This is a genomic window from Rhodococcus sp. GB-02, assembly GCF_053470465.1.
Window position 1 is genome coordinate 402210 of record NZ_JBPUKE010000003.1, and the last position, 230686, is coordinate 632895.

Annotated in this window: 217 protein-coding genes, 7 tRNA genes and 1 pseudogene (2 of these 225 only partly in view); 114 read left to right on the forward strand and 111 right to left on the reverse strand. The window is 62.8% G+C overall.

What is annotated here, in order from left to right:
- Positions 1-226 carry the end of a TetR/AcrR family transcriptional regulator gene (locus ACSW29_RS22225; protein WP_448278320.1) on the forward strand. The gene continues 506 nt to the left of window position 1, outside the view, so only the last 226 of its 732 coding nucleotides appear in the window; the start codon falls outside the window, past its left edge; it ends in the stop codon at positions 224-226.
- A 12-nt stretch (positions 227-238) separates the two neighbouring features.
- Here the strand turns inward: ACSW29_RS22225 and ACSW29_RS22230 are convergent, their stop codons facing one another.
- On the reverse strand, positions 239-793 hold the full coding sequence (locus ACSW29_RS22230; RefSeq protein ID WP_448278321.1) for a transglycosylase family protein: 555 nt from the start codon (positions 791-793) through the stop codon (positions 239-241).
- 439 nt (positions 794-1232) lie between these two features.
- On the opposite strand from ACSW29_RS22230, the gene ACSW29_RS22235 reads away from it, so the two are divergent.
- A complete protein-coding gene (locus ACSW29_RS22235; protein ID WP_230815491.1) occupies positions 1233-1880 on the forward strand; it encodes a hypothetical protein in 648 nt (215 codons plus the stop codon).
- Positions 1881-1897: 17 nt separating this feature from the next.
- On the opposite strand, the gene ACSW29_RS22240 is transcribed toward ACSW29_RS22235, so the two are convergent.
- The 3 genes from ACSW29_RS22240 to ACSW29_RS22250 are packed head-to-tail and all read right to left on the reverse strand — an operon-like array spanning position 1898 to position 5964.
- On the reverse strand, positions 1898-3580 hold the full coding sequence (locus ACSW29_RS22240) for an ATP-binding cassette domain-containing protein (protein ID WP_448278322.1): 1683 nt from the start codon (positions 3578-3580) through the stop codon (positions 1898-1900).
- A 15-nt stretch (positions 3581-3595) separates the two neighbouring features.
- Positions 3596-5344 (reverse strand): 3-oxosteroid 1-dehydrogenase, encoded by a 1749-nt coding sequence (gene kstD, locus ACSW29_RS22245; RefSeq protein ID WP_448278323.1) that lies wholly within the window; start codon positions 5342-5344, stop codon positions 3596-3598.
- On the reverse strand, positions 5344-5964 hold the full coding sequence (locus ACSW29_RS22250; protein WP_230815488.1) for a TetR/AcrR family transcriptional regulator: 621 nt from the start codon (positions 5962-5964) through the stop codon (positions 5344-5346). The genes kstD and ACSW29_RS22250 overlap by 1 nt, the downstream gene beginning before the upstream one ends.
- A gap of 158 nt (positions 5965-6122) precedes the next feature.
- Between ACSW29_RS22250 and ACSW29_RS22255 the strand changes: the two genes are divergently transcribed.
- The 5 genes from ACSW29_RS22255 to ACSW29_RS22275 all read left to right on the forward strand — a co-directional run bounded on the left by ACSW29_RS22255 (position 6123) and on the right by ACSW29_RS22275 (position 9912).
- The gene (locus tag ACSW29_RS22255; protein ID WP_448278324.1) at positions 6123-6626 is read left to right on the forward strand and encodes a hypothetical protein; all 504 of its coding nucleotides are present in this window, start codon (positions 6123-6125) and stop codon (positions 6624-6626) included.
- Positions 6623-7681, forward strand: coding sequence for a serine/threonine protein phosphatase (locus ACSW29_RS22260; protein WP_448278325.1), 1059 nt, complete (start codon positions 6623-6625; stop codon positions 7679-7681). The genes ACSW29_RS22255 and ACSW29_RS22260 overlap by 4 nt, the downstream gene beginning before the upstream one ends.
- An 81-nt stretch (positions 7682-7762) precedes the next feature.
- Positions 7763-8752: an ABC transporter ATP-binding protein gene (locus tag ACSW29_RS22265; RefSeq protein WP_448278326.1), complete on the forward strand. Its 990-nt coding sequence runs from the start codon at positions 7763-7765 to the stop codon at positions 8750-8752.
- On the forward strand, positions 8752-9543 hold the full coding sequence (locus ACSW29_RS22270) for an ABC transporter permease (RefSeq protein ID WP_347872675.1): 792 nt from the start codon (positions 8752-8754) through the stop codon (positions 9541-9543). The genes ACSW29_RS22265 and ACSW29_RS22270 overlap by 1 nt, the downstream gene beginning before the upstream one ends.
- A 180-nt stretch (positions 9544-9723) precedes the next feature.
- A complete protein-coding gene (locus tag ACSW29_RS22275; protein ID WP_347872674.1) occupies positions 9724-9912 on the forward strand; it encodes a hypothetical protein in 189 nt (62 codons plus the stop codon).
- A gap of 9 nt (positions 9913-9921) precedes the next feature.
- Here the strand turns inward: ACSW29_RS22275 and otsB are convergent, their stop codons facing one another.
- A complete protein-coding gene (gene otsB, locus ACSW29_RS22280) occupies positions 9922-10710 on the reverse strand; it encodes a trehalose-phosphatase (RefSeq protein WP_317828499.1) in 789 nt (262 codons plus the stop codon).
- Between the two features lie 173 nt (positions 10711-10883).
- Here otsB and ACSW29_RS22285 point away from each other — a divergent pair, with 173 nt between their 5' ends.
- Positions 10884-11213, forward strand: a complete 330-nt coding sequence (locus tag ACSW29_RS22285) for a type VII secretion target (protein ID WP_448278327.1) — start codon at positions 10884-10886, stop codon at positions 11211-11213.
- On the forward strand, positions 11210-12454 hold the full coding sequence (locus tag ACSW29_RS22290) for a hypothetical protein (RefSeq protein WP_448278328.1): 1245 nt from the start codon (positions 11210-11212) through the stop codon (positions 12452-12454). Before ACSW29_RS22285 ends, ACSW29_RS22290 begins: the two co-directional genes overlap by 4 nt.
- A gap of 48 nt (positions 12455-12502) precedes the next feature.
- On the opposite strand, the gene ACSW29_RS22295 is transcribed toward ACSW29_RS22290, so the two are convergent.
- The 4 genes from ACSW29_RS22295 to ACSW29_RS22310 form a co-directional block, all read right to left on the reverse strand.
- The gene (locus ACSW29_RS22295) at positions 12503-13492 is read right to left on the reverse strand and encodes a malate dehydrogenase (protein WP_448278329.1); all 990 of its coding nucleotides are present in this window, start codon (positions 13490-13492) and stop codon (positions 12503-12505) included.
- Between the two features lie 66 nt (positions 13493-13558).
- Complete coding sequence (locus ACSW29_RS22300) at positions 13559-14188, reverse strand: hypothetical protein (RefSeq protein ID WP_042919891.1); 630 nt, start codon at positions 14186-14188, stop codon at positions 13559-13561.
- Complete coding sequence (gene hisS / locus ACSW29_RS22305; RefSeq protein ID WP_317828503.1) at positions 14178-15449, reverse strand: histidine--tRNA ligase; 1272 nt, start codon at positions 15447-15449, stop codon at positions 14178-14180. Before hisS ends, ACSW29_RS22300 begins: the two co-directional genes overlap by 11 nt.
- Positions 15450-15464: 15 nt before the next feature.
- Positions 15465-16145, reverse strand: a complete 681-nt coding sequence (locus tag ACSW29_RS22310; protein WP_230817260.1) for an MBL fold metallo-hydrolase — start codon at positions 16143-16145, stop codon at positions 15465-15467.
- 194 nt (positions 16146-16339) lie between these two features.
- On the opposite strand from ACSW29_RS22310, the gene ACSW29_RS22315 reads away from it, so the two are divergent.
- Both ACSW29_RS22315 and ACSW29_RS22320 read left to right on the forward strand, forming a co-directional pair.
- Positions 16340-17221 (forward strand): peptidylprolyl isomerase, encoded by an 882-nt coding sequence (locus ACSW29_RS22315; protein WP_230817259.1) that lies wholly within the window; start codon positions 16340-16342, stop codon positions 17219-17221.
- Entirely contained in the window at positions 17221-18033 is an 813-nt protein-coding gene (locus tag ACSW29_RS22320; protein ID WP_448278330.1) for a peptidylprolyl isomerase, read from the forward strand. The genes ACSW29_RS22315 and ACSW29_RS22320 overlap by 1 nt, the downstream gene beginning before the upstream one ends.
- A 50-nt stretch (positions 18034-18083) precedes the next feature.
- On the opposite strand, the gene ACSW29_RS22325 is transcribed toward ACSW29_RS22320, so the two are convergent.
- From ACSW29_RS22325 to ACSW29_RS22370, 10 genes are all read right to left on the reverse strand, one after another.
- A complete protein-coding gene (locus ACSW29_RS22325; protein WP_448278331.1) occupies positions 18084-20495 on the reverse strand; it encodes a RelA/SpoT family protein in 2412 nt (803 codons plus the stop codon).
- A gap of 98 nt (positions 20496-20593) precedes the next feature.
- Positions 20594-21172: an adenine phosphoribosyltransferase gene (locus ACSW29_RS22330; protein ID WP_269068758.1), complete on the reverse strand. Its 579-nt coding sequence runs from the start codon at positions 21170-21172 to the stop codon at positions 20594-20596.
- Positions 21169-22899, reverse strand: coding sequence for an ABC transporter substrate-binding protein (locus ACSW29_RS22335; protein WP_448278332.1), 1731 nt, complete (start codon positions 22897-22899; stop codon positions 21169-21171). Before ACSW29_RS22335 ends, ACSW29_RS22330 begins: the two co-directional genes overlap by 4 nt.
- 2 nt (positions 22900-22901) lie before the next feature.
- On the reverse strand, positions 22902-24122 hold the full coding sequence (gene secF / locus ACSW29_RS22340) for a protein translocase subunit SecF (protein WP_448278333.1): 1221 nt from the start codon (positions 24120-24122) through the stop codon (positions 22902-22904).
- Positions 24119-25840 carry a protein translocase subunit SecD gene (gene secD / locus ACSW29_RS22345; protein WP_347872665.1) on the reverse strand — a complete coding sequence of 574 codons (1722 nt, stop codon included), beginning with the start codon at positions 25838-25840 and terminating at the stop codon, positions 24119-24121. The genes secF and secD overlap by 4 nt, the downstream gene beginning before the upstream one ends.
- Before the next feature lie 197 nt (positions 25841-26037).
- Complete coding sequence (gene yajC, locus ACSW29_RS22350) at positions 26038-26385, reverse strand: preprotein translocase subunit YajC (protein ID WP_230817254.1); 348 nt, start codon at positions 26383-26385, stop codon at positions 26038-26040.
- Between the two features lie 138 nt (positions 26386-26523).
- Positions 26524-27621 carry a Holliday junction branch migration DNA helicase RuvB gene (gene ruvB, locus ACSW29_RS22355; RefSeq protein WP_230817253.1) on the reverse strand — a complete coding sequence of 366 codons (1098 nt, stop codon included), beginning with the start codon at positions 27619-27621 and terminating at the stop codon, positions 26524-26526.
- On the reverse strand, positions 27618-28217 hold the full coding sequence (gene ruvA / locus ACSW29_RS22360; protein ID WP_007732953.1) for a Holliday junction branch migration protein RuvA: 600 nt from the start codon (positions 28215-28217) through the stop codon (positions 27618-27620). Before ruvA ends, ruvB begins: the two co-directional genes overlap by 4 nt.
- A complete protein-coding gene (gene ruvC, locus ACSW29_RS22365; protein ID WP_230817252.1) occupies positions 28214-28783 on the reverse strand; it encodes a crossover junction endodeoxyribonuclease RuvC in 570 nt (189 codons plus the stop codon). Before ruvC ends, ruvA begins: the two co-directional genes overlap by 4 nt.
- A 124-nt stretch (positions 28784-28907) precedes the next feature.
- On the reverse strand, positions 28908-29660 hold the full coding sequence (locus ACSW29_RS22370) for a YebC/PmpR family DNA-binding transcriptional regulator (protein WP_230817251.1): 753 nt from the start codon (positions 29658-29660) through the stop codon (positions 28908-28910).
- Between the two features lie 145 nt (positions 29661-29805).
- On the opposite strand from ACSW29_RS22370, the gene ACSW29_RS22375 reads away from it, so the two are divergent.
- Both ACSW29_RS22375 and ACSW29_RS22380 read left to right on the forward strand, forming a co-directional pair.
- On the forward strand, positions 29806-30162 hold the full coding sequence (locus ACSW29_RS22375; protein ID WP_003943322.1) for a GntR family transcriptional regulator: 357 nt from the start codon (positions 29806-29808) through the stop codon (positions 30160-30162).
- Complete coding sequence (locus tag ACSW29_RS22380) at positions 30159-31079, forward strand: hypothetical protein (RefSeq protein ID WP_448278334.1); 921 nt, start codon at positions 30159-30161, stop codon at positions 31077-31079. Before ACSW29_RS22375 ends, ACSW29_RS22380 begins: the two co-directional genes overlap by 4 nt.
- A 13-nt stretch (positions 31080-31092) precedes the next feature.
- Here ACSW29_RS22380 and ACSW29_RS22385 read toward each other — a convergent pair whose 3' ends face one another.
- Together ACSW29_RS22385 and ACSW29_RS22390 are read right to left on the reverse strand one after the other, a co-directional pair.
- Positions 31093-31794 carry a GAP family protein gene (locus ACSW29_RS22385; RefSeq protein WP_230817249.1) on the reverse strand — a complete coding sequence of 234 codons (702 nt, stop codon included), beginning with the start codon at positions 31792-31794 and terminating at the stop codon, positions 31093-31095.
- Position 31795: 1 nt separating this feature from the next.
- Entirely contained in the window at positions 31796-31996 is a 201-nt protein-coding gene (locus ACSW29_RS22390) for a hypothetical protein (protein ID WP_047269316.1), read from the reverse strand.
- A 111-nt stretch (positions 31997-32107) separates the two neighbouring features.
- Between ACSW29_RS22390 and ACSW29_RS22395 the strand changes: the two genes are divergently transcribed.
- A complete protein-coding gene (locus tag ACSW29_RS22395; protein WP_448278335.1) occupies positions 32108-33334 on the forward strand; it encodes a sensor histidine kinase in 1227 nt (408 codons plus the stop codon).
- Positions 33289-33966 (forward strand): response regulator, encoded by a 678-nt coding sequence (locus ACSW29_RS22400; protein WP_448278336.1) that lies wholly within the window; start codon positions 33289-33291, stop codon positions 33964-33966. The genes ACSW29_RS22395 and ACSW29_RS22400 overlap by 46 nt, the downstream gene beginning before the upstream one ends.
- Positions 33967-33989: 23 nt before the next feature.
- Here the strand turns inward: ACSW29_RS22400 and pdxT are convergent, their stop codons facing one another.
- Positions 33990-34595 (reverse strand): pyridoxal 5'-phosphate synthase glutaminase subunit PdxT, encoded by a 606-nt coding sequence (pdxT, locus tag ACSW29_RS22405; protein WP_317552997.1) that lies wholly within the window; start codon positions 34593-34595, stop codon positions 33990-33992.
- Positions 34595-35446: an acyl-CoA thioesterase II gene (gene tesB / locus ACSW29_RS22410; RefSeq protein ID WP_317828515.1), complete on the reverse strand. Its 852-nt coding sequence runs from the start codon at positions 35444-35446 to the stop codon at positions 34595-34597. Before tesB ends, pdxT begins: the two co-directional genes overlap by 1 nt.
- 50 nt (positions 35447-35496) lie before the next feature.
- On the opposite strand from tesB, the gene ACSW29_RS22415 reads away from it, so the two are divergent.
- On the forward strand, positions 35497-36165 hold the full coding sequence (locus ACSW29_RS22415; RefSeq protein ID WP_448278337.1) for a hypothetical protein: 669 nt from the start codon (positions 35497-35499) through the stop codon (positions 36163-36165).
- 17 nt (positions 36166-36182) lie between these two features.
- Here the strand turns inward: ACSW29_RS22415 and ACSW29_RS22420 are convergent, their stop codons facing one another.
- The 3 genes from ACSW29_RS22420 to ACSW29_RS22430 form a co-directional block, all read right to left on the reverse strand.
- Positions 36183-37004 carry an acyl-CoA thioesterase gene (locus ACSW29_RS22420; protein ID WP_019748291.1) on the reverse strand — a complete coding sequence of 274 codons (822 nt, stop codon included), beginning with the start codon at positions 37002-37004 and terminating at the stop codon, positions 36183-36185.
- A 129-nt stretch (positions 37005-37133) separates the two neighbouring features.
- Positions 37134-38660 (reverse strand): DUF222 domain-containing protein, encoded by a 1527-nt coding sequence (locus ACSW29_RS22425; protein ID WP_448278338.1) that lies wholly within the window; start codon positions 38658-38660, stop codon positions 37134-37136.
- 129 nt (positions 38661-38789) lie between these two features.
- Positions 38790-39212: an NUDIX domain-containing protein gene (locus ACSW29_RS22430; protein ID WP_448278339.1), complete on the reverse strand. Its 423-nt coding sequence runs from the start codon at positions 39210-39212 to the stop codon at positions 38790-38792.
- 163 nt (positions 39213-39375) lie between these two features.
- On the opposite strand from ACSW29_RS22430, the gene ACSW29_RS22435 reads away from it, so the two are divergent.
- On the forward strand, positions 39376-39852 hold the full coding sequence (locus ACSW29_RS22435; RefSeq protein ID WP_317828519.1) for a RidA family protein: 477 nt from the start codon (positions 39376-39378) through the stop codon (positions 39850-39852).
- A 107-nt stretch (positions 39853-39959) separates the two neighbouring features.
- Here the strand turns inward: ACSW29_RS22435 and pdxS are convergent, their stop codons facing one another.
- The 9 genes from pdxS to ACSW29_RS22480 form a co-directional block, all read right to left on the reverse strand.
- Entirely contained in the window at positions 39960-40868 is a 909-nt protein-coding gene (gene pdxS / locus ACSW29_RS22440) for a pyridoxal 5'-phosphate synthase lyase subunit PdxS (RefSeq protein WP_003943338.1), read from the reverse strand.
- 170 nt (positions 40869-41038) lie between these two features.
- Entirely contained in the window at positions 41039-42061 is a 1023-nt protein-coding gene (locus ACSW29_RS22445; protein ID WP_448278340.1) for an NUDIX hydrolase, read from the reverse strand.
- Complete coding sequence (locus ACSW29_RS22450) at positions 42058-43185, reverse strand: glycosyltransferase family 4 protein (protein WP_230817239.1); 1128 nt, start codon at positions 43183-43185, stop codon at positions 42058-42060. The genes ACSW29_RS22445 and ACSW29_RS22450 overlap by 4 nt, the downstream gene beginning before the upstream one ends.
- A complete protein-coding gene (locus tag ACSW29_RS22455) occupies positions 43182-44084 on the reverse strand; it encodes a phosphatidylinositol mannoside acyltransferase (protein ID WP_042919909.1) in 903 nt (300 codons plus the stop codon). The genes ACSW29_RS22450 and ACSW29_RS22455 overlap by 4 nt, the downstream gene beginning before the upstream one ends.
- Positions 44081-44794, reverse strand: a complete 714-nt coding sequence (gene pgsA, locus ACSW29_RS22460) for a phosphatidylinositol phosphate synthase (RefSeq protein WP_317828521.1) — start codon at positions 44792-44794, stop codon at positions 44081-44083. The genes ACSW29_RS22455 and pgsA (ACSW29_RS22460) overlap by 4 nt, the downstream gene beginning before the upstream one ends.
- 81 nt (positions 44795-44875) lie before the next feature.
- Positions 44876-45430 (reverse strand): HIT family protein, encoded by a 555-nt coding sequence (locus ACSW29_RS22465; protein ID WP_095970499.1) that lies wholly within the window; start codon positions 45428-45430, stop codon positions 44876-44878.
- On the reverse strand, positions 45427-47484 hold the full coding sequence (gene thrS / locus ACSW29_RS22470; protein ID WP_448278341.1) for a threonine--tRNA ligase: 2058 nt from the start codon (positions 47482-47484) through the stop codon (positions 45427-45429). Before thrS ends, ACSW29_RS22465 begins: the two co-directional genes overlap by 4 nt.
- A gap of 132 nt (positions 47485-47616) precedes the next feature.
- The gene (locus ACSW29_RS22475) at positions 47617-48069 is read right to left on the reverse strand and encodes a TIGR02611 family protein (protein WP_230817236.1); all 453 of its coding nucleotides are present in this window, start codon (positions 48067-48069) and stop codon (positions 47617-47619) included.
- Positions 48070-48240: 171 nt separating this feature from the next.
- Positions 48241-48312 (reverse strand) — tRNA-Val (locus ACSW29_RS22480).
- 293 nt (positions 48313-48605) lie between these two features.
- Between ACSW29_RS22480 and ACSW29_RS22485 the strand changes: the two genes are divergently transcribed.
- The 5 genes from ACSW29_RS22485 (at position 48606) to ACSW29_RS22505 (ending at position 49109) form a co-directional block, all read left to right on the forward strand.
- A tRNA-Gly gene (locus ACSW29_RS22485) sits at positions 48606-48678 on the forward strand.
- 25 nt (positions 48679-48703) lie between these two features.
- Positions 48704-48774, forward strand: a tRNA-Cys gene (locus tag ACSW29_RS22490).
- Position 48775: 1 nt separating this feature from the next.
- Positions 48776-48850, forward strand: a tRNA-Val gene (locus tag ACSW29_RS22495).
- 92 nt (positions 48851-48942) lie between these two features.
- Positions 48943-49018 (forward strand) — tRNA-Gly (locus tag ACSW29_RS22500).
- A gap of 16 nt (positions 49019-49034) precedes the next feature.
- Positions 49035-49109 (forward strand) — tRNA-Val (locus ACSW29_RS22505).
- A gap of 127 nt (positions 49110-49236) precedes the next feature.
- On the opposite strand, the gene ACSW29_RS22510 is transcribed toward ACSW29_RS22505, so the two are convergent.
- Positions 49237-49716 (reverse strand): alpha-isopropylmalate synthase regulatory domain-containing protein, encoded by a 480-nt coding sequence (locus ACSW29_RS22510; RefSeq protein WP_230817235.1) that lies wholly within the window; start codon positions 49714-49716, stop codon positions 49237-49239.
- 197 nt (positions 49717-49913) lie between these two features.
- Positions 49914-51299 carry a GH1 family beta-glucosidase gene (locus tag ACSW29_RS22515; protein WP_347872652.1) on the reverse strand — a complete coding sequence of 462 codons (1386 nt, stop codon included), beginning with the start codon at positions 51297-51299 and terminating at the stop codon, positions 49914-49916.
- A 116-nt stretch (positions 51300-51415) separates the two neighbouring features.
- On the opposite strand from ACSW29_RS22515, the gene ACSW29_RS22520 reads away from it, so the two are divergent.
- Positions 51416-52612 (forward strand): MFS transporter, encoded by a 1197-nt coding sequence (locus ACSW29_RS22520; protein ID WP_230817233.1) that lies wholly within the window; start codon positions 51416-51418, stop codon positions 52610-52612.
- A 67-nt stretch (positions 52613-52679) separates the two neighbouring features.
- Positions 52680-53213, forward strand: a complete 534-nt coding sequence (locus tag ACSW29_RS22525) for a GNAT family N-acetyltransferase (RefSeq protein ID WP_003942603.1) — start codon at positions 52680-52682, stop codon at positions 53211-53213.
- 12 nt (positions 53214-53225) lie between these two features.
- On the opposite strand, the gene zapE is transcribed toward ACSW29_RS22525, so the two are convergent.
- Positions 53226-54242 carry a cell division protein ZapE gene (gene zapE / locus ACSW29_RS22530; RefSeq protein WP_230817231.1) on the reverse strand — a complete coding sequence of 339 codons (1017 nt, stop codon included), beginning with the start codon at positions 54240-54242 and terminating at the stop codon, positions 53226-53228.
- 43 nt (positions 54243-54285) lie between these two features.
- Between zapE and ACSW29_RS22535 the strand changes: the two genes are divergently transcribed.
- Genes ACSW29_RS22535 through msrB form a run of 4 tightly spaced genes read left to right on the forward strand, consistent with a single transcriptional unit; the run spans position 54286 to position 58393 of the window.
- On the forward strand, positions 54286-55035 hold the full coding sequence (locus tag ACSW29_RS22535) for a pyrimidine reductase family protein (RefSeq protein WP_448278342.1): 750 nt from the start codon (positions 54286-54288) through the stop codon (positions 55033-55035).
- Between the two features lie 19 nt (positions 55036-55054).
- On the forward strand, positions 55055-56608 hold the full coding sequence (locus ACSW29_RS22540; RefSeq protein ID WP_448278343.1) for an alpha/beta fold hydrolase: 1554 nt from the start codon (positions 55055-55057) through the stop codon (positions 56606-56608).
- A 60-nt stretch (positions 56609-56668) separates the two neighbouring features.
- Positions 56669-57952 (forward strand): glycosyltransferase family 87 protein, encoded by a 1284-nt coding sequence (locus ACSW29_RS22545; RefSeq protein ID WP_317828528.1) that lies wholly within the window; start codon positions 56669-56671, stop codon positions 57950-57952.
- Between the two features lie 9 nt (positions 57953-57961).
- Positions 57962-58393 (forward strand): peptide-methionine (R)-S-oxide reductase MsrB, encoded by a 432-nt coding sequence (gene msrB / locus ACSW29_RS22550; protein ID WP_214886482.1) that lies wholly within the window; start codon positions 57962-57964, stop codon positions 58391-58393.
- Positions 58394-58448: 55 nt separating this feature from the next.
- Here the strand turns inward: msrB and ACSW29_RS22555 are convergent, their stop codons facing one another.
- From ACSW29_RS22555 to hemE, 7 genes are all read right to left on the reverse strand, one after another.
- Positions 58449-59369, reverse strand: a complete 921-nt coding sequence (locus tag ACSW29_RS22555; RefSeq protein ID WP_317828529.1) for a WXG100-like domain-containing protein — start codon at positions 59367-59369, stop codon at positions 58449-58451.
- Positions 59369-59680 (reverse strand): WXG100 family type VII secretion target, encoded by a 312-nt coding sequence (locus ACSW29_RS22560; protein WP_448278344.1) that lies wholly within the window; start codon positions 59678-59680, stop codon positions 59369-59371. The genes ACSW29_RS22555 and ACSW29_RS22560 overlap by 1 nt, the downstream gene beginning before the upstream one ends.
- Positions 59673-60146 carry a YbaB/EbfC family nucleoid-associated protein gene (locus ACSW29_RS22565; RefSeq protein WP_448278345.1) on the reverse strand — a complete coding sequence of 158 codons (474 nt, stop codon included), beginning with the start codon at positions 60144-60146 and terminating at the stop codon, positions 59673-59675. Before ACSW29_RS22565 ends, ACSW29_RS22560 begins: the two co-directional genes overlap by 8 nt.
- An 82-nt stretch (positions 60147-60228) precedes the next feature.
- On the reverse strand, positions 60229-62505 hold the full coding sequence (locus ACSW29_RS22570; protein ID WP_448278547.1) for a molybdopterin guanine dinucleotide-containing S/N-oxide reductase: 2277 nt from the start codon (positions 62503-62505) through the stop codon (positions 60229-60231).
- Positions 62506-62559: 54 nt separating this feature from the next.
- Positions 62560-63255 carry a hydrogen peroxide-dependent heme synthase gene (gene hemQ, locus ACSW29_RS22575; RefSeq protein ID WP_019748269.1) on the reverse strand — a complete coding sequence of 232 codons (696 nt, stop codon included), beginning with the start codon at positions 63253-63255 and terminating at the stop codon, positions 62560-62562.
- Entirely contained in the window at positions 63242-64621 is a 1380-nt protein-coding gene (locus ACSW29_RS22580) for a protoporphyrinogen oxidase (RefSeq protein WP_448278346.1), read from the reverse strand. Before ACSW29_RS22580 ends, hemQ begins: the two co-directional genes overlap by 14 nt.
- The gene (hemE, locus tag ACSW29_RS22585; protein WP_230817213.1) at positions 64618-65715 is read right to left on the reverse strand and encodes a uroporphyrinogen decarboxylase; all 1098 of its coding nucleotides are present in this window, start codon (positions 65713-65715) and stop codon (positions 64618-64620) included. The genes ACSW29_RS22580 and hemE overlap by 4 nt, the downstream gene beginning before the upstream one ends.
- A gap of 168 nt (positions 65716-65883) precedes the next feature.
- Here hemE and ACSW29_RS22590 point away from each other — a divergent pair, with 168 nt between their 5' ends.
- The 5 genes from ACSW29_RS22590 to ACSW29_RS22610 all read left to right on the forward strand — a co-directional run bounded on the left by ACSW29_RS22590 (position 65884) and on the right by ACSW29_RS22610 (position 72729).
- The gene (locus tag ACSW29_RS22590; protein WP_003942604.1) at positions 65884-66474 is read left to right on the forward strand and encodes a DUF3000 domain-containing protein; all 591 of its coding nucleotides are present in this window, start codon (positions 65884-65886) and stop codon (positions 66472-66474) included.
- A gap of 59 nt (positions 66475-66533) precedes the next feature.
- Positions 66534-67940, forward strand: a complete 1407-nt coding sequence (locus tag ACSW29_RS22595; protein WP_448278347.1) for a WS/DGAT/MGAT family O-acyltransferase — start codon at positions 66534-66536, stop codon at positions 67938-67940.
- Positions 67941-67951: 11 nt separating this feature from the next.
- Positions 67952-69241, forward strand: coding sequence for an HRDC domain-containing protein (locus ACSW29_RS22600; protein ID WP_230817211.1), 1290 nt, complete (start codon positions 67952-67954; stop codon positions 69239-69241).
- A gap of 161 nt (positions 69242-69402) precedes the next feature.
- Positions 69403-70623 (forward strand): thiolase family protein, encoded by a 1221-nt coding sequence (locus ACSW29_RS22605; RefSeq protein WP_448278348.1) that lies wholly within the window; start codon positions 69403-69405, stop codon positions 70621-70623.
- On the forward strand, positions 70624-72729 hold the full coding sequence (locus ACSW29_RS22610; protein ID WP_448278349.1) for a 3-hydroxyacyl-CoA dehydrogenase NAD-binding domain-containing protein: 2106 nt from the start codon (positions 70624-70626) through the stop codon (positions 72727-72729).
- Between the two features lie 66 nt (positions 72730-72795).
- Here ACSW29_RS22610 and ACSW29_RS22615 read toward each other — a convergent pair.
- Both ACSW29_RS22615 and ACSW29_RS22620 read right to left on the reverse strand, forming a co-directional pair.
- A pseudogene (locus tag ACSW29_RS22615) lies at positions 72796-73859 on the reverse strand (GMC oxidoreductase).
- A 118-nt stretch (positions 73860-73977) separates the two neighbouring features.
- On the reverse strand, positions 73978-74529 hold the full coding sequence (locus tag ACSW29_RS22620) for a TetR/AcrR family transcriptional regulator (protein ID WP_317828537.1): 552 nt from the start codon (positions 74527-74529) through the stop codon (positions 73978-73980).
- A 124-nt stretch (positions 74530-74653) separates the two neighbouring features.
- Here ACSW29_RS22620 and ACSW29_RS22625 point away from each other — a divergent pair, with 124 nt between their 5' ends.
- The 3 genes from ACSW29_RS22625 (at position 74654) to ACSW29_RS22635 (ending at position 77585) form a co-directional block, all read left to right on the forward strand.
- Positions 74654-75670: an iron-siderophore ABC transporter substrate-binding protein gene (locus tag ACSW29_RS22625; RefSeq protein WP_317828538.1), complete on the forward strand. Its 1017-nt coding sequence runs from the start codon at positions 74654-74656 to the stop codon at positions 75668-75670.
- A 30-nt stretch (positions 75671-75700) separates the two neighbouring features.
- On the forward strand, positions 75701-75928 hold the full coding sequence (locus tag ACSW29_RS22630) for a hypothetical protein (protein ID WP_448278350.1): 228 nt from the start codon (positions 75701-75703) through the stop codon (positions 75926-75928).
- A gap of 214 nt (positions 75929-76142) precedes the next feature.
- Entirely contained in the window at positions 76143-77585 is a 1443-nt protein-coding gene (locus ACSW29_RS22635) for a sugar porter family MFS transporter (RefSeq protein ID WP_317828540.1), read from the forward strand.
- Between the two features lie 95 nt (positions 77586-77680).
- On the opposite strand, the gene dxs is transcribed toward ACSW29_RS22635, so the two are convergent.
- Complete coding sequence (gene dxs / locus ACSW29_RS22640) at positions 77681-79627, reverse strand: 1-deoxy-D-xylulose-5-phosphate synthase (protein WP_448278351.1); 1947 nt, start codon at positions 79625-79627, stop codon at positions 77681-77683.
- Positions 79628-79881: 254 nt separating this feature from the next.
- Between dxs and glsA the strand changes: the two genes are divergently transcribed.
- Both glsA and ACSW29_RS22650 read left to right on the forward strand, forming a co-directional pair.
- Positions 79882-81708, forward strand: coding sequence for a glutaminase A (gene glsA, locus ACSW29_RS22645; RefSeq protein WP_448278352.1), 1827 nt, complete (start codon positions 79882-79884; stop codon positions 81706-81708).
- A 9-nt stretch (positions 81709-81717) separates the two neighbouring features.
- Positions 81718-82383: an SIMPL domain-containing protein gene (locus ACSW29_RS22650; protein ID WP_448278353.1), complete on the forward strand. Its 666-nt coding sequence runs from the start codon at positions 81718-81720 to the stop codon at positions 82381-82383.
- 51 nt (positions 82384-82434) lie between these two features.
- On the opposite strand, the gene ACSW29_RS22655 is transcribed toward ACSW29_RS22650, so the two are convergent.
- From ACSW29_RS22655 to ACSW29_RS22670, 4 genes are all read right to left on the reverse strand, one after another.
- Positions 82435-84081, reverse strand: a complete 1647-nt coding sequence (locus tag ACSW29_RS22655; protein WP_230817200.1) for an MDR family MFS transporter — start codon at positions 84079-84081, stop codon at positions 82435-82437.
- Positions 84082-84086: 5 nt separating this feature from the next.
- Entirely contained in the window at positions 84087-84575 is a 489-nt protein-coding gene (locus ACSW29_RS22660; RefSeq protein WP_448278354.1) for a MarR family winged helix-turn-helix transcriptional regulator, read from the reverse strand.
- 154 nt (positions 84576-84729) lie between these two features.
- Positions 84730-85998, reverse strand: coding sequence for a class I SAM-dependent RNA methyltransferase (locus ACSW29_RS22665; protein WP_448278355.1), 1269 nt, complete (start codon positions 85996-85998; stop codon positions 84730-84732).
- Positions 85999-86046: 48 nt separating this feature from the next.
- Complete coding sequence (locus ACSW29_RS22670) at positions 86047-88041, reverse strand: APC family permease (protein WP_095970528.1); 1995 nt, start codon at positions 88039-88041, stop codon at positions 86047-86049.
- Between the two features lie 171 nt (positions 88042-88212).
- Between ACSW29_RS22670 and ACSW29_RS22675 the strand changes: the two genes are divergently transcribed.
- The 3 genes from ACSW29_RS22675 (at position 88213) to ACSW29_RS22685 (ending at position 89977) form a co-directional block, all read left to right on the forward strand.
- On the forward strand, positions 88213-88878 hold the full coding sequence (locus ACSW29_RS22675) for a potassium channel family protein (protein ID WP_230817198.1): 666 nt from the start codon (positions 88213-88215) through the stop codon (positions 88876-88878).
- An 85-nt stretch (positions 88879-88963) separates the two neighbouring features.
- The gene (locus tag ACSW29_RS22680) at positions 88964-89626 is read left to right on the forward strand and encodes a potassium channel family protein (RefSeq protein WP_230817197.1); all 663 of its coding nucleotides are present in this window, start codon (positions 88964-88966) and stop codon (positions 89624-89626) included.
- A gap of 57 nt (positions 89627-89683) precedes the next feature.
- Entirely contained in the window at positions 89684-89977 is a 294-nt protein-coding gene (locus ACSW29_RS22685) for a GNAT family N-acetyltransferase (protein WP_230817196.1), read from the forward strand.
- On the opposite strand, the gene ACSW29_RS22690 is transcribed toward ACSW29_RS22685, so the two are convergent.
- Both ACSW29_RS22690 and ACSW29_RS22695 read right to left on the reverse strand, forming a co-directional pair.
- A complete protein-coding gene (locus tag ACSW29_RS22690; RefSeq protein ID WP_347872636.1) occupies positions 89970-90683 on the reverse strand; it encodes a DUF3159 domain-containing protein in 714 nt (237 codons plus the stop codon). The genes ACSW29_RS22685 and ACSW29_RS22690 overlap by 8 nt on opposite strands.
- A gap of 52 nt (positions 90684-90735) precedes the next feature.
- Positions 90736-91110, reverse strand: a complete 375-nt coding sequence (locus ACSW29_RS22695; protein ID WP_003942613.1) for an OB-fold nucleic acid binding domain-containing protein — start codon at positions 91108-91110, stop codon at positions 90736-90738.
- 138 nt (positions 91111-91248) lie between these two features.
- Here ACSW29_RS22695 and ACSW29_RS22700 point away from each other — a divergent pair, with 138 nt between their 5' ends.
- Positions 91249-91974: an alpha/beta hydrolase gene (locus ACSW29_RS22700; RefSeq protein WP_448278356.1), complete on the forward strand. Its 726-nt coding sequence runs from the start codon at positions 91249-91251 to the stop codon at positions 91972-91974.
- 21 nt (positions 91975-91995) lie between these two features.
- On the opposite strand, the gene ACSW29_RS22705 is transcribed toward ACSW29_RS22700, so the two are convergent.
- A complete protein-coding gene (locus ACSW29_RS22705) occupies positions 91996-92826 on the reverse strand; it encodes a DUF3710 domain-containing protein (RefSeq protein ID WP_317828548.1) in 831 nt (276 codons plus the stop codon).
- 3 nt (positions 92827-92829) lie between these two features.
- On the reverse strand, positions 92830-93324 hold the full coding sequence (dut, locus tag ACSW29_RS22710) for a dUTP diphosphatase (RefSeq protein ID WP_003942635.1): 495 nt from the start codon (positions 93322-93324) through the stop codon (positions 92830-92832).
- A 41-nt stretch (positions 93325-93365) separates the two neighbouring features.
- Here dut and ACSW29_RS22715 point away from each other — a divergent pair, with 41 nt between their 5' ends.
- Positions 93366-93863 (forward strand): DUF3093 domain-containing protein, encoded by a 498-nt coding sequence (locus tag ACSW29_RS22715; protein WP_075833062.1) that lies wholly within the window; start codon positions 93366-93368, stop codon positions 93861-93863.
- A gap of 80 nt (positions 93864-93943) precedes the next feature.
- Here the strand turns inward: ACSW29_RS22715 and ACSW29_RS22720 are convergent, their stop codons facing one another.
- The gene (locus tag ACSW29_RS22720; protein WP_003942593.1) at positions 93944-94246 is read right to left on the reverse strand and encodes a DUF4193 domain-containing protein; all 303 of its coding nucleotides are present in this window, start codon (positions 94244-94246) and stop codon (positions 93944-93946) included.
- Positions 94247-94779: 533 nt separating this feature from the next.
- Here ACSW29_RS22720 and cei point away from each other — a divergent pair.
- Positions 94780-95463, forward strand: a complete 684-nt coding sequence (gene cei / locus ACSW29_RS22725; RefSeq protein WP_448278357.1) for an envelope integrity protein Cei — start codon at positions 94780-94782, stop codon at positions 95461-95463.
- 6 nt (positions 95464-95469) lie between these two features.
- Here cei and ACSW29_RS22730 read toward each other — a convergent pair whose 3' ends face one another.
- The gene (locus ACSW29_RS22730) at positions 95470-96348 is read right to left on the reverse strand and encodes an inositol monophosphatase family protein (RefSeq protein ID WP_448278358.1); all 879 of its coding nucleotides are present in this window, start codon (positions 96346-96348) and stop codon (positions 95470-95472) included.
- A 156-nt stretch (positions 96349-96504) separates the two neighbouring features.
- Between ACSW29_RS22730 and ppgK the strand changes: the two genes are divergently transcribed.
- Positions 96505-97272, forward strand: coding sequence for a polyphosphate--glucose phosphotransferase (ppgK, locus tag ACSW29_RS22735; RefSeq protein WP_448278359.1), 768 nt, complete (start codon positions 96505-96507; stop codon positions 97270-97272).
- Between the two features lie 112 nt (positions 97273-97384).
- Positions 97385-98809, forward strand: a complete 1425-nt coding sequence (locus tag ACSW29_RS22740; protein ID WP_370333980.1) for an RNA polymerase sigma factor — start codon at positions 97385-97387, stop codon at positions 98807-98809.
- Between the two features lie 69 nt (positions 98810-98878).
- Here ACSW29_RS22740 and ACSW29_RS22745 read toward each other — a convergent pair whose 3' ends face one another.
- The 4 genes from ACSW29_RS22745 to ACSW29_RS22760 all read right to left on the reverse strand — a co-directional run bounded on the left by ACSW29_RS22745 (position 98879) and on the right by ACSW29_RS22760 (position 101836).
- Positions 98879-99688, reverse strand: a complete 810-nt coding sequence (locus tag ACSW29_RS22745; protein WP_448278360.1) for a tyrosine-protein phosphatase — start codon at positions 99686-99688, stop codon at positions 98879-98881.
- Positions 99689-99709: 21 nt separating this feature from the next.
- Positions 99710-100882 carry a cation:proton antiporter gene (locus ACSW29_RS22750; protein ID WP_230817187.1) on the reverse strand — a complete coding sequence of 391 codons (1173 nt, stop codon included), beginning with the start codon at positions 100880-100882 and terminating at the stop codon, positions 99710-99712.
- Between the two features lie 7 nt (positions 100883-100889).
- Positions 100890-101372 carry a cation:proton antiporter regulatory subunit gene (locus ACSW29_RS22755; RefSeq protein ID WP_021344116.1) on the reverse strand — a complete coding sequence of 161 codons (483 nt, stop codon included), beginning with the start codon at positions 101370-101372 and terminating at the stop codon, positions 100890-100892.
- Between the two features lie 86 nt (positions 101373-101458).
- Positions 101459-101836 carry a DUF952 domain-containing protein gene (locus tag ACSW29_RS22760; RefSeq protein ID WP_230817186.1) on the reverse strand — a complete coding sequence of 126 codons (378 nt, stop codon included), beginning with the start codon at positions 101834-101836 and terminating at the stop codon, positions 101459-101461.
- A gap of 234 nt (positions 101837-102070) precedes the next feature.
- Here ACSW29_RS22760 and ACSW29_RS22765 point away from each other — a divergent pair, with 234 nt between their 5' ends.
- Positions 102071-102262: a DUF7455 domain-containing protein gene (locus ACSW29_RS22765; protein WP_230817185.1), complete on the forward strand. Its 192-nt coding sequence runs from the start codon at positions 102071-102073 to the stop codon at positions 102260-102262.
- A gap of 108 nt (positions 102263-102370) precedes the next feature.
- Here the strand turns inward: ACSW29_RS22765 and ACSW29_RS22770 are convergent, their stop codons facing one another.
- Positions 102371-104149 carry a DEAD/DEAH box helicase gene (locus tag ACSW29_RS22770; protein WP_230817184.1) on the reverse strand — a complete coding sequence of 593 codons (1779 nt, stop codon included), beginning with the start codon at positions 104147-104149 and terminating at the stop codon, positions 102371-102373.
- A gap of 256 nt (positions 104150-104405) precedes the next feature.
- On the opposite strand from ACSW29_RS22770, the gene ACSW29_RS22775 reads away from it, so the two are divergent.
- Positions 104406-105653, forward strand: coding sequence for a YihY/virulence factor BrkB family protein (locus ACSW29_RS22775; RefSeq protein ID WP_448278361.1), 1248 nt, complete (start codon positions 104406-104408; stop codon positions 105651-105653).
- Here the strand turns inward: ACSW29_RS22775 and ACSW29_RS22780 are convergent.
- The gene (locus ACSW29_RS22780) at positions 105626-105862 is read right to left on the reverse strand and encodes a DUF3039 domain-containing protein (protein ID WP_138868197.1); all 237 of its coding nucleotides are present in this window, start codon (positions 105860-105862) and stop codon (positions 105626-105628) included. The genes ACSW29_RS22775 and ACSW29_RS22780 overlap by 28 nt on opposite strands.
- Before the next feature lie 83 nt (positions 105863-105945).
- Between ACSW29_RS22780 and ACSW29_RS22785 the strand changes: the two genes are divergently transcribed.
- From ACSW29_RS22785 to ACSW29_RS22795, 3 genes are all read left to right on the forward strand, one after another.
- Entirely contained in the window at positions 105946-106305 is a 360-nt protein-coding gene (locus ACSW29_RS22785) for a DUF3099 domain-containing protein (RefSeq protein WP_019748237.1), read from the forward strand.
- Between the two features lie 26 nt (positions 106306-106331).
- On the forward strand, positions 106332-107831 hold the full coding sequence (locus tag ACSW29_RS22790) for a class I SAM-dependent methyltransferase (protein ID WP_347872627.1): 1500 nt from the start codon (positions 106332-106334) through the stop codon (positions 107829-107831).
- Between the two features lie 159 nt (positions 107832-107990).
- Positions 107991-108962 (forward strand): sigma-70 family RNA polymerase sigma factor, encoded by a 972-nt coding sequence (locus ACSW29_RS22795; protein ID WP_003942639.1) that lies wholly within the window; start codon positions 107991-107993, stop codon positions 108960-108962.
- Positions 108963-109154: 192 nt separating this feature from the next.
- Here the strand turns inward: ACSW29_RS22795 and ACSW29_RS22800 are convergent, their stop codons facing one another.
- A complete protein-coding gene (locus tag ACSW29_RS22800) occupies positions 109155-111866 on the reverse strand; it encodes a bifunctional acetate--CoA ligase family protein/GNAT family N-acetyltransferase (RefSeq protein WP_317828558.1) in 2712 nt (903 codons plus the stop codon).
- Positions 111859-113130, reverse strand: coding sequence for an acetoin utilization protein AcuC (locus tag ACSW29_RS22805; RefSeq protein ID WP_448278362.1), 1272 nt, complete (start codon positions 113128-113130; stop codon positions 111859-111861). The genes ACSW29_RS22800 and ACSW29_RS22805 overlap by 8 nt, the downstream gene beginning before the upstream one ends.
- Positions 113131-113306: 176 nt before the next feature.
- Here ACSW29_RS22805 and ACSW29_RS22810 point away from each other — a divergent pair, with 176 nt between their 5' ends.
- Together ACSW29_RS22810 and galE are read left to right on the forward strand one after the other, a co-directional pair.
- Positions 113307-113993 carry a metal-dependent transcriptional regulator gene (locus ACSW29_RS22810; protein ID WP_003942150.1) on the forward strand — a complete coding sequence of 229 codons (687 nt, stop codon included), beginning with the start codon at positions 113307-113309 and terminating at the stop codon, positions 113991-113993.
- 11 nt (positions 113994-114004) lie between these two features.
- Positions 114005-114994 (forward strand): UDP-glucose 4-epimerase GalE, encoded by a 990-nt coding sequence (galE, locus tag ACSW29_RS22815; protein WP_448278363.1) that lies wholly within the window; start codon positions 114005-114007, stop codon positions 114992-114994.
- On the opposite strand, the gene ACSW29_RS22820 is transcribed toward galE, so the two are convergent.
- Positions 114991-116124: a DUF4192 domain-containing protein gene (locus ACSW29_RS22820; RefSeq protein WP_448278364.1), complete on the reverse strand. Its 1134-nt coding sequence runs from the start codon at positions 116122-116124 to the stop codon at positions 114991-114993. The genes galE and ACSW29_RS22820 overlap by 4 nt on opposite strands.
- Before the next feature lie 155 nt (positions 116125-116279).
- Positions 116280-117035: a sensor domain-containing protein gene (locus ACSW29_RS22825; RefSeq protein ID WP_317828560.1), complete on the reverse strand. Its 756-nt coding sequence runs from the start codon at positions 117033-117035 to the stop codon at positions 116280-116282.
- 356 nt (positions 117036-117391) lie between these two features.
- Between ACSW29_RS22825 and ACSW29_RS22830 the strand changes: the two genes are divergently transcribed.
- From ACSW29_RS22830 to ACSW29_RS22840, 3 genes are all read left to right on the forward strand, one after another.
- On the forward strand, positions 117392-118351 hold the full coding sequence (locus tag ACSW29_RS22830) for a proteasome assembly chaperone family protein (protein ID WP_003942198.1): 960 nt from the start codon (positions 117392-117394) through the stop codon (positions 118349-118351).
- A 181-nt stretch (positions 118352-118532) separates the two neighbouring features.
- On the forward strand, positions 118533-119570 hold the full coding sequence (locus ACSW29_RS22835) for an alpha/beta fold hydrolase (protein WP_317828561.1): 1038 nt from the start codon (positions 118533-118535) through the stop codon (positions 119568-119570).
- A 26-nt stretch (positions 119571-119596) separates the two neighbouring features.
- Complete coding sequence (locus ACSW29_RS22840) at positions 119597-122101, forward strand: DEAD/DEAH box helicase (protein WP_230817176.1); 2505 nt, start codon at positions 119597-119599, stop codon at positions 122099-122101.
- Positions 122102-122154: 53 nt separating this feature from the next.
- Here the strand turns inward: ACSW29_RS22840 and ACSW29_RS22845 are convergent, their stop codons facing one another.
- Complete coding sequence (locus ACSW29_RS22845; protein ID WP_230817175.1) at positions 122155-122562, reverse strand: DUF5997 family protein; 408 nt, start codon at positions 122560-122562, stop codon at positions 122155-122157.
- 56 nt (positions 122563-122618) lie between these two features.
- Between ACSW29_RS22845 and ACSW29_RS22850 the strand changes: the two genes are divergently transcribed.
- A complete protein-coding gene (locus tag ACSW29_RS22850; protein WP_448278365.1) occupies positions 122619-123467 on the forward strand; it encodes a LysR substrate-binding domain-containing protein in 849 nt (282 codons plus the stop codon).
- 230 nt (positions 123468-123697) lie between these two features.
- On the forward strand, positions 123698-125098 hold the full coding sequence (locus ACSW29_RS22855; RefSeq protein WP_448278366.1) for an FAD-binding oxidoreductase: 1401 nt from the start codon (positions 123698-123700) through the stop codon (positions 125096-125098).
- A gap of 28 nt (positions 125099-125126) precedes the next feature.
- Here ACSW29_RS22855 and ACSW29_RS22860 read toward each other — a convergent pair whose 3' ends face one another.
- Positions 125127-126047: a LysR substrate-binding domain-containing protein gene (locus ACSW29_RS22860; RefSeq protein WP_448278367.1), complete on the reverse strand. Its 921-nt coding sequence runs from the start codon at positions 126045-126047 to the stop codon at positions 125127-125129.
- Positions 126048-126276: 229 nt separating this feature from the next.
- Between ACSW29_RS22860 and ACSW29_RS22865 the strand changes: the two genes are divergently transcribed.
- The 3 genes from ACSW29_RS22865 (at position 126277) to ACSW29_RS22875 (ending at position 128167) form a co-directional block, all read left to right on the forward strand.
- The gene (locus tag ACSW29_RS22865) at positions 126277-126864 is read left to right on the forward strand and encodes a peroxiredoxin (RefSeq protein WP_230817171.1); all 588 of its coding nucleotides are present in this window, start codon (positions 126277-126279) and stop codon (positions 126862-126864) included.
- 2 nt (positions 126865-126866) lie between these two features.
- The gene (locus ACSW29_RS22870) at positions 126867-127406 is read left to right on the forward strand and encodes a carboxymuconolactone decarboxylase family protein (RefSeq protein WP_003942122.1); all 540 of its coding nucleotides are present in this window, start codon (positions 126867-126869) and stop codon (positions 127404-127406) included.
- Between the two features lie 80 nt (positions 127407-127486).
- Positions 127487-128167 carry a PhzF family phenazine biosynthesis protein gene (locus ACSW29_RS22875; RefSeq protein ID WP_448278368.1) on the forward strand — a complete coding sequence of 227 codons (681 nt, stop codon included), beginning with the start codon at positions 127487-127489 and terminating at the stop codon, positions 128165-128167.
- Here ACSW29_RS22875 and ACSW29_RS22880 read toward each other — a convergent pair.
- Complete coding sequence (locus tag ACSW29_RS22880) at positions 128153-128851, reverse strand: hypothetical protein (protein WP_448278369.1); 699 nt, start codon at positions 128849-128851, stop codon at positions 128153-128155. The genes ACSW29_RS22875 and ACSW29_RS22880 overlap by 15 nt on opposite strands.
- A gap of 17 nt (positions 128852-128868) precedes the next feature.
- On the opposite strand from ACSW29_RS22880, the gene ACSW29_RS22885 reads away from it, so the two are divergent.
- Positions 128869-129135: a hypothetical protein gene (locus ACSW29_RS22885; RefSeq protein WP_230817168.1), complete on the forward strand. Its 267-nt coding sequence runs from the start codon at positions 128869-128871 to the stop codon at positions 129133-129135.
- A gap of 2 nt (positions 129136-129137) precedes the next feature.
- Here ACSW29_RS22885 and ACSW29_RS22890 read toward each other — a convergent pair whose 3' ends face one another.
- Positions 129138-130361: an aminotransferase family protein gene (locus ACSW29_RS22890; RefSeq protein WP_448278370.1), complete on the reverse strand. Its 1224-nt coding sequence runs from the start codon at positions 130359-130361 to the stop codon at positions 129138-129140.
- A gap of 131 nt (positions 130362-130492) precedes the next feature.
- Here ACSW29_RS22890 and ACSW29_RS22895 point away from each other — a divergent pair, with 131 nt between their 5' ends.
- Complete coding sequence (locus ACSW29_RS22895) at positions 130493-130810, forward strand: DUF2322 family protein (protein WP_230817161.1); 318 nt, start codon at positions 130493-130495, stop codon at positions 130808-130810.
- On the opposite strand, the gene ACSW29_RS22900 is transcribed toward ACSW29_RS22895, so the two are convergent.
- Positions 130781-131410 carry a Pr6Pr family membrane protein gene (locus ACSW29_RS22900; RefSeq protein WP_448278548.1) on the reverse strand — a complete coding sequence of 210 codons (630 nt, stop codon included), beginning with the start codon at positions 131408-131410 and terminating at the stop codon, positions 130781-130783. The two genes, ACSW29_RS22895 and ACSW29_RS22900, sit on opposite strands and share 30 nt — an antisense overlap.
- A gap of 101 nt (positions 131411-131511) precedes the next feature.
- Between ACSW29_RS22900 and hrpA the strand changes: the two genes are divergently transcribed.
- Entirely contained in the window at positions 131512-135417 is a 3906-nt protein-coding gene (hrpA, locus tag ACSW29_RS22905; protein WP_448278371.1) for an ATP-dependent RNA helicase HrpA, read from the forward strand.
- Between the two features lie 294 nt (positions 135418-135711).
- On the opposite strand, the gene nrdR is transcribed toward hrpA, so the two are convergent.
- Positions 135712-136209, reverse strand: coding sequence for a transcriptional regulator NrdR (gene nrdR, locus ACSW29_RS22910; protein WP_283303956.1), 498 nt, complete (start codon positions 136207-136209; stop codon positions 135712-135714).
- A gap of 194 nt (positions 136210-136403) precedes the next feature.
- The gene (locus ACSW29_RS22915; RefSeq protein WP_448278372.1) at positions 136404-137102 is read right to left on the reverse strand and encodes a LysM peptidoglycan-binding domain-containing protein; all 699 of its coding nucleotides are present in this window, start codon (positions 137100-137102) and stop codon (positions 136404-136406) included.
- Between the two features lie 292 nt (positions 137103-137394).
- Here ACSW29_RS22915 and lexA point away from each other — a divergent pair, with 292 nt between their 5' ends.
- Entirely contained in the window at positions 137395-138123 is a 729-nt protein-coding gene (gene lexA / locus ACSW29_RS22920) for a transcriptional repressor LexA (RefSeq protein ID WP_230817157.1), read from the forward strand.
- 108 nt (positions 138124-138231) lie between these two features.
- Here lexA and ACSW29_RS22925 read toward each other — a convergent pair whose 3' ends face one another.
- The 3 genes from ACSW29_RS22925 to ACSW29_RS22935 all read right to left on the reverse strand — a co-directional run bounded on the left by ACSW29_RS22925 (position 138232) and on the right by ACSW29_RS22935 (position 142589).
- Positions 138232-139374 (reverse strand): acyl-CoA dehydrogenase family protein, encoded by a 1143-nt coding sequence (locus ACSW29_RS22925; protein WP_317828568.1) that lies wholly within the window; start codon positions 139372-139374, stop codon positions 138232-138234.
- 185 nt (positions 139375-139559) lie between these two features.
- Positions 139560-140840 (reverse strand): uracil-xanthine permease family protein, encoded by a 1281-nt coding sequence (locus ACSW29_RS22930; RefSeq protein ID WP_448278373.1) that lies wholly within the window; start codon positions 140838-140840, stop codon positions 139560-139562.
- A 75-nt stretch (positions 140841-140915) separates the two neighbouring features.
- Positions 140916-142589, reverse strand: a complete 1674-nt coding sequence (locus ACSW29_RS22935; protein WP_448278374.1) for a putative PEP-binding protein — start codon at positions 142587-142589, stop codon at positions 140916-140918.
- 191 nt (positions 142590-142780) lie between these two features.
- Here ACSW29_RS22935 and ACSW29_RS22940 point away from each other — a divergent pair, with 191 nt between their 5' ends.
- The 4 genes from ACSW29_RS22940 to ACSW29_RS22955 all read left to right on the forward strand — a co-directional run bounded on the left by ACSW29_RS22940 (position 142781) and on the right by ACSW29_RS22955 (position 146983).
- Positions 142781-143548, forward strand: a complete 768-nt coding sequence (locus ACSW29_RS22940; protein WP_317828570.1) for a DeoR/GlpR family DNA-binding transcription regulator — start codon at positions 142781-142783, stop codon at positions 143546-143548.
- Positions 143545-144540 carry a 1-phosphofructokinase family hexose kinase gene (locus ACSW29_RS22945; RefSeq protein ID WP_448278375.1) on the forward strand — a complete coding sequence of 332 codons (996 nt, stop codon included), beginning with the start codon at positions 143545-143547 and terminating at the stop codon, positions 144538-144540. The genes ACSW29_RS22940 and ACSW29_RS22945 overlap by 4 nt, the downstream gene beginning before the upstream one ends.
- Before the next feature lie 18 nt (positions 144541-144558).
- Positions 144559-146628 carry a PTS fructose transporter subunit IIABC gene (locus ACSW29_RS22950; RefSeq protein ID WP_448278376.1) on the forward strand — a complete coding sequence of 690 codons (2070 nt, stop codon included), beginning with the start codon at positions 144559-144561 and terminating at the stop codon, positions 146626-146628.
- A 97-nt stretch (positions 146629-146725) separates the two neighbouring features.
- Positions 146726-146983 carry an HPr family phosphocarrier protein gene (locus ACSW29_RS22955; RefSeq protein WP_003942144.1) on the forward strand — a complete coding sequence of 86 codons (258 nt, stop codon included), beginning with the start codon at positions 146726-146728 and terminating at the stop codon, positions 146981-146983.
- A 39-nt stretch (positions 146984-147022) separates the two neighbouring features.
- Here ACSW29_RS22955 and ACSW29_RS22960 read toward each other — a convergent pair whose 3' ends face one another.
- The 6 genes from ACSW29_RS22960 to ACSW29_RS22985 form a co-directional block, all read right to left on the reverse strand.
- Positions 147023-148348, reverse strand: a complete 1326-nt coding sequence (locus tag ACSW29_RS22960; protein WP_448278377.1) for an alpha/beta hydrolase-fold protein — start codon at positions 148346-148348, stop codon at positions 147023-147025.
- Positions 148349-148403: 55 nt separating this feature from the next.
- A complete protein-coding gene (locus ACSW29_RS22965; protein WP_448278378.1) occupies positions 148404-149411 on the reverse strand; it encodes a hypothetical protein in 1008 nt (335 codons plus the stop codon).
- Positions 149404-150879 carry a GTPase HflX gene (hflX, locus tag ACSW29_RS22970; RefSeq protein WP_230817149.1) on the reverse strand — a complete coding sequence of 492 codons (1476 nt, stop codon included), beginning with the start codon at positions 150877-150879 and terminating at the stop codon, positions 149404-149406. Before hflX ends, ACSW29_RS22965 begins: the two co-directional genes overlap by 8 nt.
- Before the next feature lie 75 nt (positions 150880-150954).
- On the reverse strand, positions 150955-151824 hold the full coding sequence (dapF, locus tag ACSW29_RS22975; protein ID WP_317828575.1) for a diaminopimelate epimerase: 870 nt from the start codon (positions 151822-151824) through the stop codon (positions 150955-150957).
- A 304-nt stretch (positions 151825-152128) separates the two neighbouring features.
- Positions 152129-153064 carry a tRNA (adenosine(37)-N6)-dimethylallyltransferase MiaA gene (gene miaA / locus ACSW29_RS22980; protein WP_317828576.1) on the reverse strand — a complete coding sequence of 312 codons (936 nt, stop codon included), beginning with the start codon at positions 153062-153064 and terminating at the stop codon, positions 152129-152131.
- Complete coding sequence (locus tag ACSW29_RS22985) at positions 153052-153798, reverse strand: class III extradiol dioxygenase subunit B-like domain-containing protein (RefSeq protein ID WP_448278379.1); 747 nt, start codon at positions 153796-153798, stop codon at positions 153052-153054. Before ACSW29_RS22985 ends, miaA begins: the two co-directional genes overlap by 13 nt.
- 139 nt (positions 153799-153937) lie before the next feature.
- Here ACSW29_RS22985 and ACSW29_RS22990 point away from each other — a divergent pair, with 139 nt between their 5' ends.
- On the forward strand, positions 153938-155323 hold the full coding sequence (locus ACSW29_RS22990; RefSeq protein ID WP_230817145.1) for a DUF349 domain-containing protein: 1386 nt from the start codon (positions 153938-153940) through the stop codon (positions 155321-155323).
- A gap of 113 nt (positions 155324-155436) precedes the next feature.
- Here the strand turns inward: ACSW29_RS22990 and ACSW29_RS22995 are convergent, their stop codons facing one another.
- Together ACSW29_RS22995 and miaB are read right to left on the reverse strand one after the other, a co-directional pair.
- Entirely contained in the window at positions 155437-156027 is a 591-nt protein-coding gene (locus ACSW29_RS22995) for an Rv2732c family membrane protein (RefSeq protein ID WP_230817144.1), read from the reverse strand.
- Positions 156024-157571, reverse strand: coding sequence for a tRNA (N6-isopentenyl adenosine(37)-C2)-methylthiotransferase MiaB (gene miaB, locus ACSW29_RS23000; RefSeq protein ID WP_448278549.1), 1548 nt, complete (start codon positions 157569-157571; stop codon positions 156024-156026). The genes ACSW29_RS22995 and miaB overlap by 4 nt, the downstream gene beginning before the upstream one ends.
- Positions 157572-157802: 231 nt before the next feature.
- On the opposite strand from miaB, the gene gluA reads away from it, so the two are divergent.
- The 4 genes from gluA to ACSW29_RS23020 all read left to right on the forward strand — a co-directional run bounded on the left by gluA (position 157803) and on the right by ACSW29_RS23020 (position 161166).
- Positions 157803-158531: a glutamate ABC transporter ATP-binding protein GluA gene (gluA, locus tag ACSW29_RS23005; protein WP_283303996.1), complete on the forward strand. Its 729-nt coding sequence runs from the start codon at positions 157803-157805 to the stop codon at positions 158529-158531.
- Positions 158532-158657: 126 nt separating this feature from the next.
- Complete coding sequence (locus ACSW29_RS23010) at positions 158658-159494, forward strand: glutamate ABC transporter substrate-binding protein (protein WP_020907523.1); 837 nt, start codon at positions 158658-158660, stop codon at positions 159492-159494.
- A 98-nt stretch (positions 159495-159592) separates the two neighbouring features.
- Complete coding sequence (locus ACSW29_RS23015; protein WP_230817143.1) at positions 159593-160273, forward strand: amino acid ABC transporter permease; 681 nt, start codon at positions 159593-159595, stop codon at positions 160271-160273.
- Entirely contained in the window at positions 160270-161166 is an 897-nt protein-coding gene (locus ACSW29_RS23020; RefSeq protein WP_448278380.1) for an amino acid ABC transporter permease, read from the forward strand. The genes ACSW29_RS23015 and ACSW29_RS23020 overlap by 4 nt, the downstream gene beginning before the upstream one ends.
- A gap of 101 nt (positions 161167-161267) precedes the next feature.
- On the opposite strand, the gene recX is transcribed toward ACSW29_RS23020, so the two are convergent.
- The 8 genes from recX to ACSW29_RS23060 all read right to left on the reverse strand — a co-directional run bounded on the left by recX (position 161268) and on the right by ACSW29_RS23060 (position 167785).
- Positions 161268-161843: a recombination regulator RecX gene (recX, locus tag ACSW29_RS23025; protein WP_230817141.1), complete on the reverse strand. Its 576-nt coding sequence runs from the start codon at positions 161841-161843 to the stop codon at positions 161268-161270.
- An 8-nt stretch (positions 161844-161851) separates the two neighbouring features.
- Positions 161852-162889, reverse strand: a complete 1038-nt coding sequence (gene recA / locus ACSW29_RS23030; protein WP_007735170.1) for a recombinase RecA — start codon at positions 162887-162889, stop codon at positions 161852-161854.
- Between the two features lie 288 nt (positions 162890-163177).
- Positions 163178-163372 carry a DUF3046 domain-containing protein gene (locus tag ACSW29_RS23035; protein ID WP_003942185.1) on the reverse strand — a complete coding sequence of 65 codons (195 nt, stop codon included), beginning with the start codon at positions 163370-163372 and terminating at the stop codon, positions 163178-163180.
- Positions 163373-163424: 52 nt separating this feature from the next.
- A complete protein-coding gene (locus tag ACSW29_RS23040; RefSeq protein WP_448278381.1) occupies positions 163425-164588 on the reverse strand; it encodes a glycosyltransferase in 1164 nt (387 codons plus the stop codon).
- 12 nt (positions 164589-164600) lie between these two features.
- Positions 164601-166151, reverse strand: coding sequence for a glycerol-3-phosphate dehydrogenase/oxidase (locus tag ACSW29_RS23045; protein WP_448278382.1), 1551 nt, complete (start codon positions 166149-166151; stop codon positions 164601-164603).
- A gap of 2 nt (positions 166152-166153) precedes the next feature.
- On the reverse strand, positions 166154-166792 hold the full coding sequence (locus tag ACSW29_RS23050; RefSeq protein ID WP_317828582.1) for a TetR/AcrR family transcriptional regulator: 639 nt from the start codon (positions 166790-166792) through the stop codon (positions 166154-166156).
- A 73-nt stretch (positions 166793-166865) separates the two neighbouring features.
- Positions 166866-167579 (reverse strand): PIG-L deacetylase family protein, encoded by a 714-nt coding sequence (locus ACSW29_RS23055; RefSeq protein WP_347872604.1) that lies wholly within the window; start codon positions 167577-167579, stop codon positions 166866-166868.
- Between the two features lie 17 nt (positions 167580-167596).
- Positions 167597-167785 carry a hypothetical protein gene (locus ACSW29_RS23060; RefSeq protein ID WP_420030497.1) on the reverse strand — a complete coding sequence of 63 codons (189 nt, stop codon included), beginning with the start codon at positions 167783-167785 and terminating at the stop codon, positions 167597-167599.
- 225 nt (positions 167786-168010) lie between these two features.
- On the opposite strand from ACSW29_RS23060, the gene ACSW29_RS23065 reads away from it, so the two are divergent.
- From ACSW29_RS23065 to ACSW29_RS23075, 3 genes are read left to right on the forward strand one after another with little or no spacing between them, the layout of a single operon-like run.
- Positions 168011-168607: a biotin transporter BioY gene (locus ACSW29_RS23065; protein WP_448278383.1), complete on the forward strand. Its 597-nt coding sequence runs from the start codon at positions 168011-168013 to the stop codon at positions 168605-168607.
- A 6-nt stretch (positions 168608-168613) separates the two neighbouring features.
- Positions 168614-169294, forward strand: coding sequence for an energy-coupling factor ABC transporter ATP-binding protein (locus ACSW29_RS23070; RefSeq protein ID WP_347872603.1), 681 nt, complete (start codon positions 168614-168616; stop codon positions 169292-169294).
- Positions 169291-169896 carry an energy-coupling factor transporter transmembrane component T family protein gene (locus tag ACSW29_RS23075; protein WP_230817132.1) on the forward strand — a complete coding sequence of 202 codons (606 nt, stop codon included), beginning with the start codon at positions 169291-169293 and terminating at the stop codon, positions 169894-169896. Before ACSW29_RS23070 ends, ACSW29_RS23075 begins: the two co-directional genes overlap by 4 nt.
- A gap of 22 nt (positions 169897-169918) precedes the next feature.
- Here ACSW29_RS23075 and pspM read toward each other — a convergent pair whose 3' ends face one another.
- The 5 genes from pspM to pgsA (ACSW29_RS23100) all read right to left on the reverse strand — a co-directional run bounded on the left by pspM (position 169919) and on the right by pgsA (ACSW29_RS23100) (position 173371).
- Entirely contained in the window at positions 169919-170764 is an 846-nt protein-coding gene (gene pspM, locus ACSW29_RS23080; protein WP_230817131.1) for a phage shock envelope stress response protein PspM, read from the reverse strand.
- Positions 170765-170795: 31 nt separating this feature from the next.
- Positions 170796-171608 carry a phage shock protein PspA gene (gene pspA / locus ACSW29_RS23085; protein ID WP_003942098.1) on the reverse strand — a complete coding sequence of 271 codons (813 nt, stop codon included), beginning with the start codon at positions 171606-171608 and terminating at the stop codon, positions 170796-170798.
- Positions 171609-171764: 156 nt separating this feature from the next.
- Positions 171765-172145, reverse strand: coding sequence for a helix-turn-helix domain-containing protein (locus ACSW29_RS23090; RefSeq protein WP_230817130.1), 381 nt, complete (start codon positions 172143-172145; stop codon positions 171765-171767).
- A gap of 90 nt (positions 172146-172235) precedes the next feature.
- The gene (locus ACSW29_RS23095; RefSeq protein WP_230817129.1) at positions 172236-172733 is read right to left on the reverse strand and encodes a CinA family protein; all 498 of its coding nucleotides are present in this window, start codon (positions 172731-172733) and stop codon (positions 172236-172238) included.
- Positions 172730-173371 (reverse strand): CDP-diacylglycerol--glycerol-3-phosphate 3-phosphatidyltransferase, encoded by a 642-nt coding sequence (pgsA, locus tag ACSW29_RS23100; protein WP_448278384.1) that lies wholly within the window; start codon positions 173369-173371, stop codon positions 172730-172732. The genes ACSW29_RS23095 and pgsA (ACSW29_RS23100) overlap by 4 nt, the downstream gene beginning before the upstream one ends.
- Before the next feature lie 120 nt (positions 173372-173491).
- Here pgsA (ACSW29_RS23100) and ACSW29_RS23105 point away from each other — a divergent pair, with 120 nt between their 5' ends.
- Both ACSW29_RS23105 and ACSW29_RS23110 read left to right on the forward strand, forming a co-directional pair.
- Complete coding sequence (locus ACSW29_RS23105; protein ID WP_019748183.1) at positions 173492-174016, forward strand: amino-acid N-acetyltransferase; 525 nt, start codon at positions 173492-173494, stop codon at positions 174014-174016.
- Positions 174017-174073: 57 nt separating this feature from the next.
- Positions 174074-174358 (forward strand): YciI family protein, encoded by a 285-nt coding sequence (locus ACSW29_RS23110; RefSeq protein ID WP_230817127.1) that lies wholly within the window; start codon positions 174074-174076, stop codon positions 174356-174358.
- A 17-nt stretch (positions 174359-174375) separates the two neighbouring features.
- Here ACSW29_RS23110 and ACSW29_RS23115 read toward each other — a convergent pair whose 3' ends face one another.
- The 6 genes from ACSW29_RS23115 to thyX all read right to left on the reverse strand — a co-directional run bounded on the left by ACSW29_RS23115 (position 174376) and on the right by thyX (position 182725).
- Positions 174376-175356 (reverse strand): TerC family protein, encoded by a 981-nt coding sequence (locus ACSW29_RS23115; protein WP_317828587.1) that lies wholly within the window; start codon positions 175354-175356, stop codon positions 174376-174378.
- 45 nt (positions 175357-175401) lie between these two features.
- Complete coding sequence (locus tag ACSW29_RS23120) at positions 175402-178173, reverse strand: DNA translocase FtsK (RefSeq protein ID WP_317828588.1); 2772 nt, start codon at positions 178171-178173, stop codon at positions 175402-175404.
- Between the two features lie 142 nt (positions 178174-178315).
- Entirely contained in the window at positions 178316-178939 is a 624-nt protein-coding gene (locus tag ACSW29_RS23125; RefSeq protein WP_317828589.1) for a TIGR03085 family metal-binding protein, read from the reverse strand.
- A 59-nt stretch (positions 178940-178998) separates the two neighbouring features.
- A complete protein-coding gene (locus ACSW29_RS23130; RefSeq protein ID WP_347872599.1) occupies positions 178999-181023 on the reverse strand; it encodes a ribonuclease J in 2025 nt (674 codons plus the stop codon).
- On the reverse strand, positions 181024-181929 hold the full coding sequence (dapA, locus tag ACSW29_RS23135) for a 4-hydroxy-tetrahydrodipicolinate synthase (protein ID WP_003942142.1): 906 nt from the start codon (positions 181927-181929) through the stop codon (positions 181024-181026).
- Between the two features lie 43 nt (positions 181930-181972).
- On the reverse strand, positions 181973-182725 hold the full coding sequence (gene thyX, locus ACSW29_RS23140; protein ID WP_317828591.1) for an FAD-dependent thymidylate synthase: 753 nt from the start codon (positions 182723-182725) through the stop codon (positions 181973-181975).
- Between the two features lie 155 nt (positions 182726-182880).
- Here thyX and ACSW29_RS23145 point away from each other — a divergent pair, with 155 nt between their 5' ends.
- From ACSW29_RS23145 to ACSW29_RS23290, 30 genes are all read left to right on the forward strand, one after another.
- The gene (locus tag ACSW29_RS23145; RefSeq protein ID WP_230817122.1) at positions 182881-183363 is read left to right on the forward strand and encodes a toxin-antitoxin system HicB family antitoxin; all 483 of its coding nucleotides are present in this window, start codon (positions 182881-182883) and stop codon (positions 183361-183363) included.
- Between the two features lie 87 nt (positions 183364-183450).
- The gene (locus ACSW29_RS23150; RefSeq protein WP_230817121.1) at positions 183451-183885 is read left to right on the forward strand and encodes an SRPBCC family protein; all 435 of its coding nucleotides are present in this window, start codon (positions 183451-183453) and stop codon (positions 183883-183885) included.
- Positions 183886-184065: 180 nt separating this feature from the next.
- Positions 184066-184458: an Rv3143 family two-component system response regulator gene (locus ACSW29_RS23155; RefSeq protein WP_448278550.1), complete on the forward strand. Its 393-nt coding sequence runs from the start codon at positions 184066-184068 to the stop codon at positions 184456-184458.
- Between the two features lie 245 nt (positions 184459-184703).
- Positions 184704-185063 (forward strand): NADH-quinone oxidoreductase subunit A, encoded by a 360-nt coding sequence (locus tag ACSW29_RS23160; protein WP_347872597.1) that lies wholly within the window; start codon positions 184704-184706, stop codon positions 185061-185063.
- A gap of 80 nt (positions 185064-185143) precedes the next feature.
- Positions 185144-185698 (forward strand): NuoB/complex I 20 kDa subunit family protein, encoded by a 555-nt coding sequence (locus ACSW29_RS23165; protein WP_095970587.1) that lies wholly within the window; start codon positions 185144-185146, stop codon positions 185696-185698.
- The gene (locus ACSW29_RS23170) at positions 185695-186357 is read left to right on the forward strand and encodes an NADH-quinone oxidoreductase subunit C (protein WP_448278385.1); all 663 of its coding nucleotides are present in this window, start codon (positions 185695-185697) and stop codon (positions 186355-186357) included. The genes ACSW29_RS23165 and ACSW29_RS23170 overlap by 4 nt, the downstream gene beginning before the upstream one ends.
- Complete coding sequence (nuoD, locus tag ACSW29_RS23175) at positions 186357-187688, forward strand: NADH dehydrogenase (quinone) subunit D (RefSeq protein WP_448278386.1); 1332 nt, start codon at positions 186357-186359, stop codon at positions 187686-187688. The genes ACSW29_RS23170 and nuoD overlap by 1 nt, the downstream gene beginning before the upstream one ends.
- Entirely contained in the window at positions 187685-188509 is an 825-nt protein-coding gene (nuoE, locus tag ACSW29_RS23180) for an NADH-quinone oxidoreductase subunit NuoE (RefSeq protein WP_317828593.1), read from the forward strand. Before nuoD ends, nuoE begins: the two co-directional genes overlap by 4 nt.
- A gap of 1 nt (position 188510) precedes the next feature.
- Positions 188511-189830, forward strand: a complete 1320-nt coding sequence (nuoF, locus tag ACSW29_RS23185) for an NADH-quinone oxidoreductase subunit NuoF (protein ID WP_317828594.1) — start codon at positions 188511-188513, stop codon at positions 189828-189830.
- Positions 189827-192241: an NADH-quinone oxidoreductase subunit G gene (locus ACSW29_RS23190; RefSeq protein WP_448278387.1), complete on the forward strand. Its 2415-nt coding sequence runs from the start codon at positions 189827-189829 to the stop codon at positions 192239-192241. Before nuoF ends, ACSW29_RS23190 begins: the two co-directional genes overlap by 4 nt.
- On the forward strand, positions 192238-193593 hold the full coding sequence (nuoH, locus tag ACSW29_RS23195; RefSeq protein ID WP_317828596.1) for an NADH-quinone oxidoreductase subunit NuoH: 1356 nt from the start codon (positions 192238-192240) through the stop codon (positions 193591-193593). Before ACSW29_RS23190 ends, nuoH begins: the two co-directional genes overlap by 4 nt.
- Positions 193586-194158, forward strand: coding sequence for an NADH-quinone oxidoreductase subunit NuoI (gene nuoI / locus ACSW29_RS23200; protein ID WP_448278388.1), 573 nt, complete (start codon positions 193586-193588; stop codon positions 194156-194158). The genes nuoH and nuoI overlap by 8 nt, the downstream gene beginning before the upstream one ends.
- The gene (locus ACSW29_RS23205; protein ID WP_347872590.1) at positions 194155-194952 is read left to right on the forward strand and encodes an NADH-quinone oxidoreductase subunit J; all 798 of its coding nucleotides are present in this window, start codon (positions 194155-194157) and stop codon (positions 194950-194952) included. Before nuoI ends, ACSW29_RS23205 begins: the two co-directional genes overlap by 4 nt.
- Positions 194949-195248, forward strand: coding sequence for an NADH-quinone oxidoreductase subunit NuoK (nuoK, locus tag ACSW29_RS23210; RefSeq protein ID WP_448278389.1), 300 nt, complete (start codon positions 194949-194951; stop codon positions 195246-195248). Before ACSW29_RS23205 ends, nuoK begins: the two co-directional genes overlap by 4 nt.
- A gap of 1 nt (position 195249) precedes the next feature.
- Positions 195250-197142: an NADH-quinone oxidoreductase subunit L gene (gene nuoL / locus ACSW29_RS23215; protein WP_448278390.1), complete on the forward strand. Its 1893-nt coding sequence runs from the start codon at positions 195250-195252 to the stop codon at positions 197140-197142.
- Positions 197136-198740, forward strand: coding sequence for an NADH-quinone oxidoreductase subunit M (locus ACSW29_RS23220; protein ID WP_448278391.1), 1605 nt, complete (start codon positions 197136-197138; stop codon positions 198738-198740). Before nuoL ends, ACSW29_RS23220 begins: the two co-directional genes overlap by 7 nt.
- Positions 198737-200332 (forward strand): NADH-quinone oxidoreductase subunit NuoN, encoded by a 1596-nt coding sequence (gene nuoN, locus ACSW29_RS23225; protein ID WP_448278392.1) that lies wholly within the window; start codon positions 198737-198739, stop codon positions 200330-200332. The genes ACSW29_RS23220 and nuoN overlap by 4 nt, the downstream gene beginning before the upstream one ends.
- A gap of 4 nt (positions 200333-200336) precedes the next feature.
- A complete protein-coding gene (locus ACSW29_RS23230) occupies positions 200337-200930 on the forward strand; it encodes a lysoplasmalogenase family protein (protein ID WP_448278393.1) in 594 nt (197 codons plus the stop codon).
- Positions 200931-201049: 119 nt separating this feature from the next.
- On the forward strand, positions 201050-201634 hold the full coding sequence (locus tag ACSW29_RS23235; RefSeq protein ID WP_448278394.1) for an RNA polymerase sigma factor: 585 nt from the start codon (positions 201050-201052) through the stop codon (positions 201632-201634).
- On the forward strand, positions 201631-202353 hold the full coding sequence (locus tag ACSW29_RS23240; RefSeq protein ID WP_448278395.1) for a hypothetical protein: 723 nt from the start codon (positions 201631-201633) through the stop codon (positions 202351-202353). The genes ACSW29_RS23235 and ACSW29_RS23240 overlap by 4 nt, the downstream gene beginning before the upstream one ends.
- 20 nt (positions 202354-202373) lie before the next feature.
- Positions 202374-203000 carry a class I SAM-dependent methyltransferase gene (locus tag ACSW29_RS23245; protein ID WP_230817106.1) on the forward strand — a complete coding sequence of 209 codons (627 nt, stop codon included), beginning with the start codon at positions 202374-202376 and terminating at the stop codon, positions 202998-203000.
- Positions 203001-203103: 103 nt separating this feature from the next.
- Positions 203104-203177 (forward strand) — tRNA-Cys (locus ACSW29_RS23250).
- A gap of 845 nt (positions 203178-204022) precedes the next feature.
- Positions 204023-205018 carry an NAD(P)H-dependent flavin oxidoreductase gene (locus ACSW29_RS23255; RefSeq protein ID WP_448278396.1) on the forward strand — a complete coding sequence of 332 codons (996 nt, stop codon included), beginning with the start codon at positions 204023-204025 and terminating at the stop codon, positions 205016-205018.
- A gap of 51 nt (positions 205019-205069) precedes the next feature.
- Positions 205070-205654, forward strand: coding sequence for a hypothetical protein (locus ACSW29_RS23260; protein ID WP_448278397.1), 585 nt, complete (start codon positions 205070-205072; stop codon positions 205652-205654).
- A gap of 25 nt (positions 205655-205679) precedes the next feature.
- Complete coding sequence (locus tag ACSW29_RS23265) at positions 205680-207074, forward strand: FAD-binding protein (RefSeq protein WP_448278398.1); 1395 nt, start codon at positions 205680-205682, stop codon at positions 207072-207074.
- 52 nt (positions 207075-207126) lie between these two features.
- A complete protein-coding gene (locus tag ACSW29_RS23270; RefSeq protein WP_448278399.1) occupies positions 207127-208065 on the forward strand; it encodes a hypothetical protein in 939 nt (312 codons plus the stop codon).
- Positions 208062-208802: a hypothetical protein gene (locus tag ACSW29_RS23275; RefSeq protein ID WP_448278400.1), complete on the forward strand. Its 741-nt coding sequence runs from the start codon at positions 208062-208064 to the stop codon at positions 208800-208802. Before ACSW29_RS23270 ends, ACSW29_RS23275 begins: the two co-directional genes overlap by 4 nt.
- Entirely contained in the window at positions 208777-209868 is a 1092-nt protein-coding gene (locus ACSW29_RS23280; RefSeq protein ID WP_448278401.1) for an isocitrate/isopropylmalate dehydrogenase family protein, read from the forward strand. The genes ACSW29_RS23275 and ACSW29_RS23280 overlap by 26 nt, the downstream gene beginning before the upstream one ends.
- Entirely contained in the window at positions 209865-210554 is a 690-nt protein-coding gene (locus tag ACSW29_RS23285; RefSeq protein WP_317828610.1) for an RraA family protein, read from the forward strand. Before ACSW29_RS23280 ends, ACSW29_RS23285 begins: the two co-directional genes overlap by 4 nt.
- Positions 210551-211381, forward strand: a complete 831-nt coding sequence (locus ACSW29_RS23290) for a DUF6282 family protein (RefSeq protein ID WP_230817098.1) — start codon at positions 210551-210553, stop codon at positions 211379-211381. The genes ACSW29_RS23285 and ACSW29_RS23290 overlap by 4 nt, the downstream gene beginning before the upstream one ends.
- Here ACSW29_RS23290 and ACSW29_RS23295 read toward each other — a convergent pair.
- Together ACSW29_RS23295 and ACSW29_RS23300 are read right to left on the reverse strand one after the other, a co-directional pair.
- Positions 211353-212336 (reverse strand): LysR family transcriptional regulator, encoded by a 984-nt coding sequence (locus tag ACSW29_RS23295; protein ID WP_347874046.1) that lies wholly within the window; start codon positions 212334-212336, stop codon positions 211353-211355. The two genes, ACSW29_RS23290 and ACSW29_RS23295, sit on opposite strands and share 29 nt — an antisense overlap.
- A 52-nt stretch (positions 212337-212388) precedes the next feature.
- Positions 212389-212736, reverse strand: coding sequence for an ArsR/SmtB family transcription factor (locus ACSW29_RS23300; protein WP_230817096.1), 348 nt, complete (start codon positions 212734-212736; stop codon positions 212389-212391).
- Between the two features lie 141 nt (positions 212737-212877).
- Here ACSW29_RS23300 and ACSW29_RS23305 point away from each other — a divergent pair, with 141 nt between their 5' ends.
- The 5 genes from ACSW29_RS23305 to ACSW29_RS23325 all read left to right on the forward strand — a co-directional run bounded on the left by ACSW29_RS23305 (position 212878) and on the right by ACSW29_RS23325 (position 217649).
- Entirely contained in the window at positions 212878-214104 is a 1227-nt protein-coding gene (locus ACSW29_RS23305) for an MFS transporter (RefSeq protein WP_448278402.1), read from the forward strand.
- A gap of 28 nt (positions 214105-214132) precedes the next feature.
- Positions 214133-214528 (forward strand): PPOX class F420-dependent oxidoreductase, encoded by a 396-nt coding sequence (locus ACSW29_RS23310; RefSeq protein ID WP_230817094.1) that lies wholly within the window; start codon positions 214133-214135, stop codon positions 214526-214528.
- Positions 214529-216205: 1677 nt separating this feature from the next.
- The gene (locus ACSW29_RS23315) at positions 216206-216346 is read left to right on the forward strand and encodes a hypothetical protein (RefSeq protein WP_347872582.1); all 141 of its coding nucleotides are present in this window, start codon (positions 216206-216208) and stop codon (positions 216344-216346) included.
- A complete protein-coding gene (locus ACSW29_RS23320) occupies positions 216343-217233 on the forward strand; it encodes an MFS transporter (RefSeq protein ID WP_448278403.1) in 891 nt (296 codons plus the stop codon). The genes ACSW29_RS23315 and ACSW29_RS23320 overlap by 4 nt, the downstream gene beginning before the upstream one ends.
- Positions 217209-217649: an MFS transporter gene (locus ACSW29_RS23325; RefSeq protein ID WP_347872580.1), complete on the forward strand. Its 441-nt coding sequence runs from the start codon at positions 217209-217211 to the stop codon at positions 217647-217649. The genes ACSW29_RS23320 and ACSW29_RS23325 overlap by 25 nt, the downstream gene beginning before the upstream one ends.
- On the opposite strand, the gene ACSW29_RS23330 is transcribed toward ACSW29_RS23325, so the two are convergent.
- The 4 genes in view from ACSW29_RS23330 to ACSW29_RS23345 are tightly spaced (at most 40 nt apart) and all read right to left on the reverse strand, a layout consistent with a single transcriptional unit that may run on beyond the window.
- Positions 217601-218443 carry a siderophore-interacting protein gene (locus ACSW29_RS23330; protein WP_347872579.1) on the reverse strand — a complete coding sequence of 281 codons (843 nt, stop codon included), beginning with the start codon at positions 218441-218443 and terminating at the stop codon, positions 217601-217603. The genes ACSW29_RS23325 and ACSW29_RS23330 overlap by 49 nt on opposite strands.
- Entirely contained in the window at positions 218440-219741 is a 1302-nt protein-coding gene (gene entS, locus ACSW29_RS23335; RefSeq protein ID WP_448278404.1) for an enterobactin transporter EntS, read from the reverse strand. Before entS ends, ACSW29_RS23330 begins: the two co-directional genes overlap by 4 nt.
- Positions 219738-220751, reverse strand: a complete 1014-nt coding sequence (locus ACSW29_RS23340; RefSeq protein WP_448278551.1) for a Fe2+-enterobactin ABC transporter substrate-binding protein — start codon at positions 220749-220751, stop codon at positions 219738-219740. The genes entS and ACSW29_RS23340 overlap by 4 nt, the downstream gene beginning before the upstream one ends.
- A gap of 40 nt (positions 220752-220791) precedes the next feature.
- Positions 220792-230686, reverse strand: partial view of an amino acid adenylation domain-containing protein gene (locus tag ACSW29_RS23345; protein WP_448278405.1) — the 3' portion only. Its footprint extends 2567 nt past the window's final position; 9895 of the gene's 12462 nt are visible here — the last part of the coding sequence; the start codon falls outside the window, past its right edge; it ends in the stop codon at positions 220792-220794.

Here is a 230686-nt window from a genome sequence, read left to right on the forward strand (position 1 = left end):
ATTTCGACTGGTAGAAAGCGTGATCAGCGCGCGAGTCGACGCGCTCGAAGGCACCCCGATCCCCGAAGCCTCCGTCATCGCCGGGTCGGCGCTGCACATTCTGGGGTGGCGTCAGGATCTTGATCCCCTCCATACGGAAGCGGCAGAGCTCATTGCGAACGCAGAAACGCCGACATTGTCCGGAGCTGCATCAGCTCCGGACAATGTCGACGCAATGAGGACCTAAACGGCCACGAGACTAGACCGAGAGAGACTGTCCCGGGAAGATCAAGTTGATGTTCGGAACCTGGCTGGCGAGGTTCTCGATCGAGATGCCGTGTGCAGCAGCGATCTTCGACAGGGTGTCGCCTGCCTTGACCACGTAGTTACCGCTTCCGGTGCTTGCTGCCGGAGCCGACTCGACGGAAGCCTCAGCGGTGACGGGAGCTGCTGCGGCCTCGTAGTTGCCCGCGGTGGTGCCGGTGGTCAGGTACTGACCGCAGACGGGCCATGCACCGACGCCCTGGCCTGCGAGAACGTTCTCGGCGACACGGATCTGCTCAGCCTGGCTGGCGTTGGCAGCGTTGCCCGATCCACCGAATGCATTCCAGGTGCTCTGCGTGAACTGCAGACCACCGTAGAAGCCGTTTCCGGTGTTGGCGGCCCAGTTACCGGAGGACTCGCAGTTTGCGACTCCGGACCAGTCGTGGCCGGCTGCCGACGCGGTGCCGGTGCTCATGGCGAGCGGGATCGCGACGACTGCGCCTGCGGTTGCAACTGCGCCGAGGGCGCGCTTGAAGGTGATGCTGGTCATTGGGTAAATCCTCTCCGCTACCGCGGACGAGGTCGGCCCGGACGCTTTCACGTCTCGTCGATCGACTCGCCTGTTTCACTCCTGCCCCGCGAAGGTTTCGGGAGTACCGGACCCGCGGGGCAGAAGCACGCAGTTGCGGGTCGGTGTTTGCCCGGTAGTTTCGGGCTGTCAACGACCGTAGGCGATGGTCACGGATTGGTCACGGGGAAGTTTTCCAGCACTGCCGTACCAGTTTCAGCCGAGATTCGAACGATAACCACAGGTCAACTGATTGATTCGAGCGTTAACCATACCGATCGTTATCCGTTCGTTATGTGGTAACCGTCACTGAGATTTTGTGACCCATCGCACCGAAATCGGCCGTGTCGGACCGCCAACGAGACCCCTGGGGATGTTAAGAGAGTCCTGGCAACGGGAAAAACCAACCGCCCCAATCATTATGGAGAATGGACTGGTGATCGTCGCAGTAGAAGGACCTAGCGCCGCCGGCAAAACCACCTGGTGCCGAACCCAACTCGGTGGCGAATCCGCAGCGGAAGGATTCGTCGCCGAGTATCAGCCCACCGGGTTCGAGCCGGACGGCACGGATCTCGACGTCCAGGCAAGTTACTGGGCAACGGTCAATTCGAAGCGATGGTCGCAAGCGAAAGATCTAGAGTCGAGAACCGGTATCGCGCTCTGCGACAGCGACCCGCTGAAACTGCACTACAGCTGGTGTCTCGCTGCGGTGGGCGCAGCGCCTCGGGAGCGATTCGAGTACGAGCTCGCGGCAGTCGAGACAGCTTTCGCGCACCTCGGACTGGGTTTCGCGGATCTGACCGTCATCTCGATACCGTCACCGGAGCAGCTTCTACTGCAGCGCGAAGGAGACCTCAGCCGCCGACGACGGCATTTTGCGCTTCACGCGGCGCTCGCCGAGCCGCTCACCCACTGGTACTCGGCGGTGGACAGGGTAGATCCAGGTCGCGTTGTGTGGCACTTCCCGACACAGCTCGATCTCTCGCGCTGTCCCCCGCCTCGATCGGATCGCAGCGATCTGGGCCTCCTTCGCGCGGTGATCAACGAGCTGCCGCCTCTCCCCAGGTAGGGAGCGGCTGCTCGATCTCAGCGCGCTCGTTCGACCCTGGCCTCGTCCCACACCGGCGACTCGCTCTCGTACACGTTCCCATCCGATCCGAAGACGAGGAACCTGTCGAACCCGCGCGCAAACCAACGATCGTGGGTTACCGAGATGACGGTGCCGGCAAACTGTGCAATGCCCTGCTCGAGCGCGTCAGCCGAATGAAGGTCGAGGTTGTCGGTCGGTTCGTCGAGCAACAACATCGTGGCGCCGGAGAGCTCGAGGAGCAGGATCTGCAATCGTGCCTGCTGACCACCAGACAGGTCGTCGTACTTCTGTTCCGCAGCTTGGGACAATCCGTAACGGTCCAGCGCGCGGCTCGCCGCTTCACGCCCCATTCCGTTGCGGTGCTCGTCGCCCATGTGCAGGATCTCGAGCAGCGTATTTCCGGTCAGATCGGGCCTGGAGTGTGTCTGCGCAAACAATCCGGGACGCACCCGGGCACCCAGCGTCGCGGTACCCCCGTGCTCGACCGGCGCGATGTCGAGCGCCTCGACGGGCAGATGCTCGGTCCCCGGATCGGTCCCACCTCCTGCCAGGAGACGGAGGAAATGCGACTTCCCGGATCCGTTGGAGCCCAGCACGGCGACGCGGTCTCCGTACCATATCTCGGTGTCGAACGGCTTCATCAATCCCGTCAGCTCGAGATCCTGACATACCAAGGCGCGCTTGGCGGTTCGCCCGCCCGCCAGGCGAACTGTCACCTTCTGCTGAAGTGGAATCGCTTCGGGCGGTCCTGCCTCCTCGAACTTCGCCAACCTGGTTTGCGAGGCGTGATAACGCGCAGCGACGCCGTCGTTGAACTTGGCCTTTTCACGCAATCGCAGAACCAGGGCACGTAGTTTCACGTGCTCCTCGTCCCAGCGTCGACGCAGTTCTTCGAATCGAGCGTTGCGATCCTCGCGGGCCTGGTGGTAACTGGCCAGCCCAGCGCCGTGAGTCCACGACGTTGCACCGCTGATTCCCGGTTCGAGAGTCACGATGTGGGTGGCCGCGTTGGCGATCAGTTCGCGATCGTGGCTTACGAACAGGACCACTTTCGGCGATTCCGAGATCGTCTTTTCCAGCCATCGCTTGCCCGGAACATCGAGGTAGTTATCCGGCTCGTCCAGCAGGAGTGCGTCGTCGGGCCCAGCGAACAGTGCTTCGAGTACCAACCGTTTCTGCTCGCCACCGCTGAGGGAGTTGGCTGCGCGCCACTTCGCACGGTCATAGGGAACACCGAGCGCCGAGGTAGTGACCTTGTCCCAGAAGTCTTCGGTCTCGTAGCCGCCCACGTCGGCCCAATCGGCCAACGCATGCGAATACTTCATTTGAGTTGATTCCTCGTCGCGATCGATCATCGCGTTCTCCGCTGTGTCGAGCGCCAGCGCCGCGTCGCGGATCGGCGCCGGAGAGACGGACAACAGAAGATCGCGCACGGTGGACTCGTCGCGAACTTGGCCGACGAATTGCCGCATCACGCCGAGTGTTCCGGATCGAGTGACCGCGCCCTCGTCAGCGACGGCGTCTCCGGCGATAATACGAAGCAACGTCGTCTTACCAGTCCCGTTGGGCCCGATCAGTGCAGTTTTTGCACCGTTTCCGACTCGAAAGCTGACACCGCTGAGCAGTTGTCGACCATCAGGGAGGAAGTAGTCGACGTCGGCGATGTTGAGGTGGGTCACGGGCTCAAGCGAACCCTATCGGCGTCGATCTGCCAAACCATTTGTTCGCTCGCCGGCCTCGCGCCCACTGTTGTCAGAAACGCGTGCGAACGCGTCGAGCGCCGCCAGATAGCCGAAAACCATTGCGGGACCGATAGTTGCGCCTGGCCCCGCATAGGTATGACCCATCACCGGCGAACTGGTGTTTCCGGCGGCGTAGAGCCCGTCGATGACCGAACCGTCCGCGCGCAGCGCCCGCGCGCGAGCGTCCGTGTTGATACCGCCCTTGGTTCCCAGATCGCCGGGAACCATCTTCGCCGCGTAGAACGGGCCCTTGGTGAGTTCTCCGAGGCTGGGATTGGGCTTGTTGGTGCAGTCACCGTAGTAATGGTCGTATTTACTTGTCCCCCGGCCGAAGTCGCGATCAACTCCGTCGCGCGCATAACTGTTGAATCGCGTGATCGTCGCCGACAACGCATCGCCTGGTACTCCGATCTCGGCAGCGAGTTCGGCAATCGACCCGGCTCGAACAATCGCACCCGATTCGATCCACGACCGAGGTATCGGCCCGCGCGCCGGAACTCCCGCGAACAGGTAACGGTCACGGTAAGTCTGATCGAAAATCAGCCAGGCCGGAATATTCTCGGCAGGGCCGTCACCTCGGCCATGTTTTCCGCCGAACATTGCATGCGCCGCTTCGACGTAGGGAAGTGACTCGTTCATGAACCGATTCCCGCCCGCGTTGACCATCAGACTGCGCGGCAACGAACGTTCCGCCAAGGCGAACCACGGGCCCTTGGGCAGTGGAATCGACGGCGCCCACCACGCGTCGTCCATGTACGAAATTGCTGCGCCGACGCCCAGAGCTGCTCGGATACCGTCCCCGGTATTGGTCGGCGCTCCGAGAGTCCACTGCGCACTACTCGGTCGACGCTGATACTCGCTGCGCATGTCGTCGTTGTTGTCGAAACCGCCGCACGCGAGGATGACGCCGCATCGCGCGCGCAGCGTTGTCTGTACTCCCCCGGACTCGAGTCGCACGCCCACCACCCGTCCGCTGTCGGTAACCAAATCCACAAGTTTCGTTCCGAGTTTCACCGGCACGCCGGCTTTCCGAACTCCGAGCATCAGTTCCGCCATGAGCGCTGGTCCGAGCCCGATCAACTTCTTCTTCCTGGCCTTCGCGGCCAGGGATCTCATTGCCACCCGAAGCATTCGCACCGGCCCGCGCCAATGCCGAATCCCCGTGCTCAGCCACCGGTAGTCAGATTGTTGGACAACCATGTTGAGCGGAACCTTCATGTACGGCGGATGAAGTGTCGCGAGATCGTCGCCCAGTGCTCGGGCGTCGAACGGGCGCGGTTCGCACGATCGCCCGCTTGCAAGTCCGCCGGGCGCCTCGGGAAAGTAGTCGGAGTAACCCTTCACCCATTCGAGCTCCAGAGCCGAATGTCGGATCAGGAAATCGAGGGCTTCGGGGCCTCGATCGATATACGTATCAATGCGGTCGGTGTCCGCGTCCTCCCCGACAATGCTCTTCAGATAGGTTCGCGCAGAGTCGATATCGTCTGCCGGCGCCTCGCGGCGAAGTATCGAATTTCCCGGAATCCACACGCCACCCCCGGACCGGGACGACGAACCGCCCCAGTATTCGGACTTCTCCACGAGGATCGTCGAGAGTCCGTTGTGTGCTGCCGTGATGGCTGCGGACATGCCGGCCGCCCCCGACCCGACAACAACCACATCCGCTACGGGCGGCACGGCGCCCTGAGAGTCCTCGTCCATCACTGGTCACGACCTTTCGTGTCATCTTCGTCCTGCGTATGCCACCGGGATCCCCGAACGGCGTCGAGCGCCCCCTCGACGCACACGGGAAGCGATGCCCCGCGTTTTTGGGGGTGACGTATCCATTGCCGATAGCCGAACTCCGCCGCAGCCAACATCAAATGAACGAGAAGTCCTGGGCGGCTGTCATTTTCCGGATCGAGTTGCATTCGCTGTGCCACCAACTCGACCAGCCGATCACGATGTTCGGGCGCGATCAGCGCGACTCGATCCATCAGGTGCGGCGCGGTACGGAACGCCGATCGCCACTGATCGATCTCCGAGGACTCGAAAGCATTGGAACGCTCGAGGATTGCCCGTGAGATCGCAAGATCAGCCGACTCGGATGCCGGGCGATCCTCGAGCAGCGTCACGATTCCGGCACCTCCCTGCCTGACCGGATCCAACAACAGATCCTCCTTGTTACGCACGTGTCGGAAGTACGTGCTCGCCGACACCCCCGCCGCCGACGCGATCTGCTCGGTGGTCACATCTTCGAAACCGTCACGCGCGAACAGTTCGAATGCCGCACGTTGAATGTCTGCTCGCACCTGCAACCGTTGTCTCTCCCGTAGTGACATCAGCAACGTCCTCCCGCCTCGGCCGAGATCCGGCCATTCTCGATAATGGGAGTCTCGCCTATTGTGACAGTCACTGTCAATATCCAATTCTCTGTCAGATATCAGCAGACCCCGGCATTTCGTTGACAGGGCGTTCGATTTCACGACAAGCTTCGAAGATGAAGCGATGGTTCGCGGCCGGCCTTGGAACAGCGATCGTCTCGCGATCACTTCTGCGCAAAGCACTCATCAGCAAGTTCCGACGCGACGTCCGTGCACTCAATTCCGGCAACTACCGGCCGCTGTTGAATTCCTATCACCACCACGCGGTGCTCAGATTCGCAGAGGGTGATCATCGGTGGGCAGGAGTGCATGCCGGACAGGGCCAAATCGAGACGTTTCTCCAGGAATTTGTCGCCGCTGGGCTTCAAGGCGAAGTCACCGAAGCGTATTTCGGTGGTCCACTTTGGCGCATGACTCTGCTCGCGCGTTTCAATGACCGAGCGCTCGGCCCGGACGGCGCCGTCATCTACCAAAATCGGACAGTGCTTCTCGTTCGAACCAAGTGGGGGAAGATAATCGAGCAGGAAGACTATTACGAGGACACAGGCAGAATCGGCGACTTCGACAAGCGGCTTCGCGAAATCGAAGCCGGACGAACCTGTGGCACAGTCGTGGAATGACAGATGTCAGGGCTGACCGGTATCGAAAACTATCGGCATTCCTCGCTTCCCGGAACGATGCCGAACTGGCCCAACTGGTAGACACCGCTCGCGTCACGAGTGTCGGAGTGGGCGGCGCCGCAGGACTCGTCAGTGTCGGCGAAAACAGGCTCAACGGCGTTCCGGTATTCACCAAACGAATTCCACTGAGCGAACGGGAACTCGCCGACGTGGGCTCCACGTCCAATCTCTTCGACCTACCCATGTTCTGCCAGTACGGCATTGGAGGGCCAAGCTTCAACGCATGGCGAGAGCTGGCCGCGAACGTCGTCGTCACCGATGCCGTTCTGGCCGGCGAAACACAGTCCTTCCCAATGCTTTACCACTGGCGGGTGCTGCCCGGCCGCTCACCTGTTGCATCCGAACACGCGGACATCGACGCGGTGCTTGCCGCTCAGAGCGGCATCCCGGCTGTGCGGACGCGCCTCGAGGCGCTCGCCGCTGCACCAAGCAGCCTCGTACTGTTCTGCGAGTACATCGCACACCCGATATCGGATTGGCTGCAGGACAACCCGGCCGGCAAGGCTGCCGAAGTCGAGCGACAGTTTTCGGAGATCGTGGCGTTCTTGCGCGATCGACAGTTGCTCCACATGGACGGACATTTCGGCAATATGCGCACCGATATGGAGCGGATCTATCTCAGCGACTTCGGACTGGCCACATCGCCACACTTCGACCTGTCAACTGCCGAGCACGACTTCGCCCGGCGTCATGCCACTCATGACGCCGACTACGCCGCCATGCTTCTGGTCAACTGGTTGGTGACCGAGGTCTGCGGGGTACCGAGGCCGACAAGCGGCGGACCAGTCGCCCGCAACGAGTACGTACGCTGGTGCGCCACAGGTCATATCCCAGGTGATGTGGCACCGGGGGTGGCTGCGATCTTGACCCGGCACGCACCTGCCGCTGCGGAGATGAACGACTTCTACTGGCGATTGTTCGACGGCGACTTCGACGCGCACTACCCTCATATAGCGGCTGTTCCGAGATCCGGTCGAGGACAGGGTTTTCCCTGAACTGCCGTCTCCACATCTCAGGGTTCATGTCATCCTCCGGACCGATGTGCTGGTCAGTGTCGGTAGGGCACAGTTCTGCACATGATTGAACTGAGGGGATTGACCAAGGTTTACGGACCGACGAAAGCGGTGGACGATTTGTCGTTCACGGTCAAGCCGGGCATCGTGACGGGCTTTCTGGGCCCGAACGGTGCCGGCAAGTCGACGACGATGCGGATGATCCTGGGTTTGGATCAGCCGACGTCGGGTGCGGCGTTGATCGACGGCAAGCCGTACCGGGAGCTGAAGACACCGTTGCGGACGGTGGGCGCGTTGTTGGATGCGAAGTGGGTGCATCCCAATCGCAGTGCGCGGGCGCATCTGCAGTGGATGGCCGCGTCGAACGGGATTCCGAAGTCCCGGGTCGACGAGGTGCTCGGGTTGGTCGGGTTGTCCGAGGTGGCGGGCAAGAAGGCCGGCGGGTTCTCGTTGGGCATGTCGCAGCGTCTGGGGTTGGCGGGTGCGTTGTTGGGTGATCCGAAGGTGTTGTTGTTCGACGAGCCGGTCAACGGTCTCGATCCGGAGGGCATCGTCTGGATTCGTAAGTTCATGCAGCGGTTGGCGGCCGAGGGCCGCACCGTGCTCGTGTCGAGTCACCTCCTGTCGGAGATGGCGTTGACGGCGGAGCAGTTGGTGGTGATCGGTCGGGGTCGGTTGATTTCGGATTCGACGGTGGCGGAGTTCGTGGATCGTTCGTCGGAGTCGACGGTGCGCGTGCGCAGCCCACAATTGGACGCTCTCCATACCGCATTGACTGCCCACGGACTGACTGTCCGCGAGGAGCATTCAGGATCGGAGCCGGTGTTGGTGGTGGTGGATTCGACCACTGATGTGATCGGTGGTTTGGCGGGTTCGCAGGGAATCGTGTTGTACGAGTTGGCGTCTCAGCAGGGGTCGCTCGAGGATGCGTTCATGAAGTTGACCGGAGACGATGTCCAGTACCACGCGTCCGGTGTCGATCCGGGTGCCGGAGCCCACCAAGCAAATGCACACCAGGCAAACACACAGCACGCTATGGGAGGTGCACTGTAATGGCTGTTCTCAGTGCTGAACGTATCAAGATCACCACGACCAAGTCGCCGCTGTGGTGCACGATCACCATCATCGTCCTAGGGTTGGGCGTCGCCTGGATGATCGGGCGTTCGTCGAGTTCGAGCATTCAGGCGTACAACGATGAAGCCGAATCAGGCACTCCTGATTTCGAGAAATTCCTCCCCACGTTCAACGACGCGGGGCTAGGAGTATCCGGATTCGGCGTCATGGTCCTGATGATCATGGCGGCGCTCGCGATCACCAGCGAATACCGCTTCGGCATCATCCGTACTACCTTCCAGGCCATCCCGAGTCGGGCTTCGGTTCTGATCGCCAAAGCCGGCCTGATCGGGGCTTTCGGCGCGGTGCTGTCCTTCGTTCTCATGCTCGGCGCGGTATTCGTCACCAAAGCTGCTGCAGGATCTGAAGGTTCCACCAATCTGGCACTGGACAACGCCGATGCCTGGCGCGCCGTTTACGGCGTACCGATCTTCGCGTTCCTCTGCGTCGCCCTTGCTATTGCCGTCGGAGCACTCCTTCGTCAGTCCGCCGGCGCCATTGCACTACTGCTGCTGTGGCCACTGCTCATCGAGAGCCTGTTCGGGATGTTCGGATCCTTCGGCAGAAACGTCTCACCGTTCCTCCCGTTCGCCAACGCCGACCACTTCCTCTCTTCGGGTTCGAGCATCAATTTCCATTGGGGCCCTTGGGGAAGCCTGTTCTACTTCGCAGCATTTGTGCTCGTGATATTCGGAATCAGCATCGCCGTCGTCAACAAGCGCGACGCCTGACCGAGACACAAACTGACCACGACCAAAACTGGCCGCACCGGAGCCCTTCCGGTGCGGCCAGTTTTGCGTTGACAGAACCCGCAGATACGTTGCCGACTGCATGCTGGCAGCCGGGCGGCGAACATCGCTGGATCTGAACACACGCGGATTCGCGTCGCTCTGTCCCGTAGACGCGGCACCTTGCAAGAAGACGATGCTGATGCGGGGAGAGGTCGACATGCCGCGCAACTCGATCGAATCTACAACGCACTGAGTGACCGACTACCCGACCTCACCCGGCGGGTAGTGATCACCGGCGTCGGACATCAATGCACACCGGACAACACGGAAGAGGTCAACCTGGCGCTGGTCGAGTTCTTGGCAGACTGACCTTACGCGTCAGCGTTCCAGTTGCGCGGCAAGATCCTTCATCCAATCCAGGAATGCCTGCGGGCCGTCGAACTGGACGCCGTCGACTGCGGCAACTTCTGGTGCAATGTCATCGCCCTTGACCACCAGCGCTTCTCCCCCGGACGCGATGGCCGCAGCAAATGCTGGTAGATCTCCGCGGTCGTCACCTGCGTACGCGACGACGTCGACTCCCGCGGCCTCGATCGCACGAAGAAGACCTGTCCCCTTGTTCTCCCTGACGGGTGGACGCAATTCTTCGACCAGCTTGCCGGGCTCACGATGCAACCCGGTCCGGCTCGCGATTTCAGTTGTCGCTGCTTCCACCAGGCGCTGCGCGGCCGCTCGATCTGCAGCCCGACGCCAATGCACGGCCACCGCAAGGCCTTTGCTCTCGACATGGATACCAGGCACTGCCTGAGAATCGAACAAGCGGCGCAGTTCGGCTTCTGCTTCAGCAACGGCATCACTGAACGCCGCGACAGCCGGAAGCACGTCGATTCCGTTCTCCGTCCAGGTCTCGACACCGTAGGAACCCATGAGTACAACCGAATCCAGACTCAGCCGTTCTCGCAGAAACGACACCGGCCGCCCCGAAAGCAGGCCGACTACACCGAGATGCTTCGTCAGAGTCGCGAGCACGTCCTCGGCGCCGGGCAGGAGTGCACTCGCCGACGGATCATCGACGATGGGTGCAAGCACACCATCGAAATCCATCACCAGTCCAGAACGAGCTGGATCGGACGTGAGTCGGAGGATGACGTCCGAAGCGGTTCGCATGGTTCGAGTGTGCCAAATCGATCGCGCCCGCAATACCAACACCGGATCCGAATGTAATCTCTGCCACTTCGTCCAGGTTGTCCGGAACCGCTGGGGAAGTCGCGTTCTCTCCGTGCAAGGGCGGACTGTGGTCCGATACAGTTCTCGCGACGCTTACCAACTGGGGGGTAATGATGAGCGAATTGACTGTCGTCACTGACGACATCCGTAAGTACGGCTCGATGTCGGCCGAAGCGGCAGGACACATCGCGCAGGCCGCCGTCGTCGATCTGGGAGCCAACATCGCGGCAGTCGCACCGGCCGTAGGCCCCGTCGGGATCGAATTTCTCGACGCATTCGCGCGCGCTCAGGCCACACACACCAAAGATGTTGCAGCACTCGCCACGTTCTACGCCGGCAATGCCGCAATTGCCGCTGCAGCCGCGCAGGCCTATGACACGACAGATCATGCAATCGCGTCAGATTTAACCGGCGTGGCTGGATCGACGGACATGACCGCGTGAACACCGATCGCATGGACACCGAAGACGACTCGAAGACGGTCCTCGAACTCCTTCAAGGTGGTAGTCCAGTCCCGGCACTGCCGAACAACGCGGTCGACTCGATGCTCGCCGGCGTACCGGTTCCGGCGCTCCCCGGAATCGAGGATCTATTCGCGCCGTTGATCGAACTCGGGAAGAGTCTCGGCACAGGCGCTTTTGCCGGCATCGATCCCGTCGGCATCTTCAGCCAGGCGTCCACGCTGATCGACCAAGCCATGGGACTGTCCGACAGCGCAGTCGCCCAGGTGGGGCAGACCTGGCACAGCACCGGCCGTGACGCCGCGAACGAACTGTCGCGATCCGCACAGAACAGCGGCGCAGAATTGAGCGAACGCGGAACCGCGATATCGAAAACCACTGCTGCCGCCGCGGAATCGGTGCAGCGAGGCAATGCAAATCTCGCGTCGATCGCGCAGTCCTTCGCCGCCACGGTTGCGGCTGCTGCACCGATCGTGTGGACACCACCCGGGCAGGCGATGTTGCTTGCCTCCGCAGCTGAACACATGCAGGCAGCCGTCGCGGCGGTGACTCGGACTCGTGGGGAGATGCTCGGGCACACCGCTGCCATGAACGCCCTTGCCGGGTCGATCCCCGTTCCGACTCCACCGACCAGTGAGGCACTCTCCAACCTGGTCACTCCGGAGGCAATCAACAACGCCGCCCGTCAGATCGCCCAACCTCTGTCTGCATCAACCGATGCCGGTGATGCGTACTCCACCCACCCGGCCTCCATGCAGCAAGGCACCGACGCAGTTCGGGCCTCGGCAGCGCAGGCAGGCGCCGGACTTGCGACCGGCGTCGACAAGCTGTGGGGCGCGGGCAATTCGTCGACGTCACTCGCAGCTGGCGGATCGCAGTCACCCGGTACGACAGCAAACTCCGGTGGAGCGTGGGCGGGCGGGAACGGCGCGAGCGGTGGAACTATGAGAGGCGCAGCGGGAGTTGCTGCAGTTCAACCAGTTCCGGTAGCAACGCCCGCCCTGGGTGCAACATCTTCGGCGGTCAGCGGCGGCGGTATGACGCCCGGGGGCATGATAGGCGGCGGACCTCGCGGATCGCGGGACGACGAGTCGTCACGCACCACTGCGGGGTATCTCGTCAATGCCGGCGACGAAAATTCGATGGTCGACGATTTACCGATGGTGTCCCCGCCCGTGCTCGGCGCCAAGGATCCCGATCAGTACCTGTTCCGAGATCTCTGATCGGGTCTCCCGGCCGGGGCGGCATGACAATCCCAGACAAAGCTCAGTTCAGACGAAGCCCAGCTCCCGAACCGACGCACGCTCCTGCTCCAATTCGCTGACGGACAGGTCGATCCGTTCGCGTGAGAAATCGTCGATCGCGAGGTCCGGAACGATAGCGAATTCGCCATTGGCACAGGTCACCGGGAAGGAGGAGATCAACCCTTCGGGCACGCCGTAGGAACCGTCCGAACACACGGCCATGGATACCCAGTCGTCCTCGGCCGTCCCGATCACCCAGTCACGGACGTGGTCTATCGACGCACTAGCCGCACTTGCCGCAGAGGACGATCCACGCGCAGCGATGATGGCGGTGCCTCGTACCTGCACAGTCGGGATGAAATCGTTCTCCACCCAGTCGCGGTCGTTGATCACCGCGAGCGCAGGATTACCCGCGACGGTCGCGTGGGACAGGTCCGGGTACTGCGTCGCCGAATGGTTTCCCCAGACGGAAACCTTGCGCACCGACGATGCACGAACGCCGGTCTTCTTCACCACCTGCGCAATCGCTCGGTTGTGGTCGAGACGCGTCAGCGCACTGAACCGAGTATCGGGTACATCCGGCGCGTTGTTCATCGCGATGAGAGCGTTGGTGTTGGCCGGGTTTCCGACGACCAGCACCTTGACGTCCGAGGCTGCGTTGTTGTTGATCGCCTTCCCGTGCGCTGTGAAAATCGCGCCGTTCGCGCTCAGTAAGTCGGCGCGCTCCATCCCCTTGCTCCGCGGACGTGCACCGACCAGCATCCCGACGTTGGCGCCCAAGAAGGCGACATCTGGATCGTCGGTGATGTCGATGGAACTCAGCAAGGGAAAGGCGCCGTCTTCGAGTTCCATCGCAACGCCTTCGGCAGCGGACACAGCGGCAGGAATCTCGAGCAGTCGAAGTTTGATCGGGACGTCCGCGCCGAGCATCTCCCCCGCAGCAATGCGGAAAAGCATTCCGTATGCGATCTGACCCGACGCTCCAGTTACCGTGACGGTTACGGGCGCAATACTCATTGCCGACTCCTCACCTGCCGTTTTCACGACTGTCCGTTCTACAACGCTGTAAGAACGGTTTCCACGCTAGTCGAGTAATCCGGCCACTTCGTGGTCTGTCAGTGTGGTTCTCGGCACTCGTCCCTCCGCCGTCACGAGTTCGACGGCGCGGTACAGCGGACGCTCGGCCAGTCCGGCGCCGCGGGCTTCGGCACGCAACTGTTCGATCAGCACCGAGGACAACGCGGCAGCCGGCACCAACTCGCTGGCAGCGAGGGCGTCGGCGAGCTTGCGGAGTGCAAGGATCTCCAACTCGCGCCCGCCTCCTGCCGTGTACAGCGCGAGCGGTATCCGCACGGTGGACCGTCCGTCGCCGAGTGTCAGGCTGACCTCGCTGATCCGACCGGATCGCACCGTCAACGCCGCCGTGAGTACCTCGGCCACGTCGACGTCGTTGGTTCGAAAACCAGCTTGCGCACGAACTCTGTTGCCGTACAACGTGATGTGTCGGCGCAGCGTCATCAGGATCGCCAGTGACGTCGGCACCGCGATGACGGCACCGACGATCACTCCAACGGTCGCCGTCGAGAACACACTGACGATCAACCCGACAACCACACCGAACACCACGACAACAACGGCGAACTTCTTCAGCCGCGGCGCGATCAACGCCACGGGAACCAGATCGAGCGAAACCGGTTCGGCCTCAGTGCTCAACGAGATCCCCGAGCTTGTCGACAACCTGGTCGAGCGCCACTGTCTCCTGCTCACCTGTTGCCAACTGTTTGACAACGACGACGCCCTCTTCGAGCTCACGCTCGCCGAGAACCAATGCGATTGCGGCACCCGAACGATCAGCTGCTTTCATCGAGCCCTTCACGCCACGGTTTCCGTACGCCAGGTCGACACGAATTCCGTTGGCACGCAACTGATGTGCGATCTTCACCAGTGCCGCCTTCGCCTCGGCGCCCATCGGTACACAGAAGACGTCGACACGTGCCGGTGGCGCAACGGACTTACCCTCGGCCTCGAGCGCGAGAACCGTGCGGTCGACGCCGATTCCGAACCCGATCCCCGAGAGCGGCTGTCCGCCCAGTTGTTCCATCAGACCGTCGTAACGACCACCGCCGCCGATTCCGGACTGCGCGCCCAGTCCGTCGTGCACGAATTCGAAGGTCGTCTTGGTGTAGTAATCGAGGCCGCGAACCATGCGCGGGTTGACGACATAGGGAACGCCCAAGGCGTCGAGGTGCGCGAGCACCTCGTCGAAGTGAGCCTTGCAACTCTCCGACAGGTGATCGAGCATGAGCGGTGCGCCGGCTGTCATCTCGCGTACATCTGGGCGCTTGTCGTCGAGCACCCGAAGCGGGTTGATCTCGGCGCGTCGACGCGTGTCTTCGTCGAGCGGGAGTGCAAAGAGAAACTCCTGCAGCAGTTCGCGGTACTGCGGTCGGCAGGTGTCGTCGCCGAGAGAGGTGATTTCGAGGCGGAAGCCGTCGAGCCCCAACGACCGGAATCCGGCGTCGGCGATCGCGATGACCTCAGCGTCGAGTGCGGGGTCGTCGATCCCGATGGCCTCGACGCCGACCTGCTGCAACTGACGGTAGCGACCGGCCTGCGGGCGCTCGTAGCGGAAGAACGGGCCCGCGTAGCTGACCTTTACCGGCAACTGTCCACGGTCGAGGCTGTGCTCGATGACGGCACGCATGACGCCGGCAGTTCCCTCGGGACGCAACGTCACCGAACGATCGCCACGGTCGGCGAACGTGTACATCTCCTTGCTGACGACGTCGGTGGACTCGCCGACGCCGCGCGCGAACAGGCCGGTGTCTTCGAATATCGGCAACTCGATGTGGCCGTACCCGGCCAACCTGGCGGCGCGCGTCAAACCGTCACGAACGGCGACGAATTCGGCTGACTGCGGCGGAACGTAGTCCGGAATGCCTTTGGGTGCAGAAAAGGTGCTGACTTTACTCACGAGAGGTACTTTTCCTTATTCTTGTGCGCTGAGTCCAACGAGAAACGGGTTCGAGCTTCGCTCGGCGCCGATCGAACTGTTGCCGCCGTGCCCGGGCAGGAGCACTGTCTCGTCACCGAGTCCCAGTAGCTTGCGGGCGATCGAGGCGAGCAACTGCTCGTGATTTCCACCGGGCAGGTCGCTGCGCCCGATGGAACCCTGGAACAGGGTGTCACCGGTGAACGCCAAGTCCACGGGTCCGTCCTCGGTGTTCGCCTGGGTTCGGAACACCACGGATCCTTGTGTGTGCCCCGGCGTGTGGTCGACGACGAACGTCATTCCGGCCTCGGTGATCTTGTCGCCGTCGGCCAGTTCGATCACCTCGTCCGGCTCCACGAACGTCATGCCTTGAATGAATTCCTTCATCGTCGGGCCTATCCCCCGTGCCGGATCGCTGAGCATGTAGCGATCCTCGGGATGGATGTACGCGGGTACGGAATATCGCTCACAGACCTCGCGGGCCGACCACACGTGATCGAGATGACCGTGTGTCAGGAGGACCGCGTTGACCGTCATGTCCTTCGAGTCGAGATATTCGAAGAGCGGCTCGGCCGCATCCTGCCCCGGGTCGACGACTACGCATTCGCACGCGTCGACCTGGGCGAGTATGTAGCAGTTGGTTTGGAACATCCCGGCCGGAAAACCAGTGACGAGCACGGGGGCGACTCCTCTTCGAAAGGCGGAAACGAACAACACGGTGTCGGTTACAGCCTAAGCTGCTGCCCCGCCAGTAAGTTCTCAGGTTGCAATGGGAGACTCTGACGACGAGTAGAGCCGCTTGCCGAAGCCGACCCCAGGGTGTCGCTCGGCCGGCCGACCACGATCCACCCGCGATACGGAGGACTACAGCAGTGCCGAGTAACGAGCAACGCCGCGAGGCGGCGAAACGCAAGCTCGAGCGTCAGCTCGAACGTCGCGCAGAACGTGCCCGCAAGCGCAAGCAGATGACGATAGCCGGAACTGCACTCGGCGTTGTTGTCGTAGTCGGTGTCGTCGGCGGCCTCATCTGGTTCAGCAACCGCAGCGACGACGACGCGAACACCACCAACACTGCAGCCGACGACTCGAGCCTCACGCCGCAAACTGCGGGTGCGATGCCGGCCGGTCTGTCGACGCCACTGGCCGACACGGTTTCCTGCTCTTACCCGGCGGACGGTGCTACCGCGTCCAAGGCCAACAACCCGCCTCGTACCGACGGGATTCCCACCACCGCCCCGGACGCGACACCGAGCATCAGCGTCGAGACGTCACAGGGGAACATCGGGCTCACGCTCGACGGAACGAAGTCTCCGTGCACGGTCAACAGCTTCGTGAGTTTGGCGCAGCAGGACTACTTCAACGACACCACATGCCACCGCATGACGACGAGCCCGTCGCTCCAGGTTCTGCAGTGCGGTGATCCCTCCGGCACTGGCTCCGGCGGCCCGGGATACGGATTCGACAACGAGTTCCCCACCACGGCGTACGCCACCACCGACCCGGCGGCGCAAGAGCCCGTCACCTACGCGCGCGGCACGGTTGCGATGGCCAACACCGGGGCGCCCGGTAGCAACGGCAGCCAGTTCTTTCTCGTCTACGGCGACTCGCAGCTTCCGCCGCAGTACACGGTTTTCGGCACGATCGACGAGACCGGTCTCGCCACTTTGGACAAGGTCGCGGCCGGCGGATCGACACCAGAGGGTGACGGCAAGCCAAATCTGACCACCGACATCAAGACAGTAAGGCTCGACTGATGCGACGTAATCCTGTGATGCGCTTTCCTGTAGTTATTGCCGCTGCAAGCGCCGCGGCGCTGCTTCTGGCTGGTTGTTCCAGTGATTCCGGTAGCTCGGACTCCCCGTCCAGTACCTCCAAGGCGAAGACGACAACGGCTGCCATGCCGCCGCTCGACATGTCACAGTTCGAGGCGCTCCCGCCTGTCCCGGCGCCGGCCGCTGCAACCGTCGACTGCTCGTACCCGAGCGCGGCGGGTGCAGCAAAAACCGTCAACCCGCCGAACTCCACGGGTGTGTCCACCGAGGGAACCGTCAACGTCGCGCTCACGACTACGGCCGGCCCGATCGGGATGGAGCTGAACCGGGCAGAAGCCCCCTGCACGGTCAACAGCATCGTGAGTTTGACCGAGCAGAAATTCTTCGACGACACCCCGTGCCATCGACTCTCGACGATGCCGGGTCTGCAGATCCTGCAGTGCGGCGATCCGTCAGGCAAGGGCACCGGTGGACCGGGGTACCAGTTTGCAAACGAGTACCCCACGACCACATACGCTGGGAACGACCCGGCGCTGTCGCTGCCGGTCGTCTACCCCCGTGGCACTCTGGCGATGGCTCATTCGTCCGTACCTGACAGCAACGGCAGCCAGTTCTTCCTCGTCTACGAGGATTCGATGCTGCCGCCTGACTACACGGTTTTCGGCACCATCGACGACGCCGGCCTGGCGACAATCGAGAAGATCGCGGCCGACGGCGACGACGGTGGCATGGGAGCAACCGGCGGCGGTGCACCCAACACGCCGATCACCATCGAGACTGCAGTAGTCGCCTGACCCTGTGCGCCTTTATTAACCGCCCGCGGTTAATAAAGGCGCACAGCAGTTTACGAGGCAGAAGTCACCCGGTAGACGTCGTAGACACCTTCCACGTTACGAACCACGTTGAGCACATGACCCAGGTGCTTCGGGTCACCCATCTCGAAGGTGAACTTGCTGATCGCCACTCGGTCGCCGGACGTGGTGACCGAGGCGGACAGGATGTTCACCTTCTCGTCGGCCAACGCCTTGGTGACGTCGGAAAGCAACCGATGACGATCGAGCGCCTCGATCTGGATCGCGACCAGGAACACCGACGTCGCTGACGGTGCCCATTCGACGTCGATGATTCGCTCCGACTGATCGTGGAGCGAGTTGGCGTTGGTGCAGTCGGTACGGTGCACACTGACTGCTCCGCCGCGCGTGACGAAGCCCAGAATCGAATCGCCCGGAACCGGCGTGCAACACTTCGCAAGTTTTGCCACCGTGCCGGGAGCCCCGGGAACCAGGATTCCGGAGTCACCCGTGCTGCGGGTGCGCACCGGCATGGTCGACGGCGTCGAACGCTCGGCCAGTTCCTCCTCGACGGCGCCGACGCCGCCCAGATGAGCAACCAGGCGCTGCACGACGTGGTGCGCCGACACCTGACTCTCGCCTACAGCCGTGTACAACGCGGAGACGTCGGGATAACGAAGTTCGTGCGCGATGGTGCTCATCGATTCGGCATTCATCAAGCGCTGCAACGGAAGTCCCACACGGCGGACCTCCTTTGCGATCTGGTCCTTACCGGACTCGAGCGCCTCCTCGCGCCGTTCCTTCGCGAACCACTGTCGGATCTTCGCCTTGGCGCGCGGGGAGACGACAAACGTCTGCCAATCGCGACTCGGCCCGGCGGTTGCGGCCTTCGACGTGAAGACCTCCACCACTTCGCCGTTCTCGAGAGTTCGCTCCAGCGCGACCAATCGGCCGTTGACCCTGGCACCGATGCATCGGTGCCCGACCTCGGTGTGCACAGCATATGCAAAATCGACCGGAGTCGATCCGGCAGGCAACGTGATGACGTCACCCTTCGGTGTGAAGACGAAGATCTCCTTGACCGCGAGGTCGTAACGCAGCGATTCGAGGAACTCCCCCGGATCGGCCGCTTCACGTTGCCAATCGAGTAGCTGACGCATCCACGCCATGTCGTCGACCTCGGCGATGTCACCCGCGTGCTTGCCCTTGGTCTCCTTGTACCGCCAGTGCGCGGCAATACCGAACTCCGCGGTCCGGTGCATGTCCTGGGTCCGGATCTGGACCTCCAAGGGCTTGCCTTCCGGTCCCACGACGGTGGTGTGCAGCGACTGGTAGACGCCATAGCGCGGCTGTGCAATGTAGTCCTTGAAGCGACCGGCCATCGGCTGCCACAGCGAGTGGACAACGCCGACCGCGGCGTAACAGTCACGCACTTCTTCGCACAGAATGCGGACGCCGACCAGATCATGGATGTCGTCGAAGTCGCGGCCTTTGACGATCATCTTCTGATAGATCGACCAGTAGTGCTTGGGCCGGCCCTCGACGATGGCGTTGATCCGTGAGGCGGACAGCGTCGAGTTGATCTCGGCCCGAACCTTGGCCAGATAGGTGTCACGAGACGGCGCGCGATCTGCGACAAGTCGAACGATCTCGTCGTACTTCTTCGGGTGAAGGATCGCGAACGAGAGGTCTTCGAGTTCCCATTTGACGGTAGCCATACCGAGTCGATGCGCAAGTGGCGCAATGACTTCGAGAGTCTCCCGTGCCTTGCGCGCCTGCTTTTCGGGCGGCAGGAATCGCATCGTGCGCATGTTGTGCAGACGATCCGCAACCTTGATCACGAGCACGCGCGGATCCCGCGCCATCGCGATGATCATCTTGCGGATGGTTTCGCCCTCGGCTGCGGTGCCCAGAACGACCTTGTCGAGTTTGGTGACGCCGTCGACGAGGTGAGCGACCTCGTCACCGAAGTCCTTGGTCAACTCCTCGAGGGAGTAACCGGTGTCCTCGACGGTGTCGTGTAGAAGGGCTGCGACGAGGGTGGTGGTGTCCATACCCAACTCGGCCAGAATGCTTGCGACGGCCAACGGATGCGTGATGTACGGATCGCCGGACTTGCGCCGCTGGCTCGAATGTCTGTCCTCGGCGACGTCGTACGCACGCTGGAGCAGCGCGAGGTCGGCCTTCGGATACAGCTCACGGTGAAGGCTGACCAACGGCTCGAGCACCGGGCGGATGGTGGCATTGCGCTGACCGGTGATGCGCCGAGCAAGCCGAGCACGCACCCTACGGGAGGCGGAGGCGGGCACGGCCAGGTTCTGCCCACCCCGATTGCCGGTAGTTTGCGCAGATCCCGAATCGTCGGGCACCGCGGACTTCGATGGTGTCGTCTCCGGAGACGGAACTGCATCCGTCTCCTGCGACACTGCACCCGAGTTCTGTGATCGATCAAGATTCGACGTCATGTCGCCACCTCCTACCACCGAGTTGGATGAGGCAACCGCCCTGCATCGGGTAATTGCCCTGGAGGTCTAACTCGACCCCCAGGAGACAACTTTAATACTCAGACCTTCACCAGGGATGTCAGTGGGTACTTCAAGAAGCGATCTCGACCGCGCAATTCCTCGATCTCGAGCACCACTGCGACGCCGACGACGTTCGCTCCACCCAACTCAACCAACTGTACAGCCGCCTCGAGTGTCCCTCCGGTAGCCAGAACGTCGTCGATCACGAGAACATTCCGCCCGGCGAGATCGAAGCCGTTCGCCGGGATCTCGAGAGTCGACGATCCGTACTCGAGGCTGTACGAGCGAGAGAGCACCGGCGGCGGCAGTTTGCCGACCTTACGCACGGCCACCACCCCAGCGCCCATCTTCGCTGCTGCGCCGGCACCGAGCAGGAATCCGCGGGCATCGACGGCTGCGATCGTGTCGGCGTCCGGGGCACAGGCGACAAGGGCGTCGAGCACGGCGCCGAACCCCTCTGCGTCGGCGAACACCGGAGTCAGATCGGCGAACCGCACTCCAGGGCCAGGGAAGTTGTCTGCCCAGCGGGTCAGCCGAACAACAGCGTCTCCGGCGGCCCGGTGGATTGCGATCAATTCTTCAGGCGTGTGCAAGGCAACGCCATTCGAGACGGTCATCTGCGTAGTACCCATCTGTCCATGTTCCAGCCGGTAGCGGCCCGAGTCGGATTGACCAAGACTGCCGACATGCCTGGAGCTACAGCGACAGTTCGTAGTTGATTGAACAGTGGAATCGTAGGCACCTGAGTCCAGAGGATGTTCTCCGCCTCCACCGAGAGTCCCAATTGCGCACTCGTGCTCGCATCCACGTTCAGCTGATCGATGATCTGATCGATCCTCGCGTTTCCGTAATTGCCGAGGTTTGCACCGTTGCCCGATCGCAACGCTCCGCGCGCGTCGATCATGCTCGCTGTTCCGCCCGCCCCGACTTTGCCGGCCACGCCGGAAAGCACAGCGTCGACGCCCCCGGACTGCAGACTCGTAGGATCGAAGCTGTCGCTGCTCGCGTCCTCGATCGTGATTCCCGCCGGAGCGCACGCTGCTTTTGCTTCGGAGACGATCTGCGCCCGCACCGGGTCCGGCGCCAGGTAGCCGACTCGGACGGTCAACTGTTCGAGGTCAGCTTCCGACAACGAGGTCTTCGCAGCCTCGACGTCGGAATTGGCGTACCGATCACCGTCAACCGCAGCGGCGTCGCTGTAGACCAGTGAATCCGGCGCCATCAATCGCGAATCGACCACGCCGGAGCCCAGACCGGCCTGCGGCGCGTTCTCCGTCTGACCGAACTTCTCGAACAACGCTGTCCGCGGAACACAATGCGCGAACGCTCGCCGCGCGGCTTCGTCGCCCAGAGAACCCGACGTCGCGAGAACGAACTGCTCGATCGACCGCGACGGAATCTGTTGGACGTCGAAACCGGACGGAGTACCGAGCTCGCCGGCAGACCCGGAGGCGACGTCGACGACCTCGATCGAGCTCTTGTCGAGATCCTCGTTCAGATTCACACCACGTGGCCAAACGACGATGCGATCGGTGGCCGGCAGGTTACCCCACCACCGCTCGTTCGCGACCAGCACCAGACCGTCGTCGGCACTGTACGAGTCGATTCGATACGGTCCGGCGGAAGGCAGTACCGAAGTGTCCACCTGACCTGGAGTCAGGTTCCACCCGGTGTTCCAGAAGTCCGCGATCTTCGACAATGCTTCGGTGTCACCGGCATTCACCGCGCTCACCACGTCGCTGACACCCGTGCGCTGCGTCACGATGTGTGAAGGCATCAACGCAGTCGCACCGAACAACGACCGCCAATCGGTGAACGATCGCCCGGGTTTGAAGAACACCGTCGCATCCTTCGACCCGCTCTGGCAGTCGATCCGGTCGATGTCCGCGTAACCGAGATTGTTCGCCGTGTCGAACATGGGCTTCACGGAACCGTCGACATCTTTGGTGAACGTGCCACTCGACGCCGCCCATGTGAGGACGAGATCGTCACAGGACATCGGAATCCCGTCGGAGTACACGGAAGCCGGGTTGAGCTTGTACGAGACGGTGAGCACGTCACCGGGCAACTCCGACGCCGTTCCGATGTCGGTGTCCGACACGGGCGCCCCCGCCGGACCGGTGAACGTGAAACCGGGAAGCACCCGGCCGAACGCGGCCATCGCTCCGGACACCGACCCAGCTGTCGTGTTGGCGTTGTACGTGGTGATGGAGTTGTCGATGGCGTATCCGATGGACGGAACCTGCTCGGCGCTTTCCGAGCAGGCCGCCAACGAACCCGCAGCCACCGCGGTGGCTGCAACGAACGTCATCGATCGAACCAGTGTGCGTGTTCTTGGGAGCATGTTCAGTGCCCCTTCTTGTTTCGCTTTCCGGTCGGCCGCGCACCCGGCTGCGGAGCAACCGGCGCACGGCGTGCAACTGGTGCGCCGACGGCAACCGCCTGCGTACCCTTCTCGGCCAGCGTAGCCCGGCGGGCGAGCACCTTACGAGTGTGCGCGGCGACGGGTCCCCAGCGTTCCTTCATCGAAACCAGGAGCGGCGTCGCGAAGAAGATCGAGGAGTACGCACCCACGATGATTCCAACGAGCTGAACGAGCGCAAGGTCCTTGAGTGTGCCGACGCCGAGCATCCAGACCGCGACCACCATCAGTGCGATCACGGGAAGCACACTGATGACGGTCGTGTTGATCGAACGCATCAAGGTCTGATTCACCGCGAGGTTGGCCTGCTCGCCGTACGTCCGGCGCGTCAGGTGCAGAACACCGCGGGTGTTCTCTTCGACCTTGTCGAACACGACCACCGTGTCGTACAGCGAGAAGCCGAGAATGGTGAGCAAACCGATCACCGTCGCGGGCGACACCTCGAAACCGACGAGCGAGTAGACGCCGGCGGTGACGATGATGTCGAAGAACAACGCGACGATCGCGGCTACCGCCATGTCTCTCTCGAAGCGGACTGCGATGTAGATACTCACGATCACCAGGAACACGATCAGCGCGATCAGCGCCTTCTTGGTGATCTGACCGCCCCAGGTTTCACTCACGTCCGCGAAACTGATGGCTTGCGCCGACGGGTTCCCGTCCTTGTCCTTGGGCTGGAACTCGTCGAAGAGGGCCGACTGCAGTTCGTTGATCTGCGTCGCGTTCAGCGTCTCCGACCGAATCTGCACGGTAGCACTGGCGCCCGAGCCGACCGTCTGCACGGTTACCGGCTCGAATCCGAGCGTGTCTGAGTAGACGGTTTCGACCGCCGACGTCTCGACTCCACCCTCGGCCGGGAACTGAATGCGCGATCCACCCTCGAAATCGATACCGAAGGTGAACCCGCGCAGGATGATGCTCAGCAGCGCGATCGCGACCAGAGCGCCGGTCAGTCCGTAGTAGAAGCGACGCTTGCCGACGACCTCGAACGCACCCGTTCCGGTGTACAGCCGTGAGAGCCAGCTGTGCTTGGGCATCGCGCCTTGATCGACGCCTGAGTCGGTGATCTCCGAGCGGGCGGCGTCTGCGGTCTCGGCCGAGGAATTGTTGGAAGGCCCCACCGGGGAGTTGTTGGACTCGCTCATGCTCGTGTCTCCTTAGCCGACGCAGCGGCGGCAACCTTACGTTCGCGGGCAACCTCTTGCACTGCGCCGAGACCGTTGACCCTGGGCTTGGACCAGAACGCCGAACGGGACGCCATGCTGACCAGTGGCCACGTCACGAGGAACACGACAATCACGTCGAGGATGGTGGTCAGGCCCAAGGTGAAGGCGAAGCCTCGCACCTGGCCGACCGCCAGCACGTACAGAACTGCAGCGGCGATGAAGCTGACCGCGTTGCCGGAAAGAATGGTCCGACGCGCTCGCGCCCAACCGCGTGGCACCGCCGAGCGGAAGCTACGGCCCTCACGCATTTCGTCCTTGATGCGTTCGAAGAACACGACGAACGAGTCGGCGGTCATACCGATACCGATGATCAGACCTGCCATACCGGCCAAGTCGAGTGTGAAGCCGATGTATCTACCGAGCAGAACCATGATTGCGTAAACCATGACTCCCGAGAGAATCAGCGACAACGCAGTCAGGACGCCGAGCATGCGGTAGTAGACCAGGCAGTACAGCAGAACGAGCACAAGACCCACCGCGCCGGCGATCAGTGCCGCCTGCAGTGACGCCAGGCCGAGCGTGGCCGAGACCGTCTCGGCTTCCGAGGCCGCGAACGACAGCGGAAGCGAACCGTACTTGAGCGTGTTGGCCAATTCCTTGGCACTGTCAGCGGTGAAGCTGCCGGTGATCGAGGTGGCGCTGCCCGCGGGCGTTGCGCCTTGAATCGTGGGAGCGCTGACGACCTTCGAGTCGAGCGTGAACGCTGCCTGCTTGCCAATGTTGGCTGAGGTGAACGCGGCCCAGGTGTTGCTGCCCGTCGTCTTGAACGAGAGGCTGATCTCGTGACGCGACTGCTGTGAGTTGAAGACCGACGAGGCGTCGGCGATCTCCTGGCCGTCGATGATCGAGGGACCGAGGAGATAGATGTTCAGTCCGTCTTGCGAGCACGCGACCAGCGGCAGCGTGGGGTCGTCGTTTCCACGAAGCGGATCTGCGACGGAGCAGTCGAGGTTCGCCACTGCTTGCTGCTGCACGGTCGGATCGGTGCTCTGTCGGAGGGCGCGCGCTGCGGCGATTTCCGCTGCTGCTGCGTCGCCTTCGTCGGTGCCGTCACTCGATGCGTCCCCGCTGGGAGCCGGCGTTGTCGTCTCCGGCGCCGGAGTTGTTTCCGAAGTGGTCGGGTCCTGAGCCAGGAACGGACGATTCTGCGGAGTCTGGGTCCCGTCGGCGGGTGCCTCGGGGGCCGGAGCATCAGTGGCCGGAGTTTCGGCCGCCGGCGCCTCAGGGGTAGCTGTCCGACTCGCGTCACGGGTGGCGACATCGATCGAACCGGTCACCGGCCGGATGTAGAGGCGGGCGGTCTGACCGAGCGAGCGAGCCTGTGCGCTGTCGTCGCCGGGAACCGTGATGACGAGGTTGTCACCGTCGATGACGACCTCGGAGCCGGAAACGCCGAGACCATTGACGCGGGTCTCGATGATCTCCTGCGCCTGCTTGAGACTGTCCTGACTCGGAGCACTGCCGTCCGGGGTACGAGCGGTCAACGTGACCCGCGTTCCACCCTGCAGGTCGATGCCGAGTTTCGGCGTGGCCGACTTGTCTCCAGTGAAGAACACCAGGGCATACAGTGCCACCACCAAGACCCCGAAAAGGGCCAGGTAGCGGACCGGATGCACCGTTCCGGTGGAAGGTGCCACGATCTTTAAGTCTCCTCAGTAGGTGCAGAGCTTCAGTAAGTGCACGGCTCGGGTGGTCGACGACCACCCGAGCTGCGGCGTTCGAACTGCAACGATTGATCAACGGGGTGAACTGAGCTGCTGGTGAAAGAACGGACAAACCGATCTGGACGTGTGTCCGAGTTCACAACTCTAGAACACGTACCAGGTCGACGAAGTCAGGACTCCTTGGTGAGCCGGATTTCGGTGTCGGTAGCAGACTCTTCGATCTCGGAAATCGAGTCGTCGTCGTACTCGTCGGTCTCGGTCGTCTCGACGACGCGCTCACGGATGACCAGACGAGACCAGGTGGTGATGACACCGTCGGCGATCTCGAGGTCCACGGTGTCGTCGCCTAGAGAAGCGATCGTGGCGTAGAGCCCGGCTGTGGTCTGCACCCGATCGCCGACCTGCAGCGAGTCCTGCATCTCGGAAGTGGCAGCCAAAGCCTTCTTCTGCTTGCGCATGCCCAGGAACATGGGCACCAGCAGTGCGAGGATCAAGAGTGGGAAAAGCAAACTCGACATGTGTTGATCAACCTCGGTTGTGTTGCACGTTTTACGCCGCGATGGTCCCGGATGGACCTACGCAATACACCAGTGTGCCATTAGTTGCTGAGGATTCCTGACAGATCGGCCGTTCAAGTAGGCCTTTCCAGTCGAAATTCACTCTCTGTTCGGATCGAACAACATGGCCTGCGGTTCGTTGACACGAACCTCGATACCGCCCGCGGCGGCATCCGGCGGCGGTGTCATTCCGAGTTGAGTCCAGGCAGCGGCGGTAGCCACACGTCCTCGCGGCGTCCGGGCGATCATCCCGGCACGGACCAGGAACGGCTCACACACTTCTTCCACCGTCGACGGTTCCTCGCCCACGGCCACAGCCAGCGTCGACACGCCGACGGGCCCGCCGCCGAACGACCGCACCAACGCACTCAGAACGGATCGGTCGAGTCGGTCCAAGCCCAACTGGTCCACGTCGTAGACAGCCAAGGCGGCCTGAGCGACGTCCATGGTGACGATTCCGTCGGCACGAACCTCCGCGAAGTCGCGAACCCGTCGCAGCAATCGGTTCGCGATACGCGGCGTCCCCCGCGAGCGTCTCGCGATTTCGGCGCCGGCGTCAACTTCGAGATTGACTCCCAGAATTCCCGCCGAGCGCATCAGAATCTGTTGCAACTCTTCGGGTTCGTAGAAATCCATGTGCGCGGTGAACCCGAAGCGGTCACGCAACGGACCGGTAAGGGCACCGGATCGGGTTGTCGCACCGACCAGCGTGAATGGTGCGACCTCCAGAGGAATCGACGTGGCGCCGGGCCCCTTACCGACGACGACGTCGACGCGGAAGTCCTCCATCGCGAGGTACAACATCTCCTCGGCCGGACGAGCGATTCGGTGAATCTCGTCGATGAACAACACGTCGCCCTCGACGAGATTGCTCAGCATCGCCGCCAAGTCCCCGGCGCGTTCGAGCGCCGGCCCGGACGTCAGCCGCAGGGAGGAGCCCAACTCCCCCGCGATGATCATCGCCATCGACGTCTTACCGAGTCCGGGCGGACCGGACATCAGGATGTGGTCAGGCGTGCTGCCACGAAGTTTTGCGCCGGTGAGCACGAGCTGCAATTGCTCGCGGACTCGGGGTTGACCGATGAAGTCGTCGAGACTCTTGGGGCGCAAACTCGCTTCGACGTCGCCGTCTCCTGCCACCAATTCGGCAGAGACCTGCGATTCGTCGTCGAAATCGTCGATCGGATCGAAGTTCATCGAGTCTTACCGAGCAGCGACAGAGCAGAACGCAGTGCTACCGATGTAGTGGCCTCGGGCGATTCCGCCAGAACCGAATCCGTGGCCTGCTCGGCCTGCTTGATCGGGAAACCCAATCCTTCGAGAGCTTCGACGATCTGATCACGGATCGAACTGCCGACGACGACACCGGAAGCCGCGCCGGCCGTCGTAGCGACGGCGTCCACTTTGTCGCGCAATTCGACGACCATGCGCTCAGCACCACGTTTGCCGATGCCGGGGACCCTCGTCAACGCCGTCAGGTTGCCTTCCGACAGTGCACGCCGTAGTGCGTCGGGTTCGAGAACTGCGAGAGTTGCCATCGCCAGGCGCGGTCCGACTCCGGAAACCGTCTGCAGGAGGCTGAACAGGTCCTTCGACTCTGTATCGGAAAAGCCGTACAGCGTCATCGAATCTTCGCGAACGATCATCGTCGTGAACAGGCGCGCTTCACTTCCGCGATGGAGCGCACCGAGCGTCACGGGGGTGGCATTGACCCGATAGCCGACACCTGACGCTTCGATGACCGCGTGGTCGAGCGCAATATCGAGTACCTCGCCGCGTACCGACGCGATCATCGTGAACCTGCCTTCTTCATGTCGGCCAATTTTGCCTGATACTTACGCATTTGTTCGGCGGCCATCGCCTCGGCGCGGGCCATTCGCTCGATCATCGGTGCTCGCCAGCAGTGACAGATCGCGAGCGCCAGAGCGTCAGCGGCGTCAGCCGGTTTCGGCGCCGTCTTCAAGTTCAGGATTCGCGTCACCATCGCGGTGACCTGCGCCTTGTCTGCGTTACCGCTGCCGGTAACGGCGGCCTTCACCTCGCTGGGCGTGTGGAAACACACCGGGATGCCGCGTCTGGCGGCAGCGAGCGCGACAACTCCGCCTGCTTGCGCCGTCCCCATCGCCGTACTGACGTTGTGCTGCGCGAATACGCGCTCGATCGCGACGACCTCCGGCTTGTACTGCTCGATCCACAGTTCAGCCGCATCGGAGATCCGCAGTAGCCGAGACCCGAGGTCCATCTCGGGCGGGGTCCGCACCACGTCGACAGCAATCGGGCGCACTTTCCTGCCGTTGCTCCCGTCGACCACACCCAACCCGCAGCGAGTCAAGCCTGGGTCCACTCCGAGCACGCGCACTTTGTCACACCTCTCCATACCGAACAGCTGTTCGATAGCTTAGCGGTGCGCGGGCCTACTACCCCGCATCAACACGCAACCGGCCGAGACGCGGACGTCAGGGCCGGGTTGAGTTGAAAAGCAATCAGTCTTCGAGAGCCGCGAGAACCTCGTCGGACAGATCGATGTTGGTGTAGACGTTCTGCACGTCGTCAGAATCTTCGAGCGCGTCGACGAGCTTGAAGATCTTGCGTGCGCCGTCGACATCCAAGGGAACCTCGACGGAAGCGCGGAAATCGGCTTCGGCGGAGTCGTAGTCGATGCCGGCTTCCTGGAGTGCCGAACGTACGGCAACCAGATCCTGTGGCTCACTGACGATTTCGAAGGTTTCACCGAGATCGGTGACCTCTTCGGCACCGGCGTCGAGCACAGCCATCAGGACGTCGTCCTCCGACTGGCCGTTCTTCTCCAGTGTGACGACGCCCTTGCGAGCGAACAGGTAGGAGACCGAACCCGGGTCAGCGAGGTTGCCACCGTTGCGGGTCATCGCGGTGCGAACTTCACCGGCTGCGCGGTTACGGTTGTCGGTGAGGCACTCGATCAGAACGGCGACGCCGTTGGGTCCGTAGCCCTCGTACATGATGGTCTGCCAGTCTGCGCCGCCCGCTTCTTCACCGGCGCCGCGCTTGCGCGCACGCTCGATGTTGTCGTTGGGAACTGACGTCTTCTTCGCCTTCTGGATGGCGTCGAACAAGGTGGGGTTGCCCGTGGGATCGCCACCGCCGGTTCGTGCCGCCACCTCGATGTTCTTGATCAGCTTCGCGAAGGATTTGCCACGACGTGCGTCGATCACAGCCTTCTTGTGCTTGGTGGTGGCCCATTTTGAGTGGCCGCTCATGCGATTCAAGCCCCTTTCCTGCTGCGTTGCGCACGCCGAATGCGCGTCTTTCAGCTCTGCCGATGTTACCCGTCCCACGTCACAACTCGCTGCATCCCCCGACACGAATTGACCAAACACCGCATTGTTCGCATAGAATGCAAACATGTTGGTCCGAATAGATCACGCCTCCACAACTCCACTCGCGGAACAGATTGCCGCCGGGGTTCGTGGCTCGGTCATCCGCGGCGAAATCGGCCCGGGCGATCGACTGCCGTCCGCTCGCGCTCTCGCCGAGTCGATCGACGTCAATCTCCATACGGTCCTTCGTGCGTACGCAACACTCCGCGACGAAGGCCTGATCGACCTCCGACGCGGACGAGGCGCCGTCATTCGCGCCGAATTCGACTCGGGAAGAACGGCTCTCAACGAATCTGCACGCGAGTTCGTTCGGCAGGCCCGAAATCTGGGACTCGACACCGCGCACATGCTCGACCTCATCAAGGAGACCAGCACACAATGACGACCAGCAAGATCCGACTCTGGACAGCGGCTTCGCTGACTCTGATCCCGACCCTGATCCTGGTTCTCGCGCGCTTCGCGTGGGGCGACCAGCTACCCGAGACCGTCGCGAGCCATTGGTCCGGATCGAACCCGGACGGGTTCAGCACCACGACGACATTCTTCGCCATCGCGCTGGCGCTTTCACTGGTGGCAGGCGTTTTCGCGTGTGTTGTCGCGGCCCGTTCGAGCGCCAACGCGCCCCTGTTTCTCGCCGTCACCTCGATCTCGAGTGCGACGCTGGCGACGATCTGGATCCTGAGCGTCGCCCTGACGATCGACGCCGGAACGCCGGAAGACGCACGTATCGGCTGGTGGATTCTTGCGCCGATCGCTGCGGTACTCGTAGGAGTTCTGGCATACGCGCTGCCTGACCAGCAACGAAACGGCCCGGAGTCGGCACTGCCGACCCCGACGCTCGATACTCCGCTCACGGCCTCCGAACGTGCAGTGTGGGTCGGGCAGGTCCGCAGCATCTGGCCGTGGATCGCTACCGCCGGCCTCGTAGTTCTCGTGATCGCGACTGCCGCGTACTCGGATTGGTGGGTTGCCGTGATCCTGGGTGTGTCCACCCTCGCCGTCACAGCATTCGCCTCGGTCACCGTGCGCGTCGACCGTCACGGTCTCGGCATCAGTTCCTGGGGCGTTCGATGGAAGAAAATCCCCATCTCGAAGGTGAAGTCCGCATCGGTCGATTCGATACGTCCGGCCGAATGGGGTGGATGGGGTTACCGGATCACACCGCGCGGAACGGCCGTCACTCTCCGCTCGGGTGAGGCGATCGTGGTCACTCTCGAGAACGGACGACTGTTCGCCGTGACCGTCGATCACCCGGAAGACGGTGTGAAGCTGATCAATTCGTTGGTTCAGGCTGGTTGATTCACGAACAACGTCAATTCACGAACAACACGGCAGCGGCATTGCCGGCGAGGTAGAAGCCGGCAATGCCGAACACCCAACCCATCGCGCTGTCGCCGTGGCGAGAGATGAACGAGTCCACCCCGCGCAGCGGCTTGTCGAGGCGGTTGCCGGCCACGATCCTCCCGCACAACAGAAGCACTGCCGGCGCGGCCATGATCAGGCAGTAACCGGCAAGTATCGACGCAGACGTGACTGCGGACAGCCCAGCAGCGGTGATCATCGCGATCGCCGCCAAGTAGGGCAGCATCGTCACCAACTCGGCGGTCCCGGCAGCAATTGCCAGAAGTACGACACTTCTCGCGGAACTGGCCGAGCCGAGCACCCGCTCTCGCCAAACATGAGTTCGATCGGCCTGACCGGATGTGCGCCTCTTCTCGGAATCGAATCGAAAGCTCCACGCGAACAAAACGATACCGAGTATCAACTGCGTAACGCGGGCGGCGGGGGTTTCGAGCAGCGGGGCGACGACAGGCATACCTGCCCGTGCCGTCGTCCAGACTGCCACCCCAACAACAAAATAGAACGTCGTGATGACCACCAGATACGTCAGCAGCCTGCGAACCTGCGGTCGTCCCGGCATCAACAACATCCAGACCGGGACGACCAATGTTCCGATGCTCGTGCTGTCCAGCAGGGCGAGCCCGCCCAGGGTCGTGAGCAGGACGAGTTCCACGTCAGTCGTTTCGGCGCTCGGGTATCGCTGCCTCCCTCGTTCGGACTGCATTCACGATGTCGAAAGCACCGATGATCGCCAGGATCACGCCGAGTGGCCCGCCGCGAAACCAGAAGAACTCGGCGTCACGCGCGAACAGCCACAGACAGCCGCCACCGACGACCAAGAGAATGCCGATCATCAACTCGAAACGAATCTTCATACGTCGAGCCTGTCTTCTCTATCGAATCCGCACATCAGTCATCGGAACAACGCCGACCTCATCATTTGGTATGACAAGTCAGGCGCCCCGATGTGCTCTGATAAGTCTGTGGTGACCAGAAGTCGGAGTGTCGGCAAGTGGAACGATCCGCTCATCGCCTTCGGCCTGTTCGCGATCGGGGTACTCCTCTACCTGGTCGGCCTGTACCAGATGTGGACCGATGTCGGAGGTGTCGCCGACGTTCCCGTCGGGGTTCGGATCGGGATGCTGGCTCTGCTGTGTGCGATCGACTCGTTTCGGCGGGTGCGTCCGGCAACGGCCTTGGCGGCGGGGGCCGTCATCGTCGTGGTCGACGCCGCCCTTGGCCCCTCGCTGCCGATGTGGGTTGCCCTCTCGGATCTCACCTACGCCGCAGTTCTGTACGGAACGGCGCGGCTGGGCCGAGTGGTGTGTTCTCTGACCGCGGTGACGGTTGCCGCGCTCACCGCACTCGTTTACCTGTCCACCAGGGACGTCCGCGCTGCGGCTGGGGCGGGCGTCGTGACCGCTCTGTTCTTCGGTACGCCGGTGTGGTGGGCACTGGTCATCCGTCGACAAGTCGAATTGACCGAGGCCGAACGCGAGCGTTCCAGAGTCCACGAAGCACTCGCCACTCTGGATCGCGAGGCCGCGGTCGCTCACGAACGGGCAACCATGGCGCGGGATCTGCATGACGTGATCGCAAGCCACCTCTCTGCCATCGCAATCCACTCCGAAGCTGCACTCTCCACCACAGCTCTCTCCGCAGAGCAGGGTGAACCATACGATGAACGACAAACTGGATTGCGGGAGATGATCGGGGCGATCAGATCGAGCAGTCTCGCGGGCCTTTCCGAGATGCGGTCGATGATCGAACTGCTCCACGCGGGGGACGGCGAGACGCCTGACCCGCGTTCCTCTCCCCCGAGGCTGACCGAGTTGCCCGTCGTCCTGGACGCAGCTCGGGCCGCCGGCAGCACAGTGGAAGTAGCGATCGACGTCGATGCCGCCGAGCTGCCGAGCGTCGTCGATCACACGGCGTACCGGATCGCTCAAGAGGCGTTGACCAACGCGCTCAAGCATGCCCCCGGCGCGCCGATCTCGATGTCGATCTCTCTCCAGCACAATGCATTACAGGTCGAGATCCGAAACCCCGTCGGTCCCGACATAGCCAGTCCGCGGGCACGAACGCGCGGGCTTGCAAACATGCGTCATCGTGCTGAGCTGCTGGGCGGTTCACTCGACGCACTTCCGGTCGACGGAGAATGGACGGTATGCGCTCAGCTACCGGTCCACACACCGAACGGAACGGATCGGTGATCACCGTCGCCCTGGTCGACGACCACGCCGCGATCCGCTCCGGCCTGTCGATGATCCTGCGGCAGCACGACGACATCGATGTCGTTGCGGAAGCGGGAGACGGAGCGTCGGCGATCACCGTCACTCGCACACATCAACCCGACGTCGTGCTGATGGACATCCGGATGCCGGGCACCGACGGCATCGAAGCGACACGTCAGATCATCGGTACGACCCGCAGCCGCGTTCTGGTGTTGACCACCTTCGACCTCGACGAATATGTCTTCGCAGCTCTGCGCGCCGGCGCAGCGGGCTTCCTCCTCAAGACCGCGACAGCGGACGAGCTGATCAGCGCCGTCCGCAATGTCGCGGCCGGCGATGCCGTGCTCGCTCCCCGAGCCGCACGCGCACTGATCGGCGCGTTCGTTAAGCGCACTCCCAAACCCGCCGAACCGCTCGGACTGAGCGAGCTCACCGATCGCGAGCGCGAAGTGCTCGTTCTACTGGGTATGGGTCTGTCCAACGCCGAACTGTCGCGTGAACTCGGTGTCGGTGCTCCGACGGTGAAGTCGCATGTGTCGCGAGTTCTGTCGAAGCTGCACCTCACCTCACGCGTCCAGGCGGCGATCCTTGCCCGCGAACTGGAGCTGTAGTTCAGCCGAAGTGAACGAGCGCCCTAGCCGCGCACGAGATCGACGAACATCTCGTGGACTCGACGGTCCCCGGTGACCTCGGGATGGAACGAAGTGGCGATCACCGAGCCCTGCCGGACAGCGACGATGCGACCCGCGGCCTCCCCCGCCGCGGCGGGAACTTGCGCGAGCACCTCCACACCCGGACCGACCCGCTCGACCCACGGTGCGCGGATGAAGACTGCGCGGATGGGATCACCGATGATTCCCTCGAACTCCAGGTCGGACTCGAAGGAATCGACCTGACGACCGAAAGCGTTGCGGCGCACCGTCATATCGATGGCGCCGAGATGCTCGGCGTCCGGCCGGGTGTCGAGTACCTCGCTGGCGAGCAGAATCATGCCTGCACACGATCCGTAAGCCGGCAGCCCGCCGCGGAGTCGATCACGAAGCGGTTCCAGCAGCTCGAAAACCTGCAGAAGCCGGCTCATAGTGGTGGATTCGCCACCCGGGATCACGATGCCGTCGACCTTGTCGAGCTCCTCCGGGCGCCGGATACCGACTGCGTCCGCTCCCGAATCATCGAGTGCGGCAAGGTGTTCGCGAACATCACCCTGGAGGGCGAGTACACCGATCAACGGACGCGTCATCACACAGTTCCTGTCTTGTTCTCACGGTTGTCGGGTTCGCGTTCCAGCCGCGTCAAACCCTCCTGAACCACCGCTGCCACCATGTTGCCATCGCGATCGTAGATACGCCCCTGAGTGAGCGCGCGACCCAAACCTGCCGACGGTGATGTCTGGTCGTAGAGCAACCACTCGTCGGCCCGGAAGGGCCGTAGGAACCACATCGCGTGATCGAGCGAAGCCGTTTGCGTCTTCACACCCCGGTGCGGGACTTTGGAAGTTCCGAGCAGGGTCATGTCACTGAGGTACGCGAGGGTGCAGATGTGCAGCAGCGGACGATCCGGCAGAGCCTCGCGGTAGCGCATCCATACACGCTGCTGGGCGGCCAGGTCCGGCGCTGACGCACTCTGCTCGGCCGGCACAATTCGGATGTCCCAGTTCTTCCACTCCTGGTAGAACTGCGATTCCGCCAACTTGGGAACGGTCTGCGCATCCGGCAAGTCCTCCGGCGCCGGAACGGAGGGCATCCGATCCTGGTGCTCGATACCGTCGTCGTCGACGTGGAACGAGGCCGACATCGTGAAGATCGTCTTACCGTCCTGGACTGCATTGACCCGACGCGTGCAGAACGAACGCCCGTCGCGAATCCGGTCGACCAGGTAGACCGTCGGAATCTTCGGGTTGCCCGGGCGCAGAAAGTATCCGTGCAACGAATGCACGTGGTAGCTCTCGTCGACGGTGCTCACGGCAGAAACCAACGACTGCCCGGCAACCTGCCCGCCGAACGTCCGCTGAAGTGCCGTGGGATGGACCGCACCGCGGAAGATGTCCTTCTCCAGGTGTTCGAGCGCGAGGATCTCCTCGATACCAACCATGAGTCCTCCGGAAACATTGACCGCATACACAGACCGCAGCACTAGGCGCGATGACGGTTCACAATATCGCCTTGGCGAGCGGGCACGGCACCATGGTGGGCGTGAGTACATTCATCCCGTCCACTCCCCTCGCTCTGGCCGAGCAGATCGCAACGCTGAGCGGATCATTTCCATCGGTGGTGGTAGCAGCGATCGACGGACCGGATTGTGCGCAACCGTCTCGGCTCGCGGAACTGGTAAGGGTGGCAGTCCAGTCGCACAGCAGGCCGAGTTCCGTTGTGTCACTGCACGACTACGTGCGGCCGGCTTCGCTGCGATACGAGTTCGGCCACGAGGATGCGCTGAGTTACCGCGCCATCTGGTTCGACTACCCGGCACTCGATCGTGAAGTGATCACCGCGGCTCGCACCAAACGGACGCTGTTGCCGAAACTCTGGGACGAAACCACTGATCGCTCGGCTCGCTCGACCCGTATCCCTGTCCACGAGCGCGCGGTCATCGTAATCGCCGGTCCGATGTTGCTCGGGCGCGGACTGGAGTTCGACGTCACCGTCCGTCTGGACATGAGCGAAGCTGCCATGCGGAGGCACACACCGCAGGCGGATCTGTGGACAGTCGACGCGCTACTCGAACACCGCTCAGCGGTGTCCGAGGAGGTCGATTTCGAGGTCAGGTACGACCATCCGGCCCGGCCTGCGGTGCGCTCTCGCCGCGTTTGATTTCACAGCGGTTGATCTCACTTCGGGCGATAGAGCCTGGTCAGGCCTTCCTGGACCACCGCGGCAACCATGTTTCCTCGGCTGTCGAAGATGCGCCCCTGCGTCAGTGCCCGGCCGAAGCCCGCTGACGGCGACGTCTGGTCGTACAACAGCCACTCGTCGGCCCGGAACGGCCGCAGGAACCACATGGCGTGATCGAGCGAGGCGCTTTGCATGGCGACATCCATGTGGGGGCCGCGGGAAGATCCGAGCAACGTCATGTCACTCATGTATGCAAGCGTGCAGACGTGGAATACCGGGTCGTCCGGGAGCGCCTCGCGGGAACGGAACCAGACTTGCTGCTGCGCGGCAGCACCCGGCCGCTTGTTGATGTCTGCCTTCGGCACCATTCGCAGGTCCCAGTCGGACCACTCGCGAGCCAACCACGCGGTCTCGGGGTCTTCCGAATCCTGGGCGATGGCCAAGGTCTCGGGGTCAGGGACGGGCGGCATCTCGTCCTGGTGCTCGATGCCTTCGTCCTGGACGTGGAAGGATGCCGACATCGTGAAAATGGCTTGTCCGTCTTGAATTCCGGTGACCAGGCGGGTCGCAAATGAACGACCGTCCCGAACACGATCCACCAGAAAGACGGTCGGTTCCATCGGATTTCCCGGACGCAGGAAGTATCCGTGCAACGAATGAACTGAGTAGGCCGGATCGACCGTTCGTACTGCTGACACCAATGCCTGGCCGGCGACCTGGCCGCCGAAAGTACGGGTCAGGGTGGTCTCCGCGATGATTCCTCGAAAGATGTCACGCTCGAGGCGTTCCAACTCCAGAATTTCTTCGATCCTCGCCATCGATGCTCCACATCTTCCCATGTACCGACGTCTACCGACCTTCACACAATGCCTGACGCACCCCCGGCCACCAAAGTGGGCATCCGAAAACTGGGCATCCGAGAACACTGAGCGACGGGGTGCATCTGCTCAGAACGGCGGTGGATCGTCTCCTCGATCGACGGTCCTCCTCTGGACCTTCTTCTTCACCCGCAGGCGCATCCGTATCCGCTGGCGCCGGCGTTCACCCCGCACGCGGGCCGCCTTGTTCTCCAAACGTGTACGTCGACGCCGACCACCCTCGGGCAGTACAGGCTCGAGCATTCCTGCCAGCAGACCTGACGGCCGAGTTCGGTAACAATGTCCGGTAATCGACGTCAGCGTGACGCTCCGGTCCGGATTCGAGGTGTGCACCCACTGACCGGAATGTTTGAGGCGGTGATGATTTCGACAGTAGGCACTTAAGTTCGAGACCACGGTCTTTCCACCACGCGCTGGATCACGATGATCAAAAGGTTCAGTGTGATCGAGATCGGAATTCCATGCCGCGACATCGCAGTGCAACCACTGACAGCTACCCGAGATCACCCTCACCCACGTGTCGAGGACAGCGCCCGGGCGGTACACCAATGCCGAAGGAATGACGGGCGGAGGAACTACAGGCGAAGGAACTGGCTCGCCCTCATCGGCAGACTCGAGCGCCGCATCGGCTGGTACCTTCACCTTCCGAAGCAGCGCTCCCGCGGCGATGTCACGCGCATGCTCTGCACTGATCACGCCATAACCGTCGAGGTGAGCGGGTTCGTCTGCACCTGGTGAGTCACCGCTCAGGAGCGCGCTTTCCAGCATGACCACGTGAACTAACGGCCGACGCACCACGACAATCCCACTGCGGTCTTGTGGGCAGTCGCCCCGGCCACAATCGCACGGCAGAATCGTCGACCCCACCACCAACGCTCCTAGCGCGTCGGCTCGTCGCTGCTCGTATTTACGGGAATCGTGTCGGCACACCGACATCGCCAACTCCCGCAAGCGACCGTCGAAAGCCCGTGCATCCTCCGCCGGAATGCTCCCCAAGATCCGCGCCATACCGTCTTCGGCAGCGCTCACACCTACGAACCGATCAGCCAGGGCGCGGCGTCGACGCTCCCGCATCCCCTCCGGATCCACCACAGCGACGATACGGTCGATGGCCGCCGTCAATCGGCGGCCGGTCAAGCCGGTACCGCCATGTATCGGTGGTGCTGAAATCTTCTCGAGGAGCTGCCGTTCCACCTCGTCGATCAAATCGTCATCGACGTTGGCTGTAGCGGAGTCGATCAATCCGACTCGATACAAATCCAGTTCTCCGCGTGCCATAGCGGCACGCGTGCGATGGAGTCGAGTCTTGAGAGAAAAGCCGAGGCCGATCAACTTTCCCGCCGCGGCACGGCCCATGGTCAACGCTGCGCCGAGCTCCGCCTCAGCTAGTTCGTGCGCAGTGGACGACCACGCGCCGGCATCGGAGTGTCCAGCGCTGCAACGCTCGAAAAACTCGGCAATGGCAGCGAGTTTGCGTTCCACGAGCATCGACTCGCGCGAATGCAGTTCGGCAATGAGATCGATGAGGGCGCAGTCGGATTCAGCTCCGAACAGCTGCGCTGCGGCACTCGAACTTCCTACTCCGTCATCGAACATTTCTCCACAATATTCGAAAGCATGTTCGAAGATCTACAGTTTCCAGAAATCAGTCCGAAGAATCCCGATTGACCGAAAATTGCTGCGGAGCAACCTTTGCGGCCACTCTTGTTTCGGCAACGGATTCCACTACTGAACCAGGGCGTTGATAATGCGGGCGGCTTCGGCCGGGTAGATGGGGAGGTCGGACCCACCTGTCAATAGCCAGTGGACTGGACTACCTTCGTCGAGGACTCGGAGTTGCACGTCGAGCGGAAACGCATCGAATTCGGCTGAGTCGACTGCAAAGACATGGACAATCTCATGCCCAAGTCGCCCCTCGAACTCGAAGATGTTCTCGACGACCTCGAGCAACTCCACACTTCCCAACGTGACGCCGAGTTCCTCCGCGAACTCGCGTCGCAGCGCTGCCTCGGCCGTCTCACCGAACTCGATACCGCCACCGATCAATCGATGGAAGTTCTCCCCCGTGACAGAGTCCGTGCCGTCGAGCATGAGTACGTGACCGCAACGGACAGGTAGCCCCAATGAGATGTTGCGAATTGACGACATACAACAAAGCTTAGGTGGCCAAATCGAACACCATTTTGAATCCGACGACAGTGAGTATCACCAAAAGTGATGGGGTGGGCGCAAATACGACTTGGACTTGCAGAGAGTCCCGATGCCAGACTCGAACGTCATTCCCAGACCAAAGAACCCATTGAGGAACTCGATGAACGACGCCAGTACCTGGACTGCACGACTCGCCGCACTCGACCTGACGCTTCCGCCGGTCGCTACCCCGGCAGGCTCCTACCTTCCCGCCGTTCAGACGGGGGCATACGTCTACACGTCGGGGCAATTGCCGCTCGTCGACGGCACCACGACGTGCATCGGCAAGTTGGGTGAAGGTGTCTCCGTCGAAGACGCAGCCCAGGCTGCGCGGTTGTGCACTCTCAACGGACTCGCGGCCGTCGACGCCTTGGTCGGGCTCGACCGCATCGTTCGCGTCGTCAAGGTCGTTGGATTTGTTGCTTCCGGATCCGGATTCTCACAGCAACCCCAGGTGATCAACGGCGCGTCCGACCTGCTGGCCCAGATCTTCGGTACCGCAGGGCAACACGCACGCTCTGCGATCGGCGTCGCCGAACTCCCCCGAAACAGTGCCGTCGAGGTGGAATTCGTATTCGAGGTCTCCGAAAGCATCTGACGGTCTGACCCCCCACACGACGAAGGGGCGGCGGGTTGCTTCTGCAACTCGCCGCCCCTTCGTTGTCGAAAACCTTCAGGCACTGGGCCCGGTCATCAGACCTGGTGTCACCAACCGCGCTCTGCGAGGCGGTGTCCAACCGGCAGGTCGTCGACGTTGATGCCGACCATTGCCTCGCCGAGTCCGCGCGAGACCTTGGCGAGCACGTCCGGGTCGTCGTAGAACGTGGTGGCCTTGACGATGGCCTCGGCGCGCTGCTTCGGGTTGCCGGACTTGAAGATGCCCGATCCGACGAACACGCCTTCGGCGCCGAGCTGCATCATCATCGCAGCGTCTGCCGGGGTGGCGATGCCGCCGGCGGTGAACATGGTGACCGGCAGCTTGCCGGCCTTGGCGACCTCGACGACCAGCTCGTACGGTGCCTGCAGTTCCTTGGCAGCGACGTACAGTTCGTCTTCGCTCAGCGAGGTCAACCGGCGGATCTCGCCGCGGATGGTGCGCATGTGAGTGGTGGCGTTGGAGACGTCTCCGGTACCGGCTTCGCCCTTCGAGCGGATCATGGCCGCACCTTCGTTGATGCGACGGAGCGCTTCACCGAGGTTGGTGGCGCCACAGACGAAGGGAGCGGTGAACTTCCACTTGTCGATGTGGTTGGCGTAGTCGGCCGGGGTCAGGACCTCGGACTCGTCGATGTAGTCCACGCCGAGGCTCTGCAGGATCTGCGCTTCGACGAAGTGACCGATGCGTGCCTTTGCCATGACGGGAATGCTGACGGTGGAGATGATGCTGTCGATCATGTCCGGGTCGCTCATGCGCGAGACGCCGCCCTGTGCGCGAATGTCCGCGGGGACCCGCTCGAGTGCCATGACGGCGACGGCGCCTGCGTCTTCGGCGATCTTGGCCTGCTCAGCGGTGACAACGTCCATGATCACACCGCCCTTGAGCATTTCAGCCATGCCGCGCTTGACGCGTGCGGTGCCGATGGCGGTGGTGGGGGCAGAGTCGGGGGTGCTCACAGCAAACTCCTGCAGTAGTGGCGTGACAAAGAAACGAGGCACGACGAACACACGAGTTCATTCGCTCGGAGGCCTCTGGCCAGAACTCTAGGACCAACCGGCCTTCGATTCCGTATCCAATTTGCCATTGCTGGCCTTAAATAGCCGCGACGCCTGATCGGCCGAACTCATCAGCGGATGGAACGCACTTCCGGATCCTCGCTACCGTCCGCGATCGTCGCTGCTTCCACCAGGAGGTTTGCCAGATCCAACGGGTAGACGGGCTCACCGGACTTGGCCAGTCGGCGGATCTCGTCGGCACTGCACCAGCGATGGCCCGTAATCGCACGCTGCTCCAACTCCGTGTGGCCTTGGAAGACCGGCTCGAAGCCGTGAGTGCGCGTGGCGAAGAACAGCTCTTCCGAACGGATCAGCTCACCGTCGAACGGGAAAATCGCCACTCGACGCCAGAGCGGACCTCGCAGATTCTCCGGCGCCACGACGAATCCGGTCTCCTCCTCGATCTCACGAACGGCAGCCGCCCGCAGATGTTCACCGCGTTCGAGCCCGCCGCCGACGGTGAACCAGAAGTAAGTGTTCGGGATCTGAGGATCGTGCCCGCGCAGCAGCAGCACCCGATCGTCCTCGTCCAGCATCACCACGCGAGCGGAGGTCCGCGACGTATCGACAGTGATGCCCTCGGGCACCGCGGCCGCGGTGGTCCGCTCGGAGATCTCGAAATACTGAGGCAGCGGCGCCGTTCCGCCGAGGTGAAGCCAGCGAACAAGTCGACGCGTACGGAGTGCAAGGGTGTCTCGCACCGCGTCGTTGTGGAACCGCCTGGCGATCAGAACCCGCGCTTCGGCGTCGGCCAGCTCGGCCACCAGTTGAGGTCGCAGCGACGTCGCGCCGTAGGCGGCAAGAGCGTTGGACAACCGATTCTCCGCGAGTTCTCGGTCCTGACGATCCGCCCGTTCAGCGGCGTCGGCCAAGGTGACGAATCTGCGGGCGTCGTCGGCGCTCATGTCCACGGCCGCCGCGCGGACCACCGCTGCACGGCGGGACAGCGCCGCATCGAGCGCCAGCCAGGACTGATCCGAACGCACATGCAGCCGATCGAGTCGATTCGCCGTCCCGTACGCCCACAGTCCGACGACCAGGACGACGGCAGCGACAAGTCCGAGAATGAAGATCGTCAGAGCGGAAAAGGTCATGATCCCACCACACGAACGCCGGTGCCGCCGACCGTGACGGTCTCGTAGACACGCAGGATCTGCTCCGCCACCACCGGCCAGTCGTATTCGGCGACAACGCTTGTCGCGGTGTTGACCAGAGCACGGCGTCGGTCCGGATCACCGAGAACGGAATCGATTGCCTCGGCCAGGGCATCGGAGCTCCCGATGGGGACCAGCAAGCCGGCCTGGCCGTCGCGAAGTACCCGACGGAAGGCGTCCAACTCACTCGCGACGACGGCGGTACCGGCCGCCATGGCCTCGACCAGAACGATCCCGAAGCTCTCACCGCCGAGGTTGGGCGCGCAGTAGACGTCCGCACTGCGAAGTGCAGACGCTTTCTCCTCGTCGCTGACCTGCCCGAGCAGTCGGAGATGCTTGAAGTACTTGCCCGCCTCTTTGCGGAGTTTTTCCTCGTCGCCGCGCCCGACCACGATCACTTCGAGATCAGGATGACGCTCGACCAACTCCGGCAGTGCACCGAGGAGGACGGCCATACCCTTGCGCGGTTCGTCGTAACGCCCGAGGAACAGAATGGTTCCACCCTCGCGCGGATAGCCGGGCAACATGTCGGCCTCGGCAAACGCGGCGACGTCGACGCCGTTGGGTATTTCGACGGCGTCGGATCCTAGGGACTCGACCTGCCAACGACGCGCCAACTCCGAGACTGCGATCCGGCCGCTGATCTTCTCGAGATACGGGGCCAGGACACCCTGAAAAGTGCTCAGCACCAATGACTTCGTGGTCGACGTGTGGAAGGTCGCCACGATCGGGCCTTCCGCGATACGCAACGCGAGCATGGACAGACTCGGCGCATTGGGTTCGTGGATGTGCAGAACGTCGAAGCCACCTTCCGCGATGAACTTGCGGAGGCGGGCGTTCGCCGTCGGGCCGAAGGACAACCGCGCAACAGAACCGTTGTAAGGAATCGCGACGGCTTTACCAGCGGAGACCACAAAATCCGGTAACTCGTCATCGTCGGACGATGGCGCAAGCACGCTCACCTTGTGGCCACGTTCGATCAGCACCTCGGCCAGATCCACCACGTGCGCCTGCACCCCGCCGGGGACGTCGAAGGAGTACGGGCAGATCATCCCGATTTTCATTCACCCTCCATGCGGGCGAGCCGCGATTCGGAGAGATCCGAGCGCCACAGCGGCTGCAGCATGTGCCAGTCAGCGGGGTGCGCTGCGATGTTGACCGCGAATCGGTCGGCCAGTGCCTGCGTGGCCGGGCCGACGCCCCCGGAAACGTCGATCGGCGGGTCGATCTTGAAACCCCACCCGTCGGGAGTGAACCAGCAGTGGACCGGTAGAAGCGGCGCTCCGGTGTCGATCGCGAGCTTCGCCGGGCCTGCGGGCATGCGAGTAGGTTCTCCGAAGAACGTGACAGGCACACCCTTCTTCGCCAGATCGCGCTCCCCCAGAAGACACACGATCTTGTTCTCACGCAGATGCTTGGAGAGTTCGACGAACGGAGGATGCTCTCCGCCGCTGAGCGGGAAGATCTCGAAACCGAGACTCTCGCGATATTCGACGAACCGCTCGTACAGGGATTCGGGTTTGAGCCGCTCGGCCACCGAGGTCAATCCACCCCACTGCTGAACGCACCACACGCCGGCCATGTCCCAGTTGCCGCTGTGGGGCAGCGCCAGCACTGCGCCATGACCTGCCGCCATCGCCTTTTCCAGATGTTCCTGGCCCTCGACCAGCGCATGCAACGCCTTACCGGTGGCGACCAGGTCCATCGACGGAAGACGGAACGCCTCACGCCAGTACCGGGCGTACGAGCGCATCGAATCCTTGATCAGCTGATCCGGGACTTCCTCCGGTGTCGTCCCCAGAACTCTCGCGAGGTTCTTCCTGAGTTGTTCGGGTCCGCCCTTGCGTACCGCGAAATCCGCTCCAGCGTCGAACAGCTTGACTGCCACCGATTCCGGCAGGCTTCGCACCAACCGCCATCCCGCGGCGTATCCCAGATCGGTTGCACGCTCGGCAAAACTCATTGATCTGCCTCGCCTTCCGTCTTGGGCCCACCATCTGTTTCGGGCTCGCCATCGGGCTTCGACCCGCCTTCTGCCGTTGATGACGCCGGGGCGATCGGCAGAAGTTCCCGGGCGCCAGGGGAATTGCGCACCGCGAGCACTCGCTGGAAGACAGTGACGATACTTCCGGCGGCCAATACCCACATCGCGATGTGGATTGCCCACGGTAGACCCATGCCCGTAAGGCCTGATCCGACCAACACGATGATCAGCCGGTCCGGACGCTCTATCCACCCACCGTCGGCAGTCAGCCCGCTCGCCTCGGCGCGTGCCTTAGCGTACGAGATGACCTGCGAGGTGACGAGGCAGATGAGCGTCGCCACGAGAAGCCACTTGCTGTTCTCGTGGTAAACCGCCCACCACGCAAGGCCGGCAAAAATCGCACCGTCGGCCACGCGATCACAGGTGGCGTCCAGGACGGCCCCGTATCGCGTTCCACCACCGCGAGCGCGGGCCATGGCGCCGTCGAGCATGTCGAACATGACGAAGAACCAAATGAACAGGGTTCCCCAGAACAGGTGTCCGGACGGAAACAGAGTCACCGCCCCGGCGACACTCGCCACCGTGCCGATCACCGTCACCGTGTCTGGCGTCAGGCCGGTCTTGACCAGCGCCTTCCCCATAGGTGCCGTCACCTTGGACACCGATTCGCGTCCGAAGAAGCTCAACACCGCAGGAAACCTCCCCGTCGTGAGTTCCGGATTGGAACTCGTCGCAACAAAGCATCCTGCCATGAAGCCGGACGCATCGATCTATTGTTGCCAGGCACCGGCGAGTAGTCCCCTGGTCTCCCGCAGCAGTTGCGGCATCACCTTCACCCCACCGAGCACGGTGATGAAGTTGGCGTCGCCACCCCAGCGGGGCACTACGTGTTGGTGAAGGTGCTCGGACAGCGAACCGCCTGCAGCGGCACCGAGATTCAGGCCGACGTTGAATCCGTGAGGATTCGACACGCTCTTGATCACCCGCAACGCCTGCTGGGTGAACGCCATCAACTCGGCGCTCTCCTCCGGCGTCAGGTCTTCGAGAGCCGCGACCTTGCGATACGGAACCACCATGAGATGCCCGGGGTTATACGGGTACAGGTTCAGAACCGCGTAGACATGCTCACCGCGGGCAACGATGAGCCCTTCTTCGTCCGACATCTTCGGGATGTCGATGAATGGCTCACCCGTCGTACCCGGGGTGTTGGGCGCCTCGGTGATGTACGACATCCGATGCGGCGACCAAATGCGCTGCAAATGGTCAGGGTCGCCGACGCCGTGGTCGATCAGCGAACCTGGTCCCTCGTCACCGGGGGCACTCACTGCGCCACGCTTGGCTGCACCAGTTCGGCTGTCGGCGAGGCATTCTCGCGACGGCTGATCCACTCGGTGATGATCCGGACGGCGTCGTCGACGGGAATTCCGTTGATCTGTGTGCCGTCGCGGAAGCGGAAACTGACCGCGCCGGCTTCGACGTCACGCTCGCCCGCCAGGAGCATGAACGGGACCTTCTGCGTGGTGTGGTTGCGGATCTTCTTCTGCATGCGGTCGTCACTGAAGTCGACCTCGGCGCGCACACCGGCAGCCTTGAGCTTCTTCGTGACGTCGAACAGGTGATCGGCGAATGCCTCCGCCACCGGGATTCCGACGACCTGCACCGGCGCCAGCCACGCCGGGAAAGCGCCGGCGTAGTGCTCGGTCAGGACGCCGAAGAACCGTTCGATCGAGCCGAACAGAGCGCGGTGGATCATGACCGGTCGAGTCTTGACGCCGTCGTTGCCGGTGTATTCGAGCTCGAACCGCTCGGGCAGGTTGAAGTCGAGCTGGATGGTCGACATCTGCCATGTACGGCCGAGTGCGTCCTTGACCTGAACGGAGATCTTGGGACCGTAGAACGCAGCTCCACCCGGGTCCGGCACCAGTGTAAGGCCGGAGGCTTCGCCGACCTCGGCGAGCGTTGCGGTCGCCTCTTCCCAGACGTCGTCGCTACCGACGAACTTGTCCGGGTTCTTGGTGGACAGCTCGAGGTAGAAGTCGTCGAGGCCGTAGTCCTTCAGCAAGTTCAGTACGAACTGCAGCGTGGTGGTCAGCTCGTCGCGCATCTGCTCACGGGTGCAGTAGATGTGAGCGTCGTCCTGAGTCATACCGCGCACACGAGTCAAACCGTGGATGACGCCGGACTTCTCGTAGCGGTAGACCGAGCCGAACTCGAAGAGCCGCAACGGCAATTCACGGTACGAACGTCCGCGAGCACGGAAGATCAGGTTGTGCATCGGGCAGTTCATCGGCTTGAGGTAGTAGTCCTGGCCCGGCTTACGCACGGTGCCGTCCTCGTTGAGTTCCTCGTCGACGTGCATCGCCGGGAACATGCCGTCGCGGTACCAGTCGAGGTGACCGGACACCTCGTACAGATGTCCCTTGGTGATGTGCGGGGTGTTGACGAACTCGTAGCCGGCCTCGATGTGGCGGCTGCGGGAGTAATTCTCCATCTCGGTACGGATGATGCCGCCCTTGGGATGGAAGACCGGCAGACCGGAGCCGAGTTCGTCGGGGAAGCTGAAGAGGTCCAGTTCGGTACCGAGCTTGCGGTGGTCACGACGCTCGGCCTCGGCGAGCAACTCGAGGTACTCGTCCTGAGCCTCGGTGGACTCCCACGCGGTGCCGTAGACACGCTGAAGATCGGCGTTGTCCTGATTTCCGCGCCAGTACGCGGCGGAGCTACGCGTCAGCTTGAACGCTGGAATGTGCTTGGTGGTCGGAATATGCGGACCGCGGCACAGATCGGACCAGATCTTGTCGCCGGTACGGGGATCGAGATTGTCGTAGATGGTCAGCTCGTTGCCACCCACCTCCATGATCTCTGGATCGTCGATACCGGACTTGTCGTCGATGAGTTCGAGCTTGAAAGGCTCGTCGGCCAACTCGACCCGGGCGTCCTCGATCGAATCGACCACTCGACGCGAGAAGCGCTGCGAACCCTTGATGATCTGCTTCATGCGCTTTTCGAGCTTGGCCAGATCCTCCGGAGTGAACGGACGATCCACCGCGAAGTCGTAGTAGAAGCCGTCTTTGATCGGCGGCCCGATGCCCAGCTTCGCATCGGGGAATTCCTTCTGGACCGCCTGCGCGAGGACGTGGGCCGCGGAGTGTCGGATGACGCTGCGACCGTCTTCGGTGGACGCTGCCACCGGCTCGACGTCGACATTGACCTCAGGAGTCCACGACAGATCCTTGAGCGTTCCCTCGCCGTCCCGCACGACGACGATCACGTCGGGCCCCTTCGTGGGGTATCCGGCTTCGCGCACTGCAGTCCCGGCGGTCGTCCCCGCGGGCACCCGAAGTGGGGCGGCTGAGTGCTCTGGCGCGGGACTGGTCACGGCGATGTGCTCCTAAGGTATTGCGACAAGTTAAGACAGGCGTCGTACCCACTGCGAGCACGCGCACGATCATGTTATCGGCCCTACCGACATGTCGAGACAACCGAGTGAAGGAAACCGACCTCGTTCAGCTCACAGTGGCGACTCGAGCCACGAGTAGTCCAGCCCTACCCATGTCCCGATCAGCCCGAAGGTGCCGAGCACCCACAAAGTCGCCAGGACGAACACTGTGGTGAACAGAACGCCCAACCCTTTGACGAACAGCGACTGCTTGCCGAACCATTCCATGAACCTGTCGTATCGAGCCTTCGCAAAATGAAGGAGTCGATGAGCCCAGGCGAACTCCGACGCCAAAATGCCCAGGCCGGCGAACACGATGAGCCATCCGGGGCCGGGGTACGGAATAGCTATGACACCTGCGGCGAGCACGATCACGCCGACGACTCCGACGCCGATGCGATACGCAAGATTGAGGGTGGGCCGCGCGGCGATTCCGGCGCGCCACCGCTCCCAGCGGGACTCTGCGTCTTGGAAGACGGACAGGTCTGAATCGTCGACGGGAGAATCGACCTTTTCGGTACTCAAGTCGGTCACCTTTTCCGTCGCGAAATGTCTCTTCGACCAGGCTACCGAAATCGTCGCCCGGCCACCTGCGACGACGGTCTGCATGCCGAAACGACGGTGCCCTCGAACCACTGCGCTCTCAAACGACTGAAGGCGTCCCCGATGATCGGGAACGCCTTCAGTGTCTTTCTGTGGTCCCGGCTGGGATCGAACCAGCGACCTTCCGCGTGTGAAGCGGACGCTCTCCCACTGAGCCACGGGACCGTAAGTCATCCGAACGCATGCGCTCGAACGAGTTGGAACATTAACACGGCTGCGCGATGAATACGAATCACCAGGTTGGCATTCGATTTGCTCCAGGCAACCCCGAAATCTACGAATTCGAGCTGATTTCAGACCGCATTCATCGGCAAGATGGACAGTTGCAACGCGCGCGACCGGCCGATTCGACTCCGAACACGCCACTGAGCTGGCGATTTGTGTGTATCCGACACGGTCGGCTAATGTTTCCAACGCACCGAGGAGAGCGAGCAGCTCCCCAAGCAACACGGTGCGATGCGGACGTGGCGCAGCTGGTAGCGCACAACCTTGCCAAGGTTGGGGTCGCGGGTTCGAATCCCGTCGTCCGCTCGAGAGGTGTGACTCAACCTTTTACGGTGGAGTGGCCGAGTGGTGAGGCAACGGCCTGCAAAGCCGTGCACACGGGTTCGATTCCCGTCTCCACCTCGCGCGATTAGCTCAGCGGGAGAGCGCTTCCCTGACACGGAAGAGGTCACTGGTTCAATCCCAGTATCGCGCACCACGTCAGGCCTTCGGGCCTGATGGTCAAGGCCTGCTTGCAGGTCTGATAAGTTAGAAAAGTACTGAGTTCCGGTAACGGAGTTCATTGCTCATGCGGACGTGGCGCAGCTGGTAGCGCACAACCTTGCCAAGGTTGGGGTCGCGGGTTCGAATCCCGTCGTCCGCTCCATTTTTCTCCAGAACCCGCGCGATTAGCTCAGCGGGAGAGCGCTTCCCTGACACGGAAGAGGTCACTGGTTCAATCCCAGTATCGCGCACCATTTGAGAATGCAAGAAGCCGGAACCTCAGGGTTCCGGCTTTTTGTGTTTGAGCACCGAACACACTAACCGCAGTGCTGACGCAAGCCCCCCCAGGGAATGCGTCAGCACTGCGGTTGATGGAGCTGATCAGTGAGAGAAGCGGTTCGCTGCCGAGGTCATCGCGCGCAGCGAGGACTCCGTGGACGACTCCGCAATACCCATCGCCCAGCTCCGACGTCCGTCACACTCGGTGAAGATGAACGTCGCAGTACGGTGGCCGATCTGGTGCTGGTGGAAAGACAGGATCTCGAGAGAGATTCCCGCGTCGTGCAGCATCGAGGTCATAGCCGAGATCGCACCGGTCGAGGTGGTGGACGCTTTCTGGATGCGCTCCCCCAGACCGAGAGTCGCTTCGAAGGTCCACCGACCCGGTGCAATCTTTTCGGATGACCACGCGCCCAGACGGATCGGGCCGCTCATTGCCGCGTACGTGGACTCGAACTCGGTCCAGGACATCGCAGAGCATTCGGCACGCAGGCCGGCAGGCAGAGATTTTCCGTGGCGCGCTGCGAAAGGATCAGCAGGCGTAGAAGAGGAATCAGAAGCGAAGGCGAAATTGTAAGTCATAGTCGTGGTCTTCCTGGAATGAAGTGGAGGACCAACTGGTAGCAAGACGACCCGCAGCGAGGGGTCGGTCCGATTCAGACCCCGCTACGGCGGCTTACTACGAGAATTCGCTTCATGAGAGAAGAGGCTAGGCGGCCTGGTTCCATAAAGCAACCCAGACCGCCTAGCAAAGCAACCCAGACCGCCTCCACTTCAGGTCAGACCTGAGCCGCTTTATGCTCGGCGATCAGGGCGCGATACCACTCGAACGAGGTCTTCGGTGTGCGCTTCTGGGTGTCGAAATCGACGTGCACCAGGCCGAATCGCTCCTTGTATCCCGCGGCCCATTCGAAGTTGTCGAGAAGCGACCACACAAAATAACCACGGACGTCGACACCGTCGTCCATTGCCGATCGGAGGGCGCGAAGGTGCGCATCGTGATAGTCGATTCGTGCTTCGTCCTCGACAACTCCTGCGGCATCCGGAGCGTCGTGGAACGAACACCCGCTTTCCGTGATGTAGATCGGCGGCAGTGCGTCACCGAAGCGTGCTTGGAACGTCCGCAAGATCTCACCTAGTCCCTCAGGGACGATCGGCCATCCGAAGTCGGTTATGGGATAACCGGTAATCGCGACAGGCGCAAAGGGCAGGCCCGGCGGTAGGTCGACCTCGAGCACACCTTCTGTCCCCTGGCCTTCCACCGGAGCTGCAATCATCGTCGGCTCGTAGTAGTTGATCCCGTACCAGTCGAGCGGCGCCCCGATGATCTTCAAGTCCTCTTCGACCGGACCGCTGAGCAGCTGTGCAAATTCGTCTGCGGGATACTTTCCGACCAATACCGGGTCGGCGAACATCCAATTGACGACGTGGTCGTAGATGTCGGCAGCCATCACGTCTTCCGGGGAATCCGAAGCTGCCCGCACCGGAGCATGATTGGAGGCGATTCCGATATTCGTGCATCCGGTTGCCCGAAGCGCTTCGACAGCGAGGCCGTGCCCGAGCAGCTGATGATGTGCGGCTTGGAAAGCCTCGAACCCCAAGGCCAGCCCGGGGGCGTGAACTCCCAAGGCATGACCGTAGAGCGTGTGCACTACCGGTTCGTTGAGCGGCATCCACATTCCGACGCGATCGGACAACCGTTCGCCGACGACCTGCGCGTACTCTGCCAGCCGGTACGAGGTGTCTCGGTTCATCCAGCCGCCCTGCTCTTGTAGCGCCAAGGGCAGATCCCAGTGAAAGAGAGTGACAGCAGGAGTAATTCCCACCGAACACAGTCGATCGATCAGGCGGTCGTAGAAGTCGAGCCCTTTCGCATTCACGGCCCCCGATCCGGTGGGGAGTATTCGCGACCACGACAGGGACAGCCGATAAGCGTCGAGCCCGAGGTCTTTCATCAACTCGATATCCGATTCCCAGCGGTGATAATGATCGGCAGCGACCGTCCCGGTGTCGCCCCCGACGACTACACCGGGACGGTCACAGAACTCGTCCCAGATCGACGGTCCGCGACCGTCTTCCGCCACAGCTCCTTCGATTTGATAGGCCGCGGTGGCGGTTCCCCAGACGAAGGAAGACGGAAATTCTGGTGTCGGCTGCCGAGTCATGTCGGTCAGTTAATCAAAGAACCGTGCAAAACACGCAGCTTTGTTGGACACTCGACCAGTATCGAGATCCAGTACCGTTCGGCCCAACCGAACGGACGAGACAAAGGCCCTGCTTGATGACGGATAACACCCGCACCCTGACGAGGGCCCGGATCGCCACTTCGGTGGCCTTCGGACTTCAAGGATTTCTACTCGCCGCCATTCTGACGCAGCTTCCGCAGTACAAGGACTTGTTCGAGCTGAGCGAGACGCTGGTGGTGGTTGCGGTTGTCACTGTGTCCGTCATCGCCGGCCTCGGCAGCGTGCTCGCCGAGATGCTGGCGGTGCGGACGTCGAGCAAGATGACTCTGCGAACCGGACTCGCCGTCATCGCAGTCTTCGGCGGGGCAACGGGAATTGCACCCAATGCGGCGATGTTCTTCGTCTTCCTGGCGATCTACGGCATCGGACTCGGCATGGTCGACGCAGCCGCCAACATGCAGGCGGTCTCGATTCAACACGCCAAGGGTCGCTTCATTCTCTCCTCGTTCCATGCTTCCTGGAGCGTCGGAGCGATTGTCGGCGCTCTCTTCATCTCAGCAACCGCAGGTCTCGAGATTTCGATCCGCGTGACGCAGGTGATCGCGGGAGTCGTTGTCGGACTGATGCTTCTGGCCTTCGGCCCGCAACTGTTGGATCGGTCCGAGTCTCCGGTTGCCGATGCAAACATCACGAGCACCGCGAAGTTCACCGTCCCTACCCGCGCCTTTGTCCTCCTCGGCATCGCGATGGCTTTGTTCTATGCGATCGACTTCAGCGTCGGAAACTGGTCGACTCTCTACGTCAAGGACGAACTGCTCGCCGACGCCGGGACCGCTGCCCTGTCCGTGGCGGCGTACCAAATCGCCGCACTGATCGCACGACTGACCGGCGACTACTGGGTCGGGAAGTTCGGTGAGATCACCGTCGTGCGGATCGGCTCTCTCATCGGCGTAGTCGGTATGACAGTCGTTGTCCTCGCGCAATCACCCGCCGTTGCCATCGCCGGTTTCCTCATCGTCGGGCTCGGGGTACCGGTGATCGCTCCGATCTGCTTCAGCGCCGCCGGCCGGATGGCGCCCCCGGATCAGGTCGACGCGGTCATCGCACGCATCAACCTCTTCAACTACGTCGGCACCGTGGTCGGTGGCGGCATCGTCGGCGCAGTCGCTGCCTTCAGTGACCTCCGGATCGGGTTCCTGATTCCGTTGGCGTTCTGTGCGATCTTGATAGTTCTTGCTCCCGCGTTCGCGCCGAAACGAGCCAAGACTCCGGTCACCGAGAACGCCGCTTGAGCATTGCGCTCCAGGAAAGTGGTGTACTTGATCGACCGAACTGTGTGCGCGAGAGGTAGAAGCTGACGTGACGATCACCGTTGACCGGGCCGGAATCTGGGATTCCGAAGCAATCGCCGACGTGGCAGCGGTGACATTTCCATTGGCATGTCCGCCGGACGCGTCGGACGACGACATCAGCGCCTTCATCGACAACGTTCTCTCCGTCGACAAGTTCTCCGAGTACCTGACCGATCCGACGCGAACCGTTCTCAAGGTCATTCGCGACGGTTCGATCGTGGGCTACGCGATGCTTGTCGACGACGAGCCCGCCGACCCGGACGTCAAAGCTGCTGTGACTCTTCGCCCGACGACGGAACTGAGCAAGTTGTACGTGCTTCCGGGTAACCACGGGACCGGCGCGGCAGCATCCTTGATGGACGCCGTCGTCGACCACGCACGACGCAGCGGAAGTGCCGGAATCTGGCTTGGTGTCAATCAGGAGAATCTGCGTGCCCAGAAGTTCTACGCCAAGCACGGTTTCACCCAGGTCGGCACAAAGACTTTCCTCGTGGGCGCACAACTCCACCACGATTTCGTGATGGAGCGCCCCGTCAGCTGACAGGCGTGCCGATCAGCCGGCCGCGACCTCGAAACGAGAAAGTGCGAGCAGACGCGAGGTAGCGCGCAGGTACTTCTTCTTGTACCCACCGGCGAGCATCTCGGGAGTGAAGATCTCGTCGAGGCGTGCGCCGGAGACGGTGACCGGGATGCTCGCGTCGTACAAGCGGTCGGCGAGAACCACGATGCGCAGTGCTACGGACTGATCCGTTGCGGGGTGAACGCCGTCGATGAAGACTGCCTTCACACCCTCTACGAGCTTGTTGTACCGCGACGGGTGCAGTGTGCTGAGGTGCTTGCACAGCTCGTCGAAGTCGTCGAGTGTGGCACCGTCGATGGCGTCGGCCCGAGAAACCAACTCCTCCGACGTGACGGGCTCCGGTGCGGGCGGGAGGTCACGGTGACGGTAGTCGGGGCCGTCGACGCGAATCGTCTCGAAGATCGAACCGAGCTTCTTGATCTCACGCAGGAAGTCCTGAGCGGCGAAGCGACCCTCACCGAGCTGGCCGGGAAGCGTGTTCGACGTCGCAACGATGGACACGCCGCGCGCGGAAAGCTCCGAGAGGAGGCGGGAGACGAGCATGGTGTCGCCCGGATCGTCGAGCTCGAACTCGTCGATGCAGAGAACGCTGTGGTCGGCGAGCGCTTCGACGGCCTTGTTGAAGCCGAGAGCGCCGACGACGTGTGTCAGCTCGACGAAGGTTCCGAACGCCTTCGGCGACGGAACGCTGTGGAAGATCGATGCCAGCAAGTGCGTCTTACCGACACCGAATCCACCGTCGAGGTACAGGCCGGCGCCGGTCGCTTGGGTCTTCTTGCCGAACAGTCCGCGGCGTCCACCACTACGGATCTTGGTGACGCGCTTGGAGAATTCCTCGGCCTTGGCGACAGCAGCTGCCTGGCTCGGTTCCTTCGGATCAGGAATGTAGGACGCAAAACTCACCTCGTCGAACATTGCGGGAGGCACCATTTGAGCTACCAGTTGATCGGCGGGTACCACCGGGCTGCGATCGACAAGACGTTCATGCATCCGTCAAGGGTATCTACGTGATGTGATCTCTCATGTGCACCGTATGGATATTGCGACCTACTTCACACCAGGCCACGAGGACGAACTCCGCAGCCTGTACGCCTATCCGGAGAATCTCTCGCGACCCTGGATGCGTGTGAACTTCGTTTCCAGCATCGACGGGTGCGTCTCCGTCGACGGAGTGAGCGGCGGACTGGGCACACCTGCGGACAAGTCGGTATTCGGGATCATGCGCGAACTCTGTGACGTCGTCGTGGTCGGCGCAGGCACTGCGCGAGCCGAGAACTACGGGGGTGTGCAGATCTCGGACGCAGCCCGGGCCCGACGCACGGCCGGCGGCCTCGCTCCGGTGCCACCGATACTGGTCGTCTCGGCGCACGCGTCGATCGACCCTGACAGTCGACTCGTGCGGGATACCGAAATTCCACCGATCCTTGTTGTCGGTCGCGACGCGAACTCCGCGGCGATTTCGGCGCTGAGATCTGCCGGAGCGCAGGTGGAGGTGACGGACTCGCCGAACGTCAGCAGCGGCGACATCGACAGGGCCTTGTCGGTTCGCAATCTCCGTCGCGTGCTGTGCGAGGGCGGACCGTCACTTTTCGGGCAGTTGATCGAGGACAATGCAGTCGACGAACTCTGCATCACCACTTCGCCTCAACTGGTGGGCAGCAAAGTCGGCCGAATCTCACTCTCCCCCAACGCAATGCCCACAGCCATGCGCCCCGCGCACATCCTCGGCGATTCGGACGGCACGATCATCACTCGATGGGTTCGTCAGCAGCCACGTCGGTGAACCTGGCACTCTGGTCGGCATGCGCAGAGTTGCTTTGATGGCCGTCGTCCTCGCGACGTGTTGTGCGTGCGGCGCCGGACCGTCGCTTCGGCCCGCCGTCGCGGTCGAAGGCCGTACCGACGGCAGCCCGGCCCAGAGCGAGGGCCCGTCGCCCGATGCGCCGCCGGTTGTCCCTGGCGTCCCGACCGACGACCTACCGTGGCGAGACTGCACCGGCACGTCACTCGCCGACCAGGCTCTCGCAGCGTCGAGCGCCGGAGTCATCCTCGAATGCGCAGAATTCAGTGCTCCCATCGACGTGACCGGCGCGATCGACGGCAACTTCACTGCAGGGTTGACCCGCGCTCGCACGTCGTCGACGCCTGCCAACGCATATCCGATCGTGTTCACATCCGGCACCGACCGTTCGTCGGGAAACTCGCTCGCCATGCTCGCCGCATCCGGCTTGACGACGGTTCTCGCAGAACATCCCGTGGTTGCCCTCGATCGCCGCGGAATCGACAGGTCCACCGCAATCGACTGCATGACGCCGGAGATTCGGCGCGGACTTCACGATCTGGGCCAGTTCGACTCGGACACCACCGGTGACGCGGCCGATGCTGTCGCGGCCCTCGGTCACGACGCAACCATTGCCTGCACGGACTACCTCGACCCTCAAGAACTGAAGTTCGGCGCCGACTCCGCAGCCGAGGACATCGACGCCTTGCGCACTCGGTGGGGCGTCGAGACCATCGCTCTGTGGTCTGCAGGGTCCGGCTCGGACATCGCGCTGAGCTATGCGGCAGCCCACCCGAACAACCTCGCGAGATTGATCCTCGATTCTCCCGCTCCTGTAGCCACTGACGCTGCCACCGAAGCCGAGAGCCGCGTGCAGGGCGAGGAAGCGGCATTGACCGCGTTTGCTCAGCGATGTGTGGCGCTGGGGTGCTCGCTCGGACCTGATCCGAAAAAAGCGATCACCGACTTGATGGAGCGCGCTCGGGCCGATGAATTCCAGCCACTGTCCGCCGCTGCAGTGTCGAACGCGATTTCGGCGAGCCTGTGGACAGCCGGAACCAATCGTGAGCAAGAGACCCGCTCACTCGCCGACGCTCTGACTGCGCTCGGTACCGGAAATGCTTCGCCGATTCGAGAGCGCGCAGCCCGGGCGGAGAACGAGGTGGACGGCGACGGCCAGTTCATCGGACGGTGCACCGACGGCATGCAATGGCCGGGGATCGGGCGTGTCCGCGAACTGGCGGACACGTGGAGCACCAACTATCCGGTATTCGGTCGAGAAGCCGCGCTCGGATTGCTCGCATGCGCCAGCTGGCCGTCGACCGCCAACTCTCCCCTGCCCAACCAGTTGAAGCCCGCCGTCCTCGTACTGAGCGGTCAGGGTGACCCGGCCGTCGGGAACTCCGGACTCTCGACCGTCACCGGCGTCGTGACCAACGCGGGGTCGCGCTTCGCAACCCTGGACTGGCAGGGTGCGGGTCACCCCGCGGCGCAATCCACGTGCGCTCAGCAGGCGATGAGGGCATACCTCACCGACGCCTCCCTGCCCAGCAACGGAAGCGTGTGCCCGGCCTGACTCGGGCGCTCGTCCACCACGACCGAAAAGGGGTGCATCCCCCGATCACACCCTGCTCCGGTGTACCGTGCCGAAGTGTTCCTTCGACAGCTCGAGCCGCGTACCGGGCGGACAACCCAACAAGTCGTCAACTTCGTTTTGTGGCCGATCGCCGTGATGACAGTGCTCAATCGTGTCATCGTGACCGCAGTCAACGGCGCCATCACCGATGACTTCCGACCGGTCTACAACGCCGCGCTGGCGTTCTGGAACGGGCGCGACGTCTACACCGCAGATTTCAACTCGGTAGACCCCCATTACCTGTACCCACCATCGGGTTCGTTGTTGATGGCGCCGCTGGCGATCCTCGATCCCGAGCGCTCGCGGTGGCTGTTCATCGGTGTCAATGCCGTCGCCGTCCTCGTGGCTCTCTACCTGCTGTTGCGCCTGTTCGACCTGACGATCAGTTCCATTGCGGCGCCGATTCTCGTGCTCGGTGCTTTCATGTCGGAGACGGTCACCAACACGTTGGTGTTCACCAACATCAATGGTCTCGTGCTGCTCGGCGAAATTGCCTTCCTCCTGCTGCTGATGCGCAAGAAGGATCTGTGGGCCGGCGCCGCGATCGGGCTCACCATCGCAGTGAAACCCACTCTCGCGCCGCTGCTCCTACTGCCACTCGTTCGCGGCCAGTGGAAGGTGTTCGTCACCGCCCTGGGCATCCCGTTCATTCTCACCGTCGTTGCGTGGCCACTGGCGTCGGATCCGATGGACTTCGTCCGCCGCACCGTGCCGTACCTACTCGAATCGCGTGACTACTTCAACAGTTCGATTGTCGGAAACGGCGCTTACTTCGGTCTGCCCGAGTGGCTGATCCTGCTGCTTCGCGTCGTGTTCGCCGCCATGGTCGCAGTCTCTCTGTGGCTGCTGTACCGCTACTACCGCAACGACGAACTCTTCTTCCTCACCACCGCAACCGGTGTGATCATGACCGCATCGTTCCTGCTGCCCTCGCTCGGCCAGATGTACTACTCGATGATGCTGCTCCCGCTCCTGATGTCCGTGGTGCTCAAGAACTCGGTCATGCGGAACTGGCCCGCCTGGCTCGCCGTCTACGGCTTCATGACTTTCGACAGCTGGTGGTCGAACCGCTGGCCGACCTTCGGCCGGGCCGCCGAATACACCAAGAGCACCCTCGGCTGGAGCCTTCTGCTGATCGTGATCTTCTGTGTCCTCGGATACCGGTATCTGGTCGCGCGTCGAGAGGGCCGCTTGGATCGGGGAATCGATCCCGCGTACCTCCTCGATCCCCCACTCGATACCGTCTCACCTGCCGACGAAGCCGAAACGGCGACAAAGCATTAGCGTGGAGGCATGAGTTCTTCACACGATGGCATCGACAGCACACCTGAGGTCACGTACACCGAGAGCGAGTGGCGCGAAAAGCTGAGTCCGGAGGAGTTCGCGGTTCTGCGCCAAGCCGGCACCGAACGCCCCTTCGTCGGCGAATACACCGACACCACCACGGAAGGTGTTTACTCCTGCCGGGCGTGCGGAGCCGAACTGTTCCGCAGCACCGAGAAGTTCGAATCGCACTGCGGGTGGCCGTCCTTCTTCGATCCGGCGGATTCGGATGCCGTGATCCTGAAGGAAGACAGCTCACTGGGGATGCGCCGCGTCGAGGTCATCTGCAAGAAGTGCCACAGCCACCTGGGCCACGTCTTCGAGGGCGAGGGATACCCGACGCCGACCGATCAGCGGTACTGCATCAACTCGATCTCGCTGGTACTCAAGCCTGCTGAGTAAGCAGTCCGTGGGCTACCCCGTGGTACGGGAGTAGCCCACGGTTCGAGACTTCGACTCAGAAGTCCCAGTTCAGCGCAGTCAGGCTCAGACCGGCCGCATTCAGGTCCTCGTTGCGAGCGACAAGACCGTCTTTGACGGAACCGATCCCGCCACCGATCGCGCCGGACGTGATGTCCGTCAGTGAGGCGTCGCCGCCCGTGACCTCCTTCGTCACGATCGCAGCGGACGCTCCCGAGACCGCGTCGTCGAAGGCGCCTCGCGCGATTTGCTGCAACCTCGAACCGGTCGGAAGCGGGTTCGGGTCCGGCCCGACACGATCCGGCGTCGTCTTCAATCCTCCGTTCGCGAGTCCCTTGATGAAACCGTCGCGTCCTTCGGTCACGACCTTGCCACCGTCGATCGACCGGCGGTGATCCATCGACATCTGACCCAGTTGAATGGCGAGACCTGAGAAGACGGCTGCCGCAGCTTCCACTGCCGCGGCCTCGATCACTCGCATCAACAATTGCTGCAACAACATTCGGACCGTGAGGGTTGTTGCCACCTCAGCCGCCACGACCCCGGCGGCACTGACACCCAACGTCGGGACAGCGGCCGCCACCATGGCCGCAATCTCGAGCGCCAGTGCGCTCAGCGCCGCGAGGATCGACAGTTTGGTGTACTCGATGTCCGTGCCTGTATCGGTGCACGACCGGCCCAGTTCGGCTGCAGCAGAGGACAACCGCTCGAAGACCTCCGCAACTCCCCCGGCCTCCGACCAATACCGAGACAACGAGTCGCCGGCTTGACCGTCGATCGATGCCAGTACCGCCTGCAATCCGTAACCACCGGCAGCGGCCGAAGCCTCGATCCGATCAGCCGCACCTGACCAGGCATCCCCCAATCGCCACAGTGCCGTTTCGTCTCCTTGCGGCCAGTCGCTACCCACCGCGACCGACGCAACCGCCTGTAACCATCCCGGAATCTCGAGTCCCATCAGAGCCCACCCGCCATGTCGTCGGCGAGCGAGGAGTCGATCGATTCGAAACGATCGGCGATCTCGATCAGCGTGGCGGTCAATTCGCGCAGCGCGCCCGCGACCAGCGTCATCCCAGCGACCGCTGACGCCGAACCGGGAACATATGCGCCCGAGAATGCGGTTCCGAACTCGTCGCCTCCCCAGCAACCCTCTTCGGCGGCGACCACTGCGTCGAGAGCGCTCCGCGCCTCGTCGAGATCGGCAGCGACCACCTCGAAGGCTGGTGCAGCACTTTTCATCGCGGCTACGTCCACACCCAGTTCAGACATTGCCGGAGCTCCTCAGAACGGTGCGGTCCCAGCGTTCGTCGCCGGAGACCGGTACAGACGTCGGACGAGGCTCGAGAATCTCGCGCAATCCGAGCACACCCGGAACCAGGTCCGGCAAGTCGATTCTGGCCGCCTCCGTGAACGGCTTCGTCATCTCGACAACCTGTCGGCGCATGTCTTCTGCCGCAGACGTGGCCGTAGCCAGAATCAGATTCCCCAACGCTGCCGCCGAATGCTTGCCGTAAGAACTCCCCGACAGGGTGACTCCCACAACTGCCCCCGAAGCGTCTACGACAATTTCCACGCAGCCGTCACTCGAACGCGCGCTCGCCGTGGATCGGGTGATCCTCACCTGCAAGCCCGCCAGCGATCGCGTTCGCTCCAACAGAACGTCCTGCATCGAATCTATCTGGGCCCGAAGAACTTCTACTTGCCCCCGCATCGAACCAACATCCGCTGCACTCACGATGGCCCCCACCTTCGATCGATCGTGGCACCTGATTCAGGCGCTCACGAGGTTCGACGCGAGAGGTGGCCGATCGGTTCCGTCAGCGCGAACGAAGCACCGGCGGGTCGAACGCCTTGACCGGCGGCAGGGCCCCTTCGAATTTCTCGATCTGCACCAGAACGTGCTGTCCAGTGCAGCCGTGCGAAAGTGACGACGTACCGATGTCCGGTGTCAGAACGTTGGGATTGCCGTGCACACACATGGCGTCGGGATCGGCAGGATCGAGCGGGTCGTACCACGCACCGGTGGACAGTTGGACGACATCGCTCCGCAAATCCGAATCGACGATCACACCAGCAAGGCACGCCCCGCGATCGTTGAACACGCGCACCACGTCTCCGGCCGACACGCCGCGCGCGGCCGCTGCATCGGGGTGCATACGAATCGGCTCGCGTCCCTGGATCTTCGACGCCTGGCTTGCAGCGCCGTGATCGAGTTGGCTGTGCAGCCGCGACTTGGGCTGGTTGGCGATCAGGTGAAGCGGGAACTGCGAGGCACGCGGGCCACCCAACCACTCGTCGGGCTCGTACCAGCGCGGATGGCCGGCGCAGTCGTCGTAGCCGAAGGACTCGATCGTCTCGGAGAAGATCTCGATCTTCCCACTGGGAGTCGAGAGCGGATACTTCTCGGGATCCTCACGGAAGTCGCCGAAGAGCACGAGGTTGTCTTCGGTTCGCATCCGGTAGTGCCCGTCTGCCCAGAAATCCTCGAACGTCGGCGTGTTGCCGCCGTCTGCATCGACAAACGGCCGCCATTGACTGTAGAGGTGCTCGATCCACTCCTGTGAGGATCGCCCCTCGGTGAACTGTTCCCCGAATCCGAGCGCAGAAGCCAGATCGGCAAACGTGTCGTAGTCGTCACGCGAGTTCTCGAAAGGTGGAACGACCTGCTGCATCGCGACCAGAAGCGGGTCGTTTCGAGTGCAGCTCAGGTCATTTCGTTCGAGCGAGGTGGTCGACGGGACAACGATGTCGGCGCTGCGAGCCATCGGCGTCCAGTACGGATCGTGAACGACGATCGTGTCCGGCCGTGCAAACGCGCGTCGCAGCCGCGGGAGATCCTGATGGTGATGGAAGGGATTGCCACCGGCCCAGTAGACCAACCGGATGTCGGGATAGGTCAGGCGTCGGCCGTCGTAGTCGAACTCCTCCCCGGGCGAGAGCAGCAGATCGGAAATCGCGGCTACCGGTATGAAATCCGACACCGGATTCAGACCTTGGGAAAATGTCGGCAACGGGTACGGGACCGGGGCTAGACCGGGTTCGTTCATCGAACCGTAGCCGTGCCCGAAACCGCCACCCGGAAGACCGAATTGGCCGAGCATCGCTGCAAGTGTGACGCCCATCCACGGCGCTTGCTCACCGTGTTTGATGCGTTGCAACGACCACGTGACGGTCACCAGCGTCCGGCCCGACGCCATTCTCCGAGCCAGGTCGGTGATGAACTCGGCAGGCACCCCCGAGACCTTCTGCGCCCAGCGGGGATCCTTGGGGACTCCGTCGGTCCGTCCGAGCAGGTATTCCTCGAAGCGTTCGTAGCCGACGCAAAAGCGGTTCAGGAATTCGCGATCGTGCAAGTTCTCCGACGCCAGGACAAAAGCCAGTGCAAGCATGATCGCCACGTCGGTTCCCGGAACGGGTGCGACCCACTCGCAGTCGCCATCGACATCGTCACGCAGCGGACTGAACGAAACGATCTTTCCGCCGCGGGCCCGAAACGCGTCGAGCGCCCCGAGCGTCGGATGATCGCTCGTACCACCGGCATTGACGCCGGTGTTCTTGATCGGCACGCCCCCGAACGAGACGAGGAGATCGGAATGCTTCGCGATGACGTCCCACGACGTGGAGCGCGCGAAGATCTTCCAGTGCGTTCCGACCACACGCGGCATGATGACGCCGGTGGCGCCGAGCGAGTAGCTGTGGACCGACTTGGTGTATCCACCCAGCTGATTCAGAAATCGGTGAACTTGGCTCTGCGCGTGATGGAATCGACCGGCGCTGGCCCAGCCGTACGAGCCACCGAAGATCGCGTTGTTTCCATGTGTGTCGACCACGCGACGCAGTTCACGCGAGAGCAGTTCTGTCAGCTCGTCCCAGGAGACCGAGACGAATTCGTCGGCTCCACGTTGGTCGCTGGGACCCGGTCCGTTCTCGAGCCAACCTCGGCGCACCGCCGGGCCCGAAACGCGAGCTCGACTGCGCACCGAACCGGCGAGGTTCCCGAGCATCGGCGAAGGATTCGAATCACCCTCGTACGGATGCACTGCGGTCACCTCGCCGGCGACCGACTCGGCGGTGAACATTCCCCAATGGGACATGTGTTGACGACGCCGGTTCGGTGCAGTTGTCACAGAAATTACTTTCGAGGTAGATCAGGGAAGGGAAAGAACCAACTTCTCGATGTCCACGCGCGGCCCGGTGAAGAACGGCACCTCTTCGCGAACGTGCAAGCGAGCTTCGGTGGCGCGCAGATCACGCATCAGGTCGACGATACGAATGAGTTCGGGTGCTTCGAACGCGAGGATCCACTCGTAGTCCCCCAGAGCGAAGGCGGGGACCGTGTTGGCGCGAACGTCCTTGTACGAACGAGCAGCCATACCGTGATCGGCGAGCATCTTGCGACGCTCCTCGTCGGGGAGCAGGTACCACTCGTACGAGCGGACGAACGGGTAGACGCAGATGTAGTCGCCCGGATCCTCACCCGCGATGAAGGAGGGCACGTGGCTCTTGTTGAACTCCGCGGGGCGGTGCACCGCCGAGTTACTCCAGATCGGGGCACTCGCCTGTCCGAGGACCGTGGTGCGACGGAAATCCGCGTATGCGGCCTGCAGCTCCTCGATGCTGGCCGCGTGGGTCCAGATCATGAAGTCCGCGTCGGCGCGCAAGCCGGCGACGTCGTAGATGCCGCGAACCACGACGCCCTTGTCTTCGAGACCCTCGAAGAACAAGCGGGCGTCCTTGACCGCAGCTTCCCGATCATCGCCCAGCACACCGGGTTCCACCTGGAACACGGAGAACATGAGGTATCGGATTTCAGAGTTCAGTTTGTCGAAATCAAGGCGTGCCATGCGTCCATCGTGCCACTCGCTCGAATATCCGTGTAGCCGCCGTCGTGCCGACTGCGACACACGCCGGAACCCCGACGCCGTGCAGCCATGACCCGGCCACTTCGAGACCGTCGAACTGCGTCATCTCGGACTCGATTTCAGCCACGATTTCCGTGTGACCTGGGGCGTACTGGGGAAGACCTCCGTGCCACCGCTGGACGAAGCTGGCTCCTGGCCTCTCGGTGATTCCGGTCACGACCTCGAGATCGGCCCGCGCGAGATCGATCAGTTCCCCGTCCGGCCGGTCGACGACCTCCGATGCACCGAATCGGCCGAACGACACCCGAACGAGATGCTCTCGGCGATCAGCGAGGTGCGTCCATTTTCGACTCGACAACGTGAACGCCTTGGCGGTCAGGTCGGCGTCGGTGGCAACAAGAATCCCCGAATTCTGCGGAAGATCGACCTTGCCGGACAGCCGGAGCGCCACCACCGCGGACGACGCCAGTTCGATCCGCGCAGCGATCCTCGCGATCTTCGGATCAACTCCGGCCAACAGCGTCGCTGCACGCGGCGCCGGGACCGCCAGAATGACCGCGTCGACGCTGCCGAGCGGATCGACGTTCCAACCCGTCCCGTCCCGACGTAACCCTGAAGCCTCTCCGCGGACGAACTTCGCGTCGGCGGCCTCCCACAGCGCATCGAGCAAGACACCGTAACCGCCCCTGAGCGCTCCGAACACCGGTCCGGGTGCAGGCGTCGGCAACGCAGCCGCGACTGCATCCGTGAGGCTCTGAGCCCCGGCATCGAGCGCCGCAGCGAGCGTCGGTAGTGCTGCGCGGACACCGATGGTCTCCGCCAGCCCCGAGTACACCCCACCCAGAAGCGGATCCACCGATCGGCTGACCACCTGATCACCGAATCGCTGCGAAACCAATTCGGCGACACTGCAATCGGAACCGCGGGTCCACTCGAACGGGACGTCCGGCTCGGCCGCTATGCGCGCCAGAGTCTGCTCGTCGACAAGATCTCGCACCGACTCCGCCGACGCCGGGATTCCCATCAGGGTTCCGGTGGGCAACCGATTCAGTGAGCCCTGCGACCAGATCAACGGGCTCAGGCCAGCGGGATAGACGATCTGATCAGTCAGTCCCAGCTCGGCGAGAAGCGCAGGAACCTCGGGCCGACGGGCGATGAACGCCTCGGCACCGATGTCGATCGGGCCGCCGCCCAGATCGATTGTTCGCAGCTTCCCGCCCAGTCGCGGCGAGTCGTCGACGACCGTGATGTCGGCATCGGAACCCAGGCTGCGGCGAAGCCGGTACCCGGCAACCAGACCGGAGATTCCGCCTCCGATCACCGCAACCGACGGCCGAGTGGTCGTCACAGCGAGTGCACCAGCTCCACCGCCGCGGTGATCGCCGAGGGATCGGTGTCGGGAAGTACGCCGTGGCCGAGATTGAAGATGTGGCCGATGGCACCGGCTTCGATCGCGCGATCCCCTTCGGCGGCGATCCGTCGTACCTCGCGATCGATCACCTCGGGTCCGGCGAACAGGACGGCGGGATCGAGGTTGCCCTGCAGCGCCTTGCCCGGACCGACACGACCAGCCGCGACGTCGAGCGGGATTCGCCAGTCGACACCCACGACGTCGGCGCCGGCCTCCCCCATCGCGCCGAGGAGTTCACCGGTTCCGACACCGAAGTGGATGCGCGGAACGCCGGCAGCGGCAACCTCGGCGAATACGCGCTCGGAATGCGGGAGAACAAATTCCCGGTAGTCGGCCAGCGAGAGTGCGCCAGCCCACGAGTCGAACAACTGGACTGCGTCGACACCTGCCTTGAGCTGCGCTTGCAGGAAGCAGATCGTGGTGTCGGCCAAGCTTCCGAGCAACGCGTGCCAGGTCTTCGGGTCGGAGTGCATGAGCGCTTTGGTCTTCTCGTGGTTCCGGCTCGGACCGCCCTCGACCAGATACGACGCCAACGTGAACGGCGCTCCGGCAAAACCGATCAGCGGAGTCGAGCCCAACTCGGCGGTGAGAAGCCGAACGGCCTGCGCGATTGCGCCTACCTCTTCGGGGACCAAACGCGGGAGTGCTGCGACGTCGGCGACGGAGCGAATCGGATTGGCAACCACCGGTCCGACGCCGGCAACGATGTCGAGATCGATTCCCGCGGCTTTGAGCGGAACAACGATGTCCGAGAACAGGATTGCCGCGTCCACGTCGTGACGGCGCACCGGCTGCATCGTAATCTCACAGACCAGCGCCGGATCGAAACATGATTCCAGCATGCCGATCCCCGCGCGGATCTCGCGGTACTCGGGCAACGAACGCCCGGCCTGGCGCATGAACCACACCGGCCGTCGACTCGGAGTGCGTCCGGTCGCCGCGGCAAGCAACGGTGCGTCGGGCAAAACTCGCCGAGCACTGTATTCCGCCGACCCGGTGGTGCCTGAATTCATGTTGTCCAACCCGCTCATCAGTCCTCGCGCTCTCCGCCAACGTGTGTCTTCGATCGACTCAATGCTGCCATGCCCCACACTCCGGATCGGACACCCGAGCGGTTCGTGAGCGCCCCCACACCCGAGCCACTCTCGGTCGGCGCGCCTCCACCTACCCGCCCGCATCCCCGACTAACGTCCTGACCTGTGACGACATCCGGATCGACAGCCGACCCGGCCGAGTTCCGTGCCGCCGTGGAGGCGATGACCGCTGCGCGGGTTCGGCCCGAGATAGAGGTCGGTCCCATCCGTCCGCCGCAACGTCTCGCTCCGTACAGCCACGCTGTGGGGGCGGAGGTGCTGCATCCGGACTCCGACGTCGTGGCAGAGCAGTCCGAAGGTGACGCTTTCGGCCGCCTCATCCTGCTGTTCGATCCGGACGGCGACGAGGCGTGGAACGGCACCATGCGGTTGGTCGCCTATATTCAGGCCGATCTCGACGAAGCTGTCGCCGCGGATCCACTACTTCCCGAAGTAGCCTGGAGTTGGCTGGTGGACGCATTGGAAGCGGGGCCGGAACCTTTTGTCGCCCTGGGCGGCACGGTCACGGCCACGACATCGGTGCGTTACGGCGACATTGCCGGGCCGCCCCGAGCCCATCAGCTCGAACTCCGAGCGTCCTGGACTGCAACTTCGTCCGAACTGGCTCACCACGTCGAGGCTTTCTGTGAAGTTCTCGCCTATGCCGCGGGACTTCCTCCCGCCGGGATAACCACGCTGTCGCGGCAGAACGACTGACTCCGCTACTCGTTTGAACATTTCACCGGAAAATACTAGAACCTGTTCTAAAATGAGTCATGCAACGTCTCAGCGGACTCGACGCGACCTTCCTCTACTTGGAAACACCGACCCAGCTATTGCACGTTTGTGGACTTGTCCTGCTCGACCCCACGACCATCCCGGGCGGTTACGACTACCGGAAGCTGCTTCGCGAGTTGGACTCGCGGATGGCGACCATGCCGACCTTCCGGCGCAAGCTCAAGGATTCGCGCCTCAATCTGGACTACCCGGTGTGGGTCGACGATCACGATTTCGACATCGAGCGGCATTGCCATCGGACCGCGATACCCGCGCCAGGCACCCGCGCGGAACTGGCGGAACTTGCCGGGCACATCGCCAGCCAGCCATTGGATCGGTCGCGTCCGCTGTGGGAGATGTGGGTCATCGAGGGACTCGCCGACGGACAGATCGCGGTCATGTCGAAGATCCATCACAGCGCCGCTGACGGCATAACCGGCGCAAACATCCTGGCTCAGCTATGCAGCCTCGAACCGGATTCAGCAGCCTTGGTGGACCCCGACGCTCAGGGCGCGGGCGACGCGGGAACGCTGGACATCGCGATCGGTGGGCTCATGGCCGTGATTGCACGGCCCGCACGAATTGCCCGATTAGTTCCCGGCGGAATCGCCATGCTTCCCAAGTGGGTGACGCGCGCACGGAAGGGTGAAGCCATGCCTGCACCGTTCACCGCGCCGCGAACCTCGTTCAACGGCGCTATCACCGGTCACCGCAACGTCGCGTTCAGCCAGCTCGATCTCGCGAAGGTCAAAGCCGTCAAAGACCGTCATGGAGTGAAGGTCAACGACGTGGTTCTCGCGCTCTGCGCCGGAGCATTGCGTAAGTATCTGGAGGACCGGGACGAACTGCCGGAGGATTCCCTCGTCGCCATGGTGCCGGTGTCTGTCCACGGCAAATCCGATCGGCCGGGCACGAACCAGATCTCGGGCATGTTCACGCAACTCGGCACCCAGATCGCCGATCCGGTCGAACGCCTGCACGCGATCAGCGATTACAACGCCACCTCGAAGAACCACAACGAAGCACTGGGGGCGAACATGCTTCAAGACTGGTCGCAGTTCGCATCGCCGGCAGTGTTCGGCGCTGCCATGCGCGTGTACTCGTCACTCAAACTTGCCGAACGTCACCCCGTCGTGTCCAACCTGGTGGTCTCCAACGTGCCAGGGCCGCCGGTCCCGCTCTACTTCCTGGGCGCGCAGATCAAAGGAATGTTCCCACTGGGTCCGATCTTTCACGGGGCGGGCCTCAACGTGACGGTGATGTCGCTCGACGGAAAACTCGACGTCGGCATTGTCAGTTGCTCTGATCTGGCACCCGAATTAGACCAGCTCGCGCAAGGTTTCGGGGCAGCTCTCGACGAACTGTTCGAGGCTGAGGTGACAACCACTGTCCCCACTGCGACGTAGAGTCAGTGACCATGTCCGAAGTCACCGATGATGCTACCGAGCCCACCTCCGACGTAGTTCCGCTGCTCGTACCTCGTGACGGAGTTCCGGAAGTCATCACCACTGCCGCCGGCGTCGCGGGCGCCGCAGCCGCGCTGGCTTCCGGCCACGGCCCGCTCGCCGTGGACGCCGAGCGGGCATCCGGATTCCGCTATTCGGCACGGGCGTACCTGATCCAGCTCCGACGCGAAGGCGCAGGATCGTTCCTGCTCGATCCGATTCCGACGGCGCAGGATCTACAGCCGTTGGCCGAGGCGATCAATCCGTTGCAATGGGTGTTGCACTCTGCGGATCAAGATCTCCCCGGCCTCGCCGAATTGGGCCTGACACCGGCGGAACTCTTCGACACCGAACTGGCCGGACGACTGGCGGGTTTCGAGCGAGTCGGGCTGGCCGCGATAGTGGAGCGAACCCTGCGGGTGGAACTTCGCAAGGGGCACGGCGCTGCCGACTGGTCGACGCGCCCACTGCCGGACGCGTGGTTGAACTACGCCGCCCTCGACGTCGAAGTACTTCTCGAGCTGCGCGACGCGATGGAGGCCGAACTCGAATCCCAAGGCAAGCTCGAGTGGGCGAAGGAAGAGTTCGAGTACATCCGTCTGGCCGGCCCGCCCAAGCCCAAGCCTGACCGTTGGCGTCGTACGTCGCACATCACCTCACTCAAGACCACCCGTCAGTTGGCGGCGGTACGGGCGCTGTGGCAGGCACGTGAGGATCTCGCACGCAAGCGCGACGTGTCGCCGAGTCGGGTTCTTCCTGACTCCGCCATCATCGATGCCGCTCTCAAAGATCCTCAGTCGTTGGACGCGCTCCGCTCACTTCCCGTCTTCGGCGGACCACGTCAGCGCCGTTATTCACGCGTGTGGATGGACGCACTGGAAGCGGCGCGCAGGCTCCCCGACAGTGAGCTTCCACCGAAGACTCCGCCGATCGTCGGGCCACCGGCCGCCGGTCGCTGGGCCCGCCAGGATCCGGCGGCAGCCGACCGGTTGACGGCGGCGCGCGCAGCACTGTCGGATCTGAGCAAAGAGGTTTCGGTACCGGTGGAGAATCTGCTCCAACCCGACCTGGTCAGGCGCCTGTGCTGGGACTGGAAATTGGAACCCGACTCGGACATCGCCGAAGTCGAGAGTGCAATCGAGACCAAGCTCACTTCCGGCGGCGCACGTGGCTGGCAACGCACTTTGACGGTTGCCGTCCTCGCCGAGGCTCTGAACTCCGTGGTCCCGGCCGAGCCCGAAGAGGAAGAACCAGAATCCTGAGCTGACCCCGGTGTGGGGTTGGAGCAATTCGGCACGTTAAGTTACCGGTCAGTAATGGGCAGTAGTACGCTCGATACGAGGCCGGACGCCTGGCCGTGATCGCCGAACCAACGTCTCACCGCACTTCGGAGTGGTGGGCAGCTCCATCAGGAGGAATTCGCGTGGCTCCATCCACAAACAACCAACGCAACGTCGTCTTCGTCGACGGCATTCGTACCCCGTTCGGCAAGGCCGGCCCGAAAGGCATGTACGCCGAGACGCGCGCAGACGATCTCGTCGTCAAGGCGATTCGTGAGCTGCTTCGCCGCAATCCGCAGCTCGATCCCGCGCGGATCGACGAAGTGGCCGTCGCAGCCACGACGCAGACCGGTGACCAGGGCCTGACCATCGGCCGCACCGCTGCGATCCTCGCCGGTCTCCCCGAAACTGTTCCCGGATTCGCCATCGACCGTATGTGTGCCGGCGCGATGACGGCCGTGACCACCACCGCGTCGGGCATCGGCTTCGGCCAGTACGACGTCGTGATCGCCGGTGGCGTCGAGCACATGGGCCACCACCCGATGGGTGAGGGCGCAGACCCCAACCCGCGTTTCCTCGCCGACCGCCTGGTCGATCCGAGCGCCCTCGTGATGGGTAACACCGCCGAGAACCTGCACGACCGGTTCCCGACCATCACCAAGGAACGCACGGATGCATACGCCGTCGGCAGCCAGAACAAGTACGAAGCTGCCAAGAAGGCCGGCTTCATCGCCGACACCTTGGTCCCCGTCGCCACTCGCAGTTCCGCGGGCTGGGGTCTGGCCACCGAGGACGAGCCGCCGCGCCCCGGAACCACCGTCGAAGATCTTGCCAAGCTCAAGACTCCGTTCCGCCCGGCCGGACGCATCACCGCCGGTAACGCCGCCGGACTCAACGACGGCGCCACCGCCGCCCTGCTCGCCGGTGAGGACACCGCAGCAGAACTCGGCCTGCCGGTCGGCATGCGCATGGTCGGGTTCGCCTACCAGGGCGTCGACCCCGCCGTCATGGGCATCGGCCCGGTTCCCGCCACGGAGAAGCTCCTGGCCCGCACCGGCCTGAAGATCGAGGACATCGGGCTCTTCGAGATCAACGAGGCGTTCGCCGTCCAGGTCCTCGCGTTCCTCGAGCACTACGGAATCGCCGACGACGACCCACGCGTCAACCAGTGGGGCGGCGCCATCGCGTGTGGACACCCTCTCGCTTCCTCGGGCGTTCGCCTGATGACGCAGCTCTCCCGCCAGTTCGCGACACGCCCCGACGTGCGCTACGGCTTGACCACCATGTGCATCGGCCTCGGTATGGGCGGCACCGTCATCTGGGAGAACCCGAACCACGCTGACTACCAGGCAGGAGTCAACTAAATGTCTGATATTGCAACAGCATTCGCCGACGAGGTCGTCACGAACGCCTACACCAAGATCATCTCGGTTCCCGGTATCGAGGGCCCGTTTGCACTGATCACCCTCGACAACGGCTTCGACCACACCAAGCCGTCGTCCTTCGGTCCCGGCGGACTCGCAGCTTTCGACGCTGCCCTCGACGAAGCCTTTGCCGCCAACCCGGTTGCCGTCGCGGTCACCGGCAAGCCCTTCATCTTCGCCGCCGGCGCGGACCTCAAGGGTGTTCCCGCGATCACCTCGCGTGAGCAGGGACTCGAGCTGGGCCGCTTGGGCCACAAGGTGTTCCGACGCCTACGTGAGTCCTCAGTTCCCACGTTCGCCTTCATCAACGGCGTCGCCCTGGGCGGCGGCCTCGAAGTCGGCCTCCACAGCCACTACCGCACGGTTGCCGCCAACGCGGGCGCGCTAGGCCTTCCAGAAGCATTCCTCGGTCTGGTCCCCGGTTGGGGCGGAACGCAACTGCTCCCCAACCTGGTCGGCCCGTCCAACGCCGTCACCGTGGTGATCGAGAACTCGCTGAACCAGAACAAGGTGCTCTCCCCCAAGAAGGCACTCGAACTCGGCGTCGTCGACGTCGTTCTCGATTCTGCCGACTTCATCGAGCAGTCCCTCGCCTGGGCGTCGCAGGTCCTGGCCGGCACCGTCACCCCCGCTCGCCCCGAGATCGATCGTGGCCAGGGCTGGGACGACGCGATCGCTCGCGCGAAGGCGATCGTCGACGGCAAGACCAAGGGCAATGCACCCGGCGCTGTCAAGGCCGTCGAGCTGCTCGAACTGGCTCGCAGCACCGACATCACCGATGCCGCTTCGCTCGACAAGGGCTTCGCGGCCGAGGACGAGGCTCTTGCCGACCTCCTGCTGACGGACGAGCTCCGTGCTGGCTTGTACGCCTTCGATCTGGTGAACAAGCGCGCCAAGCGTCCCGCCGGAGCACCCGATCGCTCACTCGCTCGCAGGGTCAGCGGCGTCGGCATCGTCGGTGCCGGCCTCATGGCCAGCCAGCTCGCGCTGCTCTTCGTCCGCCAGCTCAAGGTGCCGGTCATCTTGACCGACATCGACCAGGAGCGCATCGACAAGGGTGTCGGCTACGTCCACACCGAGATCGAGAAGCTCCAGGGCAAGGGACGCCTGTCCCCCGACGCCGCGAACCGCCTCAAGGCACTCGTTTCCGGCTCGCTCGACAAGGCCGCGTTCGCCAAGACCGACTTCGTCATCGAAGCCGTCTTCGAGAACATGGACGTCAAGAAAAAGGTCTTCGCGGAACTCGAGCAGTTCATCGCTCCCGAAACCATCCTCGCGACCAACACCTCCTCTCTCTCCATCACGGAGATGGCGTCCGGGCTCGAGCATCCCGAGCGCGTCGTGGGCTTCCACTTCTTCAACCCGGTGGCCGTGCTTCCCCTCCTCGAAATCATCAAGGGCGAGAAGACCGACGACGCAACTCTCGCAACGGCTTTCGCGACCGCGAAGTCGCTGAAGAAGTCCGCCGTCCTCTGCGGCGACAAGGCCGGATTCGTCTTCAACCGCCTCGTCACCCGCACCTTGGGTGAGGTCATGTCCGCTGTCGACGAAGGCACCCCCTTCGACGTCGCAGACAATGCGATCGCAGAACTCGGTATGCCCATGTCGCCGTTCACGTTGCTGGCCCTCGTCGGACCCGCAGTGGCACTACACACCGGCGAGACCCTGCAGGAGTCGTACCCGGACCGGTTCAAGAGCTCACCCGGACTCGAAGCACTCGTCGAGGCCCGCAAGCCCGGCGTGTGGACCTGGGGCGAGAACGGTCAGGCCGTCGACCCCGAGGTTGCCGCACTGTGGCCGCAGGGGGACAAGGCGTCCACCTCGGAAGAGGTCCTAGAGCGCACACGTCGCGCGTTCGCCGAGGAAATTCAGATCATGCTCGACGAGGGCGTCGTAGCGGCGGCCGAGGACATCGACCTCTGCCTGCTGCTCGGCGGCGGATTCGGATTCTGGAACGGCGGTATCACGCCGTACCTGGACCGCACCGGTACCTCCGAGGCTGTCAACGGCAAGCGCTTCCTCGCGCCCGGTGTTGCCAGCGTCTGAGAAAGTCGATAGACCCGTCGCGGACGGCGCGCCTTCAGGTACGCCGTCCGTGACGTTTGTGCAGGCTCAGAAGAGTGTTCCCACATCGTCTTTCACGATGTTCTCGAGCGCGCGCTCCGCCACTGCGGCGATAGTCATCGACGGATTGCACGCGGCGGAGTTTCCCGGCAGCAGAGCACCGTCGAGCACGTACAACCCCCGCTGGCCGAGAACCCGACCGTCGAGGTCGCACACCGAGTTCATGCAGGCACCGCCGAGGGGATGCCACGTGGACGGCAGTATCGCGTTCGTGTCGGTGAGTAGACCGCCTGCCGCGATCTGGTGGGCCGCCGGCCCGATGTGGCCTTGCTGGATCGCCGAATCCCCGTCCTTCGGCCAACGGAGCACCGCCTCACCCCGCGCTGAGTCGTACACGAACCGACCTCGGTCGCTGCTCACACCGAATCCGACCATCACCGTGCTGTGGGCGTCGAACGCCACGGGAGGGAACGACGCCTGTATGACGGTGAACGCGTTGAGCGGGTCCTCCCAGTTTCGGCTGCCGTAGACAACAGGCCCGCCCTGGGCGGCACCGAAGTTCTCGGCGAGATCCGACCAGATGTAGATCCGGTCGGCATTGGTCCCCCACCCCGCGCCGAGCTCGTCCGACAGGTCGGTGATCCGCCCCGTTGCCGCGGCGCGGACCAGGAGTTTGGTGGTGTTCATGCTGCCGGCAGCCATCACCAGCGCATCCGTCGTCACGATCTTGTTCTCGAGAACCGTGCCGGCAATATCGGTCCGGTCCACGTACACGCGCCACCGCCCGTCAGCTGCCCGTTCGACGTCGGTGACCTGGGGTTGGACTGATACCAGAGGATGTGCTTGTCCGGGCGTGCAGGATGCGGAAAAGTTTCGGCATTCGGCCCCGTCTGCCACCGAATCCCTCTCTCCAGCAGGGTGACCGGAACCCCGGCCTCGGCCAGGCGCAGGGCCGTCACCCCGCCCCCGAAACCTGAGCCGACTACCACGACGCGGCGCTCTTCACGTGTCAGCGGAATCCCGGTTGCAGCCTTGGCAGTGCGTGGCGCCATCATCGCAACTCCCACGGCGGCCGCACCGGCCAAGAACGATCTACGTTTCACTCCGGACATGACTGGTGCTCCCTCGAAGAATGTCGCCAGAGAATTCCGGGCACGCCAAAGCTAGACACTCTCGCAATAACTAGACACTCTCGCAATAAAGTGTCAAGGCATTGATCACAACGACGATCTACGAGGTCGATCGCATCGCGGGTCCAAGCCATCGCCCGAGAAAGGCCCGCAGGGAGTCGTCGGAATGGACGAGTTCACTGTCGAAAGCAATAACCGAAAGCCCCAGGCGCACGGCAATTTCCACTATCTCACCCAACTCCGCCTCCGTGACGAGACCACGTTCGACCATGGGAGCGAGCATCTGACCAGCGAAAGGTATTGCTCGACTCATCATTTCGAGATCGAAGACGGGATTTCCACGCTCGGCCAAGAGCAGTGTCGCCAGAACCGGGTGAGCACGCACGGCAGTTCGCGCGGCAACGATGAATTCGACGACATAGTCACACGCCGTGTCGACCGACTCCACCTGTGCCGTAATCTCCCCGAGAACCTCGATGGCGAGACCGCCCATCGCCTGGGAGACGACCTCTTCACGCGTACCGAAAATCGAGTACACCGTCTGTCGCGATACACCGGCCGCGGTGGCAACTGCGGCAATGTTCACAGCCTCGAATCCGCCACCTTCGATCAGTCCGAGAGCGGCGGCGAGAATCTTCTGCTGTGATCGCACAAGGAACGTATCGCCCACCGAAACCGCGCAACAGGAAACACGATCTAGATTCGACTCCCACCTGCATAAACGGCGCAATCGGTTTCGTTTGGCTGCCGAAATTCAGTAGGTTAGGCTGCCCTTCATGAAAACATCTGTTCGGGGCTTCGCCGCCCTCGGTGCGGCCGCCATCGCGGTCACGGCACTCGTCTCTTGCTCCTCGGATTCAGACACATCCACGACATCCCAAGGTGCGGACGGATTCCCCGTCAGCATCGAGAACACATTCGGCACGACGACGATCGAATCCAAGCCCGAACGGCTGGTCACTCTCGGCTGGAACGCACAGGACATCCTGTACGCACTCGATCTCACTCCGGTCGGACAGCCCAAGTACACCTACGGCGCGGACGACAACGGCGTCATGCCGTGGGCGCAGGACTACTTCGACGCGGACAAGACCACACTCTTCGACATGCCGGCGAGCGGCGAGCCGCCGGTCGAGACCATTGCGTCATTGACACCGGATGTGATCCTGGCGCCGTACGAGGGCTTCGAAGAGTCCGTCTACAACCAGCTGAGCAAGATCGCACCGACGGCTGCCTACCCCGGCGCAGCGTGGCAGACGAACTGGCAGGACCAGACCCGTATCGTCGGCAAAGCCGTCGGTAAGAGCGAAGAGGCCGAAAAGCTCGTCGACGGCCTCGACACAACTCTCGCCGATACCGCTGCAGCCCACCCGGAGTTCGCCGGAAAGACAATTGCAGTGGTTAACTTCGACACCGATTCAAGCAACATCAACGTCTACCTGCCCACCGATCCGCGTGTCCAGGTGCTGACGGAACTCGGATTCGTCAATGCGCCCGGCGTCGAGAAGCTCGCGGCGGACAACGCAGGCGGAACCTTCTTCAAGACGATCTCCTACGAGAATATCGCCGACATCGATGCCGACGTGATCGTCGGCTTCACCGACGGCTCCGGCGATCCGTCCGGCATCCCTGCGGTCGGCGGGCTCGACGCGGTCAAGCGCGGATCTACCGCCTTCCTCAGCGACACCCGCGTCATCGGTGGACTGAGCAACGTCAACGTCCTCAGCACGCCGTGGGTACTCGGCCAGATCACACCGGCGTTGAGCGAAGCCGCAAAGCGCACGACCGCCTAGTAACGGGGTCTCCCCGACACCCTCTCCGGCGTGATCCGGATCAAACGTCTCGCCGGAGAGGGATACGCCGTCGGCACCAAGTGGCGTGAAACTCGGAAGATGATGGGCAAGGAAGCAACCGAAGACATGTGGGTCACCGAGGTCGAGGCTCCCTCCCGCACGGTCGTCAAAGCCAACTCCCACGGCATGAACTACACGAGTGGGTTCACCCTGAAGCCTGACATCGCGACAAAAGCCGAGCGCCTCGCGGGCAAATAAACCGCTCTCAACTGCATCATTCTTATTGTTTGCATGATCACTGCAATCAATACTCCATCTCTGCGACCGGTTGATTCGACCTCTGAATGGACTCAGCTGGATAACGGCGCGTGAGTCCCCGCCAAATCTGCCCCGGTGGGCGTAGCGTGCAGAGTGCTCGCGGATGGATCGACGCATCGGGGTGTCGACCGTAGGGCCTTTTGAGGGGGCAGGAATGGCATTCAGCGGAACCGCCGCCGGCGGTGGAACCGGCGCTACTCGCGCCGACGTCGGACATGCAGTGCTCTTCGCCGGCGCCGCCGCGCTCGGCGGTTTTCTGTTCGGATACGACACCGCCGTCATCAACGGGGCAGTCGGTGCGATCCGAGACAAGTACGACATCGGCGCCTCGGGCACCGGGCTCACGGTCTCACTGACCCTGCTCGGCGCAGCACTCGGCGCCTGGATCGCAGGCACACTCGCAGATCGCCTCGGCCGCATCCGCGTCATGCAGATAGCCGCGGTGTTGTTCATCATCGGCGCCGTCGGTTCCGCAATTCCGTTCAGCGTCTACGACCTCACCTTCTGGCGAGTGGTCGGCGGCCTGGCAGTGGGCTTCGCATCCGTCATCGCCCCGGCCTACATCGCCGAGATCTCCCCCGCCGCGATACGCGGTCGCCTCGGTTCGATGTACCAATTGGCGATCGTTCTCGGAATCGCTGTATCGCAGTTGGTCAACTACGCACTCCAAGCCGCGGCCGGTGGCGATCGCAATCAGATCGCTGGTCTCGAAGCCTGGCAGTGGATGTTGATGCTCGAGGCCGTTCCCGCAGTCCTGTACCTGATCATGACAACCACGATTCCGGAGTCTCCACGATTCCTGGTGGCGCAAGGCAAGGACGATCGTGCACGCAAGATCATCTCCGATCTCGAAGGCGGAGATCACGACGCCGTCACCGTGCGCATGAACGAGATTCGCGATTCACTCAGCGAGAAACAAGCCAAAACCACGGTGCGTCAACTCTTCTCGAAGCGGCTCGGCGTATCCCATCTGGTCTGGGTCGGCATCGCGCTCGCCGCACTGCAGCAACTGGTCGGCATCAACGTGATCTTCTACTACTCGAGCACCCTGTGGCAGGCAGTTGGCTTCGGAGCCGATCGCTCGCTGCTCATCAGCGTCGTGAGCGCCCTGGTTAACATCGTCGGTACGTTTGTCGCCATCGCCGTCATCGATCGCGTCGGGCGGAAGCCGCTGCTCCTAGTCGGCTCTATCGGCATGGCCATCTCGCTGGGCACCGCAGCGTTCTGTTTCCATTCGGCAACAGTGACGAAAAACGAGATCGGTGAATCCGTAGCGACGCTTTCCGGCGCCAACGCCACGATCGCACTCATCGGAGCCAACGCGTTCGTCTTCTTCTTCGCTTTGTCCTGGGGTCCCGTGGTTTGGGTACTGATCTCCGAAATGTTCCCGAACCGGGTACGCGCCGCTGCAGTCGGAATCGCCACCGCCACCAACTGGGTCGCGAACTTCCTGGTGTCCTGGACGTTCCCGGCACTCGCTGATTGGAATCTGTCGTACACCTACGCCGGATACGCAGTCATGGCGCTGCTGTCGCTGTTCGTCGTCCTGAGGTTCGTGAAGGAAACGCGAGGCAGCACACTCGAATCCGTGCAATAGCGCTCTCCCGGTTTCACACCTTCACACCGAAAAGCGGTGGCCCTCGGATTGATCCGAGGGCCACCGCTTTGCGAGATTTGTCCGTAGACGACCTGTCAGCCTTGTGCGACTTCACCCTGAGCCGAGGCCGAGGACGCGTCGTCCTGGACGTGGACTCCGACGCTGCCCATTCCTGCCACCCAGCCGGTGATCTTGCGGGAGAGGTCCTGAGCCGTCAGGCCAAGCTCCTTGTGGATGGCCTCGCGGCTGGCGTGATCGAGGAACTGCTGGGGAACGCCCATGTCGCGGCACGAGGTGTGAACTCCGGCGGCGCGCATCGCAGCGGAGACCGTCGAACCGATACCGCCGTGTAGGCCGCCGTCCTCGATGGTGACAACGAGCGCGTACTTGTCCGCCATCTTCACCAGCGAATCCGCGACCGGCAGAACCCAACGCGGATCAACGACGGCAACGGAGATGCCCTGCTTGTCGAGTCGATCGGCGATCTCGAGCGCCAAGGAGGCAAACGGGCCCACCGCGACGAGCAGCACGTCGCCGCGCTCACCCTCGCTGACTTTGAGAACGTCGACCATTCCGTCGAGTCGCTTCACTGCCGGAATAGCTTCGGGTACAGCACCCTTCGGGAAGCGAACGACAGTTGGGCCGTCGTCGACGAGAAGTGCCTCGTCCAGTTCTTCACGCAGTGTGTCGGCGTCACGCGGTGCCGCGACGCGAATCCCGGGGATGATTCCGAGCAGCGAAAGATCCCAGACGCCGTTGTGGCTGGCGCCGTCCACTCCGGTGACGCCGGCGCGGTCGAGCACGATTGTCACCGGTTGCTTGAGCAGTGCGACGTCCATCAACAACTGGTCGAACGCTCGATTGAGGAAGGTCGAGTAGATAGCGACCACGGGGTGCAGTCCGCCCAATGCAAGGCCGGCGGCCGAGGTCATCGCGTGCTGCTCGGCGATACCGACGTCGAACATGCGGTCGGGGAACTTCTCACCGAATGCCGCGAGCCCGGTGGGGCCGGCCATGGCCGCGGTGATGGCGACGATGTCCTCACGACGCGAAGCCTGCTCGATCAGTGCGGCCGAGAAGACCGACGTCCAGTCCGGCGCTGACGACTTGGTGCCGCGACCGGTGACGGGATCGATGACGCCGGTGGCATGCATCTGATCGGCCACGTCGTTTTCCGCGTGTGCGTAACCGTTGCCCTTGCGGGTGACGGCGTGAACGATGACGGGTCCGCCGTAGGCCTTCGCCCTGCGCAACGCCGATTCCATGGCAGCTTCGTCGTGACCGTCCACCGGCCCGAGGTACTTGATACCGAGATCGGTGAACATCACCTGAGGGCTGACCGCGTCCTTGAGACCGGCCTTCATCCCATGCAGGACGGAGTATGCAGTGCGCCCGACCCAGGGCAACTTCTTGACCATGCGTCGGCCACTGTCGAGGGCACGCTCGTAACTCGGTGCGGTGCGCAGTGCCGAGAGATGGTCGGCAAGGCCGCCGATGGTCGGTGCGTACGAGCGACCGTTGTCGTTGACGACGATCACCACCGAACGGTCCTTGCCCGCCGCAATGTTGTTGAGGGCTTCCCAACACATTCCGCCGGTCAGCGCGCCGTCACCGACGACGGCAACAACGTGGCGATTCTGACCCGTCAACGCGAAGGCCTTCGCGAGTCCGTCGGCATAGGACAGAGCGGCGGAAGCGTGAGAGGACTCGACCCAGTCGTGCTCGCTCTCGGCGCGGCACGGATACCCGGACAGTCCGCCCTGCTTACGCAAGGTGTCGAACTGATCCTGACGACCGGTGAGGATCTTGTGCACATAGGCCTGATGGCCCGTGTCGAAGATGATCGCGTCCTGCGGCGAGTCGAAAATTCGGTGCAGTGCGAGGGTCAACTCCACGACGCCCAAGTTGGGCCCGAGGTGACCACCGGTCGCAGCGACCTTCAGCACGAGGAACTCACGAATCTCGTCGGCCAACTCCGTCATCTCGGCGTGGCTCAACTGACGTAGATCGTCAGGACCCTGAATGCGGGCAAGAACACCCAACGAGATCGCTCCCTCCGTGCTTCACAGCTGCACCGGTGCGCGCCGCGGCTGTCTTCGCGACAGTGCTGCCAGTCTACGGAGCGTTCCGGCGAACCGACACGCGGACTCGGCCCGATTCCGGTGTGACTTCGCGTAACAACGAAATCTCACAGATCGCTCGTGATCGCAATCACAGACAAATGGGATCCGTAGCAATCGAAACTCGACAACTCTTGTTCCACAAAACGACCGCCATGTCAGCTTAAGGTCGACGTATGGGAACTGTGGTCGACGACCTGATAACGCGAGTGTTCGACGAAGTCCGATCACTCGACGAGGGCGAGTTGGCCGACTACATCCCCGAACTCGCGGTGGTCGCCCCCGATTCGTTCGGAATCTGCATAGCCACCGTCGACGGTTACGTCTACGAGATCGGCGACTCGCGAATCCCGTTCACCATTCAGTCGATCTCGAAACCCTTCACCTACGCCCTGGCTCTCGCCGATCGGGGAAGCGAGGCGGTTGCCGCGAAAATCGACGTCGAACCATCCGGCGAGCCGTTCAACGAAATCAGCCTCGACCCGCTCACCGAACGTCCGCGAAACCCCATGATCAATGCCGGAGCGATCACCGCTGCGTCACTGGTCGCCGGCCCGAATCCCGAGGCCCGCTTCGAACGCATTCGCTCCGCGTACTCGCGATATGCAGGCCGCGAGCTGGCCTTCAACGAATCGGTGTACACCTCCGAAGCCCGTACCGGGCACCGCAACCGCGCTATCGGCCACATGCTGCGATCCTTCGACGTCATCACCGGTAATCCCGACGAGGCCGTCGACCTGTACTTCCGTCAGTGCTCGATCGACGTGACCTGCCGCGATCTGAGTCTGATGGCTGCGACTATGGCGAACAACGGTGTCAATCCGCTCACCCACGAGCGTGCGCTGGCTCCCGCGGGCGTCGAGCAAGTCCTCAGCGTCATGGCTACCTGCGGAATGTACGACGGCGCCGGCAAGTGGCTGGTAGAGGTCGGATTGCCGGCCAAGAGCGGCGTCGGCGGCGGGGTCCTGGCCGTCTTGCCCGGCCAGATCGGCATCGCGGTGTACTCCCCCAGACTCGACGTTCACGGAAACAGTGTTCGCGGAGTTGCTGCTGCCCGGGCGCTGTCGAAGGAACTCGAACTGCACTTCCTCCACGTGACGCGTGCGTCACGCTCCTCGATCCGGGCCAGGTACAGCGTCATCGAAGCGCCGTCGCGAGTGCGACGCACCCCGACCGAACAGGCTGTGCTCGACGACGTCGGCAAGCGCAGCCGGGTCTACGAACTGCACGGCGATCTCCTCTTCACCGGTGCCGAATCGGCGGTGCGCGAAATCGGCTCGGTGGACGAGGGCCTCGAAGTTGTTGTCATCGACGTCCGCCGCGTCGACGACGCCAGCGACGTCGCGGTGCGCATGATCACTGCGCTGCAGGTTCAGCTGGCCGAACAAGCCTGCGCGGTGGCCGTCGTCGATCCGCAAGGATTGCTGGGACAACGAAGTTCGAGCATCGACCCCGCCAGAAGAAGTGGTCGGGTGTTTGCGGACCTCGATTCCGCCATGCAGTGGTGCGAAGACACGTTGCTCGCGGTGCACTGTGAAGCCGATCGGCAGGCGTCGACGATCTCGATCGAGGACCACCCAGTTCTCGATGCTCTGTCCGCAGCACAGATCGAGGGATTCTCCGCAGAATTGGAGACGCGAACCTATGCCCGCGGCGAGAAGATCGCCCGCCGAGGCGAAGCGGCCTCGGGGTTCTATCTGATTCTCAGCGGCCAGGTCAGCACCATGTTCACCGACGCGCACGGGGTCGAGCACCGCATCACGACGCTCTCCGCCGGAATGACGTTCGGCGAGATGACGATGTTCCTCGACACTCCGTTCCTCAACGACATCCGCGCCGATTCCACGGTCACCGTGGCCGTCCTGACCCCGCAGCGATATGCAGAACTGACCGCGCAGGCACCGGAGTTGAAACTTGCGCTTCTCGAACGACTGGCTGCGGGTGCCTACGAGCAATTGGACCTGATGTTGCGGAGTGTCATCTCCGCCGGACGAATCGGATAGGAACCGCACATGCCCACCACCGCCCTTACCTCGGAGCCGTCCACCGTCACGGTGACCGGAACCGCCACTGCCACAGCTGTTCCCGACATCGTGCGGTTGACGATCGGGGTATCGGTGACACAGACGGCCGTTTCCGACGCATTCGACGCCGTCGCGCGTTTGTCCACTGCCCTGACCGAGTCCCTGCATGCGCGCGGTGTGCGCGGAGCTGATCTCACCACCGCCGGGCTGAGTGTCCATCCGCAGACTCACTGGAGTGACGGAGGTCGCCAGGAGACAACAGGATTCACCGCATCGACCACTTTCCGAGTCGTACTGCGAGAGTTGGAGCCGGACGCGGCGAACTCCCCCGCCGCCGTCATCGCGGCGTGTGTATCGGTGGGCGGCGACGCGATTCGGCTCGACGGGCTCGAGTTCGATCTCGACGACCGCAGCGATCTGGCGACAAAAGCACGCGAATTGGCGTGGACGGCAGCGGAATCGAAGGCCAGACAGTTCGCGGACCTGGCAGACAAAGATCTGGTCGAAGTCCTCGAGGTACTCGAAGACTTCGACCAGATCGTGCCGATGCGCGGACGTGTCGCGGCGATGAAAGCGGATTCGGCTCCGATAGCCGTCGAACGCGGAGAGATCGAAGAATCGATCTCGGTCCGCGTTCGATGGGCTATGGCGTGACAGAAGTAATTCGGAAGACGCGGCTGGCGGTAGACCAGCCGGGCATGCGGATCAGCGAGTGAGGTTCTTCTCCTCGTTCTTCTCTTCGCGCTCTTCTTCGAACTTCTGCTCGGCGTCAGGAGTCGCCAGGTCGATCGTGGTGCGCAGCGGACGGTTCGGGATGAAGATGACCGACACGAGCGTGACCACCGCGACGACGGCTGCGACCAGGAAGATCCGTCCAGTTGCATCGCCGTAGGCGAACCGAACGATCTGCGAGACGAAGTCAGGCATGTTGCTCAGGTCGAGGCCGTCCTGGAGGCTCTTTCCAGCTACTGCCTGTTGCTCGGGTGGCAAGGTGGAGACCGAATCGACTGTCAGTGTCTTGACGCGGGTCGCGAGAATCGAACCGAGCACCGAAACACCGATCGCGCCGCCGAAGGTACGGAAGAACGCCACGATACTGCTGGCCGCGCCGATGTTCTCGACGCTGACCGTGTTCTGCACGGCGAGCACGATGTTCTGCATCAACATGCCGGTACCCAGACCGACGATGGCGATGAAGATTCCGATGGTCCAGAGGCTGGTGGCGTGGTCGATCGTCGACAGCAGTCCGAAACCGACCAGCAACAGAACTGCGCCGGCGACGATGAAGGGCTTCCACTGACCGAACTTGGTGATCAGCTGGCCAGAGCCGACGGACGCGACGAGCATGCCCGCGACCATCGGGATGGTGAGCAATCCGGCTTCGGTGGGATCGAACCCGCGTGCGGTCTGGAAGTACTGCGTCAGGAAGGTCGTCGCGCCGAAGAGGCCGACACCAACGGCGATCGAGGCGATGATCGCGAGGGCCGTGGTGCGCTCGGTGATGATCTTGATCGGCAGGATCGGATCCTTGACCTTGGATTCGACGAACATCGTGAGGCCGAGCAGGGCCAGACCACCGATGACGAAGAATGCCGACTCCTTCGAGAGCCAGGCGTAGTAGTCGTCCTGGCCGGCAAACGAAACCCAGATCAGCAGGACGCTGACACCGGCGGTGAGCAGGGTGGCGCCCATCCAGTCGATGGAAACGTTGTCCTTCTTCACGGTCTCGACGTGCAGGGTGCGCTGAAGGAGGAACAGTGCGATGACTGCCAACGGAACACACACGTAGAAGCACCAGCGCCAGCCGGCAGTGTCCACGAGGACGCCGCCGAGGATCGGTCCACCGGACATCGAGACGGCCATGGCCGCACCCATGTATCCGGAGTAGCGACCACGATCTCGCGGCGGGATGATCGTGCCGATGATGGCTACGACGAGAGCGGTCAGGCCACCCATGCCGATGCCCTGGATGACACGCGCACCGAGCAGCAACGGAACGTTGTGCGCCGCGCCGGCGATGACCGAGCCGATCACGAAGATGACGATCGCGGTCTGTACCAGGATCTTCTTGTTGTAGAGGTCGGCCAGCTTGCCCCAGATCGGCGTCGATGCCGCGGTGGCGAGCAGTGCCGTGGTGATGATCCAGGCGTACTGCGTCTGCGTTCCGTGCAGTTCACCGATGATGGTGGGAAGCGCTGTCGAAACAATGGTGCTGCTGAGCAGCGCGGTGAACAGCGCTGCGATGAGTCCGGTGAGTGCTTCGAGAATTTCGCGGTGAGTCATCGCGCCCGCTTCGCGAGCCGATCCGTCACCTCCGGTACTTGCCCGGGTTTCTCCTACTGTTGCTGCCATGTGCCTTATCTCCCAATACTTTCTACGCCCGTGTGCGGAACTGCCGGTGAGGCCTGCCGATTCGATGCGCCGAACGTCTCGTTGAGACGTTGCAGCGATGTCACTGCGGCCATGGCCTCTTCCTGGCTCCAGTCTTCGAGCATGTTGCGCAAACGCGCCGCACGCCGTTGCGTGGTTCTCCGTAAAACGTCGTGTCCCTCTTCCGATACTCGGATGCGGAACGCCCGCTTGTCAGCCGGATCGGGATTTCTCTCGACATACCCCGCGTCGACCAGATCCGACATTTGTCGGCTGAGCGACGACTGACTGACACACAGATCGACGGCCAATTCGTTCTGTCGGCACTCCCCACGCGCTGCCAGCATGAACAACACACTGACCAGCGCAGGCGGCAGCAGGCTGTCTGCACCGATGGTGACCGCGGCTCGCAGCGATCTGCCGAACATGAAGATCGTGTCGACGAGCGCTTGGGCCGTCTCCGGCTGTACCGACATTGCCTACCCCTGAATTCGAGTGGCCCGAACGAGCCGTGACTTGAAAACGGAAAACTACTTGCAGAACGAAACTATACGATTAGTTGCGTAATGCAAGCAACTGTAGTGAACGCGAGAAGCGTCACACCGTTTCAGCGAAAGATTTCGGGACGTGTCAGCGTTCGAGGAGCGCGATGCACTCCATGTGGTGGGTCTGTGGGAAGGCGTCGAACGCCCGTAGGCCGCCGATTCTGAAGCCCTGCTCCAAGTAGAGACCGATATCGCGACCGAACGACGCCGGGTCGCACCCGATGTGGACTATCCGTTCAGTGCCCGTTGCGGCGAGAGCTTCCACGACCGGACGCCCCGCCCCCGCCCGTGGTGGATCGAGCACGATGACGGCAGGCGAACGCTCCAGATCTGCGAGAACGTTCTCGACCCGGGCACTGTGGAAGCGCACCTGACCGAGATCCGAAAGCGCTTCCCGTCCGTCAGCGACTGCTCGCACCGAAGATTCGACGGACTCCACCACGCCGGAAGGCCCGACAAGGTCGGCGAGCACAGCTGCGAAAATGCCGACTCCGCCGTAGAGATCCCAGGCCGTGTCCGCAGTAGCGGCTCCGGCCCAATCACCGACCACCTGTGAGTACGCGGCCGCAGCGCCGCGATGGGCCTGCCAGAAACCGGTCGCGGCCAGCGCCCATTCTCGATTGCCGACACGCTCGATCACTGTGTCCGCTCCGATGGCCACTCGGGTCTTTCGCGGGCCGCCGCTTGCCGCTCGGCGTGCCATCGCGCCGCGACGCCCCGGAGTCCGCCGTCCCGTCTTGGACACCGCGGGTGCGGCGATTTCCACGACGTGCCGCTCACCGGCAGCGTCGAGAACGACCTGCAGCTCACTGCCCGGCTGCCATTGCGGGCCGCCCAGACCGTCGTACGCGCTCTGATCGATCTGCGTGCACTGCAGATCGGTGACGATCCGGTTGCTGCGGTACGCGTGGTATCCCGCGACACCGTGCCCGTCCACCGCCAGCCGGACTCGCGTACGCCAGCCAGTTCCGTCTCCGGTTCCGGGCAACTCCTCCACCTCGACGTCCGATTCGACGCGAGCGAGTCGCAGAAGCTGTTCCCGCACGACCGAGGTCTTCATCTCACGTTGGACGCTCAGATCCGCATGCGAGTAGTCGCAGCAGCCCGCCCCGCCCGGCCCGGAGATAGGGCAGGTCGGATCGATGCGATGCGGCGATACGTCGAGGACGGAGATCGTGTCGGCGCGGCAGAAGGATCCACCTTTGTCCTCGGTCACCCGGACGAGCGCCCGCTCCCCCGGCAAACCGTGACGGACGAAGACGACGCGCCCCTCGTGCCGGGCGACGACGAACCCGCCGTGGCCGGGGTTGCCCAGATCGACCTCGAAGCTCTGCCCGGTCCAATTCTCACTCAACGAACTACGCCTGCCATTTCGGTGTTGCCGATCATTTCTCGCCGCTGGTCATTTCTCGCCGGTGTCGTACCCACGACGCGTCGCACCTGCGGTCTTCTCGATGTCGAGCGGCTTCGCTTTTGCCGACGAACTCAGCTGCCACGGAACGCTCGTCACCATCACACCGGGCTGGAAGAGCAGGCGACTCTTGAGGCGGAGCGCGCTTTGGTTGTGCAGGATCTGCTCCCACCAGTGTCCGACGACGTACTCGGGGATGAACACGGTGACGACGTCACGCGGAGCATCGCGTCTTACACGCTTGACGTAGTCGAGAACCGGCTTGGTGATTTCGCGGTACGGCGACTCGATCACCTTGAGCGGAACCGTTACGTCGCTCTTCTCCCATTCACGCACGAGCGCACGCGTGTCGGGCTCGTCCACGTTGACCGTGATGGCTTCGAGAGTGTCCGGTCGCGTTGCTCGCGCGTAGGCGAGAGCTCGCATGGTCGGCATGTGCAGCTTCGAGACGAGCACGATCGAGTGCGTGCGACTGGGCAGCACGCCGTCCCACTCCTGCTCCTCGAGCTCGGCGGCGACGCTGTCGTAGTGCTTGCGGATCATCTTCATCACGATGAAGATCGCGACCATCGCGACGATGGCGATCCACGCGCCGGCAGCGAACTTGGTGATCAGAACGATGATCAAGACGGTGGCGGTCATGGCCAGACCGATCGAATTGATCACTCGCGAGCGCTGCATGCGGGCCCGCTGTGACTTGTCGGTCTCGGACTTCAGATGCCGAGTCCAGTGCTTGATCATGCCCGTCTGACTGAGCACGAACGAGACGAAGACGCCGACGATGTACAGCTGGATGAGCTTGGTGACCTCGGCGCCGAACACCACGACGAATGCGATGGCAGCACCGGACAGGAAGAGGATTCCGTTGCTGAATGCCAGTCGGTCGCCGCGCGTGTGCAGCTGACGCGGTAGGTACCGGTCCTGCGCCAGGATCGATCCGAGTACCGGGAATCCGTTGAACGCGGTGTTCGCGGCCAGAACCAAGATCAGTGCCGTGACGATCGCCATGAAGAAGAATCCGATCGGGAAACCACTGAACACGGCTTCGGCGATCTGCGCGATCAGGGTCTTCTGGTGGTACCCCTCCGGCGCCCCGACCAGCTGTTCCTGCGGATTGTGTGCGTAGACGATGCCGATCTTCTGAGCCAGGATGATGATGCCCATCAGCAAGACGATGGCGATCGAGCCGAGCAGCAGCAAGGTAGTGGCAGCGTTGCGCGACTTCGGCTTCTGGAACGCCGGTACGCCGTTGCTGATGGCCTCGACGCCGGTCAGTGCGGCACAACCCGAGGAAAATGCGCGCGCGATCAGGAACGCGAAGGCAATTCCGTACAGATGCGAGTCCTCGGCGTTCAGAGTGAACGACGACGATTCCGCGTGCACATCCTCACCGAGGACGTAGATCCGGAAGAATCCCCACCCGAGCATCAGGAACATACCGACGATGAATGCGTACGTCGGAATTGCGAACGCCGTGCCGGATTCACGGATGCCGCGAAGGTTGACCGCCGTCAGCAACACGATCGCCGCGACCGCGAACAACACCTTGTGCTGCGCGACGAACGGCAGGGCCGAGCCGATGTTCGACGCCGCCGACGAAATCGACACCGCGACGGTCAGCACGTAGTCGACCATCAGCGCGCTACCGACGGTCAGACCGGCGGTCGGGCCCAAGTTGACCGTTGCGACCTCGTAGTCGCCGCCACCGGACGGGTAAGCGTGCACGTTCTGGCGGTAACTCGCCACCACCACAGCCATGACGATGGCTACGGACAAGCCGATCCAGGGCGTGTACGCGTACGCGGAAATACCCGCGACAGAGAGAACCAGGAAGATTTCTTCGGGGGCATATGCGACGGACGACATCGCGTCGGACGCGAAGACCGGTAGTGCAATTCGCTTGGGTAGCAGCGTGTGCCCGAGTTTGTCGCTTCGGAACGGCCGACCGAGCAGGAGCCGCTTGGTAGCGGTCGAGAGCTTAGACACGTGCAAAGCGTAAGCCGTCGCACCCGATTCGGAGTCATCAGCGCCCCAACTTCACCTTTTGTCGTGACAACCGGCACGCAGGCGACCGTTGTACTTGCTCTTCCCGTGAGGGGCTGTACCGTTCGATTCGGCGTGCAATCGCGCCACGAGGGTCCATGAACGGAGTAGGGCGTGTATGTCGTCATCATGGGGTGCGGTCGGGTGGGTTCGTCCCTCGCCGCGTCTCTGACCAGGATCGGACATGAGGTCGCCGTCATCGACCGCGATCAGAGTGCGTTTCTGCGTCTCGATCTCGATTTCCCGGGAACTAAGGTCCTGGGAATGGGGTTCGACCGTGACGTGCTGGTCCGGGCAGGCATCGAACGCGCCGACGCCTTTGCCGCGGTGTCCTCGGGAGACAATTCCAACATCATCGCAGCACGCGTCGCACGCGAGACTTTCGGCGTCGAACGCGTCGTCGCGCGTATTTACGACGCCAAGCGTGCCGCCGTTTACGAGCGCCTCGGCATCCCCACAGTCGCGACCGTGCCGTGGTCGACGGATCGCTTCCTGCACACGCTGACCAAGGAAAGTCAGACCGCGAAGTGGCGCGATCCTTCGGGCACTGTTGCGATTACCGAACTTGCCCTGCACGAGGATTGGGCAGGCAAGCCGATCGCACTACTCGAGAGCGCGACCAGTTCGAGAGTCGCCTTCATCATCCGCTTCGGGACCGGCATTCTCCCCGACCGCAAGACCGTCATCCAGGCCGACGATCAGGTCTACATCGCTGCCGTGTCGGGGACCGTCGCCGAGGCGATCGCACTGGCCGGCAACCAGCCGCCGAGTGACGACTGAGGAGGCCGCAGATGACTGATCCGAACGCCGTCCCTCACAACAAACCTGCGACTGTGTTGCACTACACCGTGATTGGAAGTTCTCGATGAAGGTCGCCATCGCCGGAGCCGGCGCCGTAGGCCGCTCCATTGCGCGAGAGCTGATTCGAAGCTCACACGACGTCATGCTGATCGAACGCAAACTCGATCACATCGAACCGGAGTCGGTGCCCGAGGCGAAGTGGGTACACGCGGACGCCTGCGAACTCAGCCGACTCGAGGACGCGTCGATGGAGTCGTACGAGGTCGTGATTGCCGCGACCGGAGACGACAAGGCAAACCTGGTCCTCAGTCTGCTCGCGAAAACCGAGTTCGGTGTTCGCCGAGTTGTCGCCCGCGTCAACGATCCCCGCAACGAATGGCTCTTCGACGAGTCGTGGGGCGTCGACGTCGCCGTCTCGACACCGCGGATGCTCGCCTCGCTCGTCGAAGAGGCCGTCTCCGTCGGTGACCTGGTCAAACTGATGACACTGCGGCAGGGACAGGCCAATCTCGTCGAGATCACGTTGCCCGACAACACACCGCTCGCCGGTAAGGCCGTCAAGAAACTCGAACTACCGCGAGACTGCGCACTGGTCACCATCTTGCGTGGCGGCCGCGTGATCGTTCCGCAGATGGACGATCCCATCGAAGGCGGGGACGAATTGCTTTTCGTTGCTGCCGTCGACGCCGAGGATCAGTTGCGCGTTGCACTCCGCCTGGAGAAGTGACCGACGAACACACCGACGAACACACGGACGAACACACGGACGACGAAAGGGAATCACATGGCACAAGCACCCGAAAACACCGTAGTCACCGACAATCCGGGCCAGAGCCGTTACGAGATCCATGCCGACGGCAACCTCGCCGGGATCGAGGACTACACCACGTCCGGTGACGTCGTCTCGTTCAACCACACCGAGATCTACCCGGCCTTCGAAGGTTTCGGGTTGGCCGGGGTTCTCGTCCGCCAGGCGCTGGACGACCTACGAGCACGCGGCCTCAAAGTTCACCCTGTGTGCCCGTACGTCGTGAAGTTCCTCGACAAGCACCCTGAGTACCAGGACCTGATCAGCTGAGATCGCGGTCTTCGCGCGGCTTCGTCAGATTCACCGAGCCCACTTCATCGGACCCCGCGTCCGTTGCGGTGGGCTCGGTGCTTTCAGACCCCACTACCGGTTCCGGCTCGACGATGCGATCCGCCCTGCGCACGGCCCAGATGGTCACCAGCAGGACCAGACCCGTCAGTGGCCACCCCATACCGATACGGGCGACTGCGAGCCATCCGGTGTGGTCGGTGTCGTAGAGCTGTGACTGAACGAGATAGCGCGCACCGAAGACCAGAGCCCATGCCGCCGTCGCGATGTCGTAGAGGCGGACGGCAGAGCGGTGCTTGCGCCAGAGATTGCCGTGCCCGTTGAGGTAGCCCCAGATGATACCGACGAGGGGCCAGCGGACGAGGATGGAAATCAGAAAGACCGCGCCGTAGGCCAGGCTCGTGTAGATACCGAAGAGGAAATATCCTTTGGCGTCGCCGGTGCGATAGGCAATGAACGCGGAGACTCCGACTCCGAGAAACCCGGAAATGGCGGGTTGGAGGGAATCCTTGCGGAAGAGGCGCCAGGCCGCGATCGCGACGGCGACGCCCAACGCGGCCCAGATTGCCGCGGTGAGGTTCCAGATGCTGTTGACCGGGACAAAAATCAGAATCGGCAAAGACGAATAGATCAGACCACTCAGCCCGCCGAGTTGGTCGATTACCGATCGCTGTTGTGTTTCAGTCACCTGTCGAGGGTGCCACAGTCACCGAGTTGCACGGTAAATGCGGGAAACGCGCCTATTCGCCGCGCAGTTCGTAGTACGGGTTGAAGATCGCCTTGCGACCGTCACGCTCGCCCACGCGACCGCGGATAAGCAGGGTCTTGCCTGTCTCGATTCCCGGGATCCGGCGACGCCCGATCCAGACGAGATTGATCACTTCGGTGCCGTCGAAGAACTCGGCCTCGATGCTGGCATTTCCCGACTTGGGACACGCGTCGACGCTGCGGAGTCGGCCCACCATCGTGACTTCTTCACCGCGACGACAATCGCAAGCCTTCTGACCTCCGGAAGCCTTGTTGGACTCGGCCATTTCCTGGGCGTCCAACTGGTCGACGTCCTCGGTCAGACGCTGGGTCAGTCGACGAAAATATCCTGCGGCGGCGGGTGCCATTGCGCGCTCCTGCGAACATGTGTGACGCAAGGGTTTCGCGTCACGTGAAGGGCTGTGTGATCGCCACTGTAGACCCATTACGAGCGTGTAACCACACCGGTCAGTCCGCGTCTCGGGGGCACCGGGCAAGATCAAAAGATGCAGAACTCAGAATCGGCGACCGTTGCCGTCGTTCTCCCAGGTACAGGCTCTGACGCTCACTTCGCGGACCGCGCATTCCGGGCGCCGCTGGCGGCTCTGGGTGTGCGCATCGTCGCAATTGAACCGGACCCTCGGCGTGTCGTGGACGGCTATCTGGACGCGATGGACAGAGCCGCGGACACGCACGGCCGAATCATCGTCGGAGGCGTCTCGATCGGGGCGGCCGTTGCGCTCCAGTGGGCCGCCGCCAACCCCGATCGAACAGTGAATGTGTTGGCAGCGCTTCCGGCCTGGATCGGGTCGGCGGACGACGCACCCGCAGCGGCGAGCGCGAGGTTCACTGCAGGGCAACTGCGCTCCGAAGGTTTGGAGGCGGTGATCGCGGCGATGCTCGCGTCGAGTCCGGCGTGGCTCGGAGCCGAACTCGAGCGCTCGTGGCGCTCGCAGTGGCCCGATCTCGCGGCCGCGCTCGACGAGGCGGCGTCGTACAACTCGCTCAGCGAGAGCGCGTTACAGGCGGTGGGCGTTCCGGTCGGCATCGCTTCGGCAGTGGACGACCCGGTTCATCCGGCGGCGGTGGCGCAAGCCTGGGCGAATGCACTCCCCCGCAGCGCAGTCGCCACGACGACGCTCGACATGATCGGGCGCGACCCCGCCGTTCTCGGGTCCACCTGCATCAAAGCGCTCGCGGCGATCGAATCCGATACCACCGCGAGCGCTTGACAGAAACCCTGAAAAAATCTGTTACTGACCCAATTGCTGCATGGCAGAACCGGATTCGCCGCTACGCGGCGGCGGGGTCGGCCGCGCCGGAGGCGCCGGCGGAGCTGACTGCTGCTGTTGGGCTGCGACCTGTTGCTGCTGCGCCGCCGCCAACTGCTGCTCGTGCGCGGCCGCCAACTGCTCGGCAAGTACCTGCGGGAGCACGACGGGCAGCGGTGTCCGCACCGGATGCGGCTCTGATCCTCGGTTGACGACGGTGTCGCGCAGGATGTCCCGTGCGATTGCCACCAAAGGGGCGTTCGCGGCGGTGGATCCACTCGGACCCGCGACCACGCAGCGCACCATCCACCGTGGACCGTCGACTCCGATGAATCGCAGGTCCATGTTGGCCGTCACGGCAGCCAGTTCACGGCCCCACGGTCCGTTCTCGACGCTCACCGCGGAATTGTCGTCGCGAAGCGACTGCGCGAGCTCGGCAACGACTTCACGCCACTGACCGGGCGATTTCGGAGCGGCGTAGGCGGCAACGGTGATGCGGCCGTGCTCGGTGACCAGGTGCACGGCCTGCGGCGAACCGTTGGGCGCCATCTCGACCTGCAACTGTCCGCCGGTCGGCATCGGCACCAGAACGGATCCGAGATCAAGACGCTGACCGTCGCGGCCTGCCGTCGGATCGTCGGAATCGATCTCCGTGATGTCGTAGGGGCCCTGCGACTCGTCGCCGAATTCGTCACCGGCGGCATCGTCAAAGTCTTCTTCGACCTCGTCGACCTCCACCGACTCGTCGTTCTCGTCACCGAAGAAGCTGGTGGGCTCCTCGTCGACGTCTGTCTTCTTCTTGCGTCCGAACATGATTCAGACTCCCTCTCCGACTACCGCGCCAGGCGCATCGGTATCGAGTATCGCGTGACCGCCGCTGGAACCGTAGCCTCCGGTCCCTCTGGTCGTGTCGTCCAGCGACTCGACTTCCTCGAAAACCGGAAGTTCGACTCGTTGAACCACGAGCTGAGCGATTCGGTCACCGCGGCGGATGTCGATGGCTGTGGCCGGATCGAGATTGATCAAGCAGACCTTGAGCTCGCCCCGGTATCCCGCGTCCACTGTTCCGGGCGCATTCACGATCGACAGTCCCGATTTGGCGGCGAGGCCGGAACGCGGATGAATCAACCCGACGGTGCCCACCGGCAGAGCGATCGCAATCCCCGTTCCGACCAGTGTTCGGTGGCCGGGTTCGATGGTGACGTCGCTGGTGGAGCACAGATCCACACCCGCATCTCCGGGATGCGCACGCTGTGGAACCGGCAGGTCTGGATCCAGTCGCTTCAAGGCGATGGAGAGATGGTCGCTCACGTGGGCCAAGACTACTCGTAGCGACGGACTATCCTTGACAGGTGCCCGAAACATCTCGACCTGACGTCGCCACCACAACGCCCCCGTCCACGACGCTGTACTCCGAGCGCCTGTGGGTGCCGATCTGGTGGTGGATCGCCGGACTGGCCGTAGCCGGACTCCTCGCGGCCGAGGTCCACATGGGCCGCCCGGGGCTTCTCTCGTACCTGGCGTACGTCGTACTGCTCCCCATTCCGATCTGGGCCGCGTTCTGGCTCAGCCGGATGCGTGTCGAGGTGGTGGAGACAGCAGGGGTGAAGGAACTGCACGTGGGTAGAGCCCACCTGCCGGTCGAATTGATTTCACGGGCGGCAGCAGTGCCGGCTTCCGCGAAGAGTGCTGCGATGGGGCGCCAACTCGATCCGTCGGCATTCGTCCAGCATCGCCCATGGGTCAAGACAATGGTGTTGATCGTGCTCGACGACCCGGAGGATCCCACGCCGTACTGGTTGGTGAGCACACGTCGTCCCGCTGATCTGCTGGCTGCGCTGGATCGCTGACCAGCGCGGTCACAGCAAAGCAGTACTTCCCGACCCTTGGTCGACCCTCGAGCTGACGGGTCGACCACCGGGAAGGGAGATCAGGCAGCGCAGTCCATGCATACGAGCTGTCCGTTGGCATCACTGGCCAGGCGGCTGCGGTGATGAACCAGGAAGCAGCTCGAACACGTGAACTCGTCTGCCTGCTTCGGAACAACTCGAACCGAGAGTTCCTCGCCGGAAAGGTCGGCACCCGGCAGCTCGAAGGACTCCGCGGTGTCCGTCTCGTCGATGTCGACGACGGCTGACTGCGCTTCGTTGCGTCGCGCCTTCAGCTCCTCGAGCGAGTCCTCCGAAACCTCGTCGGACTCTGTACGCCTCGGTGCGTCGTAGTCAGTTGCCATCTCGTCTACCCCATCCTCTTCGTGTATCCCGGTCCCGTGTGCGCCGAGAATCCGGTAGATCCTTGATGCGCATGGAAACCGCCGTGGCATCCAGATCATTCCCTGTCGCTGCATAACGCTGCAGGACTGGAATTAGTGCCCGGAAGTTCCTTCCGGGAACGTGATCTGCGCCTCATTTGGTTGTCATTTCGGCGTCCGGCCGATGCCCAGTTGAACGACCTGGGCCGCCAGACAGTAGCCGACGCGAGCACGAAAGTAGTAACTGAATCGGAAATTTCCGAAAAATGACTGCGAATTGTCACCAAGGCAAGAGCAAGCTGTGACCTTTCCATGACGTTTTCGGGCTGAATCCGGGTAGAAACAGGCCGGTAATCGGCCAACTGCCGTTTCGCAATCAACAAGGACTCGACGCGTCGAGCCGCGCTTCGGCTGTGTAGTCACACAGGCCCTCTAAGGTAGGCACCGAACGTCATGCCGGCACCGCTCGGCCCGATGGCGAAGTAGAAGTTTCGTCAAGAAAGTCGAGGGATACCGTGGTTTCTCTGATCACCGAAGGCAGCTCTACCGATGACCAGGGACGTCCGTTCCGCCGTCGGCGCGCGTGGCCGGTGATCGCTGTGTTCGCGGTACTCGCATTGATCGGCAGTGTCTTGTGGGTCCGCATCCTGAGCGCCGAGGCAGAAGTCAGTGACACCGTCGCCTGCAACCTCCCGCAACCTTCGTCCGATCCTTCGGCAGCGGCGCCACTTCCGCTGGGAACCGTCGTCGACCGCTCGAAGCTGCTCGACGTGGATCCCGCTCCCCTCGCCGCCACCAAGGTTCGTGTGTTCAACGCCAACGGTGAACACGGTCAAGCGGCCCAGGTGGCAGCGCAACTGAGCGAGTTCGGCTTCGCCAGCGCGCCGGACGTCCAGGTCGGAAACGACCCCGTCTACGTCGACCAGAACATGGAGTGCCAGGGTCAGATCCGCTTCGGAGCGAACGGCCTCGCCGCCGCCAGTTCCGTGTGGCTGGTCGCCCCCTGCACCGAACTGGTCCAGGACGGCCGCGGCGACGACACCGTCGACTTGGCTCTGGGCACCTACAACAAGGGCGCCCTGACGCCCAACACCGACGCCACCGCGATCCTGCACGCTCTGGCCGAGCAGCCCGCGAACGCCGAAGTCGCCCCGATGGACATCGCACTGCTCAAAGCAGCCCGCACCGCGCGCTGTTGAACGACCTCAGCTCGGAATCGGCTGATCCGCGCCACTCGAGCTGAGCATCTGCGCGAACTGATCCGCGATCGCCGGAGCCACGGCATAGACGACATCGCCGTCAGCCGAAGTGGAATTGGGCGCCGGGACGTTGATGACAGCGCCCGCTTCGGAAGCGATCAGGGAGCCCGCTGCCCAGTCCCACGGGCTCAGTCCGTGTTCGAAGTGAGCGTCGACCCGGCCGGTGGCAACCATGCACAGATCCAACGCAGCCGAACCGATACGTCGGATGTCGCGGACCTGCGGCAGGATCTGCCCGATCAACGTGCCCTGCACCTTCCGGCGATCCGCTCCGTATCCGAAGCCGGTGGCCAACAGCGCCATTGACAGTTCGGTCACCGCGTTGGCCTGCAGTTCACTGACGACTCCGTCGGCCGTGGTCATGCTTGCGCCGCCGCCCCGATGCGCGGCGTACGTGGTTTCCAACGACACGTCGACGACAGCCCCTGCGACCGAGACCCCGTCGATCTGTACGGCCACCGAGATGGCGAACGCGGGGATTCCGTAGAGAAAATTCACGGTGCCGTCGATGGGGTCGACAACCCATCGAACCCCCGCGGCATCGTCGGTGTCTCCCCCACCTTCCTCACCCAAGATCGAATCTGCAGGCCGCAATTGCGCCAGAAGTTCGCGAATCACCTGTTCGGTTTCGGTATCGACCACCGTGACGGGATCGGTGGGCGTGCTCTTCGCAGCAACCGAACCACCTTCGGCGGCACCGGAACCCACCAGGCCGAATACCTCGGGCCGACGCAAGCGGACGTGTTCGGCCGCGCGTTCGGCGACGGCTACGGCAACCTCCCGCAATTGCGCGGGGTCCAGCGAATCGGCGGAAAAGTCGGGCAACGTTCTTTCTGAAGGGCGCACCGGACCATCGCAACACATCTGCACCGAGGGGCACCACTCGAACGCCCGGAGTCGCACGCGCCCGGGTCCTTGTTCGGGTTAGTGTTTGCAACGGTAGATCGTGACCTCGAATTCGACACTCAGGAGCGCAGGACGATGACAACCACAGGTTTCGGGATCGACGTCGGCGGCAGCGGCGTCAAGGGCGGCACGATCGACCTGAGCACCGGGGAAATGATCGGTGACCGCATCAAGATCCTGACCCCACAGCCCTCCACTCCCGATGCGATCGCGGGCACTGTCGCCGAGATCGTCGAGCAGGCAAAGTGGACCGGTCCGGTCGGCATCACCTTGCCCGCGGTTGTGACCGGCGGCGTCGCGCGCAGTGCCGCGAACATCGACAAGTCGTGGATCGACACAGATGCGGCAGCGCTCTTCAGCAAGGCCCTGGGTGGGCGCGAGGTCACCGTCCTCAACGACGCCGACGCTGCCGGAATCGCCGAGGACTCGTTCGGAGCGGGCAAGGATACCTCCGGCGTCGTGATCTTGTTGACCTTCGGTACCGGAATCGGATCGGCCGTGCTGCACAACGGAGTTCTGTTGCCCAACACGGAGTTCGGTCACCTCGAAGTCGACGGCAAGGAAGCCGAGCACCGAGCGGCGTCGTCGGTGAAGGAAAAGAAGGACTGGAGCTACAAGGAGTGGGCCGTCGAGGTCTCGCGAGTTCTGATCACCTTCGAGAACCTGCTCTGGCCCGACCTCTTCATCGCCGGCGGCGGCATCAGCCGCAAGCACGAGAAGTGGATTCCGCATCTGACCAACCGCACGAAGGTCGTCCCTGCCACGCTTCTCAACACTGCGGGAATTGCCGGAGCTGCGCTCGCGTCGGTCGGACGGACCAGGCCGGCGCCCGTCGCCGGATGAGAAAACCCGCACGTGAAAAGCGGAAAATCTACCTGTTACGGCCCTCCGTGACGTAAGAGTTTCCTGAGAGTCGTTACAATGGTGAAGTCCGGCTGCGCGCCGGCCAACAACCATTGACCTCTCCGCCGGATCACCACTCTGGCGTGACGCCGCACGACACCGTCACGAAAGGGCGTACGTGGCAGCCACCGATACACGTCAGACTGCTGATTCTCCATCAGAGTCAGAGCCACAATCTCCAGCCGTGGAGGCGGCCACCGTCACCGCTCCGGCAGCCAAGAAGGCTCCGGCGAAAAAGGCCCCCGCCAAGAAGGCAGCAGCAAAGAAGGCTCCGGCCAAGAAAGCTCCGGCCAAGAAGGCAGCAGCAAAGAAGGCCAGCCCCAAGAAGGCCGGCGATCCTGACGCCGAAGACGGCGATGTCGAGTTGGAAGACATCGATATCACGGACGGCGACCTTGCCGAGGTCGAGTCCGATGTCGTCGAGGTCGTAGCAGTCGGCGAAGACGAAGAAACCGCTGCGGAACCGTCCGAGAAGGACAAGGCTTCCGGCGACTTCGTCTGGGACGAGGAGGAGTCCGAGGCCCTCCGTCAGGCACGCAAGGACGCCGAACTGACGGCGTCCGCCGACTCGGTTCGCGCCTACCTCAAGCAGATCGGCAAGGTCGCACTCCTCAACGCCGAAGAGGAAGTCGAACTGGCCAAGCGCATCGAGGCCGGCCTCTACGCCGTCCAGATCATGCAGGATCTTGCTGACAAGGGCGAGAAGCTGCCTGCGGCTCAGCGACGCGACATGAGCTGGATCTGCCGCGACGGAAACCGCGCCAAGAACCACCTTCTCGAAGCCAACCTCCGACTCGTCGTCTCGCTCGCAAAGCGATACACGGGCCGCGGCATGGCATTCCTCGACCTCATCCAGGAAGGCAACCTGGGCCTGATCCGTGCAGTCGAGAAGTTCGACTACACCAAGGGCTACAAGTTCTCGACCTACGCCACGTGGTGGATCCGTCAGGCCATTACCCGCGCCATGGCGGACCAGGCCCGCACCATCCGTATCCCGGTGCACATGGTCGAGGTCATCAACAAGCTCGGCCGTATCCAGCGTGAGCTGCTCCAGGACCTGGGCCGCGAGCCCACGCCCGAGGAACTCGCCAAGGAAATGGACATCACGCCGGAGAAGGTGCTGGAAATCCAGCAGTACGCGCGTGAGCCGATCTCTCTCGACCAGACCATCGGCGACGAGGGCGACAGCCAACTCGGTGACTTCATCGAAGACTCCGAAGCTGTTGTCGCAGTCGACGCCGTCTCGTTCACCTTGCTGCAGGATCAGCTGCAGTCGGTCCTCGAGACGCTGTCCGAGCGCGAAGCCGGCGTGGTTCGCCTCCGCTTCGGTCTCACCGACGGTCAGCCGAGGACTTTAGACGAAATCGGACAGGTCTACGGCGTCACGCGTGAGCGTATCCGCCAGATCGAATCGAAGACGATGTCGAAGCTGCGCCACCCGTCGCGTTCGCAGGTTCTGCGCGACTACCTCGACTAGTCACACCAGCTCAACGCAGAAGAGCCGCTCTCCGGACTACCGGAGAGCGGCTCTTCTGCGTTTGCCGCCTCAATCCAAGAGCGTATCCCGGAGTAGTGCGACATCGTCCTCGCCCAACTGCAGTCCGTCCCGGACGTAGTTGTCGAAGCTGCCGTACGTCCGATCCACAGTGGCGAAAGACGTGTCCAGCCAAGACTGTTCGACACCGTCGATGAACGCACTCCCCGTTCGAGGTCCGGTGAGGTACTGGTTGCTGAGCATGTAGTCGGCGTTCACGTCCGCGCGGCTCACGCCGAGGAGCGTCAGGAGTACCGCGGTCATCCAGCCGGTCCGGTCCTTGCCCGCCGAGCAGTGGTAGAGGACTGCACCGTCGGTGGTCGCGACGTTCGCGAGAGCGTCGTGGAATGCGCGGCTCGCCCCCGGATCGGTCACCATCAGCGCGTACATCGTGGGCATGTCCACCAAAGCCGGAAGGTTGGCCGGATTGGTTCCGACGACGTCGAACCAGTTGCTTCGTGCCCCCTCCGGAATGCGGTCCTGGGAGAGCGTACGTTCGACGACGGTGCGGAAGTCGTCCACCGATTCCACTCCGCGTTCGCTCAACGACGACAGATCCGACGGTGTCAGCTTGTCGAGGGCGTTCGAGCGAAACACTTTCCCCCATCGAACCGTGTGCCCGTCCTCGGTGACGTAGCCGCCGATGTCCCGTGCGTTCGACGCTCCCTCGAGGTGCAGCGATCGGTCCGCGGTAGCCTGCGCAGCTGCGGGTCCGGCCTGTTCGAGTGCGGGAATTCCACCGGCGAGCGCCGGGACCGGAGCACACGCGAGGATCGCCGCACACAGGAGTATTGCGGCCGGGCGGGCAATTCTGTTCGACATCCGGACAGAATAGGACCGCAATCAGGACTTCGTACGAACCTTGATGTACAACGAGGCAGCCGGTTCGATAACTCTTGCCGCCACCGGACCGATCACCGCCATCAGGAGCACGTAAGCCGTTGCCAATGCCGCCAATTCGGCGTCGACCGCACCGGCGGACACTGCGAGCCCGGCAATGATGATGGAGAACTCACCGCGGGCGATCAGAGCAGCACCGGCGCGCGCCTGGCCCATTCGCGCGACACCCTGACGTCTGGCTGCCCATGCCCCGGTGATCAGCTTCGTGATCGCGGTGACGACGGCCAGGATCGCGGCCCACCCGAGGACCGGCGGAATGGAACTGGGATCGGTGTTGAGACCGAAAACCACGAAGAACATCGCGGCAAACAGGTCCCGCAGTGGCTCGAGTACGCGACTGGCGTTGTGCGCGGTCGAACCGGAGATCGCGATTCCGAGGAGGAACGCACCCACAGCCGCCGACACCTGCATCGCCGAACTGATACCGGCAACCAACAGTGCGGCACCGAGCAGTTTGAGCAGCAGCGTCTCACTGTCAGGGCTGTCGAGAAGCGCCGAAACGTACCGTCCGTATCGCAGGGCCACAACCAGAACCACGGTGATGACCAACAACGAGATACCGACCGCTTCGAGTCCACCCAGGAAGCTGACGCCCGCGAGCATCGCGGTCAGAATCGGCAAGTACAGCGCCATTGCCAGATCTTCGAACACCAGAATCGACAGGACGACTGGCGTTTCGCGGTTACCGAGGCGCCCCAGATCGCTGAGCACCTTGGCGATGATGCCCGAAGACGAGATGTAGGTGACGCCGGCCATGACCGTCGCCCCAACAATGCCCCAGCCGAGAATCAAGCCGACGACCGCGCCGGGAGTCGCGTTGAGAACGATGTCGACGATGCCCGCTACTCGCGAGCGTTTGAGACCGGTCACGAGCTCGGCCGCGGTGTATTCGAGCCCTAACAGCAACAAGAGCAGGACGATCCCGATCTCACTGGCCAGATGGGAGAACTCGCCGATGTCTCCGAGCTGGATGAAACCGCCCTGCCCGAAGCACAAGCCGCCGATCAGGTAGAACGGGATCGGCGACATCCCGACGCGAGCAGCCAGTCGTCCGAGCAGTCCGAGCGCGAAGAAGACCGCGCCGAGTTCGATCAGTGCAAGGGTGGTTGTGTCCACGCGCCAGTCAGCCGTTGGCCAAGATCTTTGCCGCTGCGGCCAAACCGTCCGGCGTTCCGACTGCTACGAGAAGATCTCCCCCAGTGAAGGTGAAGTCGGGATTCGGGGACGGGCTCACCTGTCCTGCGCGCATGACGGCGACGATGGAGACTCCGGTACGCGTGCGCATGCCGGTGTCCCCGAGGGTCTGCCCGTCGTAGCGCGAGCCGTCCTTGATGTAGAGCTGTTTGGTTCGAATTCCCGGAAGGTCGCGGTGCTCTTCTTCGAGTTGGGCAACGAGCTGTGGGGCACCCAGGAGATTGCTGAGCGCTGCCGCTTCCTCGGTGGTCAGAGGCAGCGAGGCAGCACACGCGTCAGGGTCGTCTGCCTTGGACACGATGAGATCGGTATGACCGTCCCGATGGGTGACGACACCCACGCGACGACCGGAAGACAGAACAAAATCCTTGCGCGTCCCGATCCCCGGTAGTGGGGTGACTTCTACGTTCATATACCAACGGTAGCGCCGATCGGCGACCTGCATCGCGTGAGGGCCGTAATCCGCTGGGCGCCGTTCACGGTAGGCGTACCGGCGACCTACCGAACCGGCGGAAACACGCCGTTCTCGTCCGGAAAATACTCGACGACAGCGGTGACGGCAGCGACCGGAATCGGGGCGTACAGATGCGGGAAACGCATCGATTCCGGGTCCGAGGGAACACCGGGTTCGTACTTCACCTGACCGCCGAGCAAGGCCGGATCGATGGTGAGAAGAACAATGTCGTCGCGGCCGGCGAAAATCCGATTCGCCGGGAGATGAACCTGCGCTGGAGTCGACATGTGGACAAATCCCTCGGCCTCGAATCCGTCGGGGATGCGTTCACCGATCTGTTGTGCTCGCGCCCATTCCTCGCGCGTGCACATGTGGAGCAACTCGACGCTCTCGTCGATACGTGGTTCGCGTCCCGTGTTCATCAGCCCAGAATATCGGGCTGACGTCGACGATTCGAATCAGCTGTCAGCGAACAATCTTCACCGCAGAATGCCTGCCCAGCGCATTTCCAGTGAGACACAACACTAAGAAACGGCTTCGGGAACAACCCGTAAACCCCAAACGTCTGTAAGAGTGGATCTACCGCGCCATTCCGACGCGGCGGACCAGGCCCCAGGCACGCGGCCCGAATGCCGCAAAGCCAGTACGGAGGAGTCATGCCCGGAACACTGACCAGCCCACAGTTGACCGCTGCCGACCGGTGCGACCGGTGCGGTGCCGGAGCACGCGTACGCGCCGTGCTTCCCACCGGCGGCGAGCTTCTCTTCTGCGGACACCACGCAACCGAACACGCGGATCGACTTCGCGAGATGAATGCCGTCGTCTCCGACAGCGAACCCGCAATCTGACCTGTCAGCCGGGGGTGGCCTCTTCACGAGGCGCGCCATGAACGCCAGAACGGGCGATCACAATCACTGTGATCGCCCGTTCTGCCGTTCTGGGGCCGGTATCAGCTGCTACCAGCTGCGTAGGATCGCGATGCGCTCGGTCAGCTGATCCACGGTCGCGATGGCCGTCGGCGGGCCGCCGCACACCCGGCGCAGTTCCGCGTGAATGATGCCGTGGGGTTTACCGGTGCGGTGGACGTTCATCGCCACCAACCCGTTCAGCTCCTTGCGGAGCGCACCGAGTTGATCTGCCGTCGCCGCTCGATCGGATACCACTGCAGCAGTGGGTTGCGGGGCGGCGGCCTTGGCCGAGTTGGCCTCGACCTGCGTCTGCTGACGTTGACGCAGCAGCGCCCGCATCTGATCGGCGTCGAGTAGGCCGGGGAGTCCGAGGTAGTCGGCTTCCTCGTCACTTCCGGCGAATGTCGCGGTACCGAAGGATGATCCGTCGTAGATCACCTGGTCGAGCTCGGCGTCGGCGCCCAGGGACGTGAACGCCTTCTCCTCCTCTCCCAGTTCGTCCTTCTGCTTGTTCGCATCGGCGAGCAGGTCGTCTTCGAGGCCGTCCTTCTCACGATGCGGCTTCCCGAGTACGTGGTCACGCTGAGCCTCGAGCTGTGCGGCAAGGTCGAGGAGCACCGGTACCGAAGGCAGGAAGACGCTGGCAGTCTCGCCCTTGCGACGCGAACGCACGAAGCGCCCGATCGCCTGAGCGAAGTACAGCGGGGTCGACGCGCTGGTCGCGTACACACCGACAGCCAGACGTGGAACGTCGACGCCCTCGGACACCATCCGGACCGCGACCATCCATTTCTGGTCGCTTGCACCGAATTCGGCGATTCGCTTTGACGCGGTGGGGTCGTCGGACAGTACGACGGCCGGCTGTTCGCCGGTGATCGCGGCGAGCGCCTTCGCATACTCGCGGGCCACTGTCTGGTCGGTCGCGATGACAAGTCCGCCGGCATCGGGCATACCGGTACTGCGCAGCTGCGCCAAACGGGTGTCTGCTGCGTGCAGCACGGCAGGAATCCAGTCCCCGGCAGGGTCCAAGGCCGTCCGCCAGGCCCGAGTCGTCTGCTCGGCGCTCAGCGGCTCGCCGAGCCTGGCGGTGAATTCCTCGCCCGCGTTGTTACGCCACCGCGCTTCGCCCGAGTAGGCGAGAAACACGACGGGTCGGACCACGCCATCCTTGAGCGCATCCGAATATCCGTAGGAGTGATCGGCTTTCGAGCGGAGCAGACCTTCCTTGTCCGGCTCGTATTCGACAAAAGGAATGGCGCTGTCGTCACTGCGGAACGGGGTTCCGGTCAGCGCGAGCCGCCTGGTCGCGTCGCCGAAAGCCTCACGAATGGCATCGCCCCAGCTTTTCGCGTCGCCGCCGTGGTGGATCTCGTCCAGGATGACCAGCGTCTTGCGGCCCTCGGTGCGCACACGGTGCTTCGACGGGTGCGAGGCAACCTGGGCGTAGGTCAGCACGACTCCGTGATAGTCACTCGAGGTCTGGCCGGTCGAGTTGGAGAACCGCGAGTCCAATGCCAGGCCGGAGCGCTGAGCGGACTCGGCCCACTGGTGCTTGAGGTGCTCGGTCGGGGCCACGACGGTAATCTGGTCGACCGTCCGGTCGCGGAGCAATTCCGACGCTACTCGCAGAGCGAAGGTGGTCTTACCTGCTCCAGGCGTTGCAACTGCCAGAAAGTCACGGGGACTGCTGGAAAGGTATTTGGTCAGTGCACGGCGCTGCCATGCACGAAGGGAACCGGTAGGGGCGCCAGGCTGGGTTCCCGCGGATTGGGCTCCGGCAGGTTCGGTCGAATTGCCGAATTCGGCTGCCACGGTCTCAGACGTCATAGGCCGCGCCTCCACTGGAATCGCACTGTTGTCTCGCGCTCCTCGAATTTTCATCAATGTCCGGCGACGAGCCTAGCCGCCGCCACCGACGAAAGCCGCACTCGAAGCGCGTACTCATGGCCGTTCTCACTCCGGCCGGCGACGTTTCACTGCTCTCGCATCCTGCCGACCTGCACGCGAATTGTCTCAGAAATGTGCGACACGTCGGCGCCATGGTTGGGCAACCGGGTGTGTCGTCAGGGATGCTGGAGACATCATGAGTGAAGCGCGAGGCGACAAGTCGAGCGGAAGTGATCTGCACCACCGCAGATGGCATCCGCTACGCCGCACCGGGCAGTTGATCGGTCGCACACTGAGCAAGGCCTGGGACGATTCCATCTTCGGAAAGGCGGCTACGGCCGCGTTCTGGCAAACGCTGTCACTGGCTCCCCTCCTGCTCGGCCTTCTCGGAATGATCGGCTACATCGGTGGATGGTTCGGACCCAACACCGTCGAGATCATCGAATCCAAGATCGTCACGTTCAGCGGAACGATCTTCAGCGAAAGCGTCGTCGACCAGATCATCCGCCCGACCGTGACGGACGTCCTTCAGCGCGGACGCCCGGAGATCATCTCGGTGGGCTTCCTGCTCTCCCTGTGGGCGGGATCATCGGCGATCAGTACGTTCGTCGACTCGATCGTGGAAGCACACGGGCAGCAGGATGCGCGCAATCCCATCTGGCAGCGCATTTTCGCCCTGCTGCTCTACGTGATGTTCCTGGTGATGGCGGTGTTCATCCTGCCGCTGGTAGCTCTCGGGCCGACGCTCGTCGGGCGAGCACTGCCCGCCTCCTGGTACGAAGTGGGATCGAATCTGGTCGACACCTTCTACTACCCCGCTGTCGGCCTGCTGGTGATCATCGGCCTCACGACGCTCTACAAGGTCGCTCTGCCGAAGTCGCTGCCGTGGCATCGACTTCTCGCCGGCGCTCTGGTCGCCGGTGTGTTCTTCATGGCCGCCAGCACCGGATTGCGCTGGTACCTGGGATTTGTCACCAGCACCGGATACACGTACGGCGCGCTGGCAACGCCGATCGCTTTTCTGCTCTTCACGTTCTTCCTCGGTTTTGCCGTCGTGCTCGGCGCCGAGTTCAACGCGACGGTGCAGGAATTCTGGCCGGCTCGTGCCACCCGGATGGAGCAGATGCGAGAGTGGCTCGCTTCTCAGAACACCGACGACGCCACGGGCCCGGTCGCCAACCTGACCTGGCACTTGGCCACCAGCCCGATCCGCATCTCGGGCGACAAAGCGGATCCGGCCACGGTTCCCTCGTATGGACGGCCGCGCAGCAGACAAACGGAGTCGCGCCAGAACTCCTGCAACGACCAAGATCCTTGCGGTAAGCCGGACACAGACGCGAAGAGCCCGGCGTCCGACTGCGTCGAGGCTGTCGATCCGCCGAGCTCTGGGAGTTCTCCCGCTCGCGTGAGCGGAGGTCACTCGCCCTTACGGAGTCCTTCGTAAATCTTCTTGCAGTCCGGGCACACCGGTGATCCGGGCTTGGCGGACTTCGTCACGGGAAACACCTCGCCGCACAAGGCGACGACATGGGTGCCCATGACGGCGCTCTCGGCGATCTTGTTCTTCTTCACGTAGTGGAAGAACTTCGGGGTGTCGTCGTCGGTCGTTTCGTCGGTGGAGACGTCGGGACGTTCCTTGGTTTGAGTGCTCACCCCTCCAATAATGCCGTCTCCGTCACAGCGGTGCGACCCACGGGTCGTGTGCAATTGTCGGCCGAGAGTGGAACAGTGGAGACATGGCACGAAATGGCGCGTTCGGCAGGTCCGACGAGGCCGGGACTCCCGACAATCCCGTACTGATCACCGAAGCGCAGAAGTCCGTCGAAGAACAGCACAAAGCCCGAGTGCGCAAGTACATGATCATCATGTCCTTCCGGTTCCCGGCGTTGATCCTCGCGGCGATCGCGTACGGCATCTGGGCCAACGCCTGGATCTCGATGCTCATCATCGGTGCATCCATTCCGCTTCCCTGGATCGCCGTCCTGATCGCCAACGACCGACCACCGCGCACCAAGGACGAGCCGAGTCGATACGACGGGCGAAAGAAGACCGCAGGCGAGATCGAATCCGCGACGCACCACACCATCGAAGGCTGACAAGTTCCGCCTGCGAGAATGACCGGGTGAGAAGCGAAACGCTCCTGTCCATCACCCCTGCGCTGCGTGAGGCTCTGCTTCGCAATCGATTCGACACCGGAACCATGCTCGACGCATTGGGGCCCGAAGTTCACGCCGCTCTCGGCCGTAGTGAACCGGTACCTGTCCGCCGCGCCACCCTCGAACACGGGGACCTGGGCGTTCTCATCAGACTGTTCCTTCTCGCCGATGACTGCCCCGCGGCCGATGTTGCTGCGGCGCTGGCTCCGTTGACGGTGGCGCAGTGTGTCGACGCCGGTCTGCTCGAAGGCGAGAACTTCGACAGTGAGAACCCGCTGGTGCGGGCCGCGGTCGATCTTCGCCCCATCGACGTCGGCGACGGCGATCGTTGGGTGATCTCGGATCTCGACGGCGGAATCCGCCCGAAGAAGGCCACAGCCGATCACGTGCTCGGTGTCGGCCATGCATCGCTGTCCTTGTTGCAGGCCACGCCCACCGCGAGGGTCGGCAGCGTGCTCGATCTCGGCACGGGATGCGGCATTCAAGCCCTTCACGCGAACACGTATGCCGATTCGGTCACGGCAACAGACATCAATCAACGCGCGGTCGATCTGACGGCCGCGACCATGGCGCTCAACGGACTCGACGTCGAACTCCTTCAAGGGTCCTGGTTCGAACCCGTCGAGGGTCGAACCTTCGACCAGGTGGTCGCCAATCCCCCGTTTGTCGTCGGCGAGGCACGCGTCCATCACACGTACCGCGATTCCGGCCTCGATCTCGACGGTGCGAGCGAATTGATGATCTCGCGCTCGATCGACTACCTGAACCCCGGCGGCACGGCAGCACTGTTGGCGTCGTGGGTACACATCGAAGGGCAGGACTGGCGTTCGCGGATCGCGTCGTGGCTGCCGGCGCACGGAGTCGACGCCTGGGTCGTGCAGCGCGACGTGGCGGATCCGGCTCTGTATGTCGGAACGTGGCTCAAGGACGGCGGGCAGGATCCACGGGACCCGGAAACGGCGTCGAGGGCGAACGCCTGGCTTGACCACCTCGAAGAAGCCGACGTCGAAGGCGTCGGATTCGGGTTCGTCTTCCTCCGGCGTACCGACTTCCCCACCGATCTGATGGCCGAGGACCTCATGCACGGGTTCTCGGACCCGCTCGGGGCCGAGTCGTCGGCGTACTTCGATCGTCTTGCCTGGTTGCGTGAACACGACGTGCTCGAGGAACGATTCGTCCTCGATCCGGACACGGCTCTCGAACGCGTCTACCTCCCCGGCGACGAGGGATGGCAGCAAGTGGTCACGCGTGTGCACCGCGGCAACGGACCGCACTGGCAGCACGAGATCGACGAGCTCGGTGCTGCGCTGCTCGCTGGGCTCCGAGCGGACGGATTGGTGGTCGACGAACTGGTGGAACTTCTTGCTGCTGCGAACGGCGAAAACCCGGACCAGCTACGTGAGGCGGTCGTCACATTGCTGGTCTCGCTGGTCCGTCACGGGTTGGTGCTTCCCGTCACGAATTGAGTTCCCGGTGAGTTGCAGATTTTTGTGTTCTCAGCAACTTCTCAGGACGACTGGGAAATAACTGCAGGTCACGGCGATTTAGCGGAAATCGGCACGGGAACTTTCCCGGAACTCTCACACGTTGAACTGTGTGAGAGACCGCCGATAGGGAGGCAAGTCATGACAAGCCCCAGCACCACTACTCGCATTCGTCCGAGCGCCGCAGATCTGGACGCCCAGAGCCCGGCCGCAGACCTGGTCCGCGTCTACCTGAACGGGATCGGTCGTACCGCACTGCTGACAGCAGCAGACGAGGTCGAACTGGCGAAGCGAATCGAAGCGGGGCTGTACGCCAGCCACGTTCTTGCCACGGGAAAGCGCCTGACAGTCGCCAAGAAGAGGGATCTCGCAACGATCGTTCGCGAGGGACAGTCGGCGCGTAGCCACCTCCTGGAGGCGAACCTGCGACTCGTCGTGTCGCTGGCCAAGCGCTACACCGGCCGCGGTATGCCGCTCCTCGATCTCATTCAAGAAGGCAACCTCGGACTCATCCGTGCCATGGAGAAGTTCGACTACGCCAAGGGCTTCAAGTTCTCGACGTACGCCACCTGGTGGATCCGTCAGGCGATCACCCGCGGAATGGCTGATCAGAGCCGCACCATCCGGCTCCCAGTCCACCTCGTGGAGCAGGTCAACAAGCTCGCCCGCATCAAGCGCGAACTGCACCAGCAGCTCGGGCGCGAAGCGACGGACGACGAGTTGGCCGAAGAGTCGGGCATCCCGGCGCACAAGATCGCCGACCTGCTCGACCACAGCCGCGACCCGGTAAGCCTGGACATGCCTGTGGGCAACGACGAAGAAGCGCCCTTGGGCGATTTCATCGAAGATTCCGAGGCGACCTCAGCTGAAAATGCCGTCATCGCCGGTCTGCTCCACAGCGATGTGCGCAGCGTGCTCGGGACGCTCGACGAGCGTGAACAGCAGGTCATCCGACTTCGCTACGGTCTCGACGACGGCCAGCCCCGCACCCTCGATCAGATCGGCAAGCTCTTCGGTCTCTCGCGCGAGCGGGTTCGTCAGATCGAGCGTGAGGTCATGGGCAAGCTCCGTGTCGGTGATCGCGCCGAGAAGCTGCGGTCATACGCCAGCTGATCAACGCTGCCGTCTGATCAACACAGCACGTGCGTGGGCGCGCCACACCACTCGCGCTGACGCACCGCACAAAGCACCGGCCACCGCTATTTCCCTCCCCCTCGGGAAATGTGCGGTGGCCCGTGTTGTTCGCTGCGCCTGTCGCAACCGCCGTATCTACCGCAACCGCTGTATCTACCGCAACCGCTGTATCTACCGCAACCGCCTTGGCCCAAGGTCGATTGCGCTCGGTTCGGGTCCGATTCGGACGCGTGAATCGGTGATCTCCGCTCCTGTGGCCGAAGCGAGTACCGGCTCGCAGGCCAGTTCGCGGACTTCGGGAAGGTCGTCGGCCAGCGCCGAGATGCGCTGAACCAGATCCACCAACGCACCCTTGTTGACCGGAACGGCGTTGCGATATCCGGATAGAAGCGGCGCTGCCTTGGGCGCGTCGATCAATTCCGTTGCAGCGTCCTCGGTGAGCGGCAGCACACGATAGGCACGGTCGCCGAGGAGATCCGAGATCACACCGGCGAGCCCGAACGAAATCAGCGAGCCGAACGACGGGTCGTCCTGGACACCGACCACACATCCGATGCCCTTGGTCGCCATTTTCTGCACGTGCAACAGCGGTTCACCGGACGCGGCCGCAAGGTCGCGGTACGCGAGGCGCACAGATTCCGGTCCACTCAGGTCCAGCCTGACGCCGCCCAGATCCGGTCGATGACGCCACATTTCGCCGGTTGCCTTGACCGCGACCGGATAACCAACCGCATCCGCTGCCTCCACAGCTTCGTCTTCGCTCAGGACCGAACGGAATTCGACGACGGCGACGCCGTAGCACTCGAGGAGAGCCGCCGCTTCCACGTCCGAAAGCCAACGCCCAGGAGAGTTTTCAAGCCAATCGGCCACCATCTTCTGGGCTCGTTCGGAGTCGATACCCACGGGGCGGACAACCTTCGACGCAGGCTTGCTGCGCCACTCCGCGTAACGCCAAGCCCTCGCCAACGCCAGTGCGGCACGCTCTGGCCCCGGGTAGGACGGCACCGAACCGCGGGTCGGGTTACCGACTTCGTCACGGACCGCCAGGACGTCCGGCACACCCTCGGCCGCGAGGAATGTCGTGAGAATCGGCTTGTCCGAGCCGGCCACCGCGTCTTTGAGCGCTTTCGCGAACGGCTCGACCGGTATCGCAACGGGAGGAACGAAGACGGCGATGACGGCATCGACGTCGAACGACGCCAACGCGTCGCGCACGGCAGTGGCGAACAGATCCGGGCTCGCCTGTGCGCCAAGGTCGACCGGGTCGCTGACCTGCAAACCTTCACTGCGGGCGGCGTCCGCAGCCAGGACCCCGAGCGCAGTCGAATTGCCGATGACGGCAAGCCGTGGACCGGCCGGCAACGGCTGATACCCGAAGAGCAGTGCACAGTCGAACAACTGTGAGATGGAGCCGACCTGGATGACGCCGGCCTGTTCGAAGAGGGCGCGGACGATCGAATCGTCGATCTCGACTCCGGTGGCGGCAAGCACCGGCGGAACCGCGTGCCGACCACTCTTGACCGCGACGATCGGCTTCTTCCGCGCAACTCGACGAGCGATGCGGGAGAACTTTCGGGGGTTGCCGAAGCTCTCCAGGTAGAGAAGTACCACTTCGGTGGACTGGTCGGAATCCCAGTACTGCAGAAGGTCGTTGCCCGAGACGTCCGCACGGTTACCGGCAGAAACGAAGGCGGACAATCCGATTCGGCTGCGCGCAGCCTCATCGAGAATGGCGATACCGAGCGCGCCTGACTGACAGAAGAAGCCCACGTTGCCTGCCACCGGCAAAACCGGCGCCAGCGTCGCATTCAACGAAATCGCCGGGTCGTTGTTCGCCACCCCCAGAGCATTCGGACCGATGAGACGCATTCCGTGGGCACGGGCCGCGTGGACCAGTTTGCGTTCGGATGAGCGCCCGTCCGGACCACTCTCACTGAAGCCGGACGAGACGACCACCAGCGCTTTGACGCCCTTGTCGAGGCAGTCGTCAAGTACCGAATTGATGGATTCCGCAGGAACCGCCACGACAGCCAGGTCGACGTCGTCGGGGATGTCACGAACAGTCGGGTACGCCCGCACCCCGTGCACCGACCGATGCTCGGCATTGACGGGGTAAACAGGTCCGGTGAATCCGCCGCGCAGCAGGTTGGTCAACACCGCGTTACCCACCTTGGCAGGGTCCGCCGATGCGCCGATCACGGCCACCGATCGTGGACTGAGTACGTTACCCATGCTGCGCGCTTCGGCTGCCCGCTCCCGCGAATTACGTACCGAAACAAGCGCTTCTGTCGGGTCGATCGCAAATTCGAGTCGCAGCACGCCGCCGTCGAACGAGCGACTCACCTGGTAACCAGCCTCACGGAACACCGTCACCATGTTGCGGTTCTCGGAGAGGACTTCGGCGACGAACATCGTCAGGCCGTTCTCGGCCGCTGCTGCTGCCAGGTATTCGAGCAGGATCGGTCCGAGGCCGCGCCCCTGGTGTGCGTCGGCAACGACAAAGGCGACCTCGGCAGACTTGCCGTCCCCTACGTCGAGGAGTCGCTCGTATCGGCCCACCGCGATGATCTCGTCGCCGAGCATCATCACGAACGCGACGCGATTGTGGTGGTCGACAGTCGTGAAATTCTTGACGTCGCGCGCCGACATCGTGGGGTACGGGCCGAAGTACCGCAGGTACCGTGTGCGCTCGGAGAGTTTGCCGTGGAATTCGACGAGCTTGTCCGCATCCTCGGGAACGATGGGTCGCAGCGCCACAGCGCCCCCGTCGGAGGCGAGGACGTCGACTACCCACGAATGCGGATATGTGTGGGCGGGATCGGTCGCGGGAGCCTCGCCGCTCGTTCCGGCGCCGGCTGCTTCGGTATCGGACTGTTCAGTCACGGGGATCCTCCGGGTCGAGTCCGAGTAGCGGGAACGAAGCGCGGCGCGTCGCGATGATCGCCGAGTCGATGCGGGTGAGCGCACGATCTACCGAAGCGAGACCTGTCTCCGGTGTACCACCCGGGCCGTCCCACGGCGTGTAAGCGACATCGCCGCCATCTCCCATGGTCGGCGGGAGGTCGACGCTCGGCGCACGAAGTTTCGTCGAGTCCTTCCAGTCTTCGGGGACAGCTGTGTCGACGTCGATCTCGCGATCGAGCGCGGCCGCGATCAGGTGGGTCCACGCCCTCGGCACGACGCGAACCAGTCCGTATCCCCCGCCGCCGACCGCCAGCCACCGCCCCTCGGAGTAGCGGTCGGCGAGGTCACGCATCGCCAGGAACGCGGCACGCTGACCGTCGACGGTGAGGGCGAGGTCCGCGAGCGGGTCCTCGCGGTGCGAATCCACTCCGCACTGACTGATGATGATCTGCGGGCGGAAGGCTGCAATGGCACCCGGGACGACAGCGTGAAAAGCGCGCAGCCACAACGCGTCGACGGTCCCGGGCAGCACCGGGATGTTCACCGCTGTACCTTCGGCCGCGCCGTCGCCGACTTCGCTCGACCACCCGGTGTTGGGCCACAATGTTGCCGGATGCTGGTGCAGCGAGACCGTGAGTACTCGGGGGTCCCCGAGGAACGCATGTTGCACACCGTCGCCGTGGTGAGCGTCGACGTCGATGTAGGCAATGCGGTCGTAACCGTTGTCGAGCAGCCACGAAATCGCCACAGCCGCATCGTTGTACACGCAGAATCCCGAAGCCCAATCCGCCATCGCATGGTGCATGCCGCCGCCGATGCTGACCGCACGACGCGTACGTCCCGAAGCGATTTCCTGCGCTGCGGCCAACGAACCGCCGGCGAGGATCGCACTCGCTTCGTGCATGTGCGGGAACACGGGGTTGTCCTCGGTACCCAGCCCGTGGGGAACATCCTGGCCGCTCACACCGTTGTTCGCAGAGTTACCCGCGTCTTTGACCGCTGCAAGATATGCCGGTGTGTGGATTCTGAGGAGGTCGGCATCGGACGCTGCGCTCGGTTCGAGAAACTCGATGCCCTCGAGAAGTCCGAGGCTTCGCGAGAGCGCCATCGTGAGATCCAGACGGGTGGGATTCATCGGGTGATCGGCGCTCCACCGATAGCTCAGGTACTCCGGACTCCACACCACGACTCGATTCGCTCGAGACGCCGCGGGGTCCCCGTCAGATCTGATCGACGCGGTCATGGGATCACGCTACTTCCTTCTCGTTTCGTGCCGCACACCACACTCGTGGCCCGCTACGGAGACCGAGATCGAGTGAGACGAATCCAATTCGGACACGCGCTGGACTCGCCGCGGTGGAGGCGGCACCGGAACCACGAACTGAACGGTAGAATGATCAACTGACGAAGGGGTTGAGTGTGAAGGATCTAGTCGACACCACGGAGATGTATCTCCGGACGATCTACGACTTGGAAGAAGAGGGCGTAGTCCCACTCCGGGCGCGGATCGCCGAACGGCTCGAACAGAGCGGACCCACCGTCAGCCAGACAGTTGCGCGTATGGAGCGCGACGGCTTGCTGATGGTCGCCGGCGATCGACATCTGGAACTCACCGACAAGGGTCGCGATCTCGCGATCTCTGTCATGCGTAAGCACCGGTTGGCAGAGCGCCTGCTGGTGGACGTCATCGGTCTCAAATGGGAAGACGTACATGCCGAGGCATGCCGTTGGGAGCACGTGATGAGCGAGGAGGTCGAGCGTCGGCTCGTCGTCGTTCTGAACAACCCCACGACGTCGCCCTACGGCAACCCGATTCCGGGGTTGGACCAGTTGGGACTCGACGGCCCGGTTGCCACCACCGAAACATTGGTGCGCCTGACCGATATTCCGCACGGCGCACAGACAGCTGTGGTCGTTCGGCGACTCGCCGAGCACGTGCAGTCCGATCCCGAGGTGATCGCGCAGCTGCGTGACGCCGGCGTCGTTCCCGACGCCAGGGTGACGGTCGAAACCCGTCCGGGCTCGGTGACCATCATCGTGCCGGGTCACAGCGGATTCGACCTGTCCGAGGAAATGGCTCACGCCGTTCAGGTCAAGCAGGTCTGAGGAAGTAGTAGATGAAACTCCTGGTCACCGGCGGCGCCGGTTACGTCGGCAGTGTGTGCAGCACTGTGTTGCTCGAGCGTGGACACGAAGTTGTCGTCATCGACGACCTCTCCACCGGAAATGCCGACGCGGTGCCTGCCGGTGCCGAGTTCATCGAAGGGGACGCGGGGGCTCTGGCCGCCGAGGTCCTCGGCAGTGCGGGTTCACCGGTTTTCGACGGCGTACTTCACTTCGCGGCACAGTCGCTGGTCGGCGAATCGGTGTTGCACCCCGAAAAGTACTGGCGCGGAAACGTCGTCACGACCATCGACTTGCTCGAGGCGATTCGCATCTCCGGTACTCCCCGCCTCGTGTTCTCCTCCACCGCCGCAACGTACGGCGAGGCGGAGCAGTCCCCGATCGTGGAGGCCGCTCCGACCCGCCCTACCAATCCGTACGGCGCGACCAAGCTCGCGATCGATCATGCGATCACCTCGTACTCGATCGCCCACGGCCTCGGCGCGACCAGCTTGCGCTACTTCAACGTCGCGGGCGCGTACAAGTCCGCCGGCGAGAACCGGGTGATCGAAACCCACCTGATTCCGCTCGTCCTGCAGGTCGCGCTCGAGCAGCGAGACAAGATCTCGGTCTTCGGAACCGACTGGCCCACGCCGGACGGAACCGCAGTACGCGACTACATCCACGTGCTTGACCTCGCCGAAGCGCATCTCCTGGCTCTCGAATCCTCGGTTCCCGGCGAGCACCGCATCTACAACCTCGGAAGTGGTGCCGGCTTCAGCGTGCGCGAGGTAATCGCTGCCTGTGCGCGGGTCACCGGCCTGCCGATCAACGTCGAAGACGCGTCACGACGCCTGGGTGATCCGGCCGTGCTGATCGCATCGAGCGACAAGGCCATTGCCGAGTTGGGTTGGACGCCCACGCGTACCGATCTCGACGTCATCGTCGCCGATGCATGGCAGTTCCTCCAGGATCTGGGCGACCGCTCGCACGCTGCTCGCTAGCTTCCACTCGGCAGTGCCGGCGGCAAGCCGGCGATTCCGAGCGATTCCCCGATGGACAATCCGACGGCCGCGAGGTCGCGGATCCCGTCGGGGCGCACGCCGGATTGAAGGGAAAGATCCAGCAATCCGGCCAAAGTGTGTTCCGAATCGGCCGACAGTGCGGCCGACAACGCGACACCCGCCAGAGGGCCGTCCCCGCGAACGTATGCAAAGAACCCGAGAAGTGTTGCCGGCCAAGCTCGTTCGGGAGACGGTACTTCATGGGTGAGTACGAGCCACAAATGCTCAGCATGTGCCGCAACTGACGTGATCGCCAATCCCAACACCACGTCGCGCACGTGTACGTCCGTCAAAGCGACCACCAGATCGGCGCATTCCTGCGGGTCAGGGCAGCGAGTGCCTGCCTCAACACGGCGGACATGTTCCAACACCAGATCGACCCGGCGCTGAACTGCGGTTTCACCGCTCGGCCCCCCGCTGTACGCACTCGATTCTCGTCGGCTCGCGATCAGTCGGGCAATCGTGTCGTGATTGCGAGCGGCACCGTGTACCCACCGGACCAGTTCCTCACGCGAACGGCGAATGACCCTGCCGCCCAACACCTGTGCAGCCGCAACCGACGAAGATGCCGGGTCGGGCAGGGTGCCGCGGTGAATCGAACGCGTGACGCTCGTCCACGGCTGGCCAGATTCTATTGCGGCCGTGCACAATACGTCGGCCAGCTCGACGCAGGTTCCGCCGAGCATGTCTTCGAATACCTCGGCCAGCTCGATGGTTTCATCGATGAGAGTTTCAGCTGCCGAGCAATCGGTGATCACCACGAGAACTACCGCACGCGCGCCTTCCCCGTCACAGACAGCGGCGAACTGGCGCAGCGCCGCGCTCATCTGCCTCGCGGGCTTTCCCCTGACACTGGGAAAGTAGTCGTGCCGCATCACCGGGCCGAGCGTCGAGGCGGAGGCGCCCATCAGAGACAGCGCAACCACAGAGTTGGATGGATGGAAGCCCAGGAGTGCGGGTATTGCCGCGATCAATTCCCCTGGATCGGAGACGCGTTCGACGCATCCGAGAAGGGCGGCAAGGTCGTCGTCGGAGAATTCGAATTCTCCCGGAAGAGGTGATGTTGTCATGCACAGACCGTCGCTGATCACCCCGACCCGGCAGTCTGCTCGACCAGGGAAAACAGCTGCGTCGAAGTTATCTGTGGACTACCGCATGTGTTGGGGACCAAGTACCGCGCCGCACCGAGCAGTTCCGCTACTTGTCGGACCTGTGTGCTGCGACATCACTTACTTGCTTTGACCTTCTGTACCGCTGCCGTGAAGGCTTGATCCAGCGGTGCTGTCGACGGTGCCGCAGAACCGAACGTCATCAGTGTTGTCGCTACCCGCACGTCGCCGACCTGCGCGATCAACGTCAGCATCGTCTGATCGCCGGCTGCGGCTTTGGGGGAAACGACAGTGCGGCGAAGTGACATCGTCTTGTCGGCATCGATCGGCGACGGCGGAAGAATTTCTGTCGTCACTGTAGTGGTGACGCCGTTCGCAGTGACAGTCATGGACGGGCATTGGCGAGTTTGCGCTTCCAACTCGTCCAGGGGTGCGTCGACCTTGGTGAGTTCGACCGAAATCGTTGCCCTCGTCGCGTTGTCGGTCCCGACTGCCATCACGGTCCCGTTCGGACCGTAATCCTGTTCCGGTGGCTCACATTCGGATGGATCGACGGTGGCACCGCGTGGGACGCCGACTAGATCCGGCGCTGCCATCGGAACGGCCTGCGGGGGCAGCACAACAGCACCGAAGGGCTCGGGAAATTCCTCGGGAGTCAGAAGGAGTTCGGACAACGGTGCCGCCGCTTTCGGAGAAGCAGATTTCGGCGACGAGGATTTGGGGGCAGCCGTCGTACTCGGCGCCGCTGAGCCGCTGTCGGTCACACCGGCAGTCGCCGGCGCGGAGTCCGGAACGGGTGCTCCTTGGACCGACCCGGAGCAGCCCGCGAGTAGTGTAACCGCGGCCACCGCCGCAAGGGAGCATGCGGCCACTCGCCTGGACGATCGTGGACACACCCGCATGTAAGCCTCCGCACTCGACCGATCCCGACAATCGACCAATCCATTTCGGACAAATCAGCCGTGCCGACCTTGTGTTCCACTCTGCCATGTCCGAAGCCGCGCACCCGACATCTACCGAACGCCCAGGCCAAGTGTCGAAAGATACCGCTCGGCTTCGCTCTCGGCGAACGCCCTGTCTCGTCGGATCGGGAATGATCGGTCACCGACTCGGTGTTCTTACCGATGAACGTCTGATCCAGTGCTGTCGGGCACCCGACTCCGATGCTGTCGAGCGTGCGCCGATAGTGGACACTTGAGATCAAGACCGAAGAGCGAAGGGGACTGCGATGGACGAACAGTCGAGGATGTACGAGCTGGAATTTCCGGCGCCCCAGTTGGCGGCTGCCGACGGCCAGGGACCGATCCTGATTCACGGACTCGAGGGTTACTCCGACGCCGGTCACGCCGTGAAATTGGCGACGACGCATCTGCGGGAAAGCCTGGAAACCGAGCTTGTCGCGTCGTTTGCTGTCGACGAGCTGATCGACTACCGCTCGCGTCGACCAACGATGACGTTCAAGGCCGATCATTTCTCCGATTACGACGCTCCGGCGCTCAATCTGTACGCACTGCGCGATACGGCCGGCACACCGTTCCTGCTGCTTGCAGGGATGGAACCGGACCTCAAGTGGGAGCGGTTCACCACAGCCGTTCGTCTGTTGTCCGAACAGCTCGGTGTGCGTCGAACCATCGGGCTCAACGCGATTCCGATGGCAATCCCGCACACCCGACCGCTAGGCGTGACAGCACATTCGACCAACAAGGACCTGATCCAGGACCATCAGCGTTGGTCAGGTGAACTACAGGTTCCCGGCAGCGCATCGTCACTGCTCGAGCTGCGTATGTCTCAGCACGGGCACGAGGCGATGGGCTTTTCGGTGCATGTCCCCCACTATCTCGCGCAAACGGACTACCCGGGCGCCGCAGAGACTTTGCTCGAAAACGTTTCCGAGGTTTCGGATCTGGAATTGCCCTTGGTTGCGCTGGGTGAGGCCGCGGCGCGCGTTCGGGAACAGGTTAACGAGCACATAGCCGGGAACGAAGAAGTTCAGACTGTAGTCCACGCTTTGGAGCGGCAATACGACACTTTTGTCGCCGCTCAGGAACAACAGTCGTCCCTTCTGGCCGGCGAGGCCGACCTTCCCAGCGGTGACGAGATCGGCGCAGAGTTCGAAAAGTTCCTGGCCGAACAGGCGGGGAATGACGACTTCGGCTCAGCTGGAGACCTCGATCGAGGCGACAACTGACGAAATTGTGACGGGCAGGGCGCATAATTCGACATTGTGCGCATTCCGCAACCCCTCCGTTACCTGGGCTGTTGTTCAGGACACATCCGTCGGATAGCCTCAAACTCTGTGTGATTTTCGTTGACGGCTCAACAACTGGAGCAGACAGTCAACGTGGTCACACGCCGAGCCAGGAGGCGACATGAGCAGACCACGGAACCGTCAGCTCCGACCGGTCCCCGACGAGGAACCGCGGATGATGTTCCGGACGATTCACGGCTACCGACGCGCATTTCGGATAGCCGGCGAGGGTCCGGCAGTACTCCTCCTGCACGGAATCGGCGACAATTCGTCGACGTGGACCGAGATCATTCCCCACCTCGCCAAGAAGTACACGGTCATCGCACCTGACCTGTTGGGTCACGGCCGCTCCGACAAGCCACGCGCGGATTACTCGGTAGCCGCGTACGCCAACGGCATGCGGGATCTTCTGTCGACGCTCGGCATCGAGCACGTCACCGTCATCGGGCATTCGCTCGGCGGCGGCGTCGCGATGCAGTTCTCCTACCAATTCCCACACATGGTGGATCGTCTCGTGCTGGTCTCGGCCGGTGGCGTCACCAAGGACGTCCACCCGTTGCTGCGCCTCATGTCCGTTCCGGTGGTCAACGAGTTCGTCAAACTGCTCCGGATACCTGGCGCGATGCCGCTCGTCCGGATGGCCGGAAACCTTGCCGGTGTCGTCCACGGTTCAAATCTGCGTCCCGGCACCATGCTGCACGACACACCCGACCTGATTCGCGTGCTCGCTGATCTCCCCGACCCCACGGCCTACGAGGCCTACCTTCGTACGCTGCGGGCGGTCGTGGACTGGCGCGGGCAGGTCGTCACAATGCTCGACCGCTGTTATCTGACCGAGAATCTGCCGGTTCAACTGATCTGGGGCGACGACGACTCCGTCATTCCCGTCTCCCACGCTCACCTCGCGCACGCGGCGATGCCGAACTCACGTCTCGAAATCTTCCGCGGCTCGGGCCACTTCCCGTTCCGCGACGATCCGATGCGTTTCCTGCAGATCGTCGAAGACTTTCTTTCCAGCACCGCACCACTCGTCTTCGACGAGGCCCGCTGGCGTCACATGCTGATCTCCGGAGTCGGCGAGAACACCATCACCGGAACGTCGTCCACCCGCATGGCAGTGCTCGACGCCATGGGCTCGGACGAGCGAAGCGCAACCTGATCCGCGGTTGCGGCTAGCCTGTACGAGTGCTGCTGACGGAACTTCTCCCCGACAACGCGGATCCTGATTCCGTTTTCGACGCCTTCTCTTCGTGGACCATCGAACGAGGTTTGACGCTCTATCCGGCTCAGGAAGAGGCCGTCATGGAGTTGGTCTCGGGTGCAAACGTGATCCTTGCGACGCCGACCGGGTCAGGCAAATCGATGGTGGCGATCGGCGCACATTTCTATGCAATGTCGCTCGGCAAGCGCACGTACTACACAGCGCCGATCAAGGCGCTGGTGAGCGAGAAATTCTTTGCACTGTGTGAGGTCTTCGGGGCCGAGAACGTCGGCATGATGACCGGTGATGCCGCCGTGAACTCGTCGGCGCCGATCATTTGTGCGACGGCAGAGATCGTCGCGAATCTTGCACTGCGAGAGGGCCCGAACTCCGATATCGGCCAGGTCGTGATGGACGAGTTCCATTTCTACTCCGAACCCGATCGAGGTTGGGCGTGGCAGGTTCCGCTCATCGAGTTGCCACACGCGCAGTTCCTGTTGATGTCGGCAACCCTCGGTGAGGTCGACTTCTTTGCCGAGGATCTGACGCGCCGTACCGGAAAGCCCACCACCGTCGTCTCCGGCACGGAACGCCCCGTGCCTTTGATGTTCTCGTACGCGACCACACCCGTCGGCGAAACCATCGAAGATCTGGTGACCACCAATCAGTCCCCCGTCTACATCGTGCATTTCACGCAGGCCGCCGCGCTCGAACGCGCCCAGGCACTGACGAGCGTCAACTTCTGTTCCAAAGAAGAGAAGGAAGCGATCGCCGAAGCGCTGGGCGGTTTCCGCTTCACCACAGGGTTCGGAAAGACACTCTCTCGCCTGGTCCGGCACGGCATCGGCGTTCACCATGCGGGCATGTTGCCCAAGTACCGACGGCTCATCGAAGTTCTCGCGCAGGACGGGCTTCTCAAGGTGATTTGCGGTACCGACACTCTGGGCGTCGGCATCAACGTCCCGATCCGCACGGTGCTGCTAACCGGTCTCGCCAAGTACGACGGTGTCCGCACCAGGCATCTGAAAGCCCGCGAGTTCCATCAGATCGCCGGCCGCGCGGGTCGTGCGGGCTACGACACGATGGGCACCGTTGTCGTCCAGGCACCGGAACACGAAGTCGAGAATCTGCGGGCTGTCGCCAAGGCCGGCGACGATCCGAAGAAGATCAAGAAGATTCAACGCAAGAAGGCTCCCGAGGGGTTTGTGTCCTGGAGCGAAGCGACGTTCGACCGCCTGGTCGCAGCATCACCCGAACCGTTGGTGTCGCGATTCTCGGTCAGCAACTCGATGCTGCTCAATGTCATTGCCCGACCGGGCAACTGCTTCGACGCGATGCGGCATCTGTTGGAGGACAACCACGAATCGCGTCCGGCGCAACGCAAGCACATCCTCAAAGCGATCTCGCTGTATCGCGGATTGCTCAGCGCCGGCATCGTGGAACGCCTCGACGAACCCGACGAGTACGGCCGCATGGCTCGGTTGACGATGGACCTCCAACGCGACTTCGCCTTGAACCAGCCACTCTCACCGTTCGCCTTGGCGGCATTCGAACTTCTCGACGTCGAATCCGACAGTTACGCACTCGATGTCGTCTCGATCATCGAATCGACGCTCGACGATCCGCGTCAGGTTCTGATGGCGCAGCAGCACTTCGCCCGCGGCGAAGCGGTGGCACAGATGAAGGCCGACGGCATCGAGTACGAGGAGCGCATGGAGCTTCTCGAAGAGGTCACCTGGCCGAAACCGTTGTCGGACTTACTGTTCCCGGCTTTCGAAATGTACCGGGGTGGCCACCCGTGGATCACCGAGTTCGCCCTCTCCCCCAAGTCCGTGGTGCGCGACATGATCGAACGCGCCATGACGTTTGCCGAACTTATCAGCCATTACGGACTCACCCGGTCCGAGGGTCTCGTCCTGCGCTACCTCGCCGACGCCTACCGCGCGCTACGACAGACCGTCCCGACCGAAGCGCGCACTGAGGAACTCGAAGACATCATCGAGTGGTTGGGCGAGCTGATCCGCCAGGTCGACTCGAGTCTGCTCGACGAGTGGGAGTCACTCACCGACCCCGGAGCCGAGGCAGACACGGAAGAGGTTGCGTTCGGCGCCGACATTCCCCGTCCCATCTCGGCGAACCCGCGCGCATTCCGTGTCATGGTGCGCAATGCGATGTTCCGACGCATCGATCTTGCGTCGCGTCGGCAGTGGAACGAGCTGGAAAACCTCGAGGACGGTATCGACGCCGCCGAGTGGGAAGAGCAACTACTCCCGTACTTCGAGGAGTACGCAACTATCGGAACCGGGCCATCGGCGCGCGGGCCGGCGCTCTTCCAGGTCACCGAAGAGGGTGAGTTCTGGCGGGTGCGGCAGGTGCTCGAGGATCCGGAGGGCGATCACGGATGGGCACTGCTTGCCGTCGTCGACATCCCGGAATCGGATGCCGCGGGTGAAATCGTGTTCGACGAGCTGAGCGTCGTAGAAGGCTAGCGCCTGTGCGCCTTTCTGGTAGTCGGCGCTACCAGAAAGGCGCACAGGTGGCGTCAGCCCCTTCGAGCCTTCCGCGGCTGGTTACGACGCGCAGCGCGCTTTTCCTTGATACGAACGTTCTCGGCCCGCACGTCGGCCTGAACAGCGCGTTCCTTCTCGAGCCATTCGGGCTTCTCTTCGAGCAGTGCGGCGATCTGATCCGTGGTGAGTGCTTCTTCGACGCCACCGCGAGCGAGGCCGGCGATCGAAATGCCCAGCTTGGCGGCGATGACCGGGCGCGGGTGCGGTCCGGTGCGTCGCAGCTCGAGCAGCCACTCCGGCGGATCGGTCTGCAGAGCGGTCAGCTCGTCACGAGTCACGTCGCCTTCCTGGAACTGCGCAGGTGTTGCTTCCAGGTACACACCCAGCTTCTTGGCAGCCGTCGTCGGCTTCATCGTCTGGGGAGTTTTGTTCGACGTCATGCAACAAGAGTAACCAGCCGATACAGGTGCTTTTACCAAGGCGGTAGCCTTGCCTGGTGACAGACGCGGATAGTCAGGCAATTTTTCGACTCGCGTACGCCCCGGGGGTGACGCCCACCAAGTGGGTCCGGGTGTGGCACGAGCGGCTTCCCGAGGTGCGTCTGGAACTTGTTCAGTTCCCGGTTCTCGAACTCGAAGCTGCACTTCGCGCAGGTGAAGCTGATGCAGGTTTGGTTCGCCTGCCGATCGACCGGACCGGTATCAGCGCTATCTCGCTGTATGCGGAAACCCCGGTGGTGGTGGTACCGAAAGATCACGTGTTCACCACTGTCGATCAGATCTCCGTTGACGACTTGGCCGACGAGATAGTGCTCGATCCGCTCGACGACAGACTCGACTGGCCGACACGTCCAGGCAAGGCCGCCGCCGAGCGACCCGCGAGCATCGCCGATGCCATCGAATTGGTAGCCGCCGGCGTCGGAGTTGTCGTCGTACCCCATTCGCTGGCGCGGTTCCACCATCGCAAGGACCTGACCTTCCGTCCGGTGGACGGTGCTCCCGAGGCTCCCGTGGCTTTGGCGTGGATGGAGTCCAAGACCACAGATCTGGTCGAGGAACTGATCGGCATCGTGCGGGGCCGCACGGCACAGAGTTCCCGCGGCCGAAACGGTGAGCCGGCGGAGAAGATCAAGGGCTCCGTCAAAGCAAAGATCGCGGCCCGCGAGCGACGCGCAGAAGCTGCCAAGAACGGTCAGAAAGCTAAGGGCGCCGGCACCGCAAAGAACATATCCGGACGCAACGCCGGTTCCGGCAAGGCCAAGGCAGGCGGCAAATCGGGTAGCGGGAAGTCCGGTGGGACCAAGAGTTCGGGTGGCCGGTTCTCCGGAAAGCAGAAGGGCCGCTAGGGATTCAGTAGCTTTTCCCTGCGGGCACTACTCGTCCCGACACCAGTGCGACTACGAGCGTCCGAACCCCGCCTCCTTGGGTGCAAGGTCAGATCGATTGGACCAACTGCATCGAGGCCGGCAACTCGGAAGATCACTGCCGGACAACGCTGAACTGATCATGCGCGACATCGTCGGGCTGCGGTCCGCAAATTGACGCACCGTCGAACTCCGTCGAGCATGATGAGAGTATGACGCCCGCGAGTTCTTCAGCCCTCGATGAATTGGTAGCGACGCTCCCCGAGGGGGCTGTCCTCGTAGACCCGGACCTGACCGCGGGCTACCGCCAGGACTGGGCCGCCGACCCGACCGCAGGCAACCCCGCTGCCGTGGTTCGCGCAACGTGCACCGAAGACATCCAGGCAGTGATGCGGTGGGCAACCGCCCACCGCGTACCGGTGGTGCCCAGAGGTGCCGGCTCGGGCCTGTCCGGTGGATCCAGCGCCGTCGACGGTTGCATCGTGGTCAGCACCGAGCGAATGCGAAAGATCACGATCGACCCGGTCGCCCGGGTAGCGGTTACTCAGCCCGGCTTGATGAATGCCGAGGTCAAGAAAGCCGCCGCAGAACACGGACTCTGGTACCCACCTGACCCGTCGTCCTTCGAGATCTGTTCCATCGGCGGCAATGCAGCTACCAATGCCGGCGGACTCTGCTGCGTCAAGTACGGAGTTACCACCGACTACGTTCTCGGACTGCGGGTCGTGCTGACAGACGGGACAGCTGTCAGCCTCGGAGGTCCCCTTCTCAAGGACGTCGCCGGACTCTCACTCACCAAACTGTTTGTGGGCAGCGAGGGCACTCTCGGCATCATCACCGAAATCACGTTGCGTTTGATTCCGGCGCAGCCGCCCGCATCAACCGTCGTGGCCTCGTTCGACTCGGTACAAGAAGCTGCCGACGCAGTCTTGGCGATCACCAGCAACATGCGTCCGGCGATGCTCGAGTTCATGGATCACGCCAGTATCAACGCCGTCGAGGATTCGGTACGCATGGGTCTGAACCGCAAGGCTCACGCACTGCTGCTCGCGCAGTCCGACGCACCCGGCGCGGCAGGCGTGCTGGAAATCGAGACGATTGTTCAGGCGTGCGAAAACAACGGAGCCACCGAGGTATTCGCCACCGACGACCAGGCCGAAGGTGACGCTTTTGCGGCGGCACGGCGGGCAGTGTTCCCGGCAGTGCTCGCGATGGGAAGTCTGCTTCTCGAAGACGTGGGCGTTCCCATGCGCGCACTCCCCCAGCTCGTAACCGGAGTCGAAGCCATCGCCGACGACCTCGATGTCCTGATCTGCACGGTGGCGCATGCCGGAGACGGAAATACACACCCGCTCATCGTTTTCGACCCCGCAGATCCGGACATGACCGAACGCGCACAGATCGCATTCGGGCGGGTGATGGATCTCGCCATCGCGCTGGGCGGCACGATCACCGGCGAACACGGGGTCGGTCGACTCAAGCGCGACTGGCTGCCGTCACAGTTGGGTGAAGACGTCATGGCCCTCAATCGCAAGGTCAAGGATGCGCTCGACCCCCTGGGAATTCTCAATCCCGGAGCCGTCATTGCCGTGAAAGAAGGCTCTCTCGACTAGCTTTCACGTCGACGTCGAACGAGTTACGTCACCGAGGAACTGTCGGGCTGACCGAACGGACCAACTCGGCCAGCTGACGGAATCCTTCTGCTCGGCCACTCGAAGAGCGGAACACGACGCCGATCGTACGACCTGGAGCCGGCGACGCGAAGCGCGCCGTCGACAAATCTCCGCGTCGAACCTCCACGGCAACAGCAGATTCCGGGACCAAAGTCACCCCGAGTCCCCCGGCCACACACTGCACGACCGTCGCGAGCGACGTCGCCCGCGTGTCGCCGGCAAGCGGATGAGCGTCTACGGAACGGCACAGATCCAACGTCTGGTCGCGCAGGCAGTGGCCGTCGTCGAGCAAGAGCAACGGCAGCGCGTCGAGCAAGTCCGCCGTGAGATCGACACGTCCGGCCAAGGAATGCTCGTTCGGCACGACCATCACAAAATCCTCTTCGTACACAGGAACTTCCACCAGGCCAGGCATTCCGGCAGGAAGCGCCAACACCGCGACATCGAGCGCTCCCGATCGCAGCGCATCGAGCAGGCGCGCCGTTTGATCCTCGACTATTTGTGGTGCCAACGACGGCAGCTTCTCGCGCAACTCCGGCAACAACCCCGGAAGGATGTACGGCGCAACGGTCGGGATCAGCCCGATGCGTAGCGGTCCGGTCAGAGAGTCGCCGGAGCCGGCCGCGCTCGCAACGAAACCGTCGGCAGCCTCGAGAATCTGCTTGGCCTGACCGAGTAGGCGCTGTCCGTCCGCGGTCACGAGCACGCGCCGCGTACTACGTTCGATCAGTTTGACCCCCAGGCCCGCCTCGAGAGCCGCCAGCGCCTGCGACAGTGTGGGTTGGCTCACACCGGAACGCGCTGCGGCAGTACCGAAGTGCCGATACTCGGCCACCGACACAAAGGCACGCAGCTGTGACAAGGAAGGTTGATAAGTCTGATCAGACATGCCTATCAGTGTAGTGCCACCCATCACCTTTACCTTTTGAACAGTTTGATGCAGAATGGACTCATACCAAAAAGCGCCGGTCACAACCTCGACACTCCAGTCGAAACCGTCCGACCCGCTGACGGTGACAAACCCTCTCGATCCAGCGCGTTCGGCCGTCATAGTCCGAACAGCCGGATCGTGTGCGCAAGAAATTCCTGTTCACGAGACACGTAGGAGAATGAGACACATGGCTCTGCTCACAATCGGCGACCAGTTCCCCGCTTACAACCTCACGGCTGTCATCGGCGGCGACCTGTCCAAGGTCGATGCCCAGCAGCCCGATGACTACTTCACCACCGTCACCAGTGACGACTACGCAGGCAAGTGGCGCGTCGTCTTCTTCTGGCCCAAGGACTTCACCTTCGTGTGCCCCACCGAGATTGCTGCATTCGGCAAGCTCAACGAAGAGTTCGCAGACCGTGACGCTCAGGTTCTCGGCGCTTCCGTCGACAACGAGTTCGTGCACTTCCAGTGGCGCGCACAGCACGAGGAGCTCAAGACCCTCCCCTTCCCGATGCTCTCGGACCTCAAGCGCGAGCTTGCCGAGGCCACCGGCGTCCTCAACGCCGACGGCGTTGCAGACCGCGCGACGTTCATCGTCGACCCCAACAACGAGATCCAGTTCGTCTCCGTCACAGCCGGTTCCGTCGGCCGTAACGTCGACGAGGTTCTCCGCGTCCTCGACGCTCTCCAGAGCGACGAGCTGTGCGCATGCAACTGGAAGAAGGGCGACCCGACCATCAACGCCGGCGAGCTTCTGACTGCGAGCGTCTGAGTATGAGCGTCGAGAACCTCAAGAACTCTCTTCCCGAGTACGCGAAGGACCTCAAGCTCAACCTGAGTTCCATTGCGCGTACGACCGTCCTGAACGAGCAGCAGTTGTGGGGAACACTCCTCGCAACGGCCGCAGCCACCAAGTCTGCGTCCACGCTCAAGGAGATTGCATCCGAGGCTGCCGACAACCTGTCGGCAGAGGCGTACAACGCCGCTCTCGGCGCAGCTTCGATCATGGGCATGAACAACGTCTTCTACCGCACCAAGGGCTACCTCGACGGTAAGTACGACGATCTTCGTGCCGGCCTGCGGATGAACATCATCGGCAACCCGGGCGTCGACAAGGCCGACTTCGAATTGTGGTCGCTTGCAGTGTCCGCGATCAACGGCTGCAACCACTGCCTCGAAGCTCACGAGAACACCCTCCGCCAGGAAGGTGTCGACCGCGAGGTCATCTTCGAAGCGATCCGCGCCGGTTCGATCGTCGCGGGCGTCGCACAGGCTGTCGAAGCCAACGAGATCCTTTCTGCCGCACAGGTCTGATCACTCGGCCCCGACTGCAGTTCGACGAGCCCTCCCCACCGTGAAGGTGGGGAGGGCTTTTCGCGCGCTAGGGTGGACCGATGGGTATCGAGGTGAGTGTGGTCCGGGTCTTCACGGACGAGAACGGCAAGCACGGGAATCCGCTGGGAATCGTCGACGCATCCACGGTTGCAGAATCGGATCGACAGGCCGTCGCGAAGGAACTCGACTACAGCGAGACCATTTTCATCGACGTTCCGGAAGACGGCGCCTCGCGTGCCCGGGCTCAGATCTTCACTCCGGCAGCAGAACTCCCCTTCGCCGGGCACCCCACCGTCGGTGCGACATGGTGGCTGAGCGAGCAGGGCCGCCGCGTCACCTCCCTCGACGTTCCAGCCGGCAGGGTCGACGTCCGCCAATCCGGGGCTCTCACGTGGGTACGCGCGCGTGCCGAATGGGCACCGGAATTCGCGATCTACCCGATGGACACGGTCGACGATGTCATCGACGCCGATCCTTCCGACTACGAGGCGGATCATTCGTATCTGTGGGCATGGCAGGACAAGCTCGAAGCTGCGATCCGCGCACGCATGTTCGCACCGGTGATGGGGATCGCCGAGGACGACGCAACCGGATCGGCAGCTTTGCGCATCACGGACCGACTGAGGAAATCATTGCTCATCACCCAGGGACGCGGATCGGTGCTTCACACCACCTTCTCCCCCGAAGGGTGGCTCGAAGTCGGCGGCCGCGTAGTTGCGGAGCCGTCACGAACCCTGTGAGTACCCGGTCGGATTACGTCCGGCTTCGAGATCGCGTGCGCTGAGCGACACCGAGATCTCTTCGCCGAGGGCAACTCCGGGTGCAAGCGGCAGTTGATCGCCGCTCCAGAACTTGCCCGGATCGAACCAGTTGATCCGACGATTACCGACAAGCAGACCCATCGCCTCATAGGTTTTGGCAACCACTTCGGCGCAGTAGGCGCTCTCGACGGCCACTGCGGACACGTCGGACTTCCTGCGCAGCTTCGGGATCCGGCCTCCGAACCAGCGTGAGGCAAGCTTGGCCGTCGACGGGAACGGCGTGCCGTCCAGTCGCGCGATCGTCTTGAGCAGAGCGTCTTCCTGCTCACGGGTGATCTCGTGGTCGAGCTGGCGCAACCATCCGCGCTGCCCGTACTTGGCACCCCACACCTGAACCGCCGACCTCAGATCGTGCAGTTGGACACCACGCTGGAAGCGTCCAGTCCACATGTCCTGCAGCGAGTGACCGAGTTCCGCATGCCACATCAGCGGCGGCAGGTCGTCGATCACCACCGACATTCCCACGTGATTGACCGGGCTGTTGGTCAGCGTCTGGATGGCCCGGTCGGCGGTCGACTCTCCGCGGAAGATCCAGATGTCACCCGTACGGGTCGCCGCGGCGGCCTCGTCGAGACTCACCTGCGAAAGCAATCGTCGGTCCATGCCTCTAGCGTAGAGGGATGAAACTCCCTACTCCTCTGCTGGCCTCGCACGTTTGGAAACTGGTCGGCCTCGCTGGTGCCATGGGCATTGCCGCCACCGGGGTCCTCGTTGCGCGCGGCGAACGCCAGCGTCGGGCCTACTCTCCGGACGAGATTCGCTCGGTATTGCACGAGCGGTACACCCAGGCCTACGCCAAGCAGTCGGAGCAAGAGGTTCTGGAACTCGAACCTGCACCCAACGCAGTGCGGCGCCGAATCGAGAAACTCTTCCGGCGCCGCAACTGAACTCATCCGAGGGCTGCGAGGATCCCTGCGGCCATCTCCGCGACCTGATCATCGGTCATGACAAACGTCGGCGAAATCTGCATCGCGCCCTGACCCGCAGCACGACCCGAAATACCGTGCTCACGCAACGTCTTCACAAACGGCAACGCCTCCGCCGGATCAGCCAACTGCACCGCCGCGACCGCACCGAGCCCACTACGAACCTCCGCCACCCGCGGATGCTCCGCCAGCGGCTGCAGATGCGTATGCAACGACGCCTCCAAACGCTTCGACTCCACGAGCAAATTCTCACGCTCGACAATGTCGAGGTTCGCCATCGCCGCCGCAGCAGCACCAGCATGCCCGCCGTAGGTGTACCCATGGCGCCACCACGAACCGGCATAGAACGGCTCCGCCACCCGCGGCGCGATAAACACCGCACCCATCGGAACATAACCCGACGTCAAACCCTTTGCCGTGGTCATCATGTCAGGCTGCAAATCGAAACGAGTAGACGCGAACCACTCACCACCGATCCGACCGAAACCCGTCACGACCTCGTCGACCACAAACAGGATGTCGTGCTCACGGCAGATGTCACGCACCTCGGCCAGATACCCCTCCGGCGGGAGATACACCCCACCCGCACCGATGATCGGCTCCGCGAAAAACGCCGCGATCTTGTTCGCACCGATCCGCTCGATCAACTCGAGCAGACTCTTCGCATCATCCCAACCAACCGTCGCCGCATCCGCCATCAGCTCGCCGTAACCCTCACGGTTCACCGGAATACCAGCCAAAGCCGTTCCCGCAACATGCATCCCGTGATACGCCTTCTGGCGTCCGACGATGATCGTCTTCTCCGGCTGCCCCACCTCGTGCCAGTACCGGCGAGCCAGCTTCGCCGCGGTGTCCACCGAATCCGAACCACCCGAGGTGAAGAAGATCTTGCTCCCGGAAACCGGCGCGATGGCCGCCAGACGCTCCGCCAACACCTGCGTGGTCTCGGGAACAAAATCACCGAAGTTGGAGAAATGCGCGATCTTCGACAACTGAGCCGCCACCGCATCCGCGATCTCGGTGCGCCCGTGCCCGACATTGGTGAACCACAAGCCCGCCGTCGCATCCAGATACCGCGTGCCCTCACGGTCCCAGATGTACGCGCCCTCACCGCGAGAGACGACAAACGCGCCGTTCTTCTCCACAGCACCCATGTCCGCGAACCCGTGCCACAATGCCGAAGCCATCATTGTCCCCTTCGAATACAAACGATGCTGGTGTGCAAACGATGTGCTGCGACTATATCGACACCAGAAATCCGCGCACGACGGCGCTCGCTCGGCACCGGCTTTCCGGGCGCACACGTAATCTGTCGACCATGACTTTTGCCGACAATCTTGCAGCACTGCCCGCCATCGATCATCTGGCCGCCATCGAGGTACTCGACGCCGACGGAAACGTCATCGACACCGTGGAGAACAAGCCCGGAAAGTCCGGCTCGGTCAAGGTGTACAACCATCTCGCTGCGGCCTACGGCGCACTTACACCCGAAGCCGCGACAGCAGGACTGACGATCTTCGCCGAACACACCGAGGACGCGCGAGCGAACCCGGGCAAGCACCCGAACATCGACCGACTCGATCAGGTGATCTCCACCGGAAACGGGCTAGGACTGCGGGGCGTTCCGGCCGCATAGCCCGGCGCCCAACCGTCCGACGGCATTGACTGCCAACGCCATCAGGGCCATCGCGATGCCCAGCACGACAAATCCGATGAACAGGGCCAGGTAGCCCTGGTGGCGCGGATCCATGAACGGGTACGGATACCAGTCGACGATCGGACCTCGAATCAACGTGTACACCGCGTAGATCACCGGAAACAGCAGCCACTGCAGCGAGCGAATTTCGGAGATCCTGTGCCGCGAAGCGAAGAACACCCAGTCGAGGAGCATCACCAGCGGAAGAATGCGGTGCAGCGCCGAGTTGATCCACGCGTCGTTCAAATTGACGTCGATGTTCGCGAGTAGGACGGCGTAGATGATCCCGGTGATCACCATGTACAGCGTCACCGCGCCACGAATCGACTGCCATGTCCGCGCTTGCGGATCACGAAGTGCGCCCACCAGCAACACGAACACCGCGAGGATATTGCTCTCGATGGTGAAGTAGCTCAGATAGTTCGACAACGAGAATCCGTCGGCGTTGCGAATCGGGATCCACAACAACGCAGTGAGTCCGTAGAGCGCGAACAACAATCGAAGTACTCGCACGGCAACAGGTGTCGACGCGACAGGCACCGATGACTCGTTTGCGGTATTTGTCGTCACTCGACGATATTTGCACATCACTACGATCTGCGAGCGGTAGTTGTCAATGCGTTCGATAGGCTGTCATCAGCATGTCTACAACACCACCGGCCCCGCTCTCCCCCAAGCGGAGTGACCTGAAGAGCGCGCTGGCGCAGGCCTCACTCCGCGACGAGAGTCGACTCCGTCGCAAACTCGACCGTGCCCGCACGCCAGACGCTCTGGTGGCGCTGGCCGAAGAAATAGACGCCGCACGCACTCGATTGGCTACCCGCGCCGCGAACGTCCCCGCGATCTCGTACCCCGAAGCACTGCCCGTCAGTCAGCGCAAAGACGATATCGCCACCGCGATCTCGGAGAATCAAGTTGTCATCGTCGCCGGCGAGACCGGCTCCGGTAAGACAACTCAGATCCCCAAGATCTGTCTCGAACTCGGACGCGGCGTCCGAGGCCTCATCGGACATACACAGCCTCGCCGGTTGGCAGCACGCACCGTTGCCGAACGTATCGCCGAAGAACTCGACACCGAACTCGGCGACGCCGTCGGATACACCGTGCGGTTCACCGACCAGGTCTCGGATCGCACCTACGTCAAGCTCATGACCGACGGCATTCTCCTCGCCGAAATTCAGCGCGACCGTATGCTCCGACGCTACGACACGCTGATCATCGACGAAGCGCACGAACGCAGCCTCAACATCGACTTCATCCTCGGCTACCTGGCTCAGCTGCTCCCCCGCCGACCCGATCTCAAAGTCATCATCACGTCGGCGACCATCGATCCCGAACGCTTCGCCAAGCACTTCGCCGTCGACGGTAAGCCTGCGCCGATCGTCGAGGTATCCGGGCGAACCTTCCCCGTCGAGATGCGTTACCGGCCACTGACCGTCGAATCCGGCGACATCACCTTCGACCGCGATCCCGTCGACGCGGTCTGCGAAGCGGTCGACGAGCTGAGCGCGGAGGGCGAAGGCGACATCTTGGTCTTCCTCTCCGGCGAACGCGAAATTCGCGACACCGCAGACGCTTTGCGTGACCGGCGTCTTCGCAACACCGAAATCGTCCCGCTGTACGCCCGTCTGTCTGCCGCCGAGCAACACAAAGTGTTCTCGCCGCACACCGGCCGACGCGTCGTCCTTGCCACCAACGTGGCCGAGACCTCGTTGACCGTTCCCGGCATTCGGTACGTCGTCGATCCGGGAACCGCACGCATTTCGCGATACTCGGTGCGCACCAAGGTTCAACGATTGCCGATCGAGCCCATTTCGCAGGCGTCAGCTCGTCAGCGTTCCGGGCGTTGCGGCCGCGTCGCCGAAGGTATCTGCATCCGCCTGTACTCCGAGGAGGACTTCGAGTCACGGCCGGCGTTCACCGAGCCGGAGATCCTGCGGACCAATCTCGCATCCGTCATCTTGCAGATGACGGCCCTCGGTCTGGGCGACATCGCCGCCTTCCCCTTCGTCGAGCCGCCGGACCAGCGCGCCGTCAAGGACGGAATCGGACTCCTCGAAGAACTCGGCGCCATCGCGCGAGGTTCCGAGGCAAGTCACCCCGAACTGACTCCGGTCGGCCGCGAATTGGCCCAGATCCCGGTGGATCCGCGGATGGCACGAATGCTGGTGGAAGCCAAGAACAACGGGTGTCTTCACGAAACCCTCGTCATCGTCGCGGCATTGTCCATCCAGGACGTTCGCGAGCGGCCCGCCGAGTTCCAGCAAGCAGCTGACGAGAAGCATGCCCGGTTCAATGTCGAGAACTCCGACTTCCTGGCCTACCTGAAACTGTGGGACTACTTACGCGAACAACGTAACGATCTGTCCTCCAACCAGTTTCGCAAGATGTGCCGGAACGAGTTCCTGCACTGGCTCCGCATCCGCGAATGGCAGGATCTGCACGGGCAGCTCCGGCAGATCACCCGCGGTCTCGGCTGGAGCGTGGGCGACACACCCGCAAGCGAGAACGCAATCCATCAGTCACTGCTCGCCGGATTGCTCTCGCACATCGGGTTACGCGAAGGCGAGAAGCGGGATTATCTCGGCGCCAGGGGCAGCCACTTCGCGATCTTCCCCGGATCCGGATTGTTCAAGAAGCCACCTCGCTGGGTCATGGCCGCTGAACTCGTGGAAACGTCGAGGCTGTGGGCACGCATGTCCGCGCGTATCGAACCGGAGTGGGCCGAAAAGCTGGCCCCGCACCTGGTGAAACGCACCTATTCCGAACCACACTGGTCCTCCAAACGCGGCTCGGCGATGGCATACGAGCGAGTCACTCTCTACGGTGTTCCGCTGGTGACCGGACGTGCGGTGACGTACTCGCGAATCGATCCCGAGGCCTCACGCGATCTCTTCATCCGCCATGCGCTCGTGCAGGGCGAGTGGCAGACGAACCACAAGTTCTTCCATGAGAACCGCGCACTCCTCGACAACGTCGAAGAGCTCGAGAACCGTGCGCGCCGCCGCGACATCCTCGTCGACGACGAGACTCTCTACGAGTTCTACGACGAACGCATCGGCCAGGAAGCCGTATCCGCCAAGCATTTCGACCAGTGGTGGAAGTCTGAGCGGCGCAAGAATCCGAGTCTGCTGACCTTCACGCCGGAAACCGTGGTCAACTCCGACGCGGCTGCCGTACTGGGTGGGGAGTACCCGGACGCTTGGCGCCAGGGCGACATGCAGTTCCCGCTGACGTACCAATTCGAGCCGGGCAAGGACGACGACGGCGTCAGCGCACACATCCCGGTCGGCCTGCTCGCGCAGCTTCAGCCGGTCGGCTTCGACTGGTTGGTCCCCGGTATGCGAGTCGATCTGGTTACTGCTCTGATCAAGACGTTGCCCAAGAACATTCGACGCGCCGTCGTGCCGGCACCCGACTACGCCGCTGCAGCGTTGGCAGCAGTCAAACCTCGATCCGAGCCGTTGATGACTGCAATGGCCCGGGAACTCTCGCATTTGGGCGGGATACAGATCGACGCCAGGGACTTCGATCCGGCCGCGCTGCCCGATCACCTCCGGATGACGTTTGTCGTCGAGGACGAATCAGGCAAGGTCCTCGCGAAGGGCAAGGATCTGGCGCAGCTACGACGCACGCTCGCCCCGCGGGTGCAGAAGGAAGTGGCCAAGGCAGCCACCGGAACCGAACGGGCACCCGCTGCAGTCTGGACGTCCGAGACACTCGGCGCATTGGAGCCGACCATCACTCGTTCCATCGGTGGACAGCAGGTGACGGGCTACCCAGCGCTGGTGCCGGAAAACGGCGGAGTAGCCGTCCGAGTCCTGAGCACGCCGGCTGCGCAGGCGCAGGCGATGAGGGAAGGAACACGAGCGCTCCTTCTGGCGGCCGTGCCCACCCAACTCAAGGCAGTGACCGCCGGCTTGTCGAATACTCAGCGTCTGGCGCTCGGCCAGAATCCAGACGGCGGCTTGGAGGCCCTCGTCGAAGATTGCCGAGTGGCAGCTGCCAACGAAGTGATTGCAGCCCACGGTGGACCGGTACGCACACCTGAGGCGTTCGAAGCCCTGGTGAAGATCGCACGCTCCGAACTGGCCGGACGCGTTTCCGCGATCCTGCGAATGATTGTCCCGATCCTCGAACAAGCACACCAACTGAGCGTCGTCCTCGACCGCTCCCGCGGCGAGGCAGCCGACGACGTCCGAGAACAGTTGACCTCACTGCTGTTTCCGGGATTCGTCGCCGAGTTGGGCTCAGCACGCCTACGCGATTTGCCGCGATATCTTGCCGCATCAAAATTCCGTCTCGAAGCTCTGCCTGCAAGCTCACAACGAGATCAGCAGGCAATGGATGTCCTCGACCGGGTGTACGCAGCGTACGACCGGTTGTTGGGTTCGCTACCCGAAGAGCGTCGGACTGCTCGAGATGTCGACGCGATCAGCTGGATGATCGAGGAACTGCGCGTGAGCCTGTTTGCGCAGTCCCTCGGTACACCCACCCCGATTTCCGAAAAGCGAGTCCTGAAAGCTATCGAAGCGATCAAGCGTTGATGCTCAGCGCGTTCGGTGAGATTGCGCGATCAGTAGATTGTCTGAATGTTGACGTTGGTGAGGAAACCACCAAAGGTGGCAACAGTATTGGCGAACCCGAGGGTTACCAGGCTGTTCACGACTCCGAGGACTGCAACTAAGTTCATAACGCCTCCGTGAAGATCCGAGATGCGGACGAACGTACCCGGTAGACACTAAGCGAATAACATGCCCGATTTGTTCGTTTGTTCGCTTTGTGTTCTCAGCGTTACCTAATGCCGCTTTGTGCTCTCAGCGTTATCTAAGGCGAAGACCTCAATCGACGGAAACGGTCTCGGCCCCGGGAGCCTTGTCGGCGGCACGGGTTTCGGCATGCTCGCGCATGTCCGTGATTTCACGTTCGAAATCCGCGGCAGAGCTGAAGGATTTGTACACCGATGCGAATCGTAGGTAGGCAACCTCGTCGAGATTTCGAAGCGGATCGAGAATCGCGAGGCCTACCTCGTTGCTGGGGATTTCGGCAGAACCCGAAGCACGCACGGCGTCTTCCACCTGCTGCGCCAGCAAATTCAGCGAATCGTTGTCCACTTGGCGACCCTGGCATGCGCGACGCACACCTTTGACAACCTTTTCCCGACTGAACGGCTCCGTCACGCCGCTACGCTTCACGACCGAAAGAACTGCCGTCTCGACCGTGGTGAATCGACGTCCACACTCGGGGCACGAACGGCGCCGCCTGATCGCCTGGCCCTCGTCGGCCTCGCGCGAATCGACCACTCGGGAATCAGGGTGCCGGCAGAACGGGCAATGCATCGGGGTTCCTTCGTTGTCGCCGAAATGGCCGCAACTCAGATTCGCTACCGACTGCAAATCCTCCGACGATTTACAGAGCAGATCCACGTACTCAACGCGACCACCCGAGGTGGTGGGACTGTCAACTGGACAGCTTACTCGCTGTGAACGGACTGCATTCACGCTCGGTGCGCCCCCGCCTGCTACGGGTACGGTCAGCGACCTGAGGCTGGCACGATCAACGTCTGCCCCACGGCCAGCCCGGAACTCGACATCGCGTTGAGATCCATGATCTGCTCGATAACGGAGCCGACAGCCTGGCCAGGCGCAACCTTGGCGGCGATATCGCTGAGGGATTCACCCGCAGCAACGCGAACCACATCGGTCTCTCCGTTTGTCGCAGCAACATCACCACTGGACAAAGCGCCGATCCCGACCAGCGCCAAAACGGCCATCGCGGTGAACACGGCGCCCAGGAACACTGTCTTCCAGCTGACGTCCTCTGCCTGCACTTCGTGTTCGACCCGCGAGACACCGACCCTGTTTCGGTGCGCGAAACTGCCTCCGTAGGGGCGTGACGAATCATGCTCGCCGTCCCACCGGCGAGGAGATTCACGCAGCGAACGCGAACCTGACGTTCCGCCTGCGACGGGGAAACGACGAACAACGGCCACCTGCGGTTCGTCTTCGACATACCTGGGCACGCCCCGCATTTCGGCCGTGCCGCGCCTTTCGAAAGACGCGTCTTCAGCATCGGGTCCGTAGAACGACGGGTGATACTTCAACGCCGACGTGCCGTCGAACCCGATCCCATCGTCGAAAACCCTGTTGCCTTTAACTGCTGCGTTACCCATCGTGACCTCCGCTGGTCGACACCGATCGATGTGTTCGATCATGCGTTCGATGGAACGCATGTTCGAATTTCTACCACGCTTGGCCGACAATGTCTCTTCTTCGAACGACACGAATCGAACAGATGTTTGAAAACGCGAGCAAATCCGGCTAGATTCGTGTCAGACCACACAGCGGGAATTGCGTAAAGCCTCCGTGTTTGTCGACAGCTCGAATGTTGGCAGGGGGCACCGACACGTTTCCGCGCGGTATGCACCACACGATTTACGCCAAACGCTTTTTCAGACATGCACTTTCTTCAGACACGCACTTTCTTCAGACACGCACTTTCTCTAGACACGGAGGCAACAGGCCATGAAGGACGATCGCTCCAGCAGTGCCGCGGAGGCAGGAGCTTCTGCAGTTCCGTCTCCGTCGAGCGAGACCCTCACCGAGCGTCAGCGGCGCGTTCTCGAAGTGATTCGCGATTCCGTGACCGAGCGCGGTTACCCGCCCAGCATTCGCGAGATCGGTGATGCAGTGGGGCTCACCTCCACCTCGTCGGTCGCACATCAACTGCGGACGTTGGAGCGCAAGGGCTTCCTTCGGCGTGATCCCAATCGCCCTCGCGCCGTCGATGTTCGGGGTCTCGACGAGGTTGCTGCCGATACCGCCATTGCGTCGGTGTCGAAGCATTCCGGCGAGTACAACAGCGCCGACCCGCTACCCGAGCCGGCGTTCGTCCCCATCCTGGGCCGCATCGCGGCCGGCGGACCGATCCTCGCCGAGGAAGCGGTGGAGGACGTGTTTCCACTCCCCCGCGAACTCGTCGGCCAGGGTTCGCTTTTCATGCTCAAGGTTGTCGGCGAGTCGATGATCGACGCAGCGATCTGCGATGGCGACTGGGTTGTCGTCCGCCAGCAGAACGTCGCGGAGAACGGTGACATCGTGGCCGCCATGATCGACGGTGAAGCCACCGTCAAGACCTTCAAGCGCACGAAGAAGGAGGTGTGGCTGATGCCGCACAACGAACTCTTCGAACCGATTCCCGGTAACAACGCGGTCATCCTGGGCAAGGTTGTCACCGTCATGCGGAAGATCTGAGTTCGCTCGCACCACACGAACACAAGACTGTGGGCCCCGGCTGATGCCGGAGCCCACAGTCTTTTCGTCGATCAGCGCTTCACAGAGGTCAGCGGTGCATCATCCGAATCAGAGATTCAGCGAACGTCCGATGATCTCCTTCATGATCTCGGTGGTGCCACCGTAGATGGTCTGCACACGAGAGTCCATGTACGCCTTGGCAACCGGGTATTCCTTCATGTAGCCGTAGCCTCCGTGCAACTGGAGGCAGCGGTCGATGAGCTTGACCTGAGCTTCGGTGGTCCACCACTTCGCCATCGCAGCTTCCTGCACGGTCAGCTTCTCCGCATTGAGCTGCTCGATGAACTTGTCCACCAGGATGCGCACTGCCGTGGTCTCCGTTGCCAATTCGGCCAGTACGAATCGGGTGTTCTGGAAGCTGCCGATCGACTTGCCGAATGCCTTGCGGTCGCGGCAGTACTGGATCGTGCTTTCAAGAACTGATTCCATCGCGGCGGCGGCAACGACGGCGATCGAGAGTCGTTCCTGGGGAAGGTTCTTCATCAAGTAGAAGAAGCCCATTCCCTCTTCGCCCAGCAGGTTGGCAGCGGGCACGCGTACGTCGGTGAAGCTGAGTTCGGCGGTGTCCTGAGCCTTCATGCCGATCTTGTCGAGGTTGCGTCCACGCTCGAAGCCCGGCATGTCCCGCTCGACGACGAGCAGGCTGAAGCCCTGCGCTCCCTTGTCCGGGTCGGTACAGGCGACGACGATGATGATGTCGGCGTTGATGCCGTTGGTGATGAAGGTCTTCGAGCCGTTGAGAACCCAGTGGTCCCCGTCGCGAACCGCTTTGGTCTTGATGCCCTGCAGGTCGCTACCGGTACCCGGTTCGGTCATCGCGATCGCGGAGATCAGCTCGCCCGACGCGAATCCGGGCAGCCAACGCTGCTTCTGCTCGTCATTGGTCAGCTCGAGGAGGTAGGGCGCCACCACGTCGTTGTGCAGTGTGAAGCCGATACCACTGAAGCCGCCCTTGGTGGTTTCCTCGGTGATGATCGCATTGTAGCGGAAGTCCTTGACGCCGCCGCCGCCGAATTCCTCGGGTACCGCGGTTCCCAGGAAGCCCTGCTTTCCGGCCTCGACCCAGACGCCACGATCGACGATGTTCTGTTCTTCCCACTTCTCGTGGTTGGGTGCCACGTGCTGTGCCAAGAACTTCTGGTACGACTCCCGGAAGAGTTCATGTTCCGGTTCGAACAGGGTGCGCTCCACGCCGACTCCTTGCAATTCGATAAACGGCACTTCAATGTTGTACCCGCTGGGGACGTACCCACTGGGGTGTATTCGCTGAGACTGGGCACGCCGAAGCGCGCGGGCCCACGTCACTGCCTCCGACGGTAGAACCTGTTGCGATACCCGTCGATGACCCGAACGATCACGATTCGTGACTGTAGCGGTTATCTGTTACTCGAAGTACGGAATTTAGCGAGATATCGCATGATCGGGTAGGCGACAAGGATGCCGATCGAGCCCCAGGCGATTCCGCCCAGCTCGACCGAACCGATGGTCAACGTCAAGTTCCCGATGCCGGCGACCAGCGCAGCCGCGGCGACCGTCAGGTTGACCGGATCGGTGAAGTCGACCTTCGCCTCCATCCAGATACGGACACCGAGAATGCCGATGAGGCCGTAGAGAACCATCGTCGCGCCGCCGATGACGCCGTTCGGAACCGTGAACACCAGCGCACCGAACTTGGGCGAGAACGCGAGGATCACCGCCGTGGCGGCGGCGACCCAGTACGCAGCGGTCGAGTACACCCGCGTCGCTGCCATGACTCCGATGTTCTCGGCATACGTGGTGGTTCCGGATCCGCCACCGGCACCTGCCAGGGTAGTGGCGAGGCCGTCTGCAAACAGTGCGTTGCCGGCCAGATCGTCGAGCGACTTCCCCGTCATGGCGGACACCGCCTTGACGTGCCCGACGTTTTCGGCAACCAGAACTATCACCACGGGCAGGGCGAGCACGATCACCGACCAGTCGAAGGACGGTCCGTGCAGACTCGGCAACCCGAACCAGTCCGCTTCACGCAGGGCCGACACTCGTTCACTGTCGAGACCACCGATGACAGCGGCGAAGACCCAGCCGATCACCACTCCGACCAGAATGCCCAACCGGCCCAGCAGACCGGGTCCCACGACGGTGACGAGCAGGATCGCGACGAGCGTCACTGTGGCGATCAGCGGCTGCGATTCGAAGGAGCCGGCCGCAGTCGGAGCGAGATTGAGGCCGATCAGCGCCACGACGGCGCCCGTCACCACCGGCGGCATCACGGCGTCGATGACCTGTCCGCCGATCAAACGTACGGCGACGCCGATCAGCATCAACACGATGCCGACGGCCATGACGGCACCGAGCTGAGCCGCCGGGCCCGATCCTGCCGACGCTGTCAGCGGGGCGATGAACGCGAAGGACGACCCGAGGTAACTGGGGATCCGGCCGCGGGTGATGAGCAGGAACAGCGCAGTGCCGATACCCGAGAACAACAGCGTCGTCGTGACGGGGAAGCCTGTGATGGTAGGTACGAGCAGTGTCGCTCCGAACATCGCGATGACGTGTTGCATCCCGATCCCGATGGTGCGCGGCCAACTCAGTCGTTCGTCCGGCGCCACGACCGCGCCGTCGGCGATCCGCTTGCCGTCTCCGTGGACGGTCCAGCCGATTCCGCCGGCCCCGGTCATTGTTTCTCGTTCGATCACAGGTCGAAATACTAGAGGTCAGGCGCTCGGTCGCCGACCTAGACCGAAGAAACCACGTCAGCTGAGTGCGTCAGCCGCCGCTTTACGCGCTGCCACCGGATCACCGGTTGCCAGCACCGCCGCCGCAGCCGCCTCACATTGCGCCATGGTGACGGACCCGACCTTCGCTCCGACTCCGGCAACCGACGCCGCAGCGCACGACAGCGAGGAAACGCCGAGACCGGCAAGTACGCAGGCCAACAGCGGATCGGCGGCCGCCTCACCGCAGACCCCGACGCGCTTACCTGCCGCCTGGCCGGCCTGGGCCGTACGTGCAACCAAGGCAAGTACCGCGGGCTGCCATGGATCGGTCAGGTCGGCGAGTTCGGAGGACATCCGATCAGCGGCCATCGTGTACTGAGCAAGGTCGTTGGTACCGATCGAGAGGAATTCGACGTGTTCGAGAATCTGGTCGGCCAGCAACGCCGCCGCCGGGATCTCCACCATCACACCGGGAACGAGATCGCGTGCCCGCACTGCATCGGCAAAGCGTTTCGCCTCGGCCGGAGTAGCGATCATCGGTGCCATGACCCACGGCGACGAGTTGGTCGACGCCGCCGCTGCGGCGATCGCGTCGAGCTGGCGGTCGAGAATCCCCATGTCCTGCCAGGCGATTCGGACCCCACGAACGCCGAGTGCCGGATTCGCTTCCTCTTGGTGGTTGGCGAATTTGAGCGGCTTGTCCGAACCCGCGTCCAACGTGCGAATGATGACCTTCTTTCCTGCGAAGGCCTCGAGAACCTCGGCATAGATCGCCGCCTGCTCGTCTACGGTCGGTTCGGTCTCACGGCCGAGGAAGCAGAGTTCGGTCCGGAAGAGCCCGATGCCGCCTGCAGCAGTCGACGCCGCGGCGCGAGCGCCCGCGCCGTCTTGAACATTGGCGAGAACGTCTACCGGTCGGCCGTCCGCCGTCTGGCCCGGTCCGGTCCAGGTGCTGACGCGTTCGCGATCGATCCGGGATTGCTCGACCAGTTCGCGCGCCCGCCCGGGATCCGGCTCCGCGATCACGTCGCCGGTTGTTCCGTCGATCAGAATCGGTATTCCTGCCGAGATCGATTCCAATTCCTTCGCGGCGACGATGCACGGGATGCCCAACTGCCGCGCGATAATTGCCGTGTGGCTGGTCGGGCCGCCGTAGATGGTCACGAGTCCGATGATCTTGGTTGCATCGAGGCCCGCGGTGTCTGCAGGAGCCAGATCGTCCGCGCACAGCACCGACGGTGTCTCCGGCATCGGAACTCCAGGTTCGGGCAATCCGGAGAGCTCGGCGATCACGCGGTCGCGGATGTCCTCGAGATCGGTGACGCGCTCGGCCATCAACCCGCCGACCTTGGTGAACAGCACCACGAACTGCTCCGTCGCCGCGATCGCAGCCTGCACCGGGGGCACTCCGTCGGCAATCGACTTCCTGGCCGCCCCGATCCAGCCACGATCAGCTGCCATCGCCGCGTTCGCCTGCAAGACCTCGGCGGCCGCGCCGGTAGCTTCGGCGGCCCGTCCGAGAAGGCGGTTCTCGACAGCCTTCGCCGCTGCGACGAAAGCGTCTGCGGCGGCCTCTCGATCGGCCTCGTCGAGTGCCGGCGCATCGGTGACGAGTTCTGGTCGGCTGGACGGCCAGATCGCCGGGCCGTAGGCGATTCCAGGCACCACGGGGGTGCCGTGCACGGTGATTCGGTTGAGCTGTTCGGTCATCTGTCCTCCTTGAGCGATGGGCCCGGTGTCACACCGGATCACCTCGAGCGCGTAAAGCCCGCACCTTCGTTGTGACGAAGATTACTCCCAAGTCTTGACATGTCAACACACTCGGGCGTAAAACAACATAAAGCAACATTCACTGTGATCCACAACGCACCGTCGGATCACACTTCGGAATCGGAGAGCACGTGTACGCGGAAGAACGCCAACAAGCGATCGGCACCATGGTGTCGCAGCGCGGACGCATGTCCGTGGCGGCTCTGTCGGAGACCTTCGGTGTGACCACCGAGACCGTGCGTCGCGATCTGGCCTTCCTCGAGCGGATCGGACAGATCAGGCGTGTACACGGCGGCGCCGTTCCGACCGGATCCCTCCATGTGACCGAACCGGGCATGGCGGAACGCGATCAGACCCGGGCGCAACAGAAGGACCGGATCGCCCGCTGCGCGGTCACCTATCTCCCTCCCACCGGCGGCAGCGTGATCTTCGACGCGGGCACGACCACAGGCCGCATGATCCCCGAACTACCGACCGAGAATGACTTCACAGCCATCACCAATTCCGTCCCGATCGGCGCACGACTGGCATCGATGAACTCGATTTCCCTGATCCTGCTCGGTGGACGAGTACGCGGGGTGACCCAAGCCGCGGTCGGCGAGGACGCCCTACGCCTGCTGAGCACGTTGCGGGTCGACGTCGCCTTCATCGGAACCAACGCGATCAGCGTCGGGCACGGACTCTCCACGCCAGACAGCGAGGAGGCCGCGGTCAAACGAGCGATGGTCAAAGCCGCCAATCACGTTGTCGTGGTAGCGGATTCCACCAAAGTTGGCCGTGAGCACTTGATCAGCTTCGCCCCACTCGACAGCATCGACGTCCTCATCACCGACGAAGAGATCAGTCCCACAGACACATCCGAGTTCCACGACCACGGAATCGAGGTGGTGATCGCATGATCGTCACACTGACAGCCAACCCGAGTATCGATCGGACCGTGCAGCTCGAGCAACGGCTCGAACGAGGTTCCGTCCTGCGCGCCCGCTCCACTCGCAGCGACCCAGGCGGCAAAGGGGTCAACGTTGCGCGTGTTCTCGCCGCAGCCGACCTCGACGTCCTTGCGGTCCTACCGGGGAACGGCAGCGACCCCTTACTCTCGGCGCTCGCCACCGGTGGGATTCCCCACATCGGCGTCGCCACAACGGGTCCGGCTCGCACCAACATCACCATCGCTGAACCAGACGGGACCACGACGAAGATCAACGAGCCCGGCGCAACACTGTCCGGTTCGACGCTCGACGCCTTGGCGCAGGAATTGATCGCCCGCGCCGATACCGCGCTGTGGTTCGCGCTCTCCGGATCGCTGCCCCCCGGCGTTCCCCTCGGGTGGTACGGCGAACTTGTCGCGGCGCTGCGCGATCACCCGTGCAAGGTAGCGGTCGACACCTCGGACGCCCCGCTGACCGCACTCGCCGAAGGCTTCCCCGACTCGGCACCCGACCTGCTCAAACCCAACGGCGAGGAACTCGCGCAACTGACCGGCGTCGACGGCCACGTCCTCGAACGTGCTGCAGAGAACGGTGATCCCGGGCCTGCAATCACGGCGGCACAGCGATTGGTCGATCGCGGCGTCGGCGGTGTGCTCGCGACGCTCGGCGCTGCCGGTGCGGTCCTCGTCACGGCCGACGGCGCGTGGATCGCCACCGCTCCCCCGATTGTCGCAGTCAGTACCGTCGGCGCAGGCGATTCGTCGCTGGCCGGCTACATCCTCGCCGAAGCAGGAGGCAGCTCGGAATCCGAGCGACTACGACACGCGGTCGCCTACGGAAGCGCCGCTGCCTCCCTTCCCGGCACAACCCTTCCCACGCCCGAACAGATCGATCTCGCAGCGGTTTCGGTATCTGCAGCAGATGCCTCCTCGCCCATCCCCGTCCCCACCGAACTCGCCTGACGCCCTAAGGAACCTGACATGTCCGATACCACCGCAGCCGGCAGTTCCGGCCCGGAGATCATCAGTCCCGAACTGATCTCACTCGACACCGACTTGGGTACAACCAAGGAAGATGTCATTCGTTCTCTCGCAGCGCGATTGACTGCTGCGGGTCGGGCGAGCGACGCAGCGGGACTGGTCGATGCAGCACTCGCTCGCGAAGCGCAGTCCGCGACCGGGCTGCCCGGCGGAATCGCGATTCCCCACTGCCGCGCCGAGGCCGTCTCGTCCGCCTCCCTTGGGTTTGCTCGACTCGATCCGAAAGTCGACTTCGGTGCACCCGACGGCCCCGCCGATCTCGTGTTCCTGATCGCGGCACCCGAAGGCGCCGGATCCGAGCACATGAAGTTGCTCTCCTCCTTGGCCCGAGCACTCGTCAGGCCCGCGTTCGTCACCTCACTTCGTGAAGCGTCGACGCCGGACGAGATCGTGCGCTTGGTCGACGAGGTCCTCAATCCCGCACCGAAGGATCCCGCACCGAAGGCCGCGGCAGTGACACCCCCGGCACCTGTTTCCACCGGGAAACACGCCACCGATGAGACCCCGGCACCAGCGCCCGCGGAGCGTCACATCGTCGCGGTCACCGCCTGCCCGACCGGAATCGCGCACACCTACATGGCTGCGGACTCACTCGTCGCCGCGGGTGAGCGAGCCGGCGTCAAGGTTCACGTCGAAACGCAGGGCTCTAGCGGAAGCACCCCGCTGGCTCCGTCGGTCATCGCCGGAGCCGCCGCGGTCATCTTCGCCACCGACGTCGGAGTGAAGGGCCGCGAACGATTCGCCGGTAAGCCCGTCGTCGCTTCCGGCGTGAAGCGCGCAATCAACGAGCCGGACAAGATGCTCGCAGAAGCGTTGCGCGCCTCCGAGAATCCCGCCGCCGCCACCGTTGACGGCACCGCCGCCGCGGCCACGGATTCCGATGCCGGTTCCGTAGGATTCGGCACCCACCTTCGTCAGGTCCTCCTGACCGGCGTCAGCTACATGATCCCGTTCGTCGCGGCCGGCGGTCTGCTGATCGCACTCGGCTTCCTGCTCGGTGGATACGAGATCTCCGGTCCTGCCAAGGACATCGTTCTCAACAACTCGATCACCAACCTTCCCGACGGTGGTCTGGCCACCTATCTCGGCGCAGTGCTGTTCCAGATCGGTTCGTTGGCGTTCAGCTTCCTGGTGCCCGCTTTGGCCGGCTACATCGCCTTCGCCATCGCAGACCGGCCTGGCATCGCTCCCGGCTTCACCGCCGGCGCGGTCGCCGTGTTCGTCGGTGCCGGTTTCATCGGCGGCCTGGTCGGCGGTCTCATCGCCGGTGTCGTCGCGCTCTACATCGGCCGGATCGCCGTCCCGCAGTGGCTGCGAGGACTGATGCCGGTGGTGATCATCCCGCTGTTCGCCACACTGGTCGTCGGAGCACTGATGTTCATCGTCCTCGGCCGTCCGCTCGCAGCGATCACCTCCGGTCTCACCGACTGGCTCAACGGACTGTCCGGCAGCTCGGCCATCTTCCTCGGCATCATTCTCGGCCTCATGATGTGCTTCGACCTCGGCGGACCGGTCAACAAGGCGGCTTACGCCTTCGCGGTAGCAGGACTCAACGTCAACGACCCGGCCACCTTGCGCATCATGGCGGCAGTCATGGCCGCCGGTATGGTTCCGCCGCTCGCCATGGCACTTGCCTCGACGGTCCTGCGTCCCAAGCTCTTCAGCGAAGCCGAACGCGAGAACGGAAAGGCTGCCTGGTTGCTCGGTTCGGCATTCATCTCCGAGGGCGCCATTCCGTTCGCCGCTGCCGACCCGCTCCGCGTGATCCCCTCGATGATGGCGGGCGGCGCCGTCACCGGCGCACTGATCATGGCTTTCGACGTCACTCTCAGCGCCCCACACGGCGGGATCTTCGTCTTCTTCGCAGTCGGCGGCATCGGCTGGTTCCTCGTCTCGCTCGCCGCGGGAACCGTGGTAGCTGCGCTCGCTGTCGTCGGAGCCAAGGAGTTCTTCCGCAAGGGGCCCTCCGATGCCGAACTCGACCCCGAAATCGTGCCCGCTGCGGCATGATCGACAGCAGGCAACACTGCAGTCACCATCGAAGTCACCAGATCTGCCCGACCACCCCAAAACGTCCGCAACGACAGCTCTACAACGAGGAGATTCCATGCCCAGCAAGACAGTTGCCGTCGGTTCCGCAGTCGGCCTCCACGCCCGTCCCGCCGCCCTCATCGCCGAAGCAGTCGGAGCCTCCGGCGCCACGGTCACCCTCGCAGTTGCCGACGGCGAACCCGTGGATGCAGGTTCGGCACTGATGATCATGACGCTCGGAGCCGCCAAGGACACCGAGGTCACGATCGAATCCGACGACGCCGACGCGCTCGCCAAGGTCGCCGAATTGGTAGCCGCTGATCTGGACGCTTGACCCGATTTCCGCCGGTGCTGTGTACCGGGCCGGACGCTCTCATCGAGTCAGTGCGAGTGTCCGGCCCAGCCAGTCCATTTCGAGTTCCAGCGCAGTGCCCCACACATCACCCGAGTGCCCACCGGGAAGGGTGTAGTAGTCCACGTTCATGTCGGCGGCACGCGCAGCCTCGAACATGATCTCCTGCTGCGGGCGGTAGATGTCGTCGTCCTCACCCGCGACGAACACACCCGACAGCTGCGGATACCGATTCTGCGCCATCAGGTCGCGGGCATTGACCGCGTCGAACGCGTCTTCGTCGCCATTGAACATCGCAGCCACGGTGTCCTCGTGATCACCGGTCGACGGTTCGTCCTGGCCGGAGAAGTCCAGGAACGACGGGTATCGGTCGGGGAAGTTCACGGCCATCTCGATCGCACAGGTTCCACCGTAGGAAAACCCGCCGATGGCCCATTGAGCTGCGTCCGGATTCACTTGAAGGTTCGATTCGATCCAGTTCGGGACGTCCTGGTCCAGATAGGTCGCGACGTTGCCGAGCGCAGAATCCATGCAGCCGGGGTTGGCGTCGTAGTCCCCCAATGCATCGGGGACGACCACCACGGGAGCAAGCCCGGAATGCCTCGACGCATAGGCGTCGACGGTGCTCGCGAGCCGGCCACTGTCCAGCCAGTCGCTGGGGCTCCCGGGCTCACCCGCCACCAACACCAGGACGGGCAACTCGGCACGCGGATCGGCAAGATAGGCCGGCGGGAGATACAGCGTCGCAGGCCTCGCGTCGAATCCCGAAATGTCTCCCGGAATCACCGCTTCCGTCACGACACCGTTGCTCGGCATCCGCACCGGAACCTGCCAATGAGTTTCGGTGGGTAGTCCCCGTTGCACCCAAGGTTCGGCCCCGGGGAGCGAATCGAAGGCAACATTCTCGACTGAGCCGACCGGCCAGTGCCCGACCAGTGAGCCGAGTGTGGGATAGGTGCCGGTCTGGGCATTGACCTGACCCACTGCGACGATCGCTGCCAGCCCGGCGAATGCCGTCAGCGAAAGGCCACGCGCAAGCCCTGGGCGCCGAAGGAGAACGAGCGCGGCGCCGACGACTCCGAATATCGCAAGCGCTATCCACACAAAACTCGACGCCGGTAACTGCGCGGGCAACGGCCGAAAGCTGAGCCACACGAACATCGCGCCGATGGCGGATCCAACCACTGACAGACCCAGCGCGAATAGCACCGCCCGACGCGACAACCAACGAAGCAGAAGCAGCGTGCCCACGCCGACGATGACGGAACCCACGAGCAGCGCTGCGGTGATGTGTCCGTGCTCGAGTGACATACGCGAGAGCCGCGTCAGGAGTTGATGCCCGTGCATTCGTTCCAGTATCCACATCTACCGGCGGTCTGCGAATTCGTGGAATATTTGGGAATCAGCGGCGTCGTCGAGATCTCGCGAACGCCACGGCGCCGAGCGCACATCCTGCCGCGACCAGTCCAGCCCACACGAATGTCCACGGATCGACCCCGACGCCGACCGAATCGCCAGACGAGTCAGCCGTCGCTTCCGTCGCGTCCACGAGCGCGCGCATCACGTGCACCGGCGGCAACGCTCCACCGGCAGATTCCGATCCGATCAGAACATCGCCCGCGTTGTTGAATGCCACCGCCTCACCCTGAGGCTCCGCCGGGAGCGGGATCCGCAGGGGTTCGGTACCGGTGAGCGTCGCGCCGATTCCGCCGTCCACGACCTGGTACAGGTACAGATCGGAGTAACTTCGAAGTGCGATCGCCGAACCGTCCGATGAGACCGCTCCCCCGGTGAACATCACCGACACAGGCCTCTCCGGTCCGAGGGACACGGCTCCGACGTGCTCGAGCGGTGTCGGGCCAGGCTGCGCCAAGTCACTCAATTTCTGATCCCCGACCGGTGTGTAGACACTGCTTTCGCCGAACAATTCCTTGGTCACGACAAAGACATGGCCGTCGGGGTCGAGCAGAATCGACTCGGTGTCGTGTGCACCGTCCGGGTACGTCAGGCGGTGCAACGTACCGGCGCCTGAATCGAGGTCCATCGTGATGAACGCCACTGTTTCGCGGGTTCGGAGGTTGTCGCCGGTGTCCGACAGAACGAGCGTCCGATCACTGACCGCAAGATCTTCGACGTCGTAGGGGTCGATCGGGACCGGAATCTGTTTCTGGACAACACAGTTCAGATCCATCTCGAACACGTAGTCGTCACTGCCGCTGTCGCCCATCGCGTAGATCCGATCGTCGACGACGACCATCCCCGACAACTCCTGGAGCGCAGGATCAGTAGGTGTACAGAGTGGAGCGAACTCGCTCGGTTCGAACGACGAGGCCTGTGCAAGTGCTCCGGGAAGCAGCACAGTCGCAGTGGTCACGGCAAGCGCCGAGACCACTGCGCCGAAACTACGCACTAGGCGCGAACTCCACCAAAGCCGAGGCCAACATCTGCGGCACGCGTGCGTGCACCCGCGTTCCCGCCTCTTCGTGAGTCGATTCCAAAATCGTTCCGTCCGAGTGGATTCGAGCCATCAGATCACCGCGCGTATACGGCACCAGCACGTCGACCTCGACCTCCGGCCGAACCAGCACCTCGCTGAGATGTGCTCGCAGTTCGGCGATTCCCTCGCCGGTCCGCGCCGAGACGAACACAGCACCCGGCAGCAGACCACGTAGTTGTGTCAAGGTAACCGGATCTGCCGCGTCGATCTTGTTGACCACGATCAACTCCGGCGGAGCCTTCGAATCCGTCTCGCGCAGAACATCGGTCACCACTTCCCGTACAGCCTTGATCTGCTCGGTCGGCAACGGATCCGAACCGTCGACGACGTGGAGCAGCAGATCCGCGTCGGTCACTTCCTCGAGAGTCGAGCGGAATGCCTCGACCAACTGGGTCGGAAGGTGCCGCACGAAACCGACCGTATCGGTGAGTACGTACTCGCGGCCGTCGTCGAGCGCAGCGCGTCGGGTTGTCGGGTCCAACGTGGCGAACAACGCGTTCTCCACGAGCACACCGGATCCGGTGAGCGAGTTGAGCAGACTCGACTTGCCCGCATTCGTGTATCCGACGATGGCGATCGACGGGATGTCGCTCTGCAGTCGACGTGTGCGCTTGGTGTCGCGAGCAGCCTTCATGCCCTTGATCTCGCGGCGCAGTTTTGCCATGCGCTCACGGATACGGCGACGGTCCGTCTCGATCTTGGTTTCACCCGGACCACGAAGACCCACGCCGCCGTTGCTTCCTGCGCGGCCACCGGCCTGGCGAGACATCGACTCGCCCCAACCACGCAGACGCGGGAGCATGTACTCCATCTGAGCAAACGCGACCTGAGCCTTGCCTTCACGCGAGGTGGCGTGTTGGGCAAAGATGTCGAGAATCAAAGCCGTACGGTCGATGACCTTGACCTTGACGATCTTCTCCAGCGCCGTGAGCTGCGCCGGCGTCAGTTCACCGTCGCAGACGACGGTGTCGGCACCGGTCGCCAACACGACTTCGCGCAATTCCTGCGCCTTGCCGGAACCGATGTATGTGGCAGCGTCGGGTTTGTCGCGCCTCTGGACCAGTCCTTCGAGGACCTCGGAGCCGGCCGTCTCGGCAAGTGCGGCCAACTCGGTCATGCTCGCCTGAGCCTGCTCGGCGGTTCCCTGCGTCCAGACGCCGACCAGGACAACTCTTTCGAGTCGAAGCTGGCGGTACTCGACTTCGGTGACGTCCTCGAGCTCGGTAGACAGACCGGCCACGCGCCGCAGGGCGCCGCGATCTGCGAGTTGCATCTCACCGGTCGACGGGTTGTCCGATGCGGACGCTGCCGTGTATTCGGCCTGCGCGTACTCGGACTGCTCGTGAGCGGTGGACTCTTCGTTTTCATGTGTGTTCGTCATACAAGATCCATGGTCCCACGAAACCCGGGCACGATGCATCCGTATTTCCTGCAGGCGTATTTCACGCGGGCGTTATCACACAAGCGATTTCCACCAGGCGTCGCTGATCGTTCCGCTCGCCACCAGAACCGAGGGCCCTCGCAAGGACCCTTCTCCGCTTTCGACGGTGACTTGCACTTCTCCGCCGAGAACGCGCACCAGGACCGAACCCTCCTCGCGGCCGTCGTACTTCAGCGCCGCAGCCGCAGCTGCGACCGTCCCGGTTCCGCAGGAACGAGTCTCGCCCACACCGCGCTCGTGAACGCGCATGTGGACCCCACCGTCGTGGATCGGTGTCACGATCTCGATGTTGACCCCGTGTGGGAAGAACCCGGGGTCGAAGCCCGGAGAGACAGTTAAATCGAGTGCACTCAAAACCTCTGCAGTCACATGCTCGTCGACACACGCCAAATGCGGATTGCCGACGTCGATGCCGACACCGGAGAAGACGCGGCCGTCAATTGTTGCCGAACTGGTGCCGAGGTCCTTGATCGGGCCCATCGCCACGGTCACGTCGCCGCGTGTGGCGTCGTAGCTGTGCACCACAACCGGACGCGCTCCCGCGCGGCTGCCGACCACGAACTCGTCTTTGCTCTCCAGGCCGGAGGCCTTGAGATAGTGCGCAAACACACGAACGCCGTTTCCGCACATCTCCGCGGTGGATCCGTCGCCGTTGCGGTAGTCCATGAACCAGTCTTCGGCAGCGACGCCGTCCGGGAGCGCGGTGAGCACGCCCGCGTCCGCGAGTGCGCCTGCCCGTGCAACACGGAGGATGCCGTCGGCGCCGAGACCACGCTGACGATCACACAACGCTGAAACTCGCGCCGGTTCGAGATCGATCCGAACGTCGAGGTCAGGGAGAACAACGAAGTCGTTCTGCGTGCCGTGGCCCTTACTGAAGTCCATGGTCGCCATCCTATCCGGACGTACCGACCGTCCTACGCGCGTAACGCGGTGACCACCGTTCTGTTCGTACGTGAATCCGGACGGCAGTAAGGGTCAGGCACCACCTCGCCCCCGACAGGTCACGATGTCGGCACGCGCATCCAGGTCTGATCGCCACTGTGTTCACAAAAAGATCGGCACCCGCCGACTGCGAGAAGAGCGACAAGCAGAAGAAGCACTGGTAGCCAACCCGCGCCACGACGTGTCGGCTACCAGCATGTCCCGATCTTCCCGTTGATCGTCGCCCTCCACGTCGTCGACCGTGTTACAGACCGCGATCTGCGAGGGCCGCGAAGGCGGAGTTGACTAGCTCCGGATCGCCACCGTCGAGCCACTGCACGCGGGTGTCACGACGGAACCACGATCGTTGGCGGCGAACGTAGCGCCGCGTCCCGATGAACGTCCGTTCGAGCGCTTCGGCCAGATCATAATCACCGTCGAAATATGCGAGCACCTGCGCGTAGCCGATCGCTCGCGGCGCTGTGACGCCCTCACGCAATCCTTGCTCGACAAGTGCGGAAACCTCATCGACAAGTCCGCCCGAGAACATCAGCTCCGTTCGCAAGCGAATCCGGGCGTCGAGTTCTTCGGTGTCACGATCCACACCGAGAATGCGGGTTCCCCAACGAGGGTCACCGATCTGAGGCGCCGAGGCCGCGAAGGGCTGACCTGTCAGTTCGACGACTTCGAGCGCCCGAACCATCCGCCGACCGTCCGTCGGCAGTATCGAGGCCGCCGCGACCGGATCGGCAGCAACGAGCGCCGCGTGCACTGCATCGACCCCACCCTCGGCCAGCACCGCTTCCCACTTTGCACGAACGTCGGGATCCGTTGCCGGAAAGGACCATTCGTCGAGCAAAGACTGGACGTACATCATGGAGCCGCCGACGATCACCGGAACCTTGCCTGCCGCGATCAGGTTCTCGGCGATCGCGATCGCGTCGGTTTGATAACGCGCGACGGTGGCGGTCTCTGTCACGTCGAGAACGTCGAGCAGGTGATGGGGAATCCCACGGCGCTCGGCGAGCGTCAGTTTCGCCGTCCCGATATCCATGCCGCGATAGAGCTGCATCGCGTCGATGTTGATGATCTCGCCGCCGAATTCCTCGGCCAACGCCAATGCGAGATCGGACTTTCCCGACGCCGTCGGACCAACAACTGCAATCGGGCGAAGTCTTTCAGGAACGTTCACGGCCGCCACGTCCCGACGTGGTAGCCGACGCCGAACGGCGCACCGCTGTAGTCGACCGTCGAACGAGGACGAGCTGATCGGGGCGAGTCAGTGAAGACACCGGCCAGGACCTGCCATGCCGCACGCCCCTGAACTCCCACACTCCGGCAAAGCTGCGGATCGAGAGCAAGAAGTGCCTCCGGGTCACCGGCAGCCAGGGCATCGTCGATGATCGATTGCACGCCCGCAGCGCGCTCGTCGAAGCTTCCCGGCGCCTTTGCCGTCAATGTGGATGCACCGTCAGCCACGATCAGAAGTCCCTGCGGTCGGTTGTCGCTGTCGAGTTGCTTGCGGAGTTGATGCCCGAATTCGCGGCACTCACTCGCAGACGCCTCCGGGCTGACAGCGTGCATGTCGACGGTGATCTCCACACCCGCACGGGCACGCAGCCAGCCGGCAACGAGGGCGCAGAGTTCGAGGGATGGCACCGGTTCGCCTGCAGCATCCGCGTCCAGAGACGTCCGGACATCGGCGCCGAATCCCGCGAAAGTCCCGATCCGCTCACGTCCGACGCCAGTTCGCCAGAGTTCTTCAGCTGCATTCTCGGAGTCGACACCGACGCCTACCCATTGAACTGCCTCGTAAGACAGCTGGCGCACGGCGGCCGATGCCGCAGCGCGCACCTGGGCGGCCTCGGCCGAATCACCGGACAATTCCGGCACGAGCAACGGCGCCGAGGGGACGAGAACAGCGGAAGTCAACACAGTTGCCACGCTAGTCGACCCCGAGGTGGCGACCTCACGCCCTTCTACCTGATTCAATAGTCGGAGAACGTGAGTACCGGGTTCAATGGAACCAGGAATGCGATCAGGCAGCCGTGACGCGCGGCAGAGACGAGGACCGATGACCGAGAACAGTGAACCCACCACCGGCGCCGACAGCAGTTCGGCCAGCCCGAGCCCGGCTGCTCCCAAACCCGGAGCACCCAAACCTGGTGGACCACGCCCCGGTGCGCCCCGCCCCGGAGCACCTCGCCCCGGTCCAGCGGCCTCGCATGCCGTCACCGCTGCACCAACCAGCGACCCGAGCAAGTTCGGCCGCGTCGAGGACGACGGCACCGCCTGGGTTAAGACCGCCGACGGTGAACGTCAGATCGGTTCGTGGCAGGCCGGCGACGCCACCGAGGGCCTCGCCCATTTCGGTCGTCGCTACGACGACCTCGCGACCGAGGTCTCGCTACTCGAGGCGCGACTGACGTCGGGCGCCGGAGACGCAAAGAAAACCAAGGCTGCCGCTATCGCTCTGTCCGAATCCCTCTCGACCGCCGCCGTGATCGGTGACCTCGACGCTTTGGCCCGCCGGCTCGACGTGATCATCGCCGGATCCGACGAGGCCGCGGCGCACGCGAAGGAAGAGAAGGAACAGTCTCGCGCGGCGAGCACCGCCCGCAAGGAGGCCCTCGCAGTCGAGGCCGAACAGATCGGTTCGGAGTCGACCCAGTGGAAGACCGCGGGTGATCGACTGCGCGAGATTCTCGACGAGTGGAAGACGATTCGCGGAATCGACCGCAAGGTCGACGACGCACTGTGGAAGCGGTACTCGAAGGCTCGTGAATCCTTCAACCGACGACGTGGAGCCCACTTCGCGGAACTCGATCGCGATCGTGCGAGCGCCCGTTCGACGAAGGAAGAACTGGTCGAGCGCGCCGAGAAGCTGTCGACCTCCACCGAATGGGGACAGACCGCTGGAGAATTCCGCGATCTGCTCAGCGAGTGGAAAGCTGCCGGCCGCGCGCCGCGCGAGGCCGACGACAACCTGTGGAAGCGATTCAAGGGCGCTCAGGACGTGTTCTTCGCCGCCCGCAACGCTGCTGCATCCGAGCGCGACGCCGAATTCGAGCAGAACGCAGTCGCGAAGGAAGAGTTGCTCGCTGCGAACGCGAACATCGATCCGGCACACGGACTCGAGAACGCTCGCGCAGCGCTTCGCGACCTGCAGGAAAAGTGGGACGCGATCGGCAAGGTTCCGCGCGATCGAATGCAGGAACTCGAAGCGAAGCTCCGGGCCATCGAAACCAAGGTGCGCGACGCCGTCGACGCCGAGTGGCGGCGTACCGATCCGGAAGCGCTGGCCCGCGTCGCGCAGTTCAAGGAGCGGGTGAGCCAGTTCGAGGAGCAGGCTGCTAAGGCTCAGGCTGCCGGAAAGACGAAGGACGCCGAGAAGGCTCTCGCTCAGGCAAAGCAGTGGCGCGAGTGGGCCGAAGCAGCCGAGAGCGCTGTCAACGAGTAGTCGACAACAAACGAGTTCATCGACAACAACGCCGGCTGACTCCGAAAGGGGTCAGCCGGCGTTGTTGTGCGCTTTGGGTGGGCGGTCCGCCGGTTCGGCAGGGCTACGCTGTGTCAGCCGACGTTCCATTCCTGATGCTTTTCGGCTTCAGCCGCAGCGATCCGGCGTTGTTCCTCGGCAGCGAGCTGAATGTTGGTTCGTGTCCAGACCACCTTGAGCCAGTGGAATGTCAAGAACACCACGGCAAACCATCCGATGATCAGCCCGATCGACGGTCCCGCCACGTTGAAACCGGCAGGAATGGTCTGACGGGACCAGACAGCCATCATTCCGAGGGCGCTCGCCACGGCACTGCCGGCTAGTGCGACCCAGGCCAGACTCCAACGCCGCGTGACCAGCGCGAGCATCGAGAATCCGATGCCGAAGACGACGACGAACCACACGAACAAGCGTGAGAACAGTGCAATCCGTTCGGTTTCCGCGTCTTGGTTGTACGCGAGCACATCCCAACCGTTCGCCACTCCGGCGTGGGGCAGTGCAAGGGTGCCGACCAGCACGAGCACCGCAACCGCGACAACCATGGCGCGCGCACCCGGATCGATTTCTCCCGCGACCTTGCGTTCCGCGTCGTCGAGATCCTTGCGGTAGCCCTCGAAGGCGTCGTCGCCCGGCTGTGGTGTCTTGTTCTCGTGTTGCGAGGTCATGCGTTGCATCCCATCTGGACGGGTTGTGGGGCCGGGGCACCGATCTTCGGTAGACCGAGACCTACGCCGATGGGCGGGGTCTTGGGTGTGATGCCCTTTTCGAACGAATCACCGGCGCGCGTCCGACGGTGCGTGAGCACCCCGTCATCGGCCACGAGGTGATGGGGGGCTCCGTGGGTGACGACGACCGTCACCACGTCGCCGGGTCGGATTGCGCCGTCGAGGTTTCCCTCAGGTCGGAAATGAACCAGTCTGCCGTCGCGCGCACGACCGCTGCGTCGCTGCGTCGCTGCGTTCTTGCGGCCCTCCCCGGCTGCCACCAGCAGTTCCACCTCGGTGCCGACGAGTTTGCGATTCTCCTCGATGTTCACTTCTTCCTGAACCGCGAGCAATCGCATATAGCGTTCCTGGACAACCTCTTTGGGTAGTTGATCGGCCATTTCGGCCGCCGGCGTACCCGGGCGCTTGGAGTACTGGAAGGTGTAGGCATTGGAGAATCGCGCCTTGCGCACGACGTCCAGAGTCTCCTCGAAATCCTCTTCCGTCTCCCCCGGGAACCCGACGATGATGTCCGTGGTGATGGCGGCGTGCGGCATTGCGGCGCGCACCTTCTCGATGATCCCGAGGTACTTCGACTTGCGGTACGAGCGCTTCATCGCCTTGAGAACCTTGTCCGAGCCGGACTGCAGCGGCATGTGCAGTTGCGGGCAGACGTTAGGAGTGGTTGCCATCGCTTCGATGACGTCGTCGGTGAATTCCGCCGGGTGCGGGGATGTGAATCGCACACGTTCGAGACCGTCGATGTGTCCGCACGCCTTCAAGAGGGAGGCGAAGGCGCCGCGATCGCGCGGTTGCTCCGGATCGGCGAACGACACGCCGTAGGCGTTGACGTTCTGCCCGAGCAGGGTCACTTCGGAGACGCCCTCGTCGACGAGCGCCTGAACCTCGGCCAGAATGTCTCCGGGACGACGGTCCACTTCCTTGCCGCGCAGGGCCGGAACGATGCAGAACGTGCACGTGTTGTTGCAGCCTACCGAGATGGAAACCCAACCCGCGTAGGCAGATTCACGCTTTGCCGGAAGTGTCGACGGAAAGGCCTCGAGTGCGTCGAGGATTTCGACTTCGGCACGTTGATTATGACGCGCACGATCGAGCAGCGCGGGAAGCGAGCCGATGTTGTGGGTGCCGAAGACAACATCGACGAACGGCGCCTTCTTGACGACGGTGTCACGATCCTTCTGAGCCAGGCATCCACCGACGGCGATCTGCATGTCGGGGTTCGCCTCCTTGTTCGGGGCGAGCTGGCTGAGGTTGCCGTACAACTTGTTGTCCGCGTTCTCACGCACTGCACACGTATTGAAGACGACAAGGTCAGGATCGGTTCCGGTCTCAGCCTTCGAATACCCGGCGTCCTCGAGCAGACCGGACAGTCGCTCGGAATCGTGGACGTTCATCTGACAGCCGTACGTCCGCACCTCGTAGGTGCGAACAGGCGTCGCAGTCGGCTCCGGAACTGCAGTCGGCTCCGGAAGTGCAGGGGACATTTCGTCGATCAGTGACACGCTTCAGCCTAGCTCACGTCCACTACGACGTGTAATAACGCCCTGATAAACAGCCGAAACGCGACATAACCGTCGTCACAGTAAAATTTCCATTACATATGGCAAGAACCATGGCGAAATCACGGGCGTCGACGCAAACTACGCCTAAGGTTCTCGTTTATGACCCAAGCCGACGATGCGACGACGCCGACCACCTCCGGCGATTCCACATCCATGATTTCGATGACCTCGGTGAACAAACACTTCGGGGAACTTCACGTCCTGCAAGAGGTCAATCTCGAGGTACCCAAGGGCCAAGTGGTGATCGTCCTGGGTCCGTCGGGCTCCGGTAAGTCGACTCTGTGCCGCACCATCAATCGCCTCGAACCCATCGACTCGGGCACCATCGCCGTCGACGGCAAGACGCTCCCCGAGGAGGGCAAAGCACTTGCCGCACTTCGTGCCGACGTCGGGATGGTCTTTCAGTCCTTCAACTTGTTCGCACACAAGACGATCCTCGAGAACGTCATGCTCGCACCGATGAAGGTCCGCAAGGCGAAGAAGGACGACGCCAAGAAGACGGCGCAGGCGTTGCTCGAACGCGTCGGTATCGCCAATCAGGCTGACAAGTACCCGGCACAGCTTTCCGGTGGCCAGCAGCAGCGTGTCGCGATCGCTCGCGCTCTTGCGATGCAGCCCAAGGTGATGCTTTTCGACGAGCCCACCTCCGCTCTCGACCCCGAGATGGTCAACGAGGTCCTCGACGTCATGACCTCCCTCGCCAAGGAAGGCATGACCATGCTCGTGGTCACGCACGAGATGGGCTTCGCGCGTAAGGCCGGCGATCGTGTGCTGTTCATGGCTGACGGTCAGGTCGTCGAAGACACCACGCCCGAAGAGTTCTTCACCCATCCCAAGTCGGATCGGGCCAAGGACTTCCTCGGCAAGATCCTCACTCACTGATCACAGTCCCCCTCCGACACAGTCCCCCCTCCGACACAGTCCTGCTCTCGTCCACAAGACAACTGGCTCGACTGCACTTTTCATCTCGACTGCACCGTTTGCATGTCGACAACCGAGAGGATCTTCATGAAGATCAATCGTTCCGTCCGTTTCGGAATCGGAATCATGGCTATCGCGTTCGCTGCCACCGCCTGTGGTGGCGGCGAGGAGAACAAGTCGATCACCGAGAGCGCTTCCGACGGCACCCTCACCGTCGGCATCAAGTTCGATCAGCCCGGCCTCGGTCAGCGTAATCCGGACGGCACCTTCTCCGGTTTCGACGTCGAGGTAGCCCGGTACATCGCCAACGAACTCGGCGTGAAGCCCGAAGGCATCACGTTCAAGGAATCACCTTCTGCCCAGCGCGAGACGTTGATCCAGAACGGCGAGGTCGACTACATCGTCGCCACCTACTCGATCACCGACACACGCAAGGAGAAGGTCAGCTTCGGCGGCCCGTACTTCATCGCGGGCCAGTCGCTGCTCGTTCGCTCCGACAACACCGACATCACCGGCCCCGACTCGCTCACCGGTGGCAAGAAGCTCTGCTCGGTGTCGGGTTCGACTCCGGCGCAGAACATCCAGGACAACTACGCCAAGGACGTCCAGCTCCAGCCGCTCGACACCTACTCCGCTTGCGTCGAGGCCCTGCGTAACGGCGCTGTCGACGCTGTCACCACCGACGACATCATTCTCGCCGGCTACGCTGCCCAGTACCCGGGCGAGCTGAAGGTCGTCGGAGAACCGTTCACGACCGAAAAGTACGGCGTCGGCCTGGCCAAGGACGATTCCGAGGGTCGCGGCAAGATCAACGACGCCATCGAGAAGATGATCTCCACCGGCGCATGGGAAGAAGCCTTCAACAACACCGTTGGCGCTTCGGGCTACCCCATCCCAGCACCGCCCACCGTTGATCGTTACTGACCTGCTTTTTCACCGTCAATCTCGCTGCGGCTCCCCACTTCGGGAGCCGCAGCGCGTGACGCCACCAACGGAGATCCCGTGATCTGGGGAGACGGCAAGTGAACCTTCTGAGCAAGTACGGCGACCAGATTCTGGAAGCCTTCTGGACCACGATCCAGCTGACGTTCTTCTCCGCGATCGGCGCCGTCATCATCGGTGTCCTGATTGCGGCCATGCGCGTGTCACCGGTCCCGGTCGCCCGATTCCTGGGTACCGCGTACGTGACCGTGTTCCGAAACACCCCCCTGACACTGATTCTGCTGTTCTGCCTGTTCGGTCTGTCGCAGACGCTCGGAGTCAACCTCGCCAAGTCGGACTCACCGACGTTCTTGACAGACAACAACTTCCGACTCGCCGTACTCGGCCTCAGTGTCTACACCGCCGCGTTCGTGTGTGAGTCACTTCGATCGGGAATCAATACCGTTTCGGTCGGCCAGGCCGAAGCGGGCCGATCACTCGGTCTGTCGTTTGCACAAAATCTTCGGCTGATCGTCCTACCTCAGGCTTTTCGCGCGGTCACGGCACCGCTGGGTAGCGTGCTGATCGCACTGACCAAGAACTCGACCATCGCCGCGGTGATCGGCGTTTCCGAAGCGTCAGCGCTGATGAAGAAGATGATCGAGAACGAAGCCGCGATCTTCGTCGTCGGTGGAATCTTCGCTGTCGGTTTCGTGATCCTGACACTTCCCATGGGCTTGATCTTCGGCAAGCTGAGCAAGCGATTCGAGGTTTCACGATGAGCAACCGCGCAACAGTTCTCTACGACGCGCCCGGTCCGAGAGCGCGAAATCTCTACCGATTCGCGTCCCTTGTCGTCGCCGCACTCATGGTGGCAATCGGGTACGTCATCTACCGCGCGCTCGACGAAAAGGGCCAGCTGACAGCAGCGAAGTGGGATCCGTTCCTCGAATCCACCTCGTGGACAACGTATCTGATACCCGGTATCCGAGGCACGTTGGTCGCGGCTGCGATGTCCATCGTCTTCGCGCTCATCCTCGGTTCTGCGCTGGGTATCGGTCGGCTCTCCGAGCACAACATCATTCGGAAGATTTGCGGCGTCATCGTCGAATTGTTCCGCGCGGTGCCGGTGCTGATTCTGATGATTTTCTCGTATCAGGTGTTTGCCGAATACGAAGTCTTCAAGTCGAAGTACCTCGCACTCGCCGCAGTCGTGGTGGGCTTGACGCTGTACAACGGTTCTGTGATCGCCGAGATCGTCCGCGCCGGAATCAACTCGCTCCCCCGTGGGCAAAGTGAGGCCGCCAAGGCACTTGGCATGCGCAAGACGCAGATCATGGTGACAATCCTGCTCCCCCAGGCCGTTACCGCCATGCTCCCGGCACTGATCTCGCAGATGGTCGTGGCGCTGAAGGACTCGGCCCTCGGTTACCTGATCGGGTATGTCGAGTTGGTGCGTCAGGCGCAACAGCTCGGCACCTTCTACGGAAACTTCTTGCCGGCGCTCATCGTGGTCGCAGCGATCATGATCGCACTCAACTCCGCTTTGACCTTCCTGGCAACCAAGGTGGAGAAGCGCCTGCGTTCGGGAAAGCGAAAGGGCAAGGGCCCCATCGCGGCGCCGTCCGCCGACCCAGCCGTTTCGGTTCCGGGCATGGACTTGACCAAGCCGTGAGCTGATCGACCCGATGTTCCACTGACACGAGGAGCGGGGTGTGTCACCGAGTTCGGTGACACACCCCGCTCCTGGTATTTATTGCCTACGGTATTTGTTGCCTACGATTCAGCAGCAGCCATCTCGGCTTTGACCACCTCGTACGACATCCCCGCTGAATATCCCTTACGTGCGAGCATCGACACCAGTCGGCGCGTGACCTTGTCACGATCATCGACGGGCTTGTTCTTCAGCTTCCGCCGGACCAGCTCCGCTGCTCGCTCGCGCTCGTCTTCCGGATCGATCTGTGAGAGCGCTTCGGAAGCCACATCCTGGTCGATGCCTTTGAGCCGCAATTCGACTGCCAGGGCGCGCTTTCCCTTGCCCGAGTACGTGTGCCGCGAATGAACCCACTGGTTCGCGAAGTCTGCGTCGTCGATCAAACCAATTTCCTGGAGCCGATCGAGAACGCTCGTGATGATCTCGGGTTCGAAACCGCGCCCGCTCAGCTTTGTTTCCAGTTCGGAACGACTGCGCGCCCGGTCGGTCAGGAGGCGTAGGCAAGCATCTTTGGCCTGCGCCTCCGTCCCACCTTCCGCGCGTTGCGACGGCTTCTCGGATCGTTGACGGGATCGACGCCGAGGCGCGCCGTACTCTTCACGAGCATTCTCCCCGTTGTCACCATCGTCGAAGCTCATGACTGAACTCAGAAGTCAGCGGGAGCTTCGTCGGTTGCAGTGACGTCAGCACCGATACCGAGCTTTTCCTTGATCTTCTTCTCGATCTCGTCGCGGATATCGGTGTTCTCCAGCAAGAACTTACGAGCATTTTCCTTGCCCTGACCCAACTGGTCACCTTCGTAGGTGTACCAGGAGCCGGACTTGCGGATGAACCCGTGCTCGACACCCATGTCGATGAGCGATCCTTCCTTGCTGATGCCCTGGCCGTAGAGAATGTCGAACTCGGCCTGCTTGAACGGCGGAGCGACCTTGTTCTTGACGACCTTGACGCGAGTGCGGTTACCGACTGCGTCGGTACCGTCCTTGAGAGTCTCGATACGACGGATGTCGAGGCGAACCGAAGCGTAGAACTTCAGTGCCTTACCACCGGTGGTGGTTTCGGGAGAACCGAACATCACGCCGATCTTCTCGCGAAGCTGGTTGATGAAGATGACGGTGGTGCCCGAGTTGTTCATGGCACCGGTGATCTTGCGCAGCGCCTGGCTCATCAGTCGAGCCTGCAAACCGACGTGGCTGTCACCCATCTCGCCTTCGATCTCGGCGCGAGGAACAAGAGCGGCCACGGAGTCGATCACGACGATGTCGAGGGCGCCCGAACGGATCAGCATGTCGGTGATCTCGAGAGCCTGCTCACCCGTATCGGGCTGCGAGACCAGAAGCGCGTCGGTATCGACACCCAGCTTGGCTGCGTAGTCGGGGTCGAGTGCGTGCTCCGCGTCGATGAACGCCGCGATGCCGCCGTTGGCCTGAGCATTGGCAACCGCGTGCAGTGCCACGGTGGTCTTACCCGAGGACTCCGGGCCGTAGATCTCGATGACGCGGCCACGCGGCAGACCGCCGATACCCAGCGCGACGTCGAGCGCGATGGAACCGGTGGGAATGACGGCGATGGGCTGGCGGACACCCTCACCCAGGCGCATCACCGAACCCTTGCCGAAGTTCTTGTCGATCTGCGCCAACGCGAGGTCGAGTGCCTTGTCCCGATCAGGTGCCTGTGGTGCCATCGTGATCCCCATCCTTGTTTCAGTCTTCAGTGCCTGCCTGAGCAGACTCCGTCTCTTCAGCGCCTGCCTGAGCCGACCCTGTTGGTGTGTTGCGATCAGAGTAGATCCGGCCACCGACAGACTTTTCGATCTTGCTTTCGCGCTTGTCGATCACCGCGTTTGTAGGTCACCGCGTTCGTAGAACATCGAAAGTTCGCAGTTACGAAAGGAGCGTCACCACCGAACAGGTTCAGCATAGACGAACACGTGTTCGAACAGAAGATGAGAGACGTTCGACACGCCGAAAATTCAGCGACGGGCGGGTGGTACGTCGAACTCCACGCAGAGCGCGCGCCACACTTCGCGAGGCTCCCAGCCTGCTTCGACGGCCTCCGCGGCAGTCATTCCGTCGAGACTCTGGAGTACATGATCGATCAGCATCGAGTCACCTCGTACCTGCCCGAACTCTTCGCGCACCATTTCATGAAATTCGGTCAACCGCACAGCCGCCACCGTAGTCCACAGAGCGATGCACCTGCATTCAGGCGCAACATGCTCATGCCGTCACACCACCGTTGACCACCTGTCGGCACACCGCCACCGGATCGGTGACCTGCGACGCAGTCGCTGCAGCAGACTTCGCAGCTTCCGCGAATCGCCTGTCGGAGAGCACCTGCAGTACGGCATCGCGAATCGACTGGGCATCTGCGGGCCGCACGATCACCGACGTGCCTGCCCGCGCAGCGCGATTGGCCAACTCCCACTGGTCCCCGCCCCCGGGAACGACGACGGTCGGCACTCCGGCCAGCAAGGCCTTCGCCAACATGCCGTGCCCGCCGCCGCACACCAACACCGCCGCGTCGCGCAGCATCGCGTCCTGACGTCCGAGACCTGCACGAACCCAATCAGGCTGCTCGCCTTCTGCTCCCTCGAGTATCGATGCGATCAGCCTGACACCGGCTCCGTCGAGGCCTTCGACCGTTCCCTCGAACATTCCCACTGCGCCGGTGTGTGCCGTGGACGGCGCCACCATGACCAGCGGCGAGTCACCTGGCGGTGGATCCAGAATCACCTCGGTCGGCTCCCACAGAAGCGGGCCGACGACGTGTGCGTGCTCCGGCCAGTCGGGGCGAGGCACTTCCAGTGCCGGAAGTGTTGCGATCAACCGCGCATGGGGACCGGGATCGAGAGCGGGCAGCCCGACACCTACACGGGCCTGTGAGCGCTGGGCCAACCCTTGCTTGATCGAACGTCCCGTCGCTGCGCGCATCAGGGTGTCCCGGAGTCGACCGCGAATTCCGACGCCGGGCGCGAGCCCACTGCCGATCGGCGGCAGACCGCGCGAGGGTGAGTACAACGGGTGAGGCGAGAGTTCCACCCAGGGGATGCCCAGCCGTTCCGCGGCCAATCCACCTCCGGCAGTAAGGATGTCGGAGACGACAAGATCCGGGGAGACGGATTTCAGGTCGGGAAGCAGTTCGGTGGAAATATAGGCGGCGCGCGAATGAATCCGAGCGCCTGCATCAAGATCGTCGTCTCCCGGCCGCGGGGCCAATCCCTTGAGAGGCTCCGCTTCCACGCCCGCTGCTCGCGCTGCCTCCACCCACCGGGTCCCGGTGTACAGGATGGGGTCGTCGCCGGCCTGGATCAACGCCAGCGACAACGCTATTGCGGGAAAAGCATGACCCGGGTCCGGCCCGGCAACGACGGCTACACGCACCGGATCAGAGTGTCACACCGAGTGAAACGCCTGTTCTGCCGCACCCAGTGCGCGTTCGCGATCCGAAGCCACCAATCCGATTCTGGTCCTGCGATCAAGGACGTCGTCGACATCGAGGGCACCTTCGTGCGATACGGCGAAATCGAACTCGGCGCCGCAGATCTCCAAGTCCGCAACCGTCCGAAGACGATCACTGCTCGCGGAGGCAACGAACTCCGCTTCGGTGCCGTATCGCGCCACGAGGGAGGCGGGAGCCTTGATCTTTTTCAAATCCGCCGCCGATGCAGCACCTACCAGCGGCAACGCGCGTGTCCGGCATACACCGGCGCTCAGCGACCCGACCTCGACCGCAGTGTCGACAGCGTCTTCGGCCATCTTGCGGTACGTCGTGAGCTTGCCGCCCACAACCGTGACCAAGCCCGAAGCCGAACGAACAACAGCGTGATTGCGGGAGAGGTCGGCAGTCGAGCCTTCACCGGTGTCCAGCAAGGGGCGCAGACCCGCAAAAGTCCCCAGAACGTCCTGACGTGTCAGCGGAACTTCCAACGCCGTGTTCACAGTGCTGAGCAGGAAGTCGATCTCTTCCTCGGACGCCGTCGGCACGTCGGGCACTGGCCCCGGCGCTGCTTCGTCGGTCAACCCTAGGTAGATCCGGCCGAGCTGTGCGGGTAGGGCGAAGACGAAACGGTTGGTCTCGCCGGGAATCGGCACAGTCAGTGCTGCCGTGGGGTTACCCAATCGCGCCGCGTCGAGCACCAGGTGCGTTCCGCGGCTGGGGCGAAGAGTGATGCTGGAGTCGACCTGATCAGCCCACACCCCGGTCGCATTGATCACGACGCGGGCACGCATCAAGAATTCGGACCCGGTCAACTCGTCGCGCAAGGTGGCCGATGTCCCGGAGACGTCGTACGCACCGACACGCGTCAGGATTCGCGCGCCGTGGGATGCCGCGGTTCGCGCGATGCCGACGACAAGACGGGCGTCGTCGATGAGCTGCCCGTCGAACGCAGTCAAGGCGCCGCGCAGATTCTCTTGCTTGACCGCAGGGGCCAACTCGCGAGCGCGAGCAGCGCTGACCGTCCTTGATCTGGGTAGCACCGACGCCGGGGTTCGCGCCGACATGCGCAGAGCGTCTCCGGCCAGGAAGCCGGTGCGCACCAGGGCCTTGCCGAAGAACGACGTTTCCGGCAACAGCGGTACGAGTTGAGGCATGGCGCGAACCAGGTGCGGAGCGGTGCGCGTCATGAGAATTCCGCGCTCGACCGCACTTTCACGGGCGATGCCGACATTGCCGGAAGCAAGGTACCGAAGGCCGCCGTGTGCCAGTTTCGAACTCCAGCGGCTGGTGCCGAACGCGAGGTCGTGCTTTTCGACCAGCGCAACACTCAACCCACGAGTCACGGCGTCGAGAGCAACACCGACGCCCGTGATTCCGCCACCGATTACCAAGACGTCGACCGAATCGCCGTTCGCCAACTGCTCGAGCTCACGCGTACGCCGCTGTGCGTTGAGAGCTGAATCGCTGCCTGCTGAATCACTGCCTGCTGAATCTCGAGGGTTCACAGCTATTCTCCCGAATTCTTGACAGGTGCCAGATACGCAGCAACCGCATATCGAAGTTGCTCGACCGAGGCCTCGGAGGAAAGCTCCGATTCGAGTGTCGGTGCGGAGATGACAACGGACTGAGCCATCAGCAGAACCATCGCCGCGATCTCGGTGACGCTTCCCTCGCGAATCGAACCGTCCTGTTGACCGGCCGCGACGACGGAGGTGATCAGCTCGAGAATCGACTTCTGGCTCGCGCCGAGTCGGTCCACGATGTACGTGGTCAGCAATTCTTGATCGGCTTGCCGAATTTTCACGAAGAGCGGATGGTCGCGAATCTGGCCGACGACGTCACCGATCGCCTCCACGAGCGACGTGCCCGCAGACCCGGTGAAGGTCACTTCGGGCAGCACCGATCGGATCTCCCGGGTGAGCAGGTCCGCGACCACGGCCCGCGTGTCCGGCCACCGCCGGTAGACCGTAGGTCGGCTGACGCCGGCTCGACGGGAGATCTCGGCAAGTGTGGTTCGCTGCATTCCGAAATCGAGGACGCACGATCTTGCGGCGTCGAGAATCACGTCGTCGATATCGCGGCTGGGGATGCGCTGACCGTCGGCCTTGCGAGGGGCAATTGGGTCATCTGCGTTACGGATTACCATCGTGTGTAACACAATACCGGACAAGTCACCGGTAATCCTGTCGGGACTTGCGACTTTTCTCGCTCAGAGCTCATCAGAAATAGTACAACTCGAAACCAACTGCGCGCTCGGCATCAAAACCAGGCTTCGGTCCGCTGACCATATCTATCTGTGCGCGGGCCTGTTCCCGGATAGGCACGGCACTCAATGCCGCCAGATAGCGTGCGTGTTCCGCTAATGAATCCACGGCGCGATCGACCGTCGACGTCACGTCGACGCAGTGCGTGGGAGTCATCGTGTTCACCGCGACCCACCGAACACCGGACCACGGCGCCAACCCCTGAGCCGTCAATGACGGAAAGATCCATTCGTTTGCCGCGTCGGCAGTTGCATCCAGGACGCTGATCCCGAGCGCGCGGTGATCCGCACTGTTGAGGTAACCGGGCCCCCAGGTGTGCGAGAAGTTCATCGTGACCACCAATTCCGGACGGTGGCGACGAATTGCAGCGGCAAGAGTCGAGCGCAACTCCAGGCCTTCCACAAGACGACCGTCGGGTAGTCCGAGGAACTCCACCTCACTGACACCGACGATCGCGGCCGAGCGGCGCTCTTCTTCCTCACGGACCGGGCCGGACTCCTCGGGCGACAGACCAGCGATTCCGGCCTCGCCTCGCGTGGCGAGGACATATCGGACGTCCTTGCCGCGTTCCGTCCACTGCGCCACCGCCGCGGCTGCGCCGTACTCGACGTCGTCGGGATGCGCCACGATGACAATCGCGCGCTGCCAGTCCTCGGGGAAATTTTCCATAGGGCCGATCTTGCCTGTCAGAACCGCGAAGCGGGCGAATTGTCGTCACTTCCCGACATCGCCTTCACCAGGAAGTAGATTCCGAAGCCGACAGCGCCGACCACCAGGATCCAGAAAAGCCCTTTGATCAGGGCACCGACCACAGCGAGTGCAACCCACACCAGTACGACGGCCAAAACGATCTTCCAAAACATGCTTACCTCCAACGTGCCGTTGAATAATCGGTCGAATCGGACAGGTGCTACGTCGTCCGTAGAACCAGCCTGACAGGTCTTGCGTGACAAAGCAGCAGCTCAGCGGCAAGTTCAGGTAAAGATCAGGGTTCACCCCGAGACCGCCCCTCGCGCAGGTCAGGTGTCCAACCCCTTGCAGCGTGCGACTGGCGTAAACTCGCGAAGTTCCATCCCGTACGCCGAAGGAGCACGTCCGCAGTGTCTACGACCCGTTTCCCCGCTCGCGATCTCGCGCATGTAGCCGTCTTCGCCGCACTCATCATCGCGCTGGGCCTACCCGGGTCGATCAACATCGGTATTTCCGGCGTACCGATCACCCTTCAGTCCATGGGCGTCATGATGGCCGGCGCTCTGCTCGGACCGCGCAAGGGGGTTCTCGCCGTTCTGACGGTCATCGCCCTGGGATTGGTGGGACTACCGGTCCTTGCCGGCGGTCGTACCGCACTCTTCTCGCTGTCGAGCCCGACGGCCGGATTCCTCATCGGTTGGATCCCGACGGCATTCGTCATCGGGTGGCTGACTGCAAAGATGCTGCCGAAGTACCGGATCATCGCGGGCATCGGCATCAACCTTCTCGGCGGGGTCGTCATCCTCTACGCGTTCGGCATCGTCGGAATGATGATCCGCGGACACATGAGCTTCCTGGCTGCCTGGTCGGCCAACGCTGCCTTCATTCCTCTCGACGCGGCAAAGGCCGTGGTCACCGCGCTCGTCGCGTCCCAGGTCCATCGCGCATATCCGGCACTCTTGCGTGATTCGGTGATCTCGTCCACCAAGACCGTGGTGGCGAATTAATCTCCGATGAGTGAGATCGTCTTCGAGAACGTCGGCCACAGCTTCGGTGAACGAACAGTCCTGCAGCAGATAAATCTGCGACTGAGCGAGCAGCGAATCGGGATCGTGGGTGCGAACGGAAGCGGCAAGTCGACCCTCGCTCGCATGATCAACGGGCTGGTCGTACCAACCGAAGGGCGCGTCCAGGTGAACGGCCTGGATACCGCGAAGAAGGGCCGCGACGTACGCAAGCAGGTCGGGTTCGTCTTCACCGATCCCAACCATCAGATCGTGATGCCGACGGTGGCCGAGGACATCGAATTCTCGCTCCGTCGTAGTGGTTTAGGCAAAATTGAGCGCACCGCCAAGGTCACCTCGGTTCTGCAGCGCTACGGTCTCGCCGGGCACGCCGACCATCCCACCCACCAGCTTTCCGGTGGGCAGAAGCAGCTTCTCGCGCTTGCAGCCATCATGGTGACGGAGCCGAACGTACTCGTCGCCGACGAGCCCACCACGCTCCTCGATCTTCGCAACTCGCGACTCATCAGCTCGGTGTTCGAGTCACTCGATCAACAACTGATCGTCGTGACCCACCAACTCGATCTCCTCGAATCCTTCGAACGGGTATTGGTTGTCGACCAAGGCCGTGTCGTCGCTGACGGCTCCCCCGCCGACTCGATCGGCCATTACCGGTCGTTGGTCTCGTGACCACACTCGGCGTCTACCGGCCGGGCACGTCGCTCCTGCATCGGATGCCGACGGGGATCAAGCTCCTCGGATTGATCGTGGCCATCCTCGCCGTCTCGATCTTCGTACGTGAGCCGTGGCAACTGGCACCTCCCGCGATCGTCGTCGTCGCGCTCTACGTCATTGCACGCATCCCGCCGATGACGGCGATCCGGCAGCTGCGACCTGCACTGTGGATGTTGCTGTTCATCGGCGCGTTCCAGCTGGTGGTCGCGGGATGGCAGCGAGCGGCGGTCGTTTGCGGCGTTCTGATCATCTCGATTGCCTTAGCGGCGATCATGGGTCTGACCACGCGGATCTCCGAGATGCTCGACGCGATCACCAGATTCCTGACACCCTTGCGACGCTTCGGCGTCAACCCCGAACGGATCGCCTTGCTCCTGGCAATGACGATCCGGTGCATCCCACTTATGTTCGAGGTCATCACACAGGTATCAGAAGCACGCAAGGCACGAGGGCTCGGCTTCTCGCTCCGTTCCTTCGCAGTGCCGGTCATCGTCGGCACCCTGATGACCGCGGATGCGATGGGTGAAGCATTGGCAGCCCGCGGCGCCGACGACTGAGCGCCGATCAGACCAGGAACTGTCAGCTGTACTTGCGGGTGATGTCGTCCACCTCGCCGATGGCGTCGGCAAGCGCCGAAAGTCGCTCGGCGGCCGCGTGCAGCGCCGAGAGTTCTCGGTTGAATCCCACGAGCGCCGAAGGGCTGTGAGGCGCAGTCAGTGCGGCGGCCGAGGTCACCAGATCCTCGTACTGATCCAACCCCGACTGCAACTCACGAACTGCGCCGTCGATGGTGGGATCCAGAGGCTCAGTCACTTTGGGCGTTGCGGCCACCGCACGTTCCATCGCGACCACGTCCGAAGACACCGCGAACATCGCTCTGAGTGCCGAATCGGCGGTAGCGGTGATTTCGTCCAGCTCACCGGGGTCGATGGTGTCGGCGCGTCTGAGAACACTCAAAATCTCGAACAGCGACGTCTCGGCACCGATGAGGCGCGACATCGGAATGAACGCGCGAGACGACGACGGTGGCAATCGTCTGCGAATCGGCGCGGACGGCGGAGGGCCGGAGCTCATCGAACGGTAACGGCCGACCGCGATGACGGCGGGAACCGCGAACAGTGCCGCTCCCCCGCCAGCCACGACCACCGACCACTCGGGAGCCGCCGCAACCGCGAGGCCGGCAGTGCCGACCACTGAACCGCCGGACATGAATCCCCATCGCTGCGCCCGTCGACGCGCACGGGCACGCTTGCGCTCGAACTTGGCACGCGGATCCTGCCACCGCCGAGCGGCATCCGCCGCAGACAGACCAACCTCACGCAATGTATCCGCGGTGCGTCCCAACGCCCCGAAGGCGCCGGATACGGAAACGGGAACGGCCGACCGGGGCTCACGCCCAGATCGACCGTCTCGCGAAGAAAACATCAGATCATCACTGCCGACATCGAGGATTCGGCTACTGTCCGGTCTGACCGGCAGCCGGGGGCTGCTTCTCGACGGACGGAGTCGCGGGAGTGGCTGCTGCGCCGCCGGAAGGCAGTGCCTCGCCCTTCATGGATGCACGAATCTGCTCGAGGCGACTGTGCCCTGCCATCTGGACCGAGGCCTGCTGGACCTCCATCATGCGGCCCTGGACGGAGTTCTGGGCGAGCTCGGCTGAGCCGAGTGCGTCAGCGTAGCGGCGCTCGATCTTGTCGCGCACAGCATCGAGGCTGGGTGTGTTGCCGGGAGCCGACAGCGTGCTGTCCATGGAACGAAGCGACTCGCTCACGCGCTCCTGCATCTTGGCCTGCTCGAGCTGGCTGAGCAGCTTGGTGCGCTCGGCAACCTTTGCCTGCAGAGTCATCGCGTTCTGCTCGACGGCCTTCTTGGCCTGAGCGGCTGCCTGCAAGGACTGGTCGTGCAGTGCCTTCAGATCCTCGACGCCCTGCTCGGCCGTCACCAACTGAGCCGCAAAAGCCTCGGCGGCGTTGGTGTATTGGATCGCCTTGTCGTTGTCGCCCGCAGCAGCAGCCTGATCGGCAAGGTTGACGGCTTGGCGCGCGTTGGCGTTGAGCTTCTCGACCTCGTCGAGTTGACGGCTGAGCTTCATCTCGAGTTGACGCTGATTACCGATCACCGACGCAGCCTGCTGGGACAACGCCTGATGCTGGCGCTGTGCGTCCTCGATCGCCTGCTGAATCTGAACCTTTGGATCTGCCTTCTCATCGATCTTCGAATTGAAGAGCGCCATCAGGTACTTCCAGCCCTTGACGAAAGGATTAGCCATTGGTTTGATCCTGCCTCCATCTGATGCGCCGCGCCGAACGCGACCCGGAGCGCGACCGTCGCGCACCGAAACAAGGGCTGCGCCCTATCTGCTCTGACCCCACCTGCTGGAAACCGGCGGTTACGTACAAAATCTATCGGTTACGGCCGGTAGTGGCTACGCCGCCGCCAACCTTCGAGCGTTCGGTGCCGGAATCACGACGCGGGTATCGCGTGCGATAGTCGGCGAACCGGAAGCCGAGACAGTGCCGGATGCCGACACGGCAGGTTCGGTGACCTGTCGACCAGCTACCGGAGAGCTCTTCTTGGTCGCCAAGGTCTCGCTCACATCGACCAGCACGTCGGACAGTGGGACTGCGAGCGCATCACAGATCGCTGCCAACAGTTCGCTCGATGCTTCCTTACGTCCACGTTCCACTTCGGACAGATAGCCCAAGCTCACACGCGCGCTGTTCGACACCTCACGTAGCGTGCGGCTCTGCGAAACGCGCGTACGCCGGAGACTGTCACCGATTGCCTCACGCAATAGCAGCGCCATCTCGCTCCTCCTTCATCCGTGACCTCATCGTGCATGGTCGTACGTCTTCACAATCGTCAACGTCCGAACACATCCGATTGGTTCCCGAGCCTATCGTGCCGCACGCTCTACGACACGATCACGCAACCGCGACACGGCAGTCGCGACTGCCGTTGTCCGAATCTCCCACCGTTCGCCGCCGAGCGCGAGCGGTACGCATTCGGTTCCGTCCGGGCCGGCGATACCGAGAAACACCGTTCCGACCGGGTGTCCGTCCTGCTCACTCGGACCGGCAACTCCGGTCAGTCCGATACCCCAGTCGGCACCGCACCTCGTCCGGGCGCCGAGCGCCAAAGCCACGGCGGTGCTCTCGGATACGGGACCGTCTGACGCCAGGAGCTCGGGATCCACGCCGGCCAGAGTTGCTTTCAGGTCGGTCGCATACACGACCAGGCCCCCACGCAGCACCGCGCTCGACCCCGGCACGGACGCGACCGCAGCCGTGAACAATCCGGCCGTCAGAGATTCGGCGGCGGCGACAGTCTGCCTCGCGGCGCCGAGGGCGTCGACGAGTTCGACCACTCCGAGTCCGAGCAGCGGGTCGATCATGACTCGACTGCGCGAACTCCGGCGCGAAGCCTGACCGCCTGCACGATGTATTCGATTCCCGTCGCCACGGTCAGTACGACGGCAGCAGTCATCAGCAGTCCGCTGACGATGTCCCAACTGCTCGGCAGCGGGCAGAGGTAGAAGCCGATCGCTACGGCCTGTACGAGTGTCTTGAGCTTGCCACCCTTGCCTGCCGGGATGACCGCGTGCCGCAGGACCGCGAACCGCAACAGAGTGATTCCGAGTTCTCGTACGATGATCACCCCGGTCACCCACCACGACAGATCGCCGAGAAGCGAGAGCCCGATGAGCGCGGCTCCGATCAATGCCTTGTCCGCGATCGGGTCCATGAGTTTCCCGAAATCGGTGACCAGACCGTATTTCCGCGCCAATTGACCGTCGATTCGATCCGTGATCGCGGCGACGATGAACACGCCCATCGCTCCGAGACGCCACCACGTCGAGTGTCCGCCGTCGACGAACAGAACAACGAGAAACACCGGAACGAGAACCATTCGCACCATCGTGAGAATGTTCGCGATGTTCAGCAACGGAACCGGGTTGTCCGCGACAGGTGTGCCGTCGGACGGGCCGACGGCGGCGCGATGGGCGTCGGTCTGATCGCGCGGGGTACTCATCGAATCACCGCACGGGCGGTGAGCCGAACCCGGGATACAGCCGAGCGGCGCGGGAATTGCGTGGGGCGGACAGGCACGCGACTTAGAATATCGGTAGGGCCATTGACTAATGTGCACCACATGACTTCGACCGCGCCGACCTATACCGAGAGCCAGTTGATCGTGCGTCGCGCGCGAACGTCGGACATCCCCGAAATCAAGCGCCTGATCGACATCTACGCCGGCAAGATCCTGCTCGAGAAGAATCTCGTGACGCTGTACGAGGCTGTTCAGGAGTTCTGGGTCGCTGAGCGGGGCGACCAGGTAATCGCTTGCGGCGCACTGCATGTACTGTGGGCAGACCTGGGCGAGATCCGCACCGTCGCAGTCGATCCGACCGCCAAGGGACAGGGTGCGGGTTTCCACGTCGTCGACAAACTCATCGAGGTCGCCAAGGAATTGGAGTTGGAACGACTGTTCGTTTTGACGTTCGAGACCGAGTTCTTCCACCGTCACGGATTCGCGGAGATCGACGGCACTCCCGTCACCGCCGAGGTCTATGCCGAAATGTGTCGTTCCTACGATGCCGGCGTCGCCGAGTTCCTCGATCTGAGCTATGTGAAACCCAACACACTCGGCAATACTCGCATGCTTCTGACTCTCTGAGCCGTTCAGACTCTTCACACATCCCTGTTTCGATCCCCGTCCCGAAAGCGGTTCACGATGTCGTTGTTCCTCGTCGAATACACCTATGCGCCCGAGAAAAATCCTCAGCGCGACGAACTCCGCAGCGATCACCGCGCGTGGCTCGCCGATCTGGTTTCCCGCTCGATCGTGTTGTCTTCAGGTCCGTTTGCAGATGGAAACGGCGCGCTGATCATCGTCGACGCCGCTGACACCGATACCGTTTCGCTTCTCTTCACCCACGATCCGTTCGCGATCGCCGACCTGATCGAAAACGTCCGGATCACCGAGTGGGTGCCGGTTCTGGGCCAGTTCAGCGCCTGACGACACAAGCCCCGGCTTTACTCCCCGGCCCGGTCGCGGGTCTTCAACAGGCTCGCGACCGTTGTCACCGCCAGCACTCCGATGATGACTCCGAGTGAGAGTGCCGTCGAGATTTCCGGCACCGAGACGTGTTCACCGCCGTTGACGAACGAGAGCGTGTTCTCGTGCAACGCGTGCAATACCAGTTTCACGCCGATGAACGCCAGAATTATCGAGAGCCCGTACGAGAGGTAGACGAGTCGTTCGAGCAACCCGCCGATCAGGAAGTACAGCTGCCGTAGGCCCATCAGCGCGAAGGCGTTGGCAGTGAACACCAGGTACGGTTCCTGCGTCAGACCGTAGATCGCCGGAATCGAATCGAGCGCGAAGAGCACGTCGGCGAACCCGATTGCGATGAGCGCCAACAACAACGGTGTCACGACGCGCTTGCCGTCGATCCGGGTGATCAGTTTGTCCCCGTCGTATTCCTCGGTGGTGGGCAGTACCCGCTTCACGAGCGAGATGATGCGACTGTCGCGCTTCTCCTCCGCTTCCTTCTCGTGGCCGTGATCGCGGATCAGGGTGTATGCGGTGTAGATCAAAAATGCACCGAATAGGTAGAACACCCAGCTGTACGCGTTGATGGCGGCCGCGCCGACGCCGATGAAGATTCCGCGCATCACCAGCGCGAGGACGATGCCGATCAGCAGAACTTTCTGCTGGAACTCTCGCGGGACGGCGAACGTCGACATGATGATCACGAAGACGAACAGATTGTCTACCGAGAGCGCCTTTTCCGTGACGTAGCCGGCGAAGTACTCACCGCCGTACGTCGTACCCCAGATCCACATCACGACCAGGCCGAAGACGATGGCTATCGAAATGTAGACCGTCGACCAGAATGCCGACTCCCGGAAAGTCGGCGCATGTGGCGTGCGCACGTGGGCGAAGAAGTCGAAGACGAACAGGCCGAGGATCACCACGATCGTGATTCCCCAAGCCAACTGCGTCACATGCACGGGTTCCTCCGGTCGTCTGTCGACGGCTTGTCCGCCGAGGTGTCGCTACTCGTCTGCGGGTGCCTCGTCCGGGTCGCCACCGCGAATCGACCACAGCAGACCGTCGAGTTCCTCAGGCTTCATCAAAACCTCGCGTGCCTTCGAGCCCTCGCTGGGGCCGACGACACCACGATTTTCCATGAGATCCATGAGTCGGCCTGCCTTGGCGAACCCGACGCGCAGCTTGCGCTGCAGCATCGACGTCGATCCGAACTGACTCGTGATGACCAATTCCACGGCCTGCAAGAGGACGTCCATGTCGTCGCCGATGTCGGGGTCGACGTCCTTCTTCTCCCCGGCCTTCTGCGCCGTGACGCCTTCGGTGTACTCGGGCTCGGCCTGGTTCTTCGCGAAGTCGACAACCGCAGAGATTTCCTCGTCGGTGATGAACGCGCCCTGCATACGGGTCGGCTTGCCGGCGCCCATGGGCAGGAACAAGCCGTCACCCATACCGATGAGCTTCTCGGCGCCGGGCTGATCGAGGATGACTCGCGAGTCCGTGAGCGAGGACGTCGCGAACGCCAGACGCGAAGGCACGTTGGTCTTGATCAGGCCGGTGACGACGTCGACGGACGGGCGCTGTGTTGCCAGCACCAGGTGGATACCGGCCGCACGGGCTTTCTGGGTGATGCGGACGATTGCTTCCTCGACGTCGCGCGGAGCGGTCATCATGAGGTCGGCCAACTCGTCCACGATCGCCAGGATGTACGGGTACGGGCGGTAGACGCGCTCGCTGCCCAGCGGCGCGGTGATTTCGCCGGACTTGACCTTGGAGTTGAAGTCGTCGATGTGACGCACTCGATTAGCCTGCATGTCCTGGTAGCGCTGTTCCATCTCCTCGACCAACCAGGCCAGCGCTGCCGCTGCCTTCTTGGGCTGAGTGATGATCGGCGTGATCAGGTGCGGGATACCTTCGTACGGCGTGAGCTCGACCATCTTGGGGTCGATGAGGATCATCCGTACTTCTTCCGGCGTCGCCCGGGTCAGCAGTGACACGAGCATCGAGTTCACGAAGCTCGACTTACCCGAGCCGGTCGAACCTGCCACCAGCAAGTGGGGCATCTTCGCGAGGTTCGCACTGACGAAGTCACCTTCGATGTCCTTACCCAGACCGATCACCAGTGGATGGTGATCGCGTCGGGTGCTCGGCGCGTTCAGCACGTCGGCGAGGCGAACCATTTCACGGTCGGAGTTCGGCACCTCGATACCCACCGCGGACTTACCCGGAATGGGGGCGAGGAGGCGGACGTTGTCGGTTGCCACCGCATAGGCGATGTTGCGGGCGAGCGCAGTGATCTTCTCGACCTTCACACCGGGTCCGAGTTCGACCTCGTAGCGCGTCACTGTCGGCCCGCGGGTGAATCCGGTAACGGCGGCGTCGATCTTGAACTGTTCGAGGACCTCGCTGATCGCTTCGATCATCGCGTCGTTCGCAGAACTGCGGAGCTTGGGCGGATCGCCCTCGATCAGCAACGTCGTCGGCGGGAGGTTGTAGTCGCCGTCGGTCACCCGATCGGTGACGAAGTGTTCCTTCTCCTCCGGCTCCGGTTCGGGTTTCGGCACGGGCTTGGCGATGGGTACCGAACGAGCCGGCACCTTGGGGCGCGGCGCCGGTGTCTCCACGACGGGCGCTGCCGCAGCCACGACGGGCTCGTCGGGCTCTGCGGTTTCGTCGGCGTTCCACAGACCGAGTACTTCGGTCTTCTTGTCTCCGGATTCGAACTCGTCCGTCGGGTAGTTGTCGATCGGCGCGCGTCGGCTGGTCCGCTTGGCGGGCTTGAGCGGCGGCTCGGCGTAGGTGTCGACCGGGTAGCCGTCGGCGTCGAACAGAGAAGGATCGTAAGCCGATTCGCCGTAGTGGTGCTCGCCGTCCTCGTCGAATTCGGATCCGTAGTCGCCGTATTCGTCCGAGCGGTACGAGGCCCCGAAGAAGGACTGGAACTTGCTCGGAACCTCACGCAGAGTCGTTCCGGTCAGAAGCAGGATTCCGAATCCGGTGGCGATGACCAACAGCGGCGCCGACAGCCAAACGGTGAGGCCGTTGGTCAGCGGACCTCCCACGACGTATCCGACAAACCCTGCGCCGTTGGAGCGGCCGGTCGCGTCTGTCGGCGATCCGGAGATGATGTGCCACAGGCCGAGTGCAGGCAGACCGACCAGCAACGATCCCATGATCAATCGAGGTCGGATCTCAGGTTTGGGTTCCGTGCGCATCAACAGGATCGCGAGGCCGACGCCGACGATGGGGAGCACAGCCGAAGCCGCGCCGAAAATCGCCCGCACGAGGGTATCGATGCCACCGCCGATCGGACCTCCGGCCTTGAACCAGACTCCGCCGGCGATGACGACGCTGAATGCGATCAGGCCGAGCGCTATTCCGTCGCGGCGATGGCCAGCTTCGATCTCGCCGACCTTGCTGACCGTGCGCGTAGTGGCGCCGACACCGCGGGCAGCCAGGGACCACCCCGCGCCGATCCCCTTGCCGACCGCCGCCAACGGGCTGGCCCGCTGAGACGTTTTCGATACGGGTCGGCGCGAAGCCGAAGATGTACCGGACGACTTCTTCGGCGCAGGCTTGGAGCCTTTCCCCGAAGCGGGACGGCCACCGGCTTTGGCCGACGTCGTGACATTTCGAGGAGTCGAGACGGTCCGCGTGGTGCGCGATGTGCGGGGTTTTGCGGTCGCTCGCGCGCTCGGCGCAGACGCTGACGACCTGGTCGATGCCCTGGACGTGGACGTGCTTGTACTGGATCCCCGGGCGCTCGACTTACCTGCCATGGAGTTCAGGCTAGTCTGTGCGACCCCATCTGGACCATCCGCAACACCAGCAACACAGGTCGCGAGTGCGAAACGTGATCTTCACAACCCGCCTGGCGAACTCGGTAGAGGTCGAAAGACGGGCAGATCCCAAACGGGCGGATCAAAAACTGCGATCGAGCGCCATCACCGATTGAACGTCGCCGAGTTCGCCTTTTGCTTCGATCTGCACTTCGTTGCGACCGAAAGCGTGAAGCAGCAACTCGGCAGGTTCACCCTGCAGGACAACACTGCGAGAGCCGGATTTGTGGACGACCGCGCTCTCTCCGGACGGAAGTTCGAAGATCACCTCGACAGCGGCTTTGCGGTAGCCCATCTTGCCGATCTGCCGCGCGTACTTCCACAGTTGAGCCTGCCGACCCTCCGACAACGGACGCGGCGCCCAGTTCAGGTGTGCGCGTCGTACATCTTCGTGGTGGATGAACATTTCCGTGGTGTTGACCTGCGCGTCGAGCCAGTACATCGGCGACCACCGAGGCGGCCCGCCGCGAACGTCGTCGAGGATGTCCTCCCACGGACGCGCCGCTGCGGCCTTTCGCACGGTCTCGGTGTGACCGGCCAGAGGGCTGAACATGATTCCGGGAGCGGCGTCGAGACGCCGCTCCCGGACGATCAGATGTGCTGCCAGGTCACGATTGGTCCACTCCCCACACAGCGTCGGAGCATCGGGGCCGAATTCGACCATGCTGTCCACCAGGGCGAGTCGTTCGTCATGAGCGAAGGTCACCTTCGCCAAAGTACTCGAACCGGACCGGGTTCGAGCGCAAGCGACCTGCTGTGCCGAATCTACGGAACCGCGATGACCGTCGGAATGATCATCGGACGGCGGCGGTACTTGTCCGCGACCCAGCGTCCGACGACGCGGCGCACGGACTGCGCGATGCGGTGAGCGTCGATGACACCTTCGCTCGCCAACCGTGTCAGGTCCGATTCCACGAGATCCGCGGCGGCCTTGAGGGCTGTCGGATCGTCGGAGAAACCGCGACCGGATACTTCGGGAGTGCTGACCGCGCGCCCCGTCGACTCGTTGATGACGATGGTGATGGCGATGAAGCCGCCCTCACCGAGCACGAGGCGATCGGAAAGCGTCGGCTCACCGACGTCACCGACGGACAGACCGTCGACGTAGACGTGTCCGACCGGTACCCGTCCGACGATCTCGGCGAGGCCGTCGACCATGTCGACCACGACGCCGTCCTCGGCCAATACGATGCGCTCTTCCGGAACGCCGGTTGCCTTGGCAAGCGCGGCGTTGGCACGCAGGTGGCGCCATTCACCGTGAACAGGCATGGCGTTGGTGGGCCGAACCGCGTTGTAGAGGTAAAGCAATTCACCAGCGGACGCGTGGCCCGAGACGTGAACCTTGGCGCTCTGCTGCGTCACGACGGTGGCACCGCGCTTGGCCAAACCGTTGACCACGGCAAAAACGGAGTTCTCGTTGCCCGGGATCAGCGAGGACGCCAGAACGACCAGGTCGTTGGCGCGGATGTTGATCTGGCGGTGTTCGCCTCGTGCCATCCGCGAGAGCGCTGCCAACGGCTCACCCTGCGAACCCGTGGAGATCAGAACCAGGCGATCGTCGGGAAGCGTCGCGGCGGTGTCGATGTCGACGACCAGGCCGTCAGGCACCGTGAGGTAGCCGAGATCCTGGGCGATCTGCATGTTGCGGACCATCGAGCGTCCGACGAAGACGATGCGGCGGTTGTACCGAGCGGCAACGTCGACGACCTGCTGGATGCGGTGCACGTGGCTGGCGAACGATGCCACGATGACGCGCTGCTTCGCCTTGCCGATGACGTTGTCGAGCACTCCCCCGATTTCGCGCTCGGGCGTGACGAATCCCGGGACCTCGGCGTTGGTCGAGTCCACGAGGAACAGGTCGACACCCTCGTCGCCCAGGCGGGAGAAACCGGCGAGGTCGGTCAGGCGGCCGTCGAGAGGCAGCTGATCGAGCTTGATGTCACCGGTGTGCAGTACGACGCCGGCGTCGGTGCGAATCGCGATCGCGAGCGCGTCGGGAATCGAGTGGTTGACGGCGAAGTACTCGCAGTCGAACGGGCCGTGGGTGGTGGTGTTTCCTTCGACGACCTCGACGAGGTTCGGTCGCAGGCGATGCTCGCGGCACTTGGCGGCAACGAGGGCGAGAGTGAACTTCGCGCCGATGACCGGAATGTCCGCGCGCAGGCGCAGCAAGAACGGCAGAGCACCGATGTGGTCCTCGTGTCCGTGAGTCAAGATGACGGCTTCGACGTCGTCCATACGGTCTTCGATGTAGCGGAAGTCCGGGAGGATCAGGTCGACGCCAGGCTGCTGGTCTTCGGGAAACAGCACACCGCAGTCGACGATCAGCAGCTTGCCGCGGTGCTCGAACACCGTCATGTTGCGGCCGATTTCACCGATGCCGCCCAGAGCGACGACGCGCAGACCTGATGCCGGCGCCTTCGGGGGTGTTCCGAGTCGACCAGTGGGATCGACGGCCGGACGGTTCTCGGGGCGCTTGTTTCCGCGCCCGTTGCCCGCCTTCGACGCTGCCGGACGGTTGCCGCCGGAAGATTTGCGCGGCGACCTGTCTTCGGTCGACTTCTTGGGTGCAGCAGATTTGGTGGCAGCGGACTTGGTTGCTGCAGATTTGGTTGCTGCAGATTTGGTTGCTGCGGCCTTCTTGGGCGGGGCGGCTGCGGCGGGGGCCGCTTCTGCCGCCGGCGCAGCTGGTGCCTCTACCGGTGCGGCCTTCGCGGCCGTTTCGGGAGCCGGAGGCGCGGGCGGACCGGCTTGACGACTGGCACTACGACGTCGGGGGGGACGGGTCATTTACAAAACTCCTGCCGCATGCAGATCGGCGGCAAGACCGTCGATCTGCTCTTTAGTGGGTGCAACCTGCGGAAGGCGTGGTTCTCCGACATCGATTCCGATGAGTCGCAGACCCGCCTTCGAAGCGCTGACACCGCCGAGACGGGCAACGGAACGAATCACAGGGATCAAACTGAGGTTTATCTCGCGTGCGCGGGCGATGTCGCCGGACACGAACGCGGTGTGAAGGTCGCGAAGGCGACCCGGAACAAGATGGCCGATGACGCTGACGAAGCCAGTAGCACCGACAGCGAGCCATGGCAGGTTCAGCGGGTCGTCACCGGAGAAGAACTGAAGCTCGGTGGTGCCGATCAACTCTGCGCCGGCGTTGAGGTCGCCCTTGGCGTCCTTGACGGCCTTGATCCGCGGATGCTCGGCGAGTCGGCGGATCGTCTCGGTCTCGATGGGGACGACGGAGCGGGGCGGAATGTCGTACAACATGACGGGCAGGTCGGTCGCGTTGGCGACGGCGGTGAAGTGTGCAAAAAGTCCGGCCTGGGGCGGACGCGAGTAGTACGGGGTGACGACGAGCAGACCGTGCGCTCCGGCGCGAGCCGCATCACGGGCGAGTTCGACACTGTGGGCGGTGTCGTTGCTGCCGGCGCCTGCGACGATCTTCGCGCGGTTGCCTACGGCGTCGATTACCGCGCGGAGCAGGTCGAGCTTCTCGGACTCGGTGGTGGTGGGAGATTCACCGGTGGTACCGGCAAGGACAAGGCCGTCGCAGCCGTTGTCGACGAGATGGGCTGCGAGGCGCACTCCCGCGTCGACGTCCAACTTCCCGTCGGCAGTGAACGGGGTCACCATCGCAACGGAAATGGTGCCGAACGGACGCTCGACAAGAGAAGCGGAATCACCGTAGGTCATGGTCAGAAGGTTACCCGGTTCAGCTCTTACTTCTGCACACGAGTCACGACTCGGCTGCAAATGCACTGACGGCGATTTCCGATCCGTCGCTTCCGCGGAGAATCTCGTAGTCCCCGAACACATTTGGCGCGACGTCGCGAAGCTGACGCAGGCACTCGACCGCGACTCGCCGGATCTCGACATCCGCATGTTCGGTGGCACGCATCTCGACGAAGTGCCGCCAGGCCCGATAGTTCCCGGTCACCACCAAGCGAGTCTCGGTGGCGTTGGGCAGCACCGAGCGTGCAGCTTGCCTGGCTTGCTTCCCCCGCATCGGGGCGCCGGGCACTGATTGCAGTTTCCTTTCGAGGGCGGTGAGCAGTTCACCGTAAGCGCGACGGCTTTCGTCGGTGGCCGACAGAAACAGTGCTTCGAGTTCGGGATCGCCTTCGACAGCCGGAGGCACGACGACGTTCGCATCGTTCTCGCGAACGAATCGCTGCGAGAGTTGCGAGTACGAGAAGTGCCGGTGACGAATCAATTCATGAGTGCACGAGCGCGAGATACCGGTGATGTAGAAGCTCACGGTTGCATGCTCGAGCACCGAAACGTGTCCGACCTCGAGCAGATGCCTCAGGTAGCCGGCGTTGGTTGCCGTGCGCGGATTCGGCTTGGACCAACTCTGGTAGCAGGCTCGACCGGAGAACTCGACAAGCGCTTCGCCGCCGTCGGCGTCCGTCTCCCACGGAATGCCCTCGGGCGGGAAGAACTCGGACTTCGCCACCAACTGCACTTTCAGCGACACCGTGTTCGGCACAACCCACTCCTCGACAAGCACGAAACAACCAGCACGAAACCCGGACGCTGTTCGCCTCAGGTGCGGGGCAACTCTATAGCGGTTGACCGTCCTCGAGATCGAGTGACGTCACCAGCAGCCTTGACTGACGTCACTTTTGACGCCACTCTGGTGTCATGGACATTTCGGAGTACACCGCAAAGCTGCAGAACGACCTTGTCACCGCAGCCGAACTCGGTGACGATCACACGCGCCGAATTGCGGCGTCGCTGTCCGCCGCCATCGAACCCTCGGTCCGCCTGGTCTTGCTGGCCGCGGCGACTGAGCTGGCCAAGGAGATCGGGGCGAAGCTCGGCGATCGAGAGGTCAAGGTCAATCTCGACGGCAGCGAGTTGCTGGTCGATGTGGTTCGCCCGCCCAGTTCGACTGGCGGCGATTCCGCCGACAACGAGAAGGCAGACGACGAGAAGAAGGACTCCACCTACTCGTTCGACGACGTCAGCGGAGATATCAGCCGAGTGACGTTGAGGATGATGGAGCAGATCAAAGCCCGCGCCGAGGAGGCAGCCAATCAGAACGGAGTCTCCCTCAACTCGTGGGTTTCACAAGCCGTTCAGGGCGCACTGCGGGACCAGATGCGCAAGAACGGCATGGACTAGTCCGACGCCACCCCGATCGCCGAATGATCTAATTGCGCAACTGCAGTAATCACGAACCGTTGCCGCAAGGCGAGAAGGAGCACGTTCATGGCTGTTTCGGGCGTCAAGGAATTCGAGATCAAGGCTGATCCGGCAACGGTGATGCAGGCCGTCGCCGCGGTAGATCGACTGCCGGAGTGGTCGTCTGCGCACAAGAAGATCACCATCGAGAGCACCCACGCCGACGGTCGCCCCCATCGCGTTCGCATGGCCGTGTCCATTCTGGGAATCAACGACGAGCAGGTAGTCGACTACACCTTCGAGGGCGACGAGAAGGTGACCTGGACCCTCGTCGAGAGCGGCCAGCAGAACCAGCAGGACGGCTCCTACGTCTTGACGCCCACCGACGGTGGAACCAAAGTCACCTTCGAATTGACCATCGATCCCAAGATTCCGCTGCCGGGTTTCCTGGTGAAGAAGGCGCAGAAGACGGCCCTGGAAACGGCAAGCAAGGGCCTGACGAAGTTCGTCGAAAACTTCTGAGCGCACACGCAATTCAGGCGGCCCTTACTTCGGCGTTCATCGCCGGGTAGGGGCCGTTTACTGCGAAGCCGAGCTGCGATTTCGCGGAAGTTCTTGCCGATGTCGAAGATTCGCCGGTAGCCGGGGACCGCCCGGAGTAACGTCGGCCGCGTGTCCGCCGAGACCGCAGAGCCCAACTCCATGGCACCCGTGCGCATCCTCGTCTACAGCGACGACGCGCACACGCGCGAGCAAGTCCGGCTCGCTCTCGGTGAGCGTCCACATCCCTCGATGCCCGCCATCGATTACGTCGAAGTCGCAACGGCGCCGATCGTCGTCGACAAGCTCGATGCCGGCGGAATCGATCTCGCAATTCTCGACGGCGAGGCCAGTCCGGCCGGCGGCATGGGCGTGGCGAAACAACTCAAGGACGAGATCGCCGACTGTCCACCGATCCTCGTACTGACCGGTCGACCCGACGATGCATGGCTGGCGTCGTGGTCGAGAGCGGAAGCCTCAGTGCCGCAGCCGATAGATCCGATCGAACTCGCTTCCACCGTCATCGCGCTTCTCCGTCGGCAACTGAGCCGGTGAGCACCCGTTGCAGCGGTGATTCGTTGCGGCGCCGACTACTTCGGACTTTCGAGAGCGAAACTCGGCACCCCGAAAATCAACCCAATGTCGGAGACCTCCCCTAGTGTGGGTGTCGCAGGTCACATAAATATCGAATTGCTGGCAGTATCGAAATCGAACGGCACCTTCGGGTTAACGGCACCTTCGGGTTAACGGCACCTTCGGGCTAGGCGGACATCCGCACAGCGGAGAGGAGTTCGGGTGACATGAACGCTTACATCCCCATTCTCGTTCTCGGGGTCATCGCGATGGCCTTCGCCGTGGTGTCGGTTGTTCTCGCGTCCGCGGTCGGCCCGAAGCGGTACAACAGGGCGAAGCTCGAAGCCTACGAATGCGGAATCGAGCCGGCACCCCGTACCGCTGGTGGTGGCCGGTTTCCCGTCAAGTTCTATCTGACGGCGATGCTGTTCATCATCTTCGACATCGAGATCGTTTTCCTCTATCCGTGGGCCGTGCATTTCGATTCGCTCGGCTTGTTCGGTCTCGCGGCCATGGGCCTTTTCATAGTCAACGTGTCGGTGGCATACGCATATGAATGGCGACGAGGCGGTCTCGGTTGGGACTAGCTGGGCGAAGACACGATCAACACAAAGAAGTCAGACAAAACCGGTCATACCGAAGCTGTTACGACTGAAAAGAGTCGGATATGGGTCTCGAAGAAAAGCTTCCCAGCGGATTTCTACTGACAACGGTCGAAGGCCTTGCCGGGTATGTCCGCAAAGGATCACTGTGGCCTGCCACCTTCGGGCTCGCGTGCTGCGCCATCGAGATGATGGCAACCACGTCCGGCCGCTTCGACCTGGCGCGGTTCGGCATGGAGGCCTTCCGCGCGTCGCCGCGCCAGGCAGACCTTCTGATCGTGGCCGGGAGAGTCAGTCAAAAGATGGGTCCGGTACTTCGTCAGGTCTATGACCAGATGGCCGAGCCGAAATGGGTTCTGGCCATGGGGGTGTGCGCCTCCTCCGGCGGAATGTTCAACAACTACGCAGTGGTACAGGGCGTCGACCACATCGTTCCGGTCGACATCTACTTGCCCGGCTGCCCGCCGCGGCCTGAGATGCTCCTCAACGCGATCATCGAGCTGCACCGGAAGATCCAGGAGATGCCCCTCGGCGTCAACCGCGAAGAGGCTCGCGCGGCAGCCGAGCGCGCGGCACTGGCATCCACCCCCACCATCGACATGAAGGGGCTGCTGCGATGACCTCGGGCAACACCGGCGCGAGAGGGATGTTCGGGGTCCGCGGCAGTGGCGACACCTCGGGCTACAGCCGTCTTGCCCCTCCAATCTCTGTAGAAGACAAGGCTTCTCGACCGTTCGGTGGATACTTCGACGAGGTTGCAGACTCCTTGGACGGCACATTGCGCAGCGCGGGTGACACTTTCAACGACGCAATCGAGCGAGTAACAGTCTTTCGAGACGAGATGACGCTGCACGTCGAACGGTCTCACCTCCCGCAGGTCGCGCGCAGACTGCGCGACGAACCGGATCTTCGCTTCGAACTCTGTCTGGGTGTCGACGGAGTGCACTACCCGCAGGACACCGGTCGCGAACTCCACGCCGTGTATCCACTCGCCTCCATTACGCACAATCGCCGGATCAGACTGGAAGTGTCTGTGCCGGATGCCGATCCGCACATTCCGTCGATCGTCGGGATCTACCCGACCAACGACTGGCACGAACGTGAGACCTACGACTTCTTCGGAATCGTCTTCGACGGTCACCCGGCATTGACCCGTATCGAGATGCCCGACGATTGGAAAGGCCACCCGCAGCGGAAGGACTATCCGCTCGGCGGTATCCCGGTCGAGTACAAGGGTGCCGAGACTCCGCCACCCGACGAGCGTAGGGCGTACAACTGATGAACAACACGACAGGAAGCAGCGCCGGCGCCACGACGGAAACCATCGTGACGGCGTCCGGTCAGGACTGGGACGACATCGTCACCGCAGCGGCCCGGCAGCGAACCGGCGAGGCCGAACGGATCGTGGTCAACATGGGCCCGCAGCATCCGTCCACGCACGGCGTCTTGCGCCTCATACTCGAAATCGAGGGTGAGACCGTCGTGGAAGCACGGTGTGGAATCGGCTACCTGCACACCGGAATCGAAAAGAATCTCGAATACCGGAACTGGACGCAGGGCGTCACTTTTGTTACTCGGATGGACTACCTGTCACCGTTCTTCAACGAAACCGCCTACTGCCTCGGAGTCGAGAAACTTCTCGACATCGCCGACGACATTCCCGAGCGAGCCACCGTCATTCGCGTGATGATGATGGAGCTCAATCGAATCTCGTCACATCTTGTCGCCCTGGCGACCGGCGGAATGGAACTGGGCGCCGTGACGGCGATGCTGTTCGGATTCCGCGAACGGGAACTGATTCTGGACGTGTTCGAGACGATCACCGGACTGCGGATGAATCACGCGTACATCAGGCCTGGCGGTCTGGCGCAAGATTTACCCGACGGCTCGGTGGCGAAGGTACGACATCTGTTGAAGGTCCTTCCTAAGCGGTTGCGAGACGTCGAATTGATGCTCAGCGACAACTCCATCTGGAAGGCCCGCACTCAGGGAATCGGATATCTCGATCTCACCGGTTGTATGGCGCTCGGAGTGACGGGACCGGTCCTGCGCGCCACAGGTCTCCCCCACGATCAGCGTCGAGCGCAGCCCTACTGCGGCTACGAGAATTACGAGTTCGATGTCGTGACGCACGACGGATCCGATTGCTACGGAAGGTACGTCATCCGCGTCGAGGAGATGAAGGAGTCCCTCAAGATCGTCGAGCAGTGTCTCGACAAGCTGCAACCGGGGCCGGTCATGGTGGACGACAAGAAGATCGCCTGGCCTGCCGATCTCGCCGTCGGACCTGATGGCCTCGGCAACTCGCAGAAGCACATCGCCAAGATCATGGAATCGTCCATGGAGGGTCTGATTCACCATTTCAAACTGGTCACCGAAGGCATCCGCGTGCCGCCCGGTCAGGTGTACGTCGCCGTGGAATCTCCGCGTGGCGAACTGGGGGTGCACATGGTCAGCGACGGGGGAACCCGGCCGTACCGCGTCCATTTCCGGGATCCGTCGTTCACAAACCTTCAAGCCGTAGCGGCGATGTGCGAGGGGGGCATGGTGTCCGACGTGATCGCTTCGGTCGCCAGTATCGATCCCGTCATGGGCGGAGTGGACCGATGACCGGCCCGAACGGTTCGTCACGGGTGTTCATCGAACTCGGACCGCGACCGGAGGAACCCACACAATTGGTACGCCCCGGCGCACGATCGAGCTATCCCCCCGACGTACTCGCCCGACTCGACGCCGACGCCGACACCGTCATCGCTCGTTATCGCGAGCCTGACGCCGCCGCGATAACCAGTCGATCGGCCCTCCTGCCGCTCCTTCACCTCGTGCAATCCGAGGACGGGTACATCACGCCGGCCGGGATCGATTTCTGCAGTGCCAAGCTAGGTTTGACGGGCGCTGAGGTCGCCGCCGTTTCCACTTTCTACTCCATGTATCGGCGTGGTCCGACGGGTGAGTATCTGGTCGGAGTCTGCACCAACACGCTGTGCGCGATCATGGGCGGTGACGACATCCTCGCGGCACTCGAAGAGCACCTGGGCTCGGCAGGGTCCAGGAACGAAGGCGGACACACCATCTCGACGGCCGACGGCAAGATCACCCTCGAACACATCGAGTGCAATGCGGCGTGCGACTACGCGCCCGTCGTGATGATCAACTGGGAGTTCTTCGACAACCAGACTCCGGAATCGGCGCGCTCACTTGTCGATGCGCTACGCGCCGGAGAGCGCGTGACGCCCAGTCGCGGTGCGACGCTGTGTTCGTTCCGACAGACCGCGCGCACCCTGGCCGGTTTCCCGGATACGCGAATCGAAGCGGCCGAAGCGCAGACCGTCGGCGGGGCAACTGTTGCCGGACTGCGTGTCAGCCGATCTCTCGACGACAATCGACCAGGCCCGGCTTCCGCGGTCGACGCTCCCGGCGAAGGGAAGTGACATGACACTCGCCCCCGTCCTGAGTCGCTACTGGGATAAACCGAACTCGTGGACCCTCGACAGCTACCTTCGTCACGACGGCTACAAGGCCCTACGCACAGCACTCGAAGGCTCCCCCGATGCCGTGATCGAGACGGTCAAGGACGCGGGCCTTCGCGGGCGCGGTGGCGCCGGCTTCCCGACGGGCCTGAAGTGGAGCTTCATCCCGCAGGTCTCTGAAGACACGCCCGGAGACGGCAAGCCTCATTACCTCGTCGTCAATGCCGACGAGTCCGAGCCTGGCACATGCAAGGACATGCCGTTGATGATGGCGACTCCCCACACGTTGGTGGAGGGAGTGATCATCGCAGCGTACGCAATTCGAGCAGCCAAGGCGTTCATCTACGTCAGGGGCGAGGTCGTCCCTGTCCTGCGACGCCTACAGACTGCTGTGGCCGAAGCCTACGCGGCCGGATACCTGGGCCGAAACATCCTCGGTTCGGGATTCGACCTGGATCTCGTCGTCCACGCCGGAGCCGGCGCGTATATCTGTGGGGAGGAGACAGCCCTTCTCGATTCTCTGGAGGGGCGGCGCGGTCAGCCTCGATTGCGGCCGCCGTTCCCCGCTGTCGCCGGCCTCTACGCCTGCCCGACCGTCGTCAATAACGTCGAGTCCATCGCGAGTGTTCCGTCGATCGTCCTGGGCGGCCCGGAGTGGTTCCGGTCGATGGGAAGTGAAAAGTCACCGGGATTCACGCTGTACTCGCTCTCGGGTCATGTCACCACACCCGGCCAGTACGAGGCGCCGCTCGGCATCACCTTGCGAGAGCTTCTCGACTACGCGGGCGGCGTTCGGGCTGGACACACCCTCAAGTTCTGGACTCCCGGCGGATCCTCGACACCGATCTTCACCGAGGAACACCTCGATGTCCCACTCGACTACGAGGGCGTCGGCGCCGCGGGATCGATGCTGGGCACCAAGGCACTGCAGATATTCGACGACACAACCTGCATCGTGCGCGCGGTGCTGCGATGGACCGAGTTCTACGCCCACGAATCCTGCGGTAAATGCACGCCGTGCCGAGAAGGCACGTACTGGCTGGTCCAGATCCTGCGGCGACTCGAAGGCGGAACAGGAACCGAAGCCGATCTCACCAAACTACTCGACATCTCGGACACGATCCTCGGAAAGTCCTTCTGCGCGTTAGGTGATGGAGCCACCAGCCCGATCATGTCCTCCATGAAGTACTTCCGCGAGGAATACGTCGCGCACTTCGACGGCAACGGATGCCCGTTCGATCCTCACCGGTCCGTACTCGCGACAGGAGCGTTCGTCTCATGACTGCAGCCGACGCCACCAAGACCGACACGGCACCGCCTACTGATCTGGTCACTCTCACCATCGACGGCCGAGAACTTCAGGTTCCCAAGGGCACGTTGATCATTCGCGCTGCAGAGATGATCGGCACCCAGATTCCGCGGTTCTGCGATCATCCCCTTCTGGATCCGGTCGGGGCGTGCCGCCAGTGCATCGTGGAGGTCGAAGGTCAACGCAAGCCGGTGGCGTCCTGCACGACACCGGTTGCGGACGGAATGGTCGTCACCACGCAACTCACGTCGCCGGTGGCCGAGAAGGCGCAGCGGGGGGTGATGGAACTCCTGCTCATCAACCACCCTCTGGACTGCCCCGTGTGCGACAAGGGCGGCGAGTGCCCGCTCCAGAACCAGGCGATGTCGACCGGTCGCACGGAATCGCGGTTCGGTGAGGAGAAACGGACCTACCCCAAACCCATCCCACTCTCGTCCGAGATCCTCCTCGACCGCGAGCGTTGTGTCCTCTGTGCCAGGTGCACACGGTTTTCGGGCCAGATCGCCGGCGACCCGTTCATCGATCTCCTCGAGCGCGGTGCGCTTCAACAGGTCGGGATCTACGCCAACGAGCCTTTCGAGTCTTACTTCTCGGGTAACACGATCCAAATATGCCCGGTCGGTGCGCTCACCAGCACGGCATACCGATTCCGGGCGCGCCCGTTCGATCTGGTGTCCAGTCCCAGCGTGTGCGAGCACTGCGCCGACGGATGCGCCCAGCGCACCGACCACCGTCGCGGCAAGGTTCTTCGTCGTCTCGCCGGGGACGACCCCGACGTCAACGAGGAGTGGAACTGCGACAAGGGACGTTTCGCTTTCACATACACGACCCAAGGCGATCGCATCACCACCCCCCTCATCCGCAACGCTGACGGCGAATTGATTCCGGCGTCGTGGCCCATGGCACTCGACCTCGTTGCGCGATCCTTCGCACAGGCCCACGGTGACGCAGGCGTACTCGTCGGTGGACGATCGACCCGGGAGGACGCGTACGCCTACAGCAAGTTCGCGCGAGTTGCTCTCGCTACCAACAACATCGACTTCCGAATCCGCGCTCACTCAGGCGAAGAGACCAGCTTTATCTCAGCTCACGTCGCTGGCCGCACGCTCGAAGAGTCGGTGACGTACCAAGATCTCGAATCAGCCCCGGCTGCGTTGCTGGTCGCTCTCGAGCCCGAGGAGGAGTCACCGATCATCTTCCTGCGGCTACGCAAAGCCGCTCGTTTCGGCAAGACAACGGTGCTCGCCAGCGCGCCGTTCGCTACGCGAGGCCTGCAGAAGATGGGGGGTGCTTTGCTTCGGACCGTACCCGGAAGTGAAGCAGCTCTGATGGATTCGTTGGCTCGCCCCAGTAGTGAGGAGGGTCAGCTCCTCCGACAGCCCGGCGCAGTGATCCTGCTGGGCGAACGACTCAGTGAGGTGACGGGTGGCTTCTCGGCGGCAGTACGTCTCGCCGAAGCGACGGGAGCTTCCCTGGCTTGGGTCCCACGCCGCGCTGGTGATCGCGGCGCCGTCGAGGCTGGTGCGCTACCGGGAATGCTTCCCGGTGGACGCCTCGTTGCGGACCCGCTGGCGCGTCGAGAGGTGGAATCGGTGTGGGACGCCCCCATCCCGACGTCCGACGGTCGCGACGCCGCGAGCCTCCTGGATTCGAGGCGGACGACTGCTGCGCTTCTTGTCGGCGGCGTCGAGTTGAGTGATCTCCCGAACCCGGCGAAGGCGCGCGCCGCGATCGAAGCCGCCGGATTCGTGGTGAGCTTGGAAATCCGTCACAGCGAAGTCACCGAACTCGCCGACGTCGTCTTCCCGGTGGCACCGGTCGCCGAGAAGCCCGGAACCTTCCTCGACTGGGAAGGCCGCGAGCGTGTGTTCGACACGGCATTGAGAACAACAGGCGTAATGCCAGATCAGCGCGTTCTCCACGCGATCGCAGCGGAGATGGGTATCGATCTGGGGCTGCCCGACGCAGATTCCGCGCGCGCAGAGATACACCGCCTCGGGGTGTGGTCCGGATTACGCCCCACCTCACCTCAGGTACCCGCAGGCGCCGCGCCCACACCGGCGCTAGGCGAGGCGGTGTTGTCGAGTTGGCGAATGTTGCTCGACAACGGCCGTTTGCAGGACGGCGAGCCCAACCTGGCGGGTACTGCACGGTCCCCGCTCGTGCGTTTGTCGGCCGAGACCGCGGCCGAGATCGAAGCCGATAACGGTGATCAGGTTGCCGTGTCGACTGAATCCGGCACCGTCACTTTGCCGTTGGAGATCACCGAACTACCACCTCGAACTGTCTGGTTGCCGCTCAATTCACCGGGTAGCACCGTCTACGAAACACTCTGCGCCACCGCGGGATCGATCGTGAAGATCGCGAAGGCGGGAACGCAATGACCGCCCACGAGTACGAGAGCGTCGCTGCTCCGGTCGACCTGTCGGCGTTCGGACACGACCCGTGGTGGTTAGTGATCGGCAAGGCTCTCGCCATCTTCGTGTTCCTCGTACTCACCCCGCTGGTGGCGATCTACGCGGAACGAAAAGTCATGGCGCGTATGCAGATGCGTGTCGGACCGAACCGCGTCGGCCCCCGCGGAATGCTCCAGAGCCTCGCTGACGGAATCAAGCTCGCCCTCAAGGAAGGCATCACTCCTACCGGAGCCGACAAACCGATTTATCTCCTCGCGCCCGTCATCGCAGTCGTGCCCGCGTTCATGGCTTTTGCCGTCATTCCGTTCGGTCCGCAGGTGTCGATCTTCGGAACCCTTTCACCCTTGCAGCTGACCGATCTGCCGGTCGGAGTTCTCTACATCCTGGCCGTGACCTCGATCGGTGTGTACGGCATCGTGCTTGCCGGCTGGTCGTCGGGATCGACGTATCCACTACTGGGCGCACTTCGATCGACCGCGCAGGTCATCTCGTACGAGGTAGCGATGGGACTGTCCTTCGCCGCAGTCTTCCTCTACGCCGGAACGATGTCCACGTCCGGAATCGTCAGTGCCCAACAAGGTGCCTGGTACGTCTTTCTTCTCCTGCCGTCTTTCCTGATCTACGTGACAGCGATGGTCGGCGAAACCAATAGAGCGCCCTTCGACCTTCCGGAGGCCGAGGGTGAGCTGGTAGGTGGGTTCCACACCGAGTACTCCTCACTCAAGTTCGCGATGTTCATGCTGGCCGAGTACGTGAACATGGTGACGGTGTCCGCTCTGGCCACGACGCTGTTTCTGGGCGGGTGGCACGCACCGTTCCCATTCAATCTGTGGGACGGCGCCAATTCCGCTTGGTGGCCCGTGCTGTGGTTTGTCGCCAAGGTGTGGGGCTTCCTCTTCGTCTTCATCTGGTTGCGCAGCACACTTCCGCGGTTGCGCTACGACCAGTTCATGAATCTCGGCTGGAAGATTCTCATCCCCGCGGCCTTGGTGTGGGTGATGGTGATCGCGACTGTTCGCGCCTTCCGCAACGAGGGTTACAACACCTGGCTCGTACTTCTCTGCGTCGCACTGGTTCTCGGAGCCGGGCTCCTGATGGTGTTGGCCGGAACCTACCGTGGCCGTCGCCGAACCGCCGCGTTGGTGCCCGATTCGGGGGCCACACCTTTCGATGCGATGTCGGGCGGCTTCCCGGTTCCACCCCTGCCGGGTCAAACACTGCCTGGTCAAACGCTGCCGACCCGAAAACCACCGGGTCAGAACGTGCCACCGCCGCGGCGGACAGATGTTTCCGACACATCGGAGGACTCCCATGCCTGAATTCCTCGGACCTATCGCGGGTTTCGGAGTGACGCTCTCGACAATGTTCAAGAAGCCCGAGACAGAGTTCTATCCGGAGGAGAAGCGCCCCACCGCCCCCGGATATCACGGTCGCCACCAACTCAACCGGTATGCGGACGGACTCGAGAAGTGCATCGGATGCGAGCTGTGCGCGTGGGCCTGCCCCGCTGACGCAATCTACGTCGAAGGCGCTGACAACACCGAAGAAGAACGGTTCTCTCCCGGTGAGCGTTACGGGCGGGTGTATCAGATCAACTACCTGCGGTGCATCGGCTGTGGCCTCTGCGTCGAGGCATGCCCCACTCGGGCCCTCACGATGACCAACGAGTACGAGATGACCGACGACAACCGAGCCGGGTTGATCTACGAGAAGGACCGCCTCCTCGCACCATTGAAGCCCGACATGACGGCACCACCACACGCGCTGCGTCCCGGCACAACTCAGGACGACTACTACCGCGGCGACATCGCAGCAGCATCAGAGCAAGCAGCACCCGCGCAAGCAGCACCCGAACCGAAGCCGAGCCAGGAGACCGAGAAATGATCGCGGCGGTCACTACTACGATTCTGGCGGAGGGAACGATGACTTCGACCTCCACCGGCGAAGCGGTGCAGTTCTGGATCCTCGGAACCTTGGCGGTGATCAGCGCTTTGGGTGTCGTGGCCGCTCCCAAAGCCGTCTATTCTGCACTCTTCCTTGCAATGACGATGATCATCCTGGCCGTGTTCTACATCGTGCAGGGCGCGCTGTTCCTGGGCGTCGTCCAGATCGTCGTCTACACCGGCGCGGTGATGATGTTGTTCTTGTTCGTCTTGATGCTGGTGGGCGTGGATTCTTCGGATTCCTTGATCGAAACTCTACGGGGACAACGAGTCAGCGCGATCGTGATCGGCGTCGGATTCGGGCTGCTGCTCATCGGTGGCCTCGGTAATGCGTCGATCTCGGGCTTCACCGGCTTCACCGGACTCGAGCAGGGCAACATCGACGCTCTCGCCGATCTCATTTTCATCCGCTACGTCTGGGCCTTCGAACTGACCGGCGCACTACTGATCACGGCGACACTCGGCGCCATGATGCTCGCGCATCGGGAGAAGATCGGAGCGACACTCAGCCAACGGGAACTCTCGCAGCAACGGTTCGCGTACCTGGGCAGCGATGAGAACAATCCCGAAAAAGGCTCGGCCACTCCACTCCCGAGCCCCGGTGTGTACGCACGACACAACGCGGTGGACATGCCGGCCTTGTTGCCGGACGGATCGTACTCGACACTCTCCGTCAGCAGCGCGCTCACTCCGCGATCCCCGGATCCGAGTACCGGTGAGGAGTCTGCGCGATGAATCCCGAGAACTACCTGTATCTGTCGGTCCTGTTGTTCACCATCGGGGCTGCGGGAGTCCTCCTGCGACGCAACGCCATCGTGGTGTTCATGTGCATCGAGTTGATGCTCAACGCCGCCAATCTGGCGTTCGTGACTTTCGCGCGTATGTACGGCAATCTCGACGGCCAGATCTTCGCCTTCTTCACGATGGTGGTCGCTGCAGCCGAAGTTGTCGTCGGCCTGGCAATCATCATGATCATCTTCCGATCTCGGCGTTCTGTATCCGTCGACGACGCAGACCTGCTGAAGTACTGACATGTCAGGAGGAATCACGTCCGCCATCTGGTTGCTCCCCGCCCTGCCGCTGTGCGGTGCCGCTGTCCTTTTGCTGGCCGGTCGCCGCACGAACGTGTGGGGTCACCTGCTCGCCTGCGTCATGGCTGTCGCGTCGTTTGTCGTGGCGGTAGTATTTTTCATCGCCATGCTCGGCCGCGACACCGCCGACCGCACCGTTACCGAGCACCTGTTCAGTTGGGTCCCGGTCGACAGTCTTCAAGTCGAGTTCGGACTACAGCTGGACCAACTGTCGATGTGTTTCGTTCTGCTCATCACGGGTGTGGGTTCGCTGATCCACATCTACTCGGTCGGTTACATGGCGCACGATCTCGAGCGTCGTAAGTTCTTCGCGTACCTCAATCTATTCCTGGCAGCGATGCTGCTCCTGGTCCTCGCCGACAATTTCCTCGGACTCTACGTCGGCTGGGAAGGCGTCGGTTTGGCGTCGTACCTGCTCATCGGATTCTGGCAGCACAAGCCGTCGGCAGCGACCGCGGCGAAGAAGGCCTTTGTCGTCAATCGGGTCGGCGACATCGGCTTGATGATCGCAATGATGTTGATGTTCAGCACGTTCGGCTCGCTCTCGTTCAGCAACGTCTTCGGCGACGCGTCCGGCGCAAGCGAAGGTCTCCTGACGGCGATCGGACTGATGCTCCTCCTCGCTGCGTGCGCGAAGTCGGCGCAGGTGCCACTGCAATCGTGGCTCGGCGACGCGATGGAGGGCCCCACCCCCGTATCGGCACTGATCCACGCCGCCACGATGGTCACTGCCGGTGTGTACCTGATCGTGCGCTCGAATCCGATCTTCGATCTCGCACCCGACGCTCAACTCGTGGTTGTCATCGTCGGCGCGGTGACGCTCTTGTTCGGTGCGATCATCGGCTGTGCGAAAGACGACATCAAGAAAGCGCTCGCCGCATCGACCATGAGCCAGATCGGATACATGGTCCTGGCTGCGGGTCTCGGACCGGCCGGATATGCCTTCGCGATTTTGCACCTCATCACCCACGGATTCTTCAAGGCTGGTCTGTTCCTCGGCGCAGGTTCGGTGATGCACGCGATGAACGACGAAACCGACATGCGGCGCTACGGCGGACTCCGAGCGTTCATGCCACTGACTTTTGTCACATTCGGACTCGGTTACCTTGCCATCATCGGTGTTCCGCCGTTCGCAGGATTCTTCTCCAAGGACAAGATCATCGAGGTTGCAATCGGCGAGGGCGGCGTCAAGGGTGTTGTGCTGGGCATCGTCACGCTCTTGGGTGCGGCGCTCACTGCCTTCTACATGAGCCGCGTGATGCTGATGACCTTCTTCGGGAAGGCCCGCTGGGAGAACGAGAAACCTCACGAATCTCCGGCGGTGATGACGTCTCCGATGATCATTCTGGCGGTGGGATCCGTCGGGGCCGGCATGCTCCTGACCATCGGGTCCAGCTTGCAGAACTGGCTGGAACCGGTTGTCGGCTCCCATCACGTCGAACCGCCGATACCCGCATGGTCGATCACCGCGCTGGCGCTGCTCGCAGTCGCCGCCGGCGTCGCGATTGCTTATCGCGAGTACGCCACCCGGGAGATTCCAGTGGCGCCACCGACTCCGGTTTCTCCGTTGACCGTTGCGGCTCGCCGTGATCTGTACGGTGACGCCTTCAACGAGGCGGTGTTCATGAAGCCGGGACAACAACTCACCAAGTCGCTGGAAGTGGTCGACACCAAGGGAGTAGGCGGCGTTGTGGGCAGCTTTGCGTTGGTCGTCACCGGGTTGTCCACGCTCACGCGGAAGCTGCAGACCGGGTTTGTTCGTTCGTACGCGCTGGTGATGTTTGTCGGAGCAACACTCGTGGTCGCGACAATGATGGCGGTGACACTGTGGTGATCGAAGCGGCGGTGAGCGACTCTGTGACTAATGCCGGCTTCCCTGCGCTGACGGCGCTCTGGCTGCTTCCGCTCATCGGAGCGGGTGTTGTCCTCGCTCTGCCGGCACGGTCGTACCAATTTGCCAAATCTCTCGCGTTGGCTGTGTCCGTGGCGGTCCTGGTGGTCGCCGCCGTTCTCGGAGTTGCGTTCGACCGCGGCGGCGAACAATTTCAGTTCGTCGAAAGCCACAGCTGGATACCGGCTTTCGGTGCCAGCTACACACTTGGACTCGACGGGATCGCGCTCGTTCTGGTTCTTCTCACCGCCGTGCTGGTTCCATTACTTCTGATCGCGGGATGGAACGACGTCCCCGCGGACCCGGCATCACCCAAGCGGATGCCGCACACCTATTTCGCCCTGATCCTTGTTGTCGAGTCCATGGTGATGATTTCCTTCAGCGCCTTGGACATTCTCTTGTTCTACATTTTCTTCGAGGCGATGCTGATACCGATGTATTTCCTCATCGGCGGGTTCGGCGGAGTTGGTAGATCTCGCGCCGCCGTGAAGTTTCTGCTCTACAACCTCCTCGGCGGCCTGGTCATGCTCGCTGCGGTCATCGGCCTGTACGTGGTCACCACTCGCGACGAGAGTCCCTTCACCAGCGGCACTTTCGATTTCCGGGCGATCGCCTCAGCGGCAAACAGCGGTGAACTCGGTGTGGGACCCGGGGTGCTCAACGCATTGTTCCTCGGATTCATGTTCGCGTTCGCGGTGAAAGCACCCCTCTGGCCGCTGCACAGTTGGTTGCCCGACTCCGCGGTGGAATCGACTCCGTCGACTGCGGTGTTGATGATGGCCGTCGTGGACAAGGTAGGCACCTTCGCGATGATTCGCTACTGCCTGCAACTGTTCCCGGAGTCGTCGTCGACTTTTGCACCGTGGATCATCACGCTCGCCGTGATCGGAATCGTCTACGGCGCAATACTGGCGATCGCGCAAACAGACGTCATGCGACTGATCGCCTACACGTCGATCTCACACTTCGGCTTCATCATTCTCGGAATCTTCGCGATGACCAGCCAGAGCCAGGCAGGTTCCGCGCTGTACATGGTCAATCACGGAATCTCCACTGCCGCGCTGTTCTTGATTGCGGGCTTCCTCGTCTCGCAGCGAGGTACTCGATCTATCTCGGCGTACGGCGGCGTACAGAAAGTCGCACCCGTCCTTGCCGGCACATTCCTCGTTGCGGGGTTGGCAACGCTGTCGCTGCCGGGTCTGGCTCCGTTCATCAGTGAATTCCTGGTGCTGATCGGAACGTACTCGCGCTACCACGTCGCCGCTATCGCGGCGACTGCCGCGCTCGTACTGTCCGCGATCTACATACTCTGGCTCTACCAGCGCATGATGGGCGGACCCGTGAAGGAAGGGCAGGGAACGATCCGCGACCTCGCGCGACGCGAACTCGTGGTGGTCGCCCCTCTGATCGCACTCCTGCTGCTTCTCGGCATCTACCCCAAGCCTGCCTTGGACGTCATCACTCCTGCAGTGAGCCACACGGTCGTCTACGAGGCACCGACGCCGCTCGTCGCCGACCACGAAGGAGGTGCCCACAAATGAGTTCCTTCAACGACGTGACCATCCTCGGCTCGGCCGACGCGGCATCACCCAGTATCGAATACAGCCTGCTCTCGCCGATGCTGATCGTGTTCGGTGTTGCGGTGGTCGGGGTACTCATCGAAGCCTTTGCACCCCGGCGTATTCGGTACCCAGTGCAACTCGTCCTCGGTGTCGGAGGTTTGGCAGCCGCATTCGTGGCAGTGCTTCTGCTCGCCGGCACGCGGTCGACGGCGATGATGGGTTCTGTTGCGGTCGACGGACCGACGCTGTTCTTGCAGGCCACGATCCTTCTTGTGTCGATCCCCGCGGTACTGCTGATTGCCGAGCGAGGCTCGGGCAACACCGCCGAAGTGATTGCGCAACATGACGCGCTCGGCAGTTTCACCCCTCAAGCGTCGAGCGTCCCGGGAAGTGTTGCGGAGCAAGAAGCATTGAAGGTCGGTATCGCCCAGACCGAAGTCTTTCCTCTCACGCTCTTTGCGGTCGGCGGTATGTTGCTGTTTCCGGCTTCGAACGATCTACTGACGATGTTCGTTGCGCTCGAAGTGTTCTCACTGCCTCTGTATCTCCTGTGTGGTCTGGCACGCAGACGTCGCCTGCTCTCCCAGGAAGCTGCGCTCAAGTACTTTCTGCTCGGGGCATTTTCGTCGGCGTTCTTCGTTTTCGGAATTGCGTTGCTGTACGGCTATGCCGGGACGGTCACACTCTCCGGTATCGCCGACGCAGCACGCATCGGGTCGGGTACCGACGCCTTCCTGTGGCTCGGGACAGCACTCGTGGCGGTGGGATTGCTGTTCAAAGTCGGTGCCGTGCCGTTCCATTCGTGGATTCCCGACGTCTATCAAGGGGCGCCGACGCCGATCACCAGTTTCATGGCGACTGCGACCAAGATCGCCGCATTCGGTGCCATCCTTCGTGTCTTCTATGTGGCCCTGCCCAACGAATACGTGAACTGGCGTCCGCTGATGTGGGCGGTCGCGATACTCACGATGGTTGTCGGATCGATCGTCGCTGTGACGCAAACCGACATGAAGCGGATGCTGGCCTATTCGGCTATCGCGCACACCGGATTCATTCTGACCGCCGTGGTGGCGAACTCGAATGCCGGCCTCGCCTCGGCGATGTTCTATCTTCTGGCTTACGGATTCAGCACCGTGGGTGCGTTCGCCGTCGTCAGTTTGGTCCGGGACGCTGACGGTGAGGTCGCGACGCTCTCGCGCTGGGCAGGATTGGGTCGGCGCTCACCACTGGTCGGAGTTGTGTTTGCACTTTTCCTGTTGGCTTTCGCCGGGATCCCGTTGACCAGTGGGTTCATCGGAAAGTTTGCCGTGTTCAGCGCGGCCGCCGAGGGTGGTGCCGCACCTCTCGTGATCGTCGGCGTGCTGAGCAGCGCGATCGCCGCGTATTTCTACGTGCGAGTGATCGTGTTGATGTTCTTCACCGAATCGGCCGCGGACGCACCAACCGTCGTGGTACCGAGCGCACTGACCAGCAGCGTGATCGGCCTCGGTGCCGGTGTCACGCTCATTCTCGGCATACTCCCCCAGCCGGCGCTCGATCTCGCCGAGCGTGCAGCGGACTTCCTACGCTGAGCCGATGCGTGAATCTGTTCGCAACGCCGGACTGCCGAGCACCATCCGGTCGCCATGGTTTGTCGGGTTTTCCGCGGTAGCGATTCTTCATCTGATCGTCAATGCCGCTGATGCTGCGCCTTGGGACGGGATCACCAAGGTCATGCTCGCGCCGATTCTGGCTGCCTGGGTTGTCGACCAAGGCGGACCGAGAATTGTTGCTGCTGCGCTGATTGCCTGCGCTTTCGGAGACCTGTTCCTGATCTGGGACTCCACGTTTGTCATCGGGATGGCCGCCTTCGCGATCGGTCACCTCTGCTTCATCCGATTCTTTCTCTCAGCCGGCGCTCTTCGGGAGATGCGAAGGCGGCCATGGATTCTGTGCGCCAACACCGCCGCTGGAATCGCTCTTGTGTCGTACACCTGGACCGGTCTCGAACCTGAACTTCGAATTGCCGTCCCCGTGTACGCCGCAATCCTGGTGGGAACTGCATCAACCGCACTGGCCTACAACACGATCACCGGTATCGGCGGCGCACTGTTCCTCACCTCTGACGCCCTGATCCTGCTCGGTCAGGCGAACAAGTGGCAGCCTGCCGCTGCGGCATCTGGATCATGACGCTGTACATCCTTGCGTTGTTGCTCCTGACCGTCGGAATCCTCGGCCGGAGTAACACGGCAAACCGTCCACTGGCGCCGACGCTGTAAGGATCAGTAACCAGCCGGACATCTCTTCTTATGACGCCGAAATCCGAGGACGGGCCACCACCGAGCGACGAAGAGCGTTTCACCGTCCTGTGGGACGCCTACGCCGGTCGGGTGTTCGCGTACACCTGCCGCCACGTTGATCATCACAGCGCACAAGAAGTTGTCTCCGAGACGTTCCTCGTTGCCTGGCGACGCTTGGACGAAGTGCCCGAGCAGGCACTGCCCTGGCTGTTGGTGGTGGCTCGAAACACTGTCAACAACAACCGTCGCAGCGTTCGGCGCCTTGACGCGCTCACCGAGAAGATGCGACGCATCGAGCAGATTGCGGCATCGACGCCGGGCGCCGACGTCACTGTCACCGAACGCACGGAACTGCTCGAAGCACTGGCAACACTCACCGTCACCGAACGTGAAGCCTTGCTTTTGACTGCCTGGGACGGATTGACCGCCACCGAAGCCGCGCGGGTCGCCGGGTGTTCGGTTCCAGCCATGCATGTTCGTCTCTTTCGCGCTCGGCGTCGATTGAGCGCCGGGTTGGCTTCAGAATCCGTCACCGCGATCCCGATGAACACCGCCCGACCTTGCGCTGCCGCCGAACACGGGAGTACTCCATGAGCAAAGATCTGCTGACCACCCTCGAGAAGCTGCGGCCGACCAATTCTCTTTCCGCCGAGCTCTGGCCCGAGAACGTCCAGGTTGCCGCACGCACCCGAATCATGGCTACCGAAAACAACATTGGAGCAACAAAAACTCCACGCCGCCGAGTAGGCGCCGTAGCTCTCGTCGCGATGCTCTGTGCAGCGGGAATGGTGGGCTGCGCCGCTGCCACGGCGATGATGCCAAAACCGTTTACGGATATGTACTCGGGTTGGCAGACGATGCCGGGAATCAACGGCGGAATAGATCCGTCCACCGCCGAGCGGGTCGGGTCCATCCCCGGACCTGACGGATCCCTGTTCAGCGTCTTCGTTGCCCACGGCGCGGACGGTTGGAGGTGCATCGCCCCGGTTTTCGAGGCGTCAGCCGACGTCGACAAGGTCGGACCGTCGAAATTCATCAGCCTCGGACACGGCTGCAGATCTAGCGATGACTTTTACGGCGCAGATTCATTCGGAGGTGGAGCCGGCATCATGGTTGCCGGTCCACACGAGGCGACCTACGACGCTGGGGCAGGAGGCGCCGTTCGGGCCGAACTTCACACCGCTGACGGCGAGATCTATCCAACAGTTCTTGCCGAAGATCGCTTCTACGGATGGATCCCCCTCTCGCTCACCTTCCCGCGTCCAACTCTCGTCGGATATGCCGCAGACGGGACGGTCGTCGGCACCCGGTGAGCTGTCGGTACCCTCGAAAGATGACTGCACAGGCCCCGAACGAGCGCATCCCCAGCCAGTGGGAAGAGATCACTGCAGCCGACTCGACGCATTCCACACGATATGTCGAGCGTTTCCGTTCCATGAGAGCGGACGGCAAGGACATTGTCGGGGAAGCACGTTTGATCGACGCGATGCTCGGACGCGGTGGCCGGGTTCTCGATGCAGGGTGCGGGCCGGGCCGACTCGGCGGTTATCTGCACGACGTCGGGCATGTGGTTGTCGGAGTCGACGTTGACCCGGTTCTCATTGCTGCCGCGGAGGAGGACCACCCCGGCCCGACGTGGCTTGTCGGCGATCTCTCCGAGCTCGATCTACCGGCCCGCGGTGTCGAGGCGAATTTCGACGTCATCGTGTCGGCAGGCAACGTGATGGCGTTTCTCGCTCCGTCAACCAGGCAAGCAGTGTTGTCAGGATTTGCTCGTCATCTCGCTCCGAGCGGCCGAGTGGTCATCGGATTCGGTGCCGGCCGTGGCTACGAGTTCCCCGAGTTTCTCGCCGACGCGGCCGCGAGTGGCCTCGAGGCTGATCTGCTGCTCTCCACGTGGGACCTGCGCCCGTTCAAGGACAATTCCGAATTCCTCGTCGCGGTGTTCTCGCGCTCCTAGCCCGGCAATTGCCTTCCACCCCCGCAACCCGTCACACTGCGATCAACTCACCCTGATCGCAATCGTGGCGATTGTTGTTCACTACGAACACAATTGGATCAATGCGGGTGTGGCCGAGCGGCAAGGCAACGGTCTGCAAAACCGTCCACGCAGGTTCGACTCCTGCCATCCGCTCCACGTGCGATACAGCGATTCATGACGTGGCGGTCCTTCAGAGCGTGTGGATGTGTCCGCGAGCTGCCCCGCTCCGAGAAACCCTTTACTGACCCCACCGCAGTAGGCGAGTTCTACACTCGGCAATCTAAAGCCGCGAATGCACAATCATTTCCGATCACACCACCTTCGCGGCCCTCGATTGACGCGCGCGTCTACTCGTTGACCATCGGGAAGATCGACGGTCGCGGGTGGCCAAAAGTGCGCAGGCGCATCGCATTCGCCGCCATCGCTCCCTCTGCCCGACGAATCAGCACATAAGTGGCTAGTGAAGCGAACCCATGTTCCGCCCATTACTTCGGGTTGCATCGCGTTGCGCAGGTCGACAGTGATCGCTGAGTAGCCAGAATTTGGAAAATCTCCCCATTTCGGCATTACGAATTTAGGTAAATTGTTGATAGTAAGTTTACTAAGTCTTGTAGATTTCATAGATCGAGTATCCGAATACTCATCCACGGACTGCAATTTGTTGAAGTGACGGATATCATATTAGCTACGCGACATGCTAAATATACAGACTGTTAACGAATTAATATCTTGACTTCTGAGCAGAACCTAGTTGCAGATATTCTTCACTCAGCTCAAACGGATTAATAGGAGACTCGAAGCAGACAGAACGTACGCACCGACCGTAATCGGCGCCAATCTACCTCGCTCCATTCACTATTCTGCCGTACTCGTACGTTCAACTATAAAACGCAATACCAGCTATCACTAATAGCAAATAGACGTAGTTGACGTTCCGAAGTACGTTCATGTCGTCACATTCCTGCAGTGAAGATCCCGAAACGTACAGCGAGGACTTATGAATGGTAAATAAAGTGAATAAACTATTGGGAACGCGCTATCCGATATTGTCGGCACCAATGGGTGGAGTAGCAGGTGGCGAACTGGCCGCCGCAGTCTCGAACTCTGGTGGTGCCGGCCTTGTCGGAGTCAGCTACGGCAACGAAAAATTCATAGCTTCGGAGTTGCCCATCGCCGCCCGGTCACGTGGCGTCTGGGGGGCAGGCCTGGTGACGTTCACCTTCGACAAGGCCCCTCACTTGCTCGACAGCGTCTTGTCCCACCGGCCGCCACTCGTTGCATTGTCGTTCGGAAATGCCGCCCAGACAAACAAATACGTCGCAGCCATTCAACGCGAAAACCTGTTAGCCGCCGTGCAGGTTCACGACACCGACCAAGCTCGAGAAGCCGCCGCTGCCGGAGCCGACGTGATCATTGCCCAAGGATCCGAAGCGGGTGGACACCACAAAGACCGTGCAACATTTCCGCTCATTCCAGCAGTCGCGGACGCACTCAACGGGCAGATCCCACTTGTTGCAGCCGGTGGAATCGCAGACGGCCGGGGACTGGCGGCAGCACTCGCTCTCGGTGCCGACGGGGTCATGATCGGCACTCGGTTCGCCGCCGCCGCCGAGGCACTCACAAGCCCGTCCTTCACCGATTCCTTGATCAACGGACACAGTCGAGATCTCCTCGATACCCGTGCATTCGACATCATCCGTTCAATTCCCTGGCCATCTCAGTACACCGCTCGCACTCTCGGGAACGACTTCTCCCGCAAATGGTTTGGCCATGAAGACGAACTCGCCGACAACGCTGCCACCCTCGTCGACGCATGGTCGCAATCGGTCTCCGATGACGACGTCACACAACGACCGTTGTTCGCGGGGGAGAACATCGATCTGATTACCTCGGTTCAACCAGCCGCTCAGATCATCGAGTCGATGATCGCACAGGCCTGCTCGGTTCTGGATGCGCTCGGGACGACCGAGTTCCGCGACGCACTTCCCGCTCACTGACCGGCCCAGGCCCCGAGCACCATTCAGCGACAACGAAAGAAGGCGAAACCTATGTTCGTACTAAAACTTACCTATCTTGCGGATCCTGACGTCCTCACCCGCAGCAAACCTGACCACATTCGATGGCTACGCGAGCAAATCAACGCCGGCACTGTGGTCGCAGCCGGACCCAGAGACGGTGGTGGTGGCGTCGTAATCACCTCAGACCTCGACGACGAAGCTGTCGACAAACTGGTCGCCAGCGACCCGTGGACCGTCGACGGGCTGGCCCGATACGACCGAATTCACTTCGCCAGTACCTACAGCGCCCCCGGCGTCTTTCCCCGCCCGAACTCTGACGAGGTCACTCTCATCAACGTCGCGCTCACTGACGACCCTCAGAAATCACTGGCAGCACTCAACGACGCAGTCGACCACGTCGCCCACACCGCGACCGGATTCCTCGGGTCAAGATTGCTCCGAAGCACACAGAACGACAGCATCATCAACTTCGCCCGATGGAACAGTCTGAACGAATTCGAAGCGATTTTCGACGACCCCGAGTTCACAACGCGCTACGCAGCTTTCGCTGAAACCACCACGGAAGCTCGCTACAGGCTCTACCGCTCGGCACACATCATCAGCCCGGAATCCTGACATCCCCGATCAGAAAGGAACCACCGTGAACACCTCGTTCGACCTCGTCGTAATAGGGCACGGAGCCGCTGGGCTCGCCGCTGCCGTCACCTACCTGGAAAGCGCCGACGCCGACGCACGCGTAGCCGTCCTCGAGCGTTCCTCCCGTGAAGAGCGCGGTGGTGCGACCCGATGGACCGGGGCGTTTCTCCGCATCGACAGCGAACACAACTTCGACGACACATACTCGGATCGGCTCACTGAAACATCGGGAGGGCGTGCTGATCTCGACTACCTACAGATCTTGCAGAAAGACACACCTGCAGCTATCGCATTTCTGCAGGATCAAGGAGTCGAGATCAGCTTCAATCAATTCCCGTTTCCTCACACCTTTGTCAGCGGGCAGCCTTCCATGGCTGCGCCGGCAAGCCCCGTCGGAGGAGGCGGATCCATCGTCGAATCCTTCTCCACAACACTCGAATCCGACAACCGAGTGGACTTGTTGTACCAAACCGAAGCGCTGTCGCTACTGACCACAAACGGAGTCGTCACCGGCGTACGAGTACGAACTCCACAAGGCCAACACGACCTGACCGGTTCTGCTGTCGTCCTCGCCAACGGCGGATTCGAGGGAAACCCGGAAATGCTCACCCGCTACATCGGCCCCCGCGCATGGGAACTACCACTCATCGCGCCAGGCATCGCCAACAACCGAGGCGACGCACTCCGGATGGCACTGGAGGTGGGAGCTGACACAGCCGGAGCATTCGACGGCATCCACGCCGAACCCGTCGATCGTCGATCGACATCCGCCGACGCGGTTCTCTACGGATTTCCTGCAGGAATATTCGTCAATGACCACGCCGAACGCTTCATCGACGAAGGAAAAGACACATGGGACAACACCTTCGAAAAAGTCGGCTACTCGATCTGGGCGCATCAGAACCAGAGCGCCTACTGGATCGGTGACGCCACCTCCGTCAACTTGCCCTGGTTCGAGCGCGCTCTCCTGAGCGACGTCCCACCCGTCACGTCGAACACGATCGAAGATTTGGCCGAGCAACTCGGTCTGGAACCCGCAGCACTCACAGCGACGATCTCGCAGTTCAACACTGCCACCAGCGATGTCGCATTCGACCACACACAATTCGATGGTAAACGGACCGAAGGCCTGACAATCGACAAGTCTAACTGGGCAACCCCCATCGATACAGCGCCGTACATCGGGTTTCCCCTGACAGCCGCGTTGTGCTTCACCTACGGAGGCATCCGAACCGACCCTGATGCCCGCGTCCTTACACCGTCGGGAACGCCTATTCCCGGTCTGTTCGCAGCAGGTGAAGCAACCGGTCTGTACTACAGCGAATACCCACCAGCAACATCGGTGCTCCGCTCGGTCATCTTCGGCCGACGTGCTGGCACCTCGATCTCGAACCTGTGACTACCTGACACACAATCCCGTTCGAATTCAGCCCAACGCCGAGGAGCTTGAAATGCGCCTGACCAATCTTGACGTCACACTACGTGACGGCGGCTACCGCAACACCTTCAATTTTCCCAGGCAGTACGCACTCGACCACGCAGCATTGGCCGTCGAGGCCGGATTTGACTGGGTCGAAATCGCCTACCGGAATGGATCTTTCAACCCCAACACAAGTAACGGCCTCACAGGCAGAGGCGACGACGACTACATCGAAGACGTCACCGCCCGAATCGGCGCTGATCATGTCGCCCTGATCGCCCACCCCCACAATGTCGACGCAGAGGATCTCGAATCGGCCTACGCCGCGGGAGCCCGACTGATCCGCTTGTGCGTCAACGCGAATGATCCTTCACTCACCTGGAACTTGATCTCCCACGCCCGATCTCTGGGTTTCGTCTGCGCGGCGAACCTCACCAGAGTCAGCAACCTCACGCCCCGAACGATCGCAGAACTATCCGGTGCTGCGGCCGCTGCGGGAGCGAACGCACTCTACCTAGCCGATTCCAACGGAGCGATACAACCAGCAGATGTCACCCGAATGGTCACGGTCGCCGGCGATTTCAGCGGTCTCCAAATCGGATTTCACGCACACAACAACATTGGCTTGGCGCTCGCGAACGCCATCGCAGCAGTTTCGGCAGGCGCATCCTGGATCGACTCATCTGTGTTGGGCATGGGCAAAGGAGCGGGCAATCTCATCGCAGAGCAGTGGATTTCGTACCTCGACAGCTGCGCACCGGAAAGCTCAGGATTCGAACTTGCAGCACTGCTCGACCTCTCCGCCCTACTATCAGACACGGTTCCGGAATCGGCGCCAGTCGTTCCTGCCACCGATCTACTACTCGGGCGATACAACCTGTCGATCGAACACAAAAGCAAGGTGCACGGACTGGACTCGCAAGCCAGAGTTCGTGCGGCACGTGACCTCGAACAGGCGCTCAGCGCGTGACCGCTCGAGCAGTGATCTTCGCTCCGGCACTGCCGATCTGGGACGAAGGTGCATCCGTCGAACCAATCAGAGCAGGGCTCGATCGACACGGAATCGCCGCACACATCGTCGACACGAACTCCCTCGCCGAAGAGGCCACCAGCATCGAACACTTGGCAGAGTTGTGGGCTGAACACCTTTCCGGCTTGCGCTTCGATCTTGTCTGCGGAAATGCCCTCGGAGGCGCCGTCGCGACAATGTTCGCAGTACGGAACCGCCTATCTTGTCCAGTGCTCACGGTCTCCGGACCGGTGCGGACCAGCCCCAAACTCAGCGCCCGGTTGACCACGATCATCAACCTCGCCGCGTCAGGGGGTATCGATGCGGCCATGGTCGAACTGCACGCAAAAGTGACGCCCGCCGGTGAAGCAGCACCTCCGACTCCGCCACTGCAGCTGACACGGCACAGCCGCCATGTCGCAGCTCGACGAATTGCTACCGGACTGTCGATGTTGCGGACAGTCGACCTCAACGAGGCGACGCACAGATACCCAGGTCGAATCGTGAGCATCGTTGGAACACGATCCCAATTGGTCGGGGCCGAACACACTGCCGACGGGCCAACTTCCAGCACTTTGTCGGTGGCCGGCGCCGGTATGCGACCACATCACCACAACCCGACGTGCATCGACGTCGCGTTGACCGAGATCCGCCAACCTTTGGAGACAAGCCATGCAATTAGCAGTTCTGCCCGGTGACGGTATCGGCCCAGACGTTATCAACGCTGCGCTCCCCGTGATCGAAACCGTTGGGTTGCCCTGGGCGCTCGAATACGGGGATGTCGGCTGGGAGTGCTGGCGATCGGGCGGTGACCCTGTACCTCCGCAGACTTGGGAATTACTCGGTAAAACCGACACGTGCCTACTAGGGGCGATCACCAGCAAACCTGCCAGAGAAGCCGAGCAGGAACTACCCACTCGTCTTCGCGTCAATCCACCGACCTACCGATCGCCCGTCATCCAATTGAGACAGAATCTCGGGCTCTACGCCAATGTGCGCCCCATACGAGACCTACGAAACGACCAGTTCAATTTCGTCGTCATTCGTGAGAACACTGAAGGTCTTTACGCCGGCCTGGACTTCCGGCCGGTGCCGGCTGACTTATGGGAACACGTACGGGTACACCCGAACGCCGCAGACTCCGGTCGCGAGGAGACCGCAGCGACGATTCGGCTGCAAACGCGCACCGGTATCGAGCGATTAGTGCGTTTCGGATTCGCGTACGCGCACTCGCACGGTTTCGACCGCGTCACGGTGGCCGACAAACCGAACGTACTTCGAGCGTCGAGCACGCTTTTACGAGGCATCGTCGAATCGATTGCCGAGGAGCACCCCGAGATCGAGGTGGAGATCCTCAACGTAGATGCACTAGCCCTGTGGATGGTCACCCGTCCTGAACGTTTCGGAGTGATACTGGCGGAGAACATGTTCGGTGATATCTTGTCCGATCTTGGTGCTGGGATCATGGGCGGGCTCGGGCTGGCACCCAGTGCGAATCTGGGGAGTAGCGGCAGCTATTTCGAACCAGTCCACGGGAGCGCGCCGAAAATGGCAGGCACCGGCCGCGCCAACCCGTTGGCGACCATACTGACGATCGCCGAAATCGCCGAACACCATGACTTCCCCCGTGAAGCGACGACCATCCGCAGTGCCGTTCGCACAGTCGTGGAGCGGCGCCACTCGTCCGATGTGACTTACGACCTCGGAGGTACCGCAACCACTACCGCAGCAGCAAACGCGGTTCTGAAGGAGATCGAACGATGACCACTTCCAAGCCACAAGTGTCCACCGAACTCGTATACAGGGCAGAACAACTCGATACTGCTGCCGTGTCGGATGCTCTCGACAGCCTGGGTCTCACCGGCCACCTCAGGGGCCTGGTACCCAGGGTGCCCGGCTCCCGAACTGTCGGCCCTGCATACACCGTGACTTACCGGCCGGTGGCGGAAGCCGTCAGCGGATTTCACAATGCTGCCAACTACCTTGATGATGTGCCCGCAGGTTCGGTCGTCGTCGTGGACAATTTCGCAAGTACCGACTGCACGAATTGGGGAGGTCTGCTGACCTCCGTCGCTCAGCGTCAAGGGGTCAGAGGGACGGTGGTACACGGGGCTGCACGTGACATCACCGAAATCCGCGACGCGGACTATCCGTTGTTCAGTGTCGGAGTGTCGATGGTGTCCGGAAAGAATCGCGTCGAGCTAGACGCCGTGGGGCGTGAGGTGACAGTCGGCACGGTGATCGTTCGTCCCGGGGATCTCATTATCGCCGACGACAATGGTGTACTCGTCATTCCAGAGGACAAAGCTGCGGACGTCATCACACGGGCAGAAGCCGTCGAGCGAACCGAAGCGAAGATCGCGGCCGCGGTGAGCGAAGGTATCCGCCTCGATGAGGCACGATCGCGGTTCGGTTATGCCCAGCCGTGGAACGAGAACCGGGAACGGTGAGTGCACCGGTATTGGTCGATCTTCATGTCCACGCGGGGCCGGACCTCCTTCTTCGTCGACACAGCGTAATAGAAGCGGGCCGGCACGCTCAACGTATGGGGGCTTGGTTCGTCGCCAAGTCACATCTCGGATCAACCTGCGAATCGGCATGGGAAGCACGCGAACTCGGGCTTCCAGTAAGCGGGTCGATCGTCCTCAACGATGTGGCTGGTGGCGTCGATCCCAGAGCGGTCGAGCGAGGTGTCTTCGCTCAGGGGGAGCTTTGTGACGCCCGAGTGATCGTCTTTCTTCCTACCATGCGTAGCGGACACAGCTCAGCGGGCGAAAGTTTCGCGCATAGCGGTTTCACTCGCGCGAGATGGTCGTCCGCTACCGCGTTCACGGCAGAGGGCACTGTGTCCAGGCCGACGTTCGACGTTCTCCGATGCGTGAGAGATCATGATCTGATTCTTGCGACCGGGCACAGCAGTGCCGAGGAGAGTCTACGAATCATGGATGCGGCCGCGGCGATCGGTGTCGAACGAGTTTTACTCACCCACGCGACACACCCGATGTCAGGTTTCTCCGTGGACCACATCGCAGAGCTCGCGGCAAACCCGGCTATCTGGGTTGAGGTGACTGCGCTGAGCGTTTTGATGAATCGGCATCCGTACGAAAGGGTAATCGAGCTTGCCAATGTTCACCAACGGGTCGTGCTGTCGAGCGACCTCGGCCAACCGGATCGTCCCGATCTTCCTGCCGGTTGGCAGTTGGCAAGTCAGTGGTGTGCTGCAGAGGTGTTCGACCGAGTCTCACGGGTCAACCCGTCTCGCTTGCTGTTTCGGTGATGCGGCTGGTCATTCGCCCTGCCAGCTCGCGTGGGACGCGCGCGTAGACGGATGAACGAGTGGCAACCAATGCAAGCGTCTCTTCAATAGGGTTATCCGACAGTGGAATCCAGTGAAGTTCTCTCGAAGCGGGGAGGTCATCTCGCGAAGTCAGCATGAGGGTCGACGGATTGGCTGCCAGCATATGGGTTATGACAGCCGGATGATCGTCGTCGATCGAGACTGTTTCCGGGAACCATCCGCGTTGGTGCAGTTGAGAGAGCATTCCACCTCTTTCGGTGTCGCTCTGGGCGGTATCCAAGCAGAGTAGTTGCTGTGCCGACAACTCGTTCCAGGTCACCGCGTCCCGGCCGGCAAATGCATGGTTGCTGTGCACCGCGATTCCGAGAACGTCCGTCCGGAATGCTGTCACATTGATTTCCTTGTGATCGAACGGAAGTCGCACCACTCCGAGCGCTATCCGTTGTTGTTTGAGGTCAGCCAGTAGATCTGATGTGGCGGTCGAATGCAATCGCACATCGAGGTGATCCTCCACCTTGTTTGCGTAGCAACCCTGCAAAAGTCGAGTGAGGTCAGAGATTCGCGTGTAGGCAATCCCTGGGCACAATGCCAGGTGGAGAACGTGAGGGGGCGGTGAAGGCCGCGCGGCTTCGATCGCGTCACGGATTTGCAGAGGAAGCGGTGCGATGCGGTTACGGAAGGCCTCGCCGGCGGCGGTCAACACCAGCCCCCGTCCGTTCCGGGTGAACAGTTCGAAACCGATGCGGGATTCGAGGCGTTTGATCTGCTGGCTGAGAGTTGGTTGAGCGACCTGCAATAACGCTGATGCAGAAGACACCGATCCAGTATCGGCAACAGTGAGAAAGTATCGAACACTGCGAATGTTGATGTCATCGACAGTGGCGATCGGACCGAGCAATTCGGCCGTCGATGATCTGATTGGTGACGTTCGCACAACGGTCAATTCAGGTCCTCCTGTTGTTGGGCGAGCATGCGTCGAAAGTTGTTCAGCCTCTGGCTATCAGATCGAGAAGTCCCGGGAAGCGATGTTCAAGATCCTGGTACCGCACGCGACTGCGCCGCTCCATTCCGTATTGGCGTTGCCTGATCAATCCGGCTTCTCGTAGAGCCTTGAAATGGTGCGTCAGTGACGATTTCGGTCGATCGAAGCCGAACCAACTACAAGGGTGGTCGTATTCGACGGAGTCGGCGAGCAAACGCCTGACAATCTCGAGGCGGATGGGGGTCGAGAGTGCGCCGAAAATTGCGGCGAGGTCGAGTTCGTCGACTGATGGCTCGTCAATGGGAGGTGGCAGGTACTTATCTGTGACTTCAGGAACCGCGATTGTGACCATAACAGGAGAATACATCCAATACTAGTTTTGTCGAACCGGTACGAGTGTGAGCTGAAGTGTGCACTAGAAGATTCGAACCAATACGACTATGGTCCTGACAGTACGAATAATTACGTACATCGATTCCGAAGGGAAGACTCCATGACAAGCTCTGAGGTTCAGCCCTCCACACACTCGTCGACACCCGTGCCCGGATCCATGCCTGCGGTAATGTCCGCGGCTTTCGTCGTCACGGCAGTATTCGTGCTCTCGAATTCGCCGACGCCGCTCTACGTCCATTGGCAACAGAGCATCGGGTTCAGCTCGGGCATGCTCACGGTCATTTTCGGTGCGTACATCCTCGGCCTACTTCTGACGCTTCTTGTTGCGGGGCAACTATCCGACCATTTCGGTCGCCCACGCGTACTTCTGCCCGGACTCGTCGTCGCATTGGCCGCCAGCGCCCTCTTCCTCGTCGCCGACAACGTCGCCATGTTGATAGTGGCGCGGCTGCTCACCGGCATCGCGGTTGGCGTTATCGTCTCTGCCGGAATGGCTTCCGTCGTCGACGCAGGAGGCGACACCCTTCGCGCGACCGCCGCGCGACTCGCGTCCGTTGCCATGGTCCTCGGGGCCGGACTCGGCCCGCTGTTCGCAGGAATCATGGCTCAGTACCTTGATGAGCCCGTCACCTGGGTGTTCGGTGCGGAAGCTCTACTCATTGTCATCGCCACTATCGCTGTCGTCCGTTCCCGCCCACTTACCAACCTCGCAGGCATCGATGATCGCGGTCCGTTTCAGCCACGTCTGCCGTCGGTTCCCCGGCGTTTTCGCCGTTACGTGCTGTTCGGTATCGCGGTCTTCGGACCTGGGATTACTGCAACCTCATTCGTCCTTTCTCTCGGTCCTTCGTTGCTTGCCCGGCAGCTAGGGGTTACGAGCCCCCTGGTCGCGGGCGGAACCGCGTGCGCGATGTTCCTCGTCGCCACAGGCGTTCAATTTGCCGTGGCTCGTGCGCAGATCCGAACCATCTTTATCGGCGGCGCAACATCAACCGCAATGTCTATGCTCGCGTTGTACGGTGCCGTCCAGTCTGACGCCGCAGCACTACTCATCTTTTCCGCACTCCTTGCCGGCGCAGGCCAGGGCCTCGGCCAACTCGGGGGGCTCACGCTGATCGGAATGCATGTTCCCCCTACATCTCGGGCGCAAGGAAATGCATTGATGAACATCGGCGGCTACATCCCCGCAGGAATACTGCCCCTGGTTGCCGGTTACCTGATCGACGCCACATCCATTCCCACAGCGGTAACCGTGTTCGGCGTCGTTCTGTTCCTCGCCGCCGTCGCCGGCGGAGTCGCAGTCGCAAAATCCATCGAGGCGGACTGAACAAATCGGCCAACCGAAAAGAGTGAAGATGAACGAACAAGAACTCGCCACCTTGGCATCAGACCTGGCCAAGGCTCCCCATATCGCCACCGTCGGCACAATAGAGCCAGACGGCTCACCCCAACTGTCCCCAGTCTGGATAACACACGACGACAACACTGTGACGTTCTCGACCGTCGAGGGACGCCGCAAACACACCAACATAGACCGCGATCCGCGCATCAGTATCAGCATCACTGACTCGGAGAACCCGATGCGCCGCATCGAACTTCGAGGACGTGCCGTCATCGTCGACGACCCGGACGGAGATCTCATCCAACGATTGTCACTCGCATACACCGGAAGTACTTGGACCGAAAAAGATCCTGAAGCGAGAAGGGTCATCATCCGCCTCACCCCGCAGCGTCTAGTGGGCCGCTCCTGACACCCCGAAATCCGCGAACGAAGGGTAAGGGTGGAGGTTCGTCCAGTACCCGCGGCACAGTGTCTACCCGAACTCGGCTTGAGTCTTGGACCTCTGAAATCCTTGAAACCAAGGAGCAATTCTGTGCCGCCGAGGACCCTTACTCTGACCAGTCGGCGCAACTCAGCCGCCTCGATCTCTTCGACAACGCATTGATCGGGTTGTACCGGAGAAATCGCATTCACTGCAACGCCCCCATGGATGCAACCCAGTGCTGCCCGCGACAGATGCCGGCCGAGCGTTGGTCACGGAATCGTTCTAGACGAGTGCGACTGCCAGCAGCGGAGATCGAGTTCCGTGGGCGCAGTCGGGTCCATTGGAAGCGACTTCTCGGCGACTCATGGATCGAAGTTATACAGCGAGGACCTGACGGTCTGGCCGCGATCTTCCGGGTCAGACCGTTGCAGCCGAAGGCCGAGAACGGTTGGGCGCCAGCGCAGCATCCGCAGGTGGCACAGAACTCGGTGCGCGCGTTCGATCGTCAGGTAGACAGGAGCGCAGCCACGCCGTACTCGGTCCTCGGTTATCGCCGCCGGAGATCGCTGCGCTGAACTGCGTGGTGCCGCACAGTCCAGGTACTCGTGCTCGGCCAGATAATCGGGTAGCAAACACATCACATCCACGAACGGTCGATCAGTCTCCGTGACTGTACTTCGGAGGAATTCCAGCTGGCATAGTGTTTCGCTTCGACGGATGCCTGCGACCCCACGCCGTGGCGATTCTTCGCGCTCGCACAAACACGTCGGAATTCCGCTTACGGCGGGGCTTTCGTGACATCGCTTCCGCTCGGGCGGCCCAATGTCCTCGAAACCTCGTACCACCAAGATGTTTGCATGCCCCCGGAGCACCATGCTTCCGTTCGTGTCGCCGAACGTCCCAGTCGATGCACGAATTGCACACATCCCGCCCCTTCCCTGGAGCGCGGGTAGATCGAGCGCTGCCTCAGGTTCGCACCGCAGCCCGCTCGGTGCGCAGAAATACTGGTGATGGACCATACACCGGAGCGACGGAATTCTGCCGGTGCCGACGTCCGTTCCACGGGTCCTGATCGCGCCGGATCCTCGAGATCCGCTGTCGAGCCGAGTCCCTCGGCGCCCCGGCTCGACAGCGGAAATCACACCCGAATCAGCTCAGCGAGCTCAGCAGCGGCTCGAGAAGCTTGTAGAGCTCGAAGATGCCGATGATCGTTGAAATAGAACCCATGATGATCCTCCGTGATTCGTGAACTTTCCGTGACCTCGCGTCACAGGCAGAAAGCTAGCAAACCCGACATGCAAACGGGGACCGTGGATGTGTCCGGCAGATGAACTCCCTGCTCGCAGAATAATTTTGGTGACCAGCGTCATGTTCGTCGAGAACTGAGCCCGGTCGTCACATCACCTGACCCTGACCGACGGCAACAGCGAAAGCCTGGCGGTTGTGGTCTCGCGCTATCCGGCATCAATTCCGCTCCAGCGGTCTCTTGCATTGTTTGCCGAACCCGATTACGTTCTTCACAATACCGGTACGCGTAACGAAATAACAAGATACTCTACTAGCCATCCGATATAGCTAGTGCCACAACCCTTCCGGACTCTTGGTGGGGCGACGCATCGTCGCGCCCAAAAGCTCCTCACTCCCCGATCGAAAGAGAGCGCAATGACCACTGAGAGCATCTCCGGAAATCAGCAGCGACCGGTAGCAACAATTGCCAGCCGGACACTTCTGATCGCTGCGGTCGCCGCTTTCGAAAGTATCATCGTCCCCGCACTCCCCCTGGCCCAGCAGACTTCGAAGTGACGGCCGACGTCGGAGCGCTCGCATCCGTCGCTCTGACGTTGAGCACTGTTCTCGTCACACCGATGGCCGGGCGAATAGCCGACGTGTACGGCGCCCGCCCCACCTTGCTCGCGATCACGACAATCGTCGTGCTCGGCGGCAGCGTGTCCGCTCTCGCAACGATCTTCCCGCTGTTCGTTCTCGGCCAGTTTCTCCAGGGATTCGGGCTCGGGTTGCTTCCCGTGAGCGTCGTGGTCCTACGACGCACTTTGTCCTCGGAACAGCTGAAAACTGCCACCGGATTGCTCGGGGCTGTCGTCGTCGCGGGCGGCGCTCTGGGAGTCGTGCTGGCGGGACCGGTGGCCGAAAACATTTCCCGCACGGCGATGTACGCAGTGCCGACCGCCTTCGTCCTCCTCGGCGCACTTGCTTTTGCCGTGAGCACACCACGAGATCACATGTCGAACGTCGGCGGCCGACTCGATTGGCTGGGAGCTGCTGGATTGGCTCTGGGGTTGTTGACGCTGACGGCGTGGCTGGCGAGCGCATCGAGCAACGGGTGGGGCGCACCGACGTCGATGCTGCTGCTTCTCGCTTCCGCTGCCGTGTTCACGATCTGGGCCAGGTATCAGAGCCGGACAACCGAGCCGATGGTCGACCTGACGATGATGCGGCATCGTTCGATGTGGAGCGCTGTGGTCGTCGGCGTGGTTTTCGGATTTACCTACGGCGCAGTTGTCTATCTAATTCCACAACAACTCGCCGTACCGGCGGACAGCGGGTTCGGACGCCGCGCGTCGACCAGTGCCATCGGGTTCCTGCTGTGCCTCGGCTACGGCGCAGCGGTGATCGCCTCGGTGATCTCCGGAAAGTTGGCACACGAGTGGGTACGAAAGCCATCGCAGTAGCAGGAGTCGCCTTCCTCGGCCTCAGCGGCGCCGTCGGAGTCTTTGCAACCACGATGTGGCAGATCGTTGTCGTTCTGATCATGGCGGGTACCGGCGTTGCCGCCGCGTCGACGGCAGTGTTCGTCATCTCCGCCGACAGCGCACCGGCAGACCGCGTGGGTGTCACGACGGCAATAGTCACGATCGCCAGATCGCTGGGTTCTGCCGTCGGAACCCAACTTGCCGCCGGGATCATCGCGAGCGCGACTTCATCCGGCGGCCTTCCCCAGCACTCGGCATTCGCCACGGCTTTCGGAGTGGCGGCAATCGTTGCGATTGTCGGACTCGTTGTCGCGGTGACGATGCCGAAACCGGCGTCAACCGATGTTCAGTGGTCGTCGTCCTCGTCGAAGTCTGCGACTCCGCGCTTCCAGTAGCCCGTGATCAGGTGGTCGCCCGAACTCAGGCCGAGTTCGTCGCGCACGAATCTGCGAATCGGCTTGAGACTGGTGGCCTCACCGGAGATCCAGGCGTAGAGGCGCTCACCTTCGGGCACGGTGACCGTCCGGACTGCCTGCTCGAGCAGATCCGAGTGACCAGCTGGGACGTCACCGCGGTGCAGCCATCGCACCTCGACGCCTTCCGGAACAGTGAGTTCGATTTCCTGTGAAGGGTCGGTGATCTCGACGAACACCCACCCGGCGGCAGCAGCGGGCATCATCTCGAGCCAACGAGCAATGGCAGGAAGGGCGGTGATGTCACCGGCCAGCAGATAGCGGTCGTACGTCCACGGAACCACGACGCCACCGGGCGGACCTGCCACGTGCACCCGAGTGCCGACGGTGGCCGCCTGAGCCCAATCAGAGGCGTACCCACCTTCGTGGAGCGCGAAGTCGAGGTCCAGCTCCCCCGCCTCGGCGTCGTAGCGGCGGACGGTGTACTCACGCGAGATCGGCAGTGGACGCGGCCACTTCAGGCTGAATCCGTCTCGTTCGGGCAGTCGCAAAGTTCCGTCTGCATCCGGGTACACCAGGCGGACATGCTCGTCGGGAGCGTGCGATTCGAAGCCCGCCAACTCGGGTCCGCCCAAGGTCAGACGCAGCAGTCCGGATCCGACCATTTCGCTGCGAACAACTTCGAGTTCGCGAATACCGATGGGGTACGGAACTTTTGCGCCGGTGGTTCCCGCCAGAACTTCGGCGATGGTCGCGAGGTGGTCTCCTCGGTTCATGAACTACCTTCCTTTTCCGGCGGAGCATTCCCCACCGGCACAGCGATGTCGGAGTGATCTACTTCGGTGATCTCCGAAGCTACCCGGCGCACCGAACCCAACGTTGCCAGGAGCACCAGGCCCAGTGTCAGACCGGCGAGACCCAAGGTCAGCAGCGCGGCGCCAGGCTCGAGCCACTGCCCGAGGAACCCGGCTGCCATCGAACCGATCGCCGTGCCGGTCACGGCCTGCACCATCCACAGACTCGACACGCGTCCGCGCAGTTCGTCCGGCGTGTTCTGTTGAAGGACGGCAAATCTCAAAATGTCGTTGAGGGCGCGGCCGAGACCGAATCCGGCCAGGCCCAGGAACGCGACGATCGCTGCTCCCGACGCACCCAGTACCACGAGGCCGAGCGGCATCAACGCTACCGAGATCAGCATCGCGGCACCGTTGCGGTGTACTCGTCCGGTCCAACCGCTGGTGAGCGAACCGATCACGGCGCCGACGGCCGGTGCGCCGTAGAGCAGACCGAGCATGGTGGGTCCGCCGCCGAGAACCTGGTCGACGAATGCCGGCAGCAGCACCATCGGGCCGCTGACGAACATGACCAACAGTCCGCTGATCAGGATGCCGCGAATGACTGTGTGAGTGCCGGCGAACTTCACGCCGGTCACGAGCGCGCGCATCGGACTTTCGTGATTCGTACCCGGTGCAGGCGACGCGCCTATGGCTTGGAACAACGTGACCGTTGCTGCGGTGGCCACGGCAGCAACAAAATATGTCGCGGGGATGCCGCCGGAGGCGATGATCACACCGGCGATTGCCGGCGAGATCATCGTCCCGATGTCCGTGGTCAGCGCTACCAACGCGCCGGCCGCAGCCATCTTGTTGCGCGGCAACAACGTCGGCATCAAAGCCATCAATGCCGAGCTGCTGACACCGCCGGCCAAGCCGTCGACGGCTGCCGCGACGTAGATGACCCACATCGACGGGTGTGGCAAGAGCGCATTGCACCCGAGAATGGCAAAGCCGAGACCCGCAGCACTGCGGGCCAACTGGATGGTGCGTCGCCGGTCGTAACGATCAGCGAGCACACCGCCGAACAGGCTCCCGAAGAACATGGCGATGGCCATCGCCGTGGACACTCCGGCAACCTGCAAGGTCGACCCGGTGAGCTGGTACGTCTGCGCGGGAACGGCTACGACGAGCAGTCCGATCCCGAGCAGCGAGATCAATCGCGCGGAAAACGCGTACCTGAATGGACGGCTGGTCCGCAACGGTGAAACATCGATCACCAGCCCACCGAATCGAGTCATGCGAAGGTCTGGCCGATCAGGTCGAGCGTAGCCATTGCGCCGTCGTAGTCAGGACGGTAGCTGGTGGCGGGGAGCTCGAACGTCGTGCCTGCCTTGAAGGACGGCAACTGCGAGTAGAGCGGATCGGTGGCAAGCTCGGCCATCGGGCGACCGGACACCGGAATTACAAAGGCGACAGGAGCATCGGCGACCTGCGAGAGCAGTTCCGGGCTGACCTCGAACGAGTCACCCGAGCCGAAGAGCTGCGGGTTGCCGGCCTTGGCCATGACGTCGTCGGCCTTGAAACCGAGCTCGGCGAGCATTGCGGGGAGCGCTGCCGTCGGCGGCACGAGGTACGGCTTGTTGTTGGCGAGCGAGAGAATGTAGACGACGTTGCCCTCGGGAACCTTGATCTTGCCCTTGACCTCTTTGACCTTGTCGTCGTACGCGCTGATCAGCGCCGGAACCTCGTCCGAACGACCCGCGGCATCGGCGACGATCTCGAGCTGCTTGTCCCAGTTGGCGACCGTCTTGGGGACCAACACGGTGGGAGCGATAGCGGTCAGCTGGTCGTAAAGTTCCTCGGCCTGAACCGAGGTGATGCCCTGTCCACCGCCGATGATCAGGTCGGGTTCAGCCGCCGCGACGGCTTCGATGTTGAGCTGCTCGCCGGCCGGCAATTCCTTGGTGCCCTGCGCCTTTGCGGCATCCGACCATGCCGGCGGGAATCCACCGTCGAGGTTCGTGACACCGAGGACGCGGGTATCGGTGGCAACCACCGGTGCGTCCAGGGCGTACAGGTATCCGGCGAGACCGCCGCTCAGAACCACGATGCGCTCCGCCGACGCGGGCACGGTGACCGAGCCCTTTTCGGTTTCGATCACGCGCGTCGTGGGCTCTGCAGCCTTGGTCGGTTCGTCGTTCGAATCGCTACTGCAACCGATCATCGCCACGAGTGCGACGATCAGCAACCCTGCGATGGCGACGAATCGTCGCCAACTCCGTATCGCGAGGGGCGGTGTGGACTTCATCATTGAGCTCCCATTGTGTTTCAACTGTGTGGTTTTCAAACTATGTGGCCGTGCGTTTCGACAAATGGCTGTCGAGCAGCGGGGCAATTGCCGCCCACCCGGCTGGGGTCACCAATCCGGCGTGGTCGTACGGCAGATGGTGTACTGCCATGTCCCGGTCCCCGCGGACTCTGCGCCAGCGATCGGCCAGCAGCTGTCCGGACGCCTCGGCGTCGGCGGTGATCAGAGTAACCGGTCCGTCGTAGGTTGTGTCAGTCGAGCGGGCCACGAGCAAACGAGTGGCATCAAAACCCGCCCGAACAGCCTCGGCCAGTCCCGGTGCCTGAGTGAGGATCTCGGGTGGCAGGGCGGCGGCCAGATCTCGGTCGTCGGCATCGTCGCGACCGCGATCGTCACGATCTCCCAGTGGATGAGTATCGATCAGACCGGCGAACTCCACCGTCTCGCCGATACCGACCAGCTGAGCCGCCATCGCGGCAACGACGTTGCCACCGAACGAGTAGCCGAGCAGGTGGTACGGCCCGCTCGGCTGAACGCCCCGAATCGTGTCGACGTACATCGCTGCCAGTTGGTCCACGTTCGTCGGTTCGAGTGGCTCACCGGCAACTGTGGGAAGTTGCAGGCCGAACAGTGGACGGTCAGCCTCGAGGACACCGATCAAAGGTGCAAAGGGCCAAGCGAATCCACCGGCCGGATGCACGCAGAACAGTGGTTCTTCGCTGCCTTCGGCTCGGAGTGTCAGAAGGCGATCGCGACTTAAATCGATTTCGGACGCCGACTCGCCAAGGTGTGCTGCAAGTTCTGCAACTGTCGGACGGGCCATCAGCGTTCCCACACCGACGCTCACCGACAGGTCATGCTCCATCTCCCCCACCAGTCGCATGGCTCGAAGCGAGTCGCCGCCGAGATCGAAGAAGCTCTCGTCGGGATCGACGGCCTCGACGCCGAGTACCCGCGCAAAGACCTGGCACAGTTGCCTTTCCATCTCGGTTCGCGGTGCTCGGGCCGCTGCTCGGGCGGGGGGTGCCGGCAACGCACCGCGGTCCAGTTTTCCGTTGGGCGTCAGCGGGATCGAATCCACGACGACGATGTCCGACGGAACCAGGTGTGCCGGTACGCGTTCCCGCAACGCAGCTCGCAGATCGGTTGAATCAGCGCCGGGTTCTTCGATGACGTACCCGACCAGTCGCGGCGGCGCACCGCCTTCGCTACGGACTGACGCTGCCGCTCTCAACACTCCCGGCAACGACGCCAGCGCGGATTCCACTTCACCCAATTCGATCCGAATGCCTCGGATCTTGACCTGATGGTCTGCGCGACCCAGATATTCGAGTTCGCCGTCGCGGCGACGCAGTACAACGTCACCCGTGCGGTACATGCGGTGACCGACGGAGTAGGGATCAGCAACGAACACAGCGGAGGTCAACGCGGTCCGGTGAAGGTAACCCATCGCCGTTCCGTCACCGGACATGTACAGCTCGCCCGCCGCTCCGATCGGAACCTCCCGCAGCCCCGAATCGAGTACCCGCGCAGACGCGTTCAGAATCGGACGACCCAAGCACGGTGTCTCGCTCCCCTGAACCGGGGATCCCATCGCGTTGATCGTGAATTCGGTCGGCCCGTAAAGGTCGTACCCGTCGACACCGTCCTGATCGCGTAGCCGCGACCACAGTTCGGCCGGCACCGCTTCGCCGCCGAGCATCACCAACACCGGCGTCCGCTCACCGTCGAGGAGACCGGCGGCCATCAGTTCCCGTGCATACGAGGGGGTTACGTTCACGACGTCGATCCCGACTTCGCGGTAGTGCTTCACCAGCGACCCGGGGTCGAGTCGCGTCTGCTCGTCGATCACGTGAACTTCATGCCCGGCGAGCAACCAGAACAGTTCCTCCCACGACATGTCGAACGAGAACGAGACTGTGTGCGCAATGCGCAAACGTCGACCACCCACTCTGTTTTCGGTCGGGCTGAAGATCTCGGCCTTGTGGTTGTGATACATCGTCGTCAGCCCGCGGTGCCCCACGACGACACCCTTGGGTTTCCCGGTACTGCCCGAGGTGTAGATGACGTAGGCAGGCTGATCCGGTGAGGTCGGCCCGCACACCGCGGCCTCGTCGACAACGGGTGCCGGAGACTGCCCGTCGAGTACCCCGACCACGTCTGGGTCGTCGAGGACGACGCACGCCTGTCCGGCGGGAACAACGAGGTCACGCGTCTGAGTCGTGGTGACCACCAGCGCCGCGTCGGAGTCAAGGATCAGTTCGCTCAATCGTGCCGGTGGGTGAGCCAGATCCAAGGGGAGGTAGGCCGCTCCGGTTCTCATGACAGCGAAGATCGCTACGACGTGATCGGCGGTGCGCGGAAGTGCGAGCGCCACAACACGAGTCGATCCCGCGCCTGGCACCGACTGCCCCAGCGCCGACGCGAGTATCCGTGCCAGTCTGTCCACCCGAGAGTTCATCTCGGCTGCGCTCAGGGTGACGTCTCCGAAAACAAGCGCCGTCTCGTCCGGAGTTGCCGCTGCCCTTTCGCGGAGCAAGGCGTCCACGCTACCGCCGGCCTGGTCCGGCCGCGGCATCACAATGTGCTCCGAAGCGAATTCCGCGGGGGTGTGCGAAAGCGGAACCGCCGTGTCCGCCACCGTGGCGGTATCGGAATTCGCCATCACTTCGAGGATCGTGATGGTGCGTGAAAGAACGTCCCGAGCCACGTCGTGGGGAATCAGGTCGGGACGATTTTCGAGAGTGAGCGCCATCGGCGCATCCCCGACACCCGGATCCACGTCGAGCGTGAGCGCATAGTGGGTGCCGTCCACTGCGCCGAACCCGACGATTCCACTGCGCCCGAACGTGTCTCGACGTGCCTGTTCGTCACGAGGCGTGTTGCGGAAGACGTAGAGCGTGTCGAACAGTGTTGCGAACCCAGCGCTTCGCTGCACGTAGCCGAGCCCGAGATGGTGATGCCCCAGCAGCGAACCCTGTTCGCGGAACAGGCGTCCGAGCAACGCCGAGATCTCCTCGCCTGGCCGTACCCGGACACGTACCGGAATGGTGTTAAGCGCCAAGCCCACCATTCGGTCGGCGCCCTCGACCTCGGGTGAACGTCCCGAAACCGTCGATCCGAAGACCACGTCGTCACGGCCCGTCACGGCGCGCAATGCCAGGCCCCACGCCGCAGAAACCACGGTGGAGAGCGTCACTCCGCTACGTCTGGCCAACTCGCGTACGTGCTCGGTGATGCTCTGTTCGAGCTGCACCCGGGTGAACACCGGCAACGGAGCGCGCCCGCCTGATCCCGTACCACCCACGAGTGTGGGTTGCTCGAGATCCGCGAGGTAGTCCTTCCAGGACGAGAGGGCGTCCGTGCGATCCGCTTCGGCGATCCATCGCAGGTGATCACGGAAGTCCGCAGGCTTGTCGAGCGCGCCGTCGAGTCCAACCGGGTCCGTGCCGTGTGTGCGAGCAAACTCGTAGAGCGCAAACAACTCCGCGTACATCAAGGTCTGCGACCAACCGTCGGTCAGCAGGTGGTGCTGAGTGAAGACGAGGTGCGCTCCCCCACCTGGCAACCAGACCAACACCATTCGAATGAGTGGCGGTGCACTCAAGTCGAACAGCCTGCCGAATTCGGCCTCCTCGAGGGCGCGGACCTCGATATCCAAGTCCTCGGGTGCGACTGCGCTCAGATCGACCTCACGGAAAGGCATTTCGGCTTCCCTGGGCACGAACTGCACCGGAGCGTCGAACCCGGCGTGTGTGAAGCCGGCCCGCAAGTTCGGATAGCGTCGCAAGAGCGCATCCCCTGCTGCGCGGAGTGAGCGAATGTCGACGGCGGCATCGGCGGAGAACTCGAATCGCGGCTGCATGTGATAGACATCCGTGCCGCCGGCGCCGTCGAGAACCGACTGGAAGTACATGCCTTCCTGCAAGGGACCGAGTGGTAGCACGTCCTGCCAGCCCGGGCTGAGCGACCCGAGCCGTGCCCGACGATCCGCATCGACGGCCACGAGCGGACTCTGCACGCGATCCGGCGCGGTGTCGGGCAATGCCTTCCGGTCCACCTTCCCGTTGAGGGTGAGTGGTAGTGCCTCGAGCACCGTGATGGTCTGCGGCACCATGTGTTCGGGTAGGAGCCGCGCAATCTCCTTGCGCACCAGTACCGAATCGAGCGTGGTTGCACCTTCGGGAACCACATACCCGTGCAAACTTCCGGTACCCGCCGCATCGACGCGAACGGTGGCTGCCGCGCGGAGCACACCTGCCACCGATCCGAGCGCGCCTTCGACTTCGCCGAGCTCGATGCGGAAACCGCGAACCTTCACCTGATCGTCCGCACGACGAAGGAAGTGCAAAACCCCTCGCCGGCGTCGGACCAGATCGCCGGTGCGGTAGAGGCGTGCCCCCGGCAGAGAAGGATCGGCGACGAACCGAGCGACGGTCAGATCGGGGCGGTTAAGGTATCCGCGGACCACCTGCGCACCGCCCAGATACAGCTCGCCCGCAACGCCTTCCGGAACCTCACGCAGGTCGTCGTCGAGGATTCGCACGTGCACATCGGTCCAGGGCTGACCTATCGTGACTCGGTCGCCGGTCGTGATGACCGAAGATGTCGCCCACACCGTGGCCTCGGTGGGTCCATAGACATTCCGGACCGAAGCGGCGTTGGCCACCAGATCGTCAGCCAGATCCTGCGGGAGGGCTTCCCCTCCCACCAGGGCTCGCACCATGGCGAGTCCGACTGCGTTCTCGTGTTCGGTGACCACTCGCCACAGCGCCGGCGTTGCCTGCATCACCGTCGCATCGCTCGCGATGATCAACGCCGACAACGCATCCGGGTCGCGAACCGTCCTGCGGTCTGCGATCACGACAGTCGCGCCCGCCGCGAGCGGGCACAGCAACTCGAGTGCCGCGATGTCGAACGACACCGTTGTCACCGCGACGATGCGATCGCCCGGCCTGATCCAGCAATCCTCGAGTACCGTGTCCGCGAAGGCTGCGAGGTTGCCCGTCGAGACCATCACGCCCTTGGGGCGACCCGTCGAACCGGAGGTGTGGATCATGTAGGCGAGGTGATCACCCGCCGCGAGCGGCGGAGGAAGCACGACATTCGAGTTGGTGAACTCACCGTCCACGAAGACACTCGTGGCGACCGTGGACGGAAGTTGCCCTACGCTGTCGATACTGGTCAGGACACACACCGGAGCCGCGTCCTCGATCATGAACTCGAGCCGCTCAGTCGGGTAATCGACGTCGAGTGGCAGGTACGCCGCGCCGATGCGCAGTACCGCGAGCAGTCCGGCCACCAGATCCGCATTTCGATCCAGCGCGACGGCGACTACCTTCTCGGGTCCGGCGCCGACCGCGAGAAGTTCGCGGGCCAGCTCGTCGACGCGCGCCGACAGTTCCCCGTAGGTAATTCCGACCTCGCCGGAGATCACCGCGATGTCGTCGAGGTGGCGGCTGACGTGTCGAGCGAACAACTGCGAGATCCCCGACGGCGGCGTCGCGCGTCGGCCCGGGTCGCGATCCGGCTTATTTTCCGCCAGTCGCAGATCCGCGACGACAGTGCTGATTTCGTGACCGAGGACCGCGATCACACCGTCGAGCAATGCGTCCGCAGTCGCGGCGTCGAACAGCCCGGCATCAACCGTCAATCGAAGTTCTGTTGCGGTTCGGACGAATTCGAGGTCGACGCTCTTTCCGGGCGAGTGACCGACACGGGCAGCGAACAGGCTGCTCGTCGGACGCACGAGTAGATCGGCGATTCGGTCGAGGCTGACATCGGAATGCGCAAGTGCCTCGGAGACAGCGTTTTCGACTCGCCGAACGACATCGGCAATTCTCGGCCGACCGGACAGGTCGACCCGAATCAGGGTGTCAGTCCCTTCCGAGACCAGTCCGACCGCAAGGTCCCGACCACCGCCGAAGCTGTTCAGCGTCGCCGCCACGGCGGCCAACAGCACCGCGTCGAATCCTGGTTCGTCACCGAACCGGGCATCGCGTAGCTGACGGAGGTAGGTGTGCGGGCGGTACTCTTCGCCGCGCGGGCGGTCATACGGAAGGTCCGTTTCGAGGGGCAGGTCCGCGAGCGTGCGAACCCAGTACCGCTCGTGATCAGGATTTCCCGCCACCGCCGGGGCGCGGAACGTCGCCACGGTCACGACGGGTCGATCGACGCCAACGACCGAATCCGGCGAGAACTTCGTCCGATCGACGCGTGCGGCCACGGCAAGACCGAGGGGGGTCGGGGTGTCGAAGACATCCGAGACGACGACGCGAATTCCCAGCTTGCGCAGGCTTCCCACCAACCGCATCGCAGTGAGCGAGTGACCGCCGAGAGTGAAGAAATTGTCACCCGGATCGACGTCGGGAATCTCCAACACCGTTGCGACACAGTCGCACACTGCATCCACGACCGCGGGATCGACATCGATCGCAGGATCGGACGCGGCCACCTTTTTCGTGACAGCGACATTTTTCGCGACAGACACCGCATCGGCAACGGACGCTGCCTGGCGGACTACCGTGAGCACCGCGGATGCGGGAGCTGTCGGCTCGGTCAGCAACCCACGCAGGATCTCCGCGAGCCGTGTGACCATTCGCTCCGCCGTGGCGTCGGAGACAACTGCCGGATCGTGGTACAGAACCAGATCCAGACCGGTGCTCGGCGGCGCCATCAACGTCATCGGATAGTGCGTGACTCCGCGGTTGGTGAATCCCTCGACCCGCAGTGTGTGCGATGCAGGCTGTCCTGCACCGGAGTTCGGGAAGTTCTCGAACACCAGGAGCGTGTCGAACAGTTGCCCGATTCCGGCGATGCGTTCGATCTCGGCCAAACTGGTGTGTTCGACGTCCACGATGTCGAATTGCGCGTTCTGCAGCCCGACGAACTGTTCCAGCAAAGGCTCGTTCGCGGCGATGTCGAGGCGGGCCGGAATCGTGTTGCTGAACAACCCGACCATCCCCTCCACTCCGGCGAGTTCGGCGGGTCGACCTGACACGGTGGCCCCGAACACGACGTCCCACTGTCCTGTCGCCTCGGCGAGCGTTGCCGCCCACGCGCCCTGGACCAGCGTGTTGATCGTCAGCGCTCGCGCACGGCCGAGTTCGATCAACGCGTCGGCGTCCGATGCCGCGAGCGGAACTTCTAGCGCGACGGGCACACTTCGCGGCGCTCCGGCGTCGGCAACGAGAGTCGGCGCGGTAAGCCCACGCAAACGCTCGCTCCACACTGCACGGGCAGAGTCCTGATCACGGCCGGCGATCCATGCCAAGTAGTCGCGATACGGCGTCGGCGCAGGGAGGTGCGTGTCGCCGTCCTGGTAGACGTTCATCAGCTCGCGCAGGACGATCGGAGTCGACCAACCGTCGGTGAGCAGGTGGTGCGCGTTGAGGACCAAACGGTGCACCCCGCCGGGCAGCCGAACCAGTAGTGCACGCAGCAGAGGCGGTGTACTGACGTCGAAGACATGCTTGGCGGCCTCGTCCTCGAGCTGATCTGCAGAGCGGAATGCAGTGTCAGCTGGAACGGAGGTCAGGTCGACCGAACGCCACTCGACTTTTGCGCCGCGCGGAATGATCTGAACGGGCCGTGCGAACTGCTCGTAGTGGAACGCGGCGCGTAGGTTCGGGTGCCTGTCGATCACGGTCTCGAACGCGTCGGCCAACTTCGCCTCGTCCAGTGGCCCGGAGAGGTCGAAGCGTGCAGTGAGCGTGTAGACGTCTGCGGCTCCGTCACGGACCGCATGGAACAGGAGACCTTCTTGTAGCGGCGAGAGCGGAAGGACGTCGGCAAGCGGTCCGTGGACGGCTTCGAGTTCGTCGATCCCTGCCTGATCGACCACCGCGCCCTGGCCGAAGATCGTCGCCGAGCAATCGGAAGGCGTCAAACCGCCCTCGAAGAGCGCGGCATGCGCGGTCAGGGCAGCGAGCGCACGTTCCCAATGCTCTTGCAGCTCGACGATCGTCGCGCCGTCGAGCACTGAACCCGCCGCAGTCCATTCGACTGCCAGCGTCGGTGATCCGTCCTCACGGACAAATGCGTTGAGCGCCAGCACTTCCGACATAGCCTTCGTCGCCGGTTCGATGACTGCGAATGGATCCTGCTCCGGCAATCGCCATCCGGTTCCGGGCAACGACGGGAAGCGGCCCAGATAGTTGAGCAGCAGTTCGGGAGTAGCGCACGCGGAAAGGTCAGGTGCGGTGTCGCGATCCAGATGCCGCAGAACTCCGTAGCCGACTCCACCTCCGGGTACGGCGCGTTTTGCCTCCTTCACCGCACGAAGCAGATGCCCTGCAGCTGCTCCGCCGCTGAGTGCGTCGGCAAGATCGTCTGCGGTGAGCAGTGCATCGGTGGGAACCCGGACGGGGAACTCACTGGTGAACCACCCGATGGTTCCGGCGAAGTCGGTGTCGCTGGTGAGCGCGTCGCGGCCATGACCTTCGACGGTAACTGTCTGTGCGGGCAGCCCAGTCAGGCCGCGACTGTGCTGCCATGAGCGCAAGGCAAGCATCAATCCCGCGAGAAGCACCTCGTCGGTCTTGGCTCGATACGCCGCCGGAAGCGTGGTCAGCAGCGCGTCGGTGACGGCCGGGGGCGCAACAGTTATCGTGCGAGAGGCGGTTGCGGTCACGTCGATCTTCGGGTCGAGACGACGACTGCCGATCGGCTCGTCGTCCGCCTGTACCGACGCGAACTTCCAGTACTCGAGCTCTGATGCCCTGCTGCCCGAGGCCCCGAATTCCGCGAGCAACCCTGCGTATCGACGCCACGAACTTCCGCCTGCAGCCAACCGGGCCGACCTACGCTCACGTGCAGCATCGGTGGCTTCGTGGAGGTCTGGAAGCAGAGTTCGCCAGGACACACCGTCGACGATCAAATGGTGAGCCACGACGATCAATTGGTCGGGACGACCCACCGCGGTATTGACCAGTACGACTCGCAGGAGTTCACCGGCGCGTGGGTCGAGACTCGCCGCCGACGCCTCCGCGAGCTCTCTGATCCGGGACGGCTCGGAGGTGTCGGACACCTCTCGAACGAGTACCTCGCTGCGCACCGCGCCGGCGTCCCGGACGATCAATTCGGTAGTGCCGCTGTCGTTGTCACGGCGCAGGAGCAGACGTAGAGCGTCATGGTGATCGAGGATCGTCTGCACGCCGGACTGCAGGTCACCCAGTGAAATGCCGTCGTCGATTCGCACTGCGGTCCACTGCGCGTAGCCCGCGATTGCCTCGTCTGTCGGATTTTTGTCGATCAGTGCTCGAACGATCGGCGGGGCGATCACGGTGCCGGTCGCCACGTCCGCAACCGAGGCTACGGCGTCGGCGTCATCGGCAATCTCACGCGCCGCAGCGGCGATGGTTCCCAGATCTCGCTGTGCCAGTAGTTCTTTGGGAGCAACGATCAGACCACGCACCCGCAGGCGACTGCTGACACTGATTGCCGTGATGCTGTCACCACCGAGGCCGAAGAAGTCCTCGTCCACGCCGACGCGTTCGCGGCCGAGCACCTCGGCCACCACGTCACAGAGGATTTCCTCGCGCGGTGTGGATGCAGCGCGACCTTCCGATTCGGTAGCCGGCGCAGGTAGTGCCGCACGATCGAGCTTTCCGTTCACCGTGACGGGTAGTTCGTCCAGAACGACGATTGCGGCCGGAACCAGATGATCCGGTACGCGACCGGCGAGGTCTCGGCGTAGCTCTTCCTGCGGCGGAAGCGCCGCGCCGACAGCGGCGACAACGTAGCCGACCAGACTGGGCCGTCCTCCATCCGTACGGATCAGCGCGGCAGCCGCGCCGATTCCGGGCACCGATCCGAGAACTGCCTCGACCTCGCTCAACTCGACACGATGTCCGCGAATCTTCACCTGCTTGTCGCTACGACCGATGAAGTCGCATCCGCGCCCGGGTACCCAGCGCGCGACGTCCCCGGCGCGG

What these genes read in the sequence shown, in the direction of transcription:
- pspA (WP_003942098.1), bottom strand. Translation starts at nt 171,608, where the DNA reads ATGGCTAATCCTTTCGTCAAGGGCTGGAAGTACCTGATGGCGCTCTTC.
- ACSW29_RS22445 (WP_448278340.1), bottom strand. Translation starts at nt 42,061, where the DNA reads ATGACCTTTTCCGCTCTGACGATCTTCATTCTCGGACTTGTCGCTGCC.
- ACSW29_RS22870 (WP_003942122.1), top strand. Translation starts at nt 126,867, where the DNA reads ATGAGCGTCGAGAACCTCAAGAACTCTCTTCCCGAGTACGCGAAGGAC.
- ACSW29_RS23315 (WP_347872582.1), top strand. Translation starts at nt 216,206, where the DNA reads ATGACCACTGAGAGCATCTCCGGAAATCAGCAGCGACCGGTAGCAACA.
- ACSW29_RS22390 (WP_047269316.1), bottom strand. Translation starts at nt 31,996, where the DNA reads ATGAAGATTCGTTTCGAGTTGATGATCGGCATTCTCTTGGTCGTCGGT.
- ACSW29_RS22430 (WP_448278339.1), bottom strand. Translation starts at nt 39,212, where the DNA reads ATGTCGTCAATTCGCAACATCTCATTGGGGCTACCTGTCCGTTGCGGT.
- hemE (WP_230817213.1), bottom strand. Translation starts at nt 65,715, where the DNA reads ATGAGCGGGTTGGACAACATGAATTCAGGCACCACCGGGTCGGCGGAA.
- ACSW29_RS23110 (WP_230817127.1), top strand. Translation starts at nt 174,074, where the DNA reads ATGTCGTTGTTCCTCGTCGAATACACCTATGCGCCCGAGAAAAATCCT.
- ACSW29_RS22855 (WP_448278366.1), top strand. Translation starts at nt 123,698, where the DNA reads ATGACGCCCGCGAGTTCTTCAGCCCTCGATGAATTGGTAGCGACGCTC.
- ACSW29_RS22885 (WP_230817168.1), top strand. Translation starts at nt 128,869, where the DNA reads ATGAAACTCCCTACTCCTCTGCTGGCCTCGCACGTTTGGAAACTGGTC.
- ACSW29_RS23145 (WP_230817122.1), top strand. Translation starts at nt 182,881, where the DNA reads ATGGACATTTCGGAGTACACCGCAAAGCTGCAGAACGACCTTGTCACC.
- ACSW29_RS22435 (WP_317828519.1), top strand. Translation starts at nt 39,376, where the DNA reads ATGAACGACGCCAGTACCTGGACTGCACGACTCGCCGCACTCGACCTG.
- ACSW29_RS22400 (WP_448278336.1), top strand. Translation starts at nt 33,289, where the DNA reads ATGCGCTCAGCTACCGGTCCACACACCGAACGGAACGGATCGGTGATC.
- ACSW29_RS22370 (WP_230817251.1), bottom strand. Translation starts at nt 29,660, where the DNA reads ATGAGCGGCCACTCAAAATGGGCCACCACCAAGCACAAGAAGGCTGTG.
- dapF (WP_317828575.1), bottom strand. Translation starts at nt 151,824, where the DNA reads ATGGACTTCAGTAAGGGCCACGGCACGCAGAACGACTTCGTTGTTCTC.
- ACSW29_RS22990 (WP_230817145.1), top strand. Translation starts at nt 153,938, where the DNA reads ATGACCGAGAACAGTGAACCCACCACCGGCGCCGACAGCAGTTCGGCC.
- glsA (WP_448278352.1), top strand. Translation starts at nt 79,882, where the DNA reads ATGGGAACTGTGGTCGACGACCTGATAACGCGAGTGTTCGACGAAGTC.
- ACSW29_RS23120 (WP_317828588.1), bottom strand. Translation starts at nt 178,173, where the DNA reads ATGGCAGGTAAGTCGAGCGCCCGGGGATCCAGTACAAGCACGTCCACG.
- ACSW29_RS23230 (WP_448278393.1), top strand. Translation starts at nt 200,337, where the DNA reads ATGCGTGAATCTGTTCGCAACGCCGGACTGCCGAGCACCATCCGGTCG.
- ACSW29_RS22660 (WP_448278354.1), bottom strand. Translation starts at nt 84,575, where the DNA reads ATGTCGGTACAGCCGGAGACGGCCCAAGCGCTCGTCGACACGATCTTC.
- pspM (WP_230817131.1), bottom strand. Translation starts at nt 170,764, where the DNA reads ATGTTTTCTTCGCGAGACGGTCGATCTGGGCGTGAGCCCCGGTCGGCC.
- lexA (WP_230817157.1), top strand. Translation starts at nt 137,395, where the DNA reads ATGAAGGACGATCGCTCCAGCAGTGCCGCGGAGGCAGGAGCTTCTGCA.
- ACSW29_RS22945 (WP_448278375.1), top strand. Translation starts at nt 143,545, where the DNA reads ATGATCGTCACACTGACAGCCAACCCGAGTATCGATCGGACCGTGCAG.
- nuoK (WP_448278389.1), top strand. Translation starts at nt 194,949, where the DNA reads ATGAATCCCGAGAACTACCTGTATCTGTCGGTCCTGTTGTTCACCATC.
- ACSW29_RS22930 (WP_448278373.1), bottom strand. Translation starts at nt 140,840, where the DNA reads ATGACCGGGGCCGGCGGAATCGGCTGGACCGTCCACGGAGACGGCAAG.
- ACSW29_RS23165 (WP_095970587.1), top strand. Translation starts at nt 185,144, where the DNA reads ATGGGTCTCGAAGAAAAGCTTCCCAGCGGATTTCTACTGACAACGGTC.
- entS (WP_448278404.1), bottom strand. Translation starts at nt 219,741, where the DNA reads ATGACTCGATTCGGTGGGCTGGTGATCGATGTTTCACCGTTGCGGACC.
- recX (WP_230817141.1), bottom strand. Translation starts at nt 161,843, where the DNA reads ATGAGCTTCGACGATGGTGACAACGGGGAGAATGCTCGTGAAGAGTAC.
- ACSW29_RS23305 (WP_448278402.1), top strand. Translation starts at nt 212,878, where the DNA reads ATGACAAGCTCTGAGGTTCAGCCCTCCACACACTCGTCGACACCCGTG.
- nuoH (WP_317828596.1), top strand. Translation starts at nt 192,238, where the DNA reads ATGACCGCCCACGAGTACGAGAGCGTCGCTGCTCCGGTCGACCTGTCG.
- ACSW29_RS23010 (WP_020907523.1), top strand. Translation starts at nt 158,658, where the DNA reads ATGAAGATCAATCGTTCCGTCCGTTTCGGAATCGGAATCATGGCTATC.
- ruvA (WP_007732953.1), bottom strand. Translation starts at nt 28,217, where the DNA reads ATGATCGCGTCGGTACGCGGCGAGGTACTCGATATTGCGCTCGACCAC.
- ACSW29_RS23190 (WP_448278387.1), top strand. Translation starts at nt 189,827, where the DNA reads ATGACTGCAGCCGACGCCACCAAGACCGACACGGCACCGCCTACTGAT.
- ACSW29_RS22650 (WP_448278353.1), top strand. Translation starts at nt 81,718, where the DNA reads ATGCCCACCACCGCCCTTACCTCGGAGCCGTCCACCGTCACGGTGACC.
- ACSW29_RS23205 (WP_347872590.1), top strand. Translation starts at nt 194,155, where the DNA reads ATGATCGCGGCGGTCACTACTACGATTCTGGCGGAGGGAACGATGACT.
- nuoI (WP_448278388.1), top strand. Translation starts at nt 193,586, where the DNA reads ATGCCTGAATTCCTCGGACCTATCGCGGGTTTCGGAGTGACGCTCTCG.
- ACSW29_RS23310 (WP_230817094.1), top strand. Translation starts at nt 214,133, where the DNA reads ATGAACGAACAAGAACTCGCCACCTTGGCATCAGACCTGGCCAAGGCT.
- nuoF (WP_317828594.1), top strand. Translation starts at nt 188,511, where the DNA reads ATGACACTCGCCCCCGTCCTGAGTCGCTACTGGGATAAACCGAACTCG.
- ACSW29_RS22935 (WP_448278374.1), bottom strand. Translation starts at nt 142,589, where the DNA reads ATGACCGAACAGCTCAACCGAATCACCGTGCACGGCACCCCCGTGGTG.
- nuoN (WP_448278392.1), top strand. Translation starts at nt 198,737, where the DNA reads ATGAGTTCCTTCAACGACGTGACCATCCTCGGCTCGGCCGACGCGGCA.
- yajC (WP_230817254.1), bottom strand. Translation starts at nt 26,385, where the DNA reads ATGTCGAGTTTGCTTTTCCCACTCTTGATCCTCGCACTGCTGGTGCCC.
- ACSW29_RS22745 (WP_448278360.1), bottom strand. Translation starts at nt 99,688, where the DNA reads ATGTCGAACAGAATTGCCCGCCCGGCCGCAATACTCCTGTGTGCGGCG.
- ACSW29_RS22600 (WP_230817211.1), top strand. Translation starts at nt 67,952, where the DNA reads ATGTCCGAAGTCACCGATGATGCTACCGAGCCCACCTCCGACGTAGTT.
- ACSW29_RS22830 (WP_003942198.1), top strand. Translation starts at nt 117,392, where the DNA reads ATGGACGAACAGTCGAGGATGTACGAGCTGGAATTTCCGGCGCCCCAG.
- ACSW29_RS22455 (WP_042919909.1), bottom strand. Translation starts at nt 44,084, where the DNA reads ATGAGTTTTGCCGAGCGTGCAACCGATCTGGGATACGCCGCGGGATGG.
- ACSW29_RS22950 (WP_448278376.1), top strand. Translation starts at nt 144,559, where the DNA reads ATGTCCGATACCACCGCAGCCGGCAGTTCCGGCCCGGAGATCATCAGT.
- ACSW29_RS22335 (WP_448278332.1), bottom strand. Translation starts at nt 22,899, where the DNA reads ATGCTCCCAAGAACACGCACACTGGTTCGATCGATGACGTTCGTTGCA.
- recA (WP_007735170.1), bottom strand. Translation starts at nt 162,889, where the DNA reads ATGGCACCACAGGCACCTGATCGGGACAAGGCACTCGACCTCGCGTTG.
- secF (WP_448278333.1), bottom strand. Translation starts at nt 24,122, where the DNA reads ATGAGCGAGTCCAACAACTCCCCGGTGGGGCCTTCCAACAATTCCTCG.
- otsB (WP_317828499.1), bottom strand. Translation starts at nt 10,710, where the DNA reads ATGCGAACCGCTTCGGACGTCATCCTCCGACTCACGTCCGATCCAGCT.
- ACSW29_RS22880 (WP_448278369.1), bottom strand. Translation starts at nt 128,851, where the DNA reads ATGGACCGACGATTGCTTTCGCAGGTGAGTCTCGACGAGGCCGCCGCG.
- ACSW29_RS22555 (WP_317828529.1), bottom strand. Translation starts at nt 59,369, where the DNA reads ATGGGACTCGAGATTCCGGGATGGTTACAGGCGGTTGCGTCGGTCGCG.
- ACSW29_RS23095 (WP_230817129.1), bottom strand. Translation starts at nt 172,733, where the DNA reads ATGATCGACCCGCTGCTCGGACTCGGAGTGGTCGAACTCGTCGACGCC.
- ACSW29_RS22570 (WP_448278547.1), bottom strand. Translation starts at nt 62,505, where the DNA reads ATGTCCCATTGGGGAATGTTCACCGCCGAGTCGGTCGCCGGCGAGGTG.
- ACSW29_RS22795 (WP_003942639.1), top strand. Translation starts at nt 107,991, where the DNA reads ATGACAAGCCCCAGCACCACTACTCGCATTCGTCCGAGCGCCGCAGAT.
- ACSW29_RS22235 (WP_230815491.1), top strand. Translation starts at nt 1,233, where the DNA reads ATGGAGAATGGACTGGTGATCGTCGCAGTAGAAGGACCTAGCGCCGCC.
- ACSW29_RS22785 (WP_019748237.1), top strand. Translation starts at nt 105,946, where the DNA reads ATGGCACGAAATGGCGCGTTCGGCAGGTCCGACGAGGCCGGGACTCCC.
- ACSW29_RS22770 (WP_230817184.1), bottom strand. Translation starts at nt 104,149, where the DNA reads ATGACGTCTGAGACCGTGGCAGCCGAATTCGGCAATTCGACCGAACCT.
- ACSW29_RS22820 (WP_448278364.1), bottom strand. Translation starts at nt 116,124, where the DNA reads ATGACAACATCACCTCTTCCGGGAGAATTCGAATTCTCCGACGACGAC.
- ACSW29_RS22270 (WP_347872675.1), top strand. Translation starts at nt 8,752, where the DNA reads ATGGCTGTTCTCAGTGCTGAACGTATCAAGATCACCACGACCAAGTCG.
- ACSW29_RS22895 (WP_230817161.1), top strand. Translation starts at nt 130,493, where the DNA reads ATGACTTTTGCCGACAATCTTGCAGCACTGCCCGCCATCGATCATCTG.
- ACSW29_RS22805 (WP_448278362.1), bottom strand. Translation starts at nt 113,130, where the DNA reads ATGACCGCGTCGATCAGATCTGACGGGGACCCCGCGGCGTCTCGAGCG.
- ACSW29_RS22755 (WP_021344116.1), bottom strand. Translation starts at nt 101,372, where the DNA reads ATGAACGTAGAAGTCACCCCACTACCGGGGATCGGGACGCGCAAGGAT.
- ACSW29_RS22835 (WP_317828561.1), top strand. Translation starts at nt 118,533, where the DNA reads ATGAGCAGACCACGGAACCGTCAGCTCCGACCGGTCCCCGACGAGGAA.
- ACSW29_RS22915 (WP_448278372.1), bottom strand. Translation starts at nt 137,102, where the DNA reads ATGCGTTCCATCGAACGCATGATCGAACACATCGATCGGTGTCGACCA.
- ACSW29_RS22595 (WP_448278347.1), top strand. Translation starts at nt 66,534, where the DNA reads ATGCAACGTCTCAGCGGACTCGACGCGACCTTCCTCTACTTGGAAACA.
- ACSW29_RS22425 (WP_448278338.1), bottom strand. Translation starts at nt 38,660, where the DNA reads ATGTTCGATGACGGAGTAGGAAGTTCGAGTGCCGCAGCGCAGCTGTTC.
- ACSW29_RS23070 (WP_347872603.1), top strand. Translation starts at nt 168,614, where the DNA reads ATGAGTGAGATCGTCTTCGAGAACGTCGGCCACAGCTTCGGTGAACGA.
- ACSW29_RS22765 (WP_230817185.1), top strand. Translation starts at nt 102,071, where the DNA reads ATGCCCGGAACACTGACCAGCCCACAGTTGACCGCTGCCGACCGGTGC.
- ACSW29_RS22775 (WP_448278361.1), top strand. Translation starts at nt 104,406, where the DNA reads ATGAGTGAAGCGCGAGGCGACAAGTCGAGCGGAAGTGATCTGCACCAC.
- ACSW29_RS23105 (WP_019748183.1), top strand. Translation starts at nt 173,492, where the DNA reads ATGACTTCGACCGCGCCGACCTATACCGAGAGCCAGTTGATCGTGCGT.
- ACSW29_RS23150 (WP_230817121.1), top strand. Translation starts at nt 183,451, where the DNA reads ATGGCTGTTTCGGGCGTCAAGGAATTCGAGATCAAGGCTGATCCGGCA.
- ACSW29_RS23050 (WP_317828582.1), bottom strand. Translation starts at nt 166,792, where the DNA reads ATGGTAATCCGTAACGCAGATGACCCAATTGCCCCTCGCAAGGCCGAC.
- ACSW29_RS23130 (WP_347872599.1), bottom strand. Translation starts at nt 181,023, where the DNA reads ATGACCCGTCCCCCCCGACGTCGTAGTGCCAGTCGTCAAGCCGGTCCG.
- ACSW29_RS23330 (WP_347872579.1), bottom strand. Translation starts at nt 218,443, where the DNA reads ATGAACCGAGGAGACCACCTCGCGACCATCGCCGAAGTTCTGGCGGGA.
- ACSW29_RS22890 (WP_448278370.1), bottom strand. Translation starts at nt 130,361, where the DNA reads ATGGCTTCGGCATTGTGGCACGGGTTCGCGGACATGGGTGCTGTGGAG.
- ACSW29_RS22285 (WP_448278327.1), top strand. Translation starts at nt 10,884, where the DNA reads ATGAGCGAATTGACTGTCGTCACTGACGACATCCGTAAGTACGGCTCG.
- hflX (WP_230817149.1), bottom strand. Translation starts at nt 150,879, where the DNA reads ATGACGAACACACATGAAAACGAAGAGTCCACCGCTCACGAGCAGTCC.
- pgsA (WP_448278384.1), bottom strand. Translation starts at nt 173,371, where the DNA reads ATGAGTACCCCGCGCGATCAGACCGACGCCCATCGCGCCGCCGTCGGC.
- ACSW29_RS22695 (WP_003942613.1), bottom strand. Translation starts at nt 91,110, where the DNA reads ATGGCACCCGCCGCCGCAGGATATTTTCGTCGACTGACCCAGCGTCTG.
- ACSW29_RS22375 (WP_003943322.1), top strand. Translation starts at nt 29,806, where the DNA reads ATGTTGGTCCGAATAGATCACGCCTCCACAACTCCACTCGCGGAACAG.
- nrdR (WP_283303956.1), bottom strand. Translation starts at nt 136,209, where the DNA reads ATGCATTGCCCGTTCTGCCGGCACCCTGATTCCCGAGTGGTCGATTCG.
- ACSW29_RS22860 (WP_448278367.1), bottom strand. Translation starts at nt 126,047, where the DNA reads ATGTCTGATCAGACTTATCAACCTTCCTTGTCACAGCTGCGTGCCTTT.
- ACSW29_RS23255 (WP_448278396.1), top strand. Translation starts at nt 204,023, where the DNA reads ATGGTAAATAAAGTGAATAAACTATTGGGAACGCGCTATCCGATATTG.
- ACSW29_RS22515 (WP_347872652.1), bottom strand. Translation starts at nt 51,299, where the DNA reads ATGACTCGGCAGCCGACACCAGAATTTCCGTCTTCCTTCGTCTGGGGA.
- ACSW29_RS22685 (WP_230817196.1), top strand. Translation starts at nt 89,684, where the DNA reads ATGGCACAAGCACCCGAAAACACCGTAGTCACCGACAATCCGGGCCAG.
- nuoD (WP_448278386.1), top strand. Translation starts at nt 186,357, where the DNA reads ATGAACAACACGACAGGAAGCAGCGCCGGCGCCACGACGGAAACCATC.
- ACSW29_RS23280 (WP_448278401.1), top strand. Translation starts at nt 208,777, where the DNA reads ATGCAATTAGCAGTTCTGCCCGGTGACGGTATCGGCCCAGACGTTATC.
- ACSW29_RS23020 (WP_448278380.1), top strand. Translation starts at nt 160,270, where the DNA reads ATGAGCAACCGCGCAACAGTTCTCTACGACGCGCCCGGTCCGAGAGCG.
- ACSW29_RS22510 (WP_230817235.1), bottom strand. Translation starts at nt 49,716, where the DNA reads ATGACTTACAATTTCGCCTTCGCTTCTGATTCCTCTTCTACGCCTGCT.
- ACSW29_RS23240 (WP_448278395.1), top strand. Translation starts at nt 201,631, where the DNA reads ATGAGCAAAGATCTGCTGACCACCCTCGAGAAGCTGCGGCCGACCAAT.
- msrB (WP_214886482.1), top strand. Translation starts at nt 57,962, where the DNA reads ATGAGTTCTTCACACGATGGCATCGACAGCACACCTGAGGTCACGTAC.
- ACSW29_RS22845 (WP_230817175.1), bottom strand. Translation starts at nt 122,562, where the DNA reads ATGACGTCGAACAAAACTCCCCAGACGATGAAGCCGACGACGGCTGCC.
- dapA (WP_003942142.1), bottom strand. Translation starts at nt 181,929, where the DNA reads ATGACCTACGGTGATTCCGCTTCTCTTGTCGAGCGTCCGTTCGGCACC.
- ACSW29_RS23285 (WP_317828610.1), top strand. Translation starts at nt 209,865, where the DNA reads ATGACCACTTCCAAGCCACAAGTGTCCACCGAACTCGTATACAGGGCA.
- ACSW29_RS22875 (WP_448278368.1), top strand. Translation starts at nt 127,487, where the DNA reads ATGGGTATCGAGGTGAGTGTGGTCCGGGTCTTCACGGACGAGAACGGC.
- galE (WP_448278363.1), top strand. Translation starts at nt 114,005, where the DNA reads ATGAAACTCCTGGTCACCGGCGGCGCCGGTTACGTCGGCAGTGTGTGC.
- ACSW29_RS22560 (WP_448278344.1), bottom strand. Translation starts at nt 59,680, where the DNA reads ATGTCTGAACTGGGTGTGGACGTAGCCGCGATGAAAAGTGCTGCACCA.
- ACSW29_RS22625 (WP_317828538.1), top strand. Translation starts at nt 74,654, where the DNA reads ATGAAAACATCTGTTCGGGGCTTCGCCGCCCTCGGTGCGGCCGCCATC.
- hrpA (WP_448278371.1), top strand. Translation starts at nt 131,512, where the DNA reads ATGTCTACAACACCACCGGCCCCGCTCTCCCCCAAGCGGAGTGACCTG.
- ACSW29_RS22635 (WP_317828540.1), top strand. Translation starts at nt 76,143, where the DNA reads ATGGCATTCAGCGGAACCGCCGCCGGCGGTGGAACCGGCGCTACTCGC.
- ACSW29_RS23260 (WP_448278397.1), top strand. Translation starts at nt 205,070, where the DNA reads ATGTTCGTACTAAAACTTACCTATCTTGCGGATCCTGACGTCCTCACC.
- ACSW29_RS22330 (WP_269068758.1), bottom strand. Translation starts at nt 21,172, where the DNA reads ATGACCGTCTCGAATGGCGTTGCCTTGCACACGCCTGAAGAATTGATC.
- ACSW29_RS22540 (WP_448278343.1), top strand. Translation starts at nt 55,055, where the DNA reads ATGCGCAGAGTTGCTTTGATGGCCGTCGTCCTCGCGACGTGTTGTGCG.
- ACSW29_RS22295 (WP_448278329.1), bottom strand. Translation starts at nt 13,492, where the DNA reads ATGAGTATTGCGCCCGTAACCGTCACGGTAACTGGAGCGTCGGGTCAG.
- ACSW29_RS22230 (WP_448278321.1), bottom strand. Translation starts at nt 793, where the DNA reads ATGACCAGCATCACCTTCAAGCGCGCCCTCGGCGCAGTTGCAACCGCA.
- ACSW29_RS22960 (WP_448278377.1), bottom strand. Translation starts at nt 148,348, where the DNA reads ATGCACGGGCATCAACTCCTGACGCGGCTCTCGCGTATGTCACTCGAG.
- ACSW29_RS22865 (WP_230817171.1), top strand. Translation starts at nt 126,277, where the DNA reads ATGGCTCTGCTCACAATCGGCGACCAGTTCCCCGCTTACAACCTCACG.
- zapE (WP_230817231.1), bottom strand. Translation starts at nt 54,242, where the DNA reads ATGCATGAACGTCTTGTCGATCGCAGCCCGGTGGTACCCGCCGATCAA.
- ACSW29_RS23160 (WP_347872597.1), top strand. Translation starts at nt 184,704, where the DNA reads ATGAACGCTTACATCCCCATTCTCGTTCTCGGGGTCATCGCGATGGCC.
- tesB (WP_317828515.1), bottom strand. Translation starts at nt 35,446, where the DNA reads ATGGTTGGTATCGAGGAGATCCTCGCGCTCGAACACCTGGAGAAGGAC.
- ACSW29_RS22610 (WP_448278349.1), top strand. Translation starts at nt 70,624, where the DNA reads ATGTCTGATATTGCAACAGCATTCGCCGACGAGGTCGTCACGAACGCC.
- miaB (WP_448278549.1), bottom strand. Translation starts at nt 157,571, where the DNA reads ATGTCCCCTGCACTTCCGGAGCCGACTGCAGTTCCGGAGCCGACTGCG.
- ACSW29_RS22720 (WP_003942593.1), bottom strand. Translation starts at nt 94,246, where the DNA reads ATGGCAACTGACTACGACGCACCGAGGCGTACAGAGTCCGACGAGGTT.
- pdxT (WP_317552997.1), bottom strand. Translation starts at nt 34,595, where the DNA reads ATGACGCGTCCGTTGATCGGTGTACTCGCCCTCCAGGGTGATGTTCGC.
- ACSW29_RS23340 (WP_448278551.1), bottom strand. Translation starts at nt 220,751, where the DNA reads ATGAAGTCCACACCGCCCCTCGCGATACGGAGTTGGCGACGATTCGTC.
- ACSW29_RS22325 (WP_448278331.1), bottom strand. Translation starts at nt 20,495, where the DNA reads ATGACGTCGAATCTTGATCGATCACAGAACTCGGGTGCAGTGTCGCAG.
- ACSW29_RS22255 (WP_448278324.1), top strand. Translation starts at nt 6,123, where the DNA reads ATGAAGCGATGGTTCGCGGCCGGCCTTGGAACAGCGATCGTCTCGCGA.
- nuoL (WP_448278390.1), top strand. Translation starts at nt 195,250, where the DNA reads ATGTCAGGAGGAATCACGTCCGCCATCTGGTTGCTCCCCGCCCTGCCG.
- ruvB (WP_230817253.1), bottom strand. Translation starts at nt 27,621, where the DNA reads ATGAACTTCGATCCGATCGACGATTTCGACGACGAATCGCAGGTCTCT.
- hemQ (WP_019748269.1), bottom strand. Translation starts at nt 63,255, where the DNA reads ATGGCACGCCTTGATTTCGACAAACTGAACTCTGAAATCCGATACCTC.
- kstD (WP_448278323.1), bottom strand. Translation starts at nt 5,344, where the DNA reads ATGGACGAGGACTCTCAGGGCGCCGTGCCGCCCGTAGCGGATGTGGTT.
- ACSW29_RS23270 (WP_448278399.1), top strand. Translation starts at nt 207,127, where the DNA reads ATGCGCCTGACCAATCTTGACGTCACACTACGTGACGGCGGCTACCGC.
- ACSW29_RS22700 (WP_448278356.1), top strand. Translation starts at nt 91,249, where the DNA reads ATGCAGAACTCAGAATCGGCGACCGTTGCCGTCGTTCTCCCAGGTACA.
- ACSW29_RS22680 (WP_230817197.1), top strand. Translation starts at nt 88,964, where the DNA reads ATGAAGGTCGCCATCGCCGGAGCCGGCGCCGTAGGCCGCTCCATTGCG.
- ACSW29_RS23090 (WP_230817130.1), bottom strand. Translation starts at nt 172,145, where the DNA reads ATGGCGCTGCTATTGCGTGAGGCAATCGGTGACAGTCTCCGGCGTACG.
- ACSW29_RS22705 (WP_317828548.1), bottom strand. Translation starts at nt 92,826, where the DNA reads ATGTTCGGACGCAAGAAGAAGACAGACGTCGACGAGGAGCCCACCAGC.
- ACSW29_RS22265 (WP_448278326.1), top strand. Translation starts at nt 7,763, where the DNA reads ATGATTGAACTGAGGGGATTGACCAAGGTTTACGGACCGACGAAAGCG.
- ppgK (WP_448278359.1), top strand. Translation starts at nt 96,505, where the DNA reads ATGACAACCACAGGTTTCGGGATCGACGTCGGCGGCAGCGGCGTCAAG.
- ACSW29_RS22655 (WP_230817200.1), bottom strand. Translation starts at nt 84,081, where the DNA reads ATGGCAGCAACAGTAGGAGAAACCCGGGCAAGTACCGGAGGTGACGGA.
- ACSW29_RS22420 (WP_019748291.1), bottom strand. Translation starts at nt 37,004, where the DNA reads ATGGCGAGGATCGAAGAAATTCTGGAGTTGGAACGCCTCGAGCGTGAC.
- ACSW29_RS23170 (WP_448278385.1), top strand. Translation starts at nt 185,695, where the DNA reads ATGACCTCGGGCAACACCGGCGCGAGAGGGATGTTCGGGGTCCGCGGC.
- ACSW29_RS22320 (WP_448278330.1), top strand. Translation starts at nt 17,221, where the DNA reads ATGCGACGTAATCCTGTGATGCGCTTTCCTGTAGTTATTGCCGCTGCA.
- ACSW29_RS22250 (WP_230815488.1), bottom strand. Translation starts at nt 5,964, where the DNA reads ATGTCACTACGGGAGAGACAACGGTTGCAGGTGCGAGCAGACATTCAA.
- ACSW29_RS22260 (WP_448278325.1), top strand. Translation starts at nt 6,623, where the DNA reads ATGACAGATGTCAGGGCTGACCGGTATCGAAAACTATCGGCATTCCTC.
- ACSW29_RS22450 (WP_230817239.1), bottom strand. Translation starts at nt 43,185, where the DNA reads ATGAAAATCGGGATGATCTGCCCGTACTCCTTCGACGTCCCCGGCGGG.
- ACSW29_RS23155 (WP_448278550.1), top strand. Translation starts at nt 184,066, where the DNA reads ATGGCACCCGTGCGCATCCTCGTCTACAGCGACGACGCGCACACGCGC.
- ACSW29_RS23055 (WP_347872604.1), bottom strand. Translation starts at nt 167,579, where the DNA reads ATGGAAAATTTCCCCGAGGACTGGCAGCGCGCGATTGTCATCGTGGCG.
- ACSW29_RS22415 (WP_448278337.1), top strand. Translation starts at nt 35,497, where the DNA reads ATGACGGTTCACAATATCGCCTTGGCGAGCGGGCACGGCACCATGGTG.
- ACSW29_RS22760 (WP_230817186.1), bottom strand. Translation starts at nt 101,836, where the DNA reads ATGAACACGGGACGCGAACCACGTATCGACGAGAGCGTCGAGTTGCTC.
- ACSW29_RS22955 (WP_003942144.1), top strand. Translation starts at nt 146,726, where the DNA reads ATGCCCAGCAAGACAGTTGCCGTCGGTTCCGCAGTCGGCCTCCACGCC.
- nuoE (WP_317828593.1), top strand. Translation starts at nt 187,685, where the DNA reads ATGACCGGCCCGAACGGTTCGTCACGGGTGTTCATCGAACTCGGACCG.
- ACSW29_RS22520 (WP_230817233.1), top strand. Translation starts at nt 51,416, where the DNA reads ATGACGGATAACACCCGCACCCTGACGAGGGCCCGGATCGCCACTTCG.
- ACSW29_RS22380 (WP_448278334.1), top strand. Translation starts at nt 30,159, where the DNA reads ATGACGACCAGCAAGATCCGACTCTGGACAGCGGCTTCGCTGACTCTG.
- ACSW29_RS22535 (WP_448278342.1), top strand. Translation starts at nt 54,286, where the DNA reads ATGGATATTGCGACCTACTTCACACCAGGCCACGAGGACGAACTCCGC.
- gluA (WP_283303996.1), top strand. Translation starts at nt 157,803, where the DNA reads ATGATTTCGATGACCTCGGTGAACAAACACTTCGGGGAACTTCACGTC.
- ACSW29_RS23245 (WP_230817106.1), top strand. Translation starts at nt 202,374, where the DNA reads ATGACTGCACAGGCCCCGAACGAGCGCATCCCCAGCCAGTGGGAAGAG.
- ACSW29_RS22995 (WP_230817144.1), bottom strand. Translation starts at nt 156,027, where the DNA reads ATGACCTCGCAACACGAGAACAAGACACCACAGCCGGGCGACGACGCC.
- ACSW29_RS23300 (WP_230817096.1), bottom strand. Translation starts at nt 212,736, where the DNA reads ATGGTCACAATCGCGGTTCCTGAAGTCACAGATAAGTACCTGCCACCT.
- ACSW29_RS23235 (WP_448278394.1), top strand. Translation starts at nt 201,050, where the DNA reads ATGACGCCGAAATCCGAGGACGGGCCACCACCGAGCGACGAAGAGCGT.